Below are 224,584 nucleotides of genomic sequence, written 5' to 3'. Positions count from 1 at the left end.
GCTGGCCCACCTTGTAGTTGTCGAAGGTGGCGTAGTAGTCGACGGCCTCGGTGCCGTTGATGAGGCGGTCGTAGGCGATGACCGTGACGCCCTGGCTCTTCGCGTCCTCGAGGGCAGGTCCCAGCGTCTTGCCGTCGACGGCCGCGACCACGAGGATCTTGGCGCCGCCGGCGACCTGGTTCTGGATCTGGCTGATCTGCGCGTCGGTCTTGTTGTCGGCGTACTGGAGGTCGACCTTGCAGTCGTCGCCCTCGAGCTTCGACTTGAGGCCCTCGCCGTCGTTGATCCAGCGCTCGAGGCTGCGGGTGGGCATCGAGATGCCCACGTTGCACTCGGTGCCGCCGGCCGCGTCGCCGCCCCCGGAGCCGGTGTTCGTGGCGCCCTGCGGCGCGCACGCGGTGAGGCCGGCGGCGACGCCGGCGAGGAGGAGGAGGGAGCTGATCTGTCGTGCGTTACGTCCGGATGCCATGTCGGCGGGTCCTCTCGGGTGGCCCGTCCGGGGGCGAGGTGCACCGGGCCGTCGCGTCGTCGCGAGGGGCCGTGGTGGTGCGCCGACGCGTCCTCGGGTCGGGTGCTGCTGCGGTGTGGTGGTGTGCTGGGGGCGGTGCGGGCGACGGCGGGCGGATCGGCGCGTGGGCGGGGATCTGAGCGTTCGTCGTCGGTCAGAACATATCCATTTCCGCAGCCGGGGACACTGCTTCCCGGAGACGTTATCCAAGCGTTACCGCCCTGTCCCGCGGTCGGGGGCCCGGCCGGACGCCGGCGGCGGACGGCCTCAGCCCCGCGCGGACCCCGTCGCCGACGGCAGCAGCCCGAGCTCCATCGCGAGCGTGACCGCGCGCGTCCGGTCGCCGACGCCGAGCTTCTCGAAGACGTGCAGCAGGTGCGTCTTCACGGTGGCCGGGGTCACGTGCAGCTCGAGGGCGATGCGCGCGTTCGTGCGGCCGGCCGCGACGAGCGCGAGCACCTGGGTCTCGCGCGGGCTGAGGGTCGGGGCCGGGGCGGCGGGGGCGGCCGGACGCGCCACCTGCCGCACGAGCCGCGCCGCGAGGGCGGGCGCGAGAGCGACGTCGCCCCGGGCCACCGCGCGGACGCCCGCGAGGATCTCCTCCTCGGGCGCGGCCTTCAGCAGGTAGCCGCTCGCGCCCGCCTCGATGGCGGTGAGGATGCTCGCGTCGGTCTCGTAGGTCGTGAGGACGAGGACGCGCACGTCGGGCGCCTCCTCGCGGATCCGGGCGGTCGCGCCGACGCCGTCGAGGCCGGGCATGCGGAGGTCCATGAGCACCACGTCGGGGCGCTCGGAGACGGCGAGCGCGATCGCCGCATCGCCGTCGGGCGCCTGGCCGACGACCTCGATGCCGTCGGCGGACGCGAGCAGGGCGGCGAGGCCCGCGCGCACCACGGGGTGGTCGTCGACGACGGCGACGCGGATCCGCGGGCCGGTCATGCGCGCGCCGCCCCGGTGGCGGCGGGTGCGGACTCGGGTGCGGCGGCGGGTGCGGCGCCGGGTGCGGCGCCGGTGGGGGCAGCCGGTGCGCGCTGGGCGGGCGGAGCGGCCGGCGTCATGGCATCCGCCGGGGCGTCCGCCGGGGCCGCCGCCGCGTGGGCCGGGATCCGCGCCGTGAGGACCGTCCCCCGGGGCCCGCTCGCGACGTCGAGGCGCCCGGCCGCGGCATCCAGCCGGCGCCGCATGCCGGCGAGCCCGTAGCCGTCGGAGGCCCGCGCCGCGTCGAACCCGCGGCCGTCGTCGCGGACCACGAGCACCAGGTCGGCGCCGTCACGGGCGAGCCCGAGCTCCACCGCGGTGGCGCCCGCGTGGCGACGCACGTTGGCGAGCCCCTCCTGGGCGCAGCGGAGGAGGACGACCTCGGCGTCGCGGTCGACGGGATCCGCGCCCGCGTCGGCCCGGACCGCCACCGGGGTGCCCGTCTCGCGCTCGAGGCGCGCGCCCATCCGGCGGAGCGCCGCCGCGAGGCCGTCCGTCAGCTCGACGGGTGCGGTGGCGGCGACGATGGCGCGCGTCTGGGTGAGGGCGTCGCGCGCGCTGTCCTCGAGGAGCGCGAGCGTCGCCTCCACCGCGGAGGGGTCGGCGCCGCGGAGCTCCCGCCGGCCGCGCTGGGCGAGCATCACGACGCCCGTGAGGTCCTGCGCGACCGTGTCGTGGATGTCGGCCGACAGCCGCTCCCGCTCGCGGGCGGTCCCCGCCTCACGACCGAGCTCCTCGACCTGCGCCTGCGCCGCCCGGAGCCCCTCCAGGAGCTGCAGGCGCTCGCGGCTGAGGTCGGCGATCCGCGTGATCCAGAGCCCGAGCGCGATGGTGCCGCCGAGGCTGAGCCCCTGCGACAGGGCCATGGTCGGGAGGGCGCCCGGCAGGTCGCCGAAGCCGACCACGAAGCCCACGGCGATGGATGCGGTGAGCACGAGGGTCCCGATGACGGCGTCGCGCACCCGGTCGAGGAGCAGCCACACGAGCGGGCACAGCACGCACTGGACGACGGCGAACGTCGACAGGCTCGCGACGCCCCAGGTGGCGGCCGGGATGACGAGCGCGAGGAAGACGACCGCCGACGGCTCCGGGGGCAGCCGCGCCTCCGTGGCAGACGCCGCCGCGGCGGCCTCGAGCGCACGACGGCCCACCAGGAGGTACAGGGCGATCATGGCCGCGATCGCGCCCCACGCGCCCCACCCGACGTCCCCGCGCTGGCCGAGGGCGAGCAGGACCAGCACCGCCATGGCCACCGCGTAGGCGAGGTGGACGGTGCGGACCGGGATCATGCCCTGAGCCTGCCATCCCGCCGTGCGCTCGCGCACCGCTCAGGAGTCCCGTCGGATCCAGCGGAAGGTCGCGACGGCGGCGATCGTGCCGCCGACCAGCCAGATCGCGAGGACCCCCGCGACGCCCGCGAGGTCCCAGGTGCCGCCGCGCTCGACGGAGGCGAGCGCGTCCGGCAGGAACACGGCGCGCATGCCCTGCGCCATCCACTTCAGCGGCAGGAAGGCCGCGACGTCCTGCAACCAGGTCGGCAGCATCGTGAACGTCAGGTACACGCCGCTGATGAACTGCAGCACGAGCACGATGGGCGTGATGACCGCCGTGGCCGACGCGCCGGAGCGCGGGATGCGGCTGAGCGCGATGCCGAGCACGGCCGACGACGTGATCCCGAGCGCGTAGACCCACGCGAAGGTGGCCCAGCGGCCGGCGTCGGTCGGCAGCTCCACGCCGAAGGCGAACCGGGCGACGAGGAGCAGCACGACCATCTGGAGCAGCGAGGTGACGACGACCTGCCCGGCCTTGCCGATGAAGTACGAGAGCACCGGGAGCGGGGATCCGGCGAGCCGCTTGAGCGTCCCGTCGCTGCGCTCCATCGCGATGTCGACCGCGAGGTTCTGCACGCCCGAGAGGAGGATGCCCGCCGCGATCATGCCCGGCAGGTAGTAGGCCGCGGCGCTCACGCCGCCCGAGCCGTCGGGCGCCGTGCCGAGGTTGCCGGACGAGCCGAAGGCGACCGAGAAGATCGACAGCATGATGACCGGGAACAGGAACGTGAAGATGATCGTGTCGGTCTGCCGGAAGTAGCGGCGCACCTCGTAGCGGATCCGGTGGAGCCCGAGCGGGAGGACGCCGGGCAGGGCGAGGGCGCGGTCCGCGGCGAGACGCGCGGGGCGGACGGCGGTCATGCCGCCACCTCCTCGGCGGCGGACGCGGCGGCTGCGGCGGTCGGTGCGCCCGTCGCCGGGGCGCCGGCCTCGGCGAGCAGCCCGAGGTACACGTCCTCGAGGCTCGGGCGGACGATGCGCAGGTCGCGCGGCTCCCCGCCCGGGGTGGCCGCGGCGAGGCGCGCCACGGTCGCGGCGGGCTCCCGCGTGCGCTCCTCGTGCGGTCCGTCGTCGTCGCGCCAGAGGACCCGCGGGATCCGCGCCTCCTCTCCCCCGATCTCGTCGAGCCGGCCGATGGCCACCAGCTCGCCGCCCGCGATCACCGCGGCCCGGTCGCCGAGCTGCGCGGCCTCGTCGAGGTAGTGGGTGGTGAGGAGGATCGTGGTGCCCTCGGCCTTGAGCTCGCGCACGAGGTCCCAGAAGCGGTGCCGGGCCTCGGGGTCGAAGCCGGTCGTCGGCTCGTCGAGGAACAGCAGCTCGGGGCGGCCGATGATCCCGAGGGCCACGTCCACGCGCCGCCGCTGGCCGCCCGAGAGCGAGCGCAGCAGGGTGCCGGCCTTCTCGGTGAGGCCGACGGCCGCGATGGTCGCGTCGACGTCGCGTGGCCGCGGGTACATGCGGGCGAAGTGCGCGACCTGCTCGCGGACGGTCATGGCGCCGCTCTCCGAGCTCGACTGGAGCACCATGCCGATGCGGGCGCGCCAGGCGCGGCCGCCGGTCGCGGGGTCCACGCCGAGCACGCGCGCGGATCCACCGCTGCGGAGCCGGTACCCCTCGAGGATCTCGATGGTCGTCGACTTCCCGGCGCCGTTCGGCCCGAGGAGCGCGAACGTCTCGCCGCGGTGGATGTCGAAGGTGACGCCCCGGAGGGCGGTGGTCGTGCCGTAGGACTTGGCGAGGTCGCGCACGCTCACGTGCTCCTCGACGGCTGCTGTGGTCATGGGTCCAGCGTGGCGGCCGAGCGGCCGGAGGGGAACGGCCGAGCGGTCGATCCACGGCATCGGCCGATCGGTGGATGCCGCCCCGCCCGCGACGGTGGCGGCCGCGGCGCGCGGCGGGCAGGCTGGTCGGGTGACCACGATCCCCGGCTCCCCCGCGCCCGCGCCGACGCCCGCGCCCCCGCCCGCCGCCTACGCCGCGCCCACCGCCGCGTCGGAGCGGAGCCCGGCGCCCGACCTCCTCCGCGGGATGGCGCTCCTCGGCATCGCGCTCGCGAACTCCGTGTACTTCATCGCCGGCCGCCCGACCGGGCCGCTCGCGCGTCCGACGGACGGCACCGCGCTCGACCACGTGGCCGACGTGCTGGTCGGCACGTTCGTCGACAACCGCGCGTTCCCGCTGTTCACGATGCTCTTCGCCTACGGCTTCACCGTGATCCTCCGCCGGCAGGCCGCGGCGGGCGTCGACGGACCGCGCGCCCGGCGTCTGCTGCTGCGCCGGAGCCTCTGGCTCATGGTGTTCGGGGCGCTGCACGTGGTGCTGCTCTTCGAGGGCGACATCCTGCTGTCGTACGGGATCCTCGGGCTCGCCCTCGCCGCCCTGTACCGCGCGAGCGATCGCGTCTTCCGCGTGCTCGTGTGGGCGCCCGCGATCGCGTTCCTCGCCCTCGCGGGAGCGGACGGCCTCGCGGGCGGTGACGCAGCGGGCTCGCTCTTCGGCGGCGACGGCTCGTTCCTCGGCGACCTCGCGAGCCGCTCCGTCACGCTGGCCGCGCTGCTCGTCGCCACGCCCCTGACGGTGGGCACGCTCGTGCCGCTCGCGGCCGTCGGGATCCTGCTCGGCCGCCGCCGCGTGCTCGAGGAGCCGGGCGCGCACCTGCCGCTCCTCCGGCGTCTCGCGCTCGTGGGGATGCCCGTCAGCGTGCTCGGCGCGCTGCCGCTGGTGCTCGGGACCGTGGGCGCGCTCGACGCGGATCCCGTGACGCTGTACCTGCTCGGCGTGCTGCACGGGGCCACGGGCGTCGCGGGCGCGCTCGGGCTGCTCGGCGTCGTGGGGTGGGCCGTCGCGGTGCGGGCCCGTCGCGCGGATGCGGCGCCCGGTCCGGTGCTCGGGGCGCTGATCGCGGTGGGCCGCCGCTCGATGACCTGCTACCTGCTGCAGTCGGTGCTCTTCGCGATCCTGCTCGAGCCGTGGGCGCTCGGCCTCGGCGTGGGCGCGGGGACGGCGCGCATCGCCCTCGTCGCGATCGGGGTGTGGCTCGTCACGGTCGCGGTGGCCGTGGCGCTCGAGCGGCGCGGGATCGCGGGCCCGGCCGAGCGGGCGATCCGCCGCCTCTCCTACGGACGCCCGCCGGCCCGACCGACGGCGGCCGGACCGAGAGCGGCGGTCAGCGCGGGATGAGCCCCTCCGTGCGGTAGCGCTCGAAGAGCCCCAGGAAGCTGTCGAGCGTGCGGTGGTGCGTGTGGAACCCGGCGAGCCGGCTCGCGCTGATGTCGGTGACGACCTCGATGTCGCGGCCGAGGTCGGCGTCGGTGTGCCACCAGGACGCGATGCGGTCCAGATCCGACTCCGCGAGCCCGGCCTCGCGGGCGATGCGCGCCCACTCGTCCTCGTAGCCCGCCATCTGCTGCTCGAGGGGGCGCGGCGCGTCCTGGAAGCCGACGGGCTCGACGCCGAACCACGCGGCGAGGCGCGGCCACATCCAGCGCCAGCGGAACACGTCGCCGTTGACGACGTTGAACGCCGCGTCGCGGCCAGCCTCGTCGGTGGCCGCCCAGATCATCTGGTCGGCGAGGACGGTGGCGTCGGTGACGTCCGTGAGCCCGTTCCACTGGGTCTCGCTGCCCGGGAAGACGAACGGCAGGCCGAGGTCACGGCAGATGGAGCCGTACACCGCAAGGGTCAGCCCCATGTTCATCTGGTTGCCGACCGCGTGCCCGATGACGGTGTGCGAGCGGTGCACCGACCACGCGAAGCCCTGGCGGGAGGCGGCCGCGAACAGCTCGTCCTCCTGCGCGTAGTAGAAGTTCGGGGCGTCGAGGCGCGGCTCGTCCTCGTGGAACGGGGTGTCGGGCATCGCGCCCTGGCCGTACGCCTCGAACGGGCCCAGGTAGTGCTTGAGACCGGTGACGAGCGCGGCGTGCTCGACGGGCGCGCCGTCGAGGGCGGCGAGGAGGTCGCGGACCATGCCGCCGTTGACGGCGATGTTCTCCTGCTCCGTCGCCTGGCGCGACCAGGCCGTGAAGAACACGTGGGTCGGCTTCTCGGGCGCGAGCGCGCGGCGGAGGTCGTCGGCGGAGCGGAGGTCGGCGCTGATCCAGCGGACGCCCGGGCGGTCGGCGCCGGCGCGGCGGCTGAGGGCGAGGACGTCCCAGCCCTCGGCGGTGAGCTGGTCGACCAGCGCGGATCCGCTGATGCCGGTGGCGCCGACCACGAGGGCCGTGCGGCCGGTGCCGTCGGAGCGGGGGGACGCGGCGGGGGCGGACGTGCGGGCGGGGGTCTCTCGGATCTCGGTCATCCCCTGCCCCAACGACGGGGAGCCGCCCGGGCATTCCGGGCGGCTCCTCGCGGGCGTGTCGGTCGGATCAGGCGGGGTGCGGCCCGTCGACGTCGGCGTCGGCCTCGCCGGCGACGCCGTCGCGGCCGGTGGAGGTCGCCTGCGTGGCGGCGGGATCGGCCGGTCCGTCGCCGAGTCCGGCGTCCTCGGTGCGGCGCGCGAGGTCGGCGGCCATGGCGTCGGATCCGCTGTCGCGGTGGTCGTAGGCGACCTGCTCCGCGAGCCCGGCGCGCTTCTCGTCCGCCGTGGCCTCGCCGGCGCCGTCCATGATGGGCTGGTCCTGCTCGTGGGTGCTCATGGGACGACGGTACGCCGTCCGGCCGGGGTGCAGATCCGCCGGGCGCTTGTCGGCTCCCCCGGCACCTGTCACGCTCCAGGCACACCACCAGGCAGGGAGCGGACATGACCGACACCGGATTCTCGAAGGACGAGCGCGACGCGATGAAGCAGCGCGCCCGCGAGCTGCGCGAGGAGGCCAAGGCGCAGAAGGCCGCCGACAAGCAGGCGGCCGCGCTCCAGGGCGTGCTCGACGCGTTCGCCGCGATGCCGCCCGAGGAGCGCGCCATCGCCGAGTGGCTGCACGCGCTCGTGCTCGCGCACGCGCCGGGCCTCGCCCCCAAGACCTGGTACGGCTTCCCGGCCTACGCCGACGCGGACGGCAAGCCCGTCGTGTTCTTCCAGCCGGGATCGAAGTTCGGCACCCGGTACTCCACGCTCGGGTTCCAGGATCCGGCGCGGCTCGACGAGGGCACCATGTGGCCGACCTCGTACGCGCTCACCGCGGTGGATCCCGCGAACGAGGAGCGCGTGGCGGAGCTGGTGCGGCGGGCCGTCGGGGGGTGAGGCGGCTCCCCGATCGGGGCTGCCGTGTCGTCGGCCCCCGTCCGGGGAGCACGCGAACTGGGGGAGGTACATGCATCTGCATGATGTGAAGCTCGACCCATGAGCACCCCCGAGCAGCCTGGGTACCCGTCCCAGGACCCGAACGACGCCCGACCCGCCGGCCCCTCCGGCCCGCCCGTCCCCGGCGGGACCACCACCCTGGCCCCTCCGCCCCCGTACGGCGCGCAGCCGAAGGGCCTCGCCGTCGCCGCGCTGGTCGTCGGGATCGTCGCGTTCCTGTCGGGGCTCGTCCCCGTCGGCGGCCTGATCCTCGGTGCGGCGGCCGTCGTGCTCGGGATCCTCGCCCTGCGCCGCGCGCAGAGCAAGGGGTTCGCGATAACCGGGCTCTCCCTCGGCGCCGTCGCGGCGGTCACGTCGCTCATCGTCACCATCACCTTCGCCGCCGCGCTCGGCACCGTGAGCTCCTCCGTGGAGCGGGCGGCCGTCGAGGCGACGGCCGAGGCGGAGGCCGCTCCCGCGCCGACCCCCGAGGTGACCGAGCCGACCGTCGAGGAGACCTCCGCCGCGGCCGAGCCCGCGGCGCCGGCCGTCCCCGTCGAGAGCGCCACCGCGCTGATCAAGGCGGAGACGTACGCGAACAGCCTCGACATGAGCAAGGCCGGCCTCTACGACCAGCTCACGAGCGAGTACGGCGAGAAGTTCACGCCCGAGGCGGCGCAGTACGCCGTCGACAACATCCAGGCCGATTGGAACGCCAACGCGCTCGCGAAGGCGAAGACCTACCGCGAGATGGCCGCCATGTCCCCGGCCGCCATCCGCGACCAGCTCACGAGCGAGTACGGCGAGAAGTTCACGGCCGAGGAGGCCGACTACGCGATCGCCCACCTCGACGACTGACGAGGAGCGACGGACGAGGGGAGGTGGCGCGCGCCACCTCCCCTCCTGCGTCCCCGGCGGGAATGATCCGCCACCCCATGCGTTTGCATGGACATGGCCCGACCGGGCCGCGCGGAAGGAGCGCCTCATGACCGCCAGCACCCAGGGACTGCATCACGTGACCGCCATCGGCGGCGACCCGCAGCGGAACGTGGACTTCTACGTGCGCGCCATGGGGCTCCGGCTCGTCAAGCGCACCGTCAACTTCGACAGTCCGGGCAGCTACCACCTCTACTACGGCGACGCCGAGGGCCGGCCCGGATCCCTCCTCACCTTCTTCCCGTGGAAGGGCGTGCCGGCGGGCCGCGTCGGCGCGGGCCAGTCGACGACGACCGCGTTCTCCGTGCCGGCCGGCAGCCTCGGCTGGTGGACCGAGCACCTGCGCCGGGTCGGCGTCGCCTCGTCGATCTCGTCGACCGGATCCGCGGAGGAGCGCCTCTCCCTCCGCGACCCCGACGGCCTGCAGCTCGACCTCGTCGCGTCCTCCGTCGACGACCCGCGCGACCCGTGGGACTCCGCCGACGTGCCCGCCGAGCACGCGATCCGCGGCCAGCACTCCTCCGTGCTCACCGTGCGTTATCCGGCGGGCACCGCGTCCGTCCTCACCGACGACCTCGGGCTCCGGCTCGTGGACGAGCGCGACGGCCGCTTCCGCTTCGCCGCGGGCGACGGCGGACCGGGCGCGATCGTCGACGTGGTCGCCGACCCGGGCGTGCAGCAGGGCCTGACCGCGGGCGGCACCGTGCACCACGTGGCGTTCCGCGTGCCCGACCGCGCCCGCCAGCAGGCATGGCGCGACGAGCTGGTGGACCGCGGGCACCAGGTGACGCAGATCCTCGACCGGCAGTACTTCACGTCCATCTACTTCCGCGAGCCCGGCGGCGTGCTGTTCGAGATCGCGACGGACACCCCCGGCTTCGACATCGACGAGCCGCTGCTCGAGCTCGGCCGCAGCCTCCGCCTGCCGCCGTGGCTGGAGCCGAGCCGCGCCGACATCGAGGCCGCGGTGCCGCCGCTGCGCCTGCCCGACGAGTCGGCCGTCTCGCCCGACGCGCCCGACGCCGGCTCCGTCGCGTGAGCGCGCTCCTCGACCGCACCCCGCACCTCGTCCAGCCCGGCGCGGTCGACGGCCCGGTGATCCTCGGGCTCCACGGCACGGGCGCCGACGAGCGGCAGGGCATCGAGCTCGCGCGGCTCGTGGCGCCCGGTCAGCCGGTGCTGGCACCGCGCGGGAGCGTGCGCGAGGGATCCGCCGCCCGCTGGTTCAGCCGGCACGCCGAGGGCGTCTTCGACGTGGACGACGTGGTGGCGCGCGCGGCCGAGCTGGCCGACCTGGTCGCCGCGGCGCGGTCGGCCTACGCTCTCGAGGGGCGCGCGATCCTCGCCGTCGGGTTCTCGAACGGGGCGAACATGGCGCTGGCGACCACCTTGCTGCATCCGGCGGTCCTGCCGGAGACCCTCGCGTTCTCGGCGCGCTGGCCCCTCGGCGACCGGGAGCCGGCCGCGGACCTCTCGGGTGCGCGCATCACGCTGCTCAACGGCGACGCCGATCCGATGGCGCCGCTCGCCGACGTGGAGCGCGCGGTGCGCGAGGCCGCGGCCCGCGGGGCCGATGCCGTCTCGCGCGTGCGACCCGGCGGCCACGGGCTCGACGCACGGGACCTCGAGGCGGCCCGCGGACGGATCCGCCCCGCCTGACCGGCCCGTCGCGCCCCCAGCGCACGACCTCCCCTCCCGCTCTCCCGCTCTCCCGATCGGACGCCGCGCATGCCCGAGATCATCGCCTGGGTCGTCTCCTTCGTCGTCGTCACGGTGGCGGTGTCCGGCATCGCCGGGCGTGCGGGCTGGTCGGCGCCCGTCGCGCTCGTGGCGGTGGGCGCCGTCGCGTCGTTCGTGCCGGGCGTGCCGCAGGTCGAGATCGAGCCGGACGCCGTGCTCTACGGGCTGCTGCCGCCGCTGCTGTTCGCCGCCGCGATCCGCACGCCGCTGGCGGACATCCGGGCGCGGCGCGACAGCATCGCGGTGCTCTCGGTGGGCGTGGTGGTGGTCACGCTGCTCGTGTTCGGGCTCGCGCTCTGGGCGCTCGTGCCCGCGGTGGGGCTCGCCGCGGCGCTCGCCCTCGGCGCGGTCGTGGCGCCCACCGACGCGGTCGCGGTGTCGGCGGTCGCCGGGCGCGTGCGGCTCCCCCGACGCGTCATGTCCATCCTCGAGACCGAGAGCCTCCTCAACGACGCGACGGCGCTGGTCGCGCTCAACACGGCCATCGCGGCGATCGTCGGCGTCGTGCACCCGGTGGACGTCGCGGGCGGGTTCGCGGTGGCCGTGCTGCTCGGCATCGCGGTGGGGCTCGCGGTCGCCTTCCTCTTCTCCGCGGTGCGCCGGTTCCTCCGGTCGGCCGTGCTCGACACGAGCCTGTCGCTCGCGATCCCCTACGTGGCGTTCATCCCCGCGCAGGAGCTCGGCGGATCCGGCGTGCTCGCGGTCGTCGCCGCCGGCCTCGTGCTCGGGTACCGCGCGCCGCTCATCCAGTCCCCCGAAGCCCGGATCGCGGAGTCGGTGAACTGGCGGACGATCCAGTTCCTGCTGGAGAACGCGGTCTTCCTCCTCATCGGGCTGAGCCTCGCCGGGATCGTGCGGGGGCTGCCGGAGTCGAGCCTCGACGGCTGGAGCATCGCCGGGCTGTCGGTGCTGCTGCTCGCGGTGCTCACGGCCGCGCGCTTCGCGTCGGTGGCGCTCGCCAAGGTGCTCTTCGACCACGGGCCGGCCCGGCTCCGCGCCCGCTCCTGGAACTGGCGGACCGTGACGGCCGTGTCGTCGGCCGGCGTGCGCGGCGTGGTGACGCTGGCCGCCGCGTTCCTCCTCCCCGAGGAGACGCCCGAGCGCGAGCTGCTGCAGTTCCTCGCCTTCGTGATGGTGGCGGGGACGCTCGTGGGCGGGCTCGCGCTGCCGGCGCTCATCCGCCGCCTCCGGCTCGGCCACTCCGCCGACGACCAGGAGCGCTCCGACCGCGACCGCCTGCTCGACGAGGCGCGCGCCGCCGGCCTCGCGGCGCGCGACCGAGCGCTCGCGGACGGGAACGACGGACCGGGCGACGAGGCGCTGCCCGAGACCACCGCCGAGCGGCTGACGCACGATCGCGTCCGGCGCCGCATGATCGACGCCGAGCGCACCGCGGTCCTCGATGCGCGACGCGCGGGCCGCTACCCGGAGGTCGCCGTGCGCGCCGTGCTCGGGATGATCGACGCGGAGGACGTGGCGCTCGGGCGGCGCGAGGCGGACGACGCGCGCTGAGCGGATGGCCGGCGCCTCTCGTCCTCCCCGATGCCTCTCGTCGTCCCCGGCGCCGTGAGAGGTCGCGGCAACACCGCGACGCGCCCGCCCGCAACGCGCCGGAAACGCCGGGGGGCTAGCGTCGGCGGGGAACCCGATGAGCGCCCGCATCCCGGGCGCGGCAGGCCGGAGGACCCGTGAGCGCAGGAGCGACCGACGTGCGCGCCGTGCCCGCGCGCCAGGATCGACCGGCGCACCCCGATCGCCCCGCGTGCCCCGCTCGCGGCGAGCCCGGCGCGACGGGTGCCCGCCGGGCGGCCGACACGGCGGCGGTGATCCTCGCGGGCGGCCGGGCGCGGCGGCTCGGCGGCATCGACAAGACCGCGCTCGTCCGCGGCGACGACGGCGCGTCGCTCCTCGCGGAGGCGGTGCGCGCCGCGGCCGGGTGCGCGGGCGTCGTCGTCGTCGGGGCGGGCAACCGCCCGGGCGGGGTGACGGACGCTCATCGCCGGGCGGCCGGATCCGCGCGGCTCGTCGACGAGGACCCCGCGCACGGCGGACCCGCATCGGCCCTCGCCGCCGGGGTCCGCGCGCTCGCGCACGCGGCGCCGACCGCGTGGATCCTCGTGCTCGCCGCGGACCTCGCCCGCGCCCCCGAGGCGGTCGCCGCCCTCCTGCCGCTCCGGCACGACGCCGCGCACGCCGACGGCCGCGACGCGATCCTCGCCCGCGATCCCGGCGGACGCGCCCAGCCGCTCCTCGCCCTCTACCGCGCGGCGCCCCTCCGGGCCGCCCTCGACGCGGTCGACGCGCACGGCGGCCTGCACGGCGCGCCGCTCCGGCGCGTCGTCGCGGCGCTCGACGCCGACCGCGTCGCCTACGCCGACCTCCCCGCGCGGCTCTGCGCCGACGTGGACACGCCCGCCGACGCGGACGCCCACGGGCTCCGCCTCCCCGACGACAGGATCACCGATGCCCGCTGACGTCTCCCCCGCCGCCGCGATGCCCGGCCCGACCGCGCCCGGCCCGACCCCGCCCGCCGCGCCCACGGACCCCGCGGTGCTCGACCACTGGGTCCACCGGGTCGCCGCGCTCCTCGAGCTGCCCGCGCAGGACGTCGACGTCGCCCTCGTCCTCGACCTCGCGCGCGACGCGGCGCACGGCGTCGCCCGGCCGGCCGCTCCCCTCACGACGTTCCTGCTGGGGCTCGCCGTCGGGCGCGCGGGCGGCGACGCGGCGGACGCGCGGCGGCTGGCGGCGGAGATCACGGCCGAGATCGACCACCTGCGGGATCCCGTCGGCCCGCTCGCCGCCGACGGCAGCGCGGGGGGCGGCGACGACCTCCTGCGCGCCGACCAGGCGGCGGCCGAGCCCGACTCCGACGTGGGCGGGCGGGCGTGACCCCCGCCGGCCCGACGACGCGTGCGGCGGCCACCGCGACGACCGCTCCGGCGACCGTCGACGCAGGAGCCGCCCGCGCGGCCGAGACCGCGCCCGCCCCGCCCGCCGCGCTCCGCGACGCGACCTGGGACGACGCCCGCGCCGCGGCGCACCTGCTCGGCGAGCGCATGCGCCGCCGCCTCCCCGTCGCGGCCGATCCGGTCGCGCTCGACGCCGCCGGGGGACGGATCCTCGCCGCCGACCTCCGCGCCCGCGTCGACCTGCCCGGCACGGCGGTCTCCGCGATGGACGGCTGGGCCGTCGGATCCACCGGACACGGGCCGTGGCGCGTCGGCGCGCCCGTGCTCGCCGGCCACGCACCCACCGGCATCGCCCTCGGCCCGGGCGAGGCTCGGCCCATCGCGACCGGCGCGCCCGTGCCGCCGTCCACCGCGGGCGTCCTCCGGAGCGAGCACGGCGACGTCACGGACGGCGTGCTCCGCGTCAACGCGCTGGCGCCCACGGGCGGCGCGCGGGCCGGCGCGGAGATCCGGCCCGCGGGCGAGGAGGCCGGGCGCGGCGACGTGCTGCTCCGTTCGGGCACGCGCCTGACGGCGGTGCGGCTCGGGCTCGCGGCCGCCGCGGGCCACGACCTGCTGCCGGTGCGCGCGCCCGCCGCGACCGACGTGATCCACCTCGGCGACGAGGTCGTCGCGCACGGCGTGCCCGCGCCCGGCCGCGTCCGCGACGCCGTCGGCCCGGCGCTCCCCGGCCTGCTCGGGGCGTGCGGCCTCGCCGTCGGATCCTCGACCCGCGTCCCCGACGACGCCCGCGCCACGCGCGACGCCATCGGCCGCGCCACCGCGCCGCTCGTGCTGACCACGGGCGGCAGCTCCCGCGGCCCCGCCGACCACGTGCGCGCCGCCCTCGACGGCCTCGGCGCGCGCCTCCTGGTCGACGCCGTCCGCATGCGCCCGGGGCACCCCGTGATGCTCGCCGAGCTCCCGGACGGACGGGCCGTCCTCTGCCTGCCCGGCAACCCGCTCGCCGCGGTCGCGTGCCTCCTGTCGTTCGCCCCGCCGCTCGTCGACGGCCTCGCAGGCCGGGCCGTCCCCGCGCTGGCCGGGTGGACCGCGGGGGCCGACCTGCCGGGCGGCGGATCCCGCACCCGGCTCGTCGCGTGCGCCTTCGACGCCGACGGCCGGCTCGTGCCCGTCGCCGCGCAGGGGCCGGGCATGCTGCGCGGGCTCGCCGCGGCCGACGCGCTGGCCGTCGTGCCGTCGGCGGGCGCGCGATCCGGGGACGCCGTGCGGGCGATCCCGCTGCCCGGCTGACCCGCGGCGCGGCTGACCCGCGGCGCGGCGCGCGTGCCCGCGGCCCGCGCGACGCGCCGCGCGCCCCGCTCCCCTACAGCAGCGCCGCCGCCCGGCCGCCCGCGGAGGCGAGGACCTCCTGGATCCGCCCGCGGCACGTGCCGCACCCGGTGCCCGCGCGCGTGCACGCGCCGATCTCCTCGACCGTGGCGGCACCGCCCGCGGCGGCCTCCGCGATGGTCCCCGCGGTCACGCCGTTGCACCAGCACACGGTCGCGTCGGGCGCGAGCGGATCCCCGGTGGGCAGGGCCCCGGCGTCGGCCGCATCGAGGCGGAGGAGCACGGAGCGGTCGGCCGGCAGCTCGCCGCGGCGCTCGAACAGGAGCGTGAGCTCGGCACCCGCGCGCGGCATGCCGACGCTGACGAAGCCCACGAGGATCCCGTCGCGCGTCACGGTCTTGACGTACGCGCCGCGGGCGGGGTCGGTCCACACGGCCACCTCGCGCGGGGCGGGGCCCGCGTCGGCGTCGAGCTCCTCGGTGTCGCAGGTCGCGGCGTGCGCGCGGCCCGGCCGGCGGCGTCGCCGGGGCGGGTCGTCCCACGGCTCCGCGGTCACGTCGCCGCCCGCGACCACGTCGACGCCCTCGGCCTTGAGCATCACGACGGGCGGACGCCCGTCATCGGCACCGAGGCCGGGCGGGGCATCGGGCACGACCGGCGCGCTGCCTCCCGCGGATCCCGCCGCGTGCCCGTGCCGGGCCTCCGCCTCGGCCGCGAGCAGCCCCGCGAGCGCGTCGGCCTGCCGCCAGCCCGGCCCGATGAGGCCGGACGGCCCGCCGGGGACCTGTCCGTCGGGCCGCGCGGATCCCGGCGCCGCGACGTGCGCGCAGTCCCCGATCGCGAACACGGCCGGGTCGGTCCAGCTGCGGAGGTCGGCGCCCACGAGCACGCCGCGCCCCACCGCGAGGCCCGCCGCGGACGCGAGCTCGTCGCGCGCCGTGACGCCGCAGGACAGCACGAGGAGGTCGCCGTCGATGCGCCCGCCGTCCGCGAGCAGGAGCGCCTGGAAGCGCTCGTCGTCGGTGCCGCGGTCGTGCAGCAGCACGCCCTCGGCCCGGGCGTGCGCCGCCATCGCGACGCCCGCCGCGTCGGCCGCGTGGCTGAGCGTGCGGCCGCCGCCGCGATCGAGGTTGCGCGCCATGGGTACGTCGCCGTGATGCACGGCGACGACGTCCGCGCCCTGCTCGGCCGCGGCGAGCGCCAGCTCCATGCCGAGCACGCCCGCGCCGAGCACGACGATGCGCCGCCCGGCCCGGACGGCCGCCAGCACGATGCGCGCATCCCGCAGGTCGCGGAGCGCGACCACGCCCGCCGGGAGCGGACGCCGTCCGTGATCGAGCGCGTCGGGATCCCGCGGGGCGTCGCCGCGCGCATGCCGGGACGCCTCGAGCCCGTCCATCGGCGGCACGTGCGCGCGGGCGCCCGTCGCCAGCACGAGCCGGTCGTAGGGCAGCACCTGGCCGGTGTGCAGCGTCGCGATCCGGTGCCCGCGATCGATCCCGACCACCGCGCCGTGCCGCAGCACGCGCACGCCCGCCGCCTCGGCCGCGGCCGTGTCGGCCACCTCGAGGCGCTCCCGGTCGGCGCGCCCCACGGCGTGCTCCGCGACGAGCACGCGGTTGTAGGGGTCGTCCTCCTCGGCGCCCACGACCACGACGTCGAGGATCCCGGCCCGCACCGCCGGCAGGAGCCCCTCGACGAGACGCGCCGCGACGGGCCCGTGGCCGACGACCAGCACGCGGATCGCGCCGTCCCCCGCCTCAGCCACGCGCAGCCCCCGCGTCCGTCGCCAGCGCGCGCACGGTCACGGCCGTGCGCTTGAACTCGGGCATGGCCGAGACGGGATCCACGTCGGCGGCCGTCAGCAGGTTCGCGCACTCGGATCCCGCGTAGTGGAAGGGCAGGAACACCGTGTCGTGCCGGATCCCCGCGGTCACCTCCGCGACGGCCCGCACCTCGCCGCGCGCGTTCTGGACCGCGACGGGCGCGCCGTGCACGATCCCGAGCCGCACCGCCGTCACCGGGTGGATCTGCAGCCGCGCCACGGGCTGCGCGTCCTGCAGCTCGGGCACCCGCCGGGTCTGCGCGCCCGACTGGTAGTGCTCGAGCAGCCGCCCGGTGACGAGCGTGAGCGCGCCGCCGACGGGCGCCGGATCCCCCGCGGTCACGTCGCGGGGGCTCACCGCGACGAGCCGCGCGCGTCCGTCCGGGTGCGCGAACCGGTCGGCGAATAGGCGCGGCGTGCCCGTGGATCCGGCCGGGTACGGCCAGAACGCCTCCACGGCGTCGTCGTCGAGGAGCGCGTGGCTGAGCCCGGAGTAGTCGGCGATGCCGCCCGCCGACGCCCGCGCGAGCTCGTCGAACACGACGGCGGGGTCGGTGGGCCAGGCGGAGGGCGCGTCGAGCCGCCGCGCCAGCTCGGCCAGCACCTCCAGCTCGCTGCGCACCTCCGGCGGCGGGGCGAGGGCGCGGCGGCGTCGGATCACGCGTCCCTCGAGCGAGGTCGTGGTGCCCTCCTCCTCGGCCCACTGCGTGACGGGCAGCACCACGTCGGCGAGCGCCGCGGTCTCGGAGAGCACGAGGTCGCACACGACGAGCAGGTCGAGGCGCGCGAGGCCGCGGCGCACGGCGGTGACGTCGGGCGCGGAGACGACGACGTTGGATCCGTGCACGAGCAGGCAGCGGATCCCGCCGGGCTCCCCCAGCTCGCCGAGCAGCTCGACCGCCGGCACGCCGGGCCCCGGGATGGTCGCGGGGTCCACGCCCCACACGGCGGCGACGTGCGCGCGGGCCGCGGGGTCGGCGATCCGCCGGTAGCCGGGCAGCTGGTCGCACTTCTGGCCGTGCTCGCGTCCGCCCTGCCCGTTGCCCTGGCCGGTGAGGGTGCCGTAGCCGGATCCGGGCCGACCGGGCAGCCCGAGCAGCAGCGCGAGGTCGATGGCGGCGGTCGCGGTGTCGGTGCCGTCCACGTGCTGCTCGACGCCGCGGCCGGTGAGGATGAAGGTGCCGCGGCCGTCCGCGAGCCGCCGGGCCACCCGGCGCAGCTCCGCGACCGGCACGCCCGTCACCTGCTGCACGCGCTCCGGCCACCACGCGTTGGCGCTCCGGCGCACGGCGTCGAGGCCCGTGGTGCGCGCGGCGACGTACGCGTCGTCGGCGAGGCCCTCCGCGAGCACGACGTGGATCAGCCCGAGCAGCAGCACGAGGTCGGTCCCGGGCGCGGGCTGCAGGTGGATCCCCTGCCCGTCGTCGGCGAGGTGCGCGGTGGCCGAGCGGCGCGGATCCACCACGACGAGCCCGCCCGCGGCCCGCGCCCCGCCGAGGTGCCCGATGAACGGCGGCATGGTGGCGGCGACGTTGGAGCCGAGCAGCAGGATCGTGGCCGCGCCGTCGAGGTCGGCGACGGGGAACGGCAGCCCGCGGTCGACGCCGAACGCGCGGTTGCCGGCGGCCGCCGCGGACGACATGCAGAACCGGCCGTTGTAGTCGATGCGGGAGGTGCCGAGGGCGATGCGCGCGAACTTCCCGAGCTGGTAGGCCTTCTCGTTGGTGAGGCCGCCGCCGCCGAAGACGCCCACCGAGTCGGCGCCGAAGCGCGCGCGGCTGTCGCGGAGCCGATCGGCGACGAGGTCGAGCGCCTCGTCCCACGTCGCGCGGACGAGCCCGCCCGACGCGTCCCGCACGAGCGGATGCGTGAGCCGGCCCGCCGCCGTGAGCACCTCGGCGCTGGTCCAGCCCTTGCGGCAGAGGCCGCCGCGGTTCGTCGGGAAGTCGCGGCCCGCGACCTCGAGCACGGGTGCGGGCGCGGCGGGCGACCCGGGTGCGGGCGACGCGGGTGCGGGCGACGCCGCCGGCACCGGCACCGGCACCGGCACCATCGTCATCGCGCACTGGAGGGCGCAGTACGGGCAGTGCCCGCGCGTGCCCGCGGGCGCGCCGCCGACCGCGCCGGGCCCCGCCTCGGCGACCGCCGGCATCAGACGCGCGCGCCGGCGGCGGTCCCGCGGCGGATCCCGCCCGCCCGCAGGTAGACGAGCCCGGTCACCGCGAGCATCACCGCGTACGCCACGACGAAGCCGCCGAGACCCGTCGTGTACCCGCCCGTCTCCGTCTTCGAGAGGCTGAGCACCTGCGGGATGATGAAGCCGCCGTACGCGCCGAGGCCGGAGATGAGGCCGAGCGCCGCCGCCGTCTTCCGCTGCGTGCCCACGTCGCCGGATCCGCGGCCGGCGCGCGCCGTGCCGGAGCGGAGGGCGAACACCGCCGGGATCATGCGGTAGGTCGCGCCGTTGCCCATGCCGCTCGCCGTGAAGAGCACGAGGAACAGCGCGAGGAAGAGCGGGAAGCTGCCCATCGGCAGGGTGGCGATGACCGCGACGACCGCGAGGCCCATCACCACGAACGCGCCCATGGTCACCGCGGCGCCGCCGTGCCGGTCGGCGAGGCGGCCGCCGATCGGCCGGGCGATGGATCCCATGAGCGAGCCGAGGAACGCGAGCGACAGCGTCGCCGAGCCCACCGCGAAGGTCGACAGCTCGGGGAACTCGTCGGAGATGAGCTTCGGGAACACGCCCGCGAAGCCGATGAACGAGCCGAAGGTGCCCACGTAGAGGAACGCGAGGATCCACAGGTGCGGCTCTCGGAGCGCCGCGAGCGACGCCGTGAGGTCGGCCTTCGCGTGCGAGAGGTTGTCCATGCGCCGCCAGGCGCCGAACGCGGCGACGAGGATGAGCGGCACCCAGACCCAGCCGGCGAGCGGGAGGTCGAGCGTCGCGGCCGCGCCCACCGTGATCACGAGCGGCACCACGAGCTGCGCCACCGACGCCCCGAGGTTGCCGCCCGCGGCGTTGAGGCCGAGCGCCCAGCCCTTGCGGCTCTGCGGGTAGAAGTAGGTGATGTTCGACATGGAGCTCGCGAAGTTGCCGCCGCCGAACCCGGCGAGCGCGGCCACGAGGAGCAGCACGCCGAAGGGCGTCTGCGGGTTCCCGACGCACACGGCGAGCGCGATCGTCGGGATGAGCAGCAGGAGGGCCGAGATGACGGTCCAGTTGCGGCCGCCGAAGCGCGGCACCATGAAGGTGTAGGGGAAGCGGAGGGTCGCGCCGACGAGGCTCGGCATCGAGATGAGCCAGAACACCTGGCCCGTGGACAGGTCGAAGCCGGCGGCCGGCAGCTGGACCACGACGATCGACCACAGCTGCCAGACGACGAAGCCGAGGAACTCGGCGAGGATCGACCAGCGCAGGTTGCGGGCGGCGATGCGGGATCCGCCGCCGGCCCACTGCGCCTGGTCCTCCGGGTCCCAGCCGTCGATGACGGCGCCGTCGCGGAAGGTGAGGCCGGGGGCCTGGGCTCCGTGCGCGTCGACGGTGCGGGCGGAGGGCGACCCGGCACCTGGCGCGGCGGCCGGGGCGACGGGCTGCTCGGGAGCGGGCGCGGTGCGCCCGGTCGCGGGCGGGAGGAGTTCGGTCATGGCGGGTCTCCTGGTCGTGGTCGAGCGGGACGGGCATGGCGGATCGTGGTCGGGTGGCGGCGGGTGGGCGCCGATGCGCGGCGGGCGCCGTCGGCCGGGCGCGGGTCAGCGCACGGGCACCGCCGCCGACGCGTGCAGCTCGACGACGATGTCGACGAGCTCGGCGGGCGGCGCCTCGCCGTCGACGAGGAGCGGGGCGCTCGTCGCGTCCCCTCCCGCGCGCTCGGCGAGGGTGGCGAAGTAGCCGGGGGCGAGGAGGTAGGTGGCCACGACGACGCGGGATCCCGGGTGGGCGTCCCGCTCCGCGCGGACGGCCGCGGGCACGCGCGGTCGCGCCGCCGAGATGAACGACGTGACGACCTCGCGGCCGAGCTCGGACGCGAGCATGCCGCCCACGGCGTGGCAGTCGGCGACGGCGCCCGCGTCGCTGGATCCGGCGGCCGCGAGCACGACGCGGTCGCCGTCCCGCAGCCCGGCCTCCCGGAGACGGCGGGCGAGCACGGTCGCGAGCCGCGGATCCGGCCCGAGCGCGCCCGTGACGCGAACCTCCCGCGGCGCGGCGTCGGCGGCGGCCTCGGCGAGGTCGACGTGCACGTGGTACCCGGCGCTCAGGAGGAGCGGCACGACGACGACCGCGCGGGACGGGTCGTCGAGCAGGTCCATGGCGGCGGGCACGTCGGGCTGCTGCACGTCGACGTGCGCGTCCACGACGCGGAGGTCGGGCCGGGCCTCGCGCACGGCCTGCACGAGCGCGGTCACCGCGCGGCGGCCGGCCGGATCCGAGGTGCCGTGCGACGCCGCGACGAGCGCCGCCGAGCGGGCCACCTCCACGACGCCGTCGCGCACGCGGCTGCGCCACACAGGCAGCCGCAGCGCGGGCGTCGTGAGGCACTCCCCCGTGTCGAGGTCGAAGACGTCCTTGTGCAGCGGCGAGGCGATGGTGGTGCGGGTGCCGCGGGAACCGACGATGCCGCGCGCCATCACGAAGGCCCCGGTCGCCGGATCCGCGTGGTCGACGGCCCGCACGCTCCCGTCCGGCAGGCGGAGGAGCGCGACCTGCTCGCCGCCGACGAGCGCGGCCTCGCCCCAGAGCGGCTCCAGCTGGTCGAGCCGGCAGACGGCGGTCCAGGGGCCCGTCGACGTCGCGCCCGCGTCGGACGCGGCGACCTCCGTCATGGTCATGCGGTCTCCTCGCGGTCGGTGCCGGGTGGTGCGGTGTATACGGCCCGGCACGGATCCGGGCGGCTCGTGTCGGCCACGCTAGGGACGCGGTGTTTCGGTCTCCGACCGTCGCCGTGACGGCGGCGTAACGAAGACCTCTCGGCCGTCCGGCATCGGCGTGAGGCGCGCGTCACACGGCGTGACACGGGGGCAACGGCCCCGAAACGGGCCCTGCCTAGCGTGGGAGGACACCCGAGGAGGAGGTCCGTCATGAGCGCACCAGCTGCCACGCCGCCCGACCCGCACGCCGTCCCCCTGCGCGCCGACCAGGCCCCGACCACGGGGCCCGACGGCATCCGCCGGGTCGTCGTCGTGGGCGGCGGTCCCGCGGCGCACCGGCTCGCCGAGTCGCTCGCCTCCCGCGCGGACGCGTCGTCGCCCGACCTCCGGGTCACCGTGGTCGGCGACGAGCCGCACCTCCCCTACGACCGCGTGCAGCTCTCGAAGCGCCTCGCCGGCGAGGTCGACCTGACCCTCGGCGAGGCCGCGTTCTGGGACCACGTCGCGCTCGACTGCCGTCCCGGCCGACTCGCCACGCGCATCGACCCGGCGGCCCGCACGGTCTCCCTCGACGACGGCGCGGTCCTCCCCTACGACGAGCTCGTGCTCGCGACGGGATCCTCCGCGACCGTGCCGCCCATCGACGGCGCCGCGTCCGGCCGGGTGTACCGGACGCTCGCGGACGTCGCCGACCTCGTGGCCGAGATCGCGCGCTTCCGCGAGAGGAACGGCCGGCCCGCGAACGTCGTCACGGTCGGCGGCGGCCTCCTCGGGCTCGAGGCCGCGGGCGGCGTGCACGCCCTCGGCGCCCGCTCGGCGGTCGTGCACTCGGGCCGCTGGCTCATGTCGTCCCAGCTCGACGAGGGGGCGGGGCAGGCGCTCGGGCGCATCGTCCACGGCCGCGGCATCGAGCTGCACCTCGGCGTCCGGCCCACCGCGATCCTCACGACGCCGACCGGCCGCGTGACCGGGGTGGCGCTCACCGACGGGCGCACGATCTCCGCGGACGTCGTCGTGTTCTCCATCGGGATCACGCCGCGCGACGAGCTCGCGCGCGACGCCGGGCTCGAGCTCGGCCCGCGGGGCGGCGTCGCGATCGACGCGGCGTGCCGCACCTCGGCCCCGCACGTGTGGGCGATCGGCGAGGTCGCCGCGGTCGACGGCGTGTGCGTCGGCCTCGTGGCGCCCGCGAACGCGATGGCGGAGACCGTCGCCGACCGCATCACGGGCGGCGAGGCGGTGTTCCCCGGCATCGACGACGCGACGAAGCTCAAGCTCGCCGGCGTGGAGGTCGCGTCCTTCGGCGACGCGATGGGCCGCTCGGAGGGCGCGCTCGAGGTCGTCTACGCCGATCCCGCCCGCGGGCTGTACCAGAAGATCGTCATGAGCGACGACGCGCGGACCCTCCTCGGCGGCGTCTTCGTGGGCGACGCGGCCCCCTACAGCGCGCTCCGCCCGATGCTCGGCCGCGAGCTCGCGTCCGAGCCCGGCGCCTACCTCTCGGCCGCGGGCGCCGAGCCGCCCGCCGCCACCGACCTCCCCGACGACGTGCAGGTGTGCTCCTGCAACGACGTGAGCGCGGGCGACGTGCGGCACGCGGTCCGCGGATCCGACGGCGCCCCCGGCTGCACCGACCTCGCCGCGCTCAAGGCGTGCAGCCGCGCCGGCACCCAGTGCGGATCGTGCGTGCCGCTCGTGAAGAAGATCCTCGACACCGAGCTCGAGGCCGCGGGCGTCGAGGTGTCGCGCGCCCTGTGCGAGCACTTCGCCGTGAGCCGCAGCGAGCTGTTCGAGACCGTGCGGATCCTCGGCCTCACCTCCGCCGCGCAGGTGTTCGAGCGCCTGGGGTCCGGCCTCGGCTGCGACGTCTGCAAGCCCGTGGTCGCGTCCGTGCTCGCCACCCAGACCAAGGGCTACATCCTCGACGCCGGCCAGGGGCCGCTGCAGGACACCAACGACCGGGCGCTCGCGAACATGCAGAAGGACGGCACGTACTCGGTCGTCCCGCGCATCCCGGGCGGCGAGATCACGCCCGCGAAGCTCAAGGTCATCGCGGAGGTGGCCGAGCGGTACGACCTCTATACGAAGATCACGGGCGGCCAGCGCATCGACATGTTCGGCGCCCGGCTGGAGCAGCTGCCGGAGATCTGGCGGATCCTCGTCGACGCCGGCTTCGAGTCCGGCCAGGCGTACGGCAAGGCGCTCCGCAACGTGAAGTCGTGCGTGGGATCCACGTGGTGCCGCTACGGCGTGCAGGACGCCGTCGCGATGGCCGTGCACCTGGAGCTGCGCTACCGCGGCGTGCGCTCGCCGCACAAGTTCAAGATGGGCGTCTCCGGCTGCGCGCGCGAGTGCGCCGAGGCGCGCGCCAAGGACATCGGCGTGATCGCGACCGAGACCGGCTGGAACCTCTACGTCGGCGGCAACGGCGGCTTCACGCCCGCGCACGCGCAACTGCTCGCCAAGGACCTCGACGACGCCACCCTCATCCGCTACATCGACCGCTACCTCATGTACTACGTGCGCACGGCCGAGCGGCTCCAGCGCACGGCGCGCTGGCAGGAGGAGCTGGAGGGCGGCCTCGAGCACGTGCACCAGGTGGTCGTGGAGGACTCGCTCGGCATCGCCGAGGAGCTCGAGCAGGCGATGGCGCTGCAGATCGACGGCTACGAGGACGAGTGGGCGGCGACGCTCGCCGACCCCGACCGGCTCCGCCGCTTCCGCTCGTTCGTCAACGCGCCGACCACGCCGGACCCGTCGCTCGCCCGCGTCGAGGAGCGCGGCCAGAGGAGGCCCGCCTCCCCGGAGGAGCGCGACGGATCCGTCATGCTGTCGGGACCGTCCATCCCCGTCCGGAAGGTGTGAGCCGTGCCGATCCCCCTCGATGTCCAGGGCCGCCGCGTCGTCGTGGTGGGCGGCGCCGACGCCACCCGCCGGATCACCGCCCGGATCGCCGCGGACGGCGCCCACGTGGAGCTCGTGCCCGACCACGCCGCGTGCGCGGCGCTCGACGCGGCGGCCCTCGACGGCCGGCCGCTGCCCGACCTCGTGCTGTGGGTGGAGGGCGACGCCGTCCGCCGCGCCGCGGTCGCCGAGGCCTGCCGGGCCGAGCGCGTCTGGTTCCAGGTGGCCGAGGGCATCGCGCCCACGCCGCTCGGGCACGTGACGCTCGTGGGCGGCGGCCCCGGGGATCCGGGCCTCATGACCGTCGCGGCGCGCGCCGCCCTCGCCGAGGCCGACGTCGTGCTGCACGACCGCCTCGGCCCCACCGACGACGTGGCGGCGTTCGCCCCGGGCGCCGAGCTCGTCGACGTGGGCAAGACCCCCGGGCACCACGCCGTGCCGCAGCGCCGGATCGAGGAGCTGCTCGTCGAGCACGCGTCCCGCGGCCTCCGCGTCGTGCGCCTCAAGGGCGGCGACCCGTTCGTCTTCGGGCGCGGCGGCGAGGAGGTCATCGCGTGCCGGGCGGCCGGCGTGCCCGTGACCGTCGTGCCCGGCGTCACGAGCGCCGTCGCGGTGCCCGCCGCCGCCGGGATCCCCGTCACGCACCGCGAGGTGAGCCGCGCCTTCACGGTGGTCTCGGGCCACGTGCCCTTCTCCGAGGACGAGCTCGCGCACCTCGTGGGCCTCGGCGGCACGCTCGTCGTGCTCATGGGCGTGAACACGCTGCCGCACCTCGTGGCGGGGCTCCAGCGGCACGGCATGCGCGCCGACATGCCGCTCGCCATCGTGGAGCGCGGCTACGCGATCGACCAGCGCACGACGGTCACCACGGTCGCGGGCGTCGCCGGGTTGCTCGGCACGGTGGCGCCGCGCTCGCCCGCGGTCATCGTCGTGGGCGAGGTCGTGCGGGTGCCCGGCTGGGCCGAGGAGGCCGCGGCCGCCGGGCACGCGCCGTGGGAGGATGAGCGCCGGGCACGGGCGACGCCGTGACCGCCGAGGGAGCGCCCGCCATGACCGGATCCGACGCCGAGCCCGGCTTCCGCCCCGACCAGCTCGAGGGCTTCCGCATCGCCGTCACCTCCGACCGGCGCTCCGAGGACCTCATCGCCGCGTTCGAGCGCCGCGGCGCCGACGTGATGCACGCGCCCACGATCCGCATGACCGGCGTCAGCGACGACTCCGCGCTCGAGGCGGAGACGCGCGCGATCATCCGGGCCCGGCCCGGCATCCTGCTCGCCACGACGTCCTACGGCATCCGGCGCTGGTTCGAGGCCGCCGACGCCGCGGGCATCGGCGACGAGCTCACCGAGGTCCTCGCGGGGGCGCGCATCCTCGTCCGCGGCCCCAAGGCGCGTGGCGCCATCCGCGCCGCCTCGCTCGACGACCACGGCATGAGCGAGCGCGAGACCACCACGTCGCTCGTCGACCTGGTGCTGCGCGGCGACGTCGACGGCGTGACGGTGGCGGTGCAGCTGCACGGCTTCACGGATCCGGTGCAGCTCGCGCGCCTGGAGGCCGCCGGCGCCCGCGTGCTCACGGTCGCGCCCTACCGCTGGACCGTGCACGAGGACTCCGCGCGCGTGCTGCGGCTCGTCGAGACGGTGTGCACGGGCGGGATCGACGCGGTCACCTTCACGAGCGCGCCCGCCGTCGAGGCCCTGTTCACGACGGCGGACGCGGCCGGCCGGCTGGAGGACCTCCAGGAGGCGCTCCGGACGATGGTGGTCGCGGCGGCCGTCGGCCCGGTGACGGCGGCGCCGCTCGTGGAGGCGGGGATCCTGCCGATCACGCCCGACCGGTTCCGCATGGGGGCGCTCATCCGGCTCGTGTGCGCGCACCTCGAGGAGGCGGGCGTCCAGCGCGTCGAGACCCGGCACGGCGCGATCGAGCTCCGCGGACGCCTGGTCGTCATCGACGGCGAGCGCGTCGCCCTGAGCCCCGTGCCGCTCGCGCTGTTCCGCGCCCTCGTCGCCGCGGAGGGCGCGACCGTGCCCCGCCGCGTGCTCGCCCGCGCGACGCCGGAGGTGCTCGACGACCACGCGGTCGACGTGGCGATCTCGCGGCTGCGGCGGTCGCTTCCCGACGGCGGCATCATCCAGACCGTGATCAAGCGCGGGTACCGGCTCACCACCGTCTGAGGCGCGGCTGGTCCTCGCGGCCCGGCGCATCTCCTGCCGCGGGAGGAGGTGCGGGGGTCGCCAGGAGGACGCGCGCCGGATCCCGGTCCGCGAGCCTGGGGGCACCGCCCGCCCGGGCGGTGAGATCAGGAGGATCCCGTGCCCGTGTCCGTCGCCCCCACCGCCGCCCTCGTCGCTCCCCGCGCGGCCGTCCCCGTCGTCGTCGCCCCGCTCCCGGGCGATCCGACCTGCGTCGCCTTCGCGGGCGGCGCCGACGCCTTCCGTCACGCCGGCACGCGCAGCCTCGCGGTCGACCTCGCCCCATCGCGGGCCCCCGCCGTGGACCCGGCCGCCGCCGCGCTCGCCGCCTGACGCGCAGGCGCCGCCGGTGCCCGTGCCCTCGGGGCGCCGTCCGAGGCCCCGGCGGACCCGCCCCCGGGGGCTAGGCTCCCGCGGCGCCCGCCCCGGTGGTCGCGAGGTGCGCCCGCTGCCCGTCGCGGTCGAGGATCGTGAGCACCTCCGTCACGCCGCGGTGCGCGCTGATGGCGTGCGGCACCATCGTCGAGAACTCGGCCGCGTCCCCGGCCTCCACGAGGATCGTCCGCTCCCCCAGCTGCAGCCGCGCCGTGCCCGACAGCACCGTGAACCAGTCGCGCCCGGGATGCACGCCGAGGTCCTCCACGGGGAACGGGCGCCGCGGCGTGAGGCGCATCTTCGCGACGAAGACGCCCGACGCGGTGCCGCCGCCGCGCGACAGCACCCACGTGGTGCGCCCGGCCTCGACGTCCTTCTGCGGCCGGATCACGACGTCGGCGTCGTCCCCGGACTCGATGAGCTCGTCGAGCGTCGTGTCGAGGGCCTTCGCGAGCGGCACCAGCTGGTCGAGGGCGATGCGGCGGTGACCCGTCTCGATCCGGCTGAGCGTCGAGGGGCTGAGGAAGCAGCGCGCCGCCAGCACGTCGAGCGACCAGCCGCGCGCCTCGCGGAGCCCCCGGATGCGCTGGCGGACGAGGGCGTCGACATCGGTCTCTTGCGTCATGTGCAAGATCTTATGCGCTTCGAGCACCAGCCCGCGAGCATGGGTCCATGCCCCACCACCACGCGCACGCCCCCGCCGACCCGTCGCTCGCCGCCCTGCTCGACCTCGACGCGCGCATCCTGCACCGCCACCTCCTCGAGCTGACCACGTGGGTCCGCTCCCTCGCCCGCGACACCGCCGGCCGCGTCGTCGTCGACCTCGGTGCCGGGACGGGCACGGGGTCCGTCGCGCTCGCCCGGCGCTTCGACCGGGCCGAGGTGGTCGCCGTCGACGCGAGCGAGGCCATGCTCGCGCGCGTCGCCGAGCGCGCGGTCGTCGACGGCCTCGCCGACCGGATCCGGCCCGTCCTCGCCGACCTCGACGACGCCTGGCCCGCGCTCCCGCCCGCCGACGTCGTCTGGGCCTCGCTCGTGCTGCACGAGGTGCGGGATCCCGCGGGGCTCCTCCTCCGCATCCGCGACGGCCTCGCGCCCGGCGGCCTCGTCGCCGTCGTGGAGATGGACGGCCCGCCGCGCTTCCTGCCGGACGGCGTCGACCTCGGGCCCGGGCTCGGCGGCCCGGGCCTCGTCGACCGCCTGGACGACGCCGTCACGCACGGCGGCACGGGCGGCCCGTCGCACCCGGACTGGGCCCCGTGGCTCCGGGACGCGGGGCTCGTCGACGTCGAGACCCGCGTCCTCCGCATCGACACCGACCCCGCGGATCCGATCGCCGCCGCCGCGACGCTCCCCTCCGCCCGCGCGTGGCTGACGCGCGTCCGCGACCGCTCCGCCGACCGCCTCGCCCCCGCGGACGTCGCGGCGCTCGACGCCCTCCTCGACGCGGACGGGCCGCGCGCCCTGGCGCGCATCCCGGGCCTCCGCCTCCGCGGCACCCGCACCGCGTACGTCGGGCGCCGTCCCCGCTGACCGTCCCTCCCCGCCGACCGCGCGTCCCCGGATCCGCCCGGGTGGGGCGCGACGACCCCCGGACCCCCTACCGTTGAGGCATGAGCACTGACGACACCGCATCCACCCCCGACGCGGACGCCGCCCCCCGCACGACCTTCAGCGACCTCGGCCTGTCCGACCCCGTTCTCAAGGCCCTCAAGGACGTCGGCTACGAGACCCCCTCGGCCATCCAGGCCGCCACCATCCCCTCCCTCCTCTCCGGCCGCGACGTCCTGGGCGTCGCGCAGACCGGCACCGGCAAGACGGCCGCGTTCGCGCTGCCGATCCTCTCCAACCTCGACGTCTCGCAGAAGACCCCGCAGGCCCTCGTCCTCGCGCCCACCCGCGAGCTCGCGCTCCAGGTGTGCGAGGCGTTCGAGCGCTACGCGTCCGGCATGCGCGGCGTGCACGTGCTCCCCGTCTACGGCGGCCAGGGCTACGGCGTGCAGCTGTCGGCGCTCCGCCGCGGCGTGCACGTGGTCGTCGGCACCCCCGGCCGCATCATGGACCACCTCGACAAGGGCACCCTCGACCTGTCGCAGCTGAAGTTCCTCGTGCTCGACGAGGCCGACGAGATGCTCAAGATGGGCTTCGCGGAGGACGTGGAGACCATCCTCGCGGACACCCCGAAGTCGAAGCAGATCGCGCTGTTCTCGGCCACGATGCCCGCGCAGATCCGCCGCATCTCGGGCAAGTACCTGCAGGACCCCGAGGAGATCACGGTCAAGAACAAGACCACGACCTCCGCGAACACCACGCAGCGCTACCTGATGGTGTCGTACCCGCAGAAGGTCGACGCGCTCACCCGCATCCTCGAGACCGAGAACTTCGAGGGCATGATCGTGTTCGTCCGCACGAAGAACGAGACGGAGACGCTCGCCGAGAAGCTCCGCGCCCGTGGATACGCGGCCGCCGCCATCTCCGGCGACGTCGCGCAGGCGCAGCGCGAGCGCACGGTCGAGCAGCTGAAGTCGGGCAAGCTCGACATCCTCGTGGCCACCGACGTCGCGGCCCGCGGGCTCGACGTCGACCGGATCAGCCACGTCGTCAACTACGACATCCCCATCGACACCGAGTCGTACGTGCACCGCATCGGCCGCACGGGCCGGGCCGGGCGCAGCGGCGCGGCGATCAGCTTCGTCACGCCGCGCGAGCGCCGCCTCCTCACCGCCATCGAGAAGGCCACGCGCCAGCCGCTCACCGAGATGCGCATGCCGAGCGCGGAGGACGTGAACGTCACGCGCCTCACCCGCTTCGACGACGCGATCACCGCCGCGCTCCAGGATCGCGAGCGCCTCGACGCGTTCCGCGACATCGTGGGCCACTACGTGAACCACCACGACGTCGTCGAGTCCGACGTGGCCGCCGCGCTCGCGATCGTGGCGCAGGGCGACACGCCGCTCCTGCTCTCGGCCGACGACCTCCGTCCCCCGCGCGTCGAGCGCGAGCGCCGGGACGACCGCCCGGGCCGCGACGGCGACGACCGCGGCGAGCGCCGGGCCCGTCCCGCGCGCGGCAGCGGCAACATGGCCACGTACCGCATCGACGTCGGCCGCCGCCACCGCGTCGAGCCCCGCCAGATCGTCGGCGCGCTCGCCAACGAGGGCGGCTTCAGCCGCGAGGACTTCGGCCACATCGACATCCGCCCGGACTTCTCGCTCGTCGAGCTGCCGGCCGGCCTGCCTCAGGACCGCCTCGACAAGCTCGCCAGCACGCTCATCAACGGCCGGCCGATCGACATCCGGCCCGACCGCGGCGGCCCCCGTGCCGCCGAGCGCGGCGCGGCCCCCGAGCGCCGGGGTCGCAAGCCCCGCGACTGATCCGCGTCCGCACGTGCGACGGCCCGTCCCCTGCTGCAGGGGGCGGGCCGTCGTGCATGCGCCAGGCGCGCCTTCGGACGCGCGTCGCCCTCAGCGGTCCGTCCGCCTGCGCTGGACGAGCCGCACGAGGACGTAGGTCATCCCGATCCCCGTGGCCGCGAAGCACAGGCCCCGACCGCGGACGTCCTCGAAGTCCGAGGTCGCGAGCAGGATCACCCCCGCGATCTCCAGCCCCGCGGCGATCACGAGGGTCGTGGTGAACAGGATCCGGTGTCGCGTCGTCATCCCGACCGCGTTCCCTTCGTCGCCCGACGGCCGAGCGCCGTCGAGGGAGATGATGACGCAGGACCCGCCACCCGCGTCAGCGCACGCCCTGCGTGCGCGCTCCCGCCGCGACGGTCCGTCATCACGCCCTCCGCTAGCGTGGCGCGATGGACGCCGTCACCCTCCGCACCCCGCGCCTGACGCTCCGGCCGCCCGCGCTCCACGACGTCGATGCGATCACGGCCGCGTGCCAGGACCCGGCGATCCAGCGCTACGTGCCCGTGCCCGTCCCGTACACGCGCGACGACGCGCTCTCCTTCGTCTCCGCGTTCTGCCCCGCCGACTGGGCCTCGGGCGAGCGCCTCACCTGGGCCGTGCTCGACGGCGACGCGCTCGTCGGCACCGTGGGACTGCACGCGATCGCGGACGGCGGGGCCGAGATCGGGTACTGGCTGGCGCCGGGAGCACGTGGTCACGGGATCATGCGCGAGGCCGCGGCCTCGGTCGTCGAGCACGGGTTCGACGCGTCCGCCGGTCTCGGGCTCGTGCGCATCGGCTGGCGCGCCTATGCCGGGAACACCGGATCCGCCGCGGTCGTCCGCGCGCTCGGCTTCCGCTTCGAGGGGGTCGTCCGCCTCGGTGCGATGGGTCGCGAGGGCCGGGAGGACGACTGGCTGGCGGGGCTCCTCGCGACAGACGACCGGACGCCGCAGCCGTGGCCCGTGCTCGCGTGACCACCGGCTCCCTCGGGCGCGAGGCCACGGTCACGACTCCGGACGGCCGCCGCCTCCGCGCGATGGTCGACGGCACCGGCGACGACCTCGTGGTCCTGGAGGCGGGCCTCGGCGGCAGCGGCCTCACCTGGGGCCTCGTGAACGGGATCCTCGCCCGCACCCACCGCGTCGTCGCCTACGACCGGGCGGGCCTCGGATCCAGCGACCCGGATCCCGCGCCGCGCGACCTCGACCGCCTGGCCGACGACCTGGAGGCGGTCATCGCCGCGTTCCCGCACCGCCGCCTCGTGCTCGTCGGTCACAGCTGGGGCGGGCCGGTCGTGCGCGTGGCGGCGGCGCGGCGGATCGCGCGCGGCATCGCGACCGCGGGCGTGGTGCTCGTGGACCCCAGCGACGAGCGCGCCCGCTCCTACACGGGACCCCTCGCGCGTGCGGGATTCGCGGCGCAGGCGGCGATGCTCGTGCCGCTCGCGCGCCTCGGCCTGCTGGCGCCGCTGCACCGGATCGCACTCGCGGGCCTGCCCGCGCCCCTCCTCGCGGCCGCCGTCGCCGCGGCCGGCTCGGTCACGGCCGCGCGCGCCACCTCGGCCGAGCAGCGACACCTCCTGCCGGGCCTCGCGGCGCTCGCCGCGCACCCCGGGGCGTCGTCGACGCTCCCCGGAGTGCCCGTCCGCGTGATCTCCGGCACGGCGTCCGGCGCGCTCACGCGGCGGCAACGCGCCGACCTCGTCGGCGCGCACCGGGCGTCGGCGGCAGCCGCGGCGGACGGCGCGTGGATCCCGGCGCCGCGGTCCGAGCACATGGTGCCGGTGACGGATCCGGACGTCGTCGCCGCGGCCGTCTCCGCCCTGCTCTGACGCCTCCCCTGGGAGCCCGGCGCACGCAGGGGACCCCGCGTCAGCCGTCGACGCGCCGCAGCTCCAGCACGCCCGGGATGAGCTGTCGGGTCGGGATCCGCCCGCGCGCGAAGTCGCCCCACACCTGCCGCACCCGGCGGGCGTCGCGCTGGACGCCCTCCCACGGCGCGCCCGCCAGTAGCCCCGCGCCGCGCCACGCCTCCTCGTCGCCGAACAGGAGCCGCAGGTCGACAGTGTGCGCGGCGCCGAGCGGGCTGCCGGGGGCCGACCAGCGGATCACGTAGCAGTGCGCCGTGCCGCCCGCGCGCGCGTGCCGGCGGGCGAAGCGGAGGCCAGGGACGCCGTAGATGATGCCCGTGACGCCCGCGACCGCCGCCCGCCGCACGAGCGGGCCCACCACGGGCACGCGGGTGAGGCGCGCGAGCCACGGGACGTCGGGCAGGAACAGCCGCGCCTCCTCCGCCGTGTGGCCGATGAGCACGTCGACGCGGGGCGCCGCGCGGTCCCAGGCCGCGTCGAGGTCCGACTCGCGCGGCAGCGGCGCGTGGCCGTACTGGGTGCCGAAGGGCATCGCGCCGATGAGGCCGTACGGCGCGGCGACGCGCTCGACGGCGGGCTGCCGCGCGACCACGTCCTCGACGGGCATGTCCGCCGTGAGTCCGCGGGAAGCGCGCGCCATGGCCGCGTTCATCCGCCGCCGGCCGCGGGAGATGCCGAGGGGTGCGCTCTGCACGATCGCGCGGCGGAAGAGCCCTGCGGCCTCCGGCAGCGCCATCAGGTGCGCGACCGCGTCGCCTCCCGCCGACTGCCCGAAGGCCGTCACGCGGTCGGGGTCGCCGCCGAAGGCGCGGATGTTGCGAGCGACCCAGCGGAACGCCTCCAGCTGGTCGAGCAGCCCGAGGTTCGCGGGGCGGCCCGCGCCGTCGCCGAGGTAGCCGAGGAGCCCCAGCCGGTAGGTGACGGTGACGACGACCACGCGCTGCTCCGCGACGAGGGGCGCCGGATCCATGATCGGGACGTCGCCCGCGCCCGCGACGTACGAGCCGCCGTGGATCCAGACCATCACGGGCAGCCCCGCGTCCGGCGAGGCGTCGCGCGGCGTCGTGACGGAGACGCGGAGGCAGTCCTCGTCCACCCGGAGGCCGGCGAAGTCGCCGAGCACGGCGTCGAGCTCCGCCATGGGCACCTGCGGGCAGGCCGGGGACCACTCCGTCGCCTCGAGCGGCGTGCTCCAGTCGGGGTGCGCGACGGGCGGGGAGAACCGGTCGGCGGTGGCGTACGGGATTCCGGTGGCCCGCGCGACCTCGCCGTCGGCCCAGCCGACCACGGGGCCGCAGGGCGGCGTGAAGGGGCGCATTCGGTCGACGCTACCGTTCGCGGCGCGTTCGCCGGGCCGCCCGCGGACAGCCGGGATGCCGGTGCTACCGTGACGCCATGCCCCGCCTGATCGACCGCGCGCGTCGCGAGGACGAGCTCGCCGAGGCCGTCTGGCGCGTCATCCGCCGGCACGGCGCGAGCGGCGTCTCCGTGCGCACGGTCGCCGCCGAGGCGGGCCTCAGCACCGGGTCCCTGCGGCACTCGTTCCCCACGCGGATCGAGCTGATGGCGCACGCGACCGCGCTCGTCGGCCGCCGGGTCGCCGCCCGCACCGCGCGCCGCCGCACCGAGCCGGACGTCCGCCGCCGCACGGTCCAGGTCCTCGCCGAGCGGCTCCCGCTCGACGACGAGCGCCGCGCGGAGGCCGAGGTCACAGCCGCGCTGCACGCCGACGCGGCGTCGCACCCCCGGCTCCGCGAGGTGCGCCGGGCCGCCCACGCCGCCGCGCGCGAGACCTGCCTCACCCAGCTCGCGCAGCTGCGGGCCGCCGGCCTGCTGCGGCCGGACGCGGATCCGGACGACGAGGCCGACCACCTGCAGGCGCTCGTCGCGGGGCTCGCGCTCCAGCTCCTCGTGCACGAGCCGGATCCCGCACAGCACGCCCGCGCGCTCCGCCTGCTGGAGCGGCACGTCGACGCGCTCGTCGCGCGGCCGCGGGCGGAGCGGGCCGACCGGGCCGACCGGGCCGACCGCCCGTCGGGGCGCGCCGACGACGACCGCGGCCGGGCCCCGACGCGCTGAGCCCCTAGGCCGCGCCGCCCAGCCGGCCGCGGAGCTCCGTGACGCGCGCGCGGATGTCGTCGCGCACGAGCCGCATCCGCTCCATCCCGTCGATGCCGCGCTCGGACGGCTCGTCCGTGATCCACGTCTCCACCGCGACCCCCCGGTCGCCGTCCACGTGCGCCTCGGCGCCGAGCACGACCACGAGGTCGGCCGCGCGCACCATGTCGTCCGTGAGCGGCTTGGGGCGCTCGTCGCCCACGTCGATGCCGAGCTCGGCGAGCGACTCCACGGCGAGCGCGTTGAGGTCGGTCCCGGGATCCGTGCCGGCGGACGACACGTGCACCGCGCCGTCGCCGTCGTGCCGCATGAGCGCCGCGGCGAGCTGGGACTTGCCGCCGTTGCGGGCGCAGACGAACACGACGTGCGGGGCGCGGTCGGGCATGGGGCCTCCGGGGCTCGGGCGGGTAACGGGAGCCGGCTGATCCGGCCCCTCGATCCTGCCATCCGCCGCGGGTCGCGGCGCGCGGGCGGACGGCGTCCCCAGCATCCGCCCGGAGGGCATCCGTACCCTGGTGACGACCCGCTCCGCTCCGAGGGGATCCGCACCGGATCCGCCGCCCCGCCCCGGAAGGCCCCATGACGCACACTCCGCACGCCGACGCCGCCCGCCCCGACGCCGACGCCGACGGGCGTCCGGGGTCCGCGTCCTCCCCCGCCGGATCCGGCGCCGTCGCCCGCCTCCTCCGCGGCACGCGCGACCGCTCCGACCGGCCGTCGCGCCTCGGCCGCCTCTTCGCCGTGGTCGCGATCGTGGAGGCCGTGACCTGGACGGGCCTGCTCGTGGGCATGTTCCTCAAGTACGTCACGGAGACCACCGAGCTCGGCGTCTTCGTGTTCGGCCGCCTGCACGGCGCCGCGTTCGTGCTCTACGTCATCGTCACGGCCGTGGCCGCGATCCGGCTCCGCTGGGGCTGGAAGGCCGCGCTCCTCGCGGGCGTCGCAGCGATCCCGCCCCTCGCGACGCTGCCGCTCGAGGTCGGCCTGCGCCGCCGCGGCTACCTGCGCCACCCCGCGGACGACGCGGACGACGCGCACGACGCGCACGCGCGTCCGGACGCGGCCCCGCCCGCCGGCTGATCCCGCTCAGACCCCGGTGTAGCGCCCCGGCCGGTGGTTGAGCGCGAGCACGAGGTTGAGCAGCACCGCGCCGACCGCCGACCAGACCACGCTCTCGAGCTCCACGACCGTGAGGCCCAGCAGGATCACGATGACGTCGAGGATCATCTGCGCGTACCCGGCCCGGAAGCCGAGCCGCTCCTGCACCACGAGCGCCACGATGTTGAACCCGCCGAGGCTGGATCCGTGGCGGAACACCACCAGCAGCCCGATCCCCACGAGCAGGTTCCCCGCGAGCACGCCGTAGACGGGCTGCAGGTCGAGGCTCGTCACCATCGCCGGGTGCAACGTCGAGAACAGCGACACGAGACCGACCGAGATCACCGTGCGGATCGTGAACCGCCAGCCCTTCTTCCACACGGCGAGCGCGAAGAACGGCGCGTTCACGACGAAGAACAGCACGCCGAACGGCAGCACGCCCGTGTAGCTCAGCAGCAGCGCGAGCCCGGCGGTGCCGCCCGTGACGGCACCGCTGTCGCGCAGCAGGAACAGCCCGAACGACGCGACGAACGTGCCGGTGAGGATCCCGAGCACGTCCTCGATGACGGAGTGCGGGATCCCGGCGACGGTGTCCGGGACGGTGATGAGGCTCTCGTCCGGAGCCACCTCCCCCACGCCGCCCGCGTCGGCGGGATGGTCGTTCGGGCGGGATGCGGCTGCGCTCATGGCGGGCTCCGGGGTGGGGGGACGAGGACGCGTGCGACCGGTCGTGCCAGCTCGCGCGCCTGCCCAGCATGCCGGATCCGCGACCCGGCGCACGACCCCGCTCTGGTCGCCGGCCGTGGGTCAGACGGATCCGTCGATGCGCTCTTCTCGCGCCATGCGCGACAGGACCCTGTGGAATCGGTCCCACGGCACGCGATGTCCGTCGGCGAAGACCACGCCCACCGAGACCGGGATCCCCATCAGCGAGGACCGCATCCACGACGACTCGGACCCGTCGAAGCGCTCGAGGATGCCCGGCAGATGCCTCTTCGGGAAGTCGACCAGCTCCGTGGAGGAATCGCCCAATTCGATCTCGATCGTCGAGCCGCCCCCGTAGCCGATCGACAGGTCCTCACCGTGTCGGCGACCATGCAGGCGCCAGCGATCGTGCTCGGTGCACTCCGTCACCGAGCGGCGCACGAGCGGCGCGAACTCGGAGCGGAGAGCGGCGATGTGATCCGCCGTCCTCGGCACCGCGACGGGGCTGGTCGTGCGGCCAGGGCCGAGCGCTGCAGCCTCCCTCGCCAGGACCGGGGTGCCGTCGCCGAGACTCAGATACTGCCACCTCCACGGCGCGGCGCTCCGAGCGGTGAAGAGCATCTCCACCCCCAGGAGCGACACCAGGGGCTCGAGCTCGGACCGCGTGAGGCCCCGGGCCGTGTGCACCCCCTCGCCGACGGTGACGTCGAACTCGCCGTCCGTCACGGCCACGATGCAGAGCGATTGCCGGTGCGCGTCATCGCGGAGGACCCATGTCACCGGATCCTCGATCCACTCATCGACGTCCGGGCTGAGGGTGGGGCGCAGGCTGCGGACCAGGTCCTCCAGATCATCCCCACCGTCCCGGCTCGTCGTCACCGCCGTCCCCTCATGACACGCTTCCCCGTCGACAGGTGGTCGTGGAGATGCCTCGGCCCACCACCCGCGGAGTGGCGCGCCTTCCCGGAACGGCACGCTCCCGCCGCCGCTCCGACCCGTGCGTCCGAGGTCTCCCGCATCGTCCCGATCCTCACCCCGTGGAGTCGGCCCTCGCCTCGGGACCATGCCTATGGGATCACGACCGGAGCATGTCCCGCGGGATCAGACCACATCCGAGCCGGTCGGACGCGCCGACCCGGGATGCCGTCAGTCCGCGAAGATCGCCCCCACCGGCTCCCTCTTCTCGGCCTGGAACCGGTCCTCCGCGCGGCCGAGCGCCCAGTAGGCGGAGAGCGAGAGGGCGCGGCGGTCGATGCCCCAGCCGTCCTGGAGGAGCGCGCGCAGCTCCTTCATCGCGCCGCGCTCCCCGTGCGCGAAGACCTCGACCTCGCCGTCGGGCCGGTCGAGGGCGCGCGCCGCGGCGACGAGGGGCGCGCCGGGCAGCGCGTCGGGCTGTCGCGAGCGGTGGATCCAGCGCACCTCCACGCCCGCGGGACGCTCGAGCGGGAGCTCGTCCGCGACGCCGTCGACCTCGATCAGCGCGACACCGTGCGCATGGGCGGGCATGGCGGCGAGCGCCGCGGCGATCGCGGGCACGGCGGAGTCGTCGCCGAGGAGCACGCGCGTCACGTCCGCGTCCGCGCTCGGTCGGAACATGCCTCCGGGGCCGCTCGCCGCGATCAGGTCGCCGGGCTGCGCGGACGCCGCCCACGGTCCCGCGAGCCCCTCGTCGCCGTGCACGACGAAGTCGATCGCGCAGGTGCCCGCCGCCGCATCCGCGTGCCGCAGCGTGTAGGTCCGCACCGCCGGGAGCGCCTCGGGCGGCAGGCTCGCGCGGAGGGCGGGCAGGTCGAACGGCGGCGTGACGCCGGATCCGGGCTGCGGCAGCATCAGCTTCACGTAGGCGTCGGTCGCGGCCAGCCGCTCGGGCACGGCCTCCGCCAGCAGCGTGCGCGTCCCCTCCCCGCCGAGGTGCACGCGCACGAGGTGCGGTGCGAGCCGCTCCGTGCGCATCACCTCCAGCACGTGCGGCGACCGCGGAGCGCGGGCGGGACGGTCGGGGACGGCGGGTGCGGCGGTGTCGGTCATCGGTGTCGATCCTCCGCCCCGCGGGCCTCCCCCGCAACGCGACCGGTCCGCGCGGTCCCTCGCCTCGCGGGAGCCGCGCACCTATGCTGACCCCGTGGTCGACATCGTCGTCACGGGGCTAAGCGCCAACTCCGTGCCGTACATCGAGGCCCTCGAGCGTCAGCGTGCCCTGCATGCCGACGTCGTCGCGGGCCGGGCGCAGGACACCGTCATCCTCCTCGAGCACCCCTCGGTCTACACCGCGGGGAGGCGCACGGAGCCGACGGACAGGCCGCGCGACGGCACGCCCGTCGTCGACGTCGACCGCGGCGGCCGCATCACCTGGCACGGCCCGGGCCAGCTGGTCGGCTACCCGATCGTGCGCCTGCCGGAGCCCCTCGACGTCGTGGCCCACGTGCGCCGCCTCGAGGACGCGCTGCTCGGCCTCCTCGCCGAACTCGGTGTCGACGCCCGCCGGGTCGACGGCCGCTCCGGCGTCTGGGTCCGCGGCGCCGCACCCGACGGCACGCCGCGCGACGAGAAGGTCGCCGCCATCGGCGTCCGCGTCGCCGAGCGCGTCACCTTGCACGGCTTCGCCCTCAACTGCAGCAACTCCCTCGACGCCTACGACCGGATCGTCCCCTGCGGCATCCGCGACGCCGGCGTCACCACGATCAGCCGCATCCTCGGCCGCACGGTCACGCCGGCCGCCGTCGTCCCCCTCCTCCGCCCGCACCTGATGCGCGCCCTCGCCCCGAACGGATCCGCCATGACCCCCACCGCTCCCCTCTCCCCCGTCGCCGGGGCCCGCGCATGACCGCCGCCGCCCCCGACGGTCGCCGCATGCTCCGCCTCGAGGTGCGGAACGCGGAGACGCCCATCGAGCGGAAGCCCGAGTGGATCAAGACGACGGCCCGCATGGGCCCCGAGTACCAGGCGCTCCAGCAGCTCGTGAAGACGGAGGACCTGCACACCGTCTGCCAGGAGGCCGCCTGCCCGAACATCTACGAGTGCTGGGAGGACCGGGAGGCCACGTTCCTCATCGGCGGCTCCCAGTGCACGCGCCGCTGCGACTTCTGCCAGATCGACACCGGCAAGCCCGCCGACTACGACACCGACGAGCCGCGCCGCGTCGCCGACTCCGTGAAGCGCATGGGCCTCCGCTACGCGACCGTCACGGGCGTCGCCCGCGACGACCTGCCCGACGAGGGCGCGTGGCTGCACGCCGAGACCGTGCGGCGGATCCACGCCGACAACCCCGGCACGGGCGTCGAGATCCTCGCGACCGACTTCTCCGGCGACCCCGACCTGCTCGCCGAGGTGTTCTCCTCCCGGCCGGAGGTCTTCGCGCACAACGTCGAGACGGTGCCGCGCATCTTCAAGCGCATCCGCCCGGCGTTCCGGTACGAGCGCTCGCTCGACGTGATCACGCAGGGGCGCGACGCCGGGCTGATCACCAAGTCGAACCTCATCCTCGGCATGGGCGAGACGCGCGAGGAGGTGTCGGAGGCGCTGGCCGACCTGCACGACGCCGGCTGCGACATCATCACCGTCACGCAGTACCTGCGGCCGAGCCCCCGGCACCTGCCGGTCGCGCGCTGGGTGCGGCCGGAGGAGTTCGTGGAGATCAAGGCGGAGGCCGAGGCGATCGGGTTCCTCGGCGTGCTCGCCGGCCCGCTCGTCCGCTCCTCGTACCGCGCCGGTCGGCTGTGGGCGCAGTCGATGAGCGCGAAGGGCCGGGCGCTGCCCGCCGGTCTCGAGCACCTCGCGGATCCGTCGCGCCGCTTCGCGCAGGCCGTCGGCTGACCGCGTCCGTCCCTCCCGGGGCCGCGGACCTGTCGGCTCCCTGACGAACCCGCCCCTCCCGGGTCCGCGGCCAGGTGCGCGCCCTATCGTCGGAACCACCGCGCACGTCCCACAGCTAGGAGCTCGTCATGGCCGCATCGTCCCCGACCGCAGGATCCGCATTCGGAGACGCCGCCGACGGCGTGTGGCAGGCCATGGAGTCGCTCCGCGCCCGCTTCGAGAAGCGCGATGCCGGCACGGCCGGCCACGACCCCGGCCACCGGCTCGGCCACGGCCCGCAGGACGTGCGTCACGCGGTCCTCGCCCTCCTCGCGGAGGAGCCCATGCACGGGTACGCCCTCATCCACGCGATCTCCGAGCGCACCGCGGGCGCCTGGACGCCCGACGCCGGTGCCGTGTACCCCACGCTCCAGCTCCTCGCGGACGAGGGCCTCATCGCCGCGGAGACCACGGACGGGCGCAAGGTCTGGGCGCTCACCGAGGCCGGCCGCTCGACGGTCGCGCGCGACGGCATCACCGCGCCGTGGGCCGGCTCCCCCGACGCGCACGACCACGACGCGCAGGACCGCCGCGACCGCTCCACCCTCCCCAAGGCCGGTCTCTCGCTCGCGCAGGCCGCCGCGCAGGTGCAGCGCTCGGGCACGCCGGAGCAGGTCGCCGAGGCCGCCTCCGAGCTCGACGCGGTGCGCCGCCGCCTCTACGCGATCCTCGCCCGGGAGTGACCGCGGCCACGGCCGGCGCCGCACCCGGGACGGCTCCCGAGGGCGACGCCCCGGAGACGCGCGCCCGCTACCGCCGCATCCTCCGCTTCGCCGCCTGGAACCTCGCGGTGACGTGGTGGTACGAGCTGTTCCTCCCCCGCGTCGGCCTCCGGCGCATCGCCGAGCGCACGCGCACCCGCCGCATGAAGAGGTTCGCCCGGCGCTTCCGCGTCCTCGCGGTCGAGCTCGGCGGCCTCATGATCAAGGTGGGGCAGTTCATGTCGTCGCGCCTCGACGTGCTGCCGCCCGAGATCACCGCCGAGCTCGAGGACCTGCAGGACGAGGTGCCCGCGGTGCCCTTCCCCGAGATCCGGGCGCTCGCGGAGCGGGAGCTCGGCATGCCGCTCTCCGAGGCGTTCGCGTGGGTCGACGAGACGCCCGTCGCGGCCGCCTCGCTCGGCCAGGCGCACCGCGCGATCCTCGGCCCCATCGACTCCGCCGACACCGGCCTCACGGGCGCGGTCATCAAGGTGCAGCGGCCGGGCATCGACGACATCGTCCGCATCGACCTTGCGGCGCTCCGCCGCATCGGCGGCTGGCTCACGCACGTCCGCCTCGTCTCCGACCGGGTCGACGCGCCCGCCCTCGTCGAGGAGTTCGCCGAGACGAGCCTCGAGGAGATCGACTACCTGCACGAGGCCCGCAGCTCCGCGCGCTTCCAGGACATGTTCCGCGCCGACGCCCGCGTGGCCGTGCCGGAGATCGTCTGGGAGCGCAGCACGCGGCGCGTGCTGACGCTCGAGGACGTCACGGCCATCAAGATCACCGACCACGCCGGACTCCTGGCCGCGGGCATCGACCCCGTCGAGGTCGCCCCGGTGTTCGCGGCCGTCATGTTCGACCAGCTCTTCGCCGACGGCTTCTTCCACGCGGATCCGCACCCCGGCAACGTCTTCGTCACGCCCGTCACGGACGGCTCGGTCGAGCAGGGCTGGACCCTCACCTTCATCGACTTCGGCATGATGGGCGAGGTCCCGCCGAGCGCGCGCCGGGGCCTCCGCAAGATGCTCATCGCCGCGGCCTCGCGCGACGGGAAGGGCCTCGTCGACGCGGCCCGCGACATCGGCGTGCTGCTCCCCTCCGCCGACACCACGCAGCTCGAGCTCGCCATGACGCGCCTCTTCGCCCGCTTCGGCGGGCTCGGCTTCGCGGAGCTGCGCGAGGTGGACCCGCGGGAGTTCCGCGCGTTCGCCGAGGAGTTCCAGGAGGTGGTGCGCACCCTGCCCTTCCAGCTGCCCGACGACTTCCTCCTCATCATCCGCGCCATGTCGCTCACCTCGGGCGTCTGCAGCGCGCTGGATCCGCGCTTCAACCTCTGGGACTCCGTCGAGCCGTACGCGCAGCGCCTCATCCGCGAGGAGCGCGGCAACGTGGTGCGCGACCTCGGCACGCGCGTCTCCGACACCGCGAGCACGATCGCGCGCCTGCCCGGCCGCCTCGACGCGCTGCTGACCCGCATCGACGAGGGCGCGCTCCCCATCAGCGACCCCACGCTCGAGCGTCGGGTGGGCGCCCTGGAGCGCACCCTCCGCCGGGCGATCTCCGCGCTCGTGTTCGGCGGCCTCCTCGCGGGCGGCGTGCTCGTGCGCCCTGACGACGAGGTGCTCGGCACGGTGCTCCTCGTGGTGTCCGTCATCCCGCTCGCCCAGGCGCTGCTCCCCGGCCGCCGCCGCTGACCGCGCCCCCGGCGAGACCCGGTGGGCGTCCGCCCTCAGCGGGCCATGAGGTCCAGGAGCTCCACCAGCGCACGACCACCTTCGCGGCCGTCGACGGGATGCGCAGCGAGGGGTCCGCGGACGACATGGCGCAGACGCTCGGCGAGGACCTCCAGGTGCTCGGCACCGCCTGCCCGGTCCAGCGCCTCGCCCACCACCCGGGCGAGCGACGGTCCCCGCCCCTCGCCGGCGACCCGCCGCCGCCGCGCCAGCCTCCGTCGGCACTCGTCCTCGGGCACGTCGAGCAGCACGTGGATCGCCCGACCGCCTGCGCGCCTGGCCTCGTCCGCGAAGGCCAACAGCTCGTCGGCGTCGTCGAAGAGCTGCGGGACCACGACCGTGCCCCCGCCCGCCACCACGGTGCGGACGATCGACCGCGCGACGGGGCGCACGGTCCGCCCCGCCCCGGCGAAGTCGTCCGCCCAACCGCCGACGGAGGTCCGGAGATCGTCGACGTCGAGGAGGAACCACCCGGCCCGCGCGTCCACCAGCTGCCGCGCGAGCGTGGACTTGCCGCTGCCCGGCAGGCCGTTGAGGAACACCGCGGTGCCCGGTCCCTGCACGTTCGACCCCCGCTCGTCACGGCCTCGGAGCCGGCCGCCGCGGCGCGCACGATGGAGGCGTCGTCACGAGACCCTAGCGGGGGATCCGCCGAGCGGCGATCCACGCGGACGGCATCCGCCCCATGGCACCGGAAGGAGTCCGGGCAAAGCAGAAGGCCCGGTCTCGAGGAGACCGGGCCTTCGTTCTGTTGCGGGGGCAGGATTTGAACCTACGACCTCTGGGTTATGAGCCCAGCGAGCTACCGAACTGCTCCACCCCGCGCTACGAGGAATACATTACCAGACCTCTCGGGTGCTCATGACCACTCGACGCCGCGCACGGGCCCCGATCGCCGCGCCGGACGAGGACGGCCCCGGCAGCACCCGCATCGCGGGGCCGCCGGGGCCGTCCTGGTGGAGCGTCCGGGCTACTTCCGGGCCGCACCCAGCTCGATCGCCCGGTTCAGCGCCTCGGTCAGGCGCTTGTCGGCCTGCGCCGCCCCCACGAGGTCGTTGGCCTTGTAGGCCGCCTCCCTCTCCTGGAGCGCCTGGCCGGCCGCGGCCAGGGCCGCCTGCACGTCCTGCGCGGGAGCCGCGGGCGAGGCGCTCGGCGCGGGCGTCGGGGTCGCCCCCGTGCCGCCGTCGGTGGCCCCGCCTCCGGAGCCGTCCACGGCAGCGGGATCGGCGGGCGTCGTGCCCTCCACCGCCTCGTCTCCCGCCGTGGCACCCGAGTCGCCCTCGAAGATGCTGTCGAGGGCCGCGTCCAGCGTGTCCTCGAACGCGATCTTGTCGCCGAACGCCACGAGGACCTTGCGGAGCAGCGGGTAGCTCGTGTCACCCGTGGAGCGCACGTAGACCGGCTGCACGTACAGCAGGCCGCCGCCGACCGGGAGGGTCAGCAGGTTGCCGCGCACGACCGAGGTCCGTCCGCCGCGCTCCAGCAGGTTGAGCTGGTTCGCCACGTTCGTGTTCGAGTTGAAGTTGTTCTGGATCTGCGTCGGCGCCGGGATGGTGTCGTCGTTCGGCAGCGTCAGCAGGCGCAGCTTGCCGTAGTCCGGCGCCTTCTCCCCCGCGGTGCTGCCCGCGTCGGAGTCCACCCCGAGGTAGCCGGTGAGCACGCTCCGCGCGGTGTCCTGCGTGGCCGGCGGGATGAACGTCGAGTACAGCGAGAACCGCGGCGAGTCCTGGCCCGGCATCTGCATGGTCAGGTAGTACGGCGGCTGGAGCTTCGCCGACGTGCCCGGGTCCGTGGTGGCGGTGGGGTCGTTCGGGGTCGTCCAGAGGTCCTGGTTCGAGTAGATCGAGCCGGGATCGGTGACGTGGTACTTGCCGAGCACGCCGCGCTGCACCTTGAACATGTCCGCCGGGAAGCGCAGGTGGCTCATGAGCTCGCCGGAGATGTCCGAGATCGGCTTGAGGGTCGAGGGGAACACCTTCTGCCAGGTCTTGAGGATCGGGTCGTCGGTGTCCCACGCGTAGAGCGTGACCTTGCCGTCGTACGCGTCGACCGTCGCCTTCACCGAGTTGCGGATGTAGTTGATCTGGTCGGTCGGCACGAGCGGCTGCGTCTGCTGCGAGTCGGCGATGAGCCGGCTCATGTCGTTCTTCTGCGAGTACGGGTACTGGTCGCTCGTCGTGTAGCCGTCGACGATCCACACCACGCGCCCGTCGACCACGCTGGGGTACGGGTCCTTGTCCACCGTGAGGTACGGCGCCACCTTGCCGACGCGCTGCGCCGGGTCGCGGTCGTAGAGGATCTGCGACTGGTCGTTGATCTGGTTGGCCAGGAAGATCTGCTCCGACTGGAACTTCAGCGCGTAGATGAGGCGCTTGAAGACGTTGTCGACCTTCGGACCGCCGTCGCCCTGGAACGTCGTGTAGGTCTCGTCGGCGCCGTCGACGCCCGACGGGTAGTCGAGCTCGACGTTGTCGCCGGACGCGGGACCGCCGACGATCGAGTAGGCGGGCGAGTCCTCGCCGAAGTACACGCGCGGCTCGAACTTCCCCAGGTCGCCCGAGGCGGGGATGCCGGACTCGAGGAAGACCGGCTGGCCGTCGGAGGTGCGCTGCGTGCCGTAGGCGGCGACGAGCGAGTAGCCGTGGGTGTACACGAGGTGCTGGTTGACCCACGAGGTGCCGGTGTTGTTCGGGCTCAGCTCGCGCACCGCGACGACCGTGTCCTGGACCCGGCCGTCGATCTGGTACCGGTCGACGTCGAGGTTGTTCCCGAACTGGTAGTACTGCCGGAACTGCTGCAGCTGGCTGAACGCGTCACCCACCACCGCGGGGTCGAGGATGCGGATGTTGGCCGTGGTCGCGGCGTCCTCGCGGAGCGCGCCGGGCGTGGTGTCCGTCGTGGCGTCGTAGGGGATCTCCTCGATGTCCGCGAGGCCGTACGCCTGGCGGGTGGCCTCGATGTTGCGCTGGTAGTACTGCGACTCGAGCGCGCGCTCGTTCGGCTCCACCTGGAAGCGCTGCACCACGGCCGGGTAGGCCGTGCCGATGAGGATGCTGGCCACGATGAGGCCCGCGGTGCCGATGATCGGCAGGCGCCAGCGGCCGATGGCCGCGGTGACGAGGAACAGCACCGCGACGACGGCGGCGATGCCGGCGAGGATCGTGCGGCCCGGGATCACCGCGTTCACGTCCGAGAACGCGGCGCCGGTGAACAGGCCGCCGTTGGCCGTGTTGACGACGGCGGAGTACTGGTCGAGCCAGATGCTGACGCCCTGCAGCAGGAAGTAGACGCCCGCGGTGACCGCGATCTGGATGCGCGAGCTCTTCGAGATGCGCACCTCCCGGCCGGTGAAGCGCACCGCGCCGTAGAGGTAGCTCGTGGCGAGCACGCCGAGCATCGAGATGATGACGACGGCCGAGGCGAACCCGACGACCGCCTGGTAGAAGGGCAGCTCGAACAGGTAGAACGACACATCGAGCCCGAACTGCGGATCCGTGGTGCCCGAGGGCGTGCGGTTCAGCCACAGCAGCGTGCGCTGCCAGCCGCTCGACGCCGAGACGCCCGCGAACAGGCCGAACACCGCGGGGATGGCGAACATGGCCAGACGGCGCAGCGGCTCGATGACCTGCTGGTAGCGGTCGAGCTGCGAGTTGAGCTTCGCGTAGACGGGCCGCGAGCGGTACGCGACCTGGATGCTCACGAACACCGGGATCGCCATGGCGAGGAACCCGACGAGGAACAGCGCGATGCCCGCGCCCCACTGCGTGAGCAGCACCCCGAGGTAGCCCAGCTGGTCGTACCAGAGGACGTCGGCGTAGAAGCCGGCGAAGACGAAGAACGCGATCACGAGGGCGGCGATGATGGCCGCGGTGATGGCGAGAGGGGCTCGGCTCCGTCGGGCGGGCCGGGCGGATGTGCTTGTCACGTGTGTGCCTCAGAGTCGGGGACAGCGGAGTCCTCATCCTAGGCGGGCCTCTTGCCAGCGGCCTGCGAGCGACGGCGCCCTCTCATCTGGTAAGGGGGCCCTCGCGAGCCCGTCCCGCGGGACGCCGACGGGACGCGTCAGCAGGTGGGCAGGGCGTCCAGGTCGCCGCCGGAGGAGATGGCGTGGAGGACCGCCAGCGAGTCGTCGAGCTTCCCCACCGAGAAGACGCGGAGGCCGTCCGGCACGTGCCCGCGGACGTCGTCGCAGTTGGCGGCCGGCGCGAGGAAGTACTGCGCGCCCGCGCGCTCGGCGCCGAAGAGCTTCTGCCGGATCCCGCCGATGGGGCCGACGTCGCCGGACGCGTCGATGGTGCCCGTGCCCGCGATGGCCTTGCCGCCGGTGAGGGAGCCCTCCTCGAGCTTGTCCATGATCCCGAGCGCGAACATCATGCCGGCGCTCGGCCCGCCCACATCGTCGAGCTGGATGTCGACCGCGAAGGGGAACTCGTAGGCGGTGGAGGTGACGACGCCGATGACCGGGCGCCCGTCCCGCTCGGCGGGCGTTACCTCGACCGTGCTCTCCTGGCCGTCGCGCGTGATCCCGAAGGACAGGGGCGTCGTCGCGCCGGCGGCCGCCACGCGCGCCTGCAGGTCGGCGAGGTCGACCACGGCGGCGCCGTCGACCGTGCGGATCGCGTCGCCGACCCGCAGCGGACCGTCGGCCGCCGAGCCCGCGAGGACGCTCTGCACGTCGAGGGTGCGCGGCACGTCGATGCCGAGCTCCAGGAGGGCGGCGGCGACGGCGTCCTGCTGGGAGTTCGTCATCTGCACCTGGTTCTGGGCGTCGCGCTGCTCGGCGGTCTGGTTCGCGGGGAACACGGCCTCCAGCGGGACGACGCTGCGGCTCGGGTCGAGCCACGCGGAGACGACGGAGAACCAGTCGGGGCGCTGCTCGGGGTTGCCGACGACGCTCACCGTGAGCATGTCGAGGCGGCCGTCGGTGGGGTACGTGGGGCGGTCCGGGATGGAGATGAGCGGCCGCTCGGCGCCCTGGTGGTCGCTCGTGCCGAGGGTGTCGAACACCGGTCCCGGCTGCTCGATCACGTACGGGGACGGCATGAGGCCGAGGGAGAGCGCGAGCACGGCCCCGACGCCGGCGAGCACGCGGCCGACGCGGCGACGGCGCGGCGTCCGGGGTGCGCGGGGGGCGTGCTGGGCGAACAGGCTCATCCGGAGGTCCTCGCGGTCGGGGCGCGACGGGCCGGGATGCGGCCGCCGGGCGGGTGACGGGGCGGCCCGAGGGGCCGCTGTTCGCGGCTGGCGGAAGCCGCGACGGCTCAGCCTAGGCGAATGCGGATGGGTTTCCCGTGGGCGCGGGCTAGCGTGGATCCACCGACCGCGGGACCGCGGATCGGGCGCCTGATCCACCGGGAGGACCCCCATGGCCGACGAGCCCACCCCCGATCCCGAGGACGAGTTCCGCCGCATGCTCGCGCGCTTCCTGGGCGGCGACGGCCAGATCGACCCGGAGCGGCTCGCGGGCGCCGCGGGGCTCCCGCAGGACCCCGAGATGGTGCGCCAGCTCATCGCCCAGCTGCAGGGCGCCCTCAGCGCGAGCGGCGACGGCGTCGACTGGAAGGTGGCCCGCGAGGGCGCCCGCCAGCTCGCCGCGGCCGAGCAGACCCAGGTCACCGCCGCCGCGTCCGCGCCGCTCGACCAGGCGTTCCAGGTGGCCGCGCTGTGGCTCGACGAGGTCACCACCGTGAGCCAGCTCACGGTCGCGCCGCGCCTCGTCACGCGCGCGCAGTGGACCGAGCTCACGATGCCCGTGTGGACGCAGCTCGCCGAGCCCGTCGCGCTCAGCATCGCCGACTCCCTCACCGAGGTCCTCCAGCAGAACGCCCCCGAGGAGATGCGCGGCATGGTCGCCGGCGCCGGCCGCATGATGCGGAACCTCGGCGGCACGCTCTTCGCCATGCAGCTCGGCCAGGTGGTCGGGCAGCTCTCCACCGAGGTGGTCTCCGGCGGCGACGTGGGGATCCCGCTCCTCGACGACCAGCAGGCCGCCCTCCTCCCCCAGAACGTCGCCGCGTTCGGATCCGGCATCGACGTCCCCGACGACCAGGTCGAGATCTACCTCGCGGTGCGCGAGCTGGCGCACGCCCGCCTGTTCCGCCACGCGCGCTGGCTGCGGCTGCAGCTCATCACCTCCATCACGGAGTTCGCGAAGGGCGTGCACATCGACACCGAGCGGCTGGAGTCGCTCGCCGAGGGCTTCGACCCGTCGAACCCCGAGGAGCTCCGCCAGGCCATGGTCGACGGATCCCTCATCCCGCCCAAGAGCGAGGCCCAGCTGGCCGCGCTCAGCCGGCTCGAGACGATGCTCGCGCTCATCGAGGGCTGGGTGGACGTCGTCACCGCCGCCGCCACCGTGCGCCTCCCGCGCGCGGACGCCATCGCCGAGACCGTGCGGCGCCGCCGCGCGACGGGCGGGCCGGCCGAGTCCGCCTTCGCCACGCTCGTGGGCCTGGAGCTCCGACCGCGCCGCCTGCGCGAGGCGGCCGCGATGTGGCAGGCCGTCACCGACGCGGTCGGCGCGGAGGAGCGCGACCGGCTGTGGTCGCACCCCGACGTGCTGCCGACGAGCGAGGACGTCGACGCGCCCCACGCGCTCGTCGCGCGGCTCACGCAGGGCGAGCCCGAGCCGGACGAGGTCGACCAGGCGCTCGAGGACCTGCTGAGCGGATCCGACGCCGGCCGCCCCGTGGAGGACGGCCAGGGTCACGCCACCGAGCCGGACGCGCCGACGGACGAACGCCGGGACGACGACGACACGGATCCGCGCCCCGTCTGATCCGTGCCGCACCACCGCCGAGGCCGGCGCCGGCCTCGGCCGTCCGGGCGGCCGCCCGGAGCCGGCACCGGTCGCGCCTGTGGACGCGGCCGGCGCGCCGTCGGCGCGTCGGGCACTCTCCGCGCCCATGGCCATCCGACTCGATCCCCGCCTCCCCCTCGTCTGGCGCACGCCGGACTCCCTCCAGCTCGGCGTCGACCGCCCGCCCGTGGTGCTCTCGGCCGTCTCCCGCCTCGATGAGCGCCTGCTCCACGCGCTCCGCACCGGCGTGAGCCGCGGCGGGCTCGACATGATCGCGGCGACCGAGGGCGCCGGCCCCGCGCAGGTCACGCAGCTGCTCGACCTGGTGCGGCCCGCGCTGCTCCCGCCGGGCGATGACGGCCGACCGGCGACGCCGACGGGACGGGTCGCGGTCGTCGGCGCGGGCCCCACGGCCGACCGGATCGCCGACGCCCTCGCCCGAGCGGGCCACGACGTCCGGGCCGCGGCCGGGCCGGCGGCCGGGCCGGCGGCCGTGGAGGACCCGCCCGACCTCGCCGTGATCGTCGCCCACTTCGCGATCGCGCCGGCCGCCTACGGGCGGTGGGCGCGCGCCGACGTGCCGCACCTGCCGGTCGTGCTCGGCGACCGGACAGCGGCCGTCGGCCCGCTGGTGCAACCGGGACGCACGGTCTGCTGCTACTGCCTCGACCTGCACCGCCGCGACGCGGATCCGGCGTGGCCCGCCCTCGCGACGCAGCTGCTCGGGCGCGACAGCGGATCCGAGGACGGGCTCGTCGCGGGCGAGGTCGCGGCCCTCGCCGCGCGGCCGGCGCACCGCCTGCTCGCCACGGGCGAGAACCCGCTCGCCGGGCACCAGGCGCTTCTCGACGTGCGGACCGGGCGGGTCAGCCGCCGCGCTTCGCGCCCCCACCCGCGATGCGGGTGTCGAGCTCTGCCAGGAACCGCGACGGCTCCCGCTGCCCCGATCGCTGCGGTCCGCTCCGGCTCCACGACAGCCGCAGACCGGATCGCGCGCGCGTGATCCCCACGTAGAGCAGGCGCCGCTCCTCGTCGACCGCCTCGAGCGTCTGGGCGTAGCTGATGGGCACGAGCCCCTCGCTGAGCCCCATCAGGTAGACGTGCTCCCACTCGAGGCCCTTGGCGGAGTGCAGCGTCGCCAGCGTCACGGCGGAGACGGTCGGCTCGTGCTGGCCGGCCTGGCGTTCGAGCAGCTCGTCGGTGAACGCGCGGAAGGTGCTGCCCGGGGGCATCCGCTCGGCGAGGCCCATGATCGCGTCGAGCGACTCCCAGCGGTCGCGCACGGCGCCCTGCTGCTCGGGCGGCTGCTGGCTCCAGCCGAGGCCGCGCAGCACGTCGCTCACGGACTTGAACAGGGGCTCGCCGGAGATGGACACGGACGCGCCGCGCAGCGCGAGGAGCGCCTGCTTGATCTCCGGGCGGTCGAAGAAGCGCTGGGATCCGCGCACCTGGTAGCTGACGCCCGCGTCGCCGAGCGCCTGCTCGAGCACCGCCGACTGGCCGTTCATGCGGTAGAGCACGGCGATGTGCTCGGGCGGGATCCCCGAGGCGATCTGCTGCGCGATGGCGCCCGCGATCGCGCGTGCCTCCGCGCCGTCGGACGGGAACGCGCTCACCTGGGGCGCGCGGAAGCCCTCGCCGCGGCCGGGCACGGAGGCCGCTCCCCGCCCCTTCGCCCGCGCCGCGCCCGTGCCGTCGCCGTCGGGATCCGCGTCCGCCGAGACGAGCGTGAGCGCGCCCGGCCGGCCGCGCATCAGCCGGTTCGCGGCCTCGGTGATGCCCGAGGTCGACCGGTAGTTCCGCTCGAGCCGCACGACGGTGGCCTCGGGGAAGCGCGACGCGAAGTCGAGGAGGTAGGCGCTCTTCGCGCCCGCGAAGGAGTAGATGGTCTGGCTCGCGTCGCCGACCACGCAGAGGTCGCGGCGGTCGCCCATCCAGAGGTCGAGGATCGTCTGCTGGAGCGGCGAGACGTCCTGGTACTCGTCGACCACGAAGAAGCGGTACTGCTCGCGCACCTGCTGCGCGACCCACGGCTCCGCCTCGATCATGCCCGCGGTGGCGAGCAGCACGTCCTCGAAGTCGAGCTGGCGGCGCTGGTCCTTGATGTCCTCGTACGCCTGCAGGAGCGCCACGGCCTGGTCGGCGTCGAGCTGCGGCGGCAGGGTGCGCGTGGTGCGCGCGGCGAGGCCGTACTCCTCGACGGAGATCATGGAGACCTTCCGCCACTCGACCTCGGCCGCCATGTCGCGGAGGGCGGCCGTGTCGAGGCGGAGCCGGAGGGACTCGGCGGCGTGGCCGAGCATCCGGCCCTTGCTCTCGATGAGGCGGGGCATGGTGCCGCCCACGACCTGCGGCCAGAAGAAGTTGAGCTGCTTGAGCGCCGCGGCGTGGAAGGTGCGGGCGGCGACGGGCCCCGCGCCGAGCTCGCGCAGGCGGCCGCGCAGCTCGGCGGCGGCGCGCGACGTGAAGGTGAGCGCCATCACCCGGTTGGGCGGGTAGACGCCGGCCTGGATCCCGTACGCGATGCGGTGCGTGATGGCGCGCGTCTTGCCCGTGCCGGCGCCCGCGAGCACGACGACCGGCCCGAGGAGCGCCTCGGCGGCGAGCCGCTGCTGGTCGTCGAGCGCCTCGAGCAGGGACTCGGCGGTGGGGACGTCCTCCGCGGGCTCGTCGACGGCCTCGGGCACGGGGCCGAGGGCGACGGGCGCCGGGAGGACGCCGGAGGGGCCGGATCCGTACGGGTCGCGGCCGGGCGTCCCGGGGACGAGCTGGTCGGTCACGATCGGCCGGTCACCACTCCCGCTCGCCGTCGTCGAGGGGGCCGCCGTACCACTCCTCGATGATGGCGCGCGCGATGGACGACGGGCCGGGCAGCGCGATCTCGTCGAGCGCGCCCCGCAGCTCCTCGCGGCTGAACCAGCGCAGGTCGATGATCTCGGTGCCGTCCGGGGTCGCGGGCCCGCTCGTCGCGGAGACCCGCGCGAGGAAGCCGACCATCACCGACGCGGGGAACGGCCACGGCTGGCTGCCGAGGTAGCGCGGGTCCTCCACTGTGACGCCGGACTCCTCGAGCACCTCGCGCTTCACGGCCGCCTCGAACGACTCCCCCGGCTCGACGAAGCCCGCGAGCAGCGAGTATCGGTCGCCGCCCCACATGGCGTTGGCGCCGAGGAGCAGGCGGTCGTCCCGGTCGACGACCCCCATGATCACGGCGGCGTCGGTGCGCGGGAACACCTGCGAGCCGTCGGAGGGCGCGCGGCGCACCCAACCGCCCTGCTCGACGACGGTCGGCTCCCCCGTCCTCGGCGAGAACGCGTGGGAGGCGTGCCAGTTCGCGGTGGCGAGGGCCTCGGTGAAGAGGGCGGCGTCGCGGTCGTCGAGCTGGACGGCGGTGGCGCGCAGCTCGATCCAGCGGTCCTCGGCGGGCTGGAGCTCCGCGGCGGCCGCGTCGGTGAGGACGGCCGCGACGACGGGCGTGCCCGCCGGCTCGCCCTCGTGCGCGACGGTCGTGCGGCCGAGGTAGATGCGCACGGTGGCCGCGGTGACGCGGTCGACCGGCAGGAGCTCCAGCGCCGCGCGGTCGTCGGCCACGGAGCCGAGCGCGCGGTGGCCGTGCATCGGGAGGACGCGCGTGGCCGGATCCGCCCACAGCTCGTCGAAGAGGGCGGGCGAGTCGCGGTTCAGGCCGTCGCGGTCGACGCCCTCGCGGGACAGGGGCAGACGGGAGAGGAAGCTGTCGAGCACGGGTGACCAATCGACTTCGAGGGCGGACGGGCCGAGGGGCGGGACGGCGGTGCCGAGGCCCCGCCGACGGTGCGCGGGTGGGGCCGGAAGCGCGTGGCGCGGTGAGACGGAGGGCTCCCAGCGACCTAACCTGTAGGGCATGGCCAGATCCCACCTCACTCTAGCCGCGTTGGCGACCTCGGCCGTCGCGGGGCTCGACGTGGTCCGCAGCACCCCCTTCACGGCCGGCGGCGCGGGCGACTTCGACTCCGCGCTCCTCACCACGAGGGACGGCCGCGAGCTCCTCGTGCGCGTCCCCACGACGCAGGCGTCCGAGTCCGAGCAGTCCGCCGACCTCGTCGCGCTGCGGGCGCTCAGCACCGGGATCCGCTCCCGCCTGCCGTTCCGCGTGCCCGAGTTCCTGGGCCAGGCGCCCGTCAAGCCGACCCGCGGCTTCGTCTACGAGCACGTCCCCGGCCGGGTCATCTCGCTCGACGAGATCCCCGCGGGCGAGGGCCTCGCCCGCTCCATCGGCGCCGCCGTCTCCGCCGTGCACAGCCTGCCGACCGGGTTCGTCGCGGACGCGGGCCTGCCCGTGCTCTCGGCCGCCGAGATCCACAGCCAGACCGCGGCGCTCATCGACCGGGCCGCCGCGACCGCGCTCGTGCCGAGCCTGCTGCTCTCCCGCTGGGAGGAAGCGCTCGACGACGCGTCGCTCTGGCAGTTCCAGCCGGCGGTCGTGAACGGCGCCGTGCAGGCCTCGTCGTTCCTCGTCGACGGCGACGACGTGACCGGCATGATCGGCTGGTCCGAGCTCCGCGTGGCCGACCCCGCGCACGACCTGCACTGGGTGCTGGGCGCCCGCGCCGAGCACGTCGCCGAGAGCGTCTTCCGCGCCTACAACCAGGCGCACCACGTGACGGTCGACCGCCAGCTCAAGCAGCGCGCGCTCCTGTACGCCGAGCTCGAGATCGCCCGCTGGCTGCTGCACGGCGCCGACACGCGCAACCAGGGCATCATCGACGACGCCGTGAACATGCTCAGCGCGCTCGTCGACACCGTGCGCGCCGACGAGGGCCAGCGCATCGCCCACGAGACGCTGCCCGTGATGGACGTCGACCAGGTCGAGGAGATGCTCGACTCCCGGCCTCAGCCCACCGTCTCCCCGGACGCCGCGCGCGACGCGTCCGGCGTGCGCGCGCCCGACCAGAGCGCCACGAGGTCCTCCTCGGAGTAGATGCGCTCCGGCTTCAGCGAGCGGCCCTCGGCGACGAAGTAGAACTCCGCGTCGATGAGCTCCGGATCGATGCCCCGCCACTTCGCGAACGCGAGGCGGTAGAGCGCGAGCTGGAGCTGCTTGAGCTCGAGGTCGGCCGCGTCCTTCGGGGTGCGGCCCGTCTTCCAGTCGACGACGCGGTAGCGGCCGTCGATGAGGAACACCGCGTCGATCTTGCAGATGACGACCTGCCCGGCGAGCTCCATGTGGATCTCGACCTCGACCTCCTCGGGCTTCCGGCTGGCCCACTCGCTCGCCTCGAAGGTGGCGCGCAGCCGGTCGAGGTCCTCCTGCTCCACGGGCGGCTCGGTCGGATCCTGGTCGAGCTCGACGCCGGACGCGTCGATGACGTCGGCCGTGCCCGCGGGCCCGTAGCGCGCCTCGACCCAGCCGTGGAACAGCGTGCCGAGCCGCGTCTGGCGGTAGGGCCGCTCCGGCATGGGGCGGCGCAGGCGCGCGGCGACGCCCGCCGGGTCGCTCACGAAGTCCTTGAAGCGCGACGCCGGGATGCGCGTGGGCAGGTCGACGAGCTCGGCGTCGCGCGCGCGGGCGTCGCGCTCGGCGAGGAGCAGGTCGATGTCGCGGGTCCAGACGCTCTCGGCGTGCGGATCCGAGACGGTCACGCCCTCGGCGGCCGCGCGCACCCGGGCCTCTCGCGGGCCGAGCGGCGGGAGCGGCCAGGCGACGCGGGCGGATCCGGGCTCGAGCGGGTTCTCCTCCAGCTCGGGCGCGTCGGGCAGCGCGTCGGGCGCGATGAGGCCCACCTCCTGGATCTCGCGGAGGAACGCCCCCGGCCCCCGCGGCTTCTGCTGCGTGGACCAGAACGAGCCCGAGAGCAGCAGGTCGGACCGGGTGCGCGTGACGGCGACGTAGGCGAGGCGCCGCTGCTCGGCGGCGTTCCGCTCCTCGAGCTCCTCGCCGAATGCCTCCATGGCCTCCGCGAACTCCTTCTGCGTCTCCACGCCGCGCCAGGCGAGCGACGGCAGCTCGGCGGAGTCGCCGCGGAACTCGAACGGCAGGGCGCCGAACGCGACCCAGCCCTTCTTCTCCCGCAGCGTGCCGGGCAGCTCGCCGTCGACCATGCGCGGCACGGCCACCACGTCCCACTCGAGGCCCTTCGAGCCGTGGATGGTGAGGATCTGCACGGTGCCGGGCTCCGGCTCCTCCGTGCGCGGCGCGAGGTTGTCGCGCCGCTCCGCCTCGGCGAGCCAGGCGAGGAACGGGCCGAGCGTGCCCGCGGTGTCGCCCTGGAGGTAGCCGGCCACCTGCTCGGTGAAGGCCTCGAGGCTGGCGCGGCCGAGCGGATCCGTCTCGTTGGCCGCGACCTCGATGTCGAGCAGCAGCTCCTGCTGCACGACCGTGACGAGGTCGACCAGGTCGAGCCCCACGCGCGAGCGGAGCACCTGCAGCTGGCGGCCGGCGGCGCGCAGCCGGGCGAGGCCCTCGGCGCTGAAGCCCTCGAGCGCGCGGTGGCCCTCGGGCGCGCCGACGACGAAGTCGAGCGCGTCGACGACGGAGCCCACCTCGTCCGGCACGACGGAGGCGCGGAGGCCCGCCCGCACCTCGGCGGCGAGCTCCTTCTGCGCGGGATCCCGGGACATGAGCCAGGACGCGACGCGGGACAGGGCGTGCACGTCCTTCGTGCCGACGCGCCAGCGCGCACCCGTGAGGAGGCGCACCAGCTCGCTGCCGGCGGTGGGATCGTGCAGCACGCGGAGGACGCACACGAGATCCACCACGGCGGGCTGGTCGAGCAGGCCGCCGAGCCCGAGCACGCGGAACGGCACGCCGCAGTCGGCGAGCGCCGTCGTGAACGGCTCGATGGTCTTGAGCGAGCGGCAGAGGAGGGCGGCGGAACGAGGGCGGTCGCCGGATCCGGGCTGCCGCAGCCGGTCGGCGAACCACGCGGCGACGCTCGCGGCCTCGTCGGCGACGGTCTCCTCGTACGCCACGTCGAGCCGGCCGTCGCCCGCATCCGGCCGCGGCTCGAGGCGCGCGACGGGGATGCGCGACGCCGCGGTGAGCGGCTCGACGATGCGGTTGGCGGCCCCGAGCACCGACGCCGGGTTCCGCCAGCTGGTGGAGAGGGCGTAGACGGGCACGTCGGCGGCGGAGGCGCCCTCGGGCGCGAAGTCGGCGCCGAAGCGCGCGAGGTTCGCCGCGCTCGCGCCGCGCCAGCCGTAGATGGACTGGTGCGGATCCCCCACGGCCATGACGGGCGTGCCGCCGAAGAGGGTGGAGAGCAGCCGGGTCTGCACCACCGAGGTGTCCTGGTACTCGTCGAGCAGCACGACGCGGAACCGCTTCCGGTGCTCGGCCACCACCTGCGGCACCCGCTCGCAGATGGCGAGCGCGAACGCGACCTGGTCGCTGTACTCCACGAGCCCGCGCCGGGTCTTCTCCTCCTGGAACCGCACGGCGAGGTCGACGAGCGGCGGCAGGGCGCCGACGGCGGCGACGGCCTCGGCCGCGGGCGCCTTCCTGATGCGCGCGGATCCGAAGGGCAGCTCCTCGAGCCGGGTGAACGCCCCGGCGAGTCGCACGACCTCGGCCGGGTCGGCGACGTTCTCGCTCATCGCGCGGCTGAGGGAGATGACGGCCTGCGTGATGGGATCCACGCCCCGGCCGAGCTCGAGCAGCCGGGGGTCGGTGCTCTCCACGACGAGCCGGCGCGCGAGCTGCCACGCGGACGCCTCCGTGAGCACGACGGACTCCGCCTCGCGGCCGATGAGCGTCGCGCTGTCGCGGAAGATGCCGTTCGCGAAGGCGTTGTAGGTCTGCACGGTGGGCGTCGCGAACGCGTCAGCGGGGACGGCGGCGAGGCCGGCCTGCTGCAGCTGCTCGATGCGGGCGCGGATCCGCACGCCGAGCTCGCCCGCGGCCTTGCGCGTGAAGGTGAGGCCGAGGATCTCCTCGACGCCCACATGCCCGTTGGCGAGGAGCCAGACGACGCGGCTCGCCATCGTCTCGGTCTTGCCGCTGCCCGCGCCCGCGACCACGAGGCCGGGCTCCAGCGGCGACTCGATGACGCGCCGCTGCTGCTCCGTGGGGCTCGGCAGGCCGAGCGTCTCCGCGATGCGGCGGGCGCTGATCGGCACGTTGTCCGCCGCCGCCGCGCCGCCGGTCGAGCCGACGCCGCTCACGCCGACACCGCCCGCACGAGGTGGATGCGGTAGCGCCGGGCCGACCCCGGATCCCGCTCCCCCAGGTCCGGCGTGCCCTCGAAGGTCGCCCCCGCCATGCCGGTCGCCGCGTCGGCGATGCGCGCCCGGAACCCGTCGAGCTCCTCGCGGGTGAGCGGCTCCTGCGGCAGCTCGCGGTACGGCAGGCCGCGCGCGCCGCCCGAGACGTAGAGCAGCTTCGCGCCGCCGGCCGTCGCGTCCGCGGGGACCTGCTCGAGCGCGCCCTCGACGAACGCGAGCTGGTACGAGCCGAGCTGCGCGTGCGCGGGGATCTCCGCACGCGTGGGGAAGTGCCTCCCCGTCTTGAGGTCGACGATGACCACGCGGCCCTCCTGCGTCAGCTCGATCCGGTCGATCATGCCGCGCAGCCGCGCGACGCCCACCTCGAGCTCGAAGGAGCCCTCGGCGGCGAGCATCCGCCCGCCGGCGCCCGCGAAGTCGCGGAGGTATCCGCTGACGCCGGCGATGAGCTCGCCGGCCTGACGCCGCTCGCGCTCGCCCACCCAGGGCGATTCGAAGGGCAGCTCGCCCCAGCGCTCGTCGAGCCGGGCCTCGAGCGCGGGCGGGCGGAGGTCGGCGTCCGGATCGAGGCTCGCCTCCTCCATGACGGCGTGCACGATGGTGCCGATGCCCATGGCGGTGCTCGTGGAACCGCCGGACGCCTGGTCGATGAACCAGTTCAGCGGCGAGCGCTCGAACGCCTCGAGCCGCGAAGGCGAGACGGGCACGCGGGCCTCCGGGTCGGTCAGGTCGACGACGGGCTCGGTGGTGGAGGGCTCCCGCAGGCCGTACCACTCGGCCGGATCCGCGCCCGTGACGCCCTCCGCGGCGAGACGGGCCAGGGCCGAGGCGGCGGCGCGGCCGCGCTCGCGCGTGGCGTCGGCGGGCCGTCGGGCGGTGCGGTCGCCGGAGACGACGCGGCCGTCCTCCAACAGCACGGCGTCGCGGTGCACGACCGCGAGCTCCCGCCGCAGCGCGCCGACCAGCCCGCGGAGCGAGAGCGGGTGGTCGGGCCGGATCCGCAGCGCGGCCGGCGCGTCCTTCGCCACCCGACCCGCCTCGGCACCCGCCTCCGCCTCGGCGAGACCGGGCGCGGGCGGCACGAGGCGGAGGAACGGCGACGGCGCCTCCTCGTCGTTCGCGGTGGCGCTGAGCACCACGACGCGGGACGCGCGGGAGACGGCGAGCGCGAGCATCCGCAGCTCGTCGGAGAGGACCTCGGCGCGCTCGTCGACGTCGACGCGGTCGAGCCCGCGCGCGACGGCGGAGAGGCGCTGCGGGTGCAGCAGCGATCCGCGGAGCCGCAGGTTCGGCCAGACCCCCTCCTGGAGCGCGGCGACGGCGACGACCTCGTAGCCGGCGCCGACGACCGCGGACGGCGTGGCGACGAGCACCGTGTCGGCGAGCGGCTGCGGCGAGAGCGTGTCCTCGGGCACCTCGGCGCCGAGCAGCTCCTCGACGAAGTCGGACGCGGGTCGGCCGGGGTTCCGCTCGACGAAGCGCCGCGCGGCCGTGAAGAGCGCGACGACGCCGTCGAGGTCGCGGTTCGCCTGGTCCGCGACGATGCCCGTCTGCAGCGCCTGCTCGAACCACGGCCCCGCGAGCCGCGAGCCCTCCCACAGGTGCCAGAGCAGTTCCTCGATCGTGCCGTCCGCGGCGGCGAGCTCGCGTGCGCCCTGCAGCGTGCGGGCCAGCCGGGCCAGCCGGCGCGCGGGCGGGAGGTCGAGCGTCTCGAGCCGACCGGGCGCGGCGAGCGCCTCCACCAGCAGCTCGTCGCTCGACCGGTGCCCGTCGCCCGCGAGCTCCTCCTGGCGCATAGCGAGGCGGAGGCGGCGGAGGGCCACGCCGTCGAGGCCGCCGAGGGGACCCGTGGCGAGCTCCGCCGCGATGTCGGGCGCGAGCGGCACGCGCCCGAGCACCACGTCGACCGCGCGGATGAGGGCGAGCGCCGCGAGGTCGTCGCGGAGCGCGCGCCCCGCGACGGCCGTGCGTGTGGGCACCTCGGCCGTGGCGAGGCTGCGGGCGACCTGCGGCACGAGGGATCCGGAGCGCACCAGCACGACCATGCGCGCCCACGGCACGCCGCCGAGCAGGTGCTCCTCGCGGAGGCGTCGGGCGAGGCGGGCCAGCTCGATGGCGCGCGTGGGCGCCTCGATGACCTGGATCGGGTCGGCGTCGTCGACGAGGCCCGGCGCGGATCCCGCCTGCCGCTGCCGCCCTGCCCCTGCCGCGCCGATGCGCGCCGTGACGGCCGAGGTGAGCGCCCGGAGCGCGGGCGGCTGCCGGTGCACCCGGTCGAGCACGAGGGTGACGAGCTCCGGGAGCCCGAGCACGGTGGACAGCCGGCCGAGCGCCGCGGCCTCGGCGCCGCGGAAGGTGGCGGCCGCGACGTCCGGGTCGCCGAACGCCACCACGTCGGCTCCGCGCGCCGCGAGCGCCTGGAGGAGGGAGAGCGTGGCGGCCGTCGCCTCGTGCAGGTCGTCGGCGACGACCAGTCGGATGCCCGTGAGGGCCTCCCCGCGCGCCACGAGGAGGACCGCCTCGGCGAGCAGCTCCGCGCTGTCGAGGTGGTCGCCGCGGAAGGAGTCGACGACGTCCTCGTACTCGCGGGCGAACTCGGCCGCCGCGATCCACTCGGGCACGCCGTGCGCGCGCCCGAGATCGGCGAGCGCGTCGGGGCGCACGCGCTCCTCGGTCGCGCGCATGAGCAGCTCGCGGAGCTCGGTGCGGAAGGCGCGCAGCCGACGCACCTCGACCCCGAGCGGATCCGGCCACGCGGGCCCGGTGCCCGTCTCCTCGTGCCCGGCGAGGAGGTCGGCGATGATCTGGTCCTGCTCGGCGCCCGTGAGCAGCCGCGGCGGCGCGGTCGCCGTCTCGGCGGCGCGCCGGGCGAGCACCTCGAAGGCCACCGACGTGGCGGTGCGGGCGAGCGGGCCGAGCGTGGGCACGCCGACGCGCAGCGCGAGCTCGTCGCGGAGGCGCGTGGCGGCCGCGCGCGACGGCGCGAGCACGAGGACCTCGGACGGGTCGAGCCCGTGGACGAGGATGCGGTGGGCGACGAGCTCCCGCAGCGTGGTGGTGCGGCCCGACCCCGGGGCGCCCAGCACGGCGGCGCTCACGCCGACGGGCAGCCCCACGACCGCGCGCTGCGACGGGTCCAGCTCGACGGCGGGCGCCGCGCCGCCCGGGGCGGAGGCGATGGGCGGCTGGCGGAATCCCCGGATGGTCACGCGCCCACGCTACCGGCGGCCCCCGACGTCGGCGGATCCCGGGCCGGCGGCCTCCCGACCGGCCGACCGGCGCACCCCGTCCGCCCTCAGTGAACGCCGCGGGGCCGCTCGGGCGGGTGCCCTAACCTGAGGGAGCACCGTCGCATCCGACGCATCGAAAGGCACCTCCCGTGGAAATCCGTATCGGCCTCGTCAACACCGCCCGCGAGCTCTCCTTCAGCACCAAGCAGACGCCCGAGGAGGTCCAGGAGACCGTCGCCGCGGCCGTCCGCGACTCCGCGCCCTTCCTCTCCTTCACCGACGACAAGGGCGCGACGCACCTCGCGGTCACCGCCCACCTCGCCTACGTCGAGCTCGGCAGCGCGGACGCCCCGCGCATCGGCTTCGTCCGCTAGCCCGCCCTCGACCGTGGAGCTCCTCTTCGTCGCGCTGTTCGGCGCCCTCATCGGCCTCGTCGCGCGCTACGCGCTCCCCCACCGCGGCACGCACGGCGCGCTGCTGGTGCCCGCCGTGGGCACGATCGCCGCGATGGTCGCGTGGGTCGCGCTCACCTGGGCGGGCCTGCGCTGGGACCAGGGCGTGATCTGGATCGCGACGCTCGGCGTCTCGGCCCTGGTCGCCGCGGGCGTCGACCTCTTCCTGGGGCGGCGCCGGTCCGCCGCGGACGCGCGCGCCCTGGCCGCCATCGGCGGCTGACCCGCGCCTCGCACGCCGCGACGCCCGGTCCCCGAGGGGCCGGGCGTCGTCGCATCGGGGGCGGTCGTCGAGGACCGCGGCGCGTCAGGCGGTGAGCCCGAGCGCGTCCATGCGCCGCGTGTGCGCCGTGATGATGCCCGCGAACACGGGCTCGAGGTGCACGCGCGCGTCGGCCGGATCCGCGAGGGACGCCCGCATCGCCGTGCCCGCCACGAGCAGCGTGTCCCCCACGAGCCGGCGGCCCCACATCGCGAGCCGCGATGCGAGCCGCGGGTCCCGCCGGATCCCCGCACGCACCGCGTCGACGAGGCCCTGCTGCCCGATGCCCGAGGAGAGCAGCACGACGACGCGCTGCCGCTGGTCGGACGGGAGGGCGGAGGCGAGGCGCACGAAGAAGTCGTCGAGCAGCCCGGTGGTGATGTAGGCGGAGATGAGGCTCTCGAACCAGTCGGCGCCCGCGACGACGGCCGTGAACCGGTCGAAGGCCGCGCGGTGGGGCTCCATCACGACGCTCGGCTCGCCGCCCAGCCGCTTGATCTCCGCGGCGAGCGCCTGGTGCTTCCCGAGCGCGATGCCGGCGGCCGTGGAGACGGCCTCCTTGCCGGCGAGGTCGGGCGCCTCGGTCACGGCCCGCGACAGCGTCTCGAAGACGGTGAGCTGCAGGTACGCGGCGGCGCCGAGGAAGCGGAGGGTGTCGGGCGAGAAGTCGTCGACGCTCACGGTCGGCGCGGCGGCGCGGCGCTTCGACTCGCCGCGGGACCTGACCCGGGGCGCCTCGATCGTCGTCGACCGGCGTCCGAACATCTTGAGCACGTGGCCAGTGTAAAGGGAGCGGGAGGCGGCGTCCGGGCCCCCGCCCGCTAAACTCGCCCGTGGTCCCTCAACGGAAGGGCCCCATCGCGCCCGCAGAGAAGCAGACCGGGCGTGGACCGCACCGCTAGACAGGGCACAACGTGACTTTCACCGAACTGAACATCGACGAGGACATGGTCCAGGCGCTCGCCGACCACGGGATCCTCGAACCCTTCCCCATCCAGGAGCAGACCATCCCCCTGGCGCTGGCCGGCCAGGACATCATCGGCCAGGCCAAGACGGGCACCGGCAAGACCTTCGGCTTCGGCCTCCCGCTCATCCAGCGGCTCGGGCTCACCCCCGAGCCCGGCGTGCAGGCCCTCGTGGTCGTGCCCACCCGCGAGCTCGCCGTGCAGGTCACCGAGGACCTCCAGCTCGCCACCGCGAACCGCGCCACCACCGTCGTCTCCATCTACGGCGGCAAGGCGTACGAGGGCCAGATCGAGCAGCTCAAGGCCGGCGCGCAGATCGTCGTCGGCACGCCCGGCCGCCTGCTCGACCTCGTGGGCCAGCGCCTGCTGTCGCTCCAGGGCGTGCGCGAGATGGTGCTCGACGAGGCCGACAAGATGCTCGACCTCGGCTTCCTGTCCGACATCGAGAGGCTCTTCGCGCAGACCCCGGCCGTGCGCCACACGATGCTGTTCTCGGCCACCATGCCGGGCCCGATCGTCGCGCTCGCCCGCCGCTTCATGACGAAGCCGATCCACATCCGCGCGACCGACCCGGACGAGGGCCTCACGCAGGCGAACATCCGCCACCTCGTCTACCGCGCGCACAACATGGACAAGGACGAGGTCATCGGCCGCATCCTGCAGGCCGAGGGCCGCGGCAAGACCGTCATCTTCACGCGCACCAAGCGCGCCGCCGCCCGCCTCGTCGAGGAGCTCAACGACCGCGGCTTCAACGCCGCGGCCGTGCACGGCGACCTCAACCAGGAGCAGCGCGAGCGGGCCATGGCCGCGTTCAAGGCGGGCAAGAAGGACATCCTCATCGCCACCGACGTCGCCGCGCGCGGCATCGACGTGCTCGACGTCACCCACGTGATCAACCACACCATCCCCGAGGACGACAAGGCGTACCTGCACCGCGTCGGGCGCACGGGCCGCGCGGGCAAGACCGGCATCGCGGTCACGTTCGTCGACTGGGACGACCTGCACAAGTGGGCGCTCATCAACCGCGCCCTCGAGTTCGGCCAGCCGGAGCCGACCGAGACGTACTCCTCGTCGCCTCACCTGTTCACCGACCTCGACATCCCGGCGGGATCGAAGGGCCGCCTCCGCGCGACGCCCACGGTGAACCCCGACGGCACGCCGCGCGAGCGTCCCGGCAGCCGCGGCTCCGACGGCGGCCGCTCCGGCGGACGCGACGGGGGCCGTGACGGCGGACGGGGCGGCGACCGCTCCGGCGGACGCGAGGGCGACCGCTCGGGCGGGCGCTCGCGCTCGCGCAGCGGCTCCTCCGCGGCGTCGACCCCCGCCGAGGCCACCGCGGTCATCGGCAGCGAGCAGCCCGACACGGCCGGCGGCCACGACGCGCCGCGTCCCGACGGCGAGACGCGCCCGCGCTCGCGGAACCGCCGCCGTCGCTCGGGCGGCGACCGCCCGACCGCGACGGCCTAGCCGCACCGCACCGCACCGCACCGCACCGCACCGCACCGCGAGAGGGGCCGCATCCACCGGATGCGGCCCCTCTCGTCGTACCCGCGGACGGGTGCGGGTCAGGCCGCGGGGACGGGCACGACCGGCGCCCACCCCGTCGCGCGCTCGACGATGCGCGCGAGCACGGCCGGTTCCGTGGAGTTCTCGGCGAGGCGGTTGGGCTTCCCCGCGCCGTGGTAGTCGCTGGACCCCGTGACCTCCAGGCCGAACCGCTCCGCCAGCGCGGTGAGGCGCACGCGCGACGCGGGCGGGTTGTCGCGATGTCGCACCTCGAGGCCGAAGAGGCCGGCGGCGACGAGCGCCGTCATGCGCGAGTCCGACAGCACGCGCTCGGGGCCGCGGGCGCCGGGGTGCGCGAGCACCGCGAGGCCGCCGGCCGCGGTGATCAGCTCGACGCCGAGGATCGGATCGGGCGCGTAGTGCGGCCGGTAGTAGCCGCCCTGCCAGTGCAGGATGCTCTCGAAGGCGGCCGTGCGCGTGGCGACGTGGCCGCGGGCGACGAGCGCGTCGGCGATGTGCGGGCGGCCGATGGTGCTGCCGGGCGTGGTCTGCGCGAGCACGTCCTCCCAGGTGAGGGCGTAGTCCCGGGCGATGCGGCCGACCATGGCCTCGGCGCGCGTCATGCGCTCGCTGCGGACCCGCGCGGTCATCGCGGCCAGGTCGGCGTCCTCGGGGTCGAAGAGGTAGGCGAGCACGTGCACGCTCGCGTACTCGAGCTGCGTGCTCATCTCCATGCCGGGCACGAGCGTGATCCCGTGCGCGACGGCGGCGGCGGACGCCTCGGCCCAGCCCGCGGTCGAGTCGTGATCGGTGAGCGCCACGGCCGAGAGGCCCTGCCGCGCGGCCTGCGCGACGAGCTCGGCGGGCGTCTCGGTGCCGTCGGACACGGAGCTGTGCGTGTGCAGGTCGATGGGACCCGGCTGCTCGTCCGGCATCCTGCGATCCTATCCGCCGCCCCGAGCACCTCCCGGCCGTGCGGTGCCGACGGCGGCGCTCTCCCAGAGAGCCGCCATAGTGTGGAGCGGGTCATGGGTCGGGTCGTCGGAGCAGCAGTCATCCTCGTCACGGCCGCCGGCCTCCTCGTCATCACGTGGCCCCAGCTCCTCGGCCTCGAGCAGAGCTACCTCGTCGCCCACGCCGTCGCCATCCGCGGCGCGCTCGTCGCCGCGTCCGCCGCGGTGCTCGCCCTGACCCTCCTCCTCTGCCTGGCGATCCGGCCGGCCCGACGCCTCCTCGGCAGCCTCGCGCTGCTGCTCGCGGTCTTCATCGGCGCCAACGCCGCCGTCCTCGCGACGCGCGGCGCGGGCGACACGGCGTTCGCGGATCCGCAGGACGCCGACGTCACCGTCCTCTCCTGGAACACGCTCGGCGGCGCGACGGGTCCGCGCGCGGTCGCCGACCTCGCCATCGAGTCCGCGGCCGACGTGATCACGCTGCCCGAGACGCGCGAGGAGACCGGCGCGGAGATCGCCGTCATGATGCGCGCTGCGGGTCGGCCCATGTGGGTCCGCACCGTCGCCTTCGACGACGTGGCCGCGGCGCGCTCCACCACGATCCTCATCAGCGCGGCGTACGGCGACTACCGGCTCGACGAGTCGCGCGGCACCACGAGCGTCCTGCCCACCGTCATCATGGAGCCCGTCGACGGGAACGGGCCCGTCATCATGGCCGTCCACCCCGTCTCCCCCATCCCCGAGCAGATGGACAACTGGCGCGCCGACCTCGCCTGGCTCGGGCAGCGCTGCGACGAGGGCAACGTGATCATCGCGGGCGACTTCAACGCGACCCTCGACCACATGAGCCGCTACGGCGGCACACCCACCGAGCGCGACCAGGTCACCGACCTCGGGCAGTGCGTCGACGCGGCGCGCGCGTCCGGCAACGCGGCCGTCGGCACCTGGCCGACCGGCGTCCCGGCGCTCCTCGGCACGCCCATCGACCACATCATGGCCACGCCCGGATGGGAGGTCACGGGCTTCCGCGTCGTCGAGGACCGCGACGGCGCCGGCAGCGACCACCGGCCGATCGTCGCCCAGCTGACGCCGCTGCGCTGACCCGGGCGTCGCCCGGTGCACGCCCGACGCGCTGCCCCCGCCGCGCCGACGCGCGGAGCAGGTGGGATGATCGACGGATGGCCGAGAACACCGACACCGCGTCCGAGACCACCCCAGACGACATCGTCGCCGATCCGGCCGCGCCGCTCGCCACGACCGAGACCCCGGCGCCCGCCGTCACCGCGCCCGCGGGCGGGCCGGCCACCGGCGCACCGGTCGCGGGATCGGGAGCGGCCCCCGTCCCGCGCGCCACCTCGAACCGCAGCACGACGCCCGCCAGCACCGCGTTCAGCGACTTCGTCTCCACGAACTGGGCCGACCGCGAGGAGGTCGACCCGCCCGCGCGCGAGCAGGCGCCCTTCGCCGCGGACCGCCGCCGCCGGCTCTCCGCGCTCCACGTGGGCACGCGCCTCGTGATCCCGGCCGGCCGCCTGAAGCAGCGCAGCAACGACACCGACTACCCCTTCCGCGCCCACTCCGCCTTCGCCCACCTCACCGGCTGGGGGGCCGACAGCGAGCCCGGCGCCGTGCTGGTGCTCGAGCCCGTGGCTGCCGGATCTGCGGCCGACGGCTCCGCGCACGAGGCGACCCTGTACTTCCGCGAGCGCGCCGGGCGCGACAGCGACGAGTTCTACGCCAACGCGGAGATCGGCGAGTTCTGGATCGGCCCGCGCCCGTCGCTCCGCCAGGTGGCCGCCGACCTCGGCCTCTCCACCGCGCCCCTGGCCGACGTCGACGACGCGATCGCCGCGGCGGGCGCCGTCCGCGTGATCCGCGAGGCCGACGCCGTGATCGCCGCCCGCGTCGACGCGGCGCGCATCGGGACCGACGCCGACGGAGACCCCGACGCCGACCTCGACGGTGACGCGCTCCTCGCCCGCGACGCCTCCGAGCTCCGCCTCGTCAAGGACGCCTACGAGATCCGCCAGCTGCGCGGCGCCGTCGACGCGACCGGGCGCGGCTTCTCCGACGTCATCGCCGACATGCCGGCCGTCCTCGCCCACCCGCGCGGCGAGCGCGTCGTCGAGGGCGTCTTCAACGCGCGCGCACGGGCCGACGGCAACGCGGTCGGCTACGACACCATCGCGGCGTCCGGCCCGCACGCCTGCATCCTGCACTGGACCCGCAACGACGGCCGCGTCGTCCCCGGCGACCTGATCCTCGTCGACGCCGGCGTGGAGCTCGAGAGCTACTACACGGCCGACATCACGCGCACGCTCCCCGTCTCCGGCACCTTCACCGACGTGCAGCGCGAGGTCTACGAGGCCGTGCGCGAGGCGGCCGACGCGGCGCTCGCCATCGTGCGCCCCGGCATCCGCTTCCGCGAGGTGCACGCGGCGGCGATGCAGGTCATCGCGCGGAAGGTCGCTGACTGGGGCATGCTGCCCGTCACCGCGGAGGAGGCCCTCGAGGCGGACAACCAGCACCACCGCCGGTACATGGTGCACGGCACGAGCCATCACCTCGGCCTCGACGTGCACGACTGCGCGCAGGCCCGTCGCGACATGTACATCGACGGTCTCGTGGAGGCGGGGATGGTCTTCACCATCGAGCCGGGCCTCTACTTCCAGCCGGATGACCTCACGGTGCCCGAGCGGTTCCGCGGCATCGGCGTGCGCATCGAGGACGACATCCTCGTGACGCGCGACGGCGCCGAGAACCTGTCCGCCGGGATCCCGCGCACGGCCGACGAGGTCGAGGCGTGGATGGCGGGCCGCGCCTAGCGACCGCTCCGCGGCACCCGACGGCTAGCTGTACTTCCTCGGGAGGTCGTGAACGCGGGGGCGGATAGCGAAGACCTCCGGGACGAGATGTGGGTTACCACACTCACCGTCGTCACCGGAGGTCTTCGTGACTCACGCTAACGCCCCCTTCACTCCCGCGGGCAGGCTTCGTCTTGCTCGGTTGATCATCGAGGACGGGTGGCCGATCCGGCGCGCTGCGGAGCGCGGGGAGCTGGCCCCCGTTCCTGGGACCGAGCGCACGCACGTCGACGACCCGGATGCCGGCGCAGGGGACCTCATGGCCGCGACCGGCGCCGACACGCTCGACGACGACGCGGAGATCGCACTTGGGCGGCCGCGCGTCGACGCACCGCCGACATCCGGGCCCCTCTGGCGCGTACGCGCGACTGCAGCGCTCGACGCCGAGGTGGAAGCGCTCGCGGAGCGCCGTGGACACCGGAACAAGTCACGCATCATCCGCGAGGCTGCCGCCGCTTACGCGCGGGCATCGCGATCGGGCGCGCGCTCAGGACATGACGCAGATAATGGCCAGCACCCGGTGCGAACGTAACGATCACGCCACCCTGCACCTCGCGCTCAACCGGGAGTGCGCAGGAGCAGACGCGGATCGAGACATGAGGCACGCCAGGGGCTCGGTCGCCATCACCCAAAGCGCCTGATTCTTACCTCTATTCGTAGTACGGACTCGGGCCCTCCTGCAGCCGATAGACCACCGAACGCGCCAGCAGGACAACGTTCAAATCAACGCCAACCGACCACGCTTGAGCCCCAGTATCGGGGGCCTATACGGGCATGATCGAACCTGCCAGACTTGCGTAATTGCCGCAGCAAAATCGGCGAATAAGGCTCTACGGTTAGCGCCTTATGTCGACGACAGACTGCGGTTAGACCCGAGCTGTGCCGAACCCCAGGGGAGTCCATTGTCTATAATCAAACAACTAGAACGAGTCGCAATATCTGCGGTGATACCCGTCGCCCTCATTGCAACCACTGCTATCGCAAGCCCTGCCGGGGCAGAATCAAGACAGGATGCGCTTCCCACGTCGGGCCACAGCACCGGCGCCAAGGCTCCCGTATTTGTCGACGAAGCCCACCCCTCAACAGCTCGGCCCGAGTTGCGCTCACATTCAAGTGACGATCAACTGATTCTGGACTACTGGACCGATGAGCGAATGGCCGAGGCGACCCCCGTAGAAATGCCGAAGGTCGACGACGCCACCATGGCAGACGCGCAGCGCTACTTCAAGCAGTATGCTGACGAAGAGGTCCATGCAGAAGATGTCAAGCCTGCCCCGGCGAAAGCTGTCGGCGATGCAGCACGAGACGTCACTCCCGTGTCGAACTTCTCGCCAACAAACGGTAAGATCTACTTTCGTGACGCTAGTACCGGCGAGAACAAAATATGCTCAGGCTCTGCGCTGAACAGCCCATCCAGGCGGCTTGTTGCTACCGCCGGCCATTGCGTCCATAAGGGGCCCGGTGGTAGCTGGCACCAGAACTGGGCATTTGTTCCCGAATATCACAACGGAGCCCGCCCCCACGGCACCTTCACATCTAACTACTTCCGCACAATGGACGACTGGATTGGATTCGGGGCAACGGGACGCGGCTTTGCCTCCGACTTCGCAATGGTCACCACTAATACCAACGCGAGTGGATCAACCGTTGTCAACGCCGTTGGAGGACACGGAATGACGTGGACAGGCAATGTTTTCGACGCAACGCTCTTCGGATATCCGGCGAACGTCAGTAGCGGAGAGGTCATGCAAGCCTGCTGGGGCGGCAGCGAGAACCGGTACCTCGACTTCTACCGCTTCCACGGCATGTCGGGCTGCAACTGGGGAGGCGGAGCATCGGGCGGACCCTGGTTGCGCGACTACAGCAATTCCTCTGGGCTGGGCGTGATCATGTCCGTGTCGTCCTGGGGCCCCGCCGATGGCTATGCCAACATCAACGGGCCCCACTCCGGGGCGCTGTAGCCGACATGTACGGCGCGGCCGACAAGGACTGGTAGAACGGAGCCTATGAGCCAGACGACGTTGCGCACATTATCCGTTTGCATGACGACAGTCGGTGCTGCACTCCTACTCGGGTCGTGCTCGATGAACTCTTCGGGTTCTTCCGGTGGAAATACTGGCTCGAGTGCTGGTGCAGCGCCGAATGCAATCCCATCCGGCCCGGCAGACGTTCAGTCTCGATCTGACCTCAAGGACGAGTCGGTTCTGGACTGGAAGCGCTCAGAACTTGTCGACGACACGCACGTAAGAGTCTTCTATACGGGCGACAATCCTGATTGCTATGGGATCCGAACAGTGGTCGAAGAATACGATGATTCAATTACTGTCACTCTTCGACAAGGGACTTTACCCGATGCGCCACAGGCGTGCGCGACTGTCGCCTACGAAGGCTCCGCCCTTGTGAAGCTCAACGAGCCCCTTGCCGGTCGCACCGTCGAGGCCGGAGCTGAAATCAAGTAAGTTGGCATCAACATCACTGGATGCGAGTGACCTCGGGGGAGTTCTTTAGTAGCTGCTAAATCAAGCGACGAGCGACGCGGTCGCGTTGACCGCTAGCTGTACTTCCTCGGGAGGTTGTGAACGCAGGGGCAGATGACGAAGACCTCCGGGACGATGTGGGTTACCACACACGCATCTTCCACGGAGGTCTTCGTGACTCACGCTAACGCCCCGTCCACGCCCGCGGGCAGGCTTCGTCTTGCCCGGTTGATCGTCGAGGACGGATGGTCGGTCCGGCGCGCGGCGGAGCGGTTCCAGTGCTCACCAGCGACCGCATCGAAGTGGGCGCGTCGCTAGGCGGCCGGGTTGCCGATGACGGATCGTTCCTCTCGCCCGCGTCGACAACCGACGCGCACGGGTCGCCATCTGGAGCGGCGCATCGTCGCGCTGAGATGCACCCGACGATGGAGCCCGCACCGCATCGGCTACCACCTCCGCGTCCCGCGCTCCACGGTCGAGCGGGTCCTGAATCGGTACCGGATGCCACGGCTCGCTCACCTTGATCAGGCCACCGGACTCCCGGTCCGGCGAGCACGGCCGGTCCGCTACGAAGCTGCTGCACCCGGGGAACTCGTCCATGTCGACATGAAGAAGCTCGGTCGGATTCCAGACGGCGGCGGGCACCGCATGCTCGGCCGGGTCGTGGGGAACAGGCACAACAAGAAGCACGGCAGGGGCTACGCGCTCCTCCACCACGCCATCGACAACTACTCGAGGCTGGTCTACTCCGAGCAGCACACCGACGAACGCAAGGAGACTGCGGCCGGGTTCTGGCAGAGCGCGAATGCGTTCTTCGAGACCGCGGGCTTCACCGTCACCGCAGTCATGACCGACAACGGCGCCTGCTACCGATCCCGCGCCTTCGCCGCAGCGCTCGGCACCATCACGCACCGCCGCACCCGCCCCTACCGCCCACGGACCAACGGCGAGGTCGAACGCTTCAACCGGACCCTCGCGACCGAATGGGCCTACGACCGGCTCTACTCCAGCGATGAGGCACGCTCAGCGACCTACCCCGACTGGATCCACCACTACAACCGGCACCGACCCCATACCGCACTCGGCGGGCTGACGCCCGCCGAACGCGTTCACAACCTCACCGGGAAGTACAGCTAGGCGCCCTGCGCGCCCTGCTCCCCCACGGGCCGGTCCGTCGACGTCGGCGGCGCCGTCGGCTCGGGGGCGTCGGATCCGCCGCCCTGCTCGGGCACGCGCTCCCCGTACGGGCCGGCCGGACGCGACGCGGGCGGCCGGCTCGGCGCCGCGGGAGGGGTCACGACCGGCTCCCCGTACACCGAGGTGGTCGGGGCCCCGAGACCCAGCACGTTCCGCGCCCGGTGCAGCGAGTCGGGCTCGACCACCACGGAGTAGCTCGTCGCGATGACCTGCATGACCGAGGTGAAGTCCCGGCGCCGGCGCGTGATGCTGTAGCTGACGATGCCGAAGATCGCACCGAACCCGAGGCCGATGATGATCGCGCCGATGACCGACGAGACGTTGGGCACGGGTGAGAAGAGGAACGTGACGAGGCCGAGGAAGAGGCCGAGCCAGGCGCCGCTCGCACCGCCCGCCGCCGCGGCCCGGGCGTAGGTGAGCTTGCCGGTGACGCGCTCGACGCTCGTGAGCTCGTTGCCGACGATGCTCACCTGCGTGACCGGGAAGTCGGCCTCCGCGAGCGCGACGACGGCCTTCTGGGCCTCGTCGTAGGTGTCGTAGGTGGCCACGGGCTCGCCCTTCGGGAGCTGGGGCATGCGCGCGCGGGGGGTCCGTCCGATCAGTGGGGAGGTCACCCGTGCAGTCTTCCACGGGCGGCCGGGAGGGGGCAGGGCGAGCGACTAGATTGGCCTCGTGAGCGCCTCCCGAGTCTTCGTCGCCCGGCTCGCCGGGTGCAGCGTGTTCGACCCCGCCGGCGACCGCGTCGGGCGCGTGCGCGACGTGCTCGTCGTCTACCGCAAGGACGATCCGCCGCGCGTCGTGGGCCTCATCGTCGAGGTGCCGGGCAAGCGGCGCGTGTTCCTCTCCATCGGGCGCGTCACGAGCATCGGCTCGGGCCAGATCATCACCACCGGCCTCATCAACCTGCGCCGCTTCGAGCAGCGCGGCGGCGAGGTGCGCGTCATCGCCGAGATCCTCGGCCGCCGCGTGAGCATGCGCGACGGATCCGGCACCGCGGTCATCGAGGACGTCGCGATCGAGGAGTCCCGCCAGGCCGAGTGGGAGGTCGCGCAGCTGTTCTGCCGCCGCCCCCGCACGAGCCCCTCGCCCTTCGCGAAGGGCGCGACGATCTTCGCCGCGTGGGAGGAGGTCGCGGAGCTGCAGGACGAGGGCGTCGCGCAGTCCGCCTCGCAGTTCCTCGCCGCCTACTCCGACCTCCTCCCGGCCGACCTCGCCAACACCCTGCTCGACCTCCCCCAGGCCCGGCGCCTGGAGGTCGCGGAGGAGCTGCCCGACGCGCGCCTCGCGGACGTGCTGGAGGAGATGCCGGAGTCGCAGCAGGTCGAGATCATGGCGACCCTGGACGACGACCGCGCCGCCGACGTCCTCGACCAGATGCAGCCGGACGACGCGGCCGACCTCATCGCGCAGCTCTCCGAGGAGCGCGGCGAGGCCCTCCTCGAGCTGATGCAGCCGGAGGAGGCGGACGACGTGCGCATGCTCCTCAGCTACGCGCCGGACACCGCGGGCGGCCTCATGACCACGGACCCGGTCATCGTCTCGGGCGACGCGACGGTCGCGGAGGGGCTCGCGCTCATCCGCCGCCACGAGCTCGCGCCCACCCTCGGCGCGGCCGTGTGCGTCACGCTGCCGCCCTACGAGCCGCCCACCGGACGCTTCCTCGGCATGGTGCACTTCCAGCGGATGCTGCGCTACCCGCCGCACGAGCGCCTCGGCACGCTGCTCGACCAGGGCCTCGAACCCGTGCGCGCCGACACGAGCGCGGCCGAGGTGTCCCGGATCATGGCCAGCTACAACCTCGTGTCCGTGCCCGTGGTGGACGAGAACCACCGCCTGGTCGGCGTCGTCACGATCGACGACGTGCTCGACCACCTGCTGCCGGACGACTGGCGCAGCGCCGACGCGGAACGCGAGACGCGCAAGCGCGCGACCGCCCGGTTCCACGGCACGGCCACGGCCGCCATCCCCATCGCAGGACCCGTACGAGGACGGAGGATCCCCCGTGGCACGGCAGAGTAACCGCGACATCCGCCTGGACGCCCCCAAGGGCCTCCGCACCACCGTCCTCCCGCTGCGCACGCGCGGCAGCAGCGACCGGTTCGGCCGCTTCACCGAGTCCATCGCGCGCGGCATGGGCACGCCCTGGTTCCTCGTGGGCCTCACCGCGTTCTGCGTGGCGTGGATCGGCTACAACACGTACGGCCCGGAGTCGGCGCGCTTCGACTCGGCGGCCCTCGGCTTCACGGCCCTCACGCTGATCCTGTCGCTGCAGGCCTCCTACGCGGCGCCCCTCATCCTCCTCGCGCAGAACCGGCAGGACGACCGCGACCGGGTGCAGATCGAACAGGACCGCCAGCGCGCCGAGCGCAACGTGGCCGACGTCGAGTACCTCGCGCGCGAGGTCGTGTCGCTGCGCCTGCAGATGAAGGACGTGGCGTCGAAGGACTTCATCCGCGCCGAGCTCCGCCAGCTCCTCGAGGAGCTCGACCGCCGGGACGAGCCCGAGTCGGACGACGCCGAGGGCACCGACGGGGCGACCGGCGTCGGCACCCGCAGGACGCATGGCCGCTGACGATCCCCGCGCCCCCTCCGTGACCGCCGACGACGTCCGGCGCGCGCTCAGCCGGGTGGTCGATCCCGAGATCCGCCGCCCCATCACCGAGCTCGACATGGTCTCCGACGTGCGGGTCGAGGCCGACGGCGTCGCGCACGTCGACATCGCGTTGACGATCGTCGGCTGCCCGGCCGCCACCAGCATCGAGCGCGACGTCCGCGAGGCCGTCACCGCGGTGCCGGGCGTCGCGCGGCTCGAGCTCGCGGTCGGCGTCATGAGCCCCGAGCGTCGACGCGCGCTCACCGAGCGCCTGCGGGGTCCGGCCGCCCAGCGCGGCATCCCGTTCGGCCCCGACAGCCTCACGCGCGTCTACGCCGTCACGAGCGGCAAGGGCGGCGTCGGCAAGTCCACCCTCACCGCCAACCTCGCGGTCGCGCTCGCGGCGAAGGGCCTCGCGGTGGGCCTCGTCGACGCGGACGTGCACGGGTTCTCCATCCCGGGGCTCCTCGGCCTCGTCGACGCCGACGGCCGCACCGCCCAGCCCACGCGCGTCGGCGACATGATCCTGCCGCCCGTCGCGCACGGTGTGAAGGTCATCTCCATCGGCATGTTCCTCGACCCCGACGCCACCGGCGGCACCGCGGTGTCCTGGCGCGGGCCGATGCTGCACCGCACCATCCAGCAGTTCCTCACCGACGTCTTCTTCGGCGACCTCGACGTGCTGCTGCTCGACCTGCCGCCCGGCACGGGCGACGTGGCCATCACGGTCGGGCAGCTGCTCCCCCACGCCGAGGTGCTCGTCGTCACGACGCCGCAGCCCGCCGCCGCGGACGTCGCCGAGCGCAGCGGGCTCGTCGCGCGGCAGACGGGGCAGCGCGTGGTCGGCGTCGTCGAGAACATGGCCGGGTTCGTCCAGCCCGACGGATCCGTGCTGGAGCTGTTCGGGGCCGGCGGCGGCGAGGAGGTCGCCCGACGGCTCTCCGCCGGGCAGGATGCGCCCGTGCCGCTGCTCGCGAGCGTACCGCTCAGCCTCGCCCTCCGGACGGGCGGCGACGCGGGAGCACCGGTCGTCCTCGCGACGCCCGAAGATCCGGCGGCCCGGCGGATCCAGGAGGTCGCCGACCACCTCGCGTCCCGCGGCCGCGGCCTCGCCGGCCGCCGGCTCGGCCTGTCCGTCTCCTGACGAGCGGCGTCGCGCCCGACCCGCCGCTGGACCCTGCCCCTGCGTCACCCCGCATGCTCGGACGCATGGACATCACCGTGATCGACAGCGCCGCGGCCATGCGGCGGATCCTCGACGCCCCGCCCACCGCCCGCACCGATCTCGTCCGCACGATGTGGGAGCCGATGGCGGGCATGTACCGGTTCGCGCCGGGCGACCTCGACCTCGCCGAGGTGCACCGGCGGGGCTTCGGCTTCGACGAGCAGGACCCGAGCGGACGCGCGCGGGAGGGCCTCGACGCGCTCGTCGCCGCCGACGGGTGGTCGCGCATCGGCCGCGCCCTGTCGGACGGCGCCCGCGCGCTCCGGCAGGCCGACCCCGCGCTGGCGATCCCGGACCTCACGGTCCTCCTCGTCCTCGGCGACCCCGACGATCCGCACTTCGTCGACGAGGTGCAGGGGCTGTCGGCGTTCGGCGGCATCAGCGGCTACATCTCCGTCGCCCTCTGGCCGACTCCGCGCGTGCTCGACCGGCTCGAGGCCATCGCCGTGCACGAGCTCCACCACAACGTGCGCTACTCCCCCGGCGGCGTGGTCTGGGACCCCGCCACCGTGACCGTCGGCGAGCACGTCGTCGCCGAGGGGCTCGCCGACGCGTTCGCCGCGGAGCTCCACGGCGAGGCAGGCTGGACCCACTTCGTGGCCGACGCGACGCGCGACGACGACGCGGTGCTCGCGAAGGTCGTCGCGGCGCTCGACCGCACCGGGATGCACGACTTCCCGGCCTGGGTGCTCGGGGACGCGACGGCCGAGCGCCTGGGGATCGCGTCGGTCGGCCTGCCCACGGGCGCCGGCTACGCCGTGGGGCGTCGGATCGTCGAGGGGTACCTGGCCGAGACGGGGACGACCGCGGCGCGCAGCGTGCGCACGCCGGCGGCGGAGATCCTGCGCCTGGCCCTGCCGCGCCTCGACCCGGCACCGAGCGCGTGAGACTGGACCCGGCATCGACGACGGAGGAGCGCGACATGGAGTGGACCGTCACCGAGCTCGCCGACCGCGCGGGCATCAGCGGCCGGACCCTGCGGCACTACCACCGCATCGGCCTGCTCCTGCCGGACCGCATCGGGGCGAACGGGTACCGCCACTACGGACCCGTCGCGGTGGCCCGGCTGCAGCGGATCCTGCTGCTCCGGGAGACGGGCATGTCGCTCCCCGACATCCGCGCGGTGCTCGACGCCCCGGAGACCCCGGCGGCCGAGGTCCGCGCGCTCGAAGCGCACCTCGTCCGGCTGGCCGCGGAGCGTGCCCTCCTCGAGCAGCGCATCGCCGCGGTGGAGCACACCCTCGACATGCGGCGGCAGGGCCTCGGGCCCCGGATGGACGTGATGCTGCAGGGCTTCAACGACGCCTACGAGGACGAGGTCGTCGCGCGCTGGGGGCGTGACGCCTTCGACGCCGCGCACGGGTGGTGGCACGCCATGGGCGTCCGCCGGCAGCGCGCGTGGAAGGCCCGGGCGGAGGGGCTGCTGATGCGCTGGCGGGAGATCCAGGAGGAGGGGCACGCCCCCGGATCCGCCGCCGCCCGGGAGCACGCGGACGCGCACCTGGCGTGGTTCGCGGAGATCCCCGGCACGCCCGCCCACGCGGGGGATGTGCCGACGACCGCGGCGATGGTGCGCGGCGTCGCGGACGGCTACGAGGCCGATCCCGAGTTCCACCGCGCCTTCGGCAGCGAGGCGGCCGCGCGCTTCGCCGCCACCGCGCTCCGTGAGCGCGTGGCGCACCCCGCCTGATGGGCGCCGCACGACGAGGAGGACGGCAGCCCGCGGGCTGCCGTTCTCCTCGTCGTGCGTGGGCGTCGACTACACGTGGCTGCGGTGCGTGCGCGTCGGCACGGCGCGGTAGCCGTCGCGCGCGGTGACGACGACGGTGCCCGCGATCGCGGACACGGAGAGGGCGGCGACGGCGATGAGGAAGACGGTCATGGGGAGCTCCTGCGGGAAGACGGACGGCGGCGCACTCCGCCGCACCTCCATGGGACCACCCGTGACCGTTCAGGACAAGCTCATAGTCCTTGCCTCGCTGTGTAGCCTGCCTACATGGACATCCGCCGTCTCGAGCTGCTCCGCGAACTGGCCGACCGGGGCAGCGTGGGCGCCGTCGCCCGTGCAGCGGGACGCACGCCGTCGGCCGTGTCGCAGCAGCTGAAGGTGCTCGAGCGGGAGGCTGGCGTGCCGCTCACCGAGCGCTCCGGTCGGGGCGTCGTGCTCACCGATGCGGGCCGCGCGCTCGCCCGCACGGCCACCGACATCGCCGTCGCGGTGGCGCGCGCGGAGGCGCTCTGGGAGGACTTCCGGCACCAGCCGTCCGGCGAGGTCACGCTCGCCACGTTCCCGACCGCCGCGCAGATGCTCCTGCCGGGGCTGCTCGACCGCGTCGCCGGGATCCCCGACCTCACCCTGCGCGCCAGCGACCGGGATCCGACCTCCGCCGCGTTCGCCGACCTCACCGCCGACTTCGACGTCGTCATCGCGCACTCCCTCGCGGGGGCGGGCACCTGGCGCGGGCTCGGCCTCGTGATCGTGCCGCTCCTGGTGGAGCCGCTCGACGTGGCCATGCCGACGGATCACCGCCTCGCCGCACGCGCATCCGTGGGCCCGGCGGACCTGACCGGCGAGCCGTGGATCGGCGTGCCCCAGGGGCTGCCCTTCGACCGGATCCTCCTCGACATCGAGCAGGCCGTCGGCGCGCCGGCGCGTGTGGTGCAGCGGTTCAGCGACACCCGGATCACGGAGTCGCTCGTGGCGGCCGGGCACGGCATCGCGCTGCTCCCCCGCTACACGGCAGGCCAGCACGACGGGGTGGTCGTGAAGCGACTCACCGGCGTCGCGTCGAAGCGGCACCTGCACGTGCTGCTGCGACCGGATCGGGCGGAGCGACCGTCGGTGCGCGCGGTGGTGGACGCCCTCCGGGAGGAGGCCCGGGCGGTGGACGCGCGCGTCAGCGCCAGCGGATGAGCGAGCGGTGGACGCGCGCGTCAGCGGCGGAGGGTGAGCGGGCAGTCGACGCGCGCGTCGACGGCAACGGATGAGCGGCCGGTAGATGCGCGCGTCAGCGGCAGCGGGTGAGCCGGCGGCCGGGCGGGATGGTGCGGGTCAGGTGGCCTCGGCGTCGAAGGGCGCGGGCTGCGCGGACGCGGCGGCCGCCTCGCGCTCGAGGCGCTGACGGCGGGCGATCGTGGTCTCGACGGGGACGCGCGGCTTCGTGACGACCGGCTCGTCCTCGAAGAGCGCCTCCTTGATGATGCGGCGCGGGTCGTACTGGCGCGGGTCGAGCTTCTTCCAGTCGACCTCGTCGAACTCCGGACCGAGCTCGTCGCGCATCCGCTCGCGGGCGCCGGTGGCCATGCGCCGCGCCGCCTTCACGAGGTCGGCGAGCTTCTGGGTGTAGACCGGCAGCCGCTCGGGGCCGAGCAGGAACACGGCGATGATGCCGATGAGCATCAGCTTCTCGAACGTCAGGCCGAACATGATCACAGGCTAGTCGGTCGGCACCTGATCTCCCTCCGTGCGCGGGCGCACGTCCGCGGGCGGGTCGCTGGAGGCGTCGCGCGGCTGCGCGGACAGGCGCGAGGACCCGCTCGCCGGTCGGGAGGGCGACCGCCGGGCCGATACCCTGGGGACCCGGAAGAGGAGGTGCCGCGTGTCCGACAAGGAGACCGGATGGAAGTTCGCCGAGGACGTCGTCGTCGAGGACGAGCACATCGCCCTCGCGCGCCAGCACTCCCGCGAGCTCGGCATCGAAGCCGTCTCCCCCGCCGTCGGAGCGCAGATCTCGCTCCTCGCCGCCGCCACCCGGGCCACGAGCGTCATCGAGATCGGCACGGGCGCCGGCGTCTCCGGCCTCTGCGTGTTCCGCGGGGCCCCGCGCGCGATCCTCACGAGCATCGACGTCGAGTTCGACCACCAGCAGGCGGCGCGCGAGATCCTCGCCGACGCGGAGGTGCCCGCCAACCGCGTGCGCCTCATCACGGGCCGTGCGCTCGACGTGCTGCCGCGCATGAGCGACGCCAGCTACGACCTCGTGCTGGTGGACGCCGATGCGGCCCAGGTCATCGAGTACGTGGAGCACGGCCTGCGCCTCGCGCGCACGGGCGGCCTCGTGCTCGTGCCGCACGCGCTGTGGCGCGGGCGCGTGCAGAACCCGGCGGCACGGGATGCGCAGACGGCGGCGTTCCGCACGCTGGTGCAGGAGACGGCCGGGTCCGGAGCGGTGGTCGCCGCGCTGTCACCGGCCGGAGACGGCCTGCTGCAGATAGCCAAGACCGGGCGCTGACCGCCGCGGCGTCCGCGCCGCGTCCCGCGGTCGGGGCCGCTGGGGAGCCCGGGTGCAGACGACACCGCCCGCCCCGTCGACGACGGGGCGGGCGGTGTCGTCTGATGCGCGTTCCGACTAGCTCGCGCTGGTGACCGCGGCGAGGGCGTCGTGAAGCTCCTTCGCTTCGGCGTCGTTGACGGAGACGACCAGACGGCCGCCGCCCTCCAAGGGCACGCGCACGATGATGAGCCTGCCCTCCTTCACGGCCTCCATCGGTCCGTCGCCGGTCCTGGGCTTCATGGCTGCCATTCGGCTCCCCTTTCGTGGATGTGGCTCCATTATCCCGTATGCACAGGCACATGGATGAACGCGTGACGGCGTGCTAGGCCGCGCGGGCCCCCGCACGGCGGTGGAGGGAGCGCGGCGCGGGGCGCGGAGGAGGCGTCACGGCGGCGTCCAGTCCCCCGCGGTGGCCCGCCAGAGCAGGTCGATCCAGAGCCACTGCCCCGCGACCATCGCGAGCACCACCGCGACGCGGTACGCGCGCGAGCGCGGGACGGCCAGCGCGCCGGCGAGCGGGATCATGGGGAGCAGCAGCCGGAACACGCTCGACTGCGGGAAGAACACGGCGAAGAGGTAGAGGCCGTAGCACGCGATCCAGATGCGGAGCTCGGGGCCGAGGGCGCGGACGGAGGGCCGGGTGAGCATCAGCACGAACGCCGCGACGACGCCGAGGACCGCCACGACGCCGGCCACGCCCCCGATCCAGAAGTCGCCCGCGTCGAACCAGGCCTCGAACGGCACGAGGTGGCGGTAGCCGACGTAGGCGGCCCGCCAGGAGAGCTCCGTGTCGGTGTACGCGGTGATCGAGCCGGTGCGGATCCACGCGACCACGGGCCAGGCGACCCCGGCGGCGCCCGTCGCGATCGTGGCGAGGACGAGCCGCGCGCGCTCGGCCGGCGGGAACGGGTCGCGGCGCGCGGTGGCGAGGCGGTGGACGCCGTGCAGCAGGAGCGCGAGCGCGAAGGCCAGCCCGAGCGGCCGCGTGAGCGCCATGACGACCGCGACCGGTGCGAGCAGCGCGTAGCGGCGGTCGACGAGGAGCAGGAGCGCGGTGAGCAGCAGCAGCGTCTGCAGGCTCTCGGCGTACGCGATCTGGAACATCGGCGACACCGGCGCGACGCAGACGATGACGACGGCCGTCATGGTCGACGACGGGGAGAGGAAGCGGGACAGCAGCCGGTGCAGCACGAGCACGGCGCCCGCGCCGGCCACGAGCGAGACGGCGACGCCCGCGACGTCGAAGGGGGCGCCGGTGGCGTCCTGGATGGCGCGCACGATGCCCGGGTACACCGGCATGAACGCCCACGGGTTCGACTGGACGTGCCCCGCGGCGTCGACGGGCAGCACGGTCGGGTAGCCGAAGGTCGCGATGTCGCGGTACCACCCCGCGTCCCAGAAGGTGGCGAACTGGAGGTACGACGGGGAGGCGCTCGCCCACGGCGTGCGGATCTGGCTGCGCGCGGAGACGAGCATCAGCACGGTGGTGAGGACGCGGCTCGCGAGGTAGACGCCGAGGACCGCCGCCCACCACGGGACGCGCGAGGCCGAGGCGTCCGAGACCCGCTCCCGGGGCGCCGGCCGCCGGGACGGCCGGGTCAGCGCGCCGTCAGCCACGCCCGCAGCCCGCGCTCGCAGGAGACGATCTGGGCGACGTCGACGCGCTCGTCGTCGTGGTGCGCGAGGAGCGGATCCCCGGGGCCGTAGTTGACGGCCGGGACGCCGAGCGCGCTGAAGCGGGCGACGTCGGTCCAGCCGTACTTGGGGCGCGCCTCACCGCCGACCGCGGCGAGGAACGGCTGCGCGACGGGGGCGTCGAGGCCGGGGCGCGCCCCCTCGGCGAGGTCGACCACGGTGACCTCGAAGCCCGGGAAGAGGCTCGTGACGTGCGCGACGGCCTCGGCGCCGGACCGGCTCGGCGCGAACCGGTAGTTGACGTGCACCATGGCCTCGTCCGGGATCACGTTGCCCGCGATGCCGCCCGAGACGCCGACCGCGTTGAGGCCCTCGCGGTAGACGAGCCCGTCGACCTCCACATCGCGCGGCTCGTACGCGGCCAGCGTCGCGAGCACGGGGGCGATGCGGTGGATGGCGTTGTCGCCCACCCACGCGCGGGCGGAGTGCGAGCGCCTGCCGAACGCGCGGACCTCGACGCGCAGGTTGCCGTTGCAGCCGCCCTCGATCTCGGCGCGGGTGGGCTCGCCCAGGATCGCGAAGTCGCCCTCGAGGAGCTCCGGACGGGTGCGGGCGAGGCGGCCGAGGCCGTTGAGGCTGTCGGACACCTCCTCGTGGTCGTACCAGATCCACGTCACGTCGTGGGCGGGATCCGCGAGCTCGGCCGCGAGCACCAGCTGCACGGCCACGCCCGCCTTCATGTCGACCGTGCCGCGGCCCCAGAGGTACTCGACGCCGTCCTCGTGCTCGGTGCGCGTGGGCAGGTTGCGGTTGAGGGGCACGGTGTCGATGTGGCCGGCGATGACGACGCGGCGGTCGCGGCCGAGGTGCGTGCGGGCGATGACGGCGTCGCCGTCGCGGAGCACCTCGAGGTGCGCGCAGCCCGCGAGCGCGCGCTCGATGGCGTCGGCGAGCGCCGCCTCGTCGCCGGACACCGACGCGATGTCGCAGATGCGGCGGGTGACCTCCACGCTCCCCGCGGACAGGTCGATGTCGGGCGCTGCGGGGGTCTCGGTCGGCATGCGGTCATCCTAGGTCGGGGGCCGACGCGGGTCCTGGGGAGGACCCGGGGACGGCGCGCGCCGATCGGTACGCTGGCCGCATGGCCTCCCCCGCTTCGCCCTCGTCCGCCGTGCCCGCATCAGGATCCGCGTGGGGCTACGGCCTCGCGACGGTCGCCTCCGACGGGACCGTGCTCGACACGTGGTTCCCGGCGCCCGAGCTCGGCGCCCTGCCGGAGGGCCGCGACCGCTGGATCGCACCGGCGTGGATCGAGGAGCTCGCGGTCGCGGACCCGCGCCGCGGCGTCACGGTCGACATCGTCACCGTCGAGATCGACCTGCAGGCCGCGCCCGCGTCCACGCCGGACGCGTACCTCCGCCTGCACCTGCTCAGCCACCTGCTCGCGGCGCCGAACACCCTGAACCTCGACGGCATCTTCGGCCACCTGCCCATCGTCGTGTGGACCAACGCGGGCCCCGTGCACCCGGACGACTTCGACCGGCTCCGGCCGTCGCTCCAGCGCGCGGGCATCGCCGCGCACGGCATCGACAAGTTCCCGCGCCTGCTCGACTACGTCACGCCCGACCGCGTGCGCATCGCCGACGCCTCGCGCGTGCGCCTCGGCGCGCACCTCTCCCCCGGCACCACCGTCATGCACGAGGGCTTCGTCAACTTCAACGCCGGCACGCTCGGCGCCTCCATGGTCGAGGGGCGGATCACGCAGGGAGTCGTCGTCGGCGACGGCTCGGACATCGGCGGCGGCGCGTCCATCATGGGCACGCTCTCGGGCGGCGGCACGCAGCGCGTCGTCATCGGCGAACGGGCCCTGCTCGGCGCGAACTCGGGCGTCGGCATCTCCATCGGCGACGACAGCGTCGTGGAGGCCGGCCTCTACGTCACGGCCGGCACGAAGGTGCGGCTCGCGGGCGAGGCGCCCGCCGCCGACGGGTCGGTGCCGCAGGTGAAGGCCGTCGAGCTGTCCGGCCGTCCCGGGATCCTGTTCCGCCGCAACTCCCTGACGGGCGCCGTCGAGGCGGTGCCGCGCCGCGGCGGCGGGTCGATCCTGAACGACGCGCTGCACGCGTAGCGGGACCGCCGAGCGGTCGGACCGGTTCGGACCGGTCGGACCGGGTCGACCTCGCGGTCAGCGGCGCAGGCCGCGGCGGCGCGCGGGCTCGGGTGCCTCGGAGGGCGGCTCGATCCGCAGGACGTCGACCACCACGGCCGTGACGTTGTCGCGCCCCCCGTTCCCGAGGGCGCCGCGCACGAGACGTCCCACGGCCGTCGCGGCGTCGTCCGCGTGCAGCAGGTGGCCGCGGATCTCCTCGTCCGACAGCTCCTTCGTCAGCCCGTCGGAGCAGACCAGCAGCCGCAGCCGTGCGGTGACGGGCAGCAGCCAGTAGTCGGCCTCGGCCGCGTCGCCGACGCCCACCGCCCGCGTGATGATGTTGCCGTCCGGGTGCAGGTCGGCCTGCGCGCGCGTGATCCGGCCCGCGTCGACCATCTCCTGCACCACCGAGTGGTCGACCGTGACCTGCTCGAGCACGTCTCCGCGGAGCTGGTACACGCGCGAGTCGCCCACGTTGAACACGGCCCAGTACGGCCGGTCGGAGACGATGGTGAGGCACGCGCCCGTCACGGTCGTGCCCGCGTGCAGCTCGAGGTCGCCGGTCTCCTCGCGGATGTCCTCCACCGCGCGCTCGAGGGCCGGCTCCACGCCCTCGGGATCCGCGAACCCGCCCTCGGCCCGCGCCTGCTCCTCGGCGAGGCGTCGGATGACGGCGTCGCTGGCGACGTCGCCCGCCGCGTGACCGCCCATGCCGTCCGCGACCGCGAAGTAGGGCACGGCGGCGAGGACGCTGTCCTCGTTGTGGTCGCGGCGGAGCCCGCGGTCGGTGGCGGACGCCCAGCCGAGCACGAGCGTGCGCCCGTCGGGCAGGGCGAGGCGCGTCTCGGGGACGTCGGGGCCGATGGCGGTCATCGGGCCGGCAGGATCTCGAGGACGACGCCGTCGCCGATGTCCACGCGCGTCCCCGGGACGACCACGAGCGACTCCCCGCGGTGCAGCGCGAGGCGCTCGGCCCCCGGCACGAGCACCGCCGTCCCGTTCGTGGAGTCGAGGTCCGTCACGACGACCGCGCCGCCCTCCTGCCGGATGCCGACGTGCGTCCCCGAGATCTCGCCCAGCGGGGACGCGACGGCGACGAGCCGCGGGGCGGCGCCACGCACGACGCGCGGCGGGCGCGGGCGGCGTCCGACGACCGCGGGCACGTCGAGGGGGATGCGCTCGGCGTCCGCCGGTCCCTCCGGGTCGCTGCGGCGGGCGGGGTCGGCCGGCACGATGCGGAACGCGTGGACGGGCAGCGGGGCGAGGTCGCCGTCGCCCGCCGGCGCCGTGGGGATCGCGGCGGTCGGGGCCGCCGCGGATCGCGCGCGCGCGGAGGCCTCGGAGACGGCGGGCGCAGGGGCTGGGGCGGTCGCGGGCGGGACGGCGTGGGCCGGCTCCGGCGCCTCCGCGGGTGCCGCCGCCTCCGCGTCCGGACGCGCGTGCGCGCCCCGGCGACGACGGCCGGACGGCGGCGCGTCCCCGGCGAGCCGAGACCAGGCGACCTGTCCGCAGACCACGGCGCCCGCCAGGATCGGCAGCGCGTCCAGGACGTCCGCCGCCACCGCATCGGCCGTCCGGCCCAGACGGTAGGCCGCGACCCGGTCGAGCGTCGCGAGGTAGAACGGGACGGCTCCCCGTGCGTCGATCCGGCGGATCCCGCCGTCGGCGGCGACGTCGATCACGGCGTCGCCGCGCAGCACCACCTGGAGGCGCGCGCCGTCCGGTCCGTCCCCGTCGTGGACCGCGATGCCGAACGAGGGGACCTCCGCGTCGCCCCGCAGCGGCAGCACGGCGACGAGGGACTCCGCCTGCACGTCGGAGCCCGCCAGGATGTCCCAGACCCGCGCGACCGCTCCGGATCCGACGCCCGCGGGCAGGAGCACCGCCGCGTGCGGGACGACCAGGCCGATGCCCTCGGGGCCCGCGGAGGCCGGCGCGGAACGGTGGGAGCCCTCGCTCACGTCATCGGCTCCATCGAGGATCGGCGCCCGGAGGGGCGGGTCGGCGCCGGGCCCCGGGCGGCCGGACGCGCTGCCTCGGATCCTACCGCTCGTGCGCCCCGCACCGGGTCGCGCGGCGATGGCGTGACGCGGCGGATGATCCGCTCGGTCGCGCGGGCGCCGGGCCGCGGATCCGGTTGCCCGGCCTCCCTCGGACTGCCATGCTCGTGCGATGAGCACGCCGCACCGCCCCTCCGCCCGCGGGCTCCCCGTCGACGCGATCTCGCGCTCCATCGTGGAGCAGCTGCGCGCCGACGGCCGCCGGTCGTACGCGGAGATCGGCAAGGCGGTCGGGCTGAGCGAGGCGGCCGTGCGCCAGCGGGTGCAGAAGCTCACCGACGGCGGCGTGATCCGCATCGTCGCGCTCACGGACCCGCAGCAGCTCGGCCTCACCCGCCAAGCGATGATCGGCGTGACGGTCAGCGGCGACGTGCGGCTGGTCGCCGACGCCCTCGCGGCCATCCCGGCGGTCGACTACGTGGTCATCACCGCGGGCACCTTCGACCTCCTCGCCGAGGTCGTGTGCGAGGACGACGACGAGCTGGTGGAGCTGCTGAACGCGCGGATCCGGGCGCTCGAGGGCGTCGTCAGCACCGAGACCTTCGTGTACCTCAAGGTGCACACGCAGGACGGGCACGGGCGATCGCGGTGAGGCGGGAGACGTCCGGCCGGCTCCTCCCCCGCCCGCGTGGTCGACGCGGATCCCCCAGCCTTCCACCCGCCCGGATCCCCCGCCCCGCAGCCCCTACGTTCGCCGCATGACCGCTCCCCCCGCCGCCGCCCCCGCTCCCGCCGCCGCCCGCCCGAGGGCGGTCCCTGCCGATGTCGCTGCCGCTGCCGCTGCCGGGAGCCGGCTCCGGCCCGCGCGCGGCACCCTCGCGCCGGGTCACGCGCTGCTGCGCATCCCCTCCCCGGTCGGGCGCCTCGAGCTCGTCGCGGACGGCGACCGCCTCGTCGCGCTCTCCATCGCCACCGCGGACGCGCTGCCGCTCGACCACCTGCCCGACCGGCCGAGCCCGGTGCTCGACGAGGCGGCCCGGCAGCTCGACGCGCACCTCGCCGGTCGGCTGCCGGTCCTCGACGTCCCGGTGCGGCTGGTCGGGACGCCCTTCCAGCTGGCCGTCTGGGAGGCGCTCATGCGCGTGCCCCACGGCGGCGTCATCACCTACGGCGCGCTCGCGGAGGCCGCCGGTCGCCCGGGTGGCGCCCGCGCGGTCGGCGGGGCGGTCGGAGCCAACCGCCTCTGCATCCTCGTCCCCTGCCACCGTGTGCTCGGCTCCGACGGCCGGGTCACGGGGTTCAGCGCGGGGGACGGCGTGTCCACGAAGCTGCGCCTGCTCGCCCTCGAGGGCTCGGTGCTGCCGTCATGACCCGGGCCTCCCTGGTCACGGGCGAGGACGGCCTCGTCCGCTGCGCGTGGTCCGCGGGCGACGCCGAGTACCGCAGGTACCACGACGAGGAGTGGGGCCGGCCCCTGCACGGCGACCGCCCGCTGTTCGAGAAGCTGTCGTTGGAGGGCTTCCAGGCCGGCCTGGCCTGGATCACCATCCTCCGCAAGCGCCCGCGTTTCCGCGAGGTCTTCCACGGCTTCGACGTCGACGCGGTCGCCGCCCTGGACGACGACGACGTCGAGCGGCTCATGGGCGACGCCGGCATCATCCGCAACCGCGCGAAGATCCTGGCCGCCCGCGGCAACGCCCGGATCGTCCGGACGCTCGTCGACGAGCGCGGCGCCGGCGCGCTGGACCGCCTGATCTGGGCGCACGCCGCGGATCCGACGACGCGGGAGCGCCCCGCGACCGCGGACGACATCCCGGCGGTGACCCCGGAGTCGACCGCCCTGAGCCGGGAGCTCAAGGCGCTCGGCCTGCGGTTCGTGGGCCCGACCACCGTCTACGCGCTCATGCAGTCCTCCGGCCTGGTCGACGACCACGTCGTCGGCTGCCACCGGGCGGCCTGATCCGGCCGTCACCCGCGAGCGCGAGCCACGGCGCTCAGGGCTCGGGGCTCGCCCCCCCCGTGCGGGATCCGAGCGACCGTCAGCGGGCGGCGGCTACGAGCACCAGCTCGCCGTCGGCGCCGCGGTCGAGCTCGACGCCCGACTCCCCTGCCCACTCGAGGAGCTCGGCCACCGAGCCGAGGTCCTGCCCGCCGAGCACGAGGGCGCGCACGAGCTCGCCCTTGGCCTTCTTGTTGAAGTGGTTGAGGGCGCGCGTCGTGCCGTCCTCGCCGCGGGCGACCACCCGCACGACGGCGGAGTCCGCGTGGCCCGGACGCGGGCCGAGCGCGGCGTAGCCCTCGCTGCGGAGGTCGAGCACGAGCCCGGGCACCTCGGCCAGGGCCGCGCGGACCGACGCCGCCCAGTGCGCCTTCATCCGCACGCCGGGCAGGCGGCTGTCGTGCGACAGGCGGTAGGCGGGGATGGGGTCGGTGGCGGCGATCGGGCCGAAGAGCGCCGAGTGCACGGCGACGTGGCGTCCGGCGAAGGCGAGCTGCTCCGCATCGAGGCCCGCGGCGCCGATCGGGTCGTACAGCACCCCCGTGTAGCGCAGGAGCGCGGGCATCGTCGGGGACGACTCCACGACGCGGTTCCGCTCCACCTCGGCGGCCTGCCGCGGCCCGAGCTTCAGCGCACGCGCCGCCGCCTCCGGATCCCGCGCGAGGTCCGCCACGGCCCGCACCACGGTCCGGCGCTCGGCGGTGAGCGCGGGGAACGCCAGGCGGTCGAGGTCGAGCGGGGAGGCCGCATCCCCTCCGTCGCGCTTGGTCTCGGACGGCGGCAGCAGGACGAGCACGGGACGGGACCTCCAGGACGGGACGGATGGCAGGCGGACGCACGAAGGCGGACGGCCCCCGAGGGGACCGCCCGCCTTCGGACGATGCGACGTGACGTGACGCTACGCGACCAGAGCGGCCTTGCGCGCGACCACGGTCACGTTGTCGTTCTCGACCGAGAGGAAGCCCTCGTCGGCGTCGGCCGTGATCACGGCGCCGCCGTCCTGCGTGATGCGGACGTTGCCGGTCGCGAGGATCGCCAGGAGCGGCTCGTGACCGGCCAGGATGCCGATCTCGCCCTCGCTGGTGCGCGCGACGACCATGGACGCCTGGCCCGACCAGACCTGCTGGTCGGCGGAGACCACGGTCACCGTGAGATCAGCGCGGGCCATGTCAGCCGTTCTCCTTCTGGATCTCGGACCAGCGGCGCTCGACGTCGTCGAGGTCGCCGACGTTGAAGAACGCCTGCTCGGCGACGTGGTCGTAGTCGCCGTCGGCGATCTTCGAGAACGACTCGATGGTGTTCTTCAGTGGCACCGTGGAGCCCTCGACGCCCGTGAACTTCTTCGCCATGTACGTGTTCTGCGAGAGGAACTGCTGGATGCGGCGCGCACGCGACACCGTGACCTTGTCCTCCTCGGAGAGCTCGTCGACGCCGAGGATCGCGATGATCTCCTGCAGCTCCTTGTTCTTCTGCAGGATCGCCTTGACGCGGGTGGCCGTGTCGTAGTGCGCCTGGCCCAGGTACCGCGGGTCGAGGATGCGGCTGGTGGACGTCAGCGGGTCGACGGCCGGGTAGAGACCACGCGACGCGATCTCGCGGCTGAGCTCCGTGGTCGCGTCGAGGTGCGCGAACGTGGTGGCCGGGGCCGGGTCGGTGTAGTCGTCCGCGGGGACGTAGATGGCCTGCAGCGAGGTGATGCTGTGGCCGCGCGTCGACGTGATGCGCTCCTGGAGCACACCCATCTCGTCGGCGAGGTTGGGCTGGTAGCCCACCGCGGACGGCATGCGGCCGAGCAGCGTGGAGACCTCGGAGCCGGCCTGCGTGAAGCGGAAGATGTTGTCGATGAAGAGCAGCACGTCCTGGTTCTTCACGTCGCGGAAGTACTCCGCCATCGTGAGCGCGGACAGCGCCACGCGCAGGCGCGTTCCCGGCGGCTCGTCCATCTGGCCGAAGACCAACGCGGTCTTGTCGAAGACGCCTGCCTCCTCCATCTCCATGATGAGGTCGTTGCCCTCACGCGTGCGCTCGCCGACGCCGGCGAACACGGACACGCCGCCGTGGTCCTGCGCGACGCGCTGGATCATCTCCTGGATGAGGACGGTCTTGCCGACGCCCGCTCCGCCGAACAGGCCGATCTTGCCGCCCTGCACGTACGGGGTGAGGAGGTCGATGACCTTGATGCCGGTCTCGAACAGCTGCGTCTTGGACTCGAGCTGGTCGAACATCGGGGGCTTGCGGTGGATGGGCCAGCGCTCGGTGATCTCGATCGGCTCGCCGCCCTCGTTGTTGAGGATGTCGCCCGTGACGTTGAACACCTTGCCCTTGGTGATGTCGCCGACGGGCACCGAGATGGCGGCACCGGTGTCGCGCACCTCCTGGCCGCGGACGAGGCCGTCCGTGGGCTTCAGGGCGATGGCGCGCACGACGTCGTCGCCGAGGTGCAGCGCGATCTCGAGCGTGATCTCCGTCGCCTCCTCGCCGATGGTGATCGTGGTCTTCAGGGCGTTGTAGACCGGGGGGATCGAGTCGTGCGGGAACTCGATGTCCACGACCGGGCCGGTGACGCGGACGATGCGTCCGACGCCGGCCACGCTGTCGCTGGCGACCGGCGCAGTGGCGGTGTCAGTCATTGATGTCTCTCTTCTTCATCCGTGGTGCGTGAGGTCTTACTTGCTGGAGGCGAGCGCGTCCGCGCCGCCGACGATCTCGGAGATCTGCTGCGTGATCTCGGTCTGGCGCGCGTTGTTCCGCAGCCGGGTGTAGGTGGTCACGAGCTTGTCGGCGTTGTCGCTCGCCGACTTCATGGCCTTCTGGCGTGCGGCGTGCTCGGAGGCGGCCGACTGCAGCATGGCGTTGAAGATGCGGCTCTCGATGTAGACGGGCAGCAGCGCGTCGAGCACGTCGCCCACCTCGGGCTCGAACTCGTAGAGCGGGAGGACGGTGCCCTTCTCGGGCGCCTCGACCCCCTCGACGACCTCGAGCGGGAGGAGCCGCACGACCTCGGGCTTCTGCGTGGCGATCGACACGAAGCGGTTGAAGACGATGTGGATCTCGTCCACGCCGCCCGCCGACGCCTCGGTGACGAACTTCTCCACGAGCGCGTCGCCGATCGACTTCGCGGTCTCGAACTCGGGCTTCTCCGTGCTGCCGGTCCAGATGCGCTCCGAGGAGCGCTTGCGGAACTTGAAGTACCCCACGGCCTTGCGGCCGACGAGGTAGTAGACGATCTCCTTGCCCTGCGAGCGGAGGAGCTCGGCGAGCTGCTCCGACTCCTTCAGGACGCTGGAGCTGAACGCGCCGGCGAGGCCGCGGTCGGAGGCGAAGATGACGATCGCCGCCCGCTCCACCTTCTCGGGCTCGGTCGTGAGGATGTGGTCGACGTTGGAGAACGTCGCCACCGCCGAGACCGCGCGCGTGACGGCGCGGGAGTACGGCGCGGACGCCGCCATCCGCTGCTGCGCCTTCTGGATGCGCGACGCGGAGATCAGCTCCATCGCGCGGGTGATCTTCTTCGTCGTCTGCGCGGACTTGATCTTCTGCGTGTAGACCCGGAGTTGCGCTCCCATGAGTCTCCCTATCGGTCTCGGTCGGTGGCGGATCGGTGGGGCGAGCGCGTCAGCGCTTGCCCTTGACGATCTGCTCCTGGTTGACGTCCTCGGCCTTGGCGGGCTCGAACTTCTCGGATCCCACGGAGGCGAGCGGCTTGCCCTCGCCCGTCTGGAACTCGAGCTTGAACGCGTCCACTGCCTTGTCCATCGCGTCGACGATGTCGTCGGTGAGGACGTTCTTCTCCTTGAGCTGCGACAGCACCTCCGTGTTGCGGTGGAGGTGGTCGAGCAGCTCGCGCTCGAAGCGGAGGATGTCCTCGACGGGGACCTCGTCGAGCTTGCCCTTCGTGCCCGCCCAGATCGAGACGACCTGCTCCTCGATGGGGAACGGCGAGTACTGGGGCTGCTTGAGCAGCTCGGTGAGGCGCGCGCCGCGGGCGAGCTGACGACGGCTGGCCGCATCGAGGTCGGACGCGAAGATCGCGAACGCCTCGAGGGAGCGGTACTGCGCGAGCTCGAGCTTGAGCGTGCCGGAGACCTTCTTGATGCTCTTCACCTGGGCGTCGCCGCCGACGCGGGAGACCGAGATGCCGACGTCGACCGCGGGACGCTGGTTGGCGTTGAAGAGGTCGGACTGCAGGAAGATCTGGCCGTCGGTGATCGAGATCACGTTGGTGGGGATGTACGCGGAGACGTCGTTGGCCTTCGTCTCGATGATGGGCAGGCCCGTCATCGAACCGGCGCCCAGCTCGTCCGAGAGCTTGGCGCAGCGCTCGAGCAGGCGGGAGTGCAGGTAGAACACGTCGCCGGGGTACGCCTCGCGTCCCGGCGGACGGCGCAGGAGGAGGGAGACGGCGCGGTAGGCCTCGGCCTGCTTGGACAGGTCGTCGAAGATGATGAGGACGTGCTTGCCGCCGTACATCCAGTGCTGGCCGATGGCCGAGCCCGTGTAGGGCGCGAGGTACTTGAAGCCGGCGGGGTCGGACGCGGGGGACGCGACGATGGTCGTGTACTCCATGGCGCCGGCCTCCTCGAGGGCGCCCTTCACCGAGGCGATGGTCGAGCCCTTCTGGCCGATGGCGACGTAGATGCAGCGCACCTGCTTGTTCGTGTCGCCGGACTCCCAGTTGGCCTTCTGGTTGATGATCGTGTCGATCGCGATGGCCGTCTTGCCGGTCTGGCGGTCGCCGATGATGAGCTGGCGCTGGCCGCGGCCGATCGGGATCATGGCGTCGATGGCCTTGATGCCGGTCTGCATGGGCTCGTGCACGCTCTTGCGCTGCATGACGCCGGGCGCCTGGAGCTCGAGGGCGCGGCGGCCCTCGGTCGCGATCTCGCCCTGTCCGTCGATGGGCTTGCCGAGCGGGTCGACGACGCGACCGAGGTAGCCGTCGCCGACGGGGACGGAGAGCACCTCGCCGGTGCGGCGCACCTCCATGCCCTCCTCGATGCCGGCGAACTCGCCGAGCACGATGACGCCGATCTCGCTCTCCTCGAGGTTCTGGGCGAGGCCCAGGGTCCCGTCGGCGAACGTGATGAGCTCGTTGGCCATGACGCCCGGCAGGCCCTGCACGTGGGCGATTCCGTCGCCCGCGTCGAGCACGTAGCCGACCTCTTCGGTCGAGGCCTTGCCGGGCTCGTAGGACTGCACGAAGTCCTTGAGCGCGTCCCGGATCTCGTCGGGGCTGATCGAAAGTTCTGCCATCTTCTTTCCCTTTGCATTCACGAGAGCGGACGGCTCCCGAGGTGACGCCCGCCGGTCAGGCGAACTGGAGTCTCAAATCGTTGATCCTGGTGGCGACGCTGCCGTCGATGACGTCGTCGCCGATCTGCACGCGGAGGCCGCCGACGAGGTCGCGGTCCACGACCTCGTTCAGCTCCACCCGCCGCGAGTAGCGGCGGCTGAGGGCCTGCGCCAGGCGCTCCGACTGCTCGGGCGACAGGGGCGAGGCGACGCTGACCGTCGCGATGGTGAGGCCCGCCTGGTCGGCCACGAGGGCGGCGGCGTGACGGATGAGCTCGCCCATGCGGCGGCCGCGGGGCTGCTGCACGAGCTGCTCGACGATCACGACCGTCTGCTCCGATGCCCGGCCGTCGAGGAGACGGTGGACGAGCGTCGACTTGGCCCGGGCGTCGCCGAGCTTGTCGCCGAGCGCCAGCTCCAGCCCGTCGTCGGTGGAGACGGCGCGGCCGAAGGTGAACAGCTCCGCCTCGATGGGCGTGCCCTCGGGCGCCGAGATCGCCACGGCGCGGATGCCGAGCTCCTCGATGCCCGCCAGCAGCTCGTCGTTCGACGACCAGCGGCCGTCGACGACCGCGCGGAGGACGCGCAGCGCCGGCTCGTGGACGGTGGGGCCGAAGACCCGGTCCACGATGGCGTGCTTGACCTCCGGCGCGATGCCGGTGTCGGCCAGCGCGGAGAGCAGGTGCGTGGATCCGCCGATGGCGCGACCGGCTCCGAGGAGCTGGCCGGCCGTCGACAGGTCGACGCCCCCGAGCCCCACGAGGACGCGACGGGCCGACTCCAGCGATGCGCGCGATGCACTGCCCATCAGCTGGCGGATCCGGTCCTGCCGGCGGTCTCGCTGGCCTCCAGGTCGGCGAGGAACCGGTCGACGAGCGCGGTGGAGCGCTGGTCGTCCGTGAGGCTCTGTCCGATGACGCCCGACGCGAGGTCGATCGCGAGCGATCCGACCTCGGAACGGAGCGAGACGACCGCCTGCTGGCGCTCCGCCTCGATCTGCGACTGGGCGCTGGCGGTGATCCGGGCGGCGTCGGCCGTGGCCTGCTCCTTGATCTCCGCGGCGATCGCCGTGGCGTCGACGCGGGCCTGCTCGCGGATGCGACCGGCCTCTGCACGCGCCTCGGCGAGCTGCGCTGTGAGCTCGGCCTTGGCGGCGTCCGCCTCGGCCTGCGCGCGCTCGGCCTTCTCGATGCCGCCCGCGATCGCCTCGGTACGCGCGTCGAGCAGCGTGTACACGCGCGGGAGCGCGTACTTCCAGATGACCAGCAGGAGGACGACGAACACGACCGCCGACCACATGATGTCGTAGACAGCGGGCAGCAGGATGCTCTGCGTCGTCTCTTCACCTGCCGCCATCACGTTGTGGGACGAGATCATGCGCGTGGTCCTTACTGGAAGATGAAGTAGGTGGCGAGGCCGATCAGGCCGAGCGCCTCGGAGAACGCGATGCCGAGGAACATCGTGGTCTGCAGGCGGCCCGCGATCTCAGGCTGGCGCGCGATGGCCTCGACGGTCTTGCCGGCGACGATTCCGACACCGATGCCGGGGCCGATCGCGGCGAGACCGTAGCCGACGGTCGCGATGTTGCCGTTGATCTCGGCGAGAATGATGGGATCCACTGGGGTTTCCTTCCGGTTGGGTGATCTCGTGGGTGGACGAGATCGCTTAGTGCTCCTCCGCCACGGCCAGCTGGATGTAGACAGCCGTGAGGAGGGCGAAGATGTAGGCCTGCAGGACCGCGACGAGCAGCTCGAAGAGCGTGAACGCGAAGCCGAGGACGAGGGTTCCGGCGCCGAGGAACTTGAGGGCGCCCTGCGACTCGAAGAGGAAGAACCACGTCGCGGAGAAGCAGAGGACCAGCAGGAGGTGCCCCGCGACCATGTTCATCAGGAGTCGGAGCGTGAGCGCGACGGGCCGGATGATGAAGGTCGACAGGAACTCGATGGGCGTCAGCAGGATGTAGATGGGCCACGGGGCGCCGGCCGGGAAGAGGCTGTTCTTGAAGAAGCCCAGCCCCCGGTCCTTGATGCCCGCGTAGATGAACGTGATGTACGCGATGACCGCGAGGAGCATCGGGAGGCCGATGACCGAGGTGCCGGCGATGTTGAGGAACGGGATGATGCCCGTGAGGTTCATGCCGACGACGAGGAAGAAGATCGTCGCGAGGATCGGCAGGAAGCGCTTGCCGTCCTTCTTGCCCAGGATGTCCTCGGCGATGTTCACGCGGACGAAGTCGACGCTCATCTCCATGAGGTTCTGCGCGCGGCCGGGGACGAGCGTGAGCTTGCGCGTGCCCAGGACGAAGACGACCACGAGCACCGCGAGGACCAGGAGGCGGATCAGCATGATCCGGTTCAGGTCGAAGCCCGTGCCCTCGAAGAAGGCGATCGGCGGGAAGAACTCCCCGATGGTGGGAGCGTGGAACCCCTCACCCGAGTCTTCAGCGGCGAGGGTGATGATGCGTGGTGCAGCGATGGCTAACAGCGCTATCTCCTGTTTCGGGGCGTGGAGCGCGAGCTCTCGCGGCGACGAACGGATGGGGTGAGAAGACGCCGGCGTGAGGTGGTTCTGGGCACGGCCCGACGGGAATCGTCTGGAGAGAGACTACCAACAATGAGGGTGCCCTGACTAATCGCGTCGCACGCGACTCGGGGACCCGGGTGCGGATCAGCTGCGGGGCGGCTGCGCGTCGCTGACGTAGGGCATGCGGGCCCGGCTGATGACCACGACGTCCATCACGAGGGCGCCGACGACGCCCACCACGATGGTCACGAAGAGCACCATGAGGTTGATCCAGGGCTGCTCCTTGAGGGTGAGCGTGATGGCGAGGAACACGCCGAACTTCACGACCCAGGCGCCCAGCACGATGCCGAAGAAGAGCTGCGGGTAGCTCTCCGAGGCCCGGAAGCGCTGGGCGAAGAGGATGCTGCCGGCGGTGATCCCGAGGAACACCAGCGCCATGGCGCTGCCGATGACGGCGCTGACGACGCCGCGTCCGCCGTCGACCGCGAAGCCGACGATGCCGCCGACGACGGCGATGGCGAGGGCGAGCAGGGCGCCCGCCACCAGGATGCGGGTGAACACGGCCTGCGCGGGCGTGCGGCCGGTCGTCCCGGGGACGCTCGTGTCGTCGGTCATGCGGTCTCCTTGTGGTCCCCCGCGTGCGGGAGGTCGGTGGGTCGGGTCGGCGGGGTGCCGTGCGCGAGCTCGGCGTGCTCGAGCTCGACGGCCTCGAGCTCGGACTCCGAGAGGCGCGCGAGCGGACGGTCGCCCGCGGCCTCGTCGAGCGGGTCGTAGTGCGCCGTGTCGTCGGAGTCGGCGTCCGCGGGGACGAGCTGGGCGGCGGCCTCGAGGCGCTTGCGACGGCTGAGCGGGGCGAGCGTGACCACGGCGCAGGCGATCATGCCCACGACGATGAAGCCCACGCCCCAGGCGTAGGGCTGCACGACGAACATCAGCAGGCAGCCGGCCGAGACGACGCCCGTCCACGCGTAGAAGATCAGCGTCGCGTGCAGGCGCGAGTGGCCCATGTCGAGCAGACGGTGGTGGAGGTGCTTGCGGTCGGCGCTGAACGGCGACTTGCCGGCCCGGAGCCGACGGAAGACCGCGAGGGCGAAGTCGAGCAGCGGCACGATGAGGATCGCGAACGGCAGCAGGATCGGGAGGAACGCGGGCAGCAGCTGCGAGCGGCCGAAGGTCTCCGGGTTCGGGTCGATCTCGCCCGTGACCGCGATGGCGCTCGTGGCCATGAGGAGGCCCACGAGCAGCGCGCCCGCGTCGCCCATGAAGAGCTTCGCCGGGTGCCAGTTGAACGGGAGGAAGCCGAGGCACGCGCCGATGAGGATCGCGCTGATGAGCGACGCGAGGTTGAAGCGCTCGGTCTGGCCGGTGGCGGTGTCCGACAGCAGGAAGCTGTACAGGAAGAAGGCGCCGTTGGCGATGATGGCGACCCCGGCGACGAGGCCGTCGAGGCCGTCGATGAAGTTGACGGCGTTCATCACGAGCACGATCGCGAAGATCGTCAGCATGATCGACATCTGCGAGGAGCCGACCGTGAGGCCGCCGATGGGCAGCGAGGAGATGGCGACACCCTGCCAGGCGAGGAGGCCGGCGGCGAGGATCTGGCCGGCGAGCTTGATCATCCAGTCGAGGTCGTAGATGTCGTCGAGAACGCCGATGACCACGATCATGAGGGCGGCGCCGAGGATGGCGATCACCGGCCCGGGCCGGTCGAAGACGAGGCCGAACCAGCTCACCTGCGACGCCACGGCGAACGCGACGAGGATGCCCGCGAACATCGCGACGCCGCCGAGCCGGGGCGTCGGGCGGGTGTGCACGTCACGGTCGCGGATCGCCGGGTAGAGCCGGTAGCGGTAGCCGAGCTTCATCACGACCATCGAGAGCACGAGCGTGATGACCGCCGAGACGACCGCCATGGCGGCGTAGTAGGTCACCGGGGGTGCGCGGGCGGATCCGCGGAGGGCTGGGACGCGGAGGTCTGGGACGCCGACGGCTGGGACGCCGACGGCTGGGACGCCGACCGCGCGTCGCGCTCGGCGCCGCTCGCGATGCCGCGCGGGGCCTCGGGCTCGTCGGGGACCGCGGCGGGAGCGGCGGCCACGGGGGCGGCATCGTCGGCGGCCGGCTCCTCGCCCGAGGCGGCGACGTCCGCGTCGACGGCATCGTCGGCCGGCTCGCTCGGCGCCGCCACGACGGGCTCGAGCTCGTCGCCGATGAGCTGCTGGATCTGCGCGCGCGTGACGGCGCCCTCGCGGACGATGCGGACGCGGCCGCCGGCCTCGGTGACGCGCGACGCGTCGACGATGGTCGAGGCCGCTCCCCCGGCGGCGCCGCCGTCGAGGAAGACCTCGACGCTCTCGCCGAGCTGGTCGACGGCCTCCTGGGCCGTCGCCGCGGCGGGCCGGCCCGTGCGGTTGGCGGACGAGACCGCGAGCGGGCCCGTCTCCGCGAGGAGCTCGAGCGCGACCGGGTTCGCGGGCATGCGGAGCGCGACCGTGCCGCGGGTCTCGCCGAGGTCCCAGACCAGGGAGGGCTGCGCGACGAGGATCACCGTGAGGCCGCCGGGCCAGAACTCGTCCACCAGTCGGCGGACGACGTCGGGGACGAAGTCGGCGAGGGCGTCGAGCGTGGACTGCCCGGGGATGAGCACGGGCGGCGGGGCGTCGCGGCCGCGGCCCTTCGCGTCGAGGAGGCGCTGGACGGCGTCCGGGTTGAAGGCGTCGGCGGCGATGCCGTAGACCGTGTCCGTGGGGATGACGACCACCTCGCCGCGGCCCACCGCCTGTCGGGCGAGTCTCGTGCCGGTGAGGAGGTCGGTGTCGACTGAGCAGTCGTAGATGCGCGCCATGTCGTCGCTCATCGTAGCCGAGCGCACGCCCGCGGCCCTGAGCGGAGGATCCGCGTGGCGGCACCCGCCGCACGCGGGTCCGCGAGGCGGCGCCGAGCATCCGGGAGGATGCGCGCGACCGGGCCGGCCGCATACTGGGGCGGATGACCTCCGCGCCCTCCCCCTCGCCCGCCGCCGGGCTCCTGTTCGTGTTCGACATGGACGACGTGCTCTACGACCACGACTGGCGGGGGCCGGCGGACCGGATCACGGCGGCCACGGGGCACGACATCGCCGAGCTCCGCCGTCGCTGGTACAACGACGACGGCGAGTGGGCGGCCGAGGCGGGGCGCATCGACGCCGACGCCTACCTCGACGCGTTCTGCACGGCGGTGGGCGTGGAGATGGACGAGGACGAGTGGGTGCGTCGGCGTCGCGCCTCCATGACGGTGCGGCCGTCCGCGCTCGAGGCCGTGGCACGGGCGAGGGAGGCGGGCCGGATCACGCTGCTCACGAACAACAACGCCCTCGCCGCCCGGCACCTGCCGACCCTCGCGCCCGAGCTCGTGCCGCTGTTCGGCGTCGAGCACCTGCGGACCTCGAGCGGGTACGGCGCGCGGAAGCCCGATCCGGCCGTGTTCCGCGGGGTGCTCGCGGCCTACGGCCAGCCGGCCACGCGCACCTTCTTCGCCGACGACCGGATCGACAACGTCGAGTCCGCGCGCCGACTGGGGATCAGCGGTCACCACGTGCGCGGCGACGGCGACCTGCTGCCGGCGGTCGAGCGCTTCATCGAGGCGCAGCGGGGCTGACCGGCTCGCGGGAGCGCCGTGCGGCCGGCCTGACCGGCTCGCCGGAGCCGGGCGGAGCGCAGCGCGCCGGTGGTCAGCGGACCGCGGTCGTCGCCCGGTCGCGCCGGGTGAGGTCCTCGTGCGTGCGCGTCTGGCGCCAGCCGTCGGCGTCAAGCAGCGCACGGATCTCCGCGCCCTGCAGCTCGCCGTGCTCGATGACGAGCGCGCCGCCCGGATGCAGGAGGCGCCGCGCGGTCATGGAGACGAGCCGCACCACGTCGAGGCCGTCGGCGCCGCCGTAGAGGGCGAGCGCGGGATCGTGCAGGCGGACCTCGGGATCGCGCGGCACCGCGTCGACCGGGATGTAGGGCGGATTCGAGACGACCACGGAGACCGTGCCGTCGAGCTCGGGGAACGCGTCGGCGAGGTCGCCGAGCACGAGGTGCACGTCAGGCGCGAGGCGGGCCACGTTGCGCGCGGTCCACGCGTGCGCGGCGGGCGACACCTCGATGGCGTGCACGCGCGCGTGCGGCACCTCGGTGGCGAGCGCGAGGGCGAGCGCACCGGATCCGGTGCCGAGGTCGACCGCGACGGGCGCCTCCCCCGGTGCGGCGGACAGCGCGTCGATCGCGAGCTGCGCGACGTGCTCCGTCTCGGGCCGCGGGACGAACACGCCCGGTCCCACGAGCAGCTCGAGCGAGCGGAAGTGGGCGACGCCCGTGATGTGCTGCAGCGGCTCGCGGCGGGCGCGCCGGGCGGCGAGCTCGAGGACGCGCGCGGCATCCGCGGCGTCGACCGCGGCGCGCGTGATGGCGCGTGACTGCACCTGCCCCCGTGAGAGGCCGAGGACGTGCCCGACGAGGAGCTCGGCGTCGACCGCCGGGTGCTCGATCCCGGCCGCGGCGAGCGTCGTGCCGACGCGCATGCGGAGGGCGTCGACCGTGGCGGGGACGCCCTCCCCGTCAGCCACGGGCGCGCGGGCCGCGGGCGACGACCGGGACGACGCGCGGGGCGGTCGCGCGGATCACGCGTCCGTCCCGAGCGCGTCGAGCCGCGCCTCCTCGTCGGCCTGGATGCAGGACTCCACGACCGGGTCGAGGGCGCCGTCCATCACGGCGTCGAGGTTGTACGCCTTGTACCCGGTGCGGTGGTCCGCGATGCGGTTCTCCGGGTAGTTGTACGTGCGGATGCGCTCGGACCGGTCCATCGTGCGGATCTGGCTGCGGCGCACGGCCGAGGCCTCCGCGTCGATCTCCTCCTGCTGCTTCGCGAGGACGCGCGCCCGGAGGACGCGCATGCCGGCCTCGCGGTTCTGCAGCTGGCTCTTCTCGTTCTGCATCGCGACCACGATGCCCGTGGGCAGGTGGGTGATGCGGACGGCGGAGTCGGTGGTGTTGACCGACTGGCCGCCGGGGCCGGACGAGCGGTACACGTCGATCTTGAGGTCGTTGGGGTCGATGGCGACCTCCTCCACCTCCTCGACCTCGGGGATCACGAGCACGCCCGCGGCCGAGGTGTGGATGCGCCCCTGCGACTCGGTCGCCGGCACGCGCTGCACGCGGTGCACGCCGCCCTCGTACTTGAGATGCGCCCACACGCCGAGCGCGGGGTCGTCAGAGGTGCCCTTGATGGCGACCTGCACGTCCTTGTAGCCGCCGAGGTCGCTCTGCGTCTGGCTGAGGACCTCGGTCTTCCAGCGGCGCGACTCGGCGTAGTGCAGGTACATGCGGAGCAGGTCGGCGGCGAACAGCGCGCTCTCGGCGCCGCCCTCCCCCATCTTGATCTCCATGATGACGTCGCGCGCGTCGTCGGGGTCGCGCGGGATCAGGAGCCGCCGGAGCTTCTCCTGCGCCGCGTCCAGCTCCTGCTCGAGGCCGGGGATCTCGTCGGCGAACGCCGGGTCCTCCTCGGCCAGCTCGCGGGCGGCGGCGAGGTCGTCGGTGAGCTGGGTCCACTCCGCGTGCGCGGCGACGATCCGGCTGAGCTCCGCGTAGCGGCGGTTGACCTTGCGCGAGCGCGACGCGTCGGCGTGCAGCTCGGGGTCGCCCAGCTGCTGCTGGAGCTCCTCGTGCTCCTCCAGCAGCTGGACGACGGACTCGAACACCTGGGTCAGCCCTTCTCGTGCGCGCCGTGCCCGTGGCTCTGGTGGGACTGGCCGTTCGCGGTGTTGGGCATCGACGCCTGGACCTTCATGAGGAACTCGACGTTGGAGCTCGTCTCCTTCAGGCGGCTGAGGACGATCTCGAGGGCCTGCTGCTGCTCGAGCCCGGCGAGGGCGCGGCGCAGCTTCCACGTGACCTTGACCTCGTCGGCGCCCATGAGCATCTCCTCGCGGCGCGTGCCGGAGGCGTTCACGTCGACGGCGGGGAAGATCCGCTTGTCGGCGAGGGCGCGGGAGAGGCGGAGCTCCATGTTGCCGGTGCCCTTGAACTCCTCGAAGATGACCTCGTCCATCTTGGACCCGGTCTCCACGAGCGCCGTGGCGAGGATCGTGAGCGATCCGCCGTGCTCGATGTTGCGCGCGGCGCCGAAGAAGCGCTTCGGCGGGTAGAGCGCCGACGAGTCGACGCCGCCCGAGAGGATCCGGCCCGACGCGGGCGCCGTGAGGTTGTACGCGCGGCCGAGGCGGGTGATGGAGTCGAGCAGCACGACCACGTCGTGGCCGAGCTCCACGAGGCGCTTGGCGCGCTCGATGGCGAGCTCGGCGACCGTCGTGTGGTCCTCGGCGGGACGGTCGAAGGTCGAGGCGATGACCTCGCCCTTCACTGTGCGCTGCATGTCGGTGACCTCCTCGGGACGCTCGTCGACCAGCACGACCATGAGGTGGACCTCGGGGTTGTTGGTGGCGATGGCGTTCGCGATGGCCTGGAGCACGAGCGTCTTGCCGGCCTTGGGCGGCGAGACGATGAGGCCGCGCTGGCCCTTGCCGATCGGGGACACGAGGTCGATGATCCGCGTGGTGAGCTTGTTGGGCTCGGTCTCGAGGCTGAGGCGGTCCTGCGGGTACAGCGGCGTGAGCTTGCCGAACTCGACGCGGTTCGCGGCCTCCTCGGGCGGCAGGCCGTTGACCGAGTCGATCTTCACGATCGCGTTGTACTTCTGGCGGCTCTGGCTGTCGTTCTCGCGCGGCTGGCGGATGGCGCCGACGATCGCGTCGCCCTTGCGCAGCGAGTGCTTCTTGACCTGGCCGAGGGAGACGTAGACGTCGTTCGTACCGGGCAAGTAGCCGCTCGTGCGGACGAACGCGTAGTTGTCGAGCACGTCGAGGATGCCCGCGACGGGCAGGAGGACGTCGTCCTCGGTCACCTCGGGCTCGAAGTCGTCGCCGCCCTGGCCGCGGCCGCGCTTGCGGTCGCGGTACCGGCTGCGGCCGTTGCGGTCCTCGTCGCGGCCGAGGTCGGCGCGCGCCTGGTCGGCGCGCACGTCCTGCGTGCGGTCGCCCTGGCCGCGGCCCGACTGGCGCTGACGGCCCGTGCGGGCCTCCTCCTGCGCCTCGTCGTCGGCGTCCTGCTCGCGCGGGGCCTGGTCGCGGGGCGCCTGGTCGCGACCGCCCTGCTGCTGGTCGTCCTGGTCGCGACCGCGGTCGCGGTTGCGGCGGTTGCGGCTGCGGTTGCGTCCGCCCTCGCGACCGTCGCGGCCCTGGTCGTCGCGGCGTCCGCCCTGGTCGTCGCCGTCGCGGTCGTCGCCGGAGGTCGGTGCGTCGGACGCGTCCGATGCGCTCTCGGCGGGGCCGTCCGGCGTGCGGTCGCCCTGCGGGGCCTGGCCGTTCTGGCCGCCCTGGCCGCCCTGGCCGTTCTGGCCGTTCTGGTCGTCGCGTCCTCCGCGGCGGCGGCCGCGACCGCGGCGCTCGGGGGCCTGCTCCTGGCCGGAGTCGGCGCCGTCCTCGGCGGCGGGCGCCGCGGCGTCCTCCGTCGGCACGAGCTGATCGGCCGTCTGGCCGCTGTTGACGTGCTGGGCCGCCTGGCGCGGGGCCTCGACGGCGGGGTCCACGACGCCGGAGCTCGTGGCGCGGCGCGATCCGCGGCGTGCGGCGGGCGCGTCGGCGCGGGTCGCGGGGGCGGCATCCGCGGTGCGCGGGGCATCGGACTCGGCGGCGCGGTCGCCCGCGGCCTCGGCGATGCGGGCCTCGAGGCCGGTGCTCGCGGGCTCGGCGGCGACCGGGGCCTCGACGGGCTCCGCGATGCGCTCGGGGACGATGCGGGCGGTGGTGGCGCGGCGGGATCCGCGGCCGGAGCGGGCGGGCTGCTCGGCCGGCGCCTCGGCGACGGGCGCCTCGGCGGGGCTCTCGCCGGGAGCGGCGTCCTCGACGACGGGCTCGGCGACGGGCGCCTCGGCCGGAGCCTCGGCGGACGCGGGATCCGCGACGGGAGCCTCGGCGGCGGGAGCCTCCTCAGCGGGGGCGGTGAGTCCGCGGGCGGCCTGGATCTCGGAGATCGCGGCCACCAGCTCGCCCTTGCGGAGCTTGGAGCCGCCCGGGATACCGAGCTCGGAGGCGATGGCCTGGAGCTGGGAGACGCGGAGCGTGCTCAGGTCGGCGCTCGAGGCGCGGGTGTCGACATCGGTCATGTTCGTGGGTCCTTTCCCCGATCCGCCGGGACGAAGCCCGTGCGGAGGAGAGCCGATCGCGTGTGTCTCCGCCGAGCGGCGGACGGTCTGATTCCGTCCGGAGCTGCTGTCGCGCACGGAGGCGCGGGATCTGGCGGGGACGACAGCGGGTGAGTGGTGAGAACGACCACCGGGACCGGATCTCCGACGCTCGTGCGTGGATCCGTCGACCCCGGGGTCGTCTGGAGCCTAGCACCCGGCGCCCCGCCCGCGCAGGGAACGGCGCGCCGGGTCGGGGGGACCGCGCGATCCGGCTAGTGGGAGGGAGCGGATCCCGCGTCGACGACCTGCACGGTGGATCCCTTGACGTCGACCGCGAGCATGAGCGCCTTCCACGGCGTGCTGCCGTGCGCGGCGACGAGCTCGGCCGCGGTCAGACGCTGGCCCGGGTCGCTCCCGAGGACGAGCAGCGACGGGCCCGCGCCCGAGACGACGGCCGCGAAGCCCGCCTCGCGAAGCAGGTGGACGAGCGCGTTCGTCTCCGGCATGGCCGCCGCGCGATAGTCCTGGTGCAGGCGGTCCTCGGTGGCCGCGAGCAGCAGCTCGGGGCTCTGGATGAGCGCCGCGATGAGCAGCGCCGAGCGCGACACGTTGAAGATCGCGTCCTCGTGCGGCACTGACTCCGGCTGGAGGCTCCGGGCGAGCGCGGTGGACATGGTGGCCACCGGCACGAGCACGAGCGGCGACACCCCGCGGTGCACGGCGAGCTTCTTGTGCTGCGGTCCGGTCTCGTCGACCCACGCGATGGTGAGGCCGCCGAAGAGGGCGGGCGCCACGTTGTCCGGGTGGCCCTCCATCTCGGTCGCGAGGCGGAGGAGCGCGTCGGCGTCGATGTCGACGGTGCCGGCGAGGAGGCCCTGCGCCGCCATGATCCCCGAGACGATCGCGGCGCCCGAGGAGCCGAGGCCGCGGCCGTGCGGGATCCGGTTCTCGGCGACGAGGTCGAGGCCGGGCATCGGCTGGTCGAACGCGGCGAACGTGTGCGCGATGGCGGTGACGACGAGGTTGGTCGCGTCGGTCGGCACCTCGCCCGCGCCCACGCCGCGCACGTCGACCGTGGCGCCGGGCGCGTCGCGCACCGTCACCGTGAGGTCGTCGTAGAGCGCGAGCGCGAGGCCGAGCGTGTCGAAGCCGGGGCCGAGGTTGGCGCTCGTCGCGGGCACGCGCACCTGCACGCGGCGCCCGACGGGGAGCGCCCGGGTCATCGGACCGTCGGTCACGACGCGACCAGGTCGAGCACGCCCGCGATCTCGGCGACGTCGACGCCGACGCTCGTGGGGGCGACGTCGGAGCCGTCGGCCGTGCGGAGCGCCCACTGCGGGTCCTTGAGGCCGTGGCCCGTGACCGTCAGGACGACCTTCGCGCCCTTCGGGATCTGCCCGGCCTCGGCGCGCTCGAGGAGCCCGGCGACGCTGATGGCCGACGCGGGCTCGACGAAGATGCCGACCTCGGCGGACAGGATGCGGTGCGCCTCGAGGATCCGTGCGTCGGAGATGGCGCCGAAGTAGCCGTCGGTGAGCAGCTGCGCCTCGAGGGCGAGCTTCCACGAGGCCGGGTTGCCGATGCGGATCGCGCTGGCGATGGTGTCGGGGTCCTTGACGATGGCGCCGTCGACGATGGGCGCGCTGCCCGCGGCCTGGAAGCCGAACATGCGGGGCAGCTTCGTGGCGTTGCCGGCCTCGAGGTCCTCGCGGTAGCCGCGCGTGTACGCGGTGTAGTTGCCGGCGTTGCCGACGGGGATGAAGTGGAAGTCGGGGGCGTCGCCCAGGACCTCGACGACCTCGAAGGCGCCGGTCTTCTGGCCCTCGATGCGGTCGTTGTTCACGGAGTTGACGAGGTGCACCGGGTAGTTGGCGCTGAGCTCGCGCGCGATGTCGAGGCAGTCGTCGAAGTTGCCGCGCACCTGGAGCAGCTGCGCGTCGTGGGCGACGGCCTGGCTGAGCTTGCCCATCGCGATCTTGCCCTCGGGCACGAGCACCGCGGCGGTGATGCCCGCGTGGGTCGCGTAGGCCGCGGCCGACGCGGAGGTGTTGCCGGTGGAGGCGCAGATGACGGCCTTCGCGCCGTGCTCGACGGCCTTGGAGATGGCCATGGTCATGCCGCGGTCCTTGAAGGAGCCGGTGGGGTTCATGCCCTCGTACTTGACCCACACCTGCGCGCCCGTGCGGGCGGACAGGGCGGGCGCGGGGATGAGCGGCGTGCCGCCCTCGCCGAGGGTGATGATGGGGGTGGCGTCCGTGACGTCGAGGCGGTCGGCGTATTCGCGGAGGAGTCCGCGCCATTGGTGGGCCATCAGGCTCCTTCTACTCGGAGGACGCTCGCGACTGCCGTCACCGCGTCGAGGTTCGACACCGCGTCGACGGTGGCCCGGAGGGCCGCGTCGGTGGCGCGGTGCGTGCCGATCACCAGGCTAGCGGTGGGCCGGGCGCCGGCCCCTCCCGCCACGGGCGCCTGGTGGGTGGTCTGCTCGAGCGTCTCCACGGAGACGCCGTGCTCGCTGAACAGGTGCGCGATGCGGGCGAGCACGCCCGGCTCGTCCGCCACCTGCAGCGTGATCTGGTACTGGGTCGTGATCGCGCCGACGGGCAGCGTCTCGAGGTCGGCGTGCGTCGACTCCGCGACACCGGGGCCGCCGACGACGTGGCGGCGCGCGGCCGAGACGACGTCGCCGAGCACGGCGGAGGCGGTCTGCACTCCCCCGGCGCCCGCGCCGTAGAACATGAGGTCGCCGGCGGCTTCGGCCTCGACGAACACGGCGTTGTTCGCGCCGTGCACGGCGGCGAGCGGGTGGTCGCGCGGCACGAGGGCCGGGTAGACGCGCGCGGAGACGCCGTCGCGGCCGGTCTCGGGATCCGTGAGGCGCTCGCAGATGGCGAGCAGCTTGATCACGTAGCCGGCCTTGCGCGCCGACGCGAACTGGGCCGGCGCGAGGCCCGTGATGCCCTCGCGATGGACGGCCTCGACCGGCACGCGCGTGTGGAAGGCGAGGCTCGCGAGGATGGCCGCCTTCTGGGCCGCGTCGTAGCCCTCGATGTCGGCGGTCGGGTCCGCCTCCGCGTAGCCGAGCTCCGTGGCGGTCGCGAGGGCCTCGTCGAAGCCGAGCCCGTGGGCGTCCATCTGGTCGAGGATGTAGTTCGTCGTGCCGTTGACGATGCCGAGGATCCGCTCGACCCGGTCGCCCGCGAGGCTGTCGCGCAGCGGTCGGATGATGGGGATGGCGCCCGCGACGGCCGCCTCGTAGTAGAGCTGCGCGCCCACCTGCTCGGCGGCCTCGAAGAGCTCGGGACCGTGCGTCGCGAGCAGCGCCTTGTTGGCCGTCACGACGTCCGCGCCCGAGGCGATGGACGCGAGGATGTGCCCGCGGGCCGGCTCCAGCCCGCCCATCAGCTCGATGACGATGTCGGCGCCGAGGATGAGCGACTCGGCGTCCGTGGTGAGGAGCTCCCGCGGCACGGACGCGTCGCGCGGGGCGTCCGCGTCGCGCACCGCGATGCCCACGAGCTCGAGCCGGGCGCCCACGCGCTGGGCGAGCTCGTCGCCGTGCTCGCGCATCAGCCGCGCCACCTGGGTGCCGACCGAGCCGCAGCCCAGCAGGGCGACGCGCAGGTTCCGGTACTCGATCATCGTGCTCCGTTCACGTCGGGGGATGCGGCGGCCGGCGTGCCCGCGTCGCGCGCCAGCAGGTCGTCCACGGTCTCGCCGCGGACGATGACGCGCGCCTCGCCGTCGCGCACGGCGACGACCGGCGGGCGGCCGATCCAGTTGTAGTTGCTCGCGAGCGCCCAGCAGTAGGCGCCCGTCGCCGGGACGGCCACGAGGTCGTCGGCGCGCACGTCGCCCGGCAGGTAGTCGGCGTGCACGACGAGGTCGCCGCTCTCGCAGTGCTTGCCGGCGATGCGCACGAGGGCCGGCTCCGCGTCCGAGGAGCGGCCGGCGAGGCGCACGCTGTAGTCCGCGCCGTAGAGGGCGGGCCGCGCGTTGTCGCTCATGCCGCCGTCGACGCTCACGTAGCGGCGGATCGCCGTCTCGGCCTCCGCGGCGACGCGCGGGTCCTCCACGTCGCCCGTCGCGGACTCCGCCTCCGCGACCTCGCCGTCGACGCCGCCGACCGTGACGAGCACGTCCTTGACGGTGCCGACCGTGTAGAGCGTGGCGGTGGACGGGCCGACGATGCTCCGGCCGGGCTCCACCGCGATGACGGGCACCGCGATCCCCCGCCGGGCGCACTCGTCGCCGACGATGCGGGCGAGGCGCCGGGCGATCTCGGGCACCGGCACGGGCCGGTCGACCGAGGTGTACGCGATGCCGAAGCCGCCGCCGAGGTTGAGCTCGGGCACGGGGCCGTCGGCGAGCAGCCGTTCGTGCAGGTCGAGCAGCCGCCGGGCGGACTCGACGAACGCGTCGGTCTCGAAGATCTGGCTGCCGATGTGCGCGTGCAGCCCGGTGAAGGAGAGCGACGCGTGCGAGCGGATGCGGGCCACGACGTCGGCCGCGTCGGCGAGCGTGATGCCGAACTTCTGGTCCTCGCGGGCGGTCGCGAGGTACTCGTGCGTGTGGGCGTGCACGCCGCTGTTGACGCGGAGGCGCACCGGCTGGATCCGGCCGTGCGCGGCCGCCGCGGTGGCGATGCGCTCGACCTCGATGACGCTGTCGACGACGATCTGGCCGATGCCCGCGCCGACGGCCCGGTCGATCTCGGCGACGGACTTGTTGTTGCCGTGGAAGCCGAGGCGGGCCGGGTCCGCGCCCGCCGCGAGCGCGACGGCCAGCTCGCCGCCGGAGCAGACGTCGATGTGGAGGCCCGCCTCCACCATCCAGCGCGCGACCTCCATGCTGAGGAAGGCCTTGCCCGCGTAGTAGACGCGCGCGGTCGTGCCGACGGCGGCGGCCTCGCGCTCGAAGGCGGCCAGGGTCTCGGCGGCACGGCCCCGCACGTCGGCCTCGTCGACCACGTAGAGCGGCGTGCCGAAGCGGCGGGCGAGCTCGGGGGCGGCGACCCCGGCGATGCGGAGGACGCCGTCGGCGTCGCGGTCGGCTCCGCGGGACCAGACGCGCGCGTCCAGCGCGTTCGCGTCGTCGGGCGGCAGCAGCCAGGACGGGGCCAGCGGGTTCGCGGTCACGGAGTCACCTGTTCGTACGCGGGGCGGACGTGCGGGATGGCGAGCGGACCCGGTGCGGTCCCTGAAGCCGGAGGAGGAGGCGGTGACAGCATCCTACCGAGGCCGATCGGGGCGCCCGGGCCATGTGACGGCGACGGGCACCGCCCGGCTCAGCCGCAGCTGCCGGTGGCCCCGAGCGAGTCGCGCGTGAGCTTCATGGACGACGACGCGACGGTCATCGACGCCTTCCCGTCCGCGATCGTCACGTCCTGCACCGCGACGCCCGCCGGGAGGTACTGCGCCACGCACACGGGGTAGGTGATGTCGCGGATGCCCTGGATGGTCTGCGCGAGGTCCACCTTCAGCGACCCCGCCTGCAGCTCCACCTGGGTGGGCGTGATGACCACGGTGGACGGGTCGCGCAGCACGGGCTCCGCGGCCACCGTGTAGCCGAGAGTGAGGCCGAGGATCCTCGTGGACCCGGTGTAGCCGAGCGTGCCGTCGCCGAAACGCAGGTCGGGCGGGGTGCCGGCCGTCTTCGCGAGGAGCGCGCTCGCGGGCGCCTGGTCCATGGACACGGTCGCGACCACGCTCCCCACCGTGCGCTCCTGGTCGGTGGGCACGTCCGTCGCGACGATGTGCGCCCGGAAGGGCGTGCCGTCCGCCTGGAGGTTCGCCCCGTCGAGCACGACGCGGTCGAGCGTGCCGCGGATCAGCTGCAGGATGACCCAGTCGCCCTGGATGGACACGTTCACCTTGCCCGACACGCGGCCGGGCAGCTGCTCGGCGATGCGCTGCTCGGCCTGGTCCTCGGCGACGCCGCGGACGGTCTGGTCGATGATCCGCAGGCCGAACGCGAGCCCGACGCCGATGATGGCGAGCACGAGCAGCCAGATGAACACGGTGCCGCCGCGCGGCCCACGCCGACGCCGCCGGGCCTCCCGCGGATCGCGCCGCTCGGGCGCCTCGAAGACCTCGGTGCCGAGGAACCGCCCCGCCATGATCCGCTCCCCTACATGCGCTCGGGGGCGGAGACGCCCACGAGGTCCAGGCCGTTCGCGACGACCCGGCGGACCGCGTCGTTCAGCCACAGGCGCGTGCGGTGGAGGTCGGTGACCTCCTCGTCGCCCCGCGGGACGACGCGGCAGCTGTCGTACCAGCGGTGGTAGGAGCCCGCGAGCTCCTCGACGTAGCGGGCGACGCGGTGCGGCTCGCGCAGCTCGGCGGCCTGGGCGACGATGCGCGGGAACTCCTGCAGGAGCCCGAGCAGCGCCGACTCGGTGGGGTGCGTGAGCAGCTCCGGCGCGAAGGCGCTCCGGTCGACGCCCGAGGCGTCCGCGTTGCGGTCGACCGCGCAGGTGCGCGCGTGGGCGTACTGCACGTAGAAGACGGGGTTGTCGTTCGTGCGCTTGCCGAGGACCGCGAGGTCGATGTCGAGGTTCTGGTCGGCGGAGGAGCGCACGAGCGCGTACCGGCCGGCGTCCACCCCCACGGCGTCCACGAGGTCGTCGAGCGTGACGATCGTGCCGTTGCGCTTGCTCATCTTCACGGGCTCGCCGTCGCGCAGCAGGTTGACCATCTGGCCGATGAGGATCTGGAGGTTGACGCCCGGGGTGTCGCCGAAGGCCTGCACCATCGCCATCATGCGGCCGACGTAGCCGTGGTGGTCGGCGCCCAGCATGATGATGTTCTGCTCGAAGCCGCGCTCGCGCTTGTCGAGGTAGTAGCCGAGGTCGCCCGAGATGTAGGCGGGCTCGCCCGTGGAGCGGATGACGACGCGGTCGCGGTCGTCGCCGAACGTGGTGGTGCGGAGCCAGACGGCGCCGTCCTCCTCGAAGACGTGGCCGAGCTCCCTCAGGCGCGCGACCGCGCGGTCGACGGCGCCGGACTCGTGCAGCGAGTCCTCGTGGAAGAACACGTCGAAGTCGACGCCGAAGTCGTGGAGCTTCTGCTTGATCTCGCCGAACATCAGCTCCGTGCCGGCGCTGCGGAAGACCTCCTGCTGCGCCTCGCGCGGGAGGGCGTCGAGGTCGCCGTCGTACCCCTCCACCACGCGCTCGGCGATCTCGCCGATGTAGGCGCCGCCGTAGCCGTCCTCGGGCGTGTCCTCGCCGAGGTGGCTCGCGAGGAGGCTGCGGGCGAACCGGTCGATCTGGGATCCGTGGTCGTTGAAGTAGTACTCGCGCGTGACGAGCGCGCCCTCGGCCTGGAGGATGCGGGCGAGGCTGTCGCCGACGGCCGCCCAGCGCACGCCGCCCAGGTGGATGGGGCCCGTGGGGTTCGCGGAGACGAACTCGAGGTTGATGCGGATCCCGTCGAGCGTCGTGCCCCGGCCGTACGCGGGGCCGGCCTCGACGATGGTGCGCGCGAGGGCGCCCGCGGCGGCCGCCTCCAGCGTGATGTTGATGAAGCCGGGCCCGGCCACGTCGACCTTCGCGACCTGCGGCAGCGCGCCCAGGCCCTCCGCGATCTCGGCGGCGAGCGCGCGCGGGCTCTCCCCGAGCGGCTTGGCGATGCGCATGGCGATGTTGGTGGCCCAGTCGCCGTGGTCACGGTTGCGCGGGCGCTCGAGGACGACCATGTCGGGGCTGAGCGTGAGGGCGTCGGACCCCGGTCGTCGACCCGCCGTCTCGGCCACGATGTCGAACAGTGCGCCGGTCAGGTCAGGGGTCGTCATGGGGATCGATCCTACCGGCGGACGCGCGCCCGCCGGCCCGCGCGTCGCCGTGCGGGCCGCGGCGACGGGGAGCGTCCCAGCGGCGGAGCGACCGCCGTGGGTAGGGTGGCGATCCCGCCTCCCCTGCGCGTGGCACGATGCCGCGCGCCTGGCGCCGCACCGCGCGGCGCGACCGGATCCGAAGGAGCACCACCTTGCCCGTCCGCCTCCCCGCGCCCGCACGCCCCCTGGCCCCGCGCTCCGTGCCCGCCGTCGCGGCAGTCGGGCTCGCGCTCGCGCTCCTGCTCTCGGGGTGCACGAACCCCGCGCCGCTGCAGCCCGCCACGCCCGATCCCACGGCGAGCGCGGGCGGTGCCGCCGAGGCGCCGGCGGACCGTCCCGGCGCGAGCACGACCGCCTCGCCCACGCCCGCGCCGCCGAAGGGCACGCCGGTCACCACCACGTGCCAGAAGCTCCTGCCCGACCTCGCGTCCTTCGGCCCCGGCTTCGCCGTGACGGCGCTCCCGGCCGACACCTCCACGGACGGCCTCCGCGCCGACATCCTCGCGATGCAGGGCATCGCCTGCGCCTTCCGCGCCTCGGACGGCACCGCCGTCGAGATCGACGTCGCGCAGCCCGTCGCGGCGGAGCTCAAGTCCCGCCGGGACGCGGCCATCCTCCTGGCCGACCCCATCGCGGGCTACCCGTCGGGCGTCGAGGCCTACTTCGAGCTGCAGGACGCGGTCGGCGTCTCCACCATCTACGCGTCGAAGCACATGGTCGTCATGCGCTCGGCGTCGTTCTACGAGCCCGGCGACCACGCCGACCTCGGCAACGCCGTGCTGAAGACCGTCGGCGGCTGATCCGGCGCGGCTCAGCCCAGGCGGACCGGCGCGGTCGCGTCGTCGACCGGCAGCTCGTCGACCGTGGCGAGCACCTCCATCCGGGAGATGGTGACGAGGCTGCGCGTGTTCGTGAGGAACGCCGTGTCCGACGCGTCGCGGCCGGTCGAGATCCGCAGCAGGCTCTGCCGCGGTGCGAGGCCGGTGGCGTCGACCACGTGCCAGGCGCCGTCGACCCAGGCCTCGGCCACCGCGTGGAAGTCCTTCGGGCGGAGGCCCGGCGCGTAGACGGCCGCGAGGCGCGCGGGCACGTCGAGCGCCCGGAGCATCGCGATGACGAGGTGCGCGTAGTCGCGGCACACGCCCCGTCGGGCGAGCAGCGTCTGGACGGCGCCGTCGGTCGGCAGGCTGGAGCCGGGCGCGTACCGCAGCGTGTCCGCCACGAACGCGCGCACGGCCTGGAGCAGCGGCAGGCCGTCGAGGCCGCGGAACTCGCTCCGCGCCGTGGGGAAGAGCGTGTCCGACTCGCAGTACCGGCTCGGGCGGCGGTACACCCAGAGGTCCACGTCGTCGAGGGGCGCGGGATCCCGACGGCCGGTGACCGTGGCGCGGTACTCCATGGTGAGCACGCCCGCGCCGACCTCGAGCACGTGCAGGCGGGTGTCGTGCCGGTCGACCACCTCGGTCGCGGCGACGGGGCGGCCGTCGAGCGCGAACTCGAGGGTCTCGGAGGCGATGTCGGCGCCGCGGGCCACGGCGACCGCGAAGGCCATCTCGCTCCCGCCGGCGACCTGCAGCTCGAGGAGGGAGGAGACGTCGCGGCGCATGCGTCCATGGTGGCATCCGCGGCGGGCGCCGCGCGCCGCGCGCCCCGGTCGGCGCGCGCACCCCGCACCGCCCCGCGAGCACGCGGTCAGGCTCCGTGCGGCCCGCTGGAGTCGCGCGCGACGAGGGTCGGCTCGAGCAGCCGCGACTCCTGCTCCCGCCCGTCCACCAGGGCGAGCAGCGCCTCGAGCGCGAGGCGTCCCATCCGGTGGGCGGGCGAGCGCACGCTCGTGAGGCCGATGGACCCGGACGCGGCGAGCGGCGTGTCGTTGTAGCCCACGAGCGCGACGTCGTCCGGCACCTGGAGGCCCGCGTCGCGGAGGGCGCCCATCGCCCCGATGGCGGCGAAGTCGTTGGTCGCGAAGAGCGCGTCCGGCCGTGCTCCCGGACCGGCGGCCAGCACCGTCTCCGCCGCCTCGCGTCCCGCGGGCGCGTCGAAGCCGAGGTGGATCACTTGCTCCGGCGGCACGGGCATCCCCGCGTCCGCATAGGCCCGGAGGAACCCGGCCGTGCGGTCCACCGCCGTGGACGCGAACGGCATCCCCGCGAGGACCGCGGGCCGCGTCCGCCCCTGCGCGATGAGGTGCTCGGCGGCCAGGCGCCCGCCGGCCACGTCGTCGCACGTGATGGCGACGTGGTCGCCACGCCGGCGCGACACGAGCACGAACGGCACGCCCTCCTCCGCCAGCTCGTCGAGGAGCGGGTCGTCGAGGTGGGCGTCGCCGAAGATCATGCCGTCGACGCGGCGGTCGAGCATGCTGCGCGTGCGGGTGCGCTGGAGCTCCGGCCGGTCGAGGCTGTTGGTGACGAAGGTGGAGACGTCGCGCTCGGTCGCCGCCTCGTCGATGCCCTCGTAGACCGTGGCGAGCACGAAGTCCTGCAGCCGCGGCACGAGCACGCCCACGAGGTCGGAGCGCGACGTGCGGAGGCTCGCCGCGTGCGGGTTCCGCCGGTAGCCGCTGCGCTGCGCGATGTCGAGGATCGCGGCGACGGTCTCGGGTCCGGCCCACCGCTCGGGGTGCTCCTCGCGGGAGTTGAGCACGCGGGAGACGGTGGTGACGCTCACGCCCGCGAGCTCCGCGATCATGCGCTGCGTGGTGGGCGGCCGGCGCTTCTGGGTCACTCGGGCCTCCTCACCCGATCAGCATGGCACAGCGTCCGCGGGGCGCCGGGAGAGGCATCCGCCCCGCCGGCGCCGAAACACCCGCGCAACAGGACGGCAACACGAACGTTCCACGAGAACCATTGACGCAATCGTTTGCGGAACTCAGGATCGACGTCATGCCCCACGTCCTCGTCCTCGCCACCGGCGGGACCATCGCCTCGCGCACGCGCCCCGACGGCGCCGCCGTGGCCGCGGATCCCGCCGAGCGCCTCCTCTCGTCCATGCCCGCCCTGCCCGCCGCGATCACGGTGGAGAGCCACGACGTGCTCCGCGCCAACTCGTTCGCGCTGACGCACGCCGACCTCCGCACCATCGCCGAGGCGGTCGCCGCGGGTCTCGCCCGGGACGACGTCGACGGCGTCGTCGTGACGCACGGCACCGACACCCTCGAGGAGACCGCGGCGCTCCTGCAGCTGGTCGGCGACGACGCGCGGCCGGTCGTGCTCACGGGCGCGCAGCGCGCCGCCGACACCCCGGGCGGCGACGGACCGGGCAACCTGCGGGACGCGATCGTCGTGGCCGCGTCGCGCGCGGTGCGCGGCGCCGGCGCCCTCGTCGTCTTCGCCTCCCGGATCCACGCCGCCGACGGCGTCGCCAAGGCCCGCACGCTCGACGCGGACGCGTTCGCCCCGCGCGACGGCGAGCCTGTCGGCCGGGTCGCGGGCGACGACGTCACCCTCCTCGCGCCCGAGCGGGCGCTGCCGCCGCTGCCGCTGCCGTCGCCCCGCTTCGACGGCATCCGCGTGGACTGCGTGAGCGTGCACCCCGGATCCGACGCGGTCCTCTTCCGCGCCGCCGTCGCCGCGGGGGCCCGCGCGGTCGTCGTCATCGGCACGGGCGCCGGGAACACGAACCGCGCGCTGATCCCGGAGATCGCGGCGGCGACGCGCGCCGGGATCCTCGTCGCGCTCGGCACGCGCGTCGCCCACGGACCCGTCGCCGCGATCTACGGCGACGGCGGCGCGGCCGACGCGGTGCGCGCGGGCGCGGTCCCGCTCGGCCGCCTCTCCGTGGCCCAGGCGCGCATCGCCATCGCCCTGCTCCTCGACCACCACCCCGTCGACGACGCGCGCCGCCTGCTGGCTGCCGCCGCCGCCCCCGCGACCGCACTCCCCCACCCGGCCGACAGCCCGACGCCGGCCTGACCCGCATCACCCGATCGAAAGGACCACCCATGGCCAAGGACATCATCATCGCGTTCGGCATCGACGTCGATGCCGTGAGCGGCTGGCTCGGCTCGTACGGCGGCCAGGACTCCCCCGGCGACATCTCCCGCGGGCTCTTCGCGGGCGAGGTCGGCGTGCCCCGCCTCAACGCGCTGCTCGCCAAGCACGACCTCCCCTCCACCTGGTTCTGGCCGGGCCACTCCATCGAGACGTTCCCCCGCGAGTTCGACCAGGTCGTCGCCGCGGGCCACGAGATCGGCGCGCACGGCTACAGCCACGAGAACCCCATCGAGATGTCGCGGCAGCAGGAGGCCGACGTGCTCGACCGCTCCATCGAGCTCATCGAGTCGCGGGCCGGCCGCCGCCCCAGCGGCTACGTCGCGCCGTGGTGGGAGTTCTCCCGCGTGACGAACGAGCTCCTCATCGAGCGCGGCATCCGCTACGACCACTCGCTCATGCACCGCGACTTCGAGCCGTACTACGTGCGCGTCGGCGACACGTGGCAGGGCGTCGACTACACGAAGGACGCCGCCAGCTGGATGCACCCGCTCGTGCGCGGCGAGGAGACCGACCTCGTGGAGATCCCCGCGTCGTGGTACCTGGACGACCTGCCTCCCATGATGTTCGTCAAGGGCAGCCCGAACAGCCACGGCTTCGTGAACCCCCGGCACCTCGAGGAGATGTGGCGCGACCAGTTCGACTGGGTCTACCGCGAGCAGGACTACGGCGTCTTCACGTTCACGATCCACCCCGACGTCTCCGGCCGGCCGCAGGTGCTGCTCATGCTCGAGCGGCTCATCGCCCACATCAACTCGCACGAGGGCGTCCGCTGGGCGACCTTCGACGAGATCGCCCGCGACTTCCAGGCGCGCTCGCCGCGCGTCCGCTGACCCCGACGCCCTGGAAGGACCACGACCATGAGCACCGGCACCTCCCGTCCCACCGCCTCCCCGGCGGGCGGCGCGCCCGCATCCTCCCCCGCGCCCGCCGCCCTCGAGACCGTCAGCGTCCGGCAGACCCGGCGCGTGACCGGCATCGCGTTCCTCGCGTGGACCATCGCGGTCTACGACTTCATCCTCTTCGGCACGCTGCTGCCGGACATCTCGCGCGACTTCGGCTGGGACACCAGCGAGGCGCTGCTCGTCTCGACGCTCGTGAGCGTCGGCACCGCCGTGGTCGTGCTGCTCGTCGGCCCGATGGTCGACCGGCTCGGCCGCCGCGTGGGCATGGTCGTCTCGGTCACGGGCACGGCGATGTCGTCCGGCGCGACGGCCCTCAGCGCGGGCGCCGCCTCGCTCGTCGGCATCCGCAGCATCAGCGGGCTCGGACTCGCGGAGCAGTCGATCAACGCGACGTACCTCAACGAGATCTACGAGCTGACGGAGGACGAGCGGATCCGCCGCAACAAGGGCTTCGTCTACGCCATCGTGCAGACGGGCTGGCCCATCGGGGCGTTGCTGGCGGCGGCGTTCGTGACCCTCATCACCTCGGTATTCGGGCCGGGCGAGTGGCGCATCGCGTTCGGGCTCGCCACCGTGCCGGCGCTCGTGGTCGCCGCGGTCTGCCTCACGCTGCGGGAGAGCCCGCAGTTCGTGGCGCAGCAGCGGATCCGCCGGCTGCGCGCCGCCGGCCTCGAGGACGAGGCCGCCGCCTTCGCGCGGGCCACCGGCCTCGACGTGCAGAAGTCCGCGCCGCTCGCGCGCATCTTCCAGGGCAAGCACCTGCGCAGCACGATCGTGCTCAGCGTCGCGTGGCTGCTGAACTGGTTCGGGATCCAGACGTTCTCGGTGCTCGGCACGACCGTGCTCGAGTCGGGCAAGCACATCGACGCGTCCGACGCGCTGCTGCTCGTCATCGGCTCGAACTGCGTGGGCGTCCTCGGCTACCTCGTGCACGGCTGGCTGGGCGACCGGCTCGGGCGGCGCAACGTCATCGTCGGCGGCTGGCTCATCGCCGGGCTCGCGTTCGCGGTAATGCTGCTCGGCCCCGACGACGCGGGCTTCGTGCTCGCCGCCTACATGATCGGCCTGTTCTTCCTGCTCGGGCCGTACGCCGCCATCCTGTTCTTCCAGGCCGGCTGCTTCGACAGCGACTGCCGCGCCACCGGGTCCAGCTTCATCGGCGCCATGAGCCAGCCCGGCGCGATCATCGGCGGCTTCCTGCTCACGGCGCTGACGGCGGGGTCGATGACCTTCGGCACGGCGGCCCTGTGGGTGGGCGCGGGCGGCATCCTCGCGTCGGCGCTCGTGATGCTGCTCGCGAAGTCGACGGGCGAGTCGCGGGGAGCATCCGCGTGAGCGGCGGCGCGGGCGCGCCCGTCGCGCTGATCTCCGGCGGAGCGTCGGGCATCGGCCGGGCCACGGCGGTGCGGCTGGCCGCGCGCGGCGACCGCGTGGTCGTGGGGCGCTTCCCCGCGGATCCGCACGATGCGGGCGAGACGCTCGCGGCCGTGCGCGCGGTCGGCGGCGAGGGCGTCGCGGTGGACCTCGACGTGTCGTCCACGGCGTCCGTCGACGCGTTCGTGCAGGCCGCCCTCGACGCGTACGGCCGGGTGGATCACGTCGTCGCGGCCGCGGGCATCCTCCGCCGCGCACCCCTCGGCGCCATGACCGACGACCGGTGGGACGAGGTGCTCGGCGTCGACCTCGGCGGCGTGATGCGCCTCGTCCGGGCGGCCGAGCCCCATCTCGGCGCGGGCGGTTCCGTCGTCGCCGTCTCCTCCATCGCGGGCGGCGTCTACGGCTGGGGCGACCACGCGCACTACGCGACCGCGAAGGCCGGCGTGGTGGGACTCATCCGCAGCGTGGGCGTGGAGCTCGCGCCGCGCGGCATCCGCGCCAACACCGTCATCCCCGGCCTCATCGAGACGCCGCAGTCCCTCGACGGCGTCAACTCGCTCGGTCCCGACGGCCTCCGCCGGGCTGCCGAGCGGATCCCGGCGGGCCGCGTCGGCCGTCCCGAGGACGTGGCCGCGGTCATCGCGTTCCTCGCCTCCGACGACGCGGCGTACGTGACCGGGCAGTGCATCACCGTCGACGGCGGCCTGACGGTCGCGATGCAGGAGTGAGCGCGGTGACGGCGCCCGGACCCGCCCGCAGCGAGCGGCTCCTCGGGCGCACGGCCCTCGTCACGGGCGCGGCGAGCGGCATCGGCCGCGCGGTGGCGGCGCACTTCCTCCGGGCGGGCGCGCGCGTCGTGCTCCTCGACCGCTCCGCCGCGGTGCACGACGTCGCCGCCGACCTCGGCGCGGACGGCGCCGTCACGGCCGACCTCGCGGACGAGCGCGAGGTCGCGCGCGCCGTCGCGGAGGCGGAGGCCCTGCTCGGCCGGATCGACGCGCTCGTCTCGTCGCACGGCATCCTCACCGAGGCGCACGTCGCGGACATGGACCTCGCGACCTGGCAGCGCACGATCGACGTCGACCTCACGAGCGTCTTCCTCGTCACGCGTGCCGTGCTGCCGGGGATGCTCGACCGGCGCGACGGCCGCATCATCCAGATCGCCTCGCAGCTCGGGCAGAAGGGCGGCACGGGCCTCGCGCACTACGCGGCCGCGAAGGCCGGGGTCATCGCGTTCACGAAGTCGCTCGCGCTCGAGGTCTCGGCCTCCAACGTGCTGGCCAACGTGATCGCGCCGGGGCCCATCGAGACCCCGCTGGTCGACGGGATCTCCGAGGACTGGAAGGCCGCCAAGCGGCGCGAGCTGCCCCTCGGGCGATTCGGAACGGTCGACGAGGTGGCGCCGGTCGCGGTGATGCTCGCCGCCGATCCCGACGGCAACCTCTTCGTCGGCCAGACCCTGGGGCCGAACAGCGGCGACGTCATGCCCTGACGCCCACCGGGATCCGGACCACGGCGACCCGCCCGCGTACGACGCGGGCGGGTCGCGTCGTGCGCGGGCCGTGCGTTCTCGGACCGCGTCGGCTCAGGCCGCGACGTCCGCCCGCGCGGGCTCGCGGCGGGCGCACTGCTCGGCGAGCGCCGCCAGCAGCGCGGGGAGCTGGTCGCGCTCGGCGGCCGCATCCTCCGGGTGCCACTGCACGCCGGTGATGGGCGCCGTCTCGTGCTCGACCGCCTCCGGCACGCCGTCGGGCGCGACGGCGACGACGCGGAGTCCCGCGCCCGGCCGGTCGACCGCCTGGTGGTGGGCGCTGCGCACGACGAGCGCGGTGGATCCGAGGACGCGCGCGAGGCGGCTGTCGGCCGCGACCCGCACGTCGTGGTCGCGCATGACCGCCGTGATGTCGTCCGCCTGATTGCGGTGCTCCCCCACGCCGTCGATGTGCTGCTGGAGGGTGCCGCCGAGCGCGACGTTGACGATCTGGGCACCGCGGCAGATCCCGAGGAGCGGCGTGCCCTCGGCGACCGCGCGGCGGACGAGCGCGATCTGGCCGGCGTCCGCCACCTCGCGGTGCGGGGAGCGGCCCTCGTAGTCGGCGGGTCCGCCGTAGAAGCGGGGCGCGACGTCCTCGCCGCCCATGATGACGACGGCGTCCGCGTCGCGCGTGCGCTCGAGGAGCGACTCCACGCCCTCGTCCTCCGCGGCGAGGTTCTCCACGACCCAGCCAGCCTGGCCCGCGACCTCGGCCACGCGCATGTTGAGGCCCTGCACGAGCCGGTGGTAGTCGACGGCCTCGGGCCGGGATCGGGTCACCTGCACGACGGCGAGGCGGCGGAGGGGTGCGGGCATGGATCCAGTGTGCGGGCTCGGGTGCGGCGCCGCACCCTCCGCGTCATCTGCCGCAACACGCTCGCGGCCCGCGCCCGGCGACGCCGGTCAGGGCCAGACGAGGGTGTGCGACCAGGTGCCGTCCGCATCGGCGCGGTAGATGATCCGCAGCTGCCCGTGGTCCTCCGTCGCCTGCCAGAACTCGACGACGGTCGGCTGGAGCACGTAGGCGCGCCACGACTCGGCGACGAGCTCGGGATCCGCGTCCACCGCCTCCCGCGCACGGGCCACGCGCGCGTCGCGCTCGGCGGCGTCGGGCATCGGCTCGCTCTGGTCGCCCGCGATGACCTCGGCGCGCGACGCGGGGTGGCGCGCGAGGAAGTCGCGCTCGCTGACCTCGCGGTCGCCGTGGAAGACGGGGCCCGTCGCGCGGATCTGGCGCCCGCGCTCGCGCCAGTACGCGACGAGCGCCGCGCGCGGGTTCGCCTCGAGGTCGCGGCCCTTGGGGCTGTCGGCGAGCGATGAGAACCACAGGGCGCCGGGCTCGTCGTCGACGGTGGGCGTGACGTCCTTGAGGAGGAGGGTGCGCGCGCTCGGGCGGCCCTCGGCGTCCGCGGTCGCCAGCACGACCGCGTTCACCTCGGCGGCGTCGTGGGCGACGGCGTCGCGGATCCAGTCGATGACGAGGTCGATCGGGTCGCCGGGCAGCGCGGCCGGGTCGAGCTCGGGGAAGTCGTGGGGCTTCGGCTTCGCGCCCTTCAGGAGGTCGCGGAGGGAGGTGGAGTCGTCGTCGTCTGCCATGCGCCGAGCCTAGGCCGCCTGTGCGGGGGTGCTGGGAGGCGACGGGCAGAGGCGTCGCGGGCGCGCCGGAGCGGCCGTTCGGCACCCGGAGGGGATCGGATTGGCCCCTGCTCCACTGGCCTTTTCCAGTACCGGCGCGCCTTCTCGGCCGCGGCGGCCTCCCCTAACGTCATCGACAGGCCCGCCCCCCAGTTGGGCCCAGCATCGCGCGGCGGGACCCGAGACCCGTCTCGGGCCTCGCCGCGTGTCTATGCCGCGACTCCATCGCCCGTGGGATGCCGGCCGAGCGCGACGGCCCGACCCCGTACGCACGAGCGGCCGGCCCCGCTGACGGGACCGGCCGCTCACCGCACCAACACGGGATATGGGAAGGTGTGCCCCCAGGAGGATTCGAACCTCCGCCCCTGCCTCCGGAGGGCAGTGCTCTATCCCCTGAGCTATGGGGGCCAGGGTGCGCGCGAGCGCGGATCCAGGGTAGCACCGGCGGGGACGCCCGCCGCGCCGCCTCCCTCGTCCGCGGTGGGCGCGTGTCCGGCTCGCGCGCGGCCGTCGCATTCCCTCTCCCGAGGAGACTCCCCGCTCCGGCACAGGCGCGACCCGCCAGGATGGTCGGAGGACGACCGCCGCGCCGCCCGGGCACGGCCCCACCCGATCCCCTACATAGGAGACCACCCGTGAAGCTGTCCCGCATCGCCGCCGCCGCCACCGGATTCCTGCGCACGTCCAAGGGCCAGGACGTCGGCCGCACCGCCATCGACAAGGTGTCGGGCATCGCCGACAAGGCCACCGGCAGCAAGCACGCCGACAAGATCCAGAAGGCGCGCCGGGCCGCCGACGACCAGCTGCGGAAGCTCGGCCCCGACGGCGGCCGCGGCCAGGGCCCGACGCCGCCCCCGACCCCGCCCCGCCCCTGAGCGCCGGCAGCGTCGAGCTCACGCTGGACGCGGCGTCCGACGCCGCGGTCCGCGGCATGTGGCGCGCCCTCGCCGACGCCGCGGTCCCGAGCCTCGCCGACCACGCCGGTGCGACGAACCGGCCGCACGTGACGTTGCTCGCGGCGCACGGCCTGGTCGGATCCGCGGACGACGCCGTGCGCGCGATCGCCGCGTCCGCTCCCCTGCCGACGCTCCGGCTGGGCGGCCTCCTCGTCTTCGGCGTCCCGCCGCGCGGCCTGGTGCTGGCGCGGCAGGTCGTGGTGGACGAGGCGCTGCTCGCGCTGCACGGGCGGATCCACGCGGCCGTCGACGCCTCCCTCGTGAGGCCGGGCCCGGACGGCGCCGACGCCGACGCGGAGCCGGTCGAGGTCGTCCCCCACACGCGCCCCGGATCCTGGACCCCGCACGTCTCCCTCGCGCTGCGCCTCACCGCGGAGGAGCTGGGCCGGGCGGTCGACGCGCTCGGCCGGCTGGATCCGGTCGCCGCCCCGGTCGCGGGCCTCCGCCGCTGGGACCCCCGCGACCGCACGACCACGGAGCTCGCGTGACCCGGACGGGAGCCGTCCCCGCGGCCCCGCACGGCACCCGCGCCACTAGCCTGGACGGAGCACGACCTTGAGACGACGGAGGAGTCGCATGCCGCGGTCCGCGAGATTGCTGGGGGCCGCGCTCGCGCTCGGTCTGGCCGGGGCCCTCGTGCCCCAGATGGCGCAGGCCACGGAGCCGGTGCAGTTCGGCGGGGCGTCGATCCTCGACCCGGCCGGTGCCGTCACCTCCGCGCAGGAGCAGCAGATCCAGCAGGCGATCGACCAGCTGCAGCAGCAGACCGGGGTGACGCTCCACGTCGCGTACGTCGACACGTTCACGGGGGCGGCGAGCCAGAAGGCCTGGGGCGAGGCCACGAAGGCCGCGAACGGCTTCGGCTCGAACGACGCCATCGTCGCGGTCGCGGTCGACGGCCGGCAGTTCGTCGTCGGCGTCCCCGACAGCGTCTCCCTCGCCCAGCGCGATCAGCTCGAGAACGGCGTGGTCAAGCCCCGCCTCGAAGCCGGCGACTGGTCCGGCGCCGCGATCGACGCGGCGCAGGGGCTCCGGTCCATCTCGCAGACCGGCACCGTCGCCGAGACCGGCACCGGATCCACCCCCTCGACCGGGAACGGCTCCGGCATCGACTTCGGCCTCGTCCTCCTCTACGTGCTCGGCGCGATCCTCCTGGCCACCGTCGTGACGACCCTGCTCGGTAGACGCAAGAAGAAGAAGGCCGTCGCCCAGAAGCGGCAGGCGGTGCTTGAGGAGATGCGGACCGCCGAGCAGCGCGCCGGCAGCATGCTCGTGCAGCTCGACGACGCGCTCGAGACCAGCGAGCAGGAGGTCGGCTTCGCGGAGGCGGAGTTCGGATCCGGCGCGGTCGGGCCCTACCGCGAGGTGCTCGTCTCGGCGGGCGGCAAGGTCCGCGAGGCCTTCGCCCTCAAGCAGAAGCTCGACGACACGATCGAGGACACCGACGAGGAGCGCCGCACGTGGGCCGCCCGCATCGTCGACCTGTGCGAGGAGGCGCGCGCCGAGCTCGACGCGCAGGCCGCGTCGTTCGAGGAGCTCCGGGCGCTGGAGCAGAACGCGCCGCAGACCCTCGCCGCCATCGTCACCGACGCCGAGGCGCTGAAGTCGCGCATCGAGCGCACGCAGGAGGCGGTGGAGCTGCTCGGCCGCCGCTACGCCGGCCCGTCGATGACGACCGTCACCGGCAACGTCGACCAGGCCCGCTCGCTCCTCTCCTTCGCGACCGACACGGCGCAGGAGGCGGCCGACGCGATCCGCGCGGGCGACCGGACCTCGACCGGCGAGATCGCGGTGAAGGTCCGCGCCGCGCAGCAGTCCGTCGGTCAGGCCGGGAAGCTCCTCGACGTGGTCGACCGCGTGTCCTCCGACCTCGAGCACGCGTCCACGCGCGTGCAGGAGGAGATCGCGGACGTCCGCAGCGACATCCAGGACGCCCGCGCCGCCCAGCGCGGCGGGCGCATGCCGGAGCTGACGCGCCTCGTGGAGGCCGCCGAGCAGGCGATCGCCGACGCGAAGCCGCTGCAGGGCCGCCTCGCGGATCCGCTCACGAGCGTCACGCTCCTGCAGGAGGCGGAGGCCCGGCTCGACGAGGCGCTCGCGCCGGTACGCGAGCAGCAGGAGCAGGTGCAGCGCGCGATCGGCTACCTGCCGCGCGCGCTCTCGACGGCCGAGAGCCAGGTGGCGACGGCCCGCGACTTCATCTCGACCCGTCGCGGCGGCGTCGGCGAGGAGGCGCGCACGCGCCTCGCCCATGCGCAGCGCGCGCTCGACGACGCGCACGAGGCCGCTCCCCGGGATCCGGTGCGCGCGGTCGCCGCGGCCCAGGCCGCGACCTCCTACTCGGCCCAGGCCATCGAGGCCGCCCAGCGCGACCTCGACCAGGGCGGCGGGTACGGCGGCTACGGCGGCGTCATGATGGGCGGCCGCGGCGGAGGGGGCGACGCCTTCGGCGGCGCGATCATCGGCGGCATCCTCGGCGGTCTCCTCAGCGGGGGCGGCGGAGGCGGCGGCTGGGGTGGAGGCGGAGGCGGCGGCTTCGACGGGGGCGGCTTCGGCGGCGGAGGCGGCGGCTTCAGCGGAGGCGGCTTCGGCGGCGGAGGCGGCGGAGGCTTCGGCGGCGGCGACTTCTAGCGGATCCGCGCACCCCACGCATCGCACGCACGACGGCACGACGACGAGAACGAGAGCGACCCATGATCAACCCATTCCGACGAAGCACCAGACGAGAAGGAGCAGCACCCATGTCCAAGCAGTCCATCCTCGGCCGCATCGCCCAGCTCGCGAAGGCCAACATCAACAACCTCATCGACCAGGCCGAGGACCCGCAGCTCATGCTGGACCAGATGGTCCGCGACTACACGGAGAGCATCCGCGAGGCCGAGAGCGCCGTCGCCCAGACCATCGGCAACCTGCGGATGATCGAGGACGACCACCGCGAGGACGTCCAGGCCGCGGGCGACTGGGGTCGCAAGGCCCTCGCCGCCAGCCAGAAGGCGGACGAGTACAGGAACGCCGGCAACACCCCGAACGCCGACAAGTTCGACGCGCTCGCCCGCGTCGCGCTCCAGCGCCAGATGCAGTCGGAGAGCGAGGCGAAGGGCGCCGAGCCGACCATCGCGTCGCAGACCGAGGTCGTCGAGAAGCTCAAGCAGGGCCTCGACACCATGCGCGGCAAGCTCCAGCAGCTCTCGTCGAAGCGCGACGAGCTGAACGCCCGCCAGAAGACGGTGCAGGCGCAGTCGCAGGTGCAGGACGCCATGAAGAGCATCGACATCATGGACCCCACCAGCGAGGTGAGCCGCTTCGAGCAGAAGATCCGCCGCGAGGAGGCCCGCGTCCGCGGCGCCGAGGAGCTGCAGGCCTCGAGCCTCGACGCGCAGTTCGAGGAGCTCGAGGACCTCGGCGAGCTGACCGAGGTCGAGGCGCGCCTGGCCGCGCTCAAGTCCGGCGGATCCGCGCCGAAGCAGGTCACGTCCGGCGAGTAGCCCTACCGGCCAGATGCGCGGGCGCCGTCCTCCGGGGCGGCGCCCGTCGTCGTCCGCGGGGAATGCCTGCCAGGTGGCAGCCGTTCCCCCCTGCATGACCAACATCGGAATCATCGGCGCCGGACTCATCGGCAGCCAGCTCGCCCGCCTGTTCACCTCCACCGGCCACGACGTCGTCATCGCGAACTCCCGCGGCCCGGAGACGCTCACCGACCTGATCGCCGAGCTCGGCGAGCACGCGCGCGCCGCCACCGTGCAGGAGGTCGCCGAGGCCGGCGAGATCGTCGTCGTGACGATCCCGCTGAAGGACATCGACAGCGTGCCGGTCGAGCCCCTCGCCGGCAAGGTCGTCATCGACACCGACAACTACTACCCGGAGCGCGACGGCCACATCGCCGAGCTCGACGAGGAGACCACCACGACCGCGGAGATGCTGCAGCGTCACCTCCCCGAGTCGAAGGTCGTCAAGGCCTTCAACCACATCTACGCCGCCGACCTCACGGAGCACGGCACCCCCGCCGGCACGCCGAACCGCCGCGCGCTCGTCATCGCGGGCGACGACGCCGAGGCGAAGGCCACGGTCACCGGGATCCTCGACTCCTTCGGCTACGACACCGTCGACGCGGGACCGCTCGCGGAGGGCTGGCGCATCCAGCGCGACACCCCCGGCTACGGTCCGGCGCTCGACGCCGACGGTCTCCGCACGGCGCTCGCCGAGGCGAAGCGCTACCGCGACATGGAGTAGCCCCGCTCCTCCCCGGGTCGATGCCCGTCCTCCCGCCACCGCGGCGAGGGCGGGCATCGCCATGTCCGGCGACGCACGCGATACTGGGGACGTGCCCGCCTCCTTCGTCGTCGTCCCCCAATGGCAGGGCTCGGGCTCGTCCCGCGCCATGAGGCTCGCGGACGGGGCGGAGGCGATCCGCGGCGACCTGCCCGCGTCGGCCACCCGCGTCGTCGAGGTGCCCGTCGAGGCCGGGGAGTCGCTCGGCACCGGCATCCACCGGTACGCGTCGCTGCTCGCGGTGCGCACCCGCCAGGAGGCGGCGCTCCGGGCCGCGGACGGGCCCGTCATCACCATCGGCGGCGATGGCGGGGTCGAGCTGGCGTCCATCGGGCACGCGGCGGAGGCGCATCCGGGCCTCGCGATCGTCTGGCTCGACGCCCACGCCGACCTGCACACGCCCGCGTCTTCCCCGTCCGGGGCGTTCCACGGCATGGTGCTGCGCGCCGTGCTCGGCGAGGGCGCCGACGGCCTCGCGCTCCCGATCGGGGCGGTCACCGCCGACCGCGTCGTGCTCGCCGGCGTGCGCGCGCTCGACGAGGCCGAGGCCGCGTTCGTCCAGAGCGCCGGCATCGCGCACCTGCCGGTGGACGCGCTCGACGCGGAGTCGCTCGTCGTTGCCGTCGCGGCGACGGGCGCCACGCACGTCCACGTCCACGTCGACCTCGACGTGCTCGACCCGGGCGCCATGTCCGGCGTCGGCTTCCCCGAGCCGTTCGGGCTCGACGTGCAGGTCCTCACCGACGCGATCAAGGCGCTCCGCCGGTCGTACGGGCTCGCGGGCGCGGGCATCACCGAGTTCGCGCCCTCCTCCCCTGCGGCCGCCGTGGACGACATGGGCACGATCCTCCGCGTCATCGGAGCGCTCACCGGGCCGGTCTGATCCGCGGGGCGCGGCGTCGCGCCCCGCGCTCCCGGCCTGGCGCCGCCCGCGCTCCGGCGCGTCCCTGCTCCCGTTCGGGAGGTCGCGGCGCGCGACGCGCCCTGCGAGGCTGGCGGGGACGATCGAAGGAGACCGCCGTGACCGACGACGACGCCCGCACCGCATCCGCCCCCGACGCGCCCCGCCCGGCGGACGACGACGCTCCCCGCGTGCGCGTCGAGCGCCGCGGGCACATCCTGCTCATGGGCCTCGACCGGCCCGCCAAGCGCAACGCCGCCGACATGCGCATGCTCCGCGAGCTCGCGAGCGCGTACGGCCTGCTCGACCGCGACCCGGAGCTGCGGGTCGGCGTGGTGCACGCGATCGGCGACCACTTCACGGGCGGGCTCGACCTCGCCGACGTCGCGCCGCACATCGGCCGTGGCCCGGGCGGCGGCCTCGACACGGTGCCCGACGACGGCATCGACCCGTGGCGGGTGACGGGCCCCGGCGTCGGCAAGCCCGTGGTGCTCGCGGTGCAGGGCACGTGCCTCACGCTCGGCATCGAGCTGGCGCTCGCGAGCGACGTCGTCGTGGCGTCCGCCGGCACGCGCTTCGGGCAGATCGAGGTGGCGCGCGGGATCCTGCCGTTCGGCGGGGCGACCCTGCGCTTCCCCGCCGTCGCGGGCTGGGGCGACGCCATGCGCTGGATGCTCACGGGCGACCTCTTCGATGCGGAGGAGGCCCGGCGGATGCGGATCGTGCAGCTCGTCGTGCCCGACGGCGAGCAGCTGGAGGCCGCCGTCGGGATCGCCGAGCGCATCGCCGCCCAGGCCCCGCTCGCCGTGCAGGCGACGCTCCGGAACGCCCGGGCCGCGCAGCGCGATGGCCACGATGCGGCCGCGGCCACCCTGCCCGCAGAGCTCGTCCGGCTCGCGCGATCCGAGGACGCCGCGCGCGGCATGCGGGCCGCCGCCGAGCGCCGCCCGGCGGACTTCGTCGGACGCTGATCCGCTCGCCGAAGCGGCCCCACGGGCGTGACGGGGGCCGGGCGTAGGGTCGGGACCATGACCTCCTACGACCTCATCGTCATCGGTGCCGGCCCCGTCGGCGAGAACGTCGCCGACCGCGCGAAGCAGGGCGGGCTCTCCGTGCTCGTCGTCGAGTCCGAGCTCGTGGGAGGCGAGTGCTCCTACTGGGCCTGCATGCCCAGCAAGGCGCTCCTCCGCTCCGGCAGCGCCCTCCGCGCGGCGCGCGCCGTCGCCGGGTCGAAGGAGGCCGTCACGGGCGACCTCGACGTGGCGGCGGTGCTGGAGCGCCGCGACTCCTTCACGAGCTCCTGGGACGACCAGGGCCAGGTGAGCTGGCTCGAGGGCATCGGCATCGACCTCGCGCGCGGCCACGGGCGCATCTCCGGTCCGCGCCGCGTCACGGTCACCGCGCCCGACGGATCCGTCACCGAGCACGCGGCGACGCACGCCGTCGCCGTCTCCACCGGCACCGCCGCCCTCCTGCCCGACATCCCGGGCCTCGCCGAGGCGCAGCCGTGGACGAGCCGCGAGGCCACGAGCGTCGAGGTCGTGCCGGCATCGCTCGTCGTCATCGGCGGCGGCGTCGTCGCGGCCGAGATGGCCACCGCGTTCGCGTCGCTCGGCAGCGCAGTCACGATCGTCGCGCGCAGCGGCCTCCTCGGCGGGCAGGAGCCGTTCGCGGGCGAGCTCGTCGCCGACAGCCTCCGCGGCATGGGCGTCGACGTGCGCCTCGGCGCCTCGCCCTCCCGGGTCACGCGCGACGGGGACGAGGTGCTCGTGGAGCTGTCCGACGGATCCTCCGTCACGGCCGCCGAGGTGCTCGTCGCCACCGGCCGCACCCCGCGCACCGACGACCTGGGCCTCGACACCGTGGGCCTCGAGCCCGGCGCGTACCTCGACGTGGACGACACGATGCTCGTCACGGGCGAGGTCAACGCGGACGCGCCGTGGCTGTACGCCGTCGGCGACGTCAACCACCGCGCGCTCCTCACCCACCAGGGCAAGTACCAGGCGCGCGCCGCGGGCGAGGTCATCGCCGCGCGCGCGACCGGCGGCACGGTCGACGACTCCCCCTGGGGCGTCCACGTCGCGACCGCCGACCACCGCGCCGTGCCGCAGGTCACGTTCACCGACCCCGAGGTCGCGAGCGTCGGCCTCACGGCGAAGGCGGCGGAGGACGCCGGCATCCGCACGCGCGTCGTCGACTTCGACCTCGGATCCGTCGCGGGCTCGAGCCTGCACGCCGACGGCTACGCGGGCCAGGCGCGCATGGTGGTCGACGAGGACCGCGGCGTCATCGTCGGCGTCACGTTCGTCGGCCCGGACGTCGCCGAGCTCCTGCACTCCGCCACCATCGCGGTCGTCGGCGAGGTGCCGCTCACGCGCCTCTGGCACGCCGTGCCGTCGTACCCCACCATCAGCGAGGTGTGGCTGCGCCTGCTCGAGACGTACGGGCGGCCGACCGCGTGATCCGGGCCGGCCTCGGCGCGGTCGCGGGCGCCGTCCGCGGCGTCCTGCTGGACTCCCCCGTCTCGCGCGCGGGCAGCGGCGTCGCCACGGGCATCGCGCTGTCCATCGGCCTGCCGCTCAGCACGGGCGAGGTGCGGCGCCAGGGCGACCTCATCGTCCTCACCGGCCTGCCGTCCTGGGTCTTCGGCCGCGGCGGCACGTGCATCGGCCGGGTGTACCTCACCCGCGACAACGCGGGGCCCGCGGTGCTCGAGCACGAGGCCGTTCACGTGACGCAGTGGCGGCGGTACGGCCTGCTCATGCCGCTGCTCTACGCGTGGGCCGGGCGGGATCCGCTGCGCAACCGGTTCGAGATCGAGGCGGGCCTGGAGAAGGGCGGCTACCGGTGACGGGCCCGCTCGACGGGCGCACGATCGTCATCACGGGCGCGAGCTCGGGCATCGGCCGCATCGCCGCGCGGGAGCTGCACGCGCGCGGCGCCGACGTGGTCGTGGTCGGCCGGGATCCGGAGCGCACGCGCGGCATCGCGGCGGAGCTCGGGGCTCGGCACGTCGTCGCCGACATGGACCGGCTGGCCGACGTGCGGCGGCTGGCCGCGACGCTCCTCGAGACGTGCCCGCGGATCCACGTGCTCGCCCTCAACGCCGGCAGCCTCGTGCCGCGGCGCGCCCGCACGGTCGACGGGCACGAGACGACGTTCCAGCGCAACGTGCTCGCGCCGTTCCTCCTCACGCGCCTGCTGCTGCCGCGGCTGGAGGAGACGCAGCGCGACCTCCGCGCCGACGAGAGCCCCGTGCGCGTCATCGGCACCGCGAGCCGCGCGAACCTCTGGGGTCGCGTGCGCCTCGACGACCTCGAGTGGCGGAAGCGCCCGTGGCTCGGCGGCTGGCAGGCGTACGGCACGTCGAAGGCGATGATGATCCTGATGATGCGCACGCTCGCCGAGCGCGTCGGCCCGCGCGGCATCGAGGCGGTCTCGTTCCATCCCGGACTCGTGCGCACGTCGTTCGGATCCGACAGCACCGTGATGCGCGCGGTGCTCGCGCTCTCGATGGGCGCCTACGGGATCTCCGCGGAGGCGGGCGCGGTGCCGCTCGTGCAGCTCGCGTCGGTGCCGGATCTGGGCGCGGCGAACGGCACCTACTTCGACCAGCTCACGCCCGACGGGAAGACCACCGCGCAGGCCGCGGACCGGCAGCTGGGGCGGGACCTGTGGGCGGCGCTGGAGCTCGCGGTCGGCGCCGACGGATCCGCCCGGCGCTGAGGCGCGCACGGCAGGCGGCGTCGGCGACGCGCAGCCGCCGGTGCGTCAGCGCGTCGCGAGCAGGTGCAGCAGGTCGTCGTGCCCGCCGACGTGTCCGCCGAGCAGCACGCTGACCTCGGTGACGGGGTGCTCGTCGGACATGGGCGCCGCGAACACCATCATCTCGCTGGCCCACGCGCCGACGGCCCGGGCGACCGCGGTCATGGGCGCGGCCGGCGCGCCGTCGACGCCCCGGCCGTCCCGCGTGATCACCGTGACGACCATGCGCGGCGGATGCGCGAGCGCGACCTCGACGGACGCATCCGGCACCTCGACGAAGACGCTGCCGCGCGTGCACATCGGCAGCGCGGCGAGCGCGGCCTGCGTCTGGGCGAGACCGGTCTCGTCGGTGACGAGCAGCACCTGCCGCTTCGTGCCCTTCGCGGCGCGCGTGCGGGTGGATCCGGCCATGCTCAGGAGCCCTCGGCCGCGCCGCGGCGCCAGTAGCCCATGAACGCGACCTGGCGGCGGTCGATGCCGGTGTCGCGCACGAGGAACCGGCGCATGGCCTTGATGCAGCCGGACTCCCCCGCGAGCCACGCGTAGAGCGTCGAGCCCTCGTGGACGACGGGCGCGTCCCAGACGATGCCGTCGGCGTCGTCCTCGGCGAGCGGCTGCGCGTCGGCGGCCAGCACGACCTCGGGGGTGGCGATGGCGCCGACCTTCACGTGGCAGTCGACCCAGTGGCGCACGGCCTCCTCAAGGCGCGACCCGTTCGGGCGGCCGTCGCGCGGCAGCCACGTGAGGTTCACGCCCTTCGGCACGCGCACCTCGAGGCGGTCGCCCGTGACGGGCACCTCGATGAAGGCGCAGCCCACGGCATCGTCCGGCAGCGAGGAGAGGATGTTGCAGATGGCGGGGGCGGCGGTCTCGTCGCCCGCGAGGAGCAGCGAGCGCGCGGCGCCCGGGTGCCACTCGATGCCGAGGCCGCGCGCGGGGCTCAGGGCGTCAGGCCCGATGAGGACCATGGGGTCGCCCACGGCCGCGGCGCCGGCCCAGCGGGAGGCGGGGCCCATGTCGCCGTGCAGCGCGAAGTCGACGTCGACCTCGCCGAGCTCCCGGCGGACCGCGCGGGACGTGTAGGTGCGGAGCGGGTTGCGCTCGGCGTCGGGCAGCGCGCGCCACCACGCGAACCAGTCGTCGCCGCCGACCCCGGTGAGGTCGGGCAGGCCGTGCTCGGCGACGGGCAGCAGCAGCTTGATGCGCTGGTCGAGGCACTCGTCGCCGAAGTCGCGCAGGTCGTCGCTCTGGAACGTGATGCGGAGGAACGTGGGGCTCACGCGCTCCGTGCGGGCGACGCGCGCGGCGAACGGCCGGTAGGCGGGGCGCTCGACCTCGGGTTGCTCCTCGACCACGGGCTCCACGGCGGCGGTGCTGCGGGCGTGGGTCGCAGTGGAGGTAAGCACAGCCTAAGTATGGCATGCCTTACCTCAGCGGTCGAGGGCGGGCAGCGGATCGGGCGCCCGATCCACGGGAGGATGTCAGGGTGATCGCCCCCGTCCTCGTCGCCGTCTTCGTGGGCGCGATCGCGCAGCGCGTGACGGGCCTCGGGTTCGCGCTGGTGGTGGCGCCCGTGCTCGTGATCCTGCTGGGGCCCTTCGACGGCGTGATGATCGTGAACCTCTGCAGCGTGCTCTCGGCCTCGCTCGTCCTCTCGGCCGTGCGGCGCGACGTGGAGTGGCGGCGCTACCTGCTGCTCGCCGGCCCCGCGGTGGTCGGCATCGTGCCGGGCGCGCTGCTCGCCTACCTGCTGCCGGAGCCGGCGCTCGAGATCGGGATCGGCGTGCTGCTGGTCGCCGCGCTCACGACATCGCTCGCGCTGCGGCGGACGACGCGCGTGGTCGACGGCCCCGGCGTGATGGCCGGCTTCGGCTTCGCCGCGGGCGTGATGAACGCCGCGGCCGGGATCGGCGGCCCGAGCGTGAGCGTCTACGCGGTCGTCAGTCGCTGGGAGCAGCGCGGGTTCGCGGCCACGCTGCAGCCGTTCTTCCTCACGACGGGCGCGGCGTCGCTCATCACGAAGCTCGTGCTGGCGCCGGAGCGCTGGCCGGACCTCGGCGCGGCGGCGTGGATCGGCATCGTCGTGACGCTCGTCGCGGGCGTCGGCGCGGGCACGCTGCTCGCGCCCCGCATCCCGGGCCGCGGGGCGCGCACGGCCGTCGTGGTCATCTCGTTCGCCGGTGCCGCGACGGCCATCGTCAAGGGCGTCAGCGCGCTCGCGTAGCCCCCGCGTCGACGACGCCGCGTCTCACCACTGCGGCGGGTGCCGCCGCTGCCAGTGCAGGCGCCGCTCGAGCTGGCGGCCGATCGCGAGGAGCGTCGCCTCGCCGCCGGGCCGCCCGATCAGCTGCACGCCCATCGGCAGGCCGTCGTCGGTGAGGTGCACCGGGAGCGTGATGGCGGGCAGGCCCGTGACGTTCGCGAACGACGTGTACGGCGTGTACTGCACCTGCTGCGCGAAGTTCCGCTCGCCGTCCTCCGCGTCGTACCAGCCGATCGGGCGCGGCTCCTGCGCGAGCGCGGGCGTGAGCACGGCGTCCACGTGCGCGAACTGGGCGATGACGCTGCGCTCGTAGGCGGTGAGCTGCGCGAGCGCGCGGGCGAGGTCGCGCGCGCTGAGGGCCCGGCCGCGCTCGACGAGCCAGCGCGTGAGCGGCTCGAGGAGGTCGAGCTCGGCGCCCTCGGCGGGGATCCCCGCGGCGCCCGCCTGCCAGATGGTGCGGAACGCGGGCGCGTAGGTCGGATCCGGCCGGAGCGCGAGGTCCTCGAGGCCGTGGCCGACGGCGGCGAGCTCGCGGACCGCGAGGGCCAGCGCGTCGCGGGCGGAGGGGTCGAGGGCGATCTCGTAGGCGTCGTCCCAGGGCGTGGTGGTCATCACGCCGATCTGGAAGCGGCCCTCGCCGCGGACGGCCGCGCCGAGCAGGTCGCCGTCGTGGTCCTCGGGCGCGCGCAGGGTGAACGGGTGCGGGATGCGGCCGTTGACACGGCCGATCATCGCGTCGAGCAGCATGGCCGCGTCGGCGACGCTGCGCGCGAGCGGGCCGGGCACCACGAGGCCCGCGAGCGACTCCTGGCCGGATCCCGCGGGCACCAGGCCGCGCGACGGCTTGAGGCCGACGAGGCCGGTCGCCGCCGCGGGGATGCGCACGGAGCCGCCGCCGTCGGATCCGGGCGCGAACGGCAGCAGGCCCGCGGCGACCGCGACGGCCGCTCCCCCGCTGGATCCGCCGGCGCCGCGCGTGGTGTCCCAGGGCGTGCGCGCGGGCGGCGCGACGAGGCTCTCGGTGTAGGAGGGCAGACCGAACTCGGGCGCGCTGGTCGTGCCGAGGCTGATGCCGCCCGCGTCGTCGAGGGCCTGCGGGATGGGGTCGGTGCGCTCGGACACGTGGTCGCGGAAGAGGCGCGAGCCGAAGGTGGTGCGGACGCCCGCGCGCTCGGAGAGGTCCTTGTCGCCGAACGGCAGGCCCCAGAGCGGCGCGGTGCGCGGCACCTCGCGTTCGACGTGGCGGGCGCGGTCGAGGGCGCGGTCGGCGTTGACGGTCGTGAAGGCGCCGAGTTGCGGATCCAGCCGCTCGATGCGCTCGAGGTAGTGGGTGACGAGCTCGGTCGGGGTGACCTCGCCGCGCTGGAGCTGGTCCCACTGGTCCTGGGCGCTGAGGTGGTGGAGTGCGAACACCGGTCCAGCGTAGGCCGGGCCGGACGCGCGGACGGGGCGGGCGCCGGTCTCCCGGCACCCGCCCCGTCCTGGGGATCCGCGATCGTCAGCGGCGCGCGGCCGCCGATGCGCGGCGGCGGAACGCGACGAGCGCGAGGCCGAGCGCGAGCGCCGCGAGCGAGGTGCCGAGGACGGGCCCCGCCTCGGATCCCGTCGCCGCGAGCGTCGGCTCGGTGCTGGGCGCGGGCACGACGCCCGTGCCGGACGGGACGACGGATCCGGCCGCCGTGTCGAGCGCGAAGAGCACCGACGCGCCCGTGCTCGGCAGCAGGAACGCGAGCTGGTGCGCGCCCGCGGCGAGGTCGGCCGGGATCGTGAACCGGACGCTCGCGCGGCCCTGCTCGTCGGTCGTGTCGACCACCGCGGCATCGATCGGCGTGCGCGCGACCTCCTCGCCGTCGATGAGCGTGACCACTTCGGTGTCCTGCACGGGCGCGTTCGAGACGAGGAGCGACGACAGCTCGTAGGAGCGCTCCTGGCCCGCGCGCGGCGCCGCGCCCGTCGTGTCGACGATGCCGATGGAGCGCGTCGCGGAGTCCGGATCGACCGGCGAGAACTCCGCCACGTAGTCGACGAAGGCCGTGAGGTCGACGCGCCCCGAGTCGCTCTGCTCGGTCGTGTTCGCGAGCTCGGTGAAGCCGTCGCCGCCCTCCGCGAGGAAGCTGTTCGCGACCATCGTGAAGACGCGCGCGGGATCCACGGGCGCGCCTCGGAAGAACAGGCCCGTGATCCGCTCGCCGCGCGCGGCCGTCGGGTCGTACGTGTAGGTGAGGTCGCGCGAGATGCCGAGCTTGAGGAAGGGGCGCGTGGCACCCTCGCCCTGCCACTGCTGCTCGAGCACCGCGCGGATCCCGGCGCCCGTGATCTTCGCGGTCGTCAACGTGTTGGCGAACGGCTGCACGATGGCGGCCTCCTTGTACGTCACCTCGCCCTCCGCGTCGCCCGCGCCCGAGGACGCGACCGCGAGGTCCTGGCGGATGCCGCCGGGGTTCATGAAGGCGATCTCCGTGCCGAGGTCCGCCTGCGTGGCCCACAGCTGCGCGTCGGCGACGAGGTTGCCGATGGTGGACTCGCCGCCGCGGTTCTCCGCGCCGTCCGCCTGGCGGGCGCGCCTGATGTCGCCCGTGATCTCGCCGACCGTGCGGCTGCCGATGACCTCGGCCTTCGCGACCGCGTCGTCGACGATGCGCTGCACCGCGGGATCCGCCGGGAACGCCGGCTTCCCCGCGGCGGTGAGCAGCGGCACGAGCTCGGAGGAGATGGAGGTGAGGGCCTTGGTGGCGGGATCCACCGTGAGCGACAGGTGCCCGAGGTTCGTGCCGTAGCTGCCGGTCTGCAGCACCGGGAGCGGGAGCGCCCTGCCCGCGACGGGCAGCTCGTAGTCGTAGCCGAGGTGCGTGTGGCCCGAGATCACCGCGTCGACGTCCTGCTGGACGCCCGTGACGATGCGGCCGAAGACCGAGTCGTCGGTGAGGGACGCCTCGTCGGAGGTGGACGCGCCCTCGTGCACGACGAGCACGACCACGTCCGCCTCGCCGTTCGCGTCGTCGCCGTCGCGGAGCGCGCGGGCGGTCGCGGTGGAGGCGTCGACGACGCTGCCGACGTCGAGCGTCGCGAGGCCGGCGGGGCTCACGAGCTCCGGCAGCGACTCGGTCGTGGCGCCGACGAACGCGACGCGCACGCCGCCGATGTCCTGCACGTCGTACGCCGCGTACGCGTGCTCCGTCGTGCCCTTCTCGTACAGATTGGCCGAGATGTAGGGGAAGTCCGACGCGGGGACGACGCGGTCGTCGACGTCGTCGCGGCCCTGGTCGAACTCGTGGTTGCCGAGGGTCGAGACGGAGACGCCCATCGCGTTGAGCGCGTCGAGCGTCGGCTGGTCCTGCTGCGAGAGCGAGGTGAAGGTGCTCGCGCCGATGTTGTCGCCCGCGGAGATGAGCGTGCTGTTCGGATTGGCGGCCTTCGCCTGCTGGAAGGCGCCGGAGATGACGGCGGCGCCCGCGGTGGACGACGTGGTCTCCAGGCGGCCGTGGAAGTCGTTGATCGAGTAGACGTCGATGGCGACGTCCCCCTCGGCGGCGGATGCGGGGGCGGCGCCGAGCCCGAGGGCGGCGGCGGACAGACCGGCCAGGAGGGCGAGGGCGCCCGTGCGGACGGCGCCGGAGCGCGCGGCCCCGGACGGGTGGCGGGTGGGGGCAGAGCGCATGCGGGGACGTCCTCGTTCGGGCGGGCGGGTGGTGGGGATGCCCAATACCTTACGTAGCCGAGGTTTCCATGGGGTTAACTCCCGCACCCGCTCCGAGGGCGCCCGGCGCCTCTCGCCCGGCGGCCGCCGCCCGCCGCCCGCCGCCCGGCGCCCGCCGCCCGCGTCAGCCGCGCACGAGCCCCGCGAGCTCCGCCCGGGTCGACGCGCCCATCTTCCGCAGCAGGTTCGCGACGTGGAACTTCACGGTGTTCTCGCTGATCCCGAGGGCGGTCGCGATGGCGCGGTTGCGGGATCCGCCGGCCACCAGCGCGAGCACCTCCCGCTCGCGGCCGCTGAGGCCCGCCTCCCCCGCGGCGTCGAGCCCCGCGGCGGGCGCGTCGAGCGGCAGGCGGACGGCGATCTCGGAACCCCAGCCGGGCGTCGCCGTCACCTCGAGCGTGCCGTCGAGCGCGGCGACCCGGTCGGTGAGGCGACGCAGCGCGTCGAGGTCGGCGGTGGTCGCGCCCGCGCCGTCATCGCGGATCCCGACGAGCAGGTTGCTGCCGTCGCAGTCCCACTGGATGCGCACGCGCGTCACGTCCGGCTCCTCCACGAGCGCGAGCACGGCGCCGCGGACGATGGCCCGGCCCGCGTGCGCGACCTCGCCCGGGAGCGCGCGGCCGTCCACGGGCGGCTCGACGAACTGCACGTCGAGGTCGCGGAAGCGCACGAGCGGCCGGAGGTCGTCGCGCAGGCGGGCGAACGCGCGCGCGACGGGCTCCTCGCCGAGCGAGCGGTCGCGGTCGGAGGCGGCCCGCAGCTCGACCATGGCGTTGGTGGCCAGGTCGGCGGCGGTCTGGCGGGCGGCCGCGTCGCCCGTGCGCGAGGAGCGCAGCACCGCGAGCAGCGACTCGAGCGTGGTCGCGTGCGCGTCGCCGAGCTCGGCGACGACGCGGGCCCGCTCCGAGGAGACGGCGCGGGCCTCCGCGAGGTAGGCGGGCGGGGCCGCGGCGACCTGCTGACGGATCCCGTGGGCCACGCTCCGCCAGAGCGCGCGCACCAGCTCGCGGGCGGCGGGCACGTCGTCGTGCGCGGCGACGGGATCCACGAGGACGAGGAGCGCGCCCGTGTCGGCGCGCCAGGCGGCGACCGTGCGCGGGCGTCCGCCGACCGGGTGCTCGACGGCCCAGGCGGAGCCGTCGTCGTCGTCGGATCCTGCCGCGAGGCTCGCGAGGATCCCGTCGAGCTCGGCGATGGTCACGTTCTCGACCACCTCCGCCTCGCCGGCCTTCTTGCGCGGGCGGCCCGTGCAGTCCTCCGTGAAGATCACGAGCGCGCGATGCGCGACCACCGGCTGCAGCAGCGTCGGCAGGGCGCCGGCCACCTCCTGCAACGGGGCGGCGAGCGCGTCGTGCAGGCCGCCGAGGAGGCCGACCGCGCCGGCGGCGGCGAGCGCGGACGGACGGGCGGCGGGCGGGGCGGGGTGGGTCCGGGGCGGCATCCTGCCACCGTACGCCCACCCGGAATCATGGGAGCCGTGCGCGGCACCTGCCCGGACGGGTAGGCGGATCCACCCGTCGGGTGGGCAGCGCGCACGCCGCGGCGCGGCCACCATGGACACGATGACGAACACGACGCCCGACTCCCGTCCGACCGGCGACGCCCCCGTCGACGTGGCCGCGGCCCTCACGCTCATCTCCGACGAGAACACCCGCGTGGCCCGCGCGCTGACGGAGCCGGACCTCGCGGAGCGCCTGGACGAGGCCGCCCGCGTGATCCGCGACGGCCGCCGCGTCTTCGCACTGGGCGCCGGCCGCTCCGGCCTCGCGCTCCGCATGACCGCCATGCGGTTCATGCACCTCGGTCTCCACGCGCACGTCGTCGGCGAGGCCACGTCGCCCGCGATCGAGGAGGGCGACGTCCTCCTCGTCGCGAGCGGATCCGGCACCACGGCGGGCATCGTGAGCGCCGCCGAGACCGCGCACGAGGTCGGCGCCCGCATCGTCGTGCTCACGACGGCCGACGACTCGCCGCTCGCCGGCCTCGCGGACGTGACCGTGCCGATCCCCGCGGCCGCCAAGCAGGACCACGGCGGCACGGTCTCCGAGCAGTACGCGGGCGGGCTCTTCGAGCTCTCCGTCGCGCTCGTCGGCGACGCCGTGTTCCACGCGCTGTGGCAGGCGTCCGGCCTCTCGGCCGACGACCTGTGGCCGCGCCACGCGAACCTCGAGTGACCGACGGTCACTGGATCCCCCACCACCACGACACGCATCACGACAGGAAGAGGAACCGCATGAAGCTCCAGGTAGCCATGGACGTGCTCACGACGAAGGACGCGCTCGAGCTGGCCGGCAAGGCCGCGCCGCACGTCGACATCATCGAGCTGGGCACCCCCCTCATCAAGGCCGAGGGCCTCTCCGCGATCACCGCGATCAAGGAGGCGCACCCCGACAAGATCGTCTTCGCCGACCTCAAGACGATGGACGCCGGCGAGCTCGAGGCCGACATCGCGTTCTCCGCGGGTGCCGACCTCGTGACCGTCCTCGGCGTCGCCGGTGACAGCACCATCGCGGGCGCCGTGAAGGCCGCGAAGAAGCACGGCAAGGGCATCGTCGTCGACCTCATCGGCGTCGCCGACAAGGCGACGCGCGCGAAGGAGGTCACCGAGCTCGGGGCCGAGTTCGTGGAGATGCACGCGGGCCTCGACGAGCAGGCGGAGGACGGCCACACGTTCGGCGACCTGCTCGAGGCGGGCAAGGCGTCCGGCGTGGCGTTCTCCGTCGCGGGCGGCGTGAAGCCCGGCACCATCGGCGACGTCCAGGACGCGGGCGCCGTGGTCGCCGTCGCCGGCGGCGCGATCTACTCGGCCGACGACCCGGCCGCGGCCGCCGCCGAGCTGCGGGCCGCGATCCGCTGATCCACCCGCGCGAACCACGAGCGCCGCGCACCCGTCCCCGGACGGTGCGCGGCGCTCGTGCGTGCGGGCGCGGGTCCCGTCAGCGCAGGTCGGAGAGGACCGCGAGCTCCTCGTCGCGCGTGAGCCCGGACCGCCGCGCCCGGTCGACCCCGCGGTCCCGCTCGCCCGCCAGCACGTCGCGCATCGTCTCGGCGAGCGGGCGACGCGCGACGCCCAGCGCCCGGATGCCCGCGTCGCTCCGGGCCAGCATCCCGCCCGCCTCGCGCGGCAGCCACAGCGGCAGCGACCGCGCGCCGGCCCAGTGCCGCACGCCGGCGTCCGCCAGCCGCGCGTCCGAGGCGACGACCCGCTCGCCCGTGGATCCCGCGGCGTCCGCCGCGAGGTCCAGCGCCTCCGCGAGCGGCACGCTCTCCCCCACCGCGTCCACCACGCCGTCGAGCCCGCGGACGCCGACCTCCACGACGAGGTCGGCGAGATCGCGCGCGTCGATCACCTGCACCCGGCGGTCGGACGCGTCGGGCACGAGCACCGGCCCGTCGCCCGCGAGCGCGAACCGCGCCGGCCAGTACCCGAACCGGTCGCTGTCGTCGCCCGGACCCGCCATGAGGCCGGGGCGCACGATCATGCGGCGTCCGGCGAGCGCTGCGGTCACCGCGCGCTCGGCCGCGACCTTGGCCTGGCCGTACTCGTCGAGGTCCACCGGATCCACGACCGCCGCCGACTCGTCGTCGCCCGCGCGCTCGAAGGACGCGTACACCGACACGGTGCTCACGAGGGTCCAGTGCCGGGCCCGGTCGGCGAGCGCCGCCACCGCGGCGCGCGCGTGCGCGGCCGAGGAGGTGAGGTCGACGACCTCGTCCCAGTCCGCAGACGCCACCGCGTCGTAGGCGTCGTCGCCGTCGCGGTCGGCGACGACGTGCCGCGCTCCCGCGGGAGCGGATCCCGAGGCGCCGCGCGCGAGGCACGTCACCCGGTCGCCGCGCGCCACCAGGCGCTCGGCGACGAGCCGGCCGATCCACGCGGTGCCGCCGAGCACGAGCACGTCGCGCGGCTCCCGCGCTCCGGCCGCCGATCGCCCGGCCCCCGCGGCGCTCACGCGTCGCGCGTCGGCGTGGGCTTCCCCGGCCGCACCGACGCGGTGTCCGCCACGTCGATCCGCGTCACGCCGTCCTCCGGCTCCGACACGTGGACGCGCGGCGCCGCATCCGACTCCACCGCCTTCGGGGCCGTGGTGAGCTGCTCGTGCCGCTTCTCGTCGAAGTCCTCGGGTCGGTCCTGATCCTGCTGCATCGGTGCGCCTCTCGTCCGGTCCACCGTACGCTGCACGGGCCGCCCGCCGGTCGCGCGCGACCCCGCCCCTCCGCCGCGCGCCCTCCGCCCTCGGGTGGATGTCCGCGCAGCCGTGCCCCGGTACCTTTGCCGCATGAGCGCACCGGAGCCGATGCCCCCCGCCTCGCCGTCGACGACCGGGGCCGCGGCCGTCGGCTTCCCGGTCCCCGCGCCGCCGGCCCTGCCGCCGCTCCCCGAGCGCCCGCCCGTGCCGTACCACCACGGCCTCCGCGACACCGGCGGTCCGTGGCGCGGCATCGTCGCGCTCGTCCTCGGCGCCATCGCCTTCTTCGTCCTGTCGCTCGTCTTCGGCCTCGTCGCCTTCGGCATCGAGTTCGCCACGGGCCGCCTCGACGCGTCGGACGCGTCGTCGCTCGAGACCATGACGCCCGTCATCATGCTGGCCACCAACCTCTCGCTCGCGGCCCTCATCCCCGTCTCGATGCTCCTCCAGCGCTGGCTCTTCGGCGTGCGCATGGGCACGCTGTCGTCCGTCGTCGGCCGCTTCCGCTGGCGCTGGCTCGGCCGCGTCGCGCTGGTGATCGCGCCGGTCTTCCTCGTCTACATCGCGGTCACGTTCGCGCTCGACCCCACCGGCGAGATCCGCGTCGACGGCGAGGTGGTCGCGTTCCTCGTCATCGTGCTGCTCACGACCCCGCTGCAGTCGGCGGGCGAGGAGTACGGCTTCCGCGGCCTCGTGCAGCGCTCGGTCGGATCCTGGTTCCGCGACACGCGGGTCGCGCTCGTCGTCGGTGCCATCGTCGCCAGCTCCCTCTTCGCGCTCGCCCACCTCGCCGAGGACCCGTGGCTCATCGCCTACTACTTCGTGTTCGGCATCTCGGCCACGATCTCCGCACGGCTGACCGGCGGCCTCGAGGCGCCCGTGCTCATCCACGCGCTCAACAACACGCTGCTGTTCATCCCCACGGCGCTCCTCGGCCAGATGTCCGAGTCGCTGGACCGCAGCGACGGCACCGGCGGCCCGTTCATGATCCTGCCGATGGCCGTGGTGCTCGGATCCGCCCTCCTCACCGGGTGGTGGGCCCGCCGACACCGCGTCGAGACCGTCGCGCCGCGCCCGCTCACCGCGAAGGAGCAGCTCCAGGAGCGGCAGCGGGCGTGGTGGGACGAGGAGCGTCGTCGCCAGGAGACGATCGCCGCATGGCCCGCGCCCACCGGCCCGGCCGCTCCGTCGGCTTGAGGCTCGCCTGCATGGTGACGGTGCCGAGCCAGCGCCCGAACTTCCAGCCGACGCGGCCCATCCGCCCGCTCTCGGTGAAGCCGAGCGACGCGTGCAGCCGGATGGACGCCTCGGCGCCCTGGTCGGCGATGACCGCGATGACCTCCCGGATCCGCGCCTCCCGGCACGCGTCGAGGAGCGCCTCCAGCAGCGCGCGGCCGAGGCCCTTGCCGGTGGACGCGGCGCCCAGGTAGATCGAGTCCTCCACCGTCGTGCGCGACGAGCGGCGGTTCCCGACGGGCTCCACGAGCGCGTAGCCGAGCACCTGGCCCGACGGCGAGACGGCGACGAGGAACGGCATCCCCATCCGCTCGAGCTGGCCGAATCGGCCGCGCCACCGGGCGAGCGTCATGCGGGTCTCGTCGAAGGTGACGGTGCTGTTCATGACGTAGTGGTTGTAGATCTCCCGGATGTCCGGGAGGTCGGAGACGGCGGCTGCGCGGATCTCGAAGGAGAACACGGGCACGGGCGGCGCGGGCTTCCGGAGGTGGGCGGGCAGGCGGCGCCTCGTCTGGTATTCCTCCTCGAGCATGGGGCGATCCTACGGCCAGGGCCGCGCGCCGGTCCGGGCGGTGTGCGTGGCCGTCGGCAGCGCGGATCAGGTGCGGACGGCCGCGGGCTCAGAGCCGCCAGTCGACCGGATCCGCGCCCTGCTCGCGGAGCAGCGCGTCGGCCCGGCTGAACGGCCTCGACCCGAAGAAGCCGCGCGATGCCGACAGCGGGCTCGGGTGCACGGACGTGATGGACGGCACGGGCGCGAGCATCGGCGCGAGCGACCCGGCGTCCTTGCCCCAGAGGACCGCGACGAGCGGGCCGCCGCGGTCGGCGAGCGCACGGATGGCGCACTCCGTCACGGCCTCCCAGCCCGTGCCGCGATGCGAGGCGGGCGCGCCCGGCCGCACCGTGAGCACGCGGTTGAGCAGCAGCACGCCGCTGCGGGTCCACGCGGTGAGGTCGCCGTGCTCGGGGGTCGGGATGCCGAGGTCGTCGCGCAGCTCCCGGTGGATGTTGACGAGGCTCCGCGGCACGGGCCGCACGTCGGGCTCGACCGAGAACGAGAGGCCGACGGGATGGCCGGGCGTGGGGTACGGATCCTGCCCCACGATGAGCACGCGCACGTCGGCGAGCGGCTGCTGGAACGCACGCAGCACGCGGTCCCCGGCGGGGAGGTAGGGACGGCCGGCGGCGACCTCGCCGCGCAGCCACTCGCCCATCCGCGCGATGTCGTCGGCGACGGGAACGAGCGCCTCGGCCCAGCCGGCGTCCATGAGGCCGCGCTCGACGAGCTCCGGCAGGGTCAGCGCCACGGGCGGCCGATCAGGAGGCGCCGGCGGAGCTGACGGTGACGCCGGTCTCCGAGCCGATGACCGACCAGACGCTGCCGCGCCCCTCGACGACCAGCTGGCCCTCGCCCACGATGAGCACGGTGCCCTCGTCGATGGCGACGCCGCCCTCGACGAGCCCGGCCTCGGTGGCGGCGATGAGCCGGGTGAGGGTGCCCCACTGCGCGGCGTGCACGTCGACCGCGACGTCGATGAGGCCGATGCCCTGCTCGACCGTGACCTCGTCGAGGTCCTCGCTCGCGGACTCCTGCACGACCTCGACGTCGCCGATGCGCCAGCCGCCGACGATGGCGGTCTCGGCGGCGACCGCGGCGCCGGCGGAGAAGCCGAGGTACGGGACGCCCGCGGTGACCTGGCGGCGGATCTCGCCGAAGACCGGCTCGAGCGCCTGGCGGTACGCGGGCGTGAGGCCCCCGCCGACGACGATGCCGTCGACGTCCTGCAGCTGCGCGACCTCGATGGATCCGCCCTCGGGCGCGAGCACCGCGACCGGCTCGCACGAACCGCCGGCACGCAGCGCCTGGGCGTACTGGTCGAACCACTCGGCGCCGAGGCCGTCGTGGACGAGGACCACGGCGATGCGGGCCGGCTCCAACCGGGCGGCCGCGGTCGCCCTCGTCGTCGCCTCGGACAGGAACCGCGCGAGGAGGGGGGTGTCGTCATCCGACAGGCCGCCTCCGACCAGGTGCACACTCACCCCTCGACGGTACAGGCCGCGGGTGTCGCCCCGAGCCGGATCCGCCGCCGGGGAGAAGAAGAAAGCCCGGGCCCTCCGTGAGGAGGGACCGGGCTGGATGATGCGGTGGTGACCCCAACCGGATTCGAACCGGTGTTACCGCCGTGAGAGGGCGGTGTCCTAGGCCGCTAAACGATGGGGCCGTTTTTGCAACTCGTCGAGTATGCCACAGCGCGCGCAGCCCGACCAAATCGAGCCCCGACCGGGCCGGTTTGCCCCCGCCGCCTCGACGGTGTTGGCTCCTCTCATGCGATTGACGAAGCTCGAGCACGCCGCCCTGGTCCTGGAACAGAGCGGACGGAAGCTCTTCATCGACCCGGGCTCCTTCACCACCCCCATCACGGAGGCGATGAACGCCGACGCGATCGTCATCACGCACGAGCACCCCGACCACTGGACGCCCGAGCAGCTGAAGCGGATCCTCGACAAGAACGAGGGCGTGCCCGTCTACGCGCCGTCCGGCGTGGCGGCCGCCGCGACCGACTTCGACGTGACCGTCGTCGAGGCGGGCGACGTCGTCGAGGTCGGCCCGTTCACGCTGCGCTTCTTCGGCGGCGACCACGCCGTCATCCACGAGTCGATCCCCGTCGTGCAGAACCTCGGCGTGCTCGTGAACGACGCCCTCTACTACGCGGGCGACTCGTTCACGATCCCCGAGGGCGTGGAGGTCGACCTCCTGGCCGCTCCGGCCGGCGCGCCCTGGATGAAGATCAGCGAGTCCATCGACTACGTCCTCGCCGTGAAGCCGCGTCGCGCGTTCCCCACCCACGAGATGGTGCTGTCGGCGGCGGGCAAGGCCATGTCGAACGGGCGCCTGCAGTGGGCGACCGAGCAGGGCGGCGGCGAGTTCCACGCGCTCGAGCCCGGCGACAGCATCGACCTCTAGGCGGCGGGCCGAGCGACGCCGCTCCGCGCCTCCCCCGCCCGGACCGCGGCGGGCGCCCCGATAGCATCGAGCTCCGGGCCCGGTCGGGTCCACCACGAGCGGACGCGGGGGCACCACGCATGGACGGTCTCGCCGCGGCGTCCCTCATCATCGAGTTCCTCACCTGGATCGCGCTCGTCCCGGGCATCGCGCTCTACGTGGCGGGCGTCTCCGTCCGCGTGCTCGGCCGCCGCTGGACGGCGACGGAGGGGCTCGTGGCCGACGCGCCGGCGGGCCACGACGGCGCCGGATCCGCCCGCGTCCTCCGGTGGTTCGACGACGACGGCGACGTGCACGAGGCGCCCGCCGACACCGACGAGACCCGCGACCTGGCCGCCGGATCCGACGTGCGCGTCTGGTTCTCGCCGCGCGCCCCCTGGCGGGTCCGCACCCACGCGCCCGAGCTCGACGGCCGTGCGCTCCGCATCACCGGGCTCGTGCTGCTCGGCATCGGCGCCGTCGCGGCGGTCGCCGGCATCGCGCTGCTCTTCCTCGAGTAGCGGGACTCCTACGCCGGGCCCGAGCACGCTCGCCCGGCTGGGGATCCGCCCGCGTGGTCGGATGCGCTCCATGCGGCCGTATACACTCGTGTCCCGAAGGGGAGTACTCCCATCCGGCGGTCGTGTCGTCAATACGGTCGGACCACTCCGACCCGTGCGGCCGGTTCCGTGAGCAGCAGCTCGCGGGGTGGAGGAGACCTTCAGTACCCCACCGGACCCACAAGCGGTCCGAGTACTGGAGAACCCCCGAAATGGATGTCCCCTTCTGGCTCTGGGCCGCGACCATCGCGGCCGTCCTCGGCCTGCTCGTCTTCGACTTCTTCGCGCACGTGCGGAAGGCGCACGAGCCGACGCTGAAGGAGTCCGCGACCTGGTCGGTCGTCTACATCGTCATCGCGCTCGTCTTCGGCGTGGGCGTCGGCGTCTTCTCGAACTGGACCTTCGGCGGCGAGTACTTCGCCGGCTACGTGACGGAGAAGGCGCTGAGCGTCGACAACCTCTTCGTCTTCCTCATCATCATGTCGAGCTTCGCCGTGCCGCGGGCCTTCCAGCAGAAGGTGCTGCTCGTCGGCATCGCCATCGCGCTCGTGATGCGCGGCATCTTCATCGCGATGGGCTCCGCGATCATCGACAACTTCTCCTGGGTGTTCTACCTCTTCGGCGCCCTGCTCCTCGTCATGGCCTACAAGCAGATGAAGGAGACGCACGACGAGGACGAGTCCGACTCGAAGCTCATCCGCGTGCTCCGCCGCTTCATCCCCACCTCGGACCACTACGACGGCGACAAGCTCACGACCCGCGTCGACGGCAAGAAGCTCTTCACCCCGATGTTCCTGGTGATGCTCGCCATCGGCCTCACCGACGTGCTGTTCGCGCTCGACTCCATCCCCGCGATCTTCGGGCTGACGCAGGAGGCGTACATCGTCTTCACCGCCAACGCCTTCGCGCTGCTCGGCCTCCGCCAGCTGTACTTCCTGATCTCCGGCCTCCTCGAGCGCCTGGTCTACCTGTCGCAGGGCCTCGCGGTCATCCTCGGCTTCATCGCCGTGAAGCTCGTGCTGCACGCCATGCACGTCAACGAGGTGCCCTTCATCAACGGCGGCGAGCCGATGCTGTGGGCCCCGGAGATCCCGATCTGGTTCTCGCTGTCGTTCATCCTCCTCACCATCACGGTGGCGACCGTCGCCAGCCTCGCGAAGACGAAGCGCGACGCGTCCGCCGTGGAGGGCACCGACCAGGCGGCCGCCGTCGAGGGCGAGAAGGCCCCCGCCGACGCGGACGACGACGCGGCGCGCGGCTCCGGCCGCAGCGTGGAAGCGGACGCGGACGCCCCGCGCCGCTAGCGCTCCCGGCACGACCACGACGCCCGCTCCCGGACTCGGGGGCGGGCGTCGTCGCGCGTGCCGCCGTCGCACACTTTCGTGCGGAACCGCGGAGGTGCCCGGCGTACGGTCGGACCATGGAATTCAGATACCTCGGCAACTCCGGCTTCAAGATCTCCGAGATCACCTACGGCAACTGGCTCACCCACGGATCGCAGGTCGAGAACGACACCGCGACCGCGTGCGTGAAGGCCGCGCTCGAGGCGGGGATCACCACCTTCGACACCGCGGACGTCTACGCCAACACCAAGGCGGAGACCGTGCTCGGCGAGGCGCTCAAGGACGAGCGACGTGCCTCCATCGAGATCTTCACCAAGGTCTTCGGCCCCACCGGGCCCAAGGGCCACAACGACGTGGGGCTCTCGCGCAAGCACATCATGGACTCCGTCGACGCGTCGCTCACGCGTCTCCAGACCGACTACATCGACCTGTACCAGGCGCACCGCTTCGACTACGAGACGCCCCTCGAGGAGACCATGCAGGCGTTCGCCGACGTCGTCCGCCAGGGCAAGGCGCTCTACATCGGCGTGAGCGAGTGGACGAGCGAGCAGCTGCGCGCCGGCCACGCGCTCGCGACGGAGCTGGGCTTCCAGCTGATCTCGAACCAGCCGCAGTACTCGGCGCTCTGGCGCGTCATCGAGGAGGAGGTCGTGCCCACCTCGACGGAGCTGGGGATCTCGCAGATCGTGTGGTCCCCCATCGCGCAGGGCGTGCTGACGGGCAAGTACAAGCCCGGCCAGGAGCTGCCGTCCGGATCCCGCGCGACCGACGACAAGGGCGGCGCGAACATGATCAAGCGCTTCATGAACGACGACACGCTCTCCCGCGTGCAGGCGCTGCAGCCCGTCGCCGACGAGCTCGACCTCTCGCTCGCCCAGCTCGCGGTCGCGTGGGTGCTGCAGAACGAGAACGTGGCGTCCGCGATCATCGGCGCCTCGCGGCCCGAGCAGGTGCACGAGAACGTGAAGGCGTCCGGGGTGACGATCCCGGCAGAGCTCCTCACCCGCATCGACGACGCGCTCGGCGACATCGTCGAGAAGGACCCGCGCAAGACGGAGGACAGCTCGCCGAAGACGCGCGAGGCCTGATCCGGCGCCCCGCCCGCATCACCGCGCGGCCCCGCCCGAGATGATCGGGCGGGGCCGCGCGCCTGGTGCCGCGCGGCGACGTCCGACAGCGGTCACCCGGCTCCCGTCGCCTCACGACGGACCTGTGCGGCGTCCTCCTGTGCGGCGTCCTCCTGCGCGGCGACCTCCTGCGCGGCGACCTCCTGCGCGGTGTCGTCCGGGCGGTAGCATCTGACGCCGATGATCACCCGGAAGGCGCGTCCCGTGCCGACGGAGCACAGGAGGACGCCATGACGCCGAGGTCGCTGCCGCTCGCCGAGAGGGCCTCCGTCGCCCTCGGCTCACTCGTCGTCGCCATGGGCATCGTCGCCATCGCCGGCATGCTGCTCGCGGCCCTCGCCTTCGGCAGCGGCCTCGACATCCGCATCCCGTTCGTCCTCGCGCTCGACGGCGGCGTCGAGCCGTCCGGATCGCCGAGCGTCTCCATCACCGGATCATGGATGGGGGCAGCCGTCGTGGTGGTTCTCCTCGCGCTGCCCCTGTCGGTCGCGGCATTCCGACGCCGGACGGCATCGACCCCACGCTGACGTCCGCGCGGCCGCCAGGCCGGCGCATGTCCACCCCGCGGTCACCGCCCCGACAGACCGCGTCCGACGGGGCTCCAGCGGCTGCGGCGTAGGGTCGGGACATGGAATTCCGCTACCTAGGCAACTCAGGCTTCAAGATCTCCGAGATCACGTACGGCAACTGGCTGACCCACGGGTCGCAGGTCGAGAACGACACCGCCACGCAGTGCGTGCAGGCGGCCCTCGAGGCCGGCATCACCACGTTCGACACTGCGGACGGCTACGCGAACACCGTCGCCGAGAAGGTCCTCGGTGACGCGCTGAAGGGCGAGAACAGGGACGGGATCGAGATCTTCACGAAGGTCTACTTCCCGACCGGCGCCAAGGGCCACAACGACACCGGCCTCTCGCGCAAGCACATCATGGCGTCGATCGACGGCTCGCTCGAGCGCCTCCAGACCGACCACGTGGACCTCTACCAGGCCCACCGCTACGACTACGAGACCCCGCTCGAGGAGACGATGCAGGCATTCGCCGACGTCGTCCGCCAGGGCAAGGCGCTCTACATCGGCGTCAGCGAGTGGACCCCGGCGCAGCTCCGCGAGGCGCACGGCCTCTCCCGCGAGCTCGGCTTCCAGCTGATCTCGAACCAGCCGCAGTACTCGGCCCTCTGGCGCGTCATCGAGGAGGAGGTCGTCCCGACCTCGAAGGACCTCGGGATCTCGCAGATCGTCTGGTCCCCCATCGCCCAGGGCGTCCTCACCGGCAAGTACAAGCCGGGCCAGGACCTCCCGCAGGGCTCGCGCGCCACGGACGACAAGGGCGGCGCCGACATGATCAAGCGCTACATGAACGACGACACACTCACCCGCGTGCAGGAGCTCCAGCCCGTCGCAGATGAGCTCAACCTGTCGCTGGCTCAGCTCGCCGTCGCCTGGGTGCTCCAGAACGACAACGTCGCGTCCGCGATCATCGGCGCCTCGCGTCCCGAGCAGGTGCACGAGAACGTCAAGGCCTCGGGCGTGAAGATCCCGGCCGAGCTCCTGACCCGCATCGACGACGCCCTCGGCGACGTCGTGGAGAAGGACCCGTCGAAGACGAGCGACAGCTCGCCGAAGGGGCGCCTCGCCTGATCCGCACCCGCTGAACGCGACGACGGCCCCGCCCGAGCAGATGCTCGGGCGGGGCCGTCGTCACGCATCGGCGGTGCGCGCCGGGGAAGGCCCGCGAGACCGACGGCTCCGGCCAGCGCGGAGCATCCGCGGGCGGGATCGGACCATCCGGAAGACGCCGACTGATCCTTCCGGCAGGATCGACATGGGCGAAGGAGGCCACATGGGGATCTATGTCCGGAAGAGCGTGAAGGCGGGGCCGTTCCGCTTCACCGCCGGCAGAGCAGGCGTGAACGTGAGCGCGGGGATTCCCGGGTTCCGCGCCGGCTCCGGACCTCGGGGCAACTACGTGAGCGTGAATGCCGCCGGCCTCTCCTACAGGGCGACAGGACCATCCCGTCCTCGCGGAGCCGGGCGACCCGCAGCGGCGCCGTATCAGCCGAGCGCAGTGCTGATGGAGGACGTGACTGGCGCTGACGCAATGGAGCTCTCACCCACCGACGGTGATGATCTCGTCGAGCAGCTCAACCGGGCGGCGGCTCGACGCCGCTGGGCGTGGCTGGCCGTGCTCGTGTGCGTCGTGGTCGGGGCCGTCTCCCTCCCGTATGGAGTCGTCGTGTGGGTGCTCGCTGTACCCCTCTGCTTGTGGCTCTTCGCACGGGACGCTGCGCGACGAACGGTGGCTGTCATCTACGACGTCGACGACTCCGCAGCGGCCTGGTTCGAGGCCCTCGTCACCGCATGGACCCCTTCCGGTCCCGCGGAGAGGGTCTGGAGGGTCACCACGTCCGGGAAGGTGCGGACGACCCATCAGCACAAGACGAATGCCGGAGCTGGGGAACTCGTCCGACGCACGACCGCTCGGAGTGATGCCACAGGCACGAAGCACCTCGCGACGAATGTCGCCGTCCCGTCGGTGACCGTCGGCGACTCGGCGCTCTACTTCCTCCCCCGACAGGGTCCTCGTCCGTGACGGCAAGCACTTCGCGGCCGTCCCCTACCGCGAACTGATTGTGACCGCGGTATCGGAGCGTTTCATCGAAGACCCGGGTCCTCTCGCATCCGACGCGGAGAAGGTGGGCGAGACGTGGCGATACGTGAACGTCAAGGGCGGGCCGGATAGGCGTTACAAGAACAACACCGTGCTGCCGATCATGCGGTACGGATCCCTGCGGATCACCTCGCCCCGGGGATTGAGCTGGATCCTGCAGACGTCTCGCCATGTCGCCGCACGTCAGCTCGCTCGTGTGCTGGAATCGTCCCCCCTGAGTAGTGAGGACGGCGCTCGCTGACTCGATCGATGCTGGCCTGAGGCATCGACCCGGAGACGCTCACCCTGGCTAGGCCGCCCCCGCTCGAGCAGATGCTCGGGCGGGGCCGTCGTCATGTTCAGGGCAGGAGACGCAGCATGTGCGGACGCGCTCGCATCGCATGGATGACGAGCTCGTTCCCGCTGTCGAAGACCAGCACCACGGTCTCCAGCAGTCGACCCGAGCGGTCGAAGCCGAGACGGAGCTGCCGCGCGGGGCTGTCGTCGTCGAGATCCTCGATCCAGATCGCCCATGATGCAGCCTCAATGGCATCCTCGGGTTCGATCCCGTGCTTCATCGCGGAAGGGTGGGCCCTCACGCCGCGGAATCGTGGAGGGCCTGCCGGATCACCTCGGATCGGGATGTGCCCTCGCGCGTCGCTCGCGCGTCCACCGCGGCGAGCTCGTCATCCGTCAGCCGCACGGCGACGACCTGGGACGGTCGCGCTCCGCGACCGGGTCGGCCGCGGCCGCGCTTCGTGAGCGCGTCCACGTCGTACCCGGCCTCGGCCTCATCAGCCCACGCCTGGATCTGCTCCTCCGTCACGGGCACGCCGTCGATGGTCTCGTCGCCAGTCATGCGAATAACGTAATACGCCCACCGGCTCGGTGTCGAGAGACGCACGTGGACAGGACGTGCGGGGCGACCTCACCCGGCGCTGGAGCCCGGGAGGCGAAGCCGGCGACGACCGCTCGGAGATGGTCCGGGAAAAGGAAAAGGCCCGGATATCCGGGCCTGTCATTTCCTGCGTGTTCAGTGCTGGGGTACCTGGACTCGAACCAAGAACAAAAGAATCAGAATCTTCCGTGTTGCCAATTACACCATACCCCAAGGCCCCGATGCGCGATCGGGCCTCGTCGAGTGTAGCCCATCGGCCGGATCGACGCCAAACCGGAGCGCTCCCGCCAGGCCCCACCCGTCAGATCACGGGCAGCAGGTCCCGGTTGATCGCGCTGGCGGCGCGCGCCCCGAAGCCGGCCGCGATGATCAGCTGCTGCGGGCCCGGCTGCGAGCTGTCGCCCGCCGCGTAGACACCCGGATGCGACGTGCGGCCCTCGGCGTCGACGGCGATGTGGCCGTCGTCGTCCGTGTCGAGGTCGAGCCCCGCGAGGAAGTCGAGCGCGGTCGAGTAGCGGGGGCGCACGAAGCCGCCGGTGCGCGGGACGACGGAGCCGTCCTGCATGCGGATGCCGGTGACGACCGCGCGCTCGCCCTCGATGTCGGCGACGGGCCGGCGGTCGACGCGGATCCCGAGGGACGCGAGCCCGCGCTCCCCCGCCTCGTCGACCTCCGCGACGCCGTTCGTGAACACGATGATGTCCCGCGACCACTGCGAGAGCAGCAGCGCGCGCTCCACGAGGTCGTCCGTCTCGCCGATGAGGGCGAGCGGCTCGTCGCGCTTCTCGTAGCCGTCGCATTCCATGCAGCTGTGCACGGCGGTGCCGTAGTAGGCGCGGATGCTCGGCAGGTCGGGCAGCGTCTCCACGAGGCCCGTGGCGATGAGGATGCGACGGGCGCGCACCTCGCGGTCGGGGGCGCGACGCACGCCCTTCGCGCGGATGGTGAACCCACCCGGGGACGGCTCCGCGGACTGCACGACGGCGAGCTGGAACTCGCCCTCGTCGTAGGACTCCACCTCGACCTGGCCGAGCTTGCGGAGCTCGAGCGGGGAGATCCCGTCGCGCGTGACGAAGCCGTGCGACATGAGCGTCGCGGCGTTGCGCGGACGGCTGCTGTCGAGCACGAGGGTGCGGCGCCGGGCGCGCACGAGGTTCAGCGCGGCGGAGAGGCCCGCGGGGCCCGCGCCGATGACGACGACGTCGTAGGAGTCGCCCGTCGCGGTGGATCCGGCACCGTCAGCGCCGGCACCCGCGGGATCACTCACCGAGCATCCCCGCGAGGCGGTCGAGGCGCGCGATGGTCTCGTCCTTGCCGAGCAGCACCATCGACTCGAACAGCGGCGGCGAGATGCGGCGCCCGGAGACGGCGACGCGCAGCGGGCCGTAGGCGAGCCGGGGCTTCATGCCCATGCCGGTGATGAGCGTGTTCTGCAGCACCTCCTGCACGAGGTCGACGTCCCACTGCGTGTGCGGGACGCCGTCGAGCGCACCGCGCGACGCGGCGAGCACCGAGGGGGCGTCGTCCTTGAGCGCCTGCACCGCCGCGTCGTCGTAGGGCAGCGCGTCGGCCGTGGTGAAGAGGAACGACAGGAGGTCGGGGGCCTCGCCGAGGAGCTGCATGCGCTCCTGCACGAGCGGGGCCGCCGCGTCGAGCATCCGCTGCTCGTCGTGCGTGAGCTCGGCGCCGACGACGCCCGCGGCCTGCAGGTACGGGACGAGGCGCCGGGCGAAGTCCTCGAGCGCCAGCAGGCGGATGTGGTCGCCGTTCAGCGACTCCGCCTTCTTGAGGTCGAAGCGCGCGGGCGCGGGCGTGACGTCGGCGACGTCGAACGCCGTGATCATCTCCATCCGCGAGAACACGTCGCGGTCGTGCGTGAGCGACCAGCCGAGGAGCGCCAGGTAGTTGATGAGGCCCTCGGGGATGAAGCCGCGGTCGCGGTGGTGGAACAGGTTCGACTCGGGGTCGCGCTTGGAGAGCTTCTTGTTGCCCTCCCCCATCACGTAGGGCAGGTGGCCGAAGCGCGGGATGGCGTCGGCCACGCCGATGTCGATGAGCGCGTGGTACAGCGCGATCTGCCGGGGCGTCGACGAGAGCAGGTCCTCGCCGCGGAGCACGTGCGTGATGCCCATGAGCGCGTCGTCGACCGGGTTCACGAGCGTGTAGAGCGGGGCGCCGTTGGGGCGCACGAGCACGAAGTCGGGGAAGGATCCGGCCGGGAACGTGACCGTGCCGCGCACGAGGTCGTCGAACGAGAGGTCGGTGTCCGGCACGCGGAGACGGAGGGCGGGCGCGCGGCCCTCGTCGCGGAACGCCTGGCGCGCGTCCTCGGTGAGGTCGCGCTCGAAGTTGTCGTAGCCCATCTTCGGGTCGCGGCCGGCGGCGCGGTTGCGCGCCTCGATCTCCTCGGCCGTCGCGTAGCTCTCGTAAAGATGGCCGGACTCGGTGAGCTTCCGGATCACGTCGAGGTAGAGATCGGTGCGCTGCGACTGACGGTACGGCGCGTGCGGTCCGCCCACGCCCTCGCCCTCGTCCCAGTCGATCTCGAGCCAGCGCAGCGCCTCGATGAGCTGCTCGTAGCTCTCCTCGCTGTCGCGCGCGGCGTCGGTGTCCTCGACGCGGAAGACGAGCTTGCCGCCGGTGTGGCGCGCGTAGGCCCAGTTGAACAGGGCCGTGCGGATGAGCCCGACGTGCGGCGTCCCGGTCGGGGACGGGCAGAACCGGACGCGGACGTCGGTGCCGGAAGCGGTGGTCACGGGGTGGGTCGTTGCGTCAGTCATCCTGGTCACGATTCTAGGGCTCGGGCTGCGGCTCCCCGTCGGTGCCGGGCGTGCCGTCCATGCAGTACGGCTCGAGGAGGTCCCACCGGTCGTACTGGTCGCCGGGCGGCACGCCGCACTCGAGGAGCACGGCGCCCGCGGAGCGCGTGGGGTCGAGCCCCTCGAGGGTCCCGGATCCGCGGAAGGCGCCGTCGCAGCCCGTCACCGTGACGTGCGCGGACTGCGCGGAGCCGAGGTAGCCGATCACGTAGCGCGCCTCGCGGTCGAGCACGGGATCGAACGACGTGATCTGCAGCGGCCGCCCGAACCGGGGCCCCACGAGGTCGCGGTCGCGCAGGTCCGCGCCGAGGAAGGCCGCCCAGGTCTCCGGCGGGGCGAGGCTGTCGGCGACGGGGACGGCGGACCCGTCCCGCTCGTCCAGCTCCAGGCGGAGCGCCGGCCGCAGCGCGGTGTCGGTGCGCGTGACCCGCTGGGTGGTGGAGCCGAGGCCGGGCTGCTCCCCCGCGCTCGGGATCCGCACGGTCATGACGCGCACGGCCAGCAGCTCGTCGGCGGGTCCGGACTCCGGCTCCGCCCAGTCGATCGAGAGGTCGGCGGGCGTGCACCCCGCGGGCAGCCGGAGCTCCGCGGCGCCCGGGGTCGGCGACGCGGTCGGCGCGGAGGCGTCCGAGGGTCCCGGCGTCTCGAGCCCGTAGTCGGACACGTCGTACACGCACCCCGCGAGCACGGCGACCGCTCCGGCCGCGAGCGTGAGGCGCAGCGCGCGGCCGGGGCGGGTCATCGTCAGGCGCGGGCGCGCGCGGGGTTCGAGAGCGTGCCGATCCCCTCGATCGACACCTCGACGACCTGGCCGTCGGTGAACGGGCCGACGCCCGCGGGCGTGCCCGTGAGGATCACGTCACCCGGCAGCAGGGTCCAGACGCGCGACGCGAACGCGATGAGCTCGGGCACCGAGTGCACCATCTCGCTCGTGCGGCCGGACTGCCGCAGCTCGCCGTCCACGCGCGTCTCGATGAGCGCGTCCTCGAACGCGCCCTCGGTCTCGATCCACGGGCCGAGCGGGCAGAACGTGTCGTACCCCTTGGCGCGCGCCCACTGGCTCTCGGAGTGCTGGATGTCGCGGGCGGTCACGTCGTTGCCGATCGTGTAGCCGAACACCGAGCGGGCCGCGTCATCCACGGTGGCGTCGCGCGTGATCCGGCCGATGACCACCGCGAGCTCGCCCTCGTGCTCGATCCGCTCGCTGTCGGCGGGCAGGCGGATCGCGTCGTCGGGGCCGATGACCGACGTGTTCGGCTTCAGGAAGATGAGCGGCGTGGTGGGCGCCTCGCTGCCGTGCTCCGCCGCGTGCGCCGCGTAGTTGCGGCCCACGGCGACGACCTTGGAGCGCGGGATGACCGGCGCGAGCAGCCGGGCGTCGGCGAGCGGCACCCGCTCCCCCGTGGTCTGGTAGCCGCTGAACATCGGGTCGCCGGAGAGGACGACCAGGTGCCCCTCCTCCTCGTCGAGGATGCCGAAGCGGGGGTCGTCACCGGTGCTGAATCGCGCGATCTTCACGCTGTCGACCCTAGCCGTGCGGGCGGATCCCGTCCGCCCGCACGAGCGGCGCCCGGCGCCCGGCGCCCGGTGCGCGCTACGCGTCGAGGCGCGTGAGCCAGCCGTGGCGGTCGGGGATGCGGCCGTACTGGATGTCGGTGAGCTCCTGGCGCAGCGACATCGTCAGCTCGCCCGCGGGCGCGTCGATGTCGCCGACGTCGAGGCCCTCGCCCATCAGGCGGCCGATGGGCGTGATGACCGCCGCGGTGCCGCACGCGAACACCTCGGTGATCTCGCCGGACGCCACGCCGTCGACCCACTCGGACAGCTCGACGCGCCGCTTCTCGACCGTGAGGCCGCGGTCGCGCGCCAGCTGGAGGATGGAGTCGCGCGTGATGCCCTCGAGGATGCTCTCGGAGTCGGGCGTGACGATCCGGCCGTCCCGGTAGACCAGCACGATGTTCATGCCGCCGAGCTCCTCGAGGTAGCGGCCCTCCTCGGAGTCGAGGAAGAGCACCTGCGCGCAGCCGTGCGACGCGGCCTCGGCCTGCGGGAGGAGCGACGCGGCGTAGTTGCCGCCGCACTTCGCGGCGCCCGTGCCGCCCTTGCCCGCGCGGGAGTACTGCGTGGAGAGCCAGATGGAGACGGGCGCGACGCCGCCCGTGAAGTAGGCGCCCGCCGGGCTCGCGATCACGTAGTAGCCCACGCGCTGGGCGGCGCGCACGCCGAGGAAGCTCTCGTTGGCGATCATGAACGGGCGGAGGTACAGGCTCTGCTCCGCGGCGCGGGGCACCCAGTCGATGTCCGCGCGGACGAGCTGCGTCACCGACTCGACGAAGTCCTCGGCCGACAGCTCCGGCAGCGCGAGGCGGCGGGCCGAGCGCTGGAGGCGGGCGGCGTTGCGCTCGGGGCGGAAGGTCCAGACGGACCCGTCGGCGTGCGCGTACGCCTTCATCCCCTCGAAGATCTCCTGGCCGTAGTGCAGCACGCTCGCGGCCGGATCCAGCTGCAGCGGGCCGTACGGGACGACGCGGGCGTCGTGCCATCCGCCGTCGAGGGTCCAGTCGATCTGCACCATGTGGTCGGTGAAGTGCTTGCCGAACCCGGGGTCCGCGAGGATCGCCTCCCGCTCGGCGTCGGCGCGGGCGCGCTCCGACGGGGTCCGCTCGAAGGAGAGGGGGAAGGCGGCGGGGCTCGGAGTGGTGCTGCTGGTGGTGCTCATGGGGTCCTTCAGCGGTTCGTGGAGAGGGCGCGGATGACGGCGTCGCCGACCTCCGCGGTGGAACGGGGGGCCGTGTCGCCCGCGGCGCGTGCCGCGAGGTCGGCCGAGACCGCGGCCGTGACTCGCGCGGCCGCCTCGGGCAGGCCGAGGTGGTCGAGCAGGAGCGCGACCGAGAGGATGGCGGCGGTCGGGTCGGCCTTCTGCTGCCCGGCGATGTCGGGCGCGGATCCGTGCACCGGCTCGAACATGCTCGGGAACGCGCCCGTGGGGTTGACGTTGCCGGACGCGGCGAGGCCGATGCCGCCCGAGATGGCCGCGGCGAGATCGGTGATGATGTCGCCGAACAGGTTGTCGGAGACGACGACGTCGAAGCGGGCCGGGTCGGTGACCAGGAAGATCATGGTGGCGTCGACGTGCAGGTAGTCGACCTCGATGCCGGGGTGCTCGGCGGCGACGCGGTCGACGGTGCGCTGCCAGAGGGATCCGGCGAAGGTCAGCACGTTGGTCTTGTGCACGAGCGTGACGCGCTTGCGATCGCGCTTCTCAGCCAGCTCGAACGCGAAGCGGACCGTGCGCTCGACGCCGTGCGCCGTGTTGACCGACACCTCCGTCGCGATCTCGTGCTCGGTGCCGCGACGGAGAACGCCGCCGTTGCCGGCGTACGGCCCCTCGGTGCCCTCGCGGACCACGACGAAGTCGACCTCGCCGGGCGCGGCCAGCGGCGAGACGACGCCGGGCAGCAACGCGGTGGGCCGGAGGTTGATGTAGTGGTCGAACGCGAAGCGCAGCTTGAGCAGCAGCCCGCGCTCGATGATGCCGCCGGCCAGGCGCGCGTCGCGGGGGTCTCCGCCGACGGCGCCGAGGAGGATCGCGTCGTGCTGCGCGAGGGCGGCGAGGTCGGAGTCCGTGAGGATCTCGCCCGTCTCGAGGAAGTGGCCGGCGCCGAACGGGTACTGCGTGGTGTCGAGCGACACGTCCGCGGGGACCGCCTCCCGGAGCACGCGGAGGGCCTCGTGGACGACCTCCGGGCCGATGCCGTCCCCCGGGACGACGGCGAGCGAGATGGTGCGGGGCATGGATCCTCCCGGGCTCGGTGGGTGTCGGGCCAGGTTACCCGCACGCCGACGGCACCCGCGCGCTACGGTGTACGCACCCGACCGACCGGCGGGTTCGACTGAAGGACCCCCATGAGCATCGGCCTCGGCATCTTCCTCGTCATCGTCGGCGCGATCCTCGCGTTCGCCGTCGACATCACCGTCCCGGGCGTCGACCTGCGGCTGGTGGGCTACATCCTCATCGGCGGCGGCGCGCTCGTCGTCATCATCGGCGTCGCGCTCCTCGCCCGTCGCCGCACGGCCGTGAGCGAGACGCGCACGCGCATCGACCCCGCCACGGGACAGCGCATCACCCGCAGCGAGCGCTCGGACGACAACATCGTCTGATCCCCTCCCCGAGCGCGTCGGGCCCGTCACCTCGCGAGGTGACGGGCCCGACGTGCATCACGGCACCGGCCGCGCTCAGTCGTGCGAGCTGGCCCGACGGAGGCTCGTGAGCGAGATGACGATGGCCCCCACCATGAGCACGGCACCGATGATCGAGGTCGTGACGACGCCGCCGTCGAACGCGGTGTGCGCCGACTCGAGCAGCGCGGCGCCCACGTCGGACGGCACGCGGTCGGCGACGGACACCGCTCCGCCGAGCGTCTCGCGCGCCGCGACGGCGTCGCCCTCCGAGAGGCCGGCCGGGAGCACGAGGCCCGTGCGGTAGGTCGCCGTGAGGATGCTGCCGAGCACGGCCGTGCCGAGCACCGCGCCGACCTCGTACGCCGTCTCCGACACGGCGGACGCGGCCCCGGCCTTGGCGGGCGGGACGGCCGCGATGATCAGGTCGTTCGAGATGGTCTGCGACGCGCCGATGCCCGCGCCGAGCAGGCAGAACGCGAAGACGAGGAGCCCGACCGAGGCGCCCTTCCCGGTGGCCGCCAGGATCACGTAGGCGATCGCCGAGAACGCGAGCGCGATCGCGACCACCCGCGACGGCCGGGCGCGCGCCACGATGGGCACGATCACGAGGCCGGAGACGATCACCACGACGGATCCCGGGATGAGCGCGAATCCGGCGGACAGCGGATCGAGCCCCGCGACGAGCTGCAGGTGCTGCGTCACGAAGAAGAGGAAGCCGACGAGCGAGACCACGCTCAGCAGGTTGACGAGCACCGCGCCCGTGAAGACGGGCTCGCGGAAGAGGCTCACGTCGAGCATCGGGTTCCGGGCGCGCGACATGCGGCGCACGAAGAGGATGCCGGCCACGACGCCCACGACGGGCGCCGCGATCGCGAGCGGCGTGACGCCCTCGGTCGCGAAGGTCTTGATCGCGTAGACGATGGGCGCGACCGTCGCGAGCGACAGCAGGATCGCGACCACGTCGATGGGGCCGGGGGCCGGGTCCTTCGACTCCGGCACCAGCACGGGCGTGAGGATGAGCAGCGGCAGCAGCACGGGCACGGCGACGAGGAACACGGATCCCCACCAGAAGTGCTCGAGCAGCACGCCGCCCACGAGCGGGCCGAGCGCGGATCCGCCGGAGAAGCCGGACGCCCAGATCGCGATGGCGAGGCGGCGCTGCTTGCGGTCGGTGAAGATCGAGCGGAGGAGCGAGAGCGTCGACGGCATGAGCATCGCGCCGAAGAAGCCGAGCGCGGCACGGGCGGCGATGAGCTGGGACGCGTCGGTGGCGAAGGCGGCCAGCGCCGAGACGAGGCCGAAGCCCGCGGCGCCGATCATGAGCATGCGGCGTCGGCCGTAGCGGTCGCCCATGTTGCCCATCGCGACGAGGAGCCCCGCGAGCACGAGCGGGTACGCGTCGATGATCCAGAGCTGCGCAGCCCCCGACGGCTCGAGGTCGCGCGCGATGGACGGCATCGCGAAGCTCAGCACGGTGTTGTCGATGGAGACGAGCAGCACGGGGAGCATGAGCACGACGAGCGCCGCCCACTGTCGTGTCCCGGCGCGCGCCGGAGCGGTCACGGGGACGGAGGCGGTGCGGGGGCTGGACATGACGGGGCTTCCTGACGTCGGGAGGCGACGGCGCGGGGCGCGCGGACGGGGCCGCCGGGCGGCCGAGATCACTGTACCGTCCGGTCGGTACAGCGGGCAAGCCGCGGTTACGCTGGGGTCATGCCCGACGCACCGCCCGACTCGCCCGCGCCCCACGCCGCCGATCCGTCCGCCTCCATCGAGGCCGTCGCGCCCGGCGCCGGCTCCCCCGCGACCACCGCGACCGCCACCGCGCGCGACCGGATCCTCGATGCGTTCGAGGAGCTGCTCGTCCAGCAGGGCGAGCGGGGCACGACGCTCGAGTCGGTCGCCGCCGCGGCCGGCGTCTCCAAGGGCGGCCTCCTGTACCACTTCGGCGGCAAGGAGGCGCTCGTCGAAGGGCTCCTCGCTCGCATGTCGGCGCTCGCCCGCGAGGACGTGGAGCGGCTGCGGCGGGCCGAGCGCGGGCCGGTCGACCGGTGGATCCGCGGCTCGCTCTCCACCGCGACGCCGTTCGACCGCGCCTACGTCGCGACGTCCCGCCTCGCGCAGGGCAACCACTCGCGGGCGCGCGACACGCTCACGCACCTCCAGGACGAGTGGGCCGCCGTGATCCTCGAGGCCGTCGGCGACCCCGCCGTCGCGCGCGCCGTGCTCCTCATCGGCGACGGGCTCTACTACAACTCGGCGCTGCAGCCGTGGCTGGGCGGATCCGCGCCGGCCGACTCCGCGCTCGACGAGCTCATCCGCGTGGTCGACGACCTCGTGCGGCTCCGCTCGACCCGCGGCTGACCGGCCCCGCGGCCGAGCCGCTCGCGGCCGAACGCTCACAGCCGACCGACTCGCAGCCGACCGTCCCCGGACGCGCCGCGAGGGCGACCGCCGCAGCGGCCGCCCTCGCGCGGTCCGGCCCGACCGGGATCAGTCGGCGATGTCGATCTCGCGCAGCGACGTGGCCTGGATCGCGCGGCGCACGTTCTCCAGCACGCCGTCCGGCACGGGCGAGTCGACGCTCAGCACGCTGAGCGCGCGTCCGCCGGCCTCCTGGCGGGCGATCTGCATGCCCGCGATGTTGACCTCGGCGTCGCCGAACTCCTTGCCGTAGACCGCGACGATGCCGGGGCGGTCCTCGTACTTCATGACGATGAGGTGGCGGCTGAAGGGCACCTCGACGTCGTAGCCGTCGATCTCGACGAGCTTCTCGATCTGCTTCGTGCCCGTGAGCGTGCCCGAGACCGACACGGTCGTGCCGTCCGAGAGCGCGCCGCGGATGCTGAGCACGTTGCGGTACTCCTCCGAGACGGCGTCGGTGATGAGCCGCACCTCGAGCCCGCGCTGCTCGGCGAGGAGCGGCGCGTTGACGTAGGAGACGTTCTCGCTGACGACGTTCGTGAACACGCCCTTGAGCGCCGCGAGCTTGAGCACGCTGACGTCGTAGCCCGCGAGCTCGCCGCGGACGACCACGTCGATGCTCGTGAGCGCCTCGTGCGCGAGCCCGGAGAACACCTGGCCGAGCTTCTCCATGAGCGGGATGCCGGGGCGCACGTACGGGTCGATGACGCCGCCGGCGACGTTCACCGCGTCGGGCACGAGCTCGCCGCCGAGCGCCAGGCGCACGCTCCTCGCGACCGAGACGCCGGCCTTCTCCTGGGCCTCGTCGGTGGAGGCGCCGAGGTGCGGCGTGACGATGATGTTGTCGAGCTCGAGCAGCGGCGACCCGGTGGGCGGCTCGCTCACGAACACGTCGAGGCCGGCGCCCGCGATGCGCTTCGACTTGAGCGCCGTGTACAGCGCGTCCTCGTCGATGATGCCGCCGCGGCTGGCGTTGACGATGCGCAGGGAGGGCTTCGCGAGCGCGAACTGCTCGGTGGAGATGAGGCCCGTGGTGTCGGGCGTCTTGGGGATGTGGATGGTGATGAAGTCGGACGCCGCCATGAGCTCGTCGAGCGGGAGGAGCCGCACGCCGAGCTGCTGCGCGCGGGCCGGCGTGACGTAGGGGTCGTAGGCCACGAGCGTGGCGCCGAAGCCCGCGAGGCGCTGGGCGACGAGCGTGCCGATGCGGCCGAGGCCGACGATGCCGATGGTCTTCTCGTAGAGCTCCACGCCCGTGAAGGACGAGCGCTTCCAGAGGCCCTGCTTGAGCGACGCGCTTGCATCCGGGATGAACCGCGCGAGCGAGAGGATGTGGCCGATGGCGAGCTCGGCGGCCGAGATGATGTTCGAGGTCGGCGCGTTGACGACCATGACGCCCGCGGTGGTCGCGGCCTTGATGTCGACGTTGTCGAGGCCGACGCCGGCGCGGGCGACCACCTGCAGGCGCGGGGCGGCCGCGATGGCCTCCGCGTCGATCCGGGTGGCGGAGCGCACGAGCACCGCGTCCGCCTCCGCGAGGGCTGCGAGCAGCGCCGGGCGGTCGGTGCCGTCGACGGAGCGGACGTCGAAGTCGGGCCCCAGGGCGTCGACGGTGGCGGGCGAGAGTTCTTCGGCGATCAACACGACGGGCTTCGTCAAGAGGCGGTCCTTCGGGCGGGGGCGGCTGGGACCCTCACATGCTAGTGGCCCCAGAATGGGCGGATGAGCGATGAGACGTGGGCTGCGATCCAGCTCGCCGTGCGGATCCTGCTGGCCCTCGTGTTCGTCGGCATGGGCGTGAACCACTTCGCGCCGAAGGCCGCGCGGGTCATGGCGGAGATCATCCCGCCGTCGTTCCGGCGTCCAGGGGTGCCCTCTCCGCTGGCGCTCGTGTGGATCACGGGCGTGTGCGAGATCGCCGGCGGCGTCGGCCTCCTCGTCGACCCCGTGCGGCTCGCGGCGGGCATCGCGCTGGCCGTGTTCCTGGTCGCGGTCTTCCCCGCGAACGCCTTCGCGGCCCGGCACCCCGAGCGCTTCGGCCGCATCGCGATCCCGCTGGTGCCGCGCCTCGTGGCGCAGGTCGTGCTGATCGCGCTCGTGCTGTTCGCGGGCTGGCCGCTCTAGGCCGACGCCGGCCTCAGAGCATCGGCACCAGGGTCGCGACACCGACGGTGAGCGCGCTCGCGGCGGCGAGGCCCGCGAGCATCACGAGGACGCGCGCGGCGACCGGCCGCCCGCGCGTGGCGCGCGCGGCGACGACGAACGCCGCGACGGGGACCACGATCGCGCCGACGAGGGCCGCGACGGTCCCGCCGCGGAGCGTCCCGCCGAAGGCCGCCGCGATGTCGCGGAAGGCCGTGTACTGGTCGACCGCCTGCCACACGAGGACCCCGTGAGCGAGGGCCCCGAGGATCCCCACGACCCAGCCGGTGCGCGTGGGCCGGCCACGGCGCGGGCGGACGGGGACGGACGCCGGCGACCCTGACGCGGTGCGACGGGCGCTCACCGGGTCACCAGCCAGGGCCACGGGAACAGGATCACGGCGCCGACGGCGAGCACGAGCATGCGTCCGCCGAGGCGCATCCCGCGCCCGGCGGCGATCACGGCCGCGAGCCACAGCACGGGCGCGAGCACGGTGAGCGCCTCGGTGGCCTGCGCGACGCCCACCTGGAACGCCGATCCCGCGTTCGACGGGTTGTCGCGCACCACGAAGAACCAGGCGATGGCCTCGAGGATCGCGACGGCACCGAAGAAGGCCAGCCCGACGACCTCGGGCGACGCCTCGGGCGCGACCTCGTCGTCGGCGACCAGGCGGCCGCGCGGGGAAGGGACGTCACCGGAGGACGCGTCGGCCGAGGACGCGCCGGCCGAGGACGCGTCGGCCGAGGCGGCCCGGCGCGCGGCCGTGGCCCCGAGGGCGGACGCGCGACCGGCGCCCGCGGCGCGGGGGTCGGCGGAGGTGCGGTGCGGCTGGGCGCGCTGCGGCTCCGGCGAGCGGGCGAGCGTCGGGTCCGCCTCCTCGCCGGCCCAGCTCAGGGCGTCGTCATCGGGAGTCCGGGGCATCCCCCGATGGTACGGGCTCCGCACCGAGCGGCCGCCGCGGGCGCCACACCGCGGGCGCCCACACCCCAGGCGCCCACCTGGCGGGACGCCGGGCCCGCACGCACGGACGCCCGGTCGCACGAGGCGACCGGGCGTCCGGTGATGCGGGGGCGTCGGCTAGCGGGCGACCGAGCCGTCCGTGTAGTCGTCGTCGGCCTTGTTCCACGCGAAGAGCTTGCGCAGCTCGCGACCGGTCGACTCGATGGGGTGCTGCTCGCCCTTCTTGCGCAGCTCGAGGAACTCGGGCGCACCGGCGTCCTGGTCCTCGATGAAGCGCTTGGCGAAGGCACCCGACTGGATGTCCGCGAGGACGGCCTTCATGTTCTCCTTGACGTCCGGCGTGATGACGCGCGGGCCGGAGACGTAGTCGCCGTACTCGGCGGTGTCGGAGATGCTCCAGCGCTGCTTGGCGATGCCGCCCTCCCACATGAGGTCGACGATGAGCTTGAGCTCGTGCAGCACCTCGAAGTACGCGATCTGCGGCTGGTAGCCCGCCTCGATCAGCGTCTCGAAGCCGTACTGCACCAGCTGCGAGGTGCCGCCGCAGAGCACGGCCTGCTCGCCGAACAGGTCGGTCTCGGTCTCCTCGGTGAAGGTGGTGCGGATGGCGCCGGCGCGCAGGCCGCCGATGCCCTTGGCGTACGACCAGGCGAGGTCCCACGCCTTGCCCGACGCGTCGACCTCGACGGCGACGATGACGGGGACGCCACGGCCGGCCTCGAACTCGCGGCGCACGGTGTGGCCCGGGCCCTTGGGGGCAACGAGGATGACGTCGACGCCCTCGGGCGCCTCGATGTAGCCGAAGCGGATGTTGAAGCCGTGCGCGAAGACGAGCGTCTTGCCCTCGGTGAGGTTGTCGCGGACGCTGTCGGCGTAGAGGCCGCGCTGGTGCTGGTCGGGCGCGAGGATGACGATCACGTCGGCCCAGGCGGACGCGTCCGCCGGCGTCTTGACCTCGAAGCCCTGCTCCTCGGCCTTGGCGCGGCTCGACGAGCCCTCCTTGAGGCCGATGACGACCTCGACGCCGGAGTCGCGGAGGTTCAGCGCGTGCGCGTGGCCCTGCGAGCCGTAGCCGATGACGGCGACCTTGCGACCCTGGATGAGCGAGAGGTCGGCGTCCTTGTCGTAGACGATGTCAGTCACGTGATGGATCTCCTTGTTCTGTCGTCCCCGCGGGTGGTGCGAGGGGCGGTCGTGCCGAGGCGCCCCGCGCTCGCGCGGGGCGTGGGTCGTGGACGTTCGGGTGCGTGCATCGTGCCGTGCGCGGGGAGCCTAGCGGCTGGGCCGCGGGCGTAGCCGCACGTTCCCTACGATGTGCGGAAGACGCGGTCGGTGATCGACTTGGATCCGCGCCCCATGGCGAGGAGTCCCGACTGCGCGAGCTCCTTGATGCCGAAGGGCTCGAGCACGCGCAGGAGCGCCTGCACCTTGCCCGAGTCGCCCGTGACCTCGATGATCAGCGCGTCGGTGGCCACGTCGACCACGCGGGCGCGGAAGAGGTTCACGGCCTCGAGCACCTGCGAGCGGGTCGCGTTGTCCACGCGCACCTTCACGAGCAGGTGCTCGCGCTCGACGGCCTGGCCGGGATCGAGCTCGACGATCTTGATGACGTTGACGAGCTTGTTCAGCTGCTTGGTCACCTGCTCGAGCGGCAGCGCCTCCACGTCGACGACGACGGTGATCCGCGACAGCCCCTCGATCTCGCTCGCGCCCACCGCGAGGGACTCGATGTTGAACCCGCGGCGGGCGAACAGGCCCGCGACGCGGGTGAGGAGGCCCGGCTTGTCCTCCACCAGGAGGCTCAGGATGTGGCTCACTTCTCGGTCCTCCCGGTCTCGGCGAGGTCGTCGTCCCAGTCGGGCGCGTGGTCGCGGGCGTACTGCACGGCGCTGTTGCTGAGGCCCTGCGGCACCATCGGCCACACCATGGCGTCGCGGCTGACCACGAAGTCGATGACGACGGGGCGGTCGTTCGTCGCGAGCGCCAGGCGGATCGCGTCGTCCACCTCCTCCGGCTTCGTCACGCGGATCCCGAGGGCGCCGTACGCGTCGGCCATCTTCACGAAGTCGGGCACCATGCGGGTGCCGCCGCCCGTGTTGAGGTCGGTGTTGGAGTAGCGGCCCTCGTAGAAGAGGGTCTGCCACTGCCGCACCATGCCGAGCGAGGAGTTGTTGATGATCGCGACCTTGATGGGGATGTCGTTGATCGTGCAGGTGGCGAGCTCCTGGTTGGTCATCTGGAAGCAGCCGTCGCCGTCGATCGCCCACACGTGCCGGTCGGGCTGGGCGACCTTCGCGCCCATCGCCGCGGGCACCGAGTAGCCCATGGTGCCGGCGCCGCCCGAGTTGAGCCACGAGTTGGGGCGCTCGTACTTGATGAACTGCGCGGCCCACATCTGGTGCTGGCCGACGCCCGAGGCGAACACGCCCTCCGGGCCGGTGATCTCGCCGATGCGCTGGATGACGTACTGCGGCGCGAGCTGGCCGTCCGCGGGCTCCGTGTAGCCGAGCGGGAACTGCTCGCGCAGCCCGTCGAGGTACGTCCACCACTCGGCGATGTCCTGCTCCGCGGCGGACGCGGCCTTCGCCTCGCGGAACGCGACCACCAGGTCGGCGATGACGTCCTTCGCGTCGCCCACGATGGGCACGTCGGCGATGCGGATCTTGGAGATCTCCGCCGGGTCGACGTCGACGTGCACGACCTTGGCGTGCGGCGCGAACAGCGACGCCTTGCCGGTGACGCGGTCGTCGAAGCGGGCGCCGAGCGAGACGAGCAGGTCGGACTCCTGGAGCGCGAGCACCGCGGGCACCGTGCCGTGCATGCCCGGCATGCCGAGCTGCTGCGGGTGCGAGTCGGGGAAGGCGCCTCGGGCCATGAGCGTCGTGACGACGGGGGCGCCGACCGCCTCGGCCAGCGCGAGGAGCTCCTCGTGGGCCTTCGCGCGGATCACGCCGCCGCCGACGTAGAGGACGGGCTTCTTCGCCTCGACCAGGAGCTGCGCCGCGGCCTGGATCTGCTTGCCATGCGCCTTGACGACGGGGCGGTAGCCGGGCAGGTCGATCTTGGGGGGCCAGACGAACGGCGCCTCGAGCTGCTGGGCGTCCTTCGTGATGTCGACGAGGACGGGACCCGGGCGGCCCGTGGAGGCGATGTGGTACGCCGACGCGATGGTCGCCGGGATGTCCTCGGGCTTGGTGACGAGGAAGCTGTGCTTCGTGATGGGCATCGTGATGCCCACGATGTCGGCCTCCTGGAATGCGTCGGTGCCCATGAGGGTGGAGAACACCTGGCCGGTGATGGCGAGGAGGGGCACCGAGTCCATGTAGGCGTCGGCGATGGCGGTCACGAGGTTCGTGGCGCCGGGGCCGGAGGTGGCGATGCAGACGCCCGTGCGTCCGCTCGAGGACGCGTAGCCCTCGGCGGCGTGGCCGGCGCCCTGCTCGTGGCGGACGAGGATGTGGCGCAGCTTCGTCGAGTCCATGAGCGGGTCGTAGGTGGGGAGGATGGCGCCGCCGGGAAGGCCGAAGATGTCGTCGACCCCGAGGAGCTCGAGCGTGCGGACGACGGCCTCGGCGCCCGTGAGGATCTCGTCGCCCTGGTGGGCGGTCGGCGCCTGCGGCGTGGGGGGCGGGGTGGGCAGAGCTGGCATGGGTGCGCGATTCCTGGGAGGTGGTGCGGGAGGTGAGGAGGGGATCATCCCGTGATGGCGCCCTCGGCGGCCGAGTGCACGAGCCTGGCGTACTTGGCGAGGACCCCGCGCGTGTAGCGCGGCGGGAGAGGGGCCCACCCCTCACGGCGGGCGGCGAGCTCGGCGTCGTCGACCAGTAGGTCGAGCGTGCGAGCGGCGATGTCGACGCGGATCCGGTCTCCATCGCGCACGAAGGCGACGGGACCTGCGTCCACCGCCTCGGGAGCAATGTGGCCGATGCACAGTCCGGTTGTGCCGCCTGAGAATCGACCGTCCGTCAAGAGTAGTACATCCTTGCCGAGGCCGGCGCCCTTGATGGCGCCCGTGATGGCGAGCATCTCGCGCATGCCGGGGCCGCCCTTGGGGCCCTCGTAGCGGATGACGATGACGTCGCCCTTCGAGATGCGGCCCTCGGTGAGGGCGTCCATCGCGGCGCGCTCGCGCTCGAAGACCCGGGCGGGGCCCTCGAACACGTCGAGGTCGAAGCCGGCCGTCTTGACGACCGCCCCCTCCGGGGCGAGCGAGCCGTGCAGCACGCTGATGCCGCCGGTGGCGTGGATGGGGTCGTCCATCGTGCGGAGGACCGTGCCGTCAAGGCCCGCGAGGTCCATCGACTCGAGGTTCTCGCGCATGGTGCGACCCGTGACCGTCATGACGTCGCCGTGCAGGAGGCCCGCGTCGAGCAGCGCCTTCATGACGACGGGGACGCCGCCGACGCGGTCGACGTCGTTCATCACGAAGCGACCGAACGGCTTGAGGTCGCCGAGGTGCGGCACGCGGTCGGCGATGCGGTTGAAGTCGGAGAGCTGGAGGTCGACCTCGGCCTCGCGCGCGATGGCGAGGAGGTGGAGGACGGCGTTCGTGGATCCGCCGAACGCCATGACGACGGAGATGGCGTTCTCGAACGCCTCCTTCGTCATGATGTCGCGCGCGGTGATGCCCTTCGCGATGAGGTTCACGACGGCCTCGCCGGAGCGGTGCGCGAAGTAGTCGCGGCGGCGGTCGGCGCTGGGCGGGGCGGCGGAGCCGGGGAGGCTCATGCCGAGGGCCTCGGCCACGCTCGCCATGGTGTTGGCGGTGTACATGCCGCCGCAGGCTCCCTCGCCCGGGCAGATGGCCTTCTCGATGCGGGTCAGGTCCTCCTGGCTCATCGTGCCGGCCTTGCACGCGCCGACGGCCTCGAAGGCGTCGATGATGGTGACCTCCTTCTCCGTGCCGTCGGAGAGCTTGACCCAGCCGGGGGCGATGGATCCCGCGTAGAGGAACACGGAGGAGAGGTCGAGGCGCGCGGCGGCCATGAGCATGCCGGGCAGGGACTTGTCGCAGCCGGCGAGGAGCACGGAGCCGTCGAGGCGCTCGGCCATCATCACGGTCTCGACGCTGTCGGCGATGACCTCGCGCGAGACGAGCGAGAAGTGCATGCCCTCGTGGCCCATCGCGATGCCGTCGCTGACGGAGATGGTGCCGAACTGGAGCGGGTAGCCGCCGCCCGCGTGCACGCCCTCCTTGGCACCCTGGGCGAGGCGGTCGAGGCTGAGGTTGCACGGCGTGACCTCGTTCCACGAGCTGGCGACGCCGATCTGGGGCTTCTCCCAGTCCTCGTCGCCCATGCCGACCGCGCGGAGCATGCCGCGCGAGGAGGTGGCCTCGATCCCGTCGGTGACGTCACGGCTCCGGGGCTTCATGTCGATCTCAGGCATGGCACGAGCTTAGATCCTCGCGCGGAGCAGTCCCGGCGGCCTGGGGGTCGGCGGACCGCCGCGTCAGCCGATGCCGGGCGGCAGGCGGCCGTCGTCCGGCTCGTCCGCGCGGCCGCCGTGCCCGGGGTCGGCGGGCGATGCCACGGGCGCCGCCTCGTCGCGGGGACCCGCGCCGCCCGGGACGTGGCCGGCCTCCTCGGCGGCGATGTTCTCGGCGGATCCCACGGGCAGGGTCGACGCGTCCACCTCCTCCGCGTCCCGCAGCTCCTCGTGGGCGCGGTCGATGGCCTCCTCGAGCTCGTCGACGAGCAGGTCCTCGCGCAGGAAGTGGCGGAGGCGGTAGCCGGCGCGGCCGACCATGTGGGCGGAGATGGGCGCCGTGAGCATCTGGAAGAGGAGGACGGGCACGAGCATCGCGACCGTGCTGAGGCTCTGCGACTGGAGGGCGAGGGCCAGGAGCACCAGGATCACGCCGAGGATCTGCGGCTTGGTCGCCGCGTGCATGCGCGCCAGCGGGTCCGGGAAGCGCAGGAGGCCGACGCCCGCGGCGACCGACAGCACCCCGCCGAGGAGGAGGAGCACGAGGCTCACGACGTCGAGGGCGTCGGCGAGCGGACCGGAGGCGAGCACGTCGCTCACGAGGGGTCCTGCTTCGAGACGTAGCGGGCGACGGCGACGGTCGCGAGGAACGCGGTCATGGCGAGCACGAGCATCACCGGGACCGTGCGGGTGTGTCCGTTGAAGATCATCTCGGCGCCGAGCACGCAGATGAGCGTGGTGAGCAGCACGTCGGACGCGATGATCCGGTCGAGGATGCTCGGACCGCGCACGATGCGCACGAGCGCCATCACCGCGGCCGAGAAGAAGAGGGCGCCGACGAGCACCCAGCCGACCTGCATGACGATGCTCACGCGAGCTCCTCCCCCGTCGTCGTGATGAGCCCCGCCTCGAGGTCGCGGTCGCGCACCAGCTCGTGCGCGCGCTGCCGACGGGTCTGGAGCAGCGGCTCGCGGCCCGTCTCGCGCCGCTCGCGGTTGACGCGCCACACGTCGTCGGCGGTGCCGAGCGTGAAGACGATGCGGCTCTCCACGTCGAGCGTCGTGCGCCGCACGCGCTCGACGTCCTCCGCGGTGGAGGTGCCGAGCGCGTGGAGGTAGAGGATCGACCGCTCCCGGTCGGCCTCGACGACGATGGAGCCGGGGACCAGCGACACGACCTCGGCCGTGAGCGTCATGACGAAGTCGCTGCGCGTGTGGAGGTGCACGGCGATGACCGAGTTGACGGGCACGCGGCGCCAGTCGAACGCCTGCGCGGCGACCTGGAAGGACGCGCGCACGAGGTCGACCGCGAAGTGCCCGAGCAGGATCAGCGCCCAGCGGATGTCGAACCGGCCCGAGAGCTCCACGGGCGGCAGGTAGAACACGCGCGTGACGAGCAGCGCCAGGACGATGCCGGTGACCACGGAGATGACGGTGACGTGGCCCCACAGCAGGAGCCACAGGATCACGAGCCAGACGAGGAGCGGCAGCTGCACCAGGAGCGTGAGCCGCTCGGCGCGCGCGCGGGCGCGGCGCGGGGTCATCGGACGCCGCCCGGGAAGACGGTCTCGACGTAGCCCTGCTCGCCGGAGCCGTTGCCGGATCCGGGGCCGGTGAGGCTCTCACCCGCGCGCTCGGAGAGGGCGTAGACCGGGCCGGCGAACACGGTGAGGGCGACGCTGACGACGACCATGCCGGCGGTCGCGCCGGTCATGAGCACGGGGGTCTTCCGCACGGTGGTCGTGCCCTCGCCGCCCGGCCGCTCGGACAGCTGCTCGAGCAGCGGCGACTCGTAGTCCTCGACCTCCTCGGCCCCGCGCCAGAACGCCATGTTCCAGACGCGGGCGAGGGCGTAGAGCGTGAGGAGGCTCGTGGCCGCCCCCGCCGCGATGACCGCGTAGGTGAGCCAGCCGCCGACCTCGGCGCCGGAGTCGAACAGCGCGACCTTGCCGATGAACCCCGAGAACGGCGGGATGCCGCCGAGGTTGAGCGCCGGGATGAAGAACAGGATCGCCATCACCGGCGCCGCCTTGAGCAGGCCGCCGAGCTTGTTGATCGACGTGCTGCCGCCCGTGCGCTCGATGAGCCCGGACGCGAGGAACAGCGTCGTCTGCACGACGATGTGGTGGATCACGTAGTAGATGGTCGCGGTCATGCCGGCCACCGTGTTGAGCGCGATGCCGAAGATCATGTAGCCGATGTGGCTCACGAGCGTGAACGACAGCAGCCGCTTGATGTCGGCCTGCGCGACCGCGCCGAGGATGCCGATCACCATGGTCAGCGCCGCCACCACCATGAGGGCCGTGGAGAGCTGGTCGGTGGGGAACATGACCGTTTCCGTGCGGAGGATCGCGTAGACGCCGACCTTCGTGAGGAGGCCCGCGAAGACCGCGGTGACGGGCGCGGGCGCCGTGGGGTAGGAGTCCGGCAGCCAGAACGACAGCGGGAAGACGGCCGCCTTGATGCCGAACGCGACCAGCAGCATGATGTGCAGGATCAGCTGCACGTCCGGCGGGATCTCGTCGAGCCGCACCGAGATCTGCGCGATGTTCACCGTGCCGAGGGCGCCGTAGATCATGGCGATGGACGCGAGGAACAGCATGGAGGAGACGAGGCTCACCACGATGTACGTGACGCCCGCCCGGATGCGCGCCTCGGTGCCGCCGAGCGTCAGCAGCACGTAGCTCGCCACGAGCAGGATCTCGAACCCGACGTAGAGGTTGAAGAGGTCGCCCGCGACGAAGGCGTTGAAGACGCCGGCCGCGAGGATCAGGTAGGTCGGGTTGAAGATGGAGACGGGCGTCTCGCCGTCGCCGTCCTCGAGGCCCTGGCCGATCGAGAACATGAGGACCGCGAGCAGCACGATCGACGAGATCAGCAGCATGAGCGCCGAGAGCCGGTCGACCACGAGCACGATGCCGAACGGCGCCGCCCACCCGCCGACCTCCACGGACTGGCCGCCCTGCTGGTCCACCAGCACGAGGAGCACCGCGCTGATCGCGACGACGACCACGAGCGCGAGCACCGAGACGGCGACCTGCAGGCGGCGCTGGCGCGCGGCGACGAGGGCCGCCGCCGCGCCGAGCAGCGGCACGAGCACGACCAGCGGGATGAGGGTCGGGAAGATCGTCATCGGCTCTCCCCCTCGCCCTTCTCGGCGCGCTTCGTGCGGAAGTCGCGGTCGTCGTCGTCGTCGGCGGAGTCGTCGATGGCTTCTTCCAGGTCGGATCGGTTGCCGCGGAGCTTCCGGGCGGAGGCGATGGCCGCCTCGGCGTTGGTGCCGAACTCGGTGTCGTCGTCGTCGGGCACGGTGGGCTCCTCGCCGAGGCCCGTGCGGGGCCCGCGCATCGCGAGGTCGTCCTCGTCGTCCGTCACCACGTCGGCGTTGGCCAGCCGCCAGGAGCGGTAGATGAGCGCCATGAGGAACGCCGAGACGCCGAAGGTGATCACGATGGCCGTGAGGATGAGGGCCTGCGGCAGCGGGTCGGCGTACTCCGACGGGTCGACCTCGGGGTCGTAGATGGGCGCGAGGCCCACGCGGCCCGACATGATCAGGATGAGGATGTTCGTCGCGTTGCCCACGAGCAGGAACCCGAGGAGCACGCGCGTCATGCTGCGCTCGAGCATCAGGTAGATCCCGGTCGCGTACAGCGCGGCCATGATCACGATGAGGGTGACGGAGACGCTCACACGCTCACCCCCTGCTCGGTCTCCATGCCGTCCGCTCCCTGCTCGACCGTCCGGTCGCTCTCCTCCTGGCGGTCGACCTCCGCGCCGAGGCTGCGGAGCACGTCGAGCGTGAGGCCGACGACGACGAGGTAGACGCCGACGTCGAAGAAGGTGCTGGTGACGAACTCGACGTGACCGACGAAGGGCACCTCGGTGTCGATCCAGGTGGAGGTGAGGGCGTCGGCGCCGAAGACGAGCGGCACGATGGCCGTGCCGACCGCGAAGACGAGGCCGGTGCCGAGCACGCGGCCCGCGTCCACGGGCGCCGCGGCGCCGAGCTCGTAGCGGCCGCCCGCGAGGTAGCGCGCGACGAGCGCCATGCCGGCGAGGAGCCCGCCCGCGAAGCCGCCGCCGGGGAGGTTGTGGCCGGAGAACAGCAGGTAGACCGACACCACGATGAGGCTGTGGAACAGGAGCCGCACCACGACCTCGAGGAGGATCGAGCGGTTCTGCGGCGCGAGCGTGCGCCCGGCGAGGAGCCAGGGGCTCCGCTCGGTGCGGCCCTGGTCCTTGACCGCCTCGCGCGCCGCCATGCGCGGACCCGCGGCGCCCTGCTCCACCTCGAGGGGCGCCTCCGTGGTGGTCGCCGGGTCGTGCCGGCCGGAGAGGCGCGCGAGCAGGCTGCGGCGCGACGGCGCCGTGAGCCGGGGCAGGGAGTCGGTGCGGCGGTTGAGGAAGATGAGGCTCGCGACGCCCGTGGCCGCGACGATGAGCACCGAGATCTCGCCCATGGTGTCCCAGCCGCGGAGGTCCACGAGCGTGACGTTGACGACGTTGCTGCCGTGGCCCTGCTCGTAGGCCAGGCGCGGGAACTCGAGCGAGATGGGCGTCGCCACGCGGGCTCCGAGCGCGACGACGGCCACAGTCGACATGAGCGCGGCGACCGCGATGCCGATGGACGCGCGCCAGATCGGGTGCACCGACCGGTTGCGCTCCCCCAGCCGCACGGGCAGGCGGCGGAGCACGAGCACGAAGGCGACCAGGGTGATGGTCTCGATGAGCACCTGCGTGAGCGCGAGGTCGGGGGCGCCGTGCAGCGCGAAGAGCGCGGCCATGCCGTACCCCGTGACGCCCACGAGCACGACGGCCTGGAACCGCTTGCCGGCGCGGGCGGCGGCGATGGCGGCGACGATCATCACGACGCCGATGACGGGCTGCGCCGGGTGGTCGAAGGGCACGGCCGTGGCGGGCCAGGAACGGTTGAGGGCGAGCGCGGATCCCACCGAGCCGATGAGCACGAGCAGGATCACGCCGAGGTAGAAGGGCAGCGAGCCGCGCTGCGTGGTGGCCGTGGTGCGCGCCGCGACCCGGTCGATGAGGCGCATCGAGGCCCAGTAGACGCGCGCGGCGTCGACCCAGGACGGCACACGCGACTGCAGCGCGAAGACGCCGTCGCGGAACCGGAACATCGCGAGGCCGACGACCAGCGTGCCCGCGGAGATGAGGAGCGCCGGCTCGATCCCGTGCCAGAGCGCCAGGTGGTAGGTGTGGTCGGGCTCGCCCGAGGCGCCGGCGCTCACGGCCGGCAGCGTGTCCGCGTAGCCGGCGATCCACCCGTCGACGGACGAGGCGAGGAAGCCGAGCACGAGGCCGGTCGCCGCCAGCACCGCGGGCGGCACCAGGAAGTCGAGGTGCTCGTGCACGGGCTGGACCTCGTCCACGCCGCGCTTGCGGGCGAACGCGCCCCACAGGAACCGGGCGCTGTACGCGACCGTGAGGCAGGATCCGACCGAGACGCCCACGAGCGCGACCCAGCCCAGGCCGCCGCCGAGCTCCGCGTCGAGGAGGAGCGCCGAGAGCACGGCCTCCTTGGCCACGAAGCCGAGGAACGGCGGGAGGCCCGCCATGGAGGCGAGCGCGAGCGCCGTGATCACCGCGAGCACGGGCGCCTTGCGGCCGAGCCCGCTGATCTTGCGGAGGTCGCGGGTGCCGGCCCGGTGGTCCACCACGCCGACGACGAGGAAGAGCGTGGCCTTGAAGAGCGCGTGGGCGAGGAGGAGGGCGACGCCCGCGAGCGCGGCGTCGCGCGTGCCGTAGCCGACGACCACCGTGAGGAAGCCGAGCTGGCTGACCGTGCCGTAGGCGAGGACGAGCTTGAGGTCCATCTGCTTGAGGGCGCGCCAGCCGCCGACGAGCATCGTCGCGACGCCGAGCGACACGAGCAGCACGCGCCAGCCGGGCACGTCGGCGTAGCCGGGCGCGAGGCGGGCGATGAGGTAGATGCCGGCCTTCACCATGGCGGCCGCGTGCAGGTAGGCGCTCACGGGCGTGGGCGCGGCCATCGCGGCGGGCAGCCAGAAGTGGAAGGGCACGAGGGCCGACTTCGAGAGCGCGCCGAGCAGGATCAGCACCACGGCGACCGGGATGAGCGGGCCGCCGGGCGGATCCGCCACGAGGGCCGCCAGGCTCGTCGTGCCGCCCGCGACCGAGAGGATCACGAGGCCGACGAGCATCGCGAGCCCGCCCGCGGTCGTCACGAGGAGGGCCTGCAGCGCCGCGCCGCGGCTCGCCTTCTTGCCCGTGTAGTGGCCGATGAGGAGGTAGGACAGGACGCTCGTCGCCTCCCAGAACGTGAAGAGCACGAACACGTCGTCGGCGAGCACGAGGCCGTACATCACCCCGGCGAAGGCGAGCAGGAGGCCCGCGAACCGTCCGAGCCCGTCCTCGCTCGAGCGGAAGTAGCGCGCGCAGTAGAGGAGGACGAGGGCTCCGACGCCCGTCACGACGAGCGCGAGGAGCCAGGACAGCGCGTCCATCCGCATGTCGAGCGTGATGCCGAGCGACGGGATCCACTCCAGCCGCTCGACGACCTCGCCGTCGGGCAGCACGGCCGGCCCCTGCAGGGCGGTGAAGGCGAAGGCCGCCGCGGGCACGAGCGCGGCCACGACGAACGCGCGGACGCCGAGGGCCCGGGTGAGGAACGGCAGGACGATCGAGGCGATCAGGAACGCCGAGAGGAGGACGAGCAACTGCGGTCTCCTCTCGCGAGTCGGCTATTTCCCCAGTCTACCTGGGCCCTGCCTGGGAGACCGCGATGGATCCGCCCGCGAGCTCAGTCGGGCAGCACGGCCGGCTCGCCGCGCAGGTCCGCGAGCACCTGGAGCACGCGCGCGACGTCGTGCGGGCCGTCGACGCGGAAGTCCGCCGCGGTCGCGCCGGTGCCGCTCTTGAGGCCGAGGTCGCCGGCCTGGAGCGCGGCGAAGGCGTCCTCGTCGGTGACGTCGTCGCCCGCGTAGAAGACGGCGGACGCCTCGGCGTACCGCCGCAGGTGCTCGACGGCCTCGCCCTTGGTGGCCTGGCGGATGCTGAACTCCAGCACGTCCTTGCCGGAGCGCACCTTGAGGCCGTCGACCTCGGCGTGCGCCTCCTGCGTCGCGACGAGGTGCGCGATGCGGCTGTGCTTCTCGGTCGCGAGGCGCGTGTGCAGGGCGAAGCCCGCGGGCTTCTCCTCGATCCACACCTCGTCGAGGGAGTCGGCGACCTGGCCGAGCACGTCCGAGAGGACGCCGCGCTGCGCGAGCTCGCCCTCGTCGAGGGTGAGCTCGATGTCGTCGCTGTCGAGGCGGATCTCCACGCCGTGCGAGCCGACGAGGAGCACGTCGTCCGGCAGGTCGGCGACGGCCTCGAGGCTGCGGAGCGCGCGACCCGAGACGAGCGCGACCCGCGTGTCGGGCAGGGCGAGGAGCGCGAGCACGGCGGCGCGCGCCTCGGGCACCGCGCGCGCCTTCTCCGGGTCGTCGACCTCGGGCGCGAGCGTGCCGTCGAAGTCGAGCGCGACGAGCAGGCGCGGCGTGCGCGCGAGCTCCGTCAGCGCCTCGAACAGCCGGCCCGGGAAGCCGCGGCCGCCCTTGGCCTGGATGTCGGTGGTCAGCTCGGCCACGCCCGCTACCAGCCCTCGTCCATGAGGGGCTCGACGACCTCTTCGTCCGGGCCCTCGTGGATCGCGGCGGCGTGCGTGCGGCCGAGGTCCGCGAGGAAGGAGCTCGACCACGCGGCGACGTCGTTCTCGAACACGCGCTTGCGGAGCGACCGCATGCGCTTGCGCTGCTCGGCCTTCGGCATCTCGATGGCGCGGAGGATGGCCTCCTTGAGACCCTCGATGTCGTGCGGGTTCACGAGCAGCGCGGCCTTCAGCTCGTCCGCGGCGCCCGCGAACTCGCTGAGCACGAGCACGCCCTCGTTGGAGTGCTTCGTGGCGACGTACTCCTTGGCCACGAGGTTCATGCCGTCGCGGAGGGCCGTGACGAGCATCACGTCGGCCGCGAGGCACAGCGCCACCATCTCCTCCCGCGGGTAGCCGTGGTGCAGGTAGCTGATGGCGGTGTGGCTGATGGAGCCGTAGTCGCCGTTGATGCGGCCGACCGTGAGCTCGATCTCGTCGCGCAGCTGCTTGTACGTCTCCACGCGCTCGCGGCTGGGGCTCGCGACCTGCACGAGCGTCGCGTCCTCCACCGTGACGCGGCCCTCGGCGAGCAGCTCGCCGAACGCCTTGAGGCGGTGGCCGATGCCCTTGGTGTAGTCGAGCCGGTCGACGCCCAGGAGGATCGTCTTCGGGTTGCCGAGGTCGGCGCGGATCTGGCGGGCGCGCTCCTGGATGGCCGGGTCCTTGGCCATCTCCTCGTAGCTGCGGGCGTCGATCGAGATCGGGTAGTGCTTGGCGACGACCTGCCGGGTGCGGAGCTCGCGCACGGGCTTCGAGGGCTTCGTGCCGGGGACGGTGAGCGGGATGCCGCCGCGCACGGGCACGTCGACCGTGGATCCGCGGGTCGTGTACCCGAAGAGGCGGCGTACCGCGCGCGTGAAGTTGCCCGCGTCGGCGACGCGCTGGAAGCCGATGACGTCGGCGCCGAGGAGGCCCTCGATGATCTGCGTGCGCCACGGCAGCTGCGAGTAGATGCCGTAGGGCGGGAACGGGATGTGGTTGAAGAAGCCGATGGTGAGGTCCGGCCGCTGCTCGCGCAGCATCTTCGGCACGAGCTGCAGCTGGTAGTCCTGCACCCACACCGTGGCCCCGGGGGCGGCCGCCTTCGCGGCCGCGTCGGCGAAGCGCTGGTTGACCTTGACGTAGGTGTCCCACCACTCGCGGTGGTAGCTCGGCTGCGCGATGACGTCGTGGTACAGCGGCCACAGGGTGTCGTTGGAGAAGCCCTCGTAGTACTCGGCGAGGTCCTGCTCGCTGAGCGTGACGGGGATGATCGAGATGCCCGCGTCGACGAACGGGTCGACGTCGTGGTCGGCGATGCCGGGCCAGCCGACCCACGCGCCCTCGTTGGCGCGCATGACGGGCTCGAGGGCCGTGACGAGGCCGCCCGGGGAGTGCCGCCACGAGGTGGTGCCGTCGGCCGCGACGACCCGGTCGACCGGGAGGCGGTTGGAGACGACGACGAGGTCGTAGATGCCGGGCCGGACTTCTCCGCCGTCCGCCTGCTCGGCGGCGGTCGGCTCGGTCGGCTCGGTCGCGGAGGGCGTGGATGAGGGTGGCGGAGTCACGGTTCCCGTCTCGTTCTCGCAGAGGTCTGTCGTGCCTGCTCGGTCATCCGAGGCTACCAGTGCGGTCGGCGACCGACCGGGTCCGCGTCGGCTCGTGACGGCGGGCGTCCGCCCCTCACCTCCGGAGGACCGCGCGCGCCGCGTCGCGGAGCGCTTCGCCGTAGGCCGGGCCGTGCGACGCCGCGTGCACGGCGAGCGGGTGGAGCTGGTGCAGCGCGACGCGGTCGCGCCAGCCCGGGGCGAGGGATCCGGCGTCGGCGTACGCGCCGAGCACGTCGTCGAGGCCCGGGCAGCCGAAGAGCGCCAGCATCGCGAGGTCGGTCTCGCGGTGGCCGCCGTGCGCGGCCGGGTCGATGAGCACCGCTCCCCCGTCCGCCCACTGCACGTTGCCGGACCAGAGGTCGCCGTGGATCCGCGCGGGCGGCGCGCCGTCGTCGAAACGGCCGTCGGATGCGGCGGCGCACGCGCGCTCCACGTCGGCCGCCTGCGCGGCGGTGGCGTTCCCGGCGTCGACCGCCCGGCGGAGGTAGGGCAGGACGCGCTCGCGGGCGTACCAGGCGCCCCAGCCGGATCCGGCGTCGTCGGCCGGGCCCGCGCCGTCGCCCCGGGCACCGCCGCGGAGGACCGACAGCGGCTGCCGCCCGATGAAGGCCGGGCCGTCGTGCCCGGCGGGCGGCGCCCCGAACGCCGGCGCCCCCGCGTCGTGCGTGATCGCGAGGGCCGCCCCGAACGCGCGCGCGCCCTCCCGCGTGGGGCGCGACGGTCGCAGCCGCTCGAGGTCGAGGCGGCCGGGCGCGACGCCGAGCACGCGCACGACGCGCGCTCCCCCGGCCGGCTCCGCCTCGGCGAGCCAGGCCAGGCCCGCGGCCTCCGCCTCGAAGAAGCCGTGGGGAGCATCCGCCCGCTCTTTGCGGTACGCGTCCGCCGCGCCGTCCGATCCGTCCGACGCCATGCCGGCCTCCTCCCGCCGCGGACGTGCGCCGCGTGCGTCCAGCATGCCGACGCCGCCTGTCCGCGTCGCGCACCCGACACGCGCCGGACCGCGCGCGTACCCCTCGGGCCCAGCGGCGCCGGGTATGGTCGCCGACGTGATCCGAGTAGGCATGAGCACGACCTGCGTGTACCCCCAGCCCGTCGAGAACGCCTTCCTCATGGCCAAGCGCGCCGGATTCGACGGCGTCGAGATCATGGTGACGAACGACCAGGTCACCCAGGACGCCGACGCGCTCCGCGCCCTGTCGGAGAAGCACGGCCTGCCGATCCTGTCGATCCACGCGCCCGTCCTCCTCCTCACCCACTTCGTGTGGGGCCGGGATCCGAAGGTGAAGCTGGAGCGGTCGGCAGAGCTCGCGCGCGCGGTCGGCGCCCCGGCCGTCGTGGTGCACCCGCCGTTCCGCTGGCAGGCCGGCTACGCCGAGTCGTTCCTCGAGATCGTGCGCTCGATCCAGACGGAGACGGGCGTGGAGATCGCGGTCGAGAACATGTTCCCGTGGCAGGTGGCGGGCCGCAGCATGAAGGCGTACGCGCCCGGCTGGGATCCGCGCGACATGGACTGCGACGCCACCACCCTCGACTTCTCGCATGCCTCGCTCTCCGGCCAGGACGCCCTAGAGATGGCCAAGGCCCTCGGGCCGCGCCTCCGCCACGTGCATCTGTGCGACGGATCCGGCTCGCAGGACGACGGCCGGATCCTCGACGAGCACCTCCTCCCCGGCCGCGGCACGCAGCCGGTCGCCGAGACCCTCCGCTGGCTCGCCGAGCAGGGCTGGGAGGGCGGCGTCGTCGCCGAGGTCAACACCCGCAAGGCGAAGACGGAGGAGCAGCGGCTCGCGATGCTCATCGAGACGCGCGAGTTCGCCCAGCGCCAGCTCCGGCTCGACACCGCGCCCGAGCGCACGCCCGTCGCGCCGCCCACGCTCTCCGGGTACCGGAAGCTGCGCACCGCGCTCCGCCGCGACCGCTGAGCGGCGCCGCCGCCTGGGTCGCTCGGCCGACACGCCCGCGCCGGGCGTGCGGGCATGCCCCGACGGCGGCCGGGGTTGGATGGACGAGGGGAACGCCCCCGCACATGAGCGACGTCGCACGGGGTCCCGCCCGCCCGGCGTCGGGACCGGAGACACCATGAGCACCACCGTGCACCTCGAGATCCAGGTCGACGAGACGCGCCTCGGCGACGTCGCCGACGTCCTCGCCGAGACCCTGCAGGCCACGCGCGCCTTCGCGGGCAACGAGGGCCTCGAGGTCCTCGTCGACGACGCCGACCCCGCCCGCATGGTCGTCGTCGAGCAGTGGGCGTCGACCGCCGACCACGACGCGTACGTCGCCTGGCGCGCCACCCCCGAGGGCGCCGCGCGCCTCGGCGAGGTGCTGGCCGCGCCGCCCGTGACCCGCGTGTTCAGCGGGCGCATCGCGCTCGCGCTGTAGCCGCGACCGCACGCACGACGAGGGCCGCCCGGTGATCCGGGCGGCCCTCGTCATGCGTGCGGTGCGCCGTGCGCGTCAGCGCCCGCTGAGGTCGTACGGCCGCTGGTGCTGGTCCACGGTGGCGAGGTAACCGCCGTCCGACAACGCCGACGGCACGGCGATCGTGCCGCGGACGGTGGCCGTCGTGCCGCGCACGTCGATCTTTAGCACGGATCCCGTGCCCGCCCGAGAGAGGAACAGCTCCGACCCGTCGGCCGAGGCCGCGAGGAAGCGCGCGGAGGATCCGGTGCCCGCCGCCTGCCCGAGCGCGGGGAGCCGCACGCGCGTGACCGCCCCGTCGTAGAGGCCATCCGCACCGCGCCCGACGAGGTCGAGCGTGTCGACGCCGTCCGCCGTCACCACGGCCGCCGCGTAGGACGGCGCGACGGCCGCGCGCGTGGGCGTGCCCGTGCCGAGGGCGACGCTCGCGATGCCCGCGCCGCGCATCGACGACGAGGTCAGCACCGCCGGGTCGGCCGCCGTGGCGCCCGCCTGCGCGCCCACGGCCGTCGTGCCGTCGGGGGCCATCCGCGGCCGGTAGCTCTGCTGCGCGCGCTCCGGGTAGGGCCGCGTGGTCGCCGGGCCGAAGCCGTCGCGGGTCACCGGCACCGTCTCGACGCCGTCGTGCAGGGTCGAGCCGACGACCGTGCCGCGCGCGTCGGCGATCGGCCCGTGCGGGTAGGCGCCGAGCGGCGTCGAGGCGATCGGGGCCGGGTGCTCGTCGCCGCGCAGGATGGCACCGGCGTCGTAGGCGTCGAGGTGCCCGCCGGCGCTCACGACGAGGCGCAGCGGGGATCCCACGAGGAACGTCTCCATCTCCTCGGTGCCGCGCTCGCCCGTGGTCGCGAGGGTCACCTCGCTCGTGCGGACGGTCGCTGTGCTCGCGCGGCCCGTGCGGGTGTCGACGAGCGTGACCTGCTGCGTGGTGGACCCGTCGAGGTCCGACCCGACCGCGACGTACCGGTGGCCGGCGTCGTCCGAGATCCAGCCGGCGCGCGTCCAGGCGCCGGCCGCGGACGGGATCGGGGTCGCCGATGCGAGGCGCGGGACCCCGGCGGAGGAGATGTCGACCACGTCGAGCCGGGGGCCGCTCTCGTCGACGAAGGCGATGCGGCCGTGCCCCAGCTGCACGACGCCGGCGTGCGCGCCCAGCGTCGTGTCCCTGAGGGAGCCCGTGGTGCGGCCGGTCGCCGAGTCGACGATCGAGACGGCGTGCGCCACCGGGTCGGCGACGAGCAGCCACGACGCGCGGCCGGCGGCGGACGCGGTCTCGGGCGGGGCGGCGACGGATCCGACGCCGCCGGCGAGCAGGCCGACGACCACGAGGCCGACGCCGAGGAGGGAGGGGGTGCGCATGGGGCGACTTCCTTGTCGAGAACGGTTCTCGAATGTTAGGCGGTGCGGCGGCCTCGTCTCCGTCACGCCCCCCAGACGCGCGATGCCGGGCACCCGCGGGAGCGCCCGGCGTCGGGTCGTGCGGAAGGCGTCAGACGGCGACGGCCGCCGACGCCGGCGCGCTGCCCGGCAGGAGGCCGAGGCTCCGCGCCCGCCGCGAGCGCCGCGTCACCAGGTAGGAGACGGCGAGGCTCAGCAGCAGGAACACGGCCAGCGTGCCCGCGGCTCCCCACGCGACGGCGGGCGCTCCCCCGGCGATGATCGCCTGCATGCCCGACGCCGCGTACGTGAGCGGCAGGAACGGGCTGATGACCTGGAACGGCTCCGCCACGAGCTGCAGCGGGATGACCCCGCCCATCGCCGCGGCCTGCACCGCCAGCAGGATGAGCGAGACGACCATGCCGGTGCGGCCGAACGCCTGGCGCAGCAGGTAGTGGATCGCCGTGAAGGCCGCCGCGGTGACGGCGGCGAACCCGAGGGTCGCGGGAAGCAGCGCGAGCGACAGCCCGAGCGCGGCGTGCACGAGGGCGACGAGCAGCACGACCTGGGCGAGCGCGATGAGCGCGGCGCGGGCGAGCACGCGCCCCATGACGCGGCCCGTCGCGGCCGACGAGGCGAGCAGGCGGCGCGCGGCCGGACGCAGCACGAGGAAGGTCGCGAAGGCGCCGAGCCAGAGGCCGATGGGCACGAAGATCGCGGCGACGGCGTCGCCCGGGTTGTCGATCTCGTTCTCGCGCTGCACGGTGAGGCCCACCGGATCCGCGACGACGCCCGAGGCGGAGGCCGCCTGATCGGCGTCGAGCGACGGGATCTGCTCGGCGCCCTGCGTGAGGCCCTGGCCGAGCTCGGTCGCGCCGGAGGAGAGCGCCGTCGCGCCCGTGGCGAGGTCGCCCGCTCCCGTGGCCGCGCCGGTCGCGCCCGTGCGGAGCCGGCCGAGGCCGTCGTCCAGCTGGCGCGCGCCGGAGACGAGGGCCCCGCCGTTCGCCGCGAGCTGCGAGGCCCCGGACGCGCTCTGGCCGATGCCCTGCTGCACGCCCTGGATCCCGGCCGCCGTCTTCGTCGCGAGGGCCTGCCCCTGCGCCGCGTACTCGTCGATCCCCTGCTCGAGCGGCGCGAGCTGCGCGGCGATCGGCGCCGTCTGCGGGTTCGCGGCGAGCTGCTGCCGGATCCCCTGGACCTGCGTCGCGATCCGCCCGGCCCCGCCCGCGTACTGCCCGACGCCGTCGGAGACCTGCGAGAGCCCGGCGGCCCCGGTCTGCAGCCGGTCGAGTCCCGAGGAGAGCTGCGAGACGCCGCCCGTGTAGGTGCCGAGGCCGTCCGCGAGCTGCGACGCGCCCTGCTGCGTGCGGCCGATGCCGTCGCCCAGCTGCGTGATCCCGTCGCCGAGCGTCGTCGCGCCCGAGGAGAGCTGCGTGGCTCCGTCCGCGAGCTTGTCGGCGCCGGTCCCCGCGTCGGTGAGCGAGCCCTTGAGCCCGCCGAAGGTCGTGTAGATGCCGGAGACGAACTGCGACGTGATGGCGTTGCCGAACACGCTGGTCATGCCGACCCCGACGGCCTGCGTGGCCGCGCCCGTCAGGTAGCCGTGCGCGTCGTCCGTCTCCACGCTGATCTGCGCGCGCTGCGGGGTCTCCGTCGACAGCGACACGATCGACGAGGAGAAGTCCTTCGGCACGGTCAGCACCGCGTAGACCTCGCCGTCGTCGAGCATCCGCTGCGCCTCGTCGGCGTTCGTGATGGTCCAGTCGAAGGCCTGGTTGTCGTCGGAGGTGAGCTGCGTCACGAGCAGGCGGCCGGCGAGCACGGGCGACTCCGTGCCGTCGGGCGCCTTCTGCTGCACGATCTCGTCCTGGTTGACGATGGCGGCGGGCACGCGCTCGACGCCCTTCGCGACGTCCGAGAGCGAGCCGATGAAGAGGCCGGCGACCGCGAGGGGCACGATCGCGACGAGGGCGACGGCGAGACGTCGGCGGGTGGAGCGGGTGGTCATCGGAGGGTCTCCTCGACGGTGGTGACGGTCTGGTCGTGGCCGGGCTGGTCGGCTGGCGGCGCCGTGTCGGCCTCGAGCCGGAGGCGGACGGTCGGCCGCCCGGGGATCCCGTGGTCGTCCGGGAACCACGGCGCGCCCAGGAGGACGGTCGTGCTCTCGTGGACGAGCGCGGGCAGGGCGGCGAGGAACGCGCGCTCGGCGGCGGCGTCCGGGAAGGGGTCCACCACGTCGAGCACGAGCACGGGGGCGCGTCCCGAGGCGGCGATGGCGGTGAGGGCGATGGCGCGCTCGAGCGGCAGGAGGGATCCGACCGGGTCGTCGGCGCCGATGCGGAGCGCGCCGGCGGCGTCGGCCGCCTGGTCGATCCGCTCGAGCCACTCGGCCTGCCGGGCGCGGGCTCGCCTGTGACGGCCCATCGGCTCGGACAGGTCGATGCGCTCGGCGAGGAGGTCCCCCACCGTCAGCCCCGAGTCCACCCGGTCGACCCTGCCGAGGTCGGCCATGGCGACGCTCGTGAGCACGCGGCCGGACTCGGACGCGAGCGGGTGGCCCGCGACCTGCGCGCGACCGGAGAGCGGCGTGAGCCGGGCCCCGAGCGTGGCGCCGAGGAGCCGGCGGTCGGCGACGTCGCCCTCGACGAGCACGAGGGATCCGGATGGCGCACGCAGGTCCACCGGCAGGAGCCGGCGCCCGGGGACGCCCGCGACGAGCCGCTCGGCCGCGACGGCGGCGCCGGACGCATGCGCCCAGTCCACGTCGTCCTGGTGCTCGCGGAGCCCCTCGCCCTCGATGTCGACGTCGGGGAGGATCCGGTCGAGCCAGCGCGGGATCCACCAGGCGCGCTTCCCGAGCAGCGCCATGGCGGCCGGCACGAGGGTCATGCGCACGAGGAACGCGTCGAAGAAGATGCCGACGGCGAGGCCGAGCGCGATGGTCTTGATCACGCCCGCGCCCTCGGGCACGAAGGCCGCGAAGACGAAGAACATGATGAGCGCGGCCGCCGTCACGACCCGGGCGGCGCCCGAGAAGCCCGTGACGATGGCCCGCCGCGCATCGCCGTGGTGCACGAAGTCCTCGCGCATCCCGGAGACGAGGAAGACCTCGTAGTCCATGGCGAGCCCGAACAGGATCGCCATGAGGAGGATCGGCATGAAGCTGAGGATCGGGCCGGGCGTGACCCCGAGGACGTCGGCGAACGCGCCCTGCTGGAAGATCAGCACGACCGTGCCGAACGAGACGACGACGCTCAGCAGGAAGCCGACCGCGGCCTTCACGGGCACGAAGACCGAGCGGAACACGATCATCAGCAGGATGATCGACAGCCCCACCACCACGATCCCGAACGGCACGAGCGCCTGGTCGAGCCGCTGCGAGATGTCGTTCTGCACCGCGGTGGTGCCGGTGACGGACACGCGCGTGTCGTAGCGGTCCCGGAGGCCGGGCGCGAGGTCGCGGATCGACTGCATGAGCGCGGTCGTCTCCGCCGACTCGGGCGGGCTGTCCGGGAGCACCTGGATGATCGCGGTGTCGACCGAGGGGTTGGGCGTGCCGGTGCCGACGAAGGCCACGTCGTCGAGCCCGCGGATCTCGTCGCCGATCTTCCCGAGCACCCCGATGGGGTCGGTGGTCTGCGTGATGTCCACGAGCACGACGAGCGGGCCGTTGTGGCCGGGGCCGAACGCGTCCGAGACGGTGTCGTACGCGACGCGGCTCGTGGATCCGGCGGGCTCGGTCGCCCCGCTCGGCAGCCCCAGCTGCAGCTGCGACGCGGGCACGGCGAGGAGGCCGGCGATGCCGATGACGATCACGACGGGGATGATCGGCACCTTGGTGACGACCGCCACCCAGCGCGCGCCGAGCGTGCGCTGGGTGCCCTCGGCCTGGGCCTTCGCGCGGCGGGCGGCCCGCGAGCCCTCCTTCGGCCGGAGGCGCTCGCCCGCGAAGCCGAGCATGGCCGGCAGCAGCGTGGTGGCGACGCCCATGGCGAGCAGCACCGCGAAGGCCGCGCCGAGGCCCATGACCGTGAGGAACGGGATCTGCACCACGAGGAGGCCGAGCAGCGCGATGATCACCGTCACGCCCGCGAAGATCACGGCGCTGCCGGCGGTCGCGACCGCGGTCGCCGCCGAGCGCTCGACGGGCATGCCGTTGGCGAGCTGCGTCCGGTGCCGCATGAGGATGAAGAGGGCGTAGTCGATGCCGACCGCGAGCCCGATCATCACCGCCAGCAGCGGCGACGCGCTCGAGACCGTGACGAACTTCGAAGCCGCCATCAGGGCACCCGCCGAGGCCGCGACGCCGACGAGCGCGCCGATGAGCGGCAGCCCCGCCGCAAGCATCGAGCCGAACGTGAGCACGAGCACGAGGCCCGCGAAGAGCACGCCGAACGCCTCGGTCACGGTGACGCCGTAGTGGACGTCCTGGAAGACCTGGCCGCCGAACGACACCGTCATCCCCGCATCCTCGGCCGCCTGCGCGGACGCCTTGAGCGCGTCGAGGGTCGCGGGCGTCACCTGGTCGCTCTGCCCGGCGAACTGCACGGTCGTGATCGCCACGGTGCCGTCCGCGGACACCGCGTCGCTCGCGTACTCCGAGAAGGGCGAGAGCGCCGTCTCGACGCCCGGCACGTCGGCCGCGGCCGTCGCGGTCGCCTCGATGGCGGCCTTCTCCGCGTCGTCGGTGACCTTGCCGCCCGCGGGCGCCTCCGTCACGATCTGGGCGCTCGCGCCCGCGGCCTGCGGGAACACGGCGGCCAGCCGGTCGATGGCCTCCTGCGACTCCGTGCCCGGGATCGAGAACGACTCCTGGGTCTTCCCGCCGAGCGCGAGGCCGCCGCCCAGCAGGATGCCGAGGATGACGATCCACGCGGCGACGACGCGCCACGGGTGGAGGAACGAGATGCGTCCGAGTCGGTACAGCAGCGTGGCCATGGGCGGTGGCTCTCCTTCGGAGGGTGGTGCGGGGGGGGGGACGGGCGGAGCGGGGATCAGGCGGAGCGGGCGCCGAGGGGGGCGAGGAGCTCCCCCACGACCACGACGAGAGCGGCCCGGAGCTCGTCGTCGGGCAGCGGCTCGTTGGTGGACCAGTCGTCGCTCGCGGCGAGGATGTACGCCGCGCCGCCGAGGGCCACGCCGAAGCGCAGCTGGTCGAGCGTGCTGTCGAGGGCGCCGGCGGTCTCGCCGAGCGTGCGCACGAGGTCGTTCGCGCGCTCGATCACGGCGAGGTGGCCGAGCGACCGGCCCTGCGTGATGAACAGCGCCACCTCGTGCCGGTGCAGCAGGAGGAAGTCGATGAAGCGCTCGACGAAGAGCCGCCTCGCGTCCGCGTCGCCGCGGATGGAGTCGGCGCGCTCGATGACCTCGGCGAGCGCGTCGATCGTGGGCTCCAGGAGGGCGTCGAGCAGCGCCTCCTTGGACGCGAAGTGGTAGAGCACGCTCGACTTCGAGTAGCCCGCCTCGTCGGCGATCTGCTGCAGCGAGGTCGCCTGGAAGCCGTCGCGGGCGAAGCGCGCGGCGGCGATCGTCCGCAGCTCGTCGCCGGCGGAGGCGCGGGGGGTTCGGGTCACCCGTCGAGCCTAGGTCGACCGATCGGTCAGGTCCTGCACGATCGGTCAGACTGCCAGCCGCCTGTCAGGCGGGACGGCCGGACGGCGGGTCAGCGGATGAGCACGAACGCGAGCATCGCGAGGCCGACGGTGAGCGGCGCGACCACGAGGCCGAGCAGCACGTACCGCGACCACTTGATGTGCACCCCCATGCTCACGAGCCGCTCGTGCCAGAGCAGGGTCGCGAGCGACGCCCACGGCGTGATGAGCGGACCCGCGTTGACGCCCACCAGGATCGCGACGAGCCGCTCCGGGGATCCGGCGACGGGCTCCAGCGCCAGGTAGGCCGGCAGGTTGTCGACCGCGTTGGCGCTCAGCGTCGCGACGCCCGCCAGGCGGAAGAGCGACGCGGCGTCCTGGCCCTGGCCCGAGATCGCGGCCATGACGGCGGTGAGCCCGAGCGACTGCGCGGCCTCCATCACGATGAAGAGGCCGGACGCGAACACGACGAGCTGCCACGGCAGGAGCCCCAGCCGGAGCACCCGCGGGCGGCGGACGGCCGTGAGGATCGCGAGGACGACGGCCGCGGCGAGCGCCGGGATCCACACCTCGACGCCCGAGACGAGCGCCGGCACGAGCAGCCCCACCACGACGGCGCTGCCGACGAGGAGCACGCGGTCGGTCGGCGCCGAGGGCGCCCCCACCTCGTAGCGGGTGAAGAGGTCCTTGCGGTGGATGACGAGGATCGCGAGCACGGGCACGGCGATGGCGACGAGGGCGGGCGCGACCGTGAGCGCCGCGAAGCCGGCCGGGCCGAGGCCGCCGAGCTCGTGCTCCGCGAGCAGGTTCGTGAGGTTCGAGACGGGCAGGAGCAGCGACGCCGTGTTCGCGAGCCACACCGTGGTGAGCGCGAACGGGAGCGGCGGCAGCCCGCAGTGGCGCGCGAGCACGACGACCACGGGCGTGAGGAGCACGGCCGTGGTGTCGAGCGACAGGAAGATCGTGCAGAGGCACGCGAGCACGACGGTCGCGAGCCACAACGCCCAGGTGCGGCCGCGGCCGAGGCCCGCGGCCCGCTCGGCGATCCAGGTGAACAGGCCCGCCTCGCTGGCGAGCTCGGTGACCACCGTGATCGCGACGACGAAGAGGAGGATCGGCCAGACCCGCTCGTACAGCACGCCGAGGTCGTCGAGCGGGAGGGCTCCGGTGGCCACGGCGACGGCGCCGACGACGAGGAGCACCACCCCGATGAGGGCTGTGCGCACGGGCGCCTCCTGTCTGATCCGCGATCACTGTACTCATCGCGCGCCGGGAGCCCGCACCGCCTGCGGAAAGGGGACGGCGGCGGGAGGGCGGCGGGGCGGCGCGCGCCGGGCGGCGGTCGCGGCGACCGGATCCCGGTACCGTGGAAGCACACTGGGAGGTGTCATGCGCAAGTACATCCTGAACGGCAGCGTCCTCAGCGCCCTCATCGGCGGCTGGAGCACGCTCCAGACGACCCGTCGGGGTCCGCGCGACTGGAAGCTCGGCCTCATGTGGCTGAGCTGGGGCATCACGATGGCGATCGCCGTCGGCACCGTCATCGAGGACTCCCGCGACGGGCAGCTCGGCAACTAGCCGCCCCGCGCCGTGACGCGCATGCCCCCGGGCGTGCGCGTCACTCGTGCGTGCGCCAGCGGTCCCCGTCGACCCCGAGGTCGATGCGCTCGGCGGCCGGCACGGTCGAGATCGGTCCGGTGAACAGCCCCGCGCGCGAGTCGCCCTGCGCCGTGCCGGAGAACAGGCCCGTGGGCTCCGCTTCCGCGGTCCGCCGTCGCGCGCGGGATGCGTCCTCGTGCTCGCCCGGATCCACCATCTGCACGCGCGTGCGCGGCAGCGACTGCGGGCTGCTCTCGTGCAGGAACGTCACGAGGCGCTCGCGCACGAGGCAGCGCAGGTCGAACAGCGTCGGCGCGTCCACGGCCGAGACGAGCACGCGGATCCGCACGTAGCCGCCCACCGCATCCGTCACCTGGAGCACGGATACGCGGCCGTCCCAGAGGTCGGTCGTCGCGAGCACGCGGTCGAGCTCCTCGCGCATGCTCGCCGGGGTCGCGCGCCAGTCGAGGTCGAGCTCGACCGCGCCGAGCAGCTCGGACTTCGTGCGCGTCCAGTTCTGGAACGGCGTGGTCGTGAAGTAGGTGGACGGCAGCACCATGCGGCGGTCGTCCCAGATGTGCACCACCACGTAGGTGAGCGTGATCTCCTCGACGCGGCCCCACTCCTTCTCCACGATGACCACGTCGTCGACCCGGATCGCGTCGCTGAAGGCGAGCTGCATCCCCGCGAAGACGTTGGCGAGCGTCGACTGCGCCGCGAGGCCGGCGACGATGGACACGAGGCCGGCGGACGCGAGCACGCTCGCGCCGGCCGTCCGCGCCCCGGGGAAGGTGAGGAGGATCGCGCCGACGGCGACCACGACGATCGCGACCACGGTGAGGCGGCGGATGATGAGCACCTGCGTGCGCACCCGGCGCGCGACGCGGTTGTCGGCGACGTCCACGCGGTAGCGGCTGAGCCCGAGGTCCTCGAAGAAGATGGCCAGGGCGCAGACGAGCCAGGCGGACGCGACGATCGTCACGACGTGCAGCAGGTGGTCGAGCCCGTCGCGCAGCTCGCCCGGGGCGATGGAGGCACGGAGCGCGACCCACAGCGCCACGACGAGGAGCAGCACGCGGAATGGGCGCCGGGCGCGCGTCACCAGCCGGGCCGCCCACTCGCGGCGGCGGGCGATGACCCGCACGACGAGGGCGACGACGGCGGTGACGAGCAGGGCGGCGGCCACGGCCGCGAGCAGCGTGACGATCACGGCCACGGCGGGCTGGGCGAGCAGGGCGGGCAGGTCCATGGATCCTCCGGTCGGGTGGGCGGACCGCGCTGTCCCGGGAGGATCCAGTGTTGCAGCCGCTGCCCGGGAGGGACGTGGCCGTCGACGGGGACGGGGGCGCGCTCTCCGCGCCCCCATGCGGATCCGCTCGGCGTGTCGCGAGGACGCCCGGGCGTGTCGGCGGCGATCATGGTCCCGATCGCGGCGGTGCGATCGGGGAGGTCGGGATCATGTTCCGATGGCTGAGGCGCAGGACCCGCTCGACCGAGGCCGCGCCCGCGGCGCCGGATGCACGATCCGCCGGCACCGGCGCGTCCGGCACCGGCGCCTCCGCTGCCGACGCGCCCGCTGCCGACGCGCCCGCTGCCGACGCGTCCGCTGCCGACGCGCCGGCGTCGACGCCGACGGAGAGCCCGTCCGCGTCGCTCGCCACCGGCGAGCTCGCCGCCAGCGCGGCCCGGCTGCACGGCGGGCCGGGGCGTCCGCCGCACGTCGCCGCGCACGAGGCCGGAGCCCCGGCGGGGGCACCGGCGCACGACGCGCCCGCGGACGCCACGGTCTCCCCCGCCGACGCGGATCCCGACCTCCGGCCGCTCGCGCTGATCGTGCACGCGGCGCTCGCGCATCACTTCGGTCCCGACGGCGCGTGGGCGCTCGTGCGCCGGACGCCCGACACGACGGCCGGGTTCTTCGACGAGCTGATGACCGCGCACATCGCCCGCGACGTCGCCCTCGCGCTCGGCGCCGCTCCGGCCGCAGCCGACCTCCCGCTCACGGACGCGCGCGCGACCGGCTCCGCCGCATCGCCCTCCCGTGCGGAGTCCGCCCGGGAGGACGCGGTGACGCGCGAGCTCGCGGTGTTCGACGAGGATCCGCTCGACGGCACGCTCGCCGAGCTCGCGGGCGACCCCCGACGCGTGCCCGCGCTGCTGCGCGGGATGCGAAGCGCCTAGCCAGGACGGCCGTCGGCGACAGCTCAGCCCCTCGGGGCCACCTGCGGCCCGTCCCACGGCCCCGCGGATCCGGCCGGGTACTCCTCGAGCGGCACGTCGCCCGCGCGCCAGGCGGCGATCACCGGCTCGACGATCCGCCAGCACTCCTCGGCCGTGTCGCCGCGCACCGACAGGCTCTCGTCCTCCGAGATGATCCCGTCGATCACCTGGCCGTACGGCGGCAGGTCGCCCGCGTCGAACGCGGTCACGAGCTCGGCCCGGTCGATGACGTCGGGGTCGGCCGGCCCGTTGACGTTGAGCTCCAGGTGCAGCTCGTCGGGCGCGAGGAGGATCCGGATGCGGTCCGGCTCCCCCGCGCCCGAGAGACCCGTGGGCACGTGCGGCGCGGGCTGGAAGGTCACGACGATCTCGCGGCGGTGGTCCCGCATCGCCTTGCCGGAGCGGAGGCGGAAGGGCACGCCGGCCCAGCGCCAGTTCGCGATCTCGACCGTCAGCTCGGCGAGCGTCTCCGTGCCGCGCGACGGATCCACACCCTCCTCGTCGGCGTAGGCCGGCAGCTCGCGGCCCTCCACGTCGCCCGCGGAGTAGCGGGCCCGGCGGGAGGAGGCGACCGGGTCGCCGCCGAAGGGCCGGGTGGCCCGGAGCACGAGCGCCTTCTGGTCGCGGATGTCGCGCGCGTCCGTCGTGGCCGGCGGCTCCATCGCGAACACGGCCATGACCTGCAGCAGGTGGCTCTGGATCATGTCGGTGAGGGCGCCCGCGGTGTCGTAGTAGCGGGCGCGGCCCTCGAGCGCGAGCTGCTCGTCGTAGACGATCTCGACGCTCGCGATGTGCTGCGCGTTCCACACCGGCTCGAGCAGCCGGTTCGCGAAGCGCAGCCCGAGGAGGTTCCGCACGGTGGAGCGGCCGAGGAAGTGGTCCACCCGGTGCGTGCGCTCCTCGGGCACGAGCGTCGCGAGCAGCCGGTTGAGCGCCTGGGCGCTCGCGAGGTCGGTGCCGAACGGCTTCTCCAGCGAGAGCGACGTGCCCGCGGGCAGCGTCATGCCGGTCATGGCCTCGCACGCCCTCTCGGTGACCGCCGGCGGCAGCGCGAAGTAGACGGCCGGGGCCGCATCGCACGCCGCGAACAGGCGCTCGAGGTCGGCCTGGGCGGTGACGTCGGCCGAGAGGTAGGTCGTGCCCGCCAGCACGCGGTCGACCGCCGGGCCCTCCGCGCCGAGCGAGGCGAACGAGGTGCGGACGACGTCGCGCCAGCGGTCGTCGTCCCAGTCCTCCGTGCCCGCGCCGACGAGCTGCAGGTCGAGGTCGGGCCGGTGCGCGAGGAGCTCGCCGAGGCCGGGGAGGAGGAGGCGCGCGGAGAGGTCGCCGCTGGCGCCGAGGATGAGGAGCGTGGAGGTCGCGGGCATGCGGCCAGGGTACGCGGGGCGGACGGGATCGACAGGCGGCACATGGGACGATGGGCCATGGCCATGCGCATCGAGGACTACGCACTCATCGGGGACTGCCACACGGGAGCGCTGGTCGGGCGGGACGGCTCCATCGACTGGCTGTGCCTGCCGCGCTTCGACTCCGCGTCCATGTTCGGGGCGCTCCTCGGCACGGACGAGCACGGGTCCTGGCGCCTCGCCCCCGCGCACCCGGACGCCTCGGTCTCGATGCGCACCTACCTCGGCAACACGTTCGTGCTCTGGACCCGGTGGGAGACGCCCGAGGGCGCCGTCGAGGTCACCGACTTCATGTCGATGGGCAACCGCCGCGCCGACGTCGTGCGGCGCGTCCGCGGCATCAGCGGCACCGTGCGGATGCAGGGCGACCTCCGCCTGCGCTTCGGCTACGCGACCGCGCTGCCGTGGATCCGCAAGCACGACGACGGCGACCCGCGCCTCGTCGCGGTGGCCGGCCCTGACGCCGTCGTGGTCCGCGGCCCCGAGCTCACCGCCACGAACCACCACCACGGCGTGGGCTTCGACGTGCGGGCCGGCGAGACCGTCGACCTCACGCTCACCTGGTACCCCTCGCACCGCAGCGAGCCGCCCGCGTTCGACGTGGACGCGGCGCTCGAGCACACCACCGAGTGGTGGGAGAGCTGGGCGAGCTCCATCGAGCACTCCGGCCCCCACCAGGCCGCGGTCCGCCGCTCGCTGCTCGTGCTGCGCGCGCTCACGCACGAGGACACCGGCGGCATCGTCGCCGCCGCGACCACGAGCCTCCCCGAGCAGTTCGGCGGCCCGCGCAACTGGGACTACCGCTACGTCTGGCTGCGCGACGCGTCCCTCACCCTCGAGGTGCTGCTCGCCCACGGCTTCGACGACGAGGCCGACGAGTGGCGCACGTGGCTCCTGCGGGCCATCGCCGGGGATCCGGGCGACGTGCAGATCATGTACGGCCTCAGCGGCGAGCGCTACCTCCCCGAGCGCGACCTGGAGAGCCTGCCCGGCTACGAGGGCTCCGGCCCCGTGCGCGTCGGCAACGGCGCGTTCGAGCAGTACCAGGCCGACGTGATCGGCGAGGTGATGATGGCGCTCCAGGCCGCGCGCGACGCCGGCGTCGGCGAGACCGAGTTCTCCTGGCCGCTGCAGCGCGCGCTCATCGGCTACGTCGAGGAGAACTGGGAGCGGCAGGACAGCGGCATCTGGGAGATCCGCGGCGCCGAGCAGCACTTCACCCACTCGCGCGCGATGATCTGGGCGGCGCTCGACGCGGCCGTGCAGGGCGTCGAGCGGCACGGCCTCGACGGACCCGTGGAGCAGTGGCGGACGCTGCGCGACCGGGTGCGCGACGAGATCCTCGACCGGGGCGTGGATCCCGCCACCGGCGCCTTCCGCCAGCACTACGGCACGACCGAGGTCGACGCGTCGCTGCTGATCCTCGCCCAGGCCGGGTTCTGCGCCTACGACGACCCGCACATGCTCGCCACCGTGGACGCCATGGAGAGGACCCTCATGCACGAGGGCTTCCTGCTCCGCTACGACACGAGCGCCGGCGTCGACGGCCTGCCCGCCGGCGAGAACCCGTTCCTCGCGTGCTCCTTCTGGCTCGTCGAGCAGTACGCGCGCTCGGGCCGGGAGGCGGACGGGCGCGAGCTCATGGAGCGGCTCGTCGGGCTGTCCAACGACGTGGGGCTCCTGTCGGAGGAGTACGACCCGGTCCAGCGTCGCCAGGCGGGCAACGTGCCGCAGGCCCTGTCGCACCTGGCGCTCGTGCGCGCGGCGGACGCCCTGGAGGCCGCCGCGGCGGCGCACCCCGACGAGCTCGACCGGGCGCACCAGGCGGGCAACGCCGCGCTCGCGCACGCGGAGGCGGCGCGGGCCGCGGCGGCGCCGGCCGCCTGACGCGCGGGGGCGCGGGGGCGCGGCCGGATCCGTCCGGGTCCGGGTCCGGGTCCGGGTCCGGGTCCGGGTCCGGGCGAGCGGCGTCCGTCAGCGCGTGGTCGTGCCGAGCGACGCGAGGAACCGCGCGACCGCGGGCAGCGCGTCCGGGTGCCGCGGCGTGTCCGCATGCGTCGCGCCCTCGAGCTCGACGAGCGGCGCGTCCGGACGGAGGGCGCGCACGTGGTGGGCTGCCCGGAGCCGCTCGGCATCGCGGGTGCCGGCGACGAGGAGCAGCGGCACGGCGGATCCCGCGACGACCGCGTCCGGCACCCCCGCGCCCCGCTCCGACTCGCGCATGTAGGCGGCGAGCGCCCGGGCGTCGTCCGCGAGGAAGGCCCCGCGCGTCGCGGCGTCGACCGGGTGCCCGCTGTGGCGCTCCCACGCGTCGAGGAAGCCCGGCATCCCGCCCTCCTCGAGCGCCTCGATGCAGCCGGGGAAGAACACCCGGTCGAAGACGCCGACGCCGCTCCTCGGGGATCCGCCGAGGCTCGCGGTGGAGAGCAGCCGCTCCGGATGCGCGGCCGCCAGCGAGAAGCCGACGCGCGCGCCGAGGCTGTAGCCCACGTGGTGCACGGCGTCGAGGCCGACCGCGTCGAGCACGGCCACGACGTCGGCGACCATCAGGTCCATCGCGTACGCGGCGGGCTCGTGCGGGGTGCCGCTCCGGCCGTGCCCGCGGAGGTCGAGCGTGATCACCGGACGCTCGGGCGACAGACCGCGCACCCAGCCGAAGCCGCGCCAGATCGCCTGCGAGAGGGCCGTCCCGTGCACGAGCACGACGGGCGCGTGCGCCGGATCGCGAGGATCCTCCCCGTCGGGCCGGGCGCCGAAGGCCCGGTAGGCGATGCGCGTGCCGTCGAGGGGGTTGGTCGCGGTGTCCACGGGAATCCAGGCTACGCGGGCGCCGGCGCGGTCCCGCGCGGAGCGTCCCGCGCGGACCGTCGGCGCCGCGTGGAGCGACGGCTCCGCGGGAGCGCCCCGCCGGACCCGCGCGGGCCCGGCCGGTGAGGCGGGCCCGAGCGGCGGATCAGGCCGTCGCGCCCGCGCCGTCCTCGTCGGTGCGGTGCGGGGTGTCCTCCTCGGGCTCGAAGTGGTCGTTCCCGCCGTCGTGGCCGGCCGCGACGCCGGTGGAACCCGCGGGGATCGTGCCCTCGCCGCCGAGTCCCGCCGCGTCGTCCTGCGTCGCGTCGTCGTGCGCGTGGTCCGTGCCGTCGTGGTGCGTCATGCGTGCCTCCTCTGGTCCCGCGGCGGGCGCCCGCGTCGTCGCGGGCACCGCGTCCTGCGGCGTGATCCCATACTGCCCGGACGAGGGCGCGCCGCCCGTCGCCATGTCCGGATCGCGCCGCCTCGCAGCGTCCCGTCACCCCGTCGCGGTAGTTAGCACGCCTAATGAGCTAGCCTAAGCAGGTGCCCGACTCCCCCGACCTCAGCCAGAGCCTCCGCGCCGGCGTCATGCGCCTCTCCCGCCGCCTGCGCGCCGAGAAGGCCGACCACGAGCTCGGCGACAGCCAGTTCGTGGTCCTCGCCCTCCTCCTCCGCGACGGGCCCGCGAGCCCCGGCCGCCTCGCCGAGATCGAGCGGGTCTCCGCCCCGAGCATGAACCGCACGGTCAACTGCCTCGTGTCGGCCGGGTACGCCGAGCGCTCGCCCGCGCCGGACGACGGCCGTCGCGTCACCGTGTCCGTCACCGACGAGGGCCGCCGCGTCGTCCAGGAGACCCGCCGGCAGCGGAGCGCCTGGCTGTCGCTCCGCCTCGACGAGCTCACGCCTGAGGAGCGCGCCACGCTCGCCGACGCCGCCGTCCTCCTCGGCCGGATGGCCTCCGCGTGAGCGCCGTCTTCCGCAGCCTCCGCGCGCCGAACTACCGCATCTGGTTCGCGGGCGCGCTCGTCTCCAACGTCGGCACGTGGATGCAGCGCACGGCCCAGGACTGGATCGTCCTCACCGAGCTCACCCGCTACGACGCCACCGCGGTCGGCATCGTCATGGCCCTCCAGTTCGGCCCGATGCTCCTGCTCTCCCCCTACGCCGGCCTCATCGCCGACCGGTACGACAAGCGCCGCGTGCTGATGATCACGCAGGGCGCCATGGCGGTCCTCGGGCTGGGCCTCGGCCTCATCGTCCTCTCCGGGCGCGCGGAGCTCTGGCACGTGTACCTCTTCGCGCTGCTGCTCGGGATCGCGTCCGCGCTCGACGCGCCCGCCCGCCAGTCCTTCGTCTCCGAGCTCGTCTCCGACGACGACCTCTCAAACGCGGTCGCCCTGAACTCGGCGTCGTTCAGCGCCGCGCGGATGATCGGGCCGGCCGTCGCGGGCGTGCTCATCGCGGGCGTCGGCACCGGCTGGGTGTTCCTCATCAACGCCGTGAGCTTCATCGCGGTGCTGTTCGCCCTCACGCGCCTCCGCGTCGGCGAGCTGCGCCGCCCCGAGCGCGTCGCCCGGTCCCGCGGCCAGCTCCGCGAGGGGTTCCGCTACATCGGCGGCCGGCCGGACATCATGGTGATCCTCGTCATCGTCTTCCTCGTGGGTGCCTTCGGCTACAACTTCCCGATCTTCACCTCCACCATGGCGAGCGTCGAGTTCGGCAAGGGCGCGACCGAGTTCGGCCTGCTGTCGTCGAGCCTCGCGGTGGGATCCGTCGCGGGCGCGCTCCTCTCGGCCCGCCGCGAGCGGCCCCGCATCCGCCTCGTGTTCGTCGGGGCAGCGCTCTTCGGCATCGCGACCGCGCTGGCGGCGATCGCTCCCACGTACCTGCTCTTCGCCGGCGCACTCGTGATCGTCGGCGTCGTGTCGCAGACGCTCATGACGAGCGCGAACAGCACCGTGCAGCTCACCGTCGAGCCGCGCATGCGGGGACGCGTCATGGCGGTCTACATGGCGATCTTCGTGGGCGGCACCCCGCTCGGCGCCCCGGTCGTCGGCTGGGTCGCGAACACGTGGGGCCCGCGCGCGGCGCTCATGGTGGGCGCGGCGTCCGGCCTCGTCTCGGCGGTCATCGCGATCGCGTGGCTGGTCCTGCACCGGCACCTGCGCATCTCGTACCGGATCCACCGCACGCCGCACCTGCTCGTGACGCACGACGGCGACGGCCGCGACCGCCGGGCGGACGCCCGCGAGGACATCGAGGCGGACGAGGCGGTCGCGCGCCGCACCTAGGGGCTCCGGCGCCGGACGCTAGGGCGCGGGCGTCGGCGACGCCGTCGGCGGCACGTAGCCGACGTCGTCGAGGCAGTAGTCGAGGAACGCGCTCGTCGCGCGCAGGTACTGCCCGGTGTCGAGCGAGGCGCCGTCCGTGTCGGCGCCCGTGCGGAGCGCGTCGAGCTCGTCGACGATGGTCGAGAACGCGGAGACGAGCGGCTTCATGTTCTCCGGCGCCATGCCCGCGAGCGACGCGTCGCCCTGCTTCACCCGATCGAGGATGGTCGGGTCGACCGGATTCCCGTCGCCGAGCGCCTGCACGAGCTTCGTGGAGTCGGGCAGCACCTGCGCGAGCGTGGAGCAGGTGGCGAGCTCGGCCTCGGTGGGCGGCCCGGGCGCGCGCGTCACGGTCGGATCCGGGGCCGGGGTCCCGGACGCCCCGCCGCCGTCGGCGGGGGCGGTGGGGAGGACGGACGGGGTCGCGGCGCCCTGCGGTCCGGGATCAGCCGTGCATCCGGCGACGAGCAGCACGCCCACGACCGCGGCGAGCGCCGCCGTCCGCGACCGCATCCGCCGCCAGGATCCGTGTGTGCGTGGCATGCGCGCCTCCCCGGCGTCTATCACAGGTGATGTTCCCCGCGGAAGTCGGTCGACGCGGGTGTCAGGGCGAATGCCCCGGACCACTACCGTATTCGGATGACACGAAGCGAGAGCGACCGCAGCACCGTCCCGCCCGATCCGGAGTTCGTGGCGCAGGACTTCAGCCACGAGCAGGAGGGCTACCAGCACGGCCTCAAGCCCCGCCAGCTGCAGATGATCGCCATCGGCGGCGCGATCGGCACGGGCCTGTTCCTCGGCGCCGGCGGCCGCCTGGCCTCCGCGGGCCCCGCCCTGGCGATCGTGTTCCTCATCTGCGGCGTCTTCGCCTTCTTCATCCTCCGCGCGCTCGGCGAGCTCGTGCTGCACCGTCCGAGCTCCGGCTCGTTCATCTCCTACGCCCGCGAGTTCTACGGCGAGAAGTTCGCCTACGCCGCCGGCTGGATGTACTTCCTCAACTGGGCGACCACCGCCATCGTCGACGTCACGGCCGTCGCGCTCTACATGCACTACTGGTCCGCGTTCACGGCGGCGCCGCAGTGGCTGCTCGCCCTCATCGCCCTCGTGATCGTCCTCATGCTCAACCTCGTCGCCGTCAAGGTCTTCGGCGAGATGGAGTTCTGGTTCGCGCTCGTGAAGGTCGCCGCCCTCGTGGTGTTCCTCATCGTCGGCATCGTCTGGCTCGCGTGGAGCTTCCCCGTCACGGTCGGCGGCGCCGAGGTGCAGACCGGCTGGACCGTGCTGCAGCAGAACGGCGGCGTCTTCCCGAAGGGCCTCGTCCCGGTCGTGCTCGTCGTGCAGGGCGTCGTGTTCGCCTACGCCGCGATCGAGCTCGTCGGCACCGCCAGCGGCGAGACCCAGGACGTGGAGAAGGTCATCCCCCGCGCCATCAACTCGGTCGTCTTCCGCATCGCGATCTTCTACGTCGGATCCGTGGTGCTCCTCTCGCTGCTGCTCCCGTACACGGCGTACAGCGCCGATCAGAGCCCCTTCGTCACGTTCTTCTCCAGCCTCGGCTCGCCCCAGGTCGGCGCCATCGCGGGCTCCGTGATGAACTTCGTGGTCCTCACCGCCGCGATGTCGAGCCTCAACGCCGGTCTCTACAGCACCGGCCGCGTGCTGCACTCGATGGGCATGGCGGGCTCTGCGCCGAAGTTCACGACCGTGATGACGAAGGGCGGGGTGCCGTTCGGCGGGATCCTCCTCACCGGCTCCATCACCCTGCTCGGCGTCGGGCTCAACTTCCTGGTGCCGAAGCAGGCCTTCGAGATCGTGCTGAACGTCGCCGCCCTCGGCATCGTGGCGGGCTGGGGCACGATCATCCTGTGCCAGATGCGCCTGCGCACCTGGGCGAAGCAGGGCAAGGCCAAGGAGCCGACGTTCCGCCTCCCGGGCGCACCCGTCACCTCGTGGCTCACGCTCGCGTTCCTCGTGAGCGTGCTCGTGCTGATGGCGATCGACTGGCCGATCGGCACCCTCACGGTCGCGTCGCTCGTGATCATCATCCCGCTGCTGATCGTCGGCTGGTACCTGCAGCGCGACCGGATCCTCGAGATCGCCCGCCTCCGCGAGGGCATCACCGGCCCGTTCCCCATCACCGGGCGCGACGCCGCGAACCAGCGCAAGCGCTGACCCGCGCCGCTCAGCGCGGCCCGACGCCGCCGTCCCCGGATGAGGGGGCGGCGGCGTCGTCGTCCCGGGAGCGCGGCACGGCGACCGCACGCGACCCGGCAACCGTCCGGTCGCCGTCCGTCCCGTCGCCGTGGAGCGCCGGACGTGCACCGACCGGCGGATCCGCACCGATCCCGAGCGGCTGCGCGGGATCCGGACGGAGCCGTCCGCCGAACGCCAGCAGCTCGCGGTCGTGCTGCACGATCCACGCCACGGCCGCGTTGAGCGAGTCGCGCCGCGCCACCCAGACCCGGAGCCCGTCGTCCCCGAGCCCGCAGGCGTAGACCTCGTAGGAGAACGGATCGGCGAGGTCGGCCCGGTGCCGGAGCACCCAGCCGAGCGCCGGTCCGTCCCCCACGCGCACGAGCCACGCGCCGCGCACGGGATGCGCGTGCGGGTGCTCCGGCACGGGGCCGATGGCGCCGCTCGCGTCGCCGCTCTGCTTGCTCCACATGCGGATCCCCTCGGGTCGCCCGCCGCCGACCGGACGGCCGGGGCGACGCCCGGCCGCGTCGGTCCGAGCGTACGCGTCAGCACCGACGGCCCACCCGGACGGGGCGCGGCGATCGGGCCGCATCACGACGGGCACCGGGCGTCTCACGTGCACTCGCCGAGGACGCGGTCGATGGCGGCCCGGTCCGCGTCGTCGATGCCCAGCCGGTACCTGCTCACCACGAAGGCGAACCTCGTGACGTAGAGGCACCGGTACGCCGGGTCGGGCGGGAGCCACGTGGCAGGACCCTGGTCGGACTTGTCCTGGTTCGTCGGGCCGTCCACCGCCTGCAACTCGTCGAGATCGGTCGCCAGGCGCTCGCGGCGTGCGTCGGACCACGCCCACGCGCCGTGCCGCCATGCCCAGGAGAGCGGCACGAAGTGGTCGATCTGCACGGCAGCGCTCGTGCGGGCGCCGCGGACGAAGTCGATGCCGTGCCCGGTGTACACGTCGTCCAGGTGCCCGGCGACGACCGTGCACGCGTCGTCGGCGGCGAGCACGACGCCGACGAGGTCGCGCGCGAGCACGTCGTCCCGCTGGTCGCACCCGTTCCCGTCGGCGTCCGCCCAGGCCGGGCCGAAGGCGTCGCGGTCGTAGCGCGGATCCCGGGCCCGGGCGTCGGGGGCGAGCGCGTCGGTCATGGCGCGCACCGCGTCCACGTCGATCCGCCCGTCCCGGACGAGACCCGAGCGCGCGAGCACCCCCACCACCGCGCCGTCACGCACCTCCGCGGACAGCGGCCCGCCGCCGTCCGGCCCGTCCGAGGCCTCCCGCGCTCCGACGACCACCGAGACCGCGACGATCACCACGGCGACGCCCCCGAGCAGCACGCGGAGCGCGTCCACCCGGGACGCGAGTCGTGCGATGGGCGTCCCCCGCCGCCTGCCGCGTCCGCCGCGCTCGTCCATGGCTCCCCCTCACGTGCCGGGATACCGGACGCAGGACGAGGCGGCGGACCACGCGGGCACCTCGAGGAGGCGGCGCTCCGGCGACGGCTGGGGAGGGGGCGGCGTGCGCACTCGGCCACGGCGTCCCCGCACCGCTCCGGCGTCCGCCGGCCGAAGGATCAGATGAGGGCGCGTGCCGCCGCGGCGATCCCCACGAGCTCGCCGAGCGACGACGGGCCGGGCGTGTTCTGCCCGGCGGTCGCGAGGCGCACGAGGGCGAAGGCGACGATGGCGACGACGACGAGCGCGGCGATGGCGAAGATCCACACCTTGAGCCCGCGCCCGGCCGGCTGCAGGGGGTTCTGCTCGAGGGGGCCGTCGTGGTCGGGTCGTTCCGGGTGATCGCGCATGCTCGCACCCTACGCCGGTGCCCGGCCGGCTGACGGGCCCGGCGGGATACGGCCACCGACGCGACCGGACGGCCCTCCGGATGCGCCGACGGGCGGCCCCTCGCGCTGGAGGGACCGCCCGTCGGCGGATGCGCGCCCGCGGGCGCGTCAGGTCAGGTCAGGCGGAGATGCTCTGCGCGAGGACGCCGTCGAGGACGACGGACGCCTCCTCATCGGTGGACTTCTGCGCGAGCGCGAGCTCCGAGACGAGGATCTGCCGGGCCTTGGCCAGCATGCGCTTCTCGCCGGCCGAGACGCCCGAGTCCTGGTCGCGGCGCCAGAGGTCGCGCACGACCTCGCTGACGCGCCGGACGTCGCCGGAGCCCATCTTCTCGGTGTTGGCCTTGAAGCGGCGCGACCAGTTGCCGGCCTCCTCCTCGACGTCGCCGCGGAGCACGTCGAAGACGGCCTCCACGCCGGAGCTGTCGATCACGTCGCGCAGCCCGACGAGCTCGGCGTTGTCGACGGGCACGTCGATGACCAGCTCGCTCTGGTGGATCTGGAGGGTGATGTACTTCTTGTCGACCCCCTTGATGGTGCGGGTCTTGACCGCGGTGATCGTGGCTGCGCCGTGGTGGGGGTACACGACGGTCTCCCCTACTTCGAAAATCATGTAGTGCTGTCCTTCGATCCCTCGAGATGTGTGCCGGAGATGTCGCGCACGCGCATGCAGGCCGCGTGGGCGCCGACGTCGCGCACCATGGCCGTGCCAGGAGGCGATGCCATGGAGCGTGGCCGGTGCACCGAGATCACCGGCCGCCGCGGCGCTCCGCCAGGGGCGTCCGCGGTGATGGTCCGAGACGTATTCTCTCACGGTTCTCCCCCGGCCTCCGACGCGGTCGGCGGAGGTCGGGCGCGCCCCCTCGCCTCGCCCTAGCGGACCACGATCTCGTGGATCGAGTAGCCGTACGGCGTCGCGCGCTCGACGCCCTGGACGCGGATGAAGCGGTGCTCGCCCTGCACGTCGAACGTCTCGGTCCCGCCCGCTCCCGCCCTCTCCGTGGCGAGCGTCGTGAACGGGCCCTCCGCGGTCGTCGCGCCCTGGATCAGGTACTCCGAGGCGTAGGCGGCCTCCCATCGCACGGCGACCGACGCGACGCCTGACGCCCGTCCGAGGTCGACGGTGATCGACTGGTCGTCGCTCGCCTCGCTCGCCCACCGCGAGGAGGGGTCGCCGTCGACCGCGTTCCCGGCCCTCGTCCCCGGAGCCGCCTCGCTCGTGGCGCTGACCTGCGCCCCCTCGGCGAGGTTCCGGGCGACCACGGTGCCGTCGGCGGACCACACCGAGAGGCCGAACAGCGAGTAGCCGTACGGCGTGGCCCGCTCGACGCCCGTCATCCGCACGAAGCGCGCGCGGGCGTCCACGGCGTGGCTGTCGCGCCCGCCGTCGCCGGCCGACTCCGTGACGACCGTCTCCCACTCGTCGCCGGCCGCGGCGCGCGTCTGCAGCAGGTACCCGGCCCCGTACGCGGCCTCCCACTCGAGGTCGATGCGCGCGATCGACGCCACGGTGCCGAGGTCGACCTCGATCCAGGCGTCGTCGGTGGCCGCGCTCGACCAGCGCGAGGCCGGCGAGGTGTCGACCGCGAACTCGGCGGGGGTGCCCGCGTTCTCGGTGGACGACGCCGTGACGGCCTTGCCGTACGCGACGTCGGCGAGAGCCCCCGGGGTCGGGGTCTCGGGCTGTCCCGGTCCCGCGGCTCCGTTCGCACGCACCGTCACGGTCGACGAGCCGCGGACGCCGTCGGACTCGGCGGTGACCGGGAACGCCCCGGCGGTCGCGCCCGCGGTGTACGTGCCGTCGGCGGCGATCGTGCCGCCCTCCGCCGCGAACGATCCGGCGGTCCGGCCGCCGTTGCCCGCGTCGTCGAACGCCCACGCGGCGAACACGACGTCGCGCCCGCTCACGACCGTGGCGTCCTGCGGGGTGACCAGGAGCTCGGTGGTGTCGATCGCGGAAGCCGACGGGGTCCCGGTCACGCCGAGGTCCCAGATCGAGTAGCCGTAGTCGGTCAGGCGCTCGAGCCCGAGGATCCGCACGTACCGTCCGGTGGCCTCCACCGCCACGTCGTCGGCCGTGGCGGCGGACTTGGACTCCGTCGCCACGGTCCTCCACGGACCGTCCGCGTCGTCCGCGAGCTGGATCTCGTACTCCGCGGCCGCCGCGGTCTCCCAGCCGACGTGCACGGACGAGATGTCGTGCGAGGCGCCGAGGTCGACGCGCAGCCACTGCTCGCCCGCGCCGTGCGCGCTCTCCCAGCGCGTGCCGGACGATCCGTCGACCGCCGCCTCCGCCGTGTTGGCGCCGTCGGAGGTCGACGCCGCGACCGGCTTGCCCTGCGCGATGTCGACGCCGGGCGGAATCACCGCGACGACCGACGTCCCGGATGCGCCGTCCGCCGAGGCGCGGACGTAGCCGGCGCCCGCGGCGCGGGCGCTGAGGACGCCCGCGGCATCGACGCTCGCGTCGGCCGTGGTCTCCCAGCTGATCGGACCGATCCCGATCGGGTCGCCGTACTGGTCGAGGCCGGTCGCGGAGAACGGCGCGGTGCCGCCCTCCGTGACGCGCACGAACTCCGGCGACACCGCGAGGGCCGACAGCACGGGACGAGGTGCCACGCGGAGCTCGTAGTCGGCCGTCGTCGCCCCGGAGGCGGCGGTGACGGTGAGCGGATCCGCGTCCTCCGTGGCCGTGAACGTGCCGTCGGCGTCGATGGCGCCGCCGCCGTCCACGCTCCACCGCAGGTCGTCCATCGGGATGGTCGCGCCGTACTGGTCGTAGCCGACCGCGGTGAGGCGGAGCGAGTCGCCGCGCTGCACCGTCTTCGCGGAGTCCGGCGCCGTGACGACGATGCGGTCGAGCTCGGCGTCGAGGTGGTGCTGCACCATGGTGCGCGCGGGCACCTGGATGGTGCCGATCACCGCGTCGCCGTCGTAGACGTCGTAGCCGGCCTGCGCGTCAGTGCCGTTGAACACCGCGTAGCTGTACGCCTTCGTCGCCGCGTCGTAGTACACCTGGCTCGTCGGGTTCGCCACGTGGCGGGTCAGCACCTCGCTGCCGAGCGAGCGGTTGGCCATGGCGTTGTAGTAGACCGCGCCGGCCATCGAGTCGCTCGTGACGACGGGGTCGCCCGTCTTCGACAGCTCCGCGTGCATGTCGGCGTAGAAGTCGGGGTCGCTCTGCGCCGTCATGCCGAGCACCACGTTGCCGAGCGCGTCGCCCATGCGGCTGTACACGCCGGCGGCCTGCGCGGTGTCGACGCCGCTCTCGTAGCCGGACACGTCGTAGGCGTGCAGCCGCTCCTGCACGTCGGGGTCGACCTCGTAGGCGGTCGAGAGGTAGTCGAAGAGCTCCCAGCCCTTCGCCCACCCCTCCGGATCCGCGTCGGGGTCGCCCGCCGGCGGCGTCGCGGGAGCGAATCCGGCCGGGAGCGATCCCGGCGTCCAGTGCTCGTCGGGGAAGACCGGGCGGTCCTCCGCGTCGACCGTGAAGTACAGCTCACCGGTCGCGGCGTCGAAGAGCGGATTGGCCGCCACCTCCGCGCTCGTGTACGCCGGGTTGTTGAGGTACGCCTTGCGGACGACGTCCTTCAGCGTGTTCACCGAGTCGGTGGGGTTCTTCGTGACGACACCGCCGTACCAGGTGCCGGTGCCCGCGGCCTGCTTGGCCGCGAGGCCGAGCAGGCCCTCGATCTCGTCCTCCGCCCACCGGCCGTTGATCGGGGCGCGCTCGTCGAACATGTCGTCGAGCAGGCTGTTCGAGAAGCCGCGGTCCCAGCCGAGGTAGTTCAGCCACGGTCCCGTCGGCATCCACTGGATGCCGTGGATCCACGCCGGGTCGCCGCTGAAGTAGGTGGCGAATGCCTGTCCGGAGTCCCCGAGGATGCCCGTGGTGCTGTGCGCGTACGCCTCGGGGAACACCCCGACGCCCGTGCCGTGCGCGGCGTCCGGGTTCCCGTTGTAGTCGAGGTAGTAGTCCATGACCGCGGCGCGCTCGGTGACGTAGCCCATCGCGCCGGTCGCCTGCATCTCGGTGTCGCCGAGCGCCGACCCGAGCAGGAAGAGGCCGGCCCACGACTGGATCGCCTCGGAGCTCGACTCCTGGTTGTTGCCGCCGCCGGAGCTGTAGCCGCCGGCGTAGGAGTGGCCCTCGAACACGTCGAACGTGCGCAGGTACGGGAAGTCCTCGTCGTCCCTGTCCCAGTTCGCGTACTGCTTGGCCACAAGGGTGGCCATGGGGCCGTACTCGGCCGCCCACGCGGGGTCCTCGAACGCGAGGAGGCCGGCGGCGAGGGTGAAGTAGCCGTAGTGGAAGTGGTTGTCGGTGAACTCGTGCGATCCGTAGGAGTCGCCGAATCCGATCAGGGCCTTCCAGGTGGCGTACCGCGCGAAGAACCGCTCGTCCTCGCCGGGCGCGTAGGTGAACCAGTCGTCGAGCGCCGTCGTGAGCGAGGCCTTGAGCTTCTCGTACGACGCGGTGTCCCCGATCTGCTTCGCCATCGTCATGTACTCGGCGAGCTGCAGGACGTCCTTGCCGCCCCAGTAGGTGTCGCCGCCGTACTGGGTGCGTTCGGCGTAGCCGCGCACGAAGTCCTGCATCACGGCCACGTCGTAGTCATGGGCGCGCCCGGTCTGCTGCGGCGCGGGAGCCACCGGCGTGATCCCGGTGAAGGGGTGGGTGACCTCCCAGCCGCCGTGCCCGACCGCCGTCCTCATGAGCCCGCGCGGTGTCGCGTAGGTCGCCGGCGCGAAGTCGATGTTCGTGGTCGTGCTGTTGTAGGTGTGGGGCAGCCAGCCCTGGACGGTGTCGAGGTCGGTGCCCTGCAGCGCCTCGGTCTCGATCGCGTAGGTCTCGACCACCTCGCCGCGCTCGACGCTGTACTCGTATTCCATCGTCGTGTCGCGCGGGACCGCGAACGCGTGCGCCGACATGTCGTCGAGGTCGGCGCCGGTCGCCGGGAGGGCGCTGACCACGAGGTGGTCCGCGGCGAGGGTGGCCTCGATCGTGTCACCCGACAGGTCGAACGAGCTGCCGTGGGGCGCGTGCACGCCGAAGGCGCGGTCGTCCTGCGTGATCGTGAAGGCGTCGACCGTCGCGGGGAACCGCAGCGGCGTGCCGTCCGCCGCGGCGAACGTGGCATCGGCGCCCACGGAGATCCGGGGCTCGACGCCCTCGAACTCGAACCAGGTGTACGGCGTGCCGCGGGCGAGGGTGACGTCCATGTACCGGGTCGCGGACTGGGGCATCCGCCAGCTCACGTTCCAGTCCCCCCAGCGGAGCGCGTCGGCCTGCGTGGCGCGGAACGAGGTGCCGAAGCGGTCTCCGAGGCCCTCCGGCACGTCGGTGCGGACGATCTGGTCGACGAGCACGTGCGCCCACCCGGCCGGCATGTCGTCGACGATCTGGATGGTCGCCCTCTGCCCGGCGTGCGCCGTGACGTCCCAGGTGACCCAGCGCAGTCTCTCCGACTGCTCGCCGGTCGCCGACGCGACCGTCTCGCCCTCGATGACGAGGCGCGCTTCGGTGCGCCCGGGGTGGGCCCCGCCGCCCACCAAGAGGCCGATGAAGTCGCGGTCCACGGTGAACTCGGGCGAGGTGAGCGTGCCCATGGCGCCGTCGCCCTTCTCGGAGGTGAACGAGTTGACGAGCCCCTTCCCGAGGTACCCCTCGACGGCGGTCTGGCCCGCGGCCGTCCCCGCCGTCGGGGTGTCGAACGCGTCGCCGGTCGAGGTCCAGCCCGCGGGGAGGGTCGCGTCCTCGAAGCCCGCCATGTCGATGTCCGAGGGGTCGGGCTGCGGCGGCACGCTTCCCTGCACCTGGATCGCCGAGTCGTCGAGCATGGCGGTGCCCTGGTCGTTCCACTCGGTGGGGTACGCGATGCGGGTGCCCCGCTCGGTGTTCGACACGACGAACGGGTCAGCCCAGAGGTTGCCGGAGAACCGGCTCACGAGGAGATCCGACCACCACTCGTTGGTCGGGACCGGCTCGCCGCGCATCGACGGATCGATGTGCAGCTCCTTGTCCACCACCGCGGTCACGTCGTGCCCCGGACGGTCGAGCGACTTCGGAGGCGCCGCTGCGTAGGAGCCGGCGCCCACCGGCACGGGCGTCGACGCGCCGGGGTCCGCTACGACGGCAGCCGTGGCAGCCGGCGCTGCGGGGCTCGCGACGGTGAGGGTGAGCGCGGCCATGGCCACGGTGACGACTGCGGCGCAGGCGCGGAGGCGCAGCGGCGAGGAGGGTCGGATCATCGTTCTCTCTCGGAACGTCGGAGGAGCGGCGGGGAGGGACGCGAGAGCGGGTGCGCACGGCCCGGCGCCGTCGTGACGGAGCGCAGCGTGCATGGCGTCATGGGTCGCAGGAGGCTTCGCCCCCTCCGCCCCGATCCATCTCGCTCGACCGCACGTCGATGCCGAATTAATTCTATTAGCTAGGAAATAGAGTCGTCCCTGCCCAGAACGGGGCTGAAGCCAGCGAGTCGCTCGCTGCGCGCACGTCGGCGACGACGCCCGGTGGACCGATCCGCGTCGCAGGTCGGCCTGCACCGCGTGCGGCGACGCCCACGCCGCCCCCGTCACAGGTCGCGCCGATCAGCGCCCCGCGGTCCGAGCGTTCGCGCCCGGCGCAGGTCGCTCCGGCCGCGGCGTGTCGGAGCCTTTCGGCGACGACGATCGCGTCCGGGAGATCCGGGGTGGGAGGCCCGAGGAGCGACGACCCCGATGGATCTGGTGGTGCACCCCCTCGGACTTGAACCGAGAACCCACTGATTAAGAGTCAGTTGCTCTGCCAATTGAGCTAGAGGTGCAGGTGAGGACCCTGTCGAACGGGGTACCGGACCGAGAGATGACACTAGCACCACGTCGCGGGCGCACGCCAATCGAGGCCGTGGACACTGGGATCGGGGTCCGGCTCACGGCCCTAGCATGGAGGCCGACCCCGCGAACGAGAGGCTCCCCCATGTCCGAGACCACCCGCCTCGAGAAGGGGCAGCCCGCCCCCGACTTCACCCTGCCCGACCAGGACGGCGCGCCCGTCACCCTGTCCGACCTCCGCGGCCAGGACGTCATCGTCTACTTCTATCCCGCGGCCGGCACGCCCGGATGCACCACGCAGGCCTGCGACTTCCGCGACAGCATGGACTCCCTCCAGGGCGCCGGCTACCGCGTGCTCGGCATCTCCAAGGACCCGCAGGAGGACCTCGCGCGATTCCGGGAGGAGCAGGGCCTCGGCTTCACGCTGCTCTCCGACCCCGATCTCGAGGTGCACCGCGCCTATGCCGCGTACGGCGAGAAGTCGCTCTACGGCAAGAAGGTCACGGGCGTGATCCGCTCCACGATCGTCGTCGACGGCGACGGGAACGTCGCGCTCCCCCTGTACAACGTGAAGGCCACGGGGCACGTCGCGTCACTGCGGAAGAAGCTCGGCGTCGACGCCTGAGGCCCGAGGGCGCTGCGTGCCGTGGCTTCAGTAGCGACGGCGCGTGGCGTGCATCACGGAGCGCGTGAACAGCAGGACCAGCACGACCGCCGAGGGGACGATGAGGCCCCATCCCAGGTCCTGACGGGCGTCGGCGCCCTGGAGGCTGCCCACGCCCACGGCGATCTGCAGCACCTGCCAGGTCACGGCCGCGGGGCGGACCCAGCTCCGCCCCTGCAGGATCCCCCGCACGACGGCGGCGAGGAACACCGCGGCGAGGGCCGCCAGGGCGATGAGCGCCACGGCGCTGGCGAGGGAGGACGGCGTCGAGGTCAGCAGGTCGACCACGAGGAGCGCCGTGACCCCGGCCATGGCGAGCGCCTCGAGTCCGATCAGCACCGCCAGCAGCACCACGGCAGGGGATCTCGGGACGGCCGGTTCGGCGTCGCGCGGATCGAGGGCATCACCGGTTCCGGTCACAGCACGTTCCCATACAAAGCTATTGATTGATCGTTGGCTCTATGCGACGATATTCCAGGTCGAGTTCGTTCACAGGGTGGTGAGCAGATCCGGAACCGAGCTTACAAGGAACGCATTCCTGAAGCTGAGCATCTCACGAGGAGGGGCCACGTGCCCCGTCCCGATGCCGATCCCGGACGCCTCGCCCCATCCCCCATCACACGGCTGATCAGCCGCGCAACGAGTAACGACCTGAGGAGCACCCCTATGGATTGGCGTGACAAGGCAGCCTGCCTGACTGTGGACCCCGAGCTGTTCTTCCCCGTGGGGAACACCGGACCGGCCGTCGACCAGATCGACAAGGCCAAGGCCGTCTGCGGCCGCTGCTCCGTCACCGAGATGTGCCTGCAGTACGCCCTCGAGACCGGTCAGGACTCGGGCGTCTGGGGCGGCCTCAGCGAGGACGAGCGCCGCGCGCTCAAGCGCCGCGCCGCGCGCGCACGCCGCGCCAGCTGATCCGATCCACCGCACGACCGACGAGAGCCGGGCAGCCCGAGGGGCGGCCCGGCTCTCGTCGTCCCGGCGCCGCCCGGGGGCGCGTCCCGCGGCTCAGGACATGGCGGGCGCGAGCCAGCGCAGCGGGACCTCGATGGTCACCTCGGTGCCGCTGCCCATGAGCGTGTGCCAGTCGATCGTGCCGCCGAGCTCGCCCTGGATCAGCGTGCGCACGATCTGGGTGCCGAGGCCGGTGCCGACCTTGCCCTCCGGCAGGCCCACCCCGTCGTCGCGCACGCTCACCGTCAGCGTCTCCTCGGTGCGCGCCGCCTCGATCGCCACCTCTCCCGTGCGCCCCGCGAGCCCGTGCTCGACCGCGTTCGTGACGAGCTCCGTGAGCGCGAGGGCGAGCGGGGTCGCGTAGGCGCTCGGCAGGATCCCGAAGCGGCCGAGGATCTGCGGGTGCACGCGCGTGTTGTGCGCCGAGGCGACCTCGGCGATCAGCAGCAGCACCCGGTCGAAGACCGCGTCGAAGTCCACGTTCTGGTTGAGGCCCTCGCTGAGCGTGTCGTGGACGACCGCGATGGCGCCGACCCGACGCTGGGCGTGACCGAGCGCCTCGCGCGCCTCCTCGGTGTGCGAACGCCGGGCTTGGATCCGGAGCAGGCTGGCCACGGTCTGCAGGTTGTTCTTCACGCGGTGGTGGATCTCGCGGATCGTCGCGTCCTTCGTGATGAGCTCGCGCTCCTGGTGCCGGAGCTCCGTCACGTCCCGGCAGAGCACGACGGCGCCGACCCGCTCGCCGTGGCTGCGGATGGGGATGGCCCGGAGGGACACCGTCACGCCGCGCGACTCGATGTCGGTGCGCCAGGGGGCACGACCGGCCACGATGAGCGGCAGCGACTCGTCCACCGTGAGCCGCTTGCCGGTCAGGAGGCTCGACGTCGCGTCGGCCAGGGACTCCCCCTCCAGCTCCTCCGAGAAGCCCATGCGGTTGAAGGCGCTCAGCGCGTTCGGGCTGGCGAAGGTCGTGATGCCGTCGACGTCCAGCCGGAGCAGGCCGTCGGAGGCGCGCGGGGCTCCGCGGCGCGGTCCCGTCGGTGAGCCGAGGTCCGGGAAGTCGCCGTCGGCGATCATCGCGAAGAGGTCGTTCGCGCACTCGTTGAAGGTGAGCTCCTGGCGGCTCGGCGTGCGCGTCTCGCTGAGGTTCGTGTGCCGGGTGATGACCGCGATGGGGGTCTCGGTCGTCTCGGGGCTCCCCTGCGCCAGGCGGCGCAAGACGGGCACGGCCCGCACGCGCGTGGGCGTCTCCTCGTACCAGTCCGGGGCGGAGGAGTCGATGATGCGCGCGCTCTCGTGCGCGTCGGTCACCTGCTTGCGCCACTCCGCCTTGATGGGCTGGCCCACGAAGTCCCGGTAGAAGAGGGTCGCGGAGCTGGACGGACGGGCGTGCGCCACCGCGACGAAGCTGCCGCTCACGGTCGGGACCCAGAGCACGATGTCCGCGAAGGCGAGATCGGCCAGGAGCTGCCAGTCCCCGACGAGCAGGTGCAGCCACTCGACGTCGGCGTCGGAGGAGAGACCCTGGGCATGCACGAGATCGCTGAGCGTGGACACGGCTACAGCCTAGGCGGGCGGGCGGCGTCCTCCTCCGCGGCGGCCTCCCCCCGACGGAGGGCCCCGCGCCGCGGACGGGCGTCGCGTCTCATGCGGCGGGAGGCGTCCTCGCGCGGCAACAGGGTCGCCCGGGTGAAGCGCGACCACTCGACGAGCGCCGGCGAGCGGGGAGCGACATCGCGGAGGGTGGCGCCTGCCAGCACGGCCGCGTCGAGGGACTCGCGATCCTCCGGCACGAAGGCGGCCGCCTCCACGCTGCCGAAGCGGAACAGCGTGCGACGCACCTGCCCCGCGGCATCCCATCCCCCGGCGCTCGGCCGCACGCGGTTGACCAGCACGGACACGCGGGACGGGTCCACGATCTCGAGGAGCTGCACGTAGGAGCGGAAGAACCGCGACAGGCCGACGGCGTCCGCGGACACGACCGCGACGACGTGGTCGGCTCCCCGGAGCACCGCGTGCGTCGCGGCGTTCCGGCGCGGAGCGAAGATGTCGCTCGAGATCTCCTCGTCGTCCTCGAGGTTGAAGGACGCGTCGACGACCGTGTGGTCGCGCCAGGTGCGGCACGCCTCGAGCACGGCGGACACGCGGCCCTCGGCGAGCTCCGGCCAGCGGTCGGGACGCGAGATGCCAGTGAGGACCGCGAAGCCCGGCGCCCGCGTCGACGGATGGTGCTGCGCGACCCGCTCGAGCTCGCCCACCGTCAGGCTGTCGGCGGCGGCGAGCCGGCACGCGGCGGCGAAGCCCGGCGCCTCGTCGAGCAGGCCGAGCGTCGCGGCAACCGTCCCCCCGTAGACGTCGGCGTCGATCAGCACCGCGGAGCGGCCCGCCGCGGCGATCTCGCCCGTGATGGCGAGCGCGGTGGCCGTCCGGCCGGGAGCGCCCTGCGGGCCCCACACGGCGATCACCCTGCCGGGAGCGCTCGCGTCCCGTCCTCCCTCGTCGGCGGCCTCGGCCGGTCGGATGGGCACCGGGACGCGGGGCCGAAGCGCAGGGATCAACCGGAACCCGCGCCGCCTGACGCGCTGGCCGCCGCTCCGGGCCTCCCCTCCGCCGGCGGGGCGGGACGCGCGCGGGGACGGGGACCCGTGTCCGGGCGCCGCCGCATCGTCCGCAGGCGCCCCGCCCCGGCGGCCCCGCGGCCTCGACCGCGCCGCCTCCACGGGGAGGCGTGCGCGGTCCGACTCGACGCCGCGTCGTGCCGTGTCTGCCCCGTCGCCCGCGAGACGCGGCGCGATCGCGTCGTCACGCCGCACCGCCGACGGCGCGCGGGCTCCCGAGGATGCGGGCCGCACCGTCAGCAGCAGCTCCTCGATCTCGCGCCAGGACGCTCCCTCGTCCACCACCTCGTGGTGCCCCAGGGCGCGCGCGTTGCGCCTGTCCGTCTCGCTCGAGGCGACGGCCACGGCGCGGGCCCCTCGGGCGTCGAGCTCGGCCAGCACGACCCGGTCCAACGTCGACGCCGCCGCCGCGATCACGAGGTGGAGCGGCGATGCGGTCGCGGCTCGCACCGCGGCGACCACCTCCTGCGAGCCCGTGACGCGCGCGAGCACGGTGTGCCCCGCGTCGACCACGTCACGGAGGAGAGCGTCCTCCACGCGGGGCGGCAGCGCGAGGATGAGCGAGGCCACGCTCAGGCCCCCGCGTCGCCCACGGGCACGAGCGTGATCTCGTCGCGGGCGTCGGTCGACGCGATGACCGCTGCCACGTCCTGCCGGGGCACCGTGAGCTGGACCTGCGTGTGGTCCTGGTCCGCCACGAACCCCTGCGGCTTGATGACCTGCGCGACGGTCGCCCCGGCGACGACGACCCGGGGCGCCTCGTGGGCCGACGTGCCGGAGCCCTTCGCCGCGGCCGCCCAGACGTCGACGACCGTGCCGGGCACCACGAGACGGTCGACTCCGGCCGCCGTCGGGATCACGACGGAGGCGCTCGTCCGGGCATCCGCGGTGGAGAGGGACGACCGCGGGATCAGCTCGCCCGCCCCGACGAAGCGTGTCACGACCATGCCCTCGGCGGCGTCGGGGGCCAGGTAGAGGCCGGAGGCCGTGTCGAGGCGGACCCGCACGGGTACGAGGTCGGAGGCGTGCACGGTGCGCCCCGCCTCGAGCGGCGCACCCGCCGCCATGACGACGACGGAGGCGTCGGCGGAGCGGAGCAGCGCGACGACGCCGCCTGTCGAGGCGAGCACGAGGACGAGGCCGATGAGGAAGCGGGGATCCAGCCAGACGGGGCGGCGCGCAGGGCGTGCGGAGCGGGGTGTGGGAGGCATGCGGGTCAATGTCGGGGACGGGATCGGGCTGCGTCGGACGTTGTCCACACCCGCGGTCAGACGCGGACGAGCACGATGCCGGACAGCGGGACGAGCCGGTAGCCCCCGACCTCGGACTCCCGCCGCGGCGTCCCCGGATCGTGCACCGCGACGTCGACGTGGTCGCGGGCGACCCGATCGAGCGTCCCGCCCACGACGGTCTCGCGCAGACGCAGCTCCACCCGCGCACGCCGTCGGCACAGGTCCCGGAGCACGAACGGCAGGCCGATGCGGTCGACGATGCCGCGCTCCGGCGGGAGGGCGGACGTCGGCGCGAGGCTGTCCCTCACCTGCTCACGGTCGAGCGCGAGCGCGTCGATCGACACGAGGGGCAGGATGCACGCCCGCTGCTCCCGGCCGGACCCGGACTCCCCGGGCACGACCAGGTCACCCGACACCCAGTCGCGCCCGAGGACCTTGGCCCGCAGGTCGATCCACGTCCCGTCGGACAGCGAGACCCGTAGCGGCCGGGGGTCGGTGACGGCCGTCAGCGCGCGCAGGCGGTCGCGGAGGACGGTGCGCGCGATGCGCACGCGCTCCTCCTCGGCGCGCCGGTCCCGCTCCTCCGCCAGCTGCGCCGTCTCCCACTGCCCCTCGAGGTCGTCGAAGAGGGCGTCCCACCTCACGATGCGGCTCCGCCGGGCACGGGAAGGGGCGGTGAGGACAGCGACGAGGGCTCGGACACCCGGGCCACCTTGCGTCCGTTCCTTGACATCCGCTCTCAGTTGTCCACATCTTGCCTCCAGAAGATGCGCTCAGGCTCTCGCGATGTCACAGTTGACCAGTCATCGTGGTCCCCCGATCGGGGGGGAGCACCGGGATGGGAGTGACGCATGAGTGAAGCAGTGCCCCGGGAGGACCTCCCCGACCGTCGCAGTGCCGCCACGGGGAGCGCCGACAGCGCATCCCCGCGCCGTACCGGTTCACGGAAGCGCGCCTCGGCGTCCATCCCCCCGGAGAAGGGCGATGCCGCATCGAACCGCGCCGGCGGCTCCACCGCCGCCCCCGCGCCTACCGCGACGGTCCGCGGAACCGCACGCAAGCGGTTCGACGTGGACGACTTCTTCGGACGCCAGCCGTGCAGCAGCTCGGACCTCCCCCCGTCCGGCCCGCTCCTGGAGAACCTGACGCGGTGCGTCATCGAGATCCTCGCCGGCGCCAGGGAGCTCGACCAGATCGCGCGATGGGTGAGCGACGACGTCTACCGGCACCTGCTCAAGCGCGTGGTCCTCAGCGCACGCGCCCGTCGCACCAAGGGGCAGTCGGTCACGCGACCGGTCTTCACCATCGGCACCGTCACCTCGTTCTCGCCCCGCGACGGGGTCATCGAGGCCGTCATCGTCGTCCACGGACGCGCCCGCGCCCGTGCCGTCGCCATCCGCCTCGAAGGACTCGACCGCCGCTGGCGCGCCACGGCGATCAACGTGCTCTGATCCGGGTATCGCCCCGGCTTCCTGCTCCTCGAGCGCTGCACGGTCGTCACCGCCGTAGACGGCCGTCGTCCGGATGACGGTCACAGACCTCCGCCTCGAACACCAAGAAGGGCGCCCCTCCTCGGAGGGGCGCCCTTCTCGTGCGTCTGCGCCGGATCCGGCGCCGGCGCCTACTTCCGGCGGTCGGCCTTGCGACGCTCCTCGCGGTTCTGGGGAGCGGCGGATGCACCACCCGTGGGCTGTCCGAAGGCGCCGCGCGCGGGCGGACCCTGCGGGGACTCGGGCTCGTCCTCGCCCACGAGGACGGCATCCTCCGCGTCCTGCTCCTTCTGGGCCTTGGCCGTGGCGGCCTTCTCGATCTGGCCGCGCTGGTTGCGCACCTCGACGCCGCCATCGTCGGTGGGGGCCGTGTAGCGCAGCTTGTCGGCCGTGGCCTGGTTCGCCGCGAGGCCCTTCGCCTGGATGCGGGGGCCGACCGACTCGGCGTCGGCCGCAGCCTGCACCTCGACCTCGAGGTTGAAGAGGAAGCCGACGGTCTCCTCGCGGATGGCGCCCATCATCTGCTGGAAGAGGGCGAAGCCCTCCCGCTGGTACTCGACCAGCGGGTCGCGCTGCGCCATCGCCCGCAGGCCGATGCCGTCCTTGAGGTAGTCCATCTCGTAGAGGTGCTCGCGCCAGCGACGGTCGATCACCGACAGCACGACGCGGCGCTCCAGCTCACGCATGGCCGCCTCGCCGAGCTGCTCCTCGCGCTTGGAGTACGCCAGCTTGGCGTCCGAGAGGATCTCGCGGCGCACGAAGTCGCGGTTGACGCGGCCCTTGCTGCCGGCCTCGGTGATCACCTCGTCGATGGTGATGGAGAGGGGGAAGAGCGTCTTCAGCTCGGTCCAGAGGGCGTCGAAGTCCCAGTCGTCGCCGTTGCCCTCGCCGATGTGCGAGTCGAGCACGTCGTCGATGACGGCCTCGAGGAAGCGCTGCGAGCGCTCCTGGAGATCGTCTCCCTCGAGGATGTGGCGACGGTCGCCGTAGATGGCCTCGCGCTGGCGGTTGAGGACGTCGTCGTACTTGAGGACGTTCTTCCGGATCTCGGCGTTGCGGGCCTCGACCTGGCCCTGCGCGCTGCGGATGGCGCGGCTGACGACCTTGGACTCGATGGCCACGTCGTCCGGGACGCTGTCGCGCCCCATGAGGCTCGCGGCGGCGCCGTTGTTGAACAGGCGCATGAGGTCGTCGGTGAGCGAGAGGTAGAAGCGGCTCTCGCCGGGGTCGCCCTGACGGCCGGACCGTCCGCGCAGCTGGTTGTCGATGCGGCGCGACTCGTGGCGCTCGGTGCCGAGCACGTAGAGGCCGCCGGCCTCGATGACCTTCTCCGCCTCCTCGTCGACCTCGGCCTTGACCGCCGCGAACACGTCGTCCCACTCGGTCTCGTACTGCTCCGGCGTCTCGACGGGGCTGAGTCCGCGGGAGTTCATCGCCGCGACCGCGAGGAACTCGGCGTTGCCGCCGAGCATGATGTCGGTGCCGCGGCCGGCCATGTTGGTGGCGACCGTGACGGAGCCGAGGCGACCGGCCTGCGCGACGATGGCGGCCTCGCGCGCGTGGTTCTTCGCGTTGAGGACCTCGTGCCGGACGCCCTTCTTCGCTAGCAGCTTGGAGAGGTACTCGCTCTTCTCGACGCTCGTGGTGCCGACGAGGACGGGCTGGCCGGCCGCATGGCGCTCGGCGATGTCCTCGACGACCTGCTCGAACTTCGCCTTCTCGTTCTTGTAGATGAGGTCGGACTGGTCCTTGCGCTGCATGGGCCGGTTCGTGGGGATCGGGACGACGCCGAGCTTGTAGGTGCTCATGAACTCGGCGGCCTCGGTCTCGGCGGTCCCCGTCATGCCCGAGAGCTTCGTGTAGAGGCGGAAGTAGTTCTGCAGCGTGACGGTGGCGAGGGTCTGGTTCTCCGCCTTGACCGCGACGCCCTCCTTGGCCTCGATGGCCTGGTGGATGCCCTCGTTGTAGCGGCGGCCCATGAGGATGCGGCCGGTGTGCTCGTCGACGATGAGGACCTCGCCGTTCATGACGACGTAGTCCTTGTCCTTCTTGAAGAGGGCCTTGGCCTTGATCGAGTTGTTGAGGAAGGAGATGAGGGGGGTGTTCGCCGACTCGTAGAGGTTGTCGATGCCGAGGTGGTCCTCGACCTTCTCGATGCCGGCCTCGAGCACGCCGACGGTGCGCTTCTTCTCGTCGACCTCGTAGTCGACCTCGGGGACGAGGCGCTTGGCGATGGTGGCGAACTCGGTGAACCAGCGGTTCGCGTCGCCGGCCGAGGGGCCCGAGATGATGAGCGGCGTGCGGGCCTCGTCGATGAGGATGGAGTCGACCTCGTCGACGACCGCGAAGAAGTGGCCGCGCTGGACCATGTCGGCCGCCTGCCACGCCATGTTGTCGCGCAGGTAGTCGAAGCCGAACTCGTTGTTCGTGCCGTAGGTGATGTCGGCCGCGTACTGCTCGCGACGCTGCTGCGGGGTCTGGCCCGCGAGGATGACGCCGGTGGTCATGCCGAGGGCGCGGAACACGCGGCCCATGAGCTCGCTCTGGTAGCTGGCGAGGTAGTCGTTGACCGTGATGACGTGGACGCCGCGCGAGGCGATGGCGTTGAGGTACGCGGGGAGCGTGGCGACGAGGGTCTTGCCCTCGCCCGTCTTCATCTCGGCGATGTTGCCGAGGTGCAGGGCCGCGCCGCCCATGATCTGGACGTCGAAGTGGCGGAGGCCGAGCGTGCGGCGGGACGCCTCGCGGACGGCGGCGAACGCCTCGGGGAGCAGGTCGTCGAGGGACTCGCCGTTGGCGTGGCGCTCGCGCAGCTCGACGGTCTCGTTCTTCAGCTCCTCGTCGCTGAGGTGCGTGAAGTCCTCCTCGAGCTGGTTCACCGCCTTGGCGTAGTTCTGCAGCTTGCGGAGCGTGCGCCCCTCGCCGACGCGAAGGACCTTCTCGAGTACTGAGGCCAACGGTGTCTCCCTGCGTAGATGGGCGGGCGCCGGTTGACGACGACCGCCGTGACGGCGCGCGGATGTCGCCGCCGACGAGCAACGCCATAGTACCGACTCGTCCGGCTCTCTTCCCGGGAGCGCCCTGACCCCCGGTGGTGAGGACGCACGGAGGCCCCGCGCGCCGGAGCGCACGGGGCCTCGTGGACCGGAAACGAGTCAGCGGCGCAGCGACCGGGAGCCGGCACCGGCGCCCGCGAGCTCCTGCTCGCCGTCGGCCAGGCCGATGACGCCGTAGTCCCAGCCCTTGCGGCGGTAGACGACGCTCGGGCGGTCGGTCTCGGCGTCGATGAAGAGGAAGAAGTCGTGGCCGACGAGCTCCATGTGCTCGAGGGCCTCGTCGACGGTCATCGACTGCGAGGGGAAGACCTTGGTGCGGATGACGACCGGGCAGTAGTCGTCCTCGACGGCCGGCTGGTCAGCCGGGGCGACGCTCTTCCCGTTCACCCGCTCGATGAGCTCGACGTCGGCGGGGTCGAGGTCGATCTGCGCGAAGCCCTCGGTGGCCGCCTCCTGGAGCGAGACGGGACGGTGGTTGCCGCGGTGGATCTTCTTCTTGTCCTTCGCGCGGCGCAGGCGCTCGAGCATGCGCCCGAGGGCGAGGTCGAAGGCCGCGAACTTGTCGGCGGCGCTGCTCTCGGCGCGGATGACGGGGCCGGGACCGACGAGCGTGATCTCCACGCGGTCGTCTCCCGCGGATCCGCCGGACTTCTCGCTGTGGCGGGAGACCTTGATGTCGAGCGAGATGGACTTCTCGGCGAGCTGGACGACCTTGTCGGCCTTCTCGGTGGCGTACACGCGGAACCGGTCGGTGATCTCCGCGTTGCGGCCGGTGATGTTGATGTCCATGACGTACCTCCAGATCATGACGCGTCGCCCGCTGGAAGAGGGCGATCACTTTCACGCCTTTCGGGCGAGCCTAGACCTCGGATCCCTCGCGGCGCGCGGCATCCGGCGGGTGGACCGCGGGCGCATCGGAAGTGCACAGGGAGCGGCCATCGGGTGTCGCCGGACGACGGGTCCCGCCGCGACCCCGCTCCGGCACCGCCGTCAGGACCGCGCAGGCGACCACCTCGCCGCCCGCGCCGCGGACCGCGCGGCACGCCTCGCGGAGGGTCGCGCCCGTGGTCAGGACGTCGTCGACGACGAGGATCCGCCGCCCGCGGAGGTCGGCCCGGGCGACCAGGCTCCCCCGTAGGTTCGCCTCGCGGGCGGCGACGCCGAGGCCCGCCTGGTCGGCCGGGCGGCGCGTGAAGCGGAGCGGCGGGAGGCGCCGCGCCCCGAGGCGGAGCGCGCGGACGCCGGCGCGCGCGAGGAGGACCTCGACGGGCGCGTAGCCGCGACGGCGGATGGAGGCGGCCGGCGAGGGCACGGGCAGCACCGCGAGGGACCCGGACCCCGTCGGGCGGGTGACGCCATCCTCGTCGTCGGCGGGGAGGGCGGAGTCCGCTGCCGCCGCGAGCGCGCGGACGAGCACCGGGGCCATCGCCCGTGCCGCGTCCGTGCGGCCCGCCTCCTTGAACGCCGACAGGAGGGCGGGCCAGGGCGGCGCGTACGCGGCGCCGCAGCCGACGGGGATCCGCGCGGCGGGCACGCGGCCTCCGGGCCCCGGGCACGCCGGCAGCTCGAGGCGGCGGATGCGCGGCTCGGCGACGAGCGCGTGCGCGCAGGCCGGGCAGACCGCGCGGTCGGGGGCCCCGCATCCGGCGCAGGAGACGGGCGCGACGACGGCGAGCGCGTCGAGCAGGGCGGAGCGGAGCGGGGACGGGAGGTCGGAGGCCACGACGCGAGGATCGCCCGGGCGCCGCACGGGCGGGGGCGGCCGGGAGGATCCGTGGACGGCGTCAGCGCTTGGTGGCGATGAAGGAGACGCCGGTCGCGGTCTGCTGCCAGGTGCTGCCGCGCGGCGTGAGCAGCGCGCCCGCGGAGGTGAGGACCCGGAGGCCGCTCTCGTCGTTCGCGCCGGCGATGCCCACGCCCTCGGCGGCGGTCCCCATGTCGCGGGACCTCCCGCCCACCTCGTGCACCTCCACCTGGCGGTCGCCGTTCGGCGCCTGGGTGAGCGTGGCGACCTCCAGCTCGTCCACCCAGGTCGCGTCGAGCGGCGTGCCGGGGGCCGACGCGAGCTCGAGCGGCGTGGCCGTGAGGGAGGTGGGCACGCCGCCGTCCCGGATGATGGACGCCACGAGCAGCTGGGGACCGGCGCCCGTCTCCAGCTGCACTAGCACCCGGGCGCCGTCGCGGGCGACGTCGAGGGAGACGACGCGGCCCGTGCCGGTCCAGCTCACGGCGACGGGATGGCCGACGCCGTCCGGCCCCCAGGCGACGAGGCCGCGGGGATCCGACGCGGGGATCGACCACACGTAGCCCTGCGCGTCGAGCGACGGGGCCACGAGGCCCGGGCGGGTGTCGACGAGGACGGCGTCGCGCTCGCCGTCGCCCACCGACCACACGCCGGATCCGTTGCGCACCGCGGCCTGCTTCCCGTCCGCGCTGAGCGTCGCGGCGTCCGCGCCGAGGGCGGCGACCCGCGTGCCGAGCGTGCCGAGCGGCGCCACCTCTCCCCCGCCCAGGTAGCCGAACGCGCCCTTGGCGAGCACGAGCGGGCGGGACTCCGCCTGCGGGTCCTTCACCGGTCCGCGACCGCCCAGGTCCGGCACGGTCAGCGGCGTGCCGTCCACCAGGACCTGCACGTCGAGCACCGAGGGGATCTCCGACAGGCTCTGTCGGAGCTGGAGCTTCATGCGCTGCTGGGTGACGGCGTCGGCCGCGCGCGCCTCGGTCGAGAGGTCGACCTGCGGGGTGCCGCCCGACGTCGTCACCGCGGACGACGCGAGCCGCGTGCCCTCGGGGAAGGCCGTCACGACGGCCGGCTGCGACAGCCAGGGCGACGGGCCCTGCAGGAGCGACTTGACGATCCGCGTGCTCACGCTCTGCGACGCCCGCGTGACGAAGAAGCGGAGGTCGGGCACGAGGAACGAGAAGGTCGGGTCGAAGAAGTAGAGCGCGTGCGCGCTGAAGATCTCGCGGAAGTACGTCGAGCGCAGCGCGATGCCGTCGGGCGCGTCGGCGATGCGCCACTCGCCGCGCTCCTGCACGAGGCGGAACGACAGGCGCGTCTCCTGGTCGCTGCCGACCTCGCGGTAGTGGCCCTGTCCGTCGACCGTGGCGATGGTCGTGACGGAGTAGCTGTAGGTCCCGTCGACCTCCTCGGTCGTCGCGGCCTGGCCCTCCCACACGACGACGCTCGCGAACGGGTCCCATCGCGAGGCGAAGTCCGCGGAGAGGAACTCGCGGGCCGTGCCGTACTGGTCGGCGGAGCTGGTGGCCGCGTCGACGAAGCCCGCGATGACGTCGTCCGGGGAGTCGCCGGCCTGCGGGCCGTCGGGCTGGTAGCTGACGCCGGCCTCGTCGGCGACGGCGGCCGGATCGCCCTCGGAGACGGGGCCGCCCGAGGGGATGGAGACGCAGCCCGCGAGCAGCAGGGCGCAGGCCGTCGCGAGCGCGACGGCGGCGGAGCGCGCCGCGCGGCGACGGCGGGCGGGGCGTCGGCGGGCGGGGCGGGGGTCAGGGGCCGGGGACACGGGCGTCCTCCTCGTGGGCGGGGTCGTCGGGCGGCAGCGCGACGGGCGAGCGGTCGAACGGGACGCCGGGCTGGCGCGGCAGGGTCAGCCGGAAGCAGGATCCCTCGCCCGGCCGCGACCACAGCTGCAGCCAGCCGTGGTGCAGGTTCGTGTCCTCCAGCGAGATCGCGAGGCCGAGGCCGGTGCCGCCGGTGCTGCGCTGGCGCGACGGATCCGCGCGCCAGAACCGGTCGAACACGTGCCCCATCTCCTCGTGCGTCATGCCCACGCCGTAGTCGCGCACGGCGAGGGCCACGGCGTCGCGGCCGCTGTCGACGGTGAGGACGATGGGTCGGCCCTCCCCGTGGTCGAGCGCGTTGCCGAGGAGGTTGGTGACGATGCGGCGCACCCGGCGGGCGTCCATCTCCGCGTCGAAGTAGCCGCCCGGCGCGACGAGCCGGAGCTCCGAGCCCTTCTGCGCGGCGAGCCCCTCGAACTCCTCGATGGAGTCCTCGACGAGCCGCACGAGGTTGGTGGGCTCCGTGACCAGGTCGACCGCGCCGGCGTCGAACCGGCTGATCTCCAGCAGGTCGGCGAGGAGCGTCTCGAACCGGTCGACCTGCGTGTGCAGCAGCTCGGCGCTGCGCGCCGCCGGCGGGCTGAAGTCCTCCCGCAGGTCGTAGAGCACGCCGCCCGCGAGCCGGATCGTGGTGAGCGGCGTGCGCAGCTCGTGCGACACGTCGGACACGAACCGCTGCTGCAGCTGCGAGAGGTCGGCGAGCTGCGTGATCTGCGACTGCAGCGAGTCGGCCATCCCGTTGAAGGAGCGCGCGAGCGTCGCGATCACGTCGTCGCCCGTGACGGGCAGGCGCTCCTCGAGCTGGCCGGCCGCGAGCTTCTGGCTGGTGTCGGCCGCGACCCGGATGGGCGCGACCACGAGCCGCACGACGACCCACGCGATGGCGCCGATGAGCAGGACGAGGACGAGGAAGGCCACGAGGATCGTGCCGGCGACGAAGTCGAGGGTCTTCTGGATGTCGCCGAGGTCGTACACCAGGTAGAGCTCGTACCGGCCGGCCGACGGGATGTCGATGCTCGAGCCCACGACGATGCCGGGGCTCGTCTGCCCCGTGTCGCCCACGGGGATCGCGACCGACTGCCACTGCTGCGTCCCCGAGCCGGCGCCGACGGCCCGCCGCAGGTCCGCGCTCAGGAGGCTGTCGACGTAGTCCGCCGTGGACGCGTTCTGCAGGACGTTCCGCGCCTCCGTGCCGGGCGTCCGCCGGAACGCGAAGTCGGAGAGGTTGATGGCGCTGCCGCGGAGCTCGTCGAACACCTGCGTGCGCAGCTGCTCGAGCTCGGTCTGGTCGGACGCGTCGGAGGACGTGAACTGCTCCTGCATCCGGCTCGTGGCGCTGTTGGACTGCGCGAGGACCGTGTCGAGGCGCTGGCGGAAGAGGTCGCTCGAGATGCTCTGGCTCATGAGCACGCCGATGAGGAGCACGGTGCCGCCGGAGAGCGCGACCGTGAGCAGGACGGTGCGGAACTGGAGGGAGGTCGACCAGATCCGGACGAGGCGGCGCGGCCAGGACCGCCAGTCGACGAGCCACGCGGGCAGGGGGCGCATGGGGCTAGGCCGCTGCCCCCGCGCGGTAGCCGACGCCGCGCACGGTCATGACGATGCGCGGGTTGTCCGGGTCGTCCTCGACCTTCGCGCGCAGGCGCTGCACGTGCACGTTGACGAGGCGCGTGTC

206 protein-coding genes, 5 tRNA genes and 3 pseudogenes (2 of these 214 only partly in view) are annotated in these 224,584 nt (G+C 73.9%); 88 read left to right on the top strand and 126 right to left on the bottom strand.

Annotated features, from left to right (window positions below; translation table 11 throughout):
• The 5 genes from ACU4ZT_RS06410 to ACU4ZT_RS06390 form a co-directional block, all read right to left on the bottom strand.
• Positions 1–469 carry the beginning of a substrate-binding domain-containing protein gene (locus ACU4ZT_RS06410; RefSeq protein WP_063071204.1) on the bottom strand. The gene continues 671 nt to the left of window position 1, outside the view, so the window shows 469 of its 1,140 coding nt (coding positions 1–469); its start codon is at positions 467–469; the stop codon falls past the left edge of the window.
• A 306-nt stretch (positions 470–775) separates the two neighbouring features.
• A complete protein-coding gene (locus tag ACU4ZT_RS06405; protein WP_414748098.1) occupies positions 776–1,447 on the bottom strand; it encodes a response regulator transcription factor in 672 nt (223 codons plus the stop codon).
• On the bottom strand, positions 1,444–2,775 hold the full coding sequence (locus ACU4ZT_RS06400; protein WP_445338409.1) for a sensor histidine kinase: 1,332 nt from the start codon (positions 2,773–2,775) through the stop codon (positions 1,444–1,446). The genes ACU4ZT_RS06405 and ACU4ZT_RS06400 overlap by 4 nt, the downstream gene beginning before the upstream one ends.
• Positions 2,776–2,814: 39 nt before the next feature.
• Positions 2,815–3,678, bottom strand: a complete 864-nt coding sequence (locus ACU4ZT_RS06395) for an ABC transporter permease (RefSeq protein ID WP_445338407.1) — start codon at positions 3,676–3,678, stop codon at positions 2,815–2,817.
• Complete coding sequence (locus ACU4ZT_RS06390; protein WP_445338405.1) at positions 3,675–4,598, bottom strand: ABC transporter ATP-binding protein; 924 nt, start codon at positions 4,596–4,598, stop codon at positions 3,675–3,677. Before ACU4ZT_RS06390 ends, ACU4ZT_RS06395 begins: the two co-directional genes overlap by 4 nt.
• Before the next feature lie 130 nt (positions 4,599–4,728).
• Between ACU4ZT_RS06390 and ACU4ZT_RS06385 the strand changes: the two genes are divergently transcribed.
• Positions 4,729–5,997 (top strand): DUF418 domain-containing protein, encoded by a 1,269-nt coding sequence (locus tag ACU4ZT_RS06385; protein WP_445338403.1) that lies wholly within the window; start codon positions 4,729–4,731, stop codon positions 5,995–5,997.
• Here the strand turns inward: ACU4ZT_RS06385 and ACU4ZT_RS06380 are convergent.
• Positions 5,984–7,114, bottom strand: a complete 1,131-nt coding sequence (locus ACU4ZT_RS06380) for an SDR family oxidoreductase (protein ID WP_063071200.1) — start codon at positions 7,112–7,114, stop codon at positions 5,984–5,986. The two genes, ACU4ZT_RS06385 and ACU4ZT_RS06380, sit on opposite strands and share 14 nt — an antisense overlap.
• A gap of 67 nt (positions 7,115–7,181) precedes the next feature.
• Positions 7,182–7,451, bottom strand: a complete 270-nt coding sequence (locus ACU4ZT_RS06375; protein ID WP_270979373.1) for a hypothetical protein — start codon at positions 7,449–7,451, stop codon at positions 7,182–7,184.
• A gap of 104 nt (positions 7,452–7,555) precedes the next feature.
• On the opposite strand from ACU4ZT_RS06375, the gene ACU4ZT_RS06370 reads away from it, so the two are divergent.
• The 8 genes from ACU4ZT_RS06370 to ACU4ZT_RS06335 all read left to right on the top strand — a co-directional run bounded on the left by ACU4ZT_RS06370 (position 7,556) and on the right by ACU4ZT_RS06335 (position 14,916).
• The gene (locus ACU4ZT_RS06370; protein WP_270979371.1) at positions 7,556–7,996 is read left to right on the top strand and encodes an iron chaperone; all 441 of its coding nucleotides are present in this window, start codon (positions 7,556–7,558) and stop codon (positions 7,994–7,996) included.
• Positions 7,997–8,095: 99 nt separating this feature from the next.
• Positions 8,096–8,893, top strand: coding sequence for an Ltp family lipoprotein (locus tag ACU4ZT_RS06365; protein WP_270979369.1), 798 nt, complete (start codon positions 8,096–8,098; stop codon positions 8,891–8,893).
• Positions 8,894–9,020: 127 nt separating this feature from the next.
• Positions 9,021–10,010 (top strand): ring-cleaving dioxygenase, encoded by a 990-nt coding sequence (locus ACU4ZT_RS06360; RefSeq protein ID WP_270979368.1) that lies wholly within the window; start codon positions 9,021–9,023, stop codon positions 10,008–10,010.
• Complete coding sequence (locus tag ACU4ZT_RS06355; RefSeq protein ID WP_063071196.1) at positions 10,007–10,630, top strand: alpha/beta hydrolase; 624 nt, start codon at positions 10,007–10,009, stop codon at positions 10,628–10,630. The genes ACU4ZT_RS06360 and ACU4ZT_RS06355 overlap by 4 nt, the downstream gene beginning before the upstream one ends.
• A 69-nt stretch (positions 10,631–10,699) precedes the next feature.
• Entirely contained in the window at positions 10,700–12,223 is a 1,524-nt protein-coding gene (locus ACU4ZT_RS06350) for a cation:proton antiporter (protein WP_445338399.1), read from the top strand.
• Between the two features lie 176 nt (positions 12,224–12,399).
• The gene (gene mobA, locus ACU4ZT_RS06345; RefSeq protein WP_445338397.1) at positions 12,400–13,185 is read left to right on the top strand and encodes a molybdenum cofactor guanylyltransferase; all 786 of its coding nucleotides are present in this window, start codon (positions 12,400–12,402) and stop codon (positions 13,183–13,185) included.
• On the top strand, positions 13,175–13,603 hold the full coding sequence (locus ACU4ZT_RS06340) for a DUF6457 domain-containing protein (RefSeq protein ID WP_217491910.1): 429 nt from the start codon (positions 13,175–13,177) through the stop codon (positions 13,601–13,603). Before mobA ends, ACU4ZT_RS06340 begins: the two co-directional genes overlap by 11 nt.
• Entirely contained in the window at positions 13,600–14,916 is a 1,317-nt protein-coding gene (locus ACU4ZT_RS06335) for a molybdopterin molybdotransferase MoeA (protein ID WP_445338395.1), read from the top strand. Before ACU4ZT_RS06340 ends, ACU4ZT_RS06335 begins: the two co-directional genes overlap by 4 nt.
• Positions 14,917–14,989: 73 nt before the next feature.
• On the opposite strand, the gene ACU4ZT_RS06330 is transcribed toward ACU4ZT_RS06335, so the two are convergent.
• From ACU4ZT_RS06330 to nirD, 4 genes are all read right to left on the bottom strand, one after another.
• Positions 14,990–16,723 carry an FAD-dependent oxidoreductase gene (locus ACU4ZT_RS06330; RefSeq protein ID WP_414748104.1) on the bottom strand — a complete coding sequence of 578 codons (1,734 nt, stop codon included), beginning with the start codon at positions 16,721–16,723 and terminating at the stop codon, positions 14,990–14,992.
• Complete coding sequence (locus ACU4ZT_RS06325; protein ID WP_445338630.1) at positions 16,716–18,839, bottom strand: molybdopterin oxidoreductase family protein; 2,124 nt, start codon at positions 18,837–18,839, stop codon at positions 16,716–16,718. The genes ACU4ZT_RS06330 and ACU4ZT_RS06325 overlap by 8 nt, the downstream gene beginning before the upstream one ends.
• Positions 18,840–18,931: 92 nt before the next feature.
• Entirely contained in the window at positions 18,932–20,428 is a 1,497-nt protein-coding gene (locus tag ACU4ZT_RS06320; protein ID WP_081235168.1) for an MFS transporter, read from the bottom strand.
• A gap of 105 nt (positions 20,429–20,533) precedes the next feature.
• Positions 20,534–21,610 (bottom strand): nitrite reductase small subunit NirD, encoded by a 1,077-nt coding sequence (nirD, locus tag ACU4ZT_RS06315; RefSeq protein ID WP_081235167.1) that lies wholly within the window; start codon positions 21,608–21,610, stop codon positions 20,534–20,536.
• 249 nt (positions 21,611–21,859) lie between these two features.
• On the opposite strand from nirD, the gene nirB reads away from it, so the two are divergent.
• From nirB to ACU4ZT_RS06295, 4 genes are all read left to right on the top strand, one after another.
• Positions 21,860–24,514, top strand: coding sequence for a nitrite reductase large subunit NirB (gene nirB / locus ACU4ZT_RS06310; protein ID WP_081235166.1), 2,655 nt, complete (start codon positions 21,860–21,862; stop codon positions 24,512–24,514).
• Positions 24,515–24,517: 3 nt separating this feature from the next.
• Positions 24,518–25,582 (top strand): uroporphyrinogen-III C-methyltransferase, encoded by a 1,065-nt coding sequence (cobA, locus tag ACU4ZT_RS06305; protein ID WP_445338393.1) that lies wholly within the window; start codon positions 24,518–24,520, stop codon positions 25,580–25,582.
• A 20-nt stretch (positions 25,583–25,602) separates the two neighbouring features.
• On the top strand, positions 25,603–26,730 hold the full coding sequence (locus tag ACU4ZT_RS06300; RefSeq protein WP_063072966.1) for a uroporphyrinogen-III synthase: 1,128 nt from the start codon (positions 25,603–25,605) through the stop codon (positions 26,728–26,730).
• A gap of 144 nt (positions 26,731–26,874) precedes the next feature.
• Positions 26,875–27,081, top strand: coding sequence for a hypothetical protein (locus ACU4ZT_RS06295; RefSeq protein WP_131798154.1), 207 nt, complete (start codon positions 26,875–26,877; stop codon positions 27,079–27,081).
• 70 nt (positions 27,082–27,151) lie between these two features.
• On the opposite strand, the gene ACU4ZT_RS06290 is transcribed toward ACU4ZT_RS06295, so the two are convergent.
• Positions 27,152–27,748, bottom strand: a complete 597-nt coding sequence (locus ACU4ZT_RS06290; RefSeq protein ID WP_063072946.1) for an XRE family transcriptional regulator — start codon at positions 27,746–27,748, stop codon at positions 27,152–27,154.
• A 47-nt stretch (positions 27,749–27,795) separates the two neighbouring features.
• Here ACU4ZT_RS06290 and ACU4ZT_RS06285 point away from each other — a divergent pair, with 47 nt between their 5' ends.
• Both ACU4ZT_RS06285 and ACU4ZT_RS06280 read left to right on the top strand, forming a co-directional pair.
• Complete coding sequence (locus tag ACU4ZT_RS06285; RefSeq protein WP_445338390.1) at positions 27,796–28,656, top strand: class I SAM-dependent methyltransferase; 861 nt, start codon at positions 27,796–27,798, stop codon at positions 28,654–28,656.
• 80 nt (positions 28,657–28,736) lie between these two features.
• The gene (locus ACU4ZT_RS06280; RefSeq protein WP_270979351.1) at positions 28,737–30,497 is read left to right on the top strand and encodes a DEAD/DEAH box helicase; all 1,761 of its coding nucleotides are present in this window, start codon (positions 28,737–28,739) and stop codon (positions 30,495–30,497) included.
• A 90-nt stretch (positions 30,498–30,587) separates the two neighbouring features.
• Here the strand turns inward: ACU4ZT_RS06280 and ACU4ZT_RS06275 are convergent, their stop codons facing one another.
• Entirely contained in the window at positions 30,588–30,782 is a 195-nt protein-coding gene (locus tag ACU4ZT_RS06275; protein WP_270979349.1) for a hypothetical protein, read from the bottom strand.
• A gap of 146 nt (positions 30,783–30,928) precedes the next feature.
• Between ACU4ZT_RS06275 and ACU4ZT_RS06270 the strand changes: the two genes are divergently transcribed.
• Both ACU4ZT_RS06270 and ACU4ZT_RS06265 read left to right on the top strand, forming a co-directional pair.
• Positions 30,929–31,495, top strand: a complete 567-nt coding sequence (locus ACU4ZT_RS06270) for a GNAT family N-acetyltransferase (RefSeq protein ID WP_445338387.1) — start codon at positions 30,929–30,931, stop codon at positions 31,493–31,495.
• Complete coding sequence (locus tag ACU4ZT_RS06265; protein ID WP_254654606.1) at positions 31,492–32,352, top strand: alpha/beta fold hydrolase; 861 nt, start codon at positions 31,492–31,494, stop codon at positions 32,350–32,352. Before ACU4ZT_RS06270 ends, ACU4ZT_RS06265 begins: the two co-directional genes overlap by 4 nt.
• 40 nt (positions 32,353–32,392) lie before the next feature.
• On the opposite strand, the gene ACU4ZT_RS06260 is transcribed toward ACU4ZT_RS06265, so the two are convergent.
• On the bottom strand, positions 32,393–33,709 hold the full coding sequence (locus ACU4ZT_RS06260; RefSeq protein WP_445338385.1) for a carboxylesterase family protein: 1,317 nt from the start codon (positions 33,707–33,709) through the stop codon (positions 32,393–32,395).
• Positions 33,710–33,786: 77 nt separating this feature from the next.
• Between ACU4ZT_RS06260 and ACU4ZT_RS06255 the strand changes: the two genes are divergently transcribed.
• Entirely contained in the window at positions 33,787–34,470 is a 684-nt protein-coding gene (locus tag ACU4ZT_RS06255) for a TetR/AcrR family transcriptional regulator (RefSeq protein ID WP_445338383.1), read from the top strand.
• Positions 34,471–34,474: 4 nt separating this feature from the next.
• Here the strand turns inward: ACU4ZT_RS06255 and ACU4ZT_RS06250 are convergent, their stop codons facing one another.
• Positions 34,475–34,894 carry an arsenate-mycothiol transferase ArsC gene (locus ACU4ZT_RS06250; protein WP_063072939.1) on the bottom strand — a complete coding sequence of 140 codons (420 nt, stop codon included), beginning with the start codon at positions 34,892–34,894 and terminating at the stop codon, positions 34,475–34,477.
• Between the two features lie 194 nt (positions 34,895–35,088).
• On the opposite strand from ACU4ZT_RS06250, the gene ACU4ZT_RS06245 reads away from it, so the two are divergent.
• Positions 35,089–35,589, top strand: coding sequence for a DUF3817 domain-containing protein (locus ACU4ZT_RS06245; protein ID WP_270979344.1), 501 nt, complete (start codon positions 35,089–35,091; stop codon positions 35,587–35,589).
• 6 nt (positions 35,590–35,595) lie between these two features.
• On the opposite strand, the gene ACU4ZT_RS06240 is transcribed toward ACU4ZT_RS06245, so the two are convergent.
• The 3 genes from ACU4ZT_RS06240 to ACU4ZT_RS06230 form a co-directional block, all read right to left on the bottom strand.
• Positions 35,596–36,294: a YitT family protein gene (locus tag ACU4ZT_RS06240; RefSeq protein ID WP_270979342.1), complete on the bottom strand. Its 699-nt coding sequence runs from the start codon at positions 36,292–36,294 to the stop codon at positions 35,596–35,598.
• Positions 36,295–36,414: 120 nt separating this feature from the next.
• Positions 36,415–37,191: a hypothetical protein gene (locus ACU4ZT_RS06235; protein WP_445971907.1), complete on the bottom strand. Its 777-nt coding sequence runs from the start codon at positions 37,189–37,191 to the stop codon at positions 36,415–36,417.
• A 267-nt stretch (positions 37,192–37,458) separates the two neighbouring features.
• Positions 37,459–38,340 (bottom strand): siderophore-interacting protein, encoded by an 882-nt coding sequence (locus tag ACU4ZT_RS06230; RefSeq protein ID WP_445338379.1) that lies wholly within the window; start codon positions 38,338–38,340, stop codon positions 37,459–37,461.
• Positions 38,341–38,434: 94 nt separating this feature from the next.
• Here ACU4ZT_RS06230 and lipB point away from each other — a divergent pair, with 94 nt between their 5' ends.
• The 4 genes from lipB (at position 38,435) to ACU4ZT_RS06210 (ending at position 42,562) form a co-directional block, all read left to right on the top strand.
• The gene (gene lipB / locus ACU4ZT_RS06225; protein ID WP_270979336.1) at positions 38,435–39,136 is read left to right on the top strand and encodes a lipoyl(octanoyl) transferase LipB; all 702 of its coding nucleotides are present in this window, start codon (positions 38,435–38,437) and stop codon (positions 39,134–39,136) included.
• Positions 39,133–40,125 (top strand): lipoyl synthase, encoded by a 993-nt coding sequence (gene lipA / locus ACU4ZT_RS06220; RefSeq protein WP_445338377.1) that lies wholly within the window; start codon positions 39,133–39,135, stop codon positions 40,123–40,125. Before lipB ends, lipA begins: the two co-directional genes overlap by 4 nt.
• A gap of 128 nt (positions 40,126–40,253) precedes the next feature.
• A complete protein-coding gene (locus ACU4ZT_RS06215) occupies positions 40,254–40,847 on the top strand; it encodes a PadR family transcriptional regulator (RefSeq protein ID WP_445338375.1) in 594 nt (197 codons plus the stop codon).
• Positions 40,844–42,562, top strand: a complete 1,719-nt coding sequence (locus ACU4ZT_RS06210; RefSeq protein WP_445338373.1) for an ABC1 kinase family protein — start codon at positions 40,844–40,846, stop codon at positions 42,560–42,562. The genes ACU4ZT_RS06215 and ACU4ZT_RS06210 overlap by 4 nt, the downstream gene beginning before the upstream one ends.
• A gap of 35 nt (positions 42,563–42,597) precedes the next feature.
• Here the strand turns inward: ACU4ZT_RS06210 and ACU4ZT_RS06205 are convergent, their stop codons facing one another.
• The 4 genes from ACU4ZT_RS06205 to ACU4ZT_RS06190 form a co-directional block, all read right to left on the bottom strand.
• Complete coding sequence (locus ACU4ZT_RS06205) at positions 42,598–43,164, bottom strand: AAA family ATPase (protein ID WP_445338371.1); 567 nt, start codon at positions 43,162–43,164, stop codon at positions 42,598–42,600.
• Positions 43,165–43,352: 188 nt separating this feature from the next.
• Positions 43,353–43,426: transfer RNA gene (locus ACU4ZT_RS06200), tRNA-Met, on the bottom strand.
• Positions 43,427–43,571: 145 nt separating this feature from the next.
• Positions 43,572–46,526 carry a UPF0182 family membrane protein gene (locus ACU4ZT_RS06195; RefSeq protein ID WP_175345540.1) on the bottom strand — a complete coding sequence of 985 codons (2,955 nt, stop codon included), beginning with the start codon at positions 46,524–46,526 and terminating at the stop codon, positions 43,572–43,574.
• 137 nt (positions 46,527–46,663) lie between these two features.
• Positions 46,664–47,755, bottom strand: a complete 1,092-nt coding sequence (locus tag ACU4ZT_RS06190; protein WP_063072931.1) for a YlbL family protein — start codon at positions 47,753–47,755, stop codon at positions 46,664–46,666.
• Positions 47,756–47,966: 211 nt separating this feature from the next.
• Here ACU4ZT_RS06190 and ACU4ZT_RS06185 point away from each other — a divergent pair, with 211 nt between their 5' ends.
• Together ACU4ZT_RS06185 and ACU4ZT_RS06180 are read left to right on the top strand one after the other, a co-directional pair.
• Positions 47,967–49,379 (top strand): zinc-dependent metalloprotease, encoded by a 1,413-nt coding sequence (locus ACU4ZT_RS06185; protein WP_063072930.1) that lies wholly within the window; start codon positions 47,967–47,969, stop codon positions 49,377–49,379.
• A gap of 127 nt (positions 49,380–49,506) precedes the next feature.
• Positions 49,507–50,304: pseudogene (locus ACU4ZT_RS06180) on the top strand (TOMM precursor leader peptide-binding protein); the annotation flags it as partial.
• Here ACU4ZT_RS06180 and ACU4ZT_RS06175 read toward each other — a convergent pair.
• The gene (locus tag ACU4ZT_RS06175; protein ID WP_445338368.1) at positions 50,267–52,180 is read right to left on the bottom strand and encodes an ATP-dependent helicase; all 1,914 of its coding nucleotides are present in this window, start codon (positions 52,178–52,180) and stop codon (positions 50,267–50,269) included. The pseudogene ACU4ZT_RS06180 and the gene ACU4ZT_RS06175 sit on opposite strands and share 38 nt — an antisense overlap.
• Before the next feature lie 10 nt (positions 52,181–52,190).
• Positions 52,191–53,144 carry an NAD(+) diphosphatase gene (gene nudC, locus ACU4ZT_RS06170; protein ID WP_270979329.1) on the bottom strand — a complete coding sequence of 318 codons (954 nt, stop codon included), beginning with the start codon at positions 53,142–53,144 and terminating at the stop codon, positions 52,191–52,193.
• Positions 53,145–53,283: 139 nt separating this feature from the next.
• Here nudC and ACU4ZT_RS06165 point away from each other — a divergent pair, with 139 nt between their 5' ends.
• Positions 53,284–54,360 carry a phosphotransferase gene (locus tag ACU4ZT_RS06165; RefSeq protein WP_445338367.1) on the top strand — a complete coding sequence of 359 codons (1,077 nt, stop codon included), beginning with the start codon at positions 53,284–53,286 and terminating at the stop codon, positions 54,358–54,360.
• On the opposite strand, the gene ACU4ZT_RS06160 is transcribed toward ACU4ZT_RS06165, so the two are convergent.
• Both ACU4ZT_RS06160 and ACU4ZT_RS06155 read right to left on the bottom strand, forming a co-directional pair.
• Entirely contained in the window at positions 54,273–57,542 is a 3,270-nt protein-coding gene (locus tag ACU4ZT_RS06160) for an ATP-dependent helicase (RefSeq protein WP_445338365.1), read from the bottom strand. The genes ACU4ZT_RS06165 and ACU4ZT_RS06160 overlap by 88 nt on opposite strands.
• Positions 57,539–60,811, bottom strand: coding sequence for an ATP-dependent helicase (locus tag ACU4ZT_RS06155; protein WP_270979326.1), 3,273 nt, complete (start codon positions 60,809–60,811; stop codon positions 57,539–57,541). Before ACU4ZT_RS06155 ends, ACU4ZT_RS06160 begins: the two co-directional genes overlap by 4 nt.
• Positions 60,812–60,981: 170 nt before the next feature.
• Between ACU4ZT_RS06155 and ACU4ZT_RS06150 the strand changes: the two genes are divergently transcribed.
• A complete protein-coding gene (locus ACU4ZT_RS06150) occupies positions 60,982–61,206 on the top strand; it encodes a DUF3107 domain-containing protein (RefSeq protein WP_063072924.1) in 225 nt (74 codons plus the stop codon).
• Positions 61,207–61,219: 13 nt separating this feature from the next.
• Positions 61,220–61,507, top strand: coding sequence for a hypothetical protein (locus ACU4ZT_RS06145; protein WP_063072923.1), 288 nt, complete (start codon positions 61,220–61,222; stop codon positions 61,505–61,507).
• 84 nt (positions 61,508–61,591) lie between these two features.
• Here the strand turns inward: ACU4ZT_RS06145 and ACU4ZT_RS06140 are convergent, their stop codons facing one another.
• Positions 61,592–62,311 carry a ferritin-like fold-containing protein gene (locus ACU4ZT_RS06140; protein ID WP_254654609.1) on the bottom strand — a complete coding sequence of 240 codons (720 nt, stop codon included), beginning with the start codon at positions 62,309–62,311 and terminating at the stop codon, positions 61,592–61,594.
• A gap of 149 nt (positions 62,312–62,460) precedes the next feature.
• Here ACU4ZT_RS06140 and ACU4ZT_RS06135 point away from each other — a divergent pair, with 149 nt between their 5' ends.
• On the top strand, positions 62,461–63,978 hold the full coding sequence (locus tag ACU4ZT_RS06135; RefSeq protein WP_063072921.1) for a DEAD/DEAH box helicase: 1,518 nt from the start codon (positions 62,461–62,463) through the stop codon (positions 63,976–63,978).
• A 98-nt stretch (positions 63,979–64,076) separates the two neighbouring features.
• On the opposite strand, the gene ACU4ZT_RS06130 is transcribed toward ACU4ZT_RS06135, so the two are convergent.
• A complete protein-coding gene (locus tag ACU4ZT_RS06130; RefSeq protein WP_270979323.1) occupies positions 64,077–64,952 on the bottom strand; it encodes a PHP domain-containing protein in 876 nt (291 codons plus the stop codon).
• A gap of 93 nt (positions 64,953–65,045) precedes the next feature.
• Here ACU4ZT_RS06130 and ACU4ZT_RS06125 point away from each other — a divergent pair, with 93 nt between their 5' ends.
• The 6 genes and pseudogenes from ACU4ZT_RS06125 to ACU4ZT_RS06100 all read left to right on the top strand — a co-directional run bounded on the left by ACU4ZT_RS06125 (position 65,046) and on the right by ACU4ZT_RS06100 (position 71,448).
• Positions 65,046–66,071 carry an endonuclease/exonuclease/phosphatase family protein gene (locus tag ACU4ZT_RS06125; protein ID WP_414763211.1) on the top strand — a complete coding sequence of 342 codons (1,026 nt, stop codon included), beginning with the start codon at positions 65,046–65,048 and terminating at the stop codon, positions 66,069–66,071.
• A 77-nt stretch (positions 66,072–66,148) separates the two neighbouring features.
• Entirely contained in the window at positions 66,149–67,795 is a 1,647-nt protein-coding gene (locus ACU4ZT_RS06120) for an aminopeptidase P family protein (protein ID WP_445338362.1), read from the top strand.
• 127 nt (positions 67,796–67,922) lie between these two features.
• Positions 67,923–68,033 (top strand): annotated as a pseudogene (locus ACU4ZT_RS06115) (IS481 family transposase); the annotation flags it as partial.
• Between the two features lie 60 nt (positions 68,034–68,093).
• A complete protein-coding gene (locus ACU4ZT_RS06110) occupies positions 68,094–68,366 on the top strand; it encodes a ribbon-helix-helix protein, CopG family (protein WP_445338628.1) in 273 nt (90 codons plus the stop codon).
• A 622-nt stretch (positions 68,367–68,988) separates the two neighbouring features.
• Positions 68,989–69,795: a trypsin-like serine peptidase gene (locus ACU4ZT_RS06105; protein WP_445338360.1), complete on the top strand. Its 807-nt coding sequence runs from the start codon at positions 68,989–68,991 to the stop codon at positions 69,793–69,795.
• Between the two features lie 690 nt (positions 69,796–70,485).
• Positions 70,486–71,448: pseudogene (locus ACU4ZT_RS06100) on the top strand (IS481 family transposase).
• On the opposite strand, the gene ACU4ZT_RS06095 reads toward ACU4ZT_RS06100, so the two are convergent.
• Entirely contained in the window at positions 71,445–72,122 is a 678-nt protein-coding gene (locus ACU4ZT_RS06095) for a YflT domain-containing protein (RefSeq protein ID WP_063072917.1), read from the bottom strand. The pseudogene ACU4ZT_RS06100 and the gene ACU4ZT_RS06095 sit on opposite strands and share 4 nt — an antisense overlap.
• A gap of 58 nt (positions 72,123–72,180) precedes the next feature.
• Between ACU4ZT_RS06095 and ACU4ZT_RS06090 the strand changes: the two genes are divergently transcribed.
• From ACU4ZT_RS06090 to ACU4ZT_RS06070, 5 genes are all read left to right on the top strand, one after another.
• Entirely contained in the window at positions 72,181–73,527 is a 1,347-nt protein-coding gene (locus ACU4ZT_RS06090) for a magnesium transporter MgtE N-terminal domain-containing protein (protein ID WP_063072916.1), read from the top strand.
• Positions 73,511–74,080, top strand: coding sequence for a DUF1003 domain-containing protein (locus ACU4ZT_RS06085; protein WP_063072915.1), 570 nt, complete (start codon positions 73,511–73,513; stop codon positions 74,078–74,080). Before ACU4ZT_RS06090 ends, ACU4ZT_RS06085 begins: the two co-directional genes overlap by 17 nt.
• Positions 74,070–75,245, top strand: a complete 1,176-nt coding sequence (locus tag ACU4ZT_RS06080; protein ID WP_445338358.1) for an Mrp/NBP35 family ATP-binding protein — start codon at positions 74,070–74,072, stop codon at positions 75,243–75,245. Before ACU4ZT_RS06085 ends, ACU4ZT_RS06080 begins: the two co-directional genes overlap by 11 nt.
• 65 nt (positions 75,246–75,310) lie before the next feature.
• Positions 75,311–76,213, top strand: a complete 903-nt coding sequence (locus tag ACU4ZT_RS06075; RefSeq protein WP_270979314.1) for a DUF2268 domain-containing putative Zn-dependent protease — start codon at positions 75,311–75,313, stop codon at positions 76,211–76,213.
• A 35-nt stretch (positions 76,214–76,248) separates the two neighbouring features.
• Positions 76,249–77,016 (top strand): MerR family transcriptional regulator, encoded by a 768-nt coding sequence (locus tag ACU4ZT_RS06070; protein ID WP_445338356.1) that lies wholly within the window; start codon positions 76,249–76,251, stop codon positions 77,014–77,016.
• A 69-nt stretch (positions 77,017–77,085) separates the two neighbouring features.
• Here the strand turns inward: ACU4ZT_RS06070 and ACU4ZT_RS06065 are convergent, their stop codons facing one another.
• The gene (locus ACU4ZT_RS06065; RefSeq protein ID WP_255414062.1) at positions 77,086–77,208 is read right to left on the bottom strand and encodes a hypothetical protein; all 123 of its coding nucleotides are present in this window, start codon (positions 77,206–77,208) and stop codon (positions 77,086–77,088) included.
• A 114-nt stretch (positions 77,209–77,322) separates the two neighbouring features.
• On the opposite strand from ACU4ZT_RS06065, the gene ACU4ZT_RS06060 reads away from it, so the two are divergent.
• Positions 77,323–78,240 (top strand): LysR family transcriptional regulator, encoded by a 918-nt coding sequence (locus tag ACU4ZT_RS06060; RefSeq protein ID WP_063072912.1) that lies wholly within the window; start codon positions 77,323–77,325, stop codon positions 78,238–78,240.
• Between the two features lie 138 nt (positions 78,241–78,378).
• On the opposite strand, the gene ACU4ZT_RS06055 is transcribed toward ACU4ZT_RS06060, so the two are convergent.
• On the bottom strand, positions 78,379–78,753 hold the full coding sequence (locus tag ACU4ZT_RS06055; protein ID WP_012037868.1) for a twin-arginine translocase TatA/TatE family subunit: 375 nt from the start codon (positions 78,751–78,753) through the stop codon (positions 78,379–78,381).
• Between the two features lie 172 nt (positions 78,754–78,925).
• On the opposite strand from ACU4ZT_RS06055, the gene ACU4ZT_RS06050 reads away from it, so the two are divergent.
• Positions 78,926–79,558 (top strand): O-methyltransferase, encoded by a 633-nt coding sequence (locus tag ACU4ZT_RS06050; RefSeq protein ID WP_063072911.1) that lies wholly within the window; start codon positions 78,926–78,928, stop codon positions 79,556–79,558.
• A 117-nt stretch (positions 79,559–79,675) separates the two neighbouring features.
• Here ACU4ZT_RS06050 and ACU4ZT_RS06045 read toward each other — a convergent pair whose 3' ends face one another.
• From ACU4ZT_RS06045 to dapE, 3 genes are all read right to left on the bottom strand, one after another.
• Complete coding sequence (locus ACU4ZT_RS06045) at positions 79,676–79,849, bottom strand: DUF3117 domain-containing protein (RefSeq protein ID WP_012037866.1); 174 nt, start codon at positions 79,847–79,849, stop codon at positions 79,676–79,678.
• Between the two features lie 135 nt (positions 79,850–79,984).
• Complete coding sequence (locus tag ACU4ZT_RS06040) at positions 79,985–81,217, bottom strand: hypothetical protein (protein WP_063072960.1); 1,233 nt, start codon at positions 81,215–81,217, stop codon at positions 79,985–79,987.
• On the bottom strand, positions 81,199–82,296 hold the full coding sequence (dapE, locus tag ACU4ZT_RS06035; RefSeq protein ID WP_063072910.1) for a succinyl-diaminopimelate desuccinylase: 1,098 nt from the start codon (positions 82,294–82,296) through the stop codon (positions 81,199–81,201). The genes ACU4ZT_RS06040 and dapE overlap by 19 nt, the downstream gene beginning before the upstream one ends.
• An 80-nt stretch (positions 82,297–82,376) precedes the next feature.
• Here dapE and dapD point away from each other — a divergent pair, with 80 nt between their 5' ends.
• The gene (gene dapD / locus ACU4ZT_RS06030) at positions 82,377–83,363 is read left to right on the top strand and encodes a 2,3,4,5-tetrahydropyridine-2,6-dicarboxylate N-succinyltransferase (protein WP_063072909.1); all 987 of its coding nucleotides are present in this window, start codon (positions 82,377–82,379) and stop codon (positions 83,361–83,363) included.
• Positions 83,364–83,420: 57 nt separating this feature from the next.
• Here dapD and ACU4ZT_RS06025 read toward each other — a convergent pair whose 3' ends face one another.
• Complete coding sequence (locus ACU4ZT_RS06025; RefSeq protein ID WP_063072908.1) at positions 83,421–84,257, bottom strand: PP2C family protein-serine/threonine phosphatase; 837 nt, start codon at positions 84,255–84,257, stop codon at positions 83,421–83,423.
• Positions 84,254–85,345, bottom strand: coding sequence for an FHA domain-containing protein (locus tag ACU4ZT_RS06020; RefSeq protein ID WP_063072907.1), 1,092 nt, complete (start codon positions 85,343–85,345; stop codon positions 84,254–84,256). The genes ACU4ZT_RS06025 and ACU4ZT_RS06020 overlap by 4 nt, the downstream gene beginning before the upstream one ends.
• 211 nt (positions 85,346–85,556) lie before the next feature.
• Here ACU4ZT_RS06020 and ACU4ZT_RS06015 point away from each other — a divergent pair, with 211 nt between their 5' ends.
• From ACU4ZT_RS06015 to ACU4ZT_RS06005, 3 genes are all read left to right on the top strand, one after another.
• The gene (locus ACU4ZT_RS06015; RefSeq protein WP_063072906.1) at positions 85,557–86,036 is read left to right on the top strand and encodes an Lrp/AsnC family transcriptional regulator; all 480 of its coding nucleotides are present in this window, start codon (positions 85,557–85,559) and stop codon (positions 86,034–86,036) included.
• Between the two features lie 106 nt (positions 86,037–86,142).
• Entirely contained in the window at positions 86,143–86,754 is a 612-nt protein-coding gene (locus tag ACU4ZT_RS06010; protein ID WP_270979306.1) for a methylated-DNA--[protein]-cysteine S-methyltransferase, read from the top strand.
• A complete protein-coding gene (locus ACU4ZT_RS06005) occupies positions 86,751–87,344 on the top strand; it encodes a DNA-3-methyladenine glycosylase I (RefSeq protein WP_270979305.1) in 594 nt (197 codons plus the stop codon). Before ACU4ZT_RS06010 ends, ACU4ZT_RS06005 begins: the two co-directional genes overlap by 4 nt.
• Before the next feature lie 79 nt (positions 87,345–87,423).
• Here ACU4ZT_RS06005 and yaaA read toward each other — a convergent pair whose 3' ends face one another.
• From yaaA to ACU4ZT_RS05945, 12 genes are all read right to left on the bottom strand, one after another.
• Positions 87,424–88,179 (bottom strand): peroxide stress protein YaaA, encoded by a 756-nt coding sequence (gene yaaA, locus ACU4ZT_RS06000; protein WP_445338351.1) that lies wholly within the window; start codon positions 88,177–88,179, stop codon positions 87,424–87,426.
• Positions 88,180–88,281: 102 nt separating this feature from the next.
• The gene (locus tag ACU4ZT_RS05995; protein ID WP_012037856.1) at positions 88,282–88,551 is read right to left on the bottom strand and encodes a F0F1 ATP synthase subunit epsilon; all 270 of its coding nucleotides are present in this window, start codon (positions 88,549–88,551) and stop codon (positions 88,282–88,284) included.
• A gap of 1 nt (position 88,552) precedes the next feature.
• A complete protein-coding gene (atpD, locus tag ACU4ZT_RS05990; RefSeq protein WP_445338349.1) occupies positions 88,553–90,013 on the bottom strand; it encodes a F0F1 ATP synthase subunit beta in 1,461 nt (486 codons plus the stop codon).
• A 36-nt stretch (positions 90,014–90,049) separates the two neighbouring features.
• The gene (locus tag ACU4ZT_RS05985; protein ID WP_063072903.1) at positions 90,050–90,949 is read right to left on the bottom strand and encodes a F0F1 ATP synthase subunit gamma; all 900 of its coding nucleotides are present in this window, start codon (positions 90,947–90,949) and stop codon (positions 90,050–90,052) included.
• Between the two features lie 49 nt (positions 90,950–90,998).
• On the bottom strand, positions 90,999–92,636 hold the full coding sequence (atpA, locus tag ACU4ZT_RS05980) for a F0F1 ATP synthase subunit alpha (RefSeq protein WP_063072902.1): 1,638 nt from the start codon (positions 92,634–92,636) through the stop codon (positions 90,999–91,001).
• A 55-nt stretch (positions 92,637–92,691) separates the two neighbouring features.
• Positions 92,692–93,483: a F0F1 ATP synthase subunit delta gene (locus ACU4ZT_RS05975; protein WP_063072901.1), complete on the bottom strand. Its 792-nt coding sequence runs from the start codon at positions 93,481–93,483 to the stop codon at positions 92,692–92,694.
• A complete protein-coding gene (locus ACU4ZT_RS05970) occupies positions 93,483–94,052 on the bottom strand; it encodes a F0F1 ATP synthase subunit B (RefSeq protein WP_063072900.1) in 570 nt (189 codons plus the stop codon). The genes ACU4ZT_RS05975 and ACU4ZT_RS05970 overlap by 1 nt, the downstream gene beginning before the upstream one ends.
• A gap of 11 nt (positions 94,053–94,063) precedes the next feature.
• Positions 94,064–94,294 carry an ATP synthase F0 subunit C gene (gene atpE / locus ACU4ZT_RS05965; RefSeq protein WP_063072899.1) on the bottom strand — a complete coding sequence of 77 codons (231 nt, stop codon included), beginning with the start codon at positions 94,292–94,294 and terminating at the stop codon, positions 94,064–94,066.
• A gap of 46 nt (positions 94,295–94,340) precedes the next feature.
• Positions 94,341–95,165, bottom strand: a complete 825-nt coding sequence (gene atpB / locus ACU4ZT_RS05960) for a F0F1 ATP synthase subunit A (protein WP_414146366.1) — start codon at positions 95,163–95,165, stop codon at positions 94,341–94,343.
• Between the two features lie 177 nt (positions 95,166–95,342).
• On the bottom strand, positions 95,343–95,813 hold the full coding sequence (locus ACU4ZT_RS05955) for a Cg1360 family ATP-synthase-associated protein (RefSeq protein WP_063072897.1): 471 nt from the start codon (positions 95,811–95,813) through the stop codon (positions 95,343–95,345).
• Positions 95,810–97,129: an MraY family glycosyltransferase gene (locus tag ACU4ZT_RS05950; RefSeq protein WP_414748137.1), complete on the bottom strand. Its 1,320-nt coding sequence runs from the start codon at positions 97,127–97,129 to the stop codon at positions 95,810–95,812. Before ACU4ZT_RS05950 ends, ACU4ZT_RS05955 begins: the two co-directional genes overlap by 4 nt.
• A complete protein-coding gene (locus tag ACU4ZT_RS05945) occupies positions 97,126–98,055 on the bottom strand; it encodes an L-threonylcarbamoyladenylate synthase (protein WP_445338344.1) in 930 nt (309 codons plus the stop codon). Before ACU4ZT_RS05945 ends, ACU4ZT_RS05950 begins: the two co-directional genes overlap by 4 nt.
• A gap of 131 nt (positions 98,056–98,186) precedes the next feature.
• Between ACU4ZT_RS05945 and ACU4ZT_RS05940 the strand changes: the two genes are divergently transcribed.
• Complete coding sequence (locus tag ACU4ZT_RS05940) at positions 98,187–98,834, top strand: HAD-IA family hydrolase (RefSeq protein WP_270979294.1); 648 nt, start codon at positions 98,187–98,189, stop codon at positions 98,832–98,834.
• Positions 98,835–98,907: 73 nt separating this feature from the next.
• On the opposite strand, the gene prmC is transcribed toward ACU4ZT_RS05940, so the two are convergent.
• From prmC to argS, 9 genes are all read right to left on the bottom strand, one after another.
• Positions 98,908–99,783: a peptide chain release factor N(5)-glutamine methyltransferase gene (prmC, locus tag ACU4ZT_RS05935; protein WP_445338342.1), complete on the bottom strand. Its 876-nt coding sequence runs from the start codon at positions 99,781–99,783 to the stop codon at positions 98,908–98,910.
• Positions 99,784–99,837: 54 nt separating this feature from the next.
• Positions 99,838–100,917, bottom strand: a complete 1,080-nt coding sequence (gene prfA / locus ACU4ZT_RS05930) for a peptide chain release factor 1 (RefSeq protein WP_063072892.1) — start codon at positions 100,915–100,917, stop codon at positions 99,838–99,840.
• 5 nt (positions 100,918–100,922) lie between these two features.
• On the bottom strand, positions 100,923–103,379 hold the full coding sequence (gene rho / locus ACU4ZT_RS05925; protein ID WP_445338340.1) for a transcription termination factor Rho: 2,457 nt from the start codon (positions 103,377–103,379) through the stop codon (positions 100,923–100,925).
• Between the two features lie 293 nt (positions 103,380–103,672).
• A complete protein-coding gene (gene thrB / locus ACU4ZT_RS05920; protein ID WP_063072958.1) occupies positions 103,673–104,623 on the bottom strand; it encodes a homoserine kinase in 951 nt (316 codons plus the stop codon).
• An 11-nt stretch (positions 104,624–104,634) separates the two neighbouring features.
• Entirely contained in the window at positions 104,635–105,711 is a 1,077-nt protein-coding gene (thrC, locus tag ACU4ZT_RS05915; RefSeq protein ID WP_063072890.1) for a threonine synthase, read from the bottom strand.
• The gene (locus ACU4ZT_RS05910; protein WP_414763200.1) at positions 105,711–107,042 is read right to left on the bottom strand and encodes a homoserine dehydrogenase; all 1,332 of its coding nucleotides are present in this window, start codon (positions 107,040–107,042) and stop codon (positions 105,711–105,713) included. Before ACU4ZT_RS05910 ends, thrC begins: the two co-directional genes overlap by 1 nt.
• Positions 107,039–108,538, bottom strand: a complete 1,500-nt coding sequence (locus ACU4ZT_RS05905; RefSeq protein ID WP_445338338.1) for a diaminopimelate decarboxylase family protein — start codon at positions 108,536–108,538, stop codon at positions 107,039–107,041. The genes ACU4ZT_RS05910 and ACU4ZT_RS05905 overlap by 4 nt, the downstream gene beginning before the upstream one ends.
• Before the next feature lie 149 nt (positions 108,539–108,687).
• Entirely contained in the window at positions 108,688–109,518 is an 831-nt protein-coding gene (locus ACU4ZT_RS05900; RefSeq protein WP_063072887.1) for an LmeA family phospholipid-binding protein, read from the bottom strand.
• An 11-nt stretch (positions 109,519–109,529) separates the two neighbouring features.
• Complete coding sequence (argS, locus tag ACU4ZT_RS05895; RefSeq protein ID WP_270979285.1) at positions 109,530–111,194, bottom strand: arginine--tRNA ligase; 1,665 nt, start codon at positions 111,192–111,194, stop codon at positions 109,530–109,532.
• Between the two features lie 194 nt (positions 111,195–111,388).
• Here argS and ACU4ZT_RS05890 point away from each other — a divergent pair, with 194 nt between their 5' ends.
• Positions 111,389–112,036, top strand: coding sequence for a hypothetical protein (locus ACU4ZT_RS05890; protein ID WP_063072885.1), 648 nt, complete (start codon positions 111,389–111,391; stop codon positions 112,034–112,036).
• An 11-nt stretch (positions 112,037–112,047) separates the two neighbouring features.
• Here the strand turns inward: ACU4ZT_RS05890 and ACU4ZT_RS05885 are convergent, their stop codons facing one another.
• Positions 112,048–112,842, bottom strand: a complete 795-nt coding sequence (locus tag ACU4ZT_RS05885; protein ID WP_445338335.1) for a transglutaminase-like domain-containing protein — start codon at positions 112,840–112,842, stop codon at positions 112,048–112,050.
• An 86-nt stretch (positions 112,843–112,928) separates the two neighbouring features.
• On the bottom strand, positions 112,929–113,963 hold the full coding sequence (locus ACU4ZT_RS05880) for a LacI family DNA-binding transcriptional regulator (protein WP_445338333.1): 1,035 nt from the start codon (positions 113,961–113,963) through the stop codon (positions 112,929–112,931).
• A 158-nt stretch (positions 113,964–114,121) separates the two neighbouring features.
• Here ACU4ZT_RS05880 and ACU4ZT_RS05875 point away from each other — a divergent pair, with 158 nt between their 5' ends.
• From ACU4ZT_RS05875 to ACU4ZT_RS05855, 5 genes are read left to right on the top strand one after another with little or no spacing between them, the layout of a single operon-like run.
• Positions 114,122–115,150 (top strand): asparaginase, encoded by a 1,029-nt coding sequence (locus ACU4ZT_RS05875; protein WP_445338331.1) that lies wholly within the window; start codon positions 114,122–114,124, stop codon positions 115,148–115,150.
• A gap of 29 nt (positions 115,151–115,179) precedes the next feature.
• A complete protein-coding gene (locus ACU4ZT_RS05870) occupies positions 115,180–116,061 on the top strand; it encodes a polysaccharide deacetylase family protein (RefSeq protein ID WP_063072882.1) in 882 nt (293 codons plus the stop codon).
• A 27-nt stretch (positions 116,062–116,088) separates the two neighbouring features.
• Positions 116,089–117,468: an MFS transporter gene (locus tag ACU4ZT_RS05865; RefSeq protein WP_414763195.1), complete on the top strand. Its 1,380-nt coding sequence runs from the start codon at positions 116,089–116,091 to the stop codon at positions 117,466–117,468.
• Positions 117,465–118,238: an SDR family NAD(P)-dependent oxidoreductase gene (locus ACU4ZT_RS05860; RefSeq protein WP_445338328.1), complete on the top strand. Its 774-nt coding sequence runs from the start codon at positions 117,465–117,467 to the stop codon at positions 118,236–118,238. The genes ACU4ZT_RS05865 and ACU4ZT_RS05860 overlap by 4 nt, the downstream gene beginning before the upstream one ends.
• A gap of 5 nt (positions 118,239–118,243) precedes the next feature.
• Positions 118,244–119,002, top strand: coding sequence for an SDR family NAD(P)-dependent oxidoreductase (locus tag ACU4ZT_RS05855; protein WP_445338326.1), 759 nt, complete (start codon positions 118,244–118,246; stop codon positions 119,000–119,002).
• A 93-nt stretch (positions 119,003–119,095) separates the two neighbouring features.
• On the opposite strand, the gene ACU4ZT_RS05850 is transcribed toward ACU4ZT_RS05855, so the two are convergent.
• The 3 genes from ACU4ZT_RS05850 to ACU4ZT_RS05840 form a co-directional block, all read right to left on the bottom strand.
• Positions 119,096–119,860 carry a gamma-glutamyl-gamma-aminobutyrate hydrolase family protein gene (locus tag ACU4ZT_RS05850; protein ID WP_270979279.1) on the bottom strand — a complete coding sequence of 255 codons (765 nt, stop codon included), beginning with the start codon at positions 119,858–119,860 and terminating at the stop codon, positions 119,096–119,098.
• A gap of 87 nt (positions 119,861–119,947) precedes the next feature.
• Complete coding sequence (locus ACU4ZT_RS05845; RefSeq protein ID WP_063072878.1) at positions 119,948–120,640, bottom strand: pyridoxine/pyridoxamine 5'-phosphate oxidase; 693 nt, start codon at positions 120,638–120,640, stop codon at positions 119,948–119,950.
• A 375-nt stretch (positions 120,641–121,015) separates the two neighbouring features.
• Positions 121,016–121,087: transfer RNA gene (locus tag ACU4ZT_RS05840), tRNA-Arg, on the bottom strand.
• Between the two features lie 227 nt (positions 121,088–121,314).
• Between ACU4ZT_RS05840 and ACU4ZT_RS05835 the strand changes: the two genes are divergently transcribed.
• The 10 genes from ACU4ZT_RS05835 (at position 121,315) to ACU4ZT_RS05790 (ending at position 130,531) form a co-directional block, all read left to right on the top strand.
• Positions 121,315–121,554, top strand: coding sequence for an antitoxin (locus ACU4ZT_RS05835; protein WP_063072877.1), 240 nt, complete (start codon positions 121,315–121,317; stop codon positions 121,552–121,554).
• A 56-nt stretch (positions 121,555–121,610) separates the two neighbouring features.
• Complete coding sequence (locus ACU4ZT_RS05830) at positions 121,611–122,123, top strand: 2'-5' RNA ligase family protein (RefSeq protein ID WP_270979273.1); 513 nt, start codon at positions 121,611–121,613, stop codon at positions 122,121–122,123.
• Positions 122,124–122,211: 88 nt separating this feature from the next.
• Entirely contained in the window at positions 122,212–124,266 is a 2,055-nt protein-coding gene (locus tag ACU4ZT_RS05825; RefSeq protein WP_445338324.1) for a TPM domain-containing protein, read from the top strand.
• 110 nt (positions 124,267–124,376) lie between these two features.
• Positions 124,377–125,120 carry a PspA/IM30 family protein gene (locus tag ACU4ZT_RS05820; protein ID WP_086520663.1) on the top strand — a complete coding sequence of 248 codons (744 nt, stop codon included), beginning with the start codon at positions 124,377–124,379 and terminating at the stop codon, positions 125,118–125,120.
• A gap of 94 nt (positions 125,121–125,214) precedes the next feature.
• Positions 125,215–125,865 (top strand): NADPH-dependent F420 reductase, encoded by a 651-nt coding sequence (locus ACU4ZT_RS05815; protein WP_063072874.1) that lies wholly within the window; start codon positions 125,215–125,217, stop codon positions 125,863–125,865.
• A gap of 91 nt (positions 125,866–125,956) precedes the next feature.
• On the top strand, positions 125,957–126,787 hold the full coding sequence (locus tag ACU4ZT_RS05810; protein ID WP_445338323.1) for an arginase family protein: 831 nt from the start codon (positions 125,957–125,959) through the stop codon (positions 126,785–126,787).
• A 137-nt stretch (positions 126,788–126,924) separates the two neighbouring features.
• The gene (locus ACU4ZT_RS05805; RefSeq protein WP_445338320.1) at positions 126,925–127,776 is read left to right on the top strand and encodes a crotonase/enoyl-CoA hydratase family protein; all 852 of its coding nucleotides are present in this window, start codon (positions 126,925–126,927) and stop codon (positions 127,774–127,776) included.
• Positions 127,777–127,833: 57 nt separating this feature from the next.
• Positions 127,834–129,267, top strand: a complete 1,434-nt coding sequence (locus ACU4ZT_RS05800) for a dihydrolipoyl dehydrogenase family protein (RefSeq protein WP_445338318.1) — start codon at positions 127,834–127,836, stop codon at positions 129,265–129,267.
• Positions 129,264–129,656: a Fe-S oxidoreductase gene (locus ACU4ZT_RS05795; RefSeq protein ID WP_414763190.1), complete on the top strand. Its 393-nt coding sequence runs from the start codon at positions 129,264–129,266 to the stop codon at positions 129,654–129,656. The genes ACU4ZT_RS05800 and ACU4ZT_RS05795 overlap by 4 nt, the downstream gene beginning before the upstream one ends.
• Positions 129,653–130,531, top strand: a complete 879-nt coding sequence (locus tag ACU4ZT_RS05790) for an SDR family NAD(P)-dependent oxidoreductase (protein ID WP_270979260.1) — start codon at positions 129,653–129,655, stop codon at positions 130,529–130,531. The genes ACU4ZT_RS05795 and ACU4ZT_RS05790 overlap by 4 nt, the downstream gene beginning before the upstream one ends.
• A gap of 45 nt (positions 130,532–130,576) precedes the next feature.
• Here the strand turns inward: ACU4ZT_RS05790 and ACU4ZT_RS05785 are convergent, their stop codons facing one another.
• Together ACU4ZT_RS05785 and ACU4ZT_RS05780 are read right to left on the bottom strand one after the other, a co-directional pair.
• Positions 130,577–130,981, bottom strand: coding sequence for an SIP domain-containing protein (locus tag ACU4ZT_RS05785; protein WP_445338315.1), 405 nt, complete (start codon positions 130,979–130,981; stop codon positions 130,577–130,579).
• Between the two features lie 2 nt (positions 130,982–130,983).
• A complete protein-coding gene (locus tag ACU4ZT_RS05780; RefSeq protein WP_445338313.1) occupies positions 130,984–131,976 on the bottom strand; it encodes a siderophore-interacting protein in 993 nt (330 codons plus the stop codon).
• Positions 131,977–132,056: 80 nt separating this feature from the next.
• Between ACU4ZT_RS05780 and ACU4ZT_RS05775 the strand changes: the two genes are divergently transcribed.
• A complete protein-coding gene (locus ACU4ZT_RS05775) occupies positions 132,057–132,794 on the top strand; it encodes a sulfite exporter TauE/SafE family protein (protein WP_063072867.1) in 738 nt (245 codons plus the stop codon).
• 24 nt (positions 132,795–132,818) lie between these two features.
• On the opposite strand, the gene ACU4ZT_RS05770 is transcribed toward ACU4ZT_RS05775, so the two are convergent.
• The 3 genes from ACU4ZT_RS05770 to ACU4ZT_RS05760 all read right to left on the bottom strand — a co-directional run bounded on the left by ACU4ZT_RS05770 (position 132,819) and on the right by ACU4ZT_RS05760 (position 137,971).
• Complete coding sequence (locus tag ACU4ZT_RS05770) at positions 132,819–134,246, bottom strand: amidase (protein ID WP_270979258.1); 1,428 nt, start codon at positions 134,244–134,246, stop codon at positions 132,819–132,821.
• Between the two features lie 85 nt (positions 134,247–134,331).
• Positions 134,332–136,491 (bottom strand): bifunctional metallophosphatase/5'-nucleotidase, encoded by a 2,160-nt coding sequence (locus ACU4ZT_RS05765; RefSeq protein ID WP_445338310.1) that lies wholly within the window; start codon positions 136,489–136,491, stop codon positions 134,332–134,334.
• Positions 136,492–136,654: 163 nt separating this feature from the next.
• Positions 136,655–137,971: a LuxR C-terminal-related transcriptional regulator gene (locus ACU4ZT_RS05760; RefSeq protein WP_445338308.1), complete on the bottom strand. Its 1,317-nt coding sequence runs from the start codon at positions 137,969–137,971 to the stop codon at positions 136,655–136,657.
• 121 nt (positions 137,972–138,092) lie between these two features.
• Between ACU4ZT_RS05760 and hxlB the strand changes: the two genes are divergently transcribed.
• Entirely contained in the window at positions 138,093–138,704 is a 612-nt protein-coding gene (gene hxlB, locus ACU4ZT_RS05755) for a 6-phospho-3-hexuloisomerase (RefSeq protein ID WP_445338306.1), read from the top strand.
• A 59-nt stretch (positions 138,705–138,763) separates the two neighbouring features.
• Positions 138,764–139,387, top strand: coding sequence for a 3-hexulose-6-phosphate synthase (hxlA, locus tag ACU4ZT_RS05750; protein ID WP_445338304.1), 624 nt, complete (start codon positions 138,764–138,766; stop codon positions 139,385–139,387).
• Positions 139,388–139,466: 79 nt separating this feature from the next.
• On the opposite strand, the gene ACU4ZT_RS05745 is transcribed toward hxlA, so the two are convergent.
• Complete coding sequence (locus tag ACU4ZT_RS05745; protein WP_445338302.1) at positions 139,467–140,483, bottom strand: NAD-dependent epimerase/dehydratase family protein; 1,017 nt, start codon at positions 140,481–140,483, stop codon at positions 139,467–139,469.
• A complete protein-coding gene (locus tag ACU4ZT_RS05740; RefSeq protein ID WP_414748158.1) occupies positions 140,480–140,677 on the bottom strand; it encodes a hypothetical protein in 198 nt (65 codons plus the stop codon). The genes ACU4ZT_RS05745 and ACU4ZT_RS05740 overlap by 4 nt, the downstream gene beginning before the upstream one ends.
• Positions 140,678–140,810: 133 nt before the next feature.
• Between ACU4ZT_RS05740 and ACU4ZT_RS05735 the strand changes: the two genes are divergently transcribed.
• On the top strand, positions 140,811–141,917 hold the full coding sequence (locus ACU4ZT_RS05735; protein ID WP_445338300.1) for a CPBP family intramembrane glutamic endopeptidase: 1,107 nt from the start codon (positions 140,811–140,813) through the stop codon (positions 141,915–141,917).
• Here ACU4ZT_RS05735 and ACU4ZT_RS05730 read toward each other — a convergent pair.
• The 4 genes from ACU4ZT_RS05730 to ACU4ZT_RS05715 all read right to left on the bottom strand — a co-directional run bounded on the left by ACU4ZT_RS05730 (position 141,799) and on the right by ACU4ZT_RS05715 (position 144,178).
• The gene (locus tag ACU4ZT_RS05730) at positions 141,799–142,488 is read right to left on the bottom strand and encodes a GNAT family N-acetyltransferase (protein WP_063072859.1); all 690 of its coding nucleotides are present in this window, start codon (positions 142,486–142,488) and stop codon (positions 141,799–141,801) included. The genes ACU4ZT_RS05735 and ACU4ZT_RS05730 overlap by 119 nt on opposite strands.
• A gap of 88 nt (positions 142,489–142,576) precedes the next feature.
• Positions 142,577–143,263: a uracil-DNA glycosylase gene (locus tag ACU4ZT_RS05725; protein WP_063072858.1), complete on the bottom strand. Its 687-nt coding sequence runs from the start codon at positions 143,261–143,263 to the stop codon at positions 142,577–142,579.
• Positions 143,264–143,273: 10 nt separating this feature from the next.
• The gene (locus ACU4ZT_RS05720) at positions 143,274–143,996 is read right to left on the bottom strand and encodes a Type 1 glutamine amidotransferase-like domain-containing protein (protein WP_063072857.1); all 723 of its coding nucleotides are present in this window, start codon (positions 143,994–143,996) and stop codon (positions 143,274–143,276) included.
• A gap of 106 nt (positions 143,997–144,102) precedes the next feature.
• Positions 144,103–144,178: transfer RNA gene (locus ACU4ZT_RS05715), tRNA-Glu, on the bottom strand.
• Between the two features lie 104 nt (positions 144,179–144,282).
• On the opposite strand from ACU4ZT_RS05715, the gene ACU4ZT_RS05710 reads away from it, so the two are divergent.
• The 7 genes from ACU4ZT_RS05710 (at position 144,283) to ACU4ZT_RS05680 (ending at position 150,560) form a co-directional block, all read left to right on the top strand.
• Positions 144,283–144,921, top strand: a complete 639-nt coding sequence (locus ACU4ZT_RS05710; protein ID WP_063072856.1) for an MBL fold metallo-hydrolase — start codon at positions 144,283–144,285, stop codon at positions 144,919–144,921.
• A 119-nt stretch (positions 144,922–145,040) separates the two neighbouring features.
• A complete protein-coding gene (locus tag ACU4ZT_RS05705; RefSeq protein ID WP_414748162.1) occupies positions 145,041–145,460 on the top strand; it encodes a DUF3592 domain-containing protein in 420 nt (139 codons plus the stop codon).
• Positions 145,461–145,711: 251 nt separating this feature from the next.
• Positions 145,712–146,803, top strand: a complete 1,092-nt coding sequence (locus ACU4ZT_RS05700) for a TerC family protein (protein WP_414763183.1) — start codon at positions 145,712–145,714, stop codon at positions 146,801–146,803.
• A 116-nt stretch (positions 146,804–146,919) separates the two neighbouring features.
• Positions 146,920–147,930, top strand: a complete 1,011-nt coding sequence (locus ACU4ZT_RS05695) for an aldo/keto reductase family protein (RefSeq protein WP_445338296.1) — start codon at positions 146,920–146,922, stop codon at positions 147,928–147,930.
• Between the two features lie 269 nt (positions 147,931–148,199).
• Complete coding sequence (locus ACU4ZT_RS05690; protein WP_414763182.1) at positions 148,200–148,496, top strand: hypothetical protein; 297 nt, start codon at positions 148,200–148,202, stop codon at positions 148,494–148,496.
• A 101-nt stretch (positions 148,497–148,597) separates the two neighbouring features.
• Positions 148,598–149,608 (top strand): aldo/keto reductase family protein, encoded by a 1,011-nt coding sequence (locus ACU4ZT_RS05685; protein WP_445338295.1) that lies wholly within the window; start codon positions 148,598–148,600, stop codon positions 149,606–149,608.
• 184 nt (positions 149,609–149,792) lie between these two features.
• Positions 149,793–150,560 (top strand): DUF4236 domain-containing protein, encoded by a 768-nt coding sequence (locus ACU4ZT_RS05680; protein ID WP_445338293.1) that lies wholly within the window; start codon positions 149,793–149,795, stop codon positions 150,558–150,560.
• A gap of 416 nt (positions 150,561–150,976) precedes the next feature.
• Here the strand turns inward: ACU4ZT_RS05680 and ACU4ZT_RS05675 are convergent, their stop codons facing one another.
• The 9 genes from ACU4ZT_RS05675 to ACU4ZT_RS05635 all read right to left on the bottom strand — a co-directional run bounded on the left by ACU4ZT_RS05675 (position 150,977) and on the right by ACU4ZT_RS05635 (position 158,129).
• On the bottom strand, positions 150,977–151,216 hold the full coding sequence (locus ACU4ZT_RS05675; protein ID WP_445338292.1) for a uracil-DNA glycosylase family protein: 240 nt from the start codon (positions 151,214–151,216) through the stop codon (positions 150,977–150,979).
• A complete protein-coding gene (locus ACU4ZT_RS05670; protein ID WP_063072848.1) occupies positions 151,213–151,476 on the bottom strand; it encodes a ribbon-helix-helix domain-containing protein in 264 nt (87 codons plus the stop codon). Before ACU4ZT_RS05670 ends, ACU4ZT_RS05675 begins: the two co-directional genes overlap by 4 nt.
• A 180-nt stretch (positions 151,477–151,656) precedes the next feature.
• Positions 151,657–151,728: transfer RNA gene (locus ACU4ZT_RS05665), tRNA-Gln, on the bottom strand.
• 88 nt (positions 151,729–151,816) lie between these two features.
• Positions 151,817–152,782 (bottom strand): NAD(P)/FAD-dependent oxidoreductase, encoded by a 966-nt coding sequence (locus ACU4ZT_RS05660; RefSeq protein ID WP_445338290.1) that lies wholly within the window; start codon positions 152,780–152,782, stop codon positions 151,817–151,819.
• Entirely contained in the window at positions 152,775–154,295 is a 1,521-nt protein-coding gene (gltX, locus tag ACU4ZT_RS05655; protein ID WP_445338288.1) for a glutamate--tRNA ligase, read from the bottom strand. Before gltX ends, ACU4ZT_RS05660 begins: the two co-directional genes overlap by 8 nt.
• Before the next feature lie 13 nt (positions 154,296–154,308).
• On the bottom strand, positions 154,309–155,076 hold the full coding sequence (locus tag ACU4ZT_RS05650) for a hypothetical protein (RefSeq protein ID WP_445338286.1): 768 nt from the start codon (positions 155,074–155,076) through the stop codon (positions 154,309–154,311).
• Between the two features lie 2 nt (positions 155,077–155,078).
• Positions 155,079–155,852, bottom strand: coding sequence for a fumarylacetoacetate hydrolase family protein (locus ACU4ZT_RS05645; protein WP_445338284.1), 774 nt, complete (start codon positions 155,850–155,852; stop codon positions 155,079–155,081).
• Between the two features lie 76 nt (positions 155,853–155,928).
• Positions 155,929–157,053, bottom strand: a complete 1,125-nt coding sequence (locus ACU4ZT_RS05640; protein ID WP_445338282.1) for a branched-chain amino acid aminotransferase — start codon at positions 157,051–157,053, stop codon at positions 155,929–155,931.
• An 8-nt stretch (positions 157,054–157,061) separates the two neighbouring features.
• On the bottom strand, positions 157,062–158,129 hold the full coding sequence (locus ACU4ZT_RS05635; RefSeq protein ID WP_063072842.1) for a 3-isopropylmalate dehydrogenase: 1,068 nt from the start codon (positions 158,127–158,129) through the stop codon (positions 157,062–157,064).
• Between the two features lie 111 nt (positions 158,130–158,240).
• Between ACU4ZT_RS05635 and ACU4ZT_RS05630 the strand changes: the two genes are divergently transcribed.
• Positions 158,241–158,495, top strand: coding sequence for a DUF6458 family protein (locus tag ACU4ZT_RS05630; protein WP_063072841.1), 255 nt, complete (start codon positions 158,241–158,243; stop codon positions 158,493–158,495).
• Positions 158,496–158,570: 75 nt separating this feature from the next.
• On the opposite strand, the gene ACU4ZT_RS05625 is transcribed toward ACU4ZT_RS05630, so the two are convergent.
• Positions 158,571–160,109 (bottom strand): MFS transporter, encoded by a 1,539-nt coding sequence (locus tag ACU4ZT_RS05625; protein ID WP_063072840.1) that lies wholly within the window; start codon positions 160,107–160,109, stop codon positions 158,571–158,573.
• Between the two features lie 120 nt (positions 160,110–160,229).
• On the opposite strand from ACU4ZT_RS05625, the gene ACU4ZT_RS05620 reads away from it, so the two are divergent.
• Positions 160,230–160,880: a TetR/AcrR family transcriptional regulator gene (locus tag ACU4ZT_RS05620; RefSeq protein ID WP_063072839.1), complete on the top strand. Its 651-nt coding sequence runs from the start codon at positions 160,230–160,232 to the stop codon at positions 160,878–160,880.
• A 129-nt stretch (positions 160,881–161,009) separates the two neighbouring features.
• Here the strand turns inward: ACU4ZT_RS05620 and serA are convergent, their stop codons facing one another.
• Positions 161,010–162,599: a phosphoglycerate dehydrogenase gene (serA, locus tag ACU4ZT_RS05615; protein WP_063072838.1), complete on the bottom strand. Its 1,590-nt coding sequence runs from the start codon at positions 162,597–162,599 to the stop codon at positions 161,010–161,012.
• Positions 162,600–162,662: 63 nt separating this feature from the next.
• Between serA and ACU4ZT_RS05610 the strand changes: the two genes are divergently transcribed.
• Positions 162,663–163,064, top strand: coding sequence for a DoxX family protein (locus ACU4ZT_RS05610; protein ID WP_063072837.1), 402 nt, complete (start codon positions 162,663–162,665; stop codon positions 163,062–163,064).
• 13 nt (positions 163,065–163,077) lie between these two features.
• Here ACU4ZT_RS05610 and ACU4ZT_RS05605 read toward each other — a convergent pair whose 3' ends face one another.
• The 15 genes from ACU4ZT_RS05605 to ACU4ZT_RS05535 form a co-directional block, all read right to left on the bottom strand.
• The gene (locus ACU4ZT_RS05605) at positions 163,078–163,359 is read right to left on the bottom strand and encodes a hypothetical protein (protein WP_254654604.1); all 282 of its coding nucleotides are present in this window, start codon (positions 163,357–163,359) and stop codon (positions 163,078–163,080) included.
• An 83-nt stretch (positions 163,360–163,442) separates the two neighbouring features.
• Complete coding sequence (locus ACU4ZT_RS05600) at positions 163,443–164,003, bottom strand: hypothetical protein (protein WP_063072835.1); 561 nt, start codon at positions 164,001–164,003, stop codon at positions 163,443–163,445.
• Positions 164,004–164,159: 156 nt separating this feature from the next.
• Entirely contained in the window at positions 164,160–165,185 is a 1,026-nt protein-coding gene (gene ilvC, locus ACU4ZT_RS05595; protein WP_063072834.1) for a ketol-acid reductoisomerase, read from the bottom strand.
• A gap of 164 nt (positions 165,186–165,349) precedes the next feature.
• Entirely contained in the window at positions 165,350–165,859 is a 510-nt protein-coding gene (gene ilvN, locus ACU4ZT_RS05590; RefSeq protein ID WP_063072833.1) for an acetolactate synthase small subunit, read from the bottom strand.
• Positions 165,856–167,691, bottom strand: coding sequence for an acetolactate synthase large subunit (locus ACU4ZT_RS05585; RefSeq protein WP_175345537.1), 1,836 nt, complete (start codon positions 167,689–167,691; stop codon positions 165,856–165,858). The genes ilvN and ACU4ZT_RS05585 overlap by 4 nt, the downstream gene beginning before the upstream one ends.
• Positions 167,692–167,735: 44 nt before the next feature.
• Complete coding sequence (ilvD, locus tag ACU4ZT_RS05580) at positions 167,736–169,430, bottom strand: dihydroxy-acid dehydratase (RefSeq protein WP_270979223.1); 1,695 nt, start codon at positions 169,428–169,430, stop codon at positions 167,736–167,738.
• 63 nt (positions 169,431–169,493) lie between these two features.
• Entirely contained in the window at positions 169,494–170,069 is a 576-nt protein-coding gene (gene mnhG / locus ACU4ZT_RS05575; protein WP_063072831.1) for a monovalent cation/H(+) antiporter subunit G, read from the bottom strand.
• A complete protein-coding gene (locus ACU4ZT_RS05570; RefSeq protein WP_081235155.1) occupies positions 170,066–170,341 on the bottom strand; it encodes an MrpF/PhaF family protein in 276 nt (91 codons plus the stop codon). The genes mnhG and ACU4ZT_RS05570 overlap by 4 nt, the downstream gene beginning before the upstream one ends.
• Positions 170,338–171,012 (bottom strand): Na+/H+ antiporter subunit E, encoded by a 675-nt coding sequence (locus ACU4ZT_RS05565; protein ID WP_063072830.1) that lies wholly within the window; start codon positions 171,010–171,012, stop codon positions 170,338–170,340. Before ACU4ZT_RS05565 ends, ACU4ZT_RS05570 begins: the two co-directional genes overlap by 4 nt.
• A complete protein-coding gene (locus ACU4ZT_RS05560) occupies positions 171,009–172,601 on the bottom strand; it encodes a Na+/H+ antiporter subunit D (RefSeq protein WP_414748173.1) in 1,593 nt (530 codons plus the stop codon). The genes ACU4ZT_RS05565 and ACU4ZT_RS05560 overlap by 4 nt, the downstream gene beginning before the upstream one ends.
• Positions 172,598–173,158, bottom strand: a complete 561-nt coding sequence (locus ACU4ZT_RS05555) for a Na(+)/H(+) antiporter subunit C (RefSeq protein WP_414748174.1) — start codon at positions 173,156–173,158, stop codon at positions 172,598–172,600. The genes ACU4ZT_RS05560 and ACU4ZT_RS05555 overlap by 4 nt, the downstream gene beginning before the upstream one ends.
• On the bottom strand, positions 173,155–176,166 hold the full coding sequence (locus tag ACU4ZT_RS05550) for a Na+/H+ antiporter subunit A (RefSeq protein WP_063072827.1): 3,012 nt from the start codon (positions 176,164–176,166) through the stop codon (positions 173,155–173,157). The genes ACU4ZT_RS05555 and ACU4ZT_RS05550 overlap by 4 nt, the downstream gene beginning before the upstream one ends.
• A gap of 83 nt (positions 176,167–176,249) precedes the next feature.
• Positions 176,250–177,077 carry a trehalose-phosphatase gene (otsB, locus tag ACU4ZT_RS05545; protein WP_063072826.1) on the bottom strand — a complete coding sequence of 276 codons (828 nt, stop codon included), beginning with the start codon at positions 177,075–177,077 and terminating at the stop codon, positions 176,250–176,252.
• Positions 177,078–177,082: 5 nt separating this feature from the next.
• Entirely contained in the window at positions 177,083–178,687 is a 1,605-nt protein-coding gene (gene otsA / locus ACU4ZT_RS05540) for an alpha,alpha-trehalose-phosphate synthase (UDP-forming) (protein ID WP_270979215.1), read from the bottom strand.
• Between the two features lie 115 nt (positions 178,688–178,802).
• Positions 178,803–179,639 carry a fructosamine kinase family protein gene (locus ACU4ZT_RS05535; protein WP_270979214.1) on the bottom strand — a complete coding sequence of 279 codons (837 nt, stop codon included), beginning with the start codon at positions 179,637–179,639 and terminating at the stop codon, positions 178,803–178,805.
• 136 nt (positions 179,640–179,775) lie between these two features.
• Here ACU4ZT_RS05535 and ACU4ZT_RS05530 point away from each other — a divergent pair, with 136 nt between their 5' ends.
• Both ACU4ZT_RS05530 and ACU4ZT_RS05525 read left to right on the top strand, forming a co-directional pair.
• Positions 179,776–180,651, top strand: coding sequence for a sugar phosphate isomerase/epimerase family protein (locus tag ACU4ZT_RS05530; RefSeq protein ID WP_414748177.1), 876 nt, complete (start codon positions 179,776–179,778; stop codon positions 180,649–180,651).
• 157 nt (positions 180,652–180,808) lie between these two features.
• Complete coding sequence (locus ACU4ZT_RS05525; RefSeq protein ID WP_063072823.1) at positions 180,809–181,111, top strand: putative quinol monooxygenase; 303 nt, start codon at positions 180,809–180,811, stop codon at positions 181,109–181,111.
• A 75-nt stretch (positions 181,112–181,186) separates the two neighbouring features.
• On the opposite strand, the gene ACU4ZT_RS05520 is transcribed toward ACU4ZT_RS05525, so the two are convergent.
• From ACU4ZT_RS05520 to ACU4ZT_RS05500, 5 genes are all read right to left on the bottom strand, one after another.
• Positions 181,187–182,506: a hypothetical protein gene (locus tag ACU4ZT_RS05520; protein WP_445338274.1), complete on the bottom strand. Its 1,320-nt coding sequence runs from the start codon at positions 182,504–182,506 to the stop codon at positions 181,187–181,189.
• A 130-nt stretch (positions 182,507–182,636) separates the two neighbouring features.
• Entirely contained in the window at positions 182,637–184,532 is a 1,896-nt protein-coding gene (locus ACU4ZT_RS05515; protein WP_445338273.1) for a YhgE/Pip family protein, read from the bottom strand.
• Positions 184,529–187,462 carry an MMPL family transporter gene (locus tag ACU4ZT_RS05510; protein ID WP_063072820.1) on the bottom strand — a complete coding sequence of 978 codons (2,934 nt, stop codon included), beginning with the start codon at positions 187,460–187,462 and terminating at the stop codon, positions 184,529–184,531. The genes ACU4ZT_RS05515 and ACU4ZT_RS05510 overlap by 4 nt, the downstream gene beginning before the upstream one ends.
• Before the next feature lie 56 nt (positions 187,463–187,518).
• Entirely contained in the window at positions 187,519–188,097 is a 579-nt protein-coding gene (locus ACU4ZT_RS05505; RefSeq protein WP_063072819.1) for a TetR/AcrR family transcriptional regulator, read from the bottom strand.
• An 89-nt stretch (positions 188,098–188,186) separates the two neighbouring features.
• Positions 188,187–189,341 carry an SLC13 family permease gene (locus ACU4ZT_RS05500; RefSeq protein ID WP_063072818.1) on the bottom strand — a complete coding sequence of 385 codons (1,155 nt, stop codon included), beginning with the start codon at positions 189,339–189,341 and terminating at the stop codon, positions 188,187–188,189.
• Between the two features lie 163 nt (positions 189,342–189,504).
• On the opposite strand from ACU4ZT_RS05500, the gene ACU4ZT_RS05495 reads away from it, so the two are divergent.
• Positions 189,505–189,693 (top strand): hypothetical protein, encoded by a 189-nt coding sequence (locus ACU4ZT_RS05495; RefSeq protein WP_063072817.1) that lies wholly within the window; start codon positions 189,505–189,507, stop codon positions 189,691–189,693.
• A gap of 40 nt (positions 189,694–189,733) precedes the next feature.
• On the opposite strand, the gene ACU4ZT_RS05490 is transcribed toward ACU4ZT_RS05495, so the two are convergent.
• Positions 189,734–190,963 carry a mechanosensitive ion channel family protein gene (locus tag ACU4ZT_RS05490; protein ID WP_063072950.1) on the bottom strand — a complete coding sequence of 410 codons (1,230 nt, stop codon included), beginning with the start codon at positions 190,961–190,963 and terminating at the stop codon, positions 189,734–189,736.
• A gap of 209 nt (positions 190,964–191,172) precedes the next feature.
• Here ACU4ZT_RS05490 and ACU4ZT_RS05485 point away from each other — a divergent pair, with 209 nt between their 5' ends.
• Positions 191,173–191,895: a hypothetical protein gene (locus tag ACU4ZT_RS05485; protein ID WP_414748180.1), complete on the top strand. Its 723-nt coding sequence runs from the start codon at positions 191,173–191,175 to the stop codon at positions 191,893–191,895.
• Positions 191,896–191,918: 23 nt separating this feature from the next.
• Here ACU4ZT_RS05485 and ACU4ZT_RS05480 read toward each other — a convergent pair whose 3' ends face one another.
• A complete protein-coding gene (locus ACU4ZT_RS05480; protein ID WP_063072816.1) occupies positions 191,919–193,301 on the bottom strand; it encodes a glucose-6-phosphate dehydrogenase in 1,383 nt (460 codons plus the stop codon).
• A 57-nt stretch (positions 193,302–193,358) separates the two neighbouring features.
• Between ACU4ZT_RS05480 and ACU4ZT_RS05475 the strand changes: the two genes are divergently transcribed.
• Positions 193,359–195,227, top strand: coding sequence for a glycoside hydrolase family 15 protein (locus ACU4ZT_RS05475; RefSeq protein WP_445338270.1), 1,869 nt, complete (start codon positions 193,359–193,361; stop codon positions 195,225–195,227).
• Positions 195,228–195,314: 87 nt separating this feature from the next.
• On the opposite strand, the gene ACU4ZT_RS05470 is transcribed toward ACU4ZT_RS05475, so the two are convergent.
• A complete protein-coding gene (locus ACU4ZT_RS05470) occupies positions 195,315–196,148 on the bottom strand; it encodes an alpha/beta fold hydrolase (RefSeq protein ID WP_445338268.1) in 834 nt (277 codons plus the stop codon).
• 145 nt (positions 196,149–196,293) lie between these two features.
• Positions 196,294–196,491 carry a hypothetical protein gene (locus ACU4ZT_RS05465; RefSeq protein WP_063071344.1) on the bottom strand — a complete coding sequence of 66 codons (198 nt, stop codon included), beginning with the start codon at positions 196,489–196,491 and terminating at the stop codon, positions 196,294–196,296.
• A 182-nt stretch (positions 196,492–196,673) separates the two neighbouring features.
• Here ACU4ZT_RS05465 and ACU4ZT_RS05460 point away from each other — a divergent pair, with 182 nt between their 5' ends.
• Positions 196,674–197,096: a MarR family winged helix-turn-helix transcriptional regulator gene (locus tag ACU4ZT_RS05460; RefSeq protein ID WP_445338265.1), complete on the top strand. Its 423-nt coding sequence runs from the start codon at positions 196,674–196,676 to the stop codon at positions 197,094–197,096.
• Positions 197,093–198,421 (top strand): MFS transporter, encoded by a 1,329-nt coding sequence (locus tag ACU4ZT_RS05455; RefSeq protein WP_063071340.1) that lies wholly within the window; start codon positions 197,093–197,095, stop codon positions 198,419–198,421. The genes ACU4ZT_RS05460 and ACU4ZT_RS05455 overlap by 4 nt, the downstream gene beginning before the upstream one ends.
• Positions 198,422–198,439: 18 nt before the next feature.
• On the opposite strand, the gene ACU4ZT_RS05450 is transcribed toward ACU4ZT_RS05455, so the two are convergent.
• Positions 198,440–199,003 carry a hypothetical protein gene (locus ACU4ZT_RS05450; protein ID WP_445338263.1) on the bottom strand — a complete coding sequence of 188 codons (564 nt, stop codon included), beginning with the start codon at positions 199,001–199,003 and terminating at the stop codon, positions 198,440–198,442.
• Between the two features lie 96 nt (positions 199,004–199,099).
• Here ACU4ZT_RS05450 and ACU4ZT_RS05445 point away from each other — a divergent pair, with 96 nt between their 5' ends.
• The gene (locus tag ACU4ZT_RS05445) at positions 199,100–200,632 is read left to right on the top strand and encodes an amino acid permease (protein WP_414748183.1); all 1,533 of its coding nucleotides are present in this window, start codon (positions 199,100–199,102) and stop codon (positions 200,630–200,632) included.
• A gap of 10 nt (positions 200,633–200,642) precedes the next feature.
• Here ACU4ZT_RS05445 and ACU4ZT_RS05440 read toward each other — a convergent pair whose 3' ends face one another.
• The 6 genes from ACU4ZT_RS05440 to ACU4ZT_RS05415 form a co-directional block, all read right to left on the bottom strand.
• Positions 200,643–201,125, bottom strand: a complete 483-nt coding sequence (locus ACU4ZT_RS05440) for a hypothetical protein (RefSeq protein WP_414748184.1) — start codon at positions 201,123–201,125, stop codon at positions 200,643–200,645.
• 143 nt (positions 201,126–201,268) lie between these two features.
• Positions 201,269–202,072: an HNH endonuclease family protein gene (locus ACU4ZT_RS05435; protein ID WP_445338260.1), complete on the bottom strand. Its 804-nt coding sequence runs from the start codon at positions 202,070–202,072 to the stop codon at positions 201,269–201,271.
• 158 nt (positions 202,073–202,230) lie between these two features.
• Positions 202,231–202,461 (bottom strand): hypothetical protein, encoded by a 231-nt coding sequence (locus ACU4ZT_RS05430; RefSeq protein WP_445338258.1) that lies wholly within the window; start codon positions 202,459–202,461, stop codon positions 202,231–202,233.
• A 157-nt stretch (positions 202,462–202,618) separates the two neighbouring features.
• On the bottom strand, positions 202,619–203,113 hold the full coding sequence (locus tag ACU4ZT_RS05425) for a CarD family transcriptional regulator (protein ID WP_012298114.1): 495 nt from the start codon (positions 203,111–203,113) through the stop codon (positions 202,619–202,621).
• Between the two features lie 260 nt (positions 203,114–203,373).
• Positions 203,374–208,752, bottom strand: coding sequence for a discoidin domain-containing protein (locus tag ACU4ZT_RS05420; RefSeq protein WP_445338256.1), 5,379 nt, complete (start codon positions 208,750–208,752; stop codon positions 203,374–203,376).
• Between the two features lie 478 nt (positions 208,753–209,230).
• Positions 209,231–209,306: transfer RNA gene (locus ACU4ZT_RS05415), tRNA-Lys, on the bottom strand.
• 152 nt (positions 209,307–209,458) lie between these two features.
• Between ACU4ZT_RS05415 and bcp the strand changes: the two genes are divergently transcribed.
• Positions 209,459–209,938, top strand: coding sequence for a thioredoxin-dependent thiol peroxidase (gene bcp / locus ACU4ZT_RS05410; protein ID WP_063071333.1), 480 nt, complete (start codon positions 209,459–209,461; stop codon positions 209,936–209,938).
• Between the two features lie 27 nt (positions 209,939–209,965).
• On the opposite strand, the gene ACU4ZT_RS05405 is transcribed toward bcp, so the two are convergent.
• A complete protein-coding gene (locus ACU4ZT_RS05405) occupies positions 209,966–210,397 on the bottom strand; it encodes a hypothetical protein (protein WP_063071332.1) in 432 nt (143 codons plus the stop codon).
• Between the two features lie 246 nt (positions 210,398–210,643).
• On the opposite strand from ACU4ZT_RS05405, the gene ACU4ZT_RS05400 reads away from it, so the two are divergent.
• Complete coding sequence (locus tag ACU4ZT_RS05400; RefSeq protein WP_012037746.1) at positions 210,644–210,892, top strand: WhiB family transcriptional regulator; 249 nt, start codon at positions 210,644–210,646, stop codon at positions 210,890–210,892.
• Positions 210,893–210,985: 93 nt separating this feature from the next.
• On the opposite strand, the gene ACU4ZT_RS05395 is transcribed toward ACU4ZT_RS05400, so the two are convergent.
• From ACU4ZT_RS05395 to ACU4ZT_RS05380, 4 genes are read right to left on the bottom strand one after another with little or no spacing between them, the layout of a single operon-like run.
• Complete coding sequence (locus ACU4ZT_RS05395) at positions 210,986–212,488, bottom strand: sensor histidine kinase (RefSeq protein WP_063071331.1); 1,503 nt, start codon at positions 212,486–212,488, stop codon at positions 210,986–210,988.
• Between the two features lie 2 nt (positions 212,489–212,490).
• A complete protein-coding gene (locus ACU4ZT_RS05390) occupies positions 212,491–214,119 on the bottom strand; it encodes a CpaE/TadZ family protein (RefSeq protein WP_270979177.1) in 1,629 nt (542 codons plus the stop codon).
• A gap of 2 nt (positions 214,120–214,121) precedes the next feature.
• Positions 214,122–214,760 (bottom strand): SAF domain-containing protein, encoded by a 639-nt coding sequence (locus ACU4ZT_RS05385; RefSeq protein WP_063071329.1) that lies wholly within the window; start codon positions 214,758–214,760, stop codon positions 214,122–214,124.
• A gap of 56 nt (positions 214,761–214,816) precedes the next feature.
• Positions 214,817–215,425 carry a hypothetical protein gene (locus tag ACU4ZT_RS05380; RefSeq protein WP_063071328.1) on the bottom strand — a complete coding sequence of 203 codons (609 nt, stop codon included), beginning with the start codon at positions 215,423–215,425 and terminating at the stop codon, positions 214,817–214,819.
• A 426-nt stretch (positions 215,426–215,851) separates the two neighbouring features.
• Between ACU4ZT_RS05380 and ACU4ZT_RS05375 the strand changes: the two genes are divergently transcribed.
• Positions 215,852–216,232: an Rv3235 family protein gene (locus tag ACU4ZT_RS05375; RefSeq protein ID WP_254654501.1), complete on the top strand. Its 381-nt coding sequence runs from the start codon at positions 215,852–215,854 to the stop codon at positions 216,230–216,232.
• Between the two features lie 170 nt (positions 216,233–216,402).
• Here the strand turns inward: ACU4ZT_RS05375 and secA are convergent, their stop codons facing one another.
• The 6 genes from secA to mtrA form a co-directional block, all read right to left on the bottom strand.
• Entirely contained in the window at positions 216,403–219,228 is a 2,826-nt protein-coding gene (gene secA / locus ACU4ZT_RS05370) for a preprotein translocase subunit SecA (RefSeq protein ID WP_270979174.1), read from the bottom strand.
• A 198-nt stretch (positions 219,229–219,426) separates the two neighbouring features.
• Positions 219,427–220,116 (bottom strand): ribosome hibernation-promoting factor, HPF/YfiA family, encoded by a 690-nt coding sequence (gene hpf / locus ACU4ZT_RS05365; protein ID WP_063071325.1) that lies wholly within the window; start codon positions 220,114–220,116, stop codon positions 219,427–219,429.
• A 70-nt stretch (positions 220,117–220,186) separates the two neighbouring features.
• Entirely contained in the window at positions 220,187–221,050 is an 864-nt protein-coding gene (locus ACU4ZT_RS05360) for a ComF family protein (RefSeq protein WP_445338250.1), read from the bottom strand.
• A 61-nt stretch (positions 221,051–221,111) separates the two neighbouring features.
• A complete protein-coding gene (gene lpqB, locus ACU4ZT_RS05355; protein ID WP_414748189.1) occupies positions 221,112–222,851 on the bottom strand; it encodes a lipoprotein LpqB in 1,740 nt (579 codons plus the stop codon).
• On the bottom strand, positions 222,835–224,457 hold the full coding sequence (mtrB, locus tag ACU4ZT_RS05350; RefSeq protein ID WP_414748190.1) for an MtrAB system histidine kinase MtrB: 1,623 nt from the start codon (positions 224,455–224,457) through the stop codon (positions 222,835–222,837). Before mtrB ends, lpqB begins: the two co-directional genes overlap by 17 nt.
• Before the next feature lie 4 nt (positions 224,458–224,461).
• A protein-coding gene (gene mtrA / locus ACU4ZT_RS05345; protein ID WP_063071321.1) for an MtrAB system response regulator MtrA crosses the window boundary here: on the bottom strand, positions 224,462–224,584 show its end. The gene runs 558 nt beyond the window's last position; 123 of the gene's 681 nt are visible here — the last part of the coding sequence; the start codon falls outside the window, past its right edge; it ends in the stop codon at positions 224,462–224,464.

This window comes from Clavibacter davisi, assembly GCF_052751415.1.
This window is presented reverse-complemented; position numbering and strand designations above follow the sequence as displayed.

Excerpts from the sequence above, each read along its gene's own strand:
- ACU4ZT_RS06405 (WP_414748098.1), bottom strand. The coding sequence starts at position 1,447 with ATGACCGGCCCGCGGATCCGCGTCGCCGTCGTCGACGACCACCCCGTG.
- ACU4ZT_RS06400 (WP_445338409.1), bottom strand. The coding sequence starts at position 2,775 with ATGATCCCGGTCCGCACCGTCCACCTCGCCTACGCGGTGGCCATGGCG.
- ACU4ZT_RS06395 (WP_445338407.1), bottom strand. The coding sequence starts at position 3,678 with ATGACCGCCGTCCGCCCCGCGCGTCTCGCCGCGGACCGCGCCCTCGCC.
- ACU4ZT_RS06390 (WP_445338405.1), bottom strand. The coding sequence starts at position 4,598 with ATGACCACAGCAGCCGTCGAGGAGCACGTGAGCGTGCGCGACCTCGCC.
- ACU4ZT_RS06380 (WP_063071200.1), bottom strand. The coding sequence starts at position 7,114 with ATGACCGAGATCCGAGAGACCCCCGCCCGCACGTCCGCCCCCGCCGCG.
- ACU4ZT_RS06375 (WP_270979373.1), bottom strand. The coding sequence starts at position 7,451 with ATGAGCACCCACGAGCAGGACCAGCCCATCATGGACGGCGCCGGCGAG.
- ACU4ZT_RS06370 (WP_270979371.1), top strand. The coding sequence starts at position 7,556 with ATGACCGACACCGGATTCTCGAAGGACGAGCGCGACGCGATGAAGCAG.
- ACU4ZT_RS06365 (WP_270979369.1), top strand. The coding sequence starts at position 8,096 with ATGAGCACCCCCGAGCAGCCTGGGTACCCGTCCCAGGACCCGAACGAC.
- ACU4ZT_RS06360 (WP_270979368.1), top strand. The coding sequence starts at position 9,021 with ATGACCGCCAGCACCCAGGGACTGCATCACGTGACCGCCATCGGCGGC.
- ACU4ZT_RS06350 (WP_445338399.1), top strand. The coding sequence starts at position 10,700 with ATGCCCGAGATCATCGCCTGGGTCGTCTCCTTCGTCGTCGTCACGGTG.
- ACU4ZT_RS06340 (WP_217491910.1), top strand. The coding sequence starts at position 13,175 with ATGCCCGCTGACGTCTCCCCCGCCGCCGCGATGCCCGGCCCGACCGCG.
- ACU4ZT_RS06325 (WP_445338630.1), bottom strand. The coding sequence starts at position 18,839 with ATGACGATGGTGCCGGTGCCGGTGCCGGTGCCGGCGGCGTCGCCCGCA.
- ACU4ZT_RS06320 (WP_081235168.1), bottom strand. The coding sequence starts at position 20,428 with ATGACCGAACTCCTCCCGCCCGCGACCGGGCGCACCGCGCCCGCTCCC.
- nirD (WP_081235167.1), bottom strand. The coding sequence starts at position 21,610 with ATGACCATGACGGAGGTCGCCGCGTCCGACGCGGGCGCGACGTCGACG.
- nirB (WP_081235166.1), top strand. The coding sequence starts at position 21,860 with ATGAGCGCACCAGCTGCCACGCCGCCCGACCCGCACGCCGTCCCCCTG.
- ACU4ZT_RS06300 (WP_063072966.1), top strand. The coding sequence starts at position 25,603 with ATGACCGGATCCGACGCCGAGCCCGGCTTCCGCCCCGACCAGCTCGAG.
- ACU4ZT_RS06290 (WP_063072946.1), bottom strand. The coding sequence starts at position 27,748 with ATGACGCAAGAGACCGATGTCGACGCCCTCGTCCGCCAGCGCATCCGG.
- ACU4ZT_RS06285 (WP_445338390.1), top strand. The coding sequence starts at position 27,796 with ATGCCCCACCACCACGCGCACGCCCCCGCCGACCCGTCGCTCGCCGCC.
- ACU4ZT_RS06280 (WP_270979351.1), top strand. The coding sequence starts at position 28,737 with ATGAGCACTGACGACACCGCATCCACCCCCGACGCGGACGCCGCCCCC.
- ACU4ZT_RS06275 (WP_270979349.1), bottom strand. The coding sequence starts at position 30,782 with ATGACGACGCGACACCGGATCCTGTTCACCACGACCCTCGTGATCGCC.
- ACU4ZT_RS06270 (WP_445338387.1), top strand. The coding sequence starts at position 30,929 with ATGGACGCCGTCACCCTCCGCACCCCGCGCCTGACGCTCCGGCCGCCC.
- ACU4ZT_RS06260 (WP_445338385.1), bottom strand. The coding sequence starts at position 33,709 with ATGCGCCCCTTCACGCCGCCCTGCGGCCCCGTGGTCGGCTGGGCCGAC.
- ACU4ZT_RS06255 (WP_445338383.1), top strand. The coding sequence starts at position 33,787 with ATGCCCCGCCTGATCGACCGCGCGCGTCGCGAGGACGAGCTCGCCGAG.
- ACU4ZT_RS06250 (WP_063072939.1), bottom strand. The coding sequence starts at position 34,894 with ATGCCCGACCGCGCCCCGCACGTCGTGTTCGTCTGCGCCCGCAACGGC.
- ACU4ZT_RS06245 (WP_270979344.1), top strand. The coding sequence starts at position 35,089 with ATGACGCACACTCCGCACGCCGACGCCGCCCGCCCCGACGCCGACGCC.
- ACU4ZT_RS06240 (WP_270979342.1), bottom strand. The coding sequence starts at position 36,294 with ATGAGCGCAGCCGCATCCCGCCCGAACGACCATCCCGCCGACGCGGGC.
- ACU4ZT_RS06230 (WP_445338379.1), bottom strand. The coding sequence starts at position 38,340 with ATGACCGACACCGCCGCACCCGCCGTCCCCGACCGTCCCGCCCGCGCT.
- lipA (WP_445338377.1), top strand. The coding sequence starts at position 39,133 with ATGACCGCCGCCGCCCCCGACGGTCGCCGCATGCTCCGCCTCGAGGTG.
- ACU4ZT_RS06215 (WP_445338375.1), top strand. The coding sequence starts at position 40,254 with ATGGCCGCATCGTCCCCGACCGCAGGATCCGCATTCGGAGACGCCGCC.
- ACU4ZT_RS06190 (WP_063072931.1), bottom strand. The coding sequence starts at position 47,755 with ATGAGCCTGTTCGCCCAGCACGCCCCCCGCGCACCCCGGACGCCGCGC.
- ACU4ZT_RS06185 (WP_063072930.1), top strand. The coding sequence starts at position 47,967 with ATGGCCGACGAGCCCACCCCCGATCCCGAGGACGAGTTCCGCCGCATG.
- ACU4ZT_RS06165 (WP_445338367.1), top strand. The coding sequence starts at position 53,284 with ATGGCCAGATCCCACCTCACTCTAGCCGCGTTGGCGACCTCGGCCGTC.
- ACU4ZT_RS06140 (WP_254654609.1), bottom strand. The coding sequence starts at position 62,311 with ATGTTCGGACGCCGGTCGACGACGATCGAGGCGCCCCGGGTCAGGTCC.
- ACU4ZT_RS06130 (WP_270979323.1), bottom strand. The coding sequence starts at position 64,952 with ATGCCGGACGAGCAGCCGGGTCCCATCGACCTGCACACGCACAGCTCC.
- ACU4ZT_RS06125 (WP_414763211.1), top strand. The coding sequence starts at position 65,046 with ATGGGTCGGGTCGTCGGAGCAGCAGTCATCCTCGTCACGGCCGCCGGC.
- ACU4ZT_RS06120 (WP_445338362.1), top strand. The coding sequence starts at position 66,149 with ATGGCCGAGAACACCGACACCGCGTCCGAGACCACCCCAGACGACATC.
- ACU4ZT_RS06110 (WP_445338628.1), top strand. The coding sequence starts at position 68,094 with ATGGCCGCGACCGGCGCCGACACGCTCGACGACGACGCGGAGATCGCA.
- ACU4ZT_RS06105 (WP_445338360.1), top strand. The coding sequence starts at position 68,989 with ATGGCCGAGGCGACCCCCGTAGAAATGCCGAAGGTCGACGACGCCACC.
- ACU4ZT_RS06080 (WP_445338358.1), top strand. The coding sequence starts at position 74,070 with ATGGCCGCTGACGATCCCCGCGCCCCCTCCGTGACCGCCGACGACGTC.
- ACU4ZT_RS06075 (WP_270979314.1), top strand. The coding sequence starts at position 75,311 with ATGGACATCACCGTGATCGACAGCGCCGCGGCCATGCGGCGGATCCTC.
- ACU4ZT_RS06070 (WP_445338356.1), top strand. The coding sequence starts at position 76,249 with ATGGAGTGGACCGTCACCGAGCTCGCCGACCGCGCGGGCATCAGCGGC.
- ACU4ZT_RS06065 (WP_255414062.1), bottom strand. The coding sequence starts at position 77,208 with ATGACCGTCTTCCTCATCGCCGTCGCCGCCCTCTCCGTGTCCGCGATC.
- ACU4ZT_RS06060 (WP_063072912.1), top strand. The coding sequence starts at position 77,323 with ATGGACATCCGCCGTCTCGAGCTGCTCCGCGAACTGGCCGACCGGGGC.
- ACU4ZT_RS06055 (WP_012037868.1), bottom strand. The coding sequence starts at position 78,753 with ATGTTCGGCCTGACGTTCGAGAAGCTGATGCTCATCGGCATCATCGCC.
- ACU4ZT_RS06045 (WP_012037866.1), bottom strand. The coding sequence starts at position 79,849 with ATGGCAGCCATGAAGCCCAGGACCGGCGACGGACCGATGGAGGCCGTG.
- dapE (WP_063072910.1), bottom strand. The coding sequence starts at position 82,296 with ATGCCGACCGAGACCCCCGCAGCGCCCGACATCGACCTGTCCGCGGGG.
- dapD (WP_063072909.1), top strand. The coding sequence starts at position 82,377 with ATGGCCTCCCCCGCTTCGCCCTCGTCCGCCGTGCCCGCATCAGGATCC.
- ACU4ZT_RS06025 (WP_063072908.1), bottom strand. The coding sequence starts at position 84,257 with ATGACCGCCATCGGCCCCGACGTCCCCGAGACGCGCCTCGCCCTGCCC.
- ACU4ZT_RS06015 (WP_063072906.1), top strand. The coding sequence starts at position 85,557 with ATGAGCACGCCGCACCGCCCCTCCGCCCGCGGGCTCCCCGTCGACGCG.
- ACU4ZT_RS06010 (WP_270979306.1), top strand. The coding sequence starts at position 86,143 with ATGACCGCTCCCCCCGCCGCCGCCCCCGCTCCCGCCGCCGCCCGCCCG.
- ACU4ZT_RS06005 (WP_270979305.1), top strand. The coding sequence starts at position 86,751 with ATGACCCGGGCCTCCCTGGTCACGGGCGAGGACGGCCTCGTCCGCTGC.
- ACU4ZT_RS05995 (WP_012037856.1), bottom strand. The coding sequence starts at position 88,551 with ATGGCCCGCGCTGATCTCACGGTGACCGTGGTCTCCGCCGACCAGCAG.
- atpD (WP_445338349.1), bottom strand. The coding sequence starts at position 90,013 with ATGACTGACACCGCCACTGCGCCGGTCGCCAGCGACAGCGTGGCCGGC.
- ACU4ZT_RS05985 (WP_063072903.1), bottom strand. The coding sequence starts at position 90,949 with ATGGGAGCGCAACTCCGGGTCTACACGCAGAAGATCAAGTCCGCGCAG.
- atpA (WP_063072902.1), bottom strand. The coding sequence starts at position 92,636 with ATGGCAGAACTTTCGATCAGCCCCGACGAGATCCGGGACGCGCTCAAG.
- ACU4ZT_RS05975 (WP_063072901.1), bottom strand. The coding sequence starts at position 93,483 with ATGGGCAGTGCATCGCGCGCATCGCTGGAGTCGGCCCGTCGCGTCCTC.
- ACU4ZT_RS05970 (WP_063072900.1), bottom strand. The coding sequence starts at position 94,052 with ATGATCTCGTCCCACAACGTGATGGCGGCAGGTGAAGAGACGACGCAG.
- ACU4ZT_RS05955 (WP_063072897.1), bottom strand. The coding sequence starts at position 95,813 with ATGACCGACGACACGAGCGTCCCCGGGACGACCGGCCGCACGCCCGCG.
- ACU4ZT_RS05945 (WP_445338344.1), bottom strand. The coding sequence starts at position 98,055 with ATGAGCGACGACATGGCGCGCATCTACGACTGCTCAGTCGACACCGAC.
- ACU4ZT_RS05940 (WP_270979294.1), top strand. The coding sequence starts at position 98,187 with ATGACCTCCGCGCCCTCCCCCTCGCCCGCCGCCGGGCTCCTGTTCGTG.
- rho (WP_445338340.1), bottom strand. The coding sequence starts at position 103,379 with ATGACCGATGTCGACACCCGCGCCTCGAGCGCCGACCTGAGCACGCTC.
- thrB (WP_063072958.1), bottom strand. The coding sequence starts at position 104,623 with ATGACCCGGGCGCTCCCCGTCGGGCGCCGCGTGCAGGTGCGCGTGCCC.
- thrC (WP_063072890.1), bottom strand. The coding sequence starts at position 105,711 with ATGGCCCACCAATGGCGCGGACTCCTCCGCGAATACGCCGACCGCCTC.
- ACU4ZT_RS05910 (WP_414763200.1), bottom strand. The coding sequence starts at position 107,042 with ATGATCGAGTACCGGAACCTGCGCGTCGCCCTGCTGGGCTGCGGCTCG.
- ACU4ZT_RS05900 (WP_063072887.1), bottom strand. The coding sequence starts at position 109,518 with ATGGCGGGGCGGTTCCTCGGCACCGAGGTCTTCGAGGCGCCCGAGCGG.
- argS (WP_270979285.1), bottom strand. The coding sequence starts at position 111,194 with ATGACGACCCCTGACCTGACCGGCGCACTGTTCGACATCGTGGCCGAG.
- ACU4ZT_RS05885 (WP_445338335.1), bottom strand. The coding sequence starts at position 112,842 with ATGCGCCGCGACGTCTCCTCCCTCCTCGAGCTGCAGGTCGCCGGCGGG.
- ACU4ZT_RS05875 (WP_445338331.1), top strand. The coding sequence starts at position 114,122 with ATGCCCCACGTCCTCGTCCTCGCCACCGGCGGGACCATCGCCTCGCGC.
- ACU4ZT_RS05870 (WP_063072882.1), top strand. The coding sequence starts at position 115,180 with ATGGCCAAGGACATCATCATCGCGTTCGGCATCGACGTCGATGCCGTG.
- ACU4ZT_RS05865 (WP_414763195.1), top strand. The coding sequence starts at position 116,089 with ATGAGCACCGGCACCTCCCGTCCCACCGCCTCCCCGGCGGGCGGCGCG.
- ACU4ZT_RS05850 (WP_270979279.1), bottom strand. The coding sequence starts at position 119,860 with ATGCCCGCACCCCTCCGCCGCCTCGCCGTCGTGCAGGTGACCCGATCC.
- ACU4ZT_RS05845 (WP_063072878.1), bottom strand. The coding sequence starts at position 120,640 with ATGGCAGACGACGACGACTCCACCTCCCTCCGCGACCTCCTGAAGGGC.
- ACU4ZT_RS05830 (WP_270979273.1), top strand. The coding sequence starts at position 121,611 with ATGTGGCGCGCCCTCGCCGACGCCGCGGTCCCGAGCCTCGCCGACCAC.
- ACU4ZT_RS05825 (WP_445338324.1), top strand. The coding sequence starts at position 122,212 with ATGCCGCGGTCCGCGAGATTGCTGGGGGCCGCGCTCGCGCTCGGTCTG.
- ACU4ZT_RS05820 (WP_086520663.1), top strand. The coding sequence starts at position 124,377 with ATGTCCAAGCAGTCCATCCTCGGCCGCATCGCCCAGCTCGCGAAGGCC.
- ACU4ZT_RS05815 (WP_063072874.1), top strand. The coding sequence starts at position 125,215 with ATGACCAACATCGGAATCATCGGCGCCGGACTCATCGGCAGCCAGCTC.
- ACU4ZT_RS05800 (WP_445338318.1), top strand. The coding sequence starts at position 127,834 with ATGACCTCCTACGACCTCATCGTCATCGGTGCCGGCCCCGTCGGCGAG.
- ACU4ZT_RS05785 (WP_445338315.1), bottom strand. The coding sequence starts at position 130,981 with ATGGCCGGATCCACCCGCACGCGCGCCGCGAAGGGCACGAAGCGGCAG.
- ACU4ZT_RS05765 (WP_445338310.1), bottom strand. The coding sequence starts at position 136,491 with ATGCGCTCTGCCCCCACCCGCCACCCGTCCGGGGCCGCGCGCTCCGGC.
- ACU4ZT_RS05760 (WP_445338308.1), bottom strand. The coding sequence starts at position 137,971 with ATGCCGCCCCGGACCCACCCCGCCCCGCCCGCCGCCCGTCCGTCCGCG.
- hxlB (WP_445338306.1), top strand. The coding sequence starts at position 138,093 with ATGACGAACACGACGCCCGACTCCCGTCCGACCGGCGACGCCCCCGTC.
- hxlA (WP_445338304.1), top strand. The coding sequence starts at position 138,764 with ATGAAGCTCCAGGTAGCCATGGACGTGCTCACGACGAAGGACGCGCTC.
- ACU4ZT_RS05740 (WP_414748158.1), bottom strand. The coding sequence starts at position 140,677 with ATGCAGCAGGATCAGGACCGACCCGAGGACTTCGACGAGAAGCGGCAC.
- ACU4ZT_RS05735 (WP_445338300.1), top strand. The coding sequence starts at position 140,811 with ATGAGCGCACCGGAGCCGATGCCCCCCGCCTCGCCGTCGACGACCGGG.
- ACU4ZT_RS05730 (WP_063072859.1), bottom strand. The coding sequence starts at position 142,488 with ATGCTCGAGGAGGAATACCAGACGAGGCGCCGCCTGCCCGCCCACCTC.
- ACU4ZT_RS05710 (WP_063072856.1), top strand. The coding sequence starts at position 144,283 with ATGCGATTGACGAAGCTCGAGCACGCCGCCCTGGTCCTGGAACAGAGC.
- ACU4ZT_RS05705 (WP_414748162.1), top strand. The coding sequence starts at position 145,041 with ATGGACGGTCTCGCCGCGGCGTCCCTCATCATCGAGTTCCTCACCTGG.
- ACU4ZT_RS05700 (WP_414763183.1), top strand. The coding sequence starts at position 145,712 with ATGGATGTCCCCTTCTGGCTCTGGGCCGCGACCATCGCGGCCGTCCTC.
- ACU4ZT_RS05695 (WP_445338296.1), top strand. The coding sequence starts at position 146,920 with ATGGAATTCAGATACCTCGGCAACTCCGGCTTCAAGATCTCCGAGATC.
- ACU4ZT_RS05690 (WP_414763182.1), top strand. The coding sequence starts at position 148,200 with ATGACGCCGAGGTCGCTGCCGCTCGCCGAGAGGGCCTCCGTCGCCCTC.
- ACU4ZT_RS05685 (WP_445338295.1), top strand. The coding sequence starts at position 148,598 with ATGGAATTCCGCTACCTAGGCAACTCAGGCTTCAAGATCTCCGAGATC.
- ACU4ZT_RS05680 (WP_445338293.1), top strand. The coding sequence starts at position 149,793 with ATGGGCGAAGGAGGCCACATGGGGATCTATGTCCGGAAGAGCGTGAAG.
- ACU4ZT_RS05670 (WP_063072848.1), bottom strand. The coding sequence starts at position 151,476 with ATGACTGGCGACGAGACCATCGACGGCGTGCCCGTGACGGAGGAGCAG.
- gltX (WP_445338288.1), bottom strand. The coding sequence starts at position 154,295 with ATGACTGACGCAACGACCCACCCCGTGACCACCGCTTCCGGCACCGAC.
- ACU4ZT_RS05650 (WP_445338286.1), bottom strand. The coding sequence starts at position 155,076 with ATGACCCGCCCCGGCCGCGCGCTGCGCCTCACGCTCGCGGCCGGAGCG.
- ACU4ZT_RS05640 (WP_445338282.1), bottom strand. The coding sequence starts at position 157,053 with ATGAGCACCACCAGCAGCACCACTCCGAGCCCCGCCGCCTTCCCCCTC.
- ACU4ZT_RS05635 (WP_063072842.1), bottom strand. The coding sequence starts at position 158,129 with ATGCCCCGCACCATCTCGCTCGCCGTCGTCCCGGGGGACGGCATCGGC.
- ACU4ZT_RS05630 (WP_063072841.1), top strand. The coding sequence starts at position 158,241 with ATGAGCATCGGCCTCGGCATCTTCCTCGTCATCGTCGGCGCGATCCTC.
- ACU4ZT_RS05625 (WP_063072840.1), bottom strand. The coding sequence starts at position 160,109 with ATGTCCAGCCCCCGCACCGCCTCCGTCCCCGTGACCGCTCCGGCGCGC.
- ACU4ZT_RS05620 (WP_063072839.1), top strand. The coding sequence starts at position 160,230 with ATGCCCGACGCACCGCCCGACTCGCCCGCGCCCCACGCCGCCGATCCG.
- ACU4ZT_RS05610 (WP_063072837.1), top strand. The coding sequence starts at position 162,663 with ATGAGCGATGAGACGTGGGCTGCGATCCAGCTCGCCGTGCGGATCCTG.
- ACU4ZT_RS05600 (WP_063072835.1), bottom strand. The coding sequence starts at position 164,003 with ATGCCCCGGACTCCCGATGACGACGCCCTGAGCTGGGCCGGCGAGGAG.
- ACU4ZT_RS05585 (WP_175345537.1), bottom strand. The coding sequence starts at position 167,691 with ATGCCAGCTCTGCCCACCCCGCCCCCCACGCCGCAGGCGCCGACCGCC.
- ilvD (WP_270979223.1), bottom strand. The coding sequence starts at position 169,430 with ATGCCTGAGATCGACATGAAGCCCCGGAGCCGTGACGTCACCGACGGG.
- ACU4ZT_RS05565 (WP_063072830.1), bottom strand. The coding sequence starts at position 171,012 with ATGACCCCGCGCCGCGCCCGCGCGCGCGCCGAGCGGCTCACGCTCCTG.
- ACU4ZT_RS05560 (WP_414748173.1), bottom strand. The coding sequence starts at position 172,601 with ATGACGATCTTCCCGACCCTCATCCCGCTGGTCGTGCTCGTGCCGCTG.
- ACU4ZT_RS05535 (WP_270979214.1), bottom strand. The coding sequence starts at position 179,639 with ATGGCGTCGGACGGATCGGACGGCGCGGCGGACGCGTACCGCAAAGAG.
- ACU4ZT_RS05525 (WP_063072823.1), top strand. The coding sequence starts at position 180,809 with ATGAGCACCACCGTGCACCTCGAGATCCAGGTCGACGAGACGCGCCTC.
- ACU4ZT_RS05520 (WP_445338274.1), bottom strand. The coding sequence starts at position 182,506 with ATGCGCACCCCCTCCCTCCTCGGCGTCGGCCTCGTGGTCGTCGGCCTG.
- ACU4ZT_RS05515 (WP_445338273.1), bottom strand. The coding sequence starts at position 184,532 with ATGACCACCCGCTCCACCCGCCGACGTCTCGCCGTCGCCCTCGTCGCG.
- ACU4ZT_RS05510 (WP_063072820.1), bottom strand. The coding sequence starts at position 187,462 with ATGGCCACGCTGCTGTACCGACTCGGACGCATCTCGTTCCTCCACCCG.
- ACU4ZT_RS05495 (WP_063072817.1), top strand. The coding sequence starts at position 189,505 with ATGCGCAAGTACATCCTGAACGGCAGCGTCCTCAGCGCCCTCATCGGC.
- ACU4ZT_RS05490 (WP_063072950.1), bottom strand. The coding sequence starts at position 190,963 with ATGGACCTGCCCGCCCTGCTCGCCCAGCCCGCCGTGGCCGTGATCGTC.
- ACU4ZT_RS05485 (WP_414748180.1), top strand. The coding sequence starts at position 191,173 with ATGTTCCGATGGCTGAGGCGCAGGACCCGCTCGACCGAGGCCGCGCCC.
- ACU4ZT_RS05480 (WP_063072816.1), bottom strand. The coding sequence starts at position 193,301 with ATGCCCGCGACCTCCACGCTCCTCATCCTCGGCGCCAGCGGCGACCTC.
- ACU4ZT_RS05475 (WP_445338270.1), top strand. The coding sequence starts at position 193,359 with ATGGCCATGCGCATCGAGGACTACGCACTCATCGGGGACTGCCACACG.
- ACU4ZT_RS05465 (WP_063071344.1), bottom strand. The coding sequence starts at position 196,491 with ATGACGCACCACGACGGCACGGACCACGCGCACGACGACGCGACGCAG.
- ACU4ZT_RS05450 (WP_445338263.1), bottom strand. The coding sequence starts at position 199,003 with ATGCCACGCACACACGGATCCTGGCGGCGGATGCGGTCGCGGACGGCG.
- ACU4ZT_RS05445 (WP_414748183.1), top strand. The coding sequence starts at position 199,100 with ATGACACGAAGCGAGAGCGACCGCAGCACCGTCCCGCCCGATCCGGAG.
- ACU4ZT_RS05440 (WP_414748184.1), bottom strand. The coding sequence starts at position 201,125 with ATGTGGAGCAAGCAGAGCGGCGACGCGAGCGGCGCCATCGGCCCCGTG.
- ACU4ZT_RS05435 (WP_445338260.1), bottom strand. The coding sequence starts at position 202,072 with ATGGACGAGCGCGGCGGACGCGGCAGGCGGCGGGGGACGCCCATCGCA.
- ACU4ZT_RS05430 (WP_445338258.1), bottom strand. The coding sequence starts at position 202,461 with ATGCGCGATCACCCGGAACGACCCGACCACGACGGCCCCCTCGAGCAG.
- ACU4ZT_RS05425 (WP_012298114.1), bottom strand. The coding sequence starts at position 203,113 with ATGATTTTCGAAGTAGGGGAGACCGTCGTGTACCCCCACCACGGCGCA.
- ACU4ZT_RS05420 (WP_445338256.1), bottom strand. The coding sequence starts at position 208,752 with ATGATCCGACCCTCCTCGCCGCTGCGCCTCCGCGCCTGCGCCGCAGTC.
- bcp (WP_063071333.1), top strand. The coding sequence starts at position 209,459 with ATGTCCGAGACCACCCGCCTCGAGAAGGGGCAGCCCGCCCCCGACTTC.
- ACU4ZT_RS05400 (WP_012037746.1), top strand. The coding sequence starts at position 210,644 with ATGGATTGGCGTGACAAGGCAGCCTGCCTGACTGTGGACCCCGAGCTG.
- ACU4ZT_RS05385 (WP_063071329.1), bottom strand. The coding sequence starts at position 214,760 with ATGCCTCCCACACCCCGCTCCGCACGCCCTGCGCGCCGCCCCGTCTGG.
- hpf (WP_063071325.1), bottom strand. The coding sequence starts at position 220,116 with ATGGACATCAACATCACCGGCCGCAACGCGGAGATCACCGACCGGTTC.
- mtrB (WP_414748190.1), bottom strand. The coding sequence starts at position 224,457 with ATGCGCCCCCTGCCCGCGTGGCTCGTCGACTGGCGGTCCTGGCCGCGC.